We start from the raw sequence: 164,423 nt of genomic DNA on the forward strand, positions 1-164,423 counted from the left end.
AGATATCCGCGGCGCGGGCTGCCGCGAGGATCGACTCGTCCTCGTCGACCTCGATGGTTCGCGACTCGCCAGCGGCGTCCAGTTCGGAATCTGCGGGGATCCGCAGTTCGACGTCCCACGTCGTGGCGGCTGTCACGGATGTACGTACGGCTGATCGTGAAAAAGACCTGCGCCGGCCGACCGCAAGGGGACCGAACTGTGCTCGTACAGTAGCCTCTCGGACGGCGATTCGTTTTATAGTGCGTTCGGTCAGACGTAGATACCGTAACCGTGGTTGATGCAAATCCGGACGAACGAACGGCTACTCGCCGCGGGGTTCTCGCTGCGTGCGGCGTTTCCGTGACGGGGGTACTCGCCGGCTGTACGAACGAGGGCGCCGAGAACGAATCGAGCGACGAACACCACCACCACTATCATTCGGGCGAGAGCCGATTTACGGACGAAGAGCGAAGCCGAGCCCTCACGACCGGCAAGCGCCTGCGGGAGTCAGTCGCCGTTCTCAGCGGCCAACGCCGAGGCGGGAACGGGACCGCTGGCGGCACTGCCTGGCATATCGGCGACGGCTACTTCGTCACGAACGGCCACGTCGTCCGCCACCTTGACGGAATCGAACTCCACACGCTCGACGATCGGACCGTCGCCGCCGACGTCGTCGAGAGCGCCATGGACCCCGACGTCGCCGTTCTCGAGACCGACGCACCGTCCGTCCCGGCCGTCACGACCGGCGACGAATCGACCCTCGAGTCCGAGCAGCTAGTGCTCCACGTCGGCCACCCCAGCCTCGTCGGAGAGTGGGTGATCAGCATGGGACGGTTCGTCGAGAACAGCCCGTTCGGCGTCCTCACCGACGTTCCCTCGAAACGTGGGTACAGCGGCGCGCCGCTGGCCACGCTCGAGGGGGACGTTGTCGGTCTCACGACCGGTTCCATCCCCCGCGATCGGTCCGGCAGTCCATCCGACGACCCGGAACCGGACGGTGACACTGTTCACGAGAACCTCTCCGGCCACACCTACGCCCACCACGTCCCGATCTCGACCGTCGAATCCAGACTCGACGAGTGGACCCGGTGATGCGCCGCGGGCCACGCTCCGAACCGATCGCCGACGGGTTCCGCCTTCCCTAGGGTCATTGTCCTCGAGACCGACCCGAGAACCGATGCGAGCCGCAGCCTTCACCGACCTGATCGGTCCCGAGGGAGTGAGCGTGATCGAGCGAGACGAGCCCGAACCCGGCCCCGGCGAAGCGCTGGTCGACGTCGAGGCCTGCGCGATCAACCGCCACGACCTCTGGATCCTCGAGGGGGACTCGGCGATGGTCGACGCCGACGACCTGCCGTTCGTCACGGGACTGGACGTAGCAGGCGTCGTGAGCGCGGTCGGCGACGACGTGCGCGGTGTCGAGCCCGGTGAGAGGGTCGTCCTCTGTCCGAACCAGACCTGTGGCTCCTGTCGGTTCTGTCACGAGGGGCCGGAGAACATGTGCGAGCGGTTCTCGCTGTACCACGGCGGGCTCGCCGAGACGGCCCGCGTCGAGGCCGATCGGCTGGTTTCCCTCCCCGAAGGCGTGGACGCGACGACCGCCGCCGCGATCCCGACGGCGTACATGACCGCCTACCACATGCTCCGGCGGGCCGAGGTCGGCCCCGCCGATCTGGTCTTCGTCCCCGGCGCGACCGGCGGCGTCAGCGTCGCCGCGATCCAGCTCGCGGACGCGCTGGACGCCGAGACGATCGGCACCTCCTCGTCCGCGGCGAAACTCGAGCGCGTCCGCGAACTCGGGCTCGACCACGGGATCGAATCGACCGACATCGACGAGCTGCACGAGGCGGTCGCGGCGATCGGCGAACCGGACGCGGTGATCAACCACCTCGGCGGCGAGTTCACCGAACTCGGCCAGGCCGTCATGCGCCGCGGCGGTCGGATGGTCGTCTGCGGCCGCACCGCCGGCGGCGAGTCGACGATCCGCGTGGCGAACCTCTTCCTCGGCCACAAGCGCGTCATCGGCTCCACGATGGGCACCCAGGACGACCTCCGGCGGCTCGTCGACCTGACCGCCGACGGCGAACTCGCCCCCGAGATCGACGAAACGTACGCGCTCGAGGACACAGACGATGCCTTCGCGGCGATGCAGAACCGCGACAGCGTGGGCAAGATCGTCGTCGAGCCGTAACACAGCGGTTCCGACCCCCCAAACGCGTTTCTGCCGCCCGATCGATCCACCGATGAGTGGGAATGAAAGGGGCTCGCTCTGGCCGAACCCGGACGACGCAAGCACCGCAGGGAGTGAGCGAAGCGAACGACTGAGGCGCACAGCGAGTCCCGGGAGTCCAGAGCGCGAGGGGCTTTCGGGGTTGTAGCGTCGGTTTCACCTGCGTCCGTGTCCGACTGTCCTATCGCAACCGCGTACACGACTATCTCCTATCGTAACGGCGCACGCGACTGGGCAAGAAGACGCTGGCCCGACCTATTTCACCACGTTCGCTGTTCGTCCCGTATGACGAACATCGCCATCACCGGCGCGGCGGGAAACGTCGGCCGCGAGGCCATCGACGCCTTTCCGTCCGACGACCACGAGTTGACGCTCTTCTCTCACAGCGAGACCGAGGATCTGGACGCGACGCCGCTCGAGATCACCGACGCGTCGGCGTTTACCGACGCGCTCGAGGGACAGGACGTGCTGATCCACCTCGCGGCCAACGCCTCGCCGCGGGCGTCGTGGGACGAGGTTCGCGGGCCGAACGTCGACGGGCTCTACAACGCCTTCGAGGCCGCTGCGGAGAACGACCTCGAGCGGGTCGTCTTCGCGAGTTCGAACCACGCGGTCAACATGGGAAACACGGTTTCGGCGATCCGGCCGGAGTCGACGGTCGGGACCCCCGAGATCGTCCGGCCTGAGGATCCGACGGATCCCGACACCTACTACGGCGTCACGAAGGTCTTCGGTGAGGCGATGGGGTCGTACTACGCCAAGCGCCACGGCTTCGACGTGGTGAACCTGCGGATCGGCTGGCTGCTCACCCGCGACGAACTCCGCCAGGAGTGTCGGGATCGAGACGGGGCCGGCGAGCGATACGCCCGCGCGATGTGGCTCAGCCCCGACGACTGCCGACGGCTGCTCGACGCGGCCGCGACGGCGACGCTCGAGGGCACGCCGCTGATCGCCCACGGTATCTCCGACAATTCGGAGCGATTCCTCTCGCTGGCCGAGACCATGCAGGCGCTCGGCTACCGGCCGCGGGACGATTCCGAGGCGGTGCTGAGCGACGAATCGCAGGGACGCGACGGACTCGAGACGACATGAACGACGACCGACCTCCCGTCACCGCATGCACGGGACCGTTCGTTTCCGCGAACGACCCGCGGATTCGAAAGACGGAATAGCGGCACGTTCGTAGCGCCACACATGTCAGTCAAGGTGTCCGAGTCGACGGGCTACGGGCCGAACACGCAGATGTCCCTGTTCGGCTACGTGATGGCCGCGATCCTCGTCATCGTGTTGCTCCCGCTGATTCCGGTCCTCGTCCCCGCGTGGATCCTGTGGAAGGTATTCGTCTCGGACGAGGAGATCGAACACAGCTTCGAGAACTGGCGGCGCGAGTCCGGCCGGACCGGATCGGATCGGCTCGAGGACGACGAGGCCGAGGCGACCGACGCCGAATCCGCGGAGTCCGAGTCCGGCGATGCGGAGTCCGACCGGCCCGACGCCGAACAGACCGAAGCCGATCAGACGGCGGCGGAGTCGTAAAGCGGGAGTCTGCTCGTTCTCGTCTCTCTCGAGCGCGCTGCTTCTATAGTAACAACTGAAACGATTCACACACCGATCGCACAGCTGCGATCGGGTGTGCAGTGACCTTCAGTGGCTACTTTAGTCGTCCGCGCTCGCGGCGGCGACGAGGTCGGCCGGCGGCCCGCCCGGCAGTTCGTCGCGGTCGTGCGGTGCCTCGAAATCCAGATCGGGGCCGCGGGCGACGATTCGGTGAGGGTTCACGCCGGGGTGGGTCGTGTAGTAGTGTTCCGTGATGTGGTCCATGTTCACTGTCTCCGCCACGCCGGGGGTTTGATACAGATCGCGCAGGTGCGGCCAGAGGTTGTCGTACTCCCGGATGTACTGGACGTTACACATGAAGTGCGTGTGGTAAACCTTGTCGAACCGGACGAGCGTCGTGAACATCGCGATGTCGGCCTCGGTCAGGCGGTCGCCCGCGAGGTAGCGCTGGTCTGCCAGCACCTCGTCCCAGTGATCCAGCGCGGAAAAGAGGTCGTCGACCGCCTCGTCGTAGGGCTCCTGTTTCGTCGCGAAACCGGCGCGGTAGACGCCGTTGTTGATGGGTTCGTAGACTTCGTCGATGATCCGGTCGACCTCGTCCCGGTAGCCCTCCGGATAGAGGTCCACGTCCCGCGTCGCGTACTCGTCGAACTCGGTGTCGAGCATCCGCATGATCTCCTCGGACTCGTTGTTGACGATGGTGTCCTCCTCGGTGTCCCAGAGGACCGGCACCGTCACGCGACAGGTCGCGTCCGGGTCCGCTCTGACGTATAGCTCTCGGAGATAGTCCGCGCCGTGGACGTGATCGGGCGTACAGCCCTCCTTCTCGGGCGTGAACTGCCAGCCGTCGTCCTCGCGGTAGGGGTCGACGACCGAGACCGAGATCGCGTCCTCGAGGCCCTTCAGCGCCCGCGTCACGAGCGTCCGGTGGGCCCACGGGCAGGCAGAGGAGACGTAGAGGTGGTACCGACCCGATTCGGGCTGGAACCGCGCGTCGGGATCGTCGCGGATCTCGTCCCGGAACGTCGTTGACTGGCGTTCGAACGAGCCGTCGTCGTCGGTCGACTCGTACGCGTCGGTCCGCCACTCGCCGTCGACGAGCATGTTCATACCGTGACGTGGGGGAGCCGCGCATAAATGATCTCGCTAACACTCGCGTCACTGGCTCGCGTCGCCGTTACCGGCCGCGGACACCGCCGAATCAGCCCGCGACGCTGACGATCCAGTAGCTCGCGCCGATCACGAGAAGCGCGACGCCCTCGAGGCGAGTGAGCTGGCGTCCGGTCGCGAGGACGATCGTCGCGAGCGCAGTGACTATCCCGAGCCACGCGAGCCCGGCGAAGACGGCCGGATCGACGGCCAGCGGGCGGACGACTGCGGCCACCCCGAGCACGCCGAGCGCGTTGAACACGTTCGAGCCGATGACGTTGCCCGCCGCGATGCCCACGTCGTCCTCGCGGGCGGCCACGACCGAGGTCACGAGTTCCGGCAGCGAGGTCCCGGCCGCGACGATCGTCGCCCCGATGGCCCACTCCGAGATACCCGCAGTCAGAGCCAGCCCGACCGCGGCATCGATCAGGACGCGCCCGCCGGCGATCACGAGGGCGAGCCCGGCGAGGACCCGGCCGGTCTCGAGGACGGGGCGCAGTTCCCCGCGGTCGAGATCGGCGGGCTGTTCCGTACCGATCGGCGCGGGGACGGACGGTTCCGCTCCGATACTGTCGCCCGCGAACGACTGGGCGGGGTTAGCGTTTCGAATCGCGACCCCGAGCGCACCGAGATACCCGATCAGGAGTGCGATGAGGACCACCCCCTCGAACCGCGAGACGACGCCGTTCGCGAGGACGGCGATCGCGACGACCGTCGACGCCGCCATCGCGACCGCATCTCGGCGGACCAGCGTCTCGGAGACGCGAAACGGCGACAGGAGGGCGACGATCCCGAGCGTCACGGCGAGGTTGAACAGGTTCGAGCCGACGACGTTGCCGACCGCGATGTCGCCTCGTCCCCCGAACGCGGCCTCGGCCGAGACGGCGATCTCCGGCGCAGAGGTCCCGAACGCGACGACCGTGAGGCCGGCGACGAGGGCGGAGACGCCGGCCGCGCTCGCGAGTCTCGAGGCGCCGGTCACGAGCAGCCGCGCGCCGAGCCAGAGCGCGAGCACACCGACGACGAGCAACGCCACGTCTCCGAGCACCATCGATAACAGTCGTTTTCAGAGGGGAGGAGAAAAACGGCGGGGACACGAATCGGTCGGCCGGAGCCACAAGCGTTTAAGCGGTCCCGGTGAGCACTCGAGGTCATGGCAGACGACGGGGACCGGCACCGACAGAGCCGGCTGTTCACCGACGACGACGGCGGGTTCGACGCCGACCGCGCACGCGAAGAATCGCTACCCGTCGAAGACGGCGAGGTGATCGACACCGACGAACTGGCCGATCACCAGCGCTACGTCGAGGGGCGGGGGATCTACGACGAGCGCAACCGAGTGAACGACCTCACCGGCAAGGAGTGGAAGTACGCCACGAAGTCGGTGATCGCCGAGGGGTATCCCCCGGACGTGCAACACGACCTGCGCAGCGAACACGGCGGTCAGAAGCCGCCGCGCCTCTGTGCCGAGCTGATCGGCCGGTTCAGCAAGGCCGGCGACACCGTCCTCGATCCCTTCGCCGGGGTCGGCGGGACGCTACTCGGCGCGAGTTTCTGCGAACACGAGGGAACCGGCCGCCGCGAGGCCATCGGCTTCGAGCGCACCCAGCAGTGGGTCGACATCTATCACACCGTCCTCGAGCGGGAAAACGAAGAGCGCCGCGCCCGCGGCGACCCGCCGCTGGCCGAACAGGACATGCGCCACGGCGACTGCGCCGAGTTGATCGAGGCGGTGCCCGACGATTCGGTCGATCTCCTCCTGACCGACGTTCCCTACTGGCACATGGACGAACTCGAGCAGACGCGCAACGAGCGCCGAACGCGCGAGAGCAAGCTGGGATCGTTCGACGGGCAGACTGGCGACGAGGCGGCCGGTGAGGTCGATGCCGATGTGGAGCCGTCCGCGTCCGACGGCGAGTGGGAGACGAAAGCCGACTGGCTCGACGACATGGCCGCGAAGTTCGATCGCTTCGCCGACGCGGTCGCGCCGGACGGCCATCTCGTGGTCTTCATCGGCGATATGTACCGCGAGCAGTCCTACGAGTTCCTCTCGGCCGACCTCGCGCGCGCCATCGAGGAGACCGCACCCGTGACGCTCGCCGCCAATCTGATCTGGTACGATCCGTCGAAGGACCTCCACGTCTACGGCTACCCGTTCTCCTTCGTCCCCTCGATGGTCCACCAGAACGTTCTCGTCTTCCGCCTCGAGGACGGAACCGAAGCGGAAGCCTGATTTCGTCTGACCCCCGTCTGTCGGTCGTCTGACGCGGTTTTATTGGGCACCGTCGAGACGAAACGAACAGGCGCGCCGACGGCTTCCCCACCCCTCCCCATCCGTCCGCGCGCCTGCTCCCGTTCCTCTCCTTTCGACTCAGGCGTTCGCGGGCAGCAGCGCCGACCGGACCGCGTCCGCGCGATCGGTCTCGGTGATGATCGCGACCTCGTCGCCGACAGCGAGTTCGGTCCCCGGAAGCGGTATCGTCAACGGCTCGCGAGCGCGGCCGTGGGCGTAGATCCGCGCGGACTCGGGTAACTCGAGCTCGCTCATCCGCTTGCCGACAGCGGGCGAGCCGTCCCTGATCTCGAGGACCGTCAGCTGGAGGTTCGCCGCGAGATCGGCGACGACGTTGAAGTCGCCGCCGAGCAGGGCGGTCTTCGCGCCCGCAGCGCCGAGGCGCTCGGGATACACGATCTCGTCGACCTCCGCGGCGTACTTCTCGTAGATGTCCTCGCGGTAATCCTCGTCGATCCGCAGCACGGTCCGACAGCCGTGGTGGGTGCCGACCATGCAGGCCGCGAAGTTGACGTTGAGGTCCGGCGTGAACGCGCCGATCGCGTCGGCGGCCTCGATCCCCGCCTCGACGAGGACCTCCTCGTCGGCACCGTCGCCCTGCACCGTCTCGAAGCCGTCGCCAGTGGCGCGCTCGATCCGATCGATGTCGTCGTCGACGATGACGACGTCGTGGCCTTCCTCGACGAGGATCGTCGCCGTCCGCGAGCCGACGCGCCCGTATCCCACGATAACAAACCTCATAATACATCGATACGCGCTCGGGGGTCAAATACGTTGGTCCGCACGGAGGATCGTCAGCCGTTCGAACCGACACCGGCCTTCGAGCGACGACGCCAGCACGTCGCGGCGAGGGGGCGACCGGCATATTCACGAACGTGATGTGCGCCGCGATCGGCACGGACAAAAATCTTTAACTAAGCGGTATGGTTATGCTCGAGCGTCCAACATGGGGGCCATCGAGCAACTCGCGGCGTACTTCGATTTCGACGAACACGAAACGGACGTCACGACCGAACTGATCGCGGGGATCACGACGTTTCTGGCGATGTCGTACATCATCGTTGTCAATCCGACGGTCTTGCTGCCGGCGATCATGGGCTTCAACGCGGAGGGGGGGCTCAATCAGCAGACGACCATCGACGGCACCGTCTACAGTTCGACGGAGGTGTTCCAGATGCTCGCGATCGCGACGATCATCGCGTCGGTCGTCGCGGTCCTCGTCATGGCGCTGTACGCGAACCGGCCGTTCGGGCTCGCGCCCGGGATGGGGCTGAACGCCTTCTTCACGTTCACCGTCGTCATCGGGATGGGGATCCCGTGGCAGACGGCCCTCGCGGCGGTCTTCGTCGAGGGGATCATCTTCATCGCCATCACTGCCGTCGGAGCCAGAAAGTACGTCATCAACCTCTTCCCCGAACCGGTGAAGTTCTCCGTCGGTGCCGGTATCGGTGTCTTCCTGCTCTTCATCGGGCTCCAGGAGATGCAGATCGTCGCGGCCGACTCCGCGACGATGGTCACGCTCGGCGACATCGCACAGAATCCCGCAGCGATCCTCGGCCTGGCCGGTCTCTTCCTGACGTTCATCCTCTGGGCTCGTGGAATGAAAGGCGCGATCATCGTCGGCATCCTCGGCACGGCCGCCGCCGGCTGGGCACTCCTGCTCGCGGGCGTCGCGAGCGCGTCGGCGCTCGCACCCGAGACGCTACTCGACGGCGAGACCGGCGAGGTCACCTTCGAAGCGGTAACGTCGCCCCACTACGACATCACGCCGCTGGTCGGCGCGTTCGTCGAGGGGCTGCGCGACGTCGATCCGCTCACGTTCGCGCTCGTCGTGTTCACGTTCTTCTTCGTCGACTTCTTCGACACCGCCGGGACGCTCATCGGCGTCTCCCAGTTCGGCGGCTTCCTCGACGAGGACGGCGAACTGCCCGAGATGGAGAAGCCGCTGATGGCCGACGCGGTCGGCACTACCGTCGGCGCGATGATCGGCACTTCGACGGTGACGACCTACATCGAGTCCTCGACCGGCGTCGAGGAAGGCGGTCGAACCGGCTTTACCGCACTGGTGGTCGCGATCCTGTTCGCGCTGTCGCTGGTCGCGGTGCCGGTTATCGCCGCCATCCCCGCCTACGCCTCGTTCATCGCGCTCGTCGCCGTCGGCGTCATCATGCTCCAGGGCGTCCTCGACGTCGACTGGGAGGATCCGGCGTGGTCTGTCTCCGCCGGTCTGACCATCACCATCATGCCGCTGACCTACTCGATCGCGAACGGGCTCGCAGCCGGGATCATCGCCTACCCGCTCGTGAAAACGGCGATGGGCGAACGGAACGACGTGCGACTCGGACAGTGGGCGATCGCCGTCGCTCTGGTCGGCTACTTCTACGTCTACACCAGCGGCATGCTCGGCTAACGTCGGCATTGCCGCGCTGAATAGCTTCAGTGACCGCCGGAACCCGTGTGCTCTTAGGCCTCGAGGCCCCTACCATCCATCACAATGGCAGACATCACTATGTACGAGCTCCCCGGCTGTCCGTACTGTGCCAAGGTCCGCTCGAAACTGGACGAACTCGAACTCGACTACGACATCATCGAGGTTCCTCGCTCTCACGAGGACCGCACCGAAGTCGAGAAGGTCAGCGGCCAGACGGGCGTGCCGGTCATCGTCGACGAGGCCAACGGCGTCGACGGAATGAACGAGAGCGACGACATCGTTGCCTATCTCGAAAAGACCTACGGCGACGGCGCGGCGTAAGGCCGCCTCGGCAGACGACGGCCTCCGTTCCGAACGGGTTCGATAGCCGCTCCAGCGTTACGACGAACAGGCGGCGCTCGATCGACGTTTCTCGGCGAGAGCGACACGAAAAGTGGTATCGATCGATTCAGCGCTCGGCGGGTCGTCCGCCGATCAGACGGCTTCCTCGCGCTCGGAACGTTCCCGGATGACGTCTCTGAGTTCGTCGGCGTTGCGAAGTTCCGCGAGTTCGTCGCGTTCGACCAGCGCCGTACCGTCGACGGACTCCTGTTTCGCCCGGTCGACGACGTAGACCGAGCGCGTGCGGGTGACGTGGCCGATAGAACTCATGATCCGGGCGCGCTTCTCGGCCGCCTTGGTAAACTTAGAGTGACCGGTCAGGACGATGTCGCTGTCGTCTTCGTCCTCGCTGACCGCCGTAAACGGCGACCGGACCGTCGGGTGGACCTGATAGCCGGCTCGCGTGAGGACCGCGACCACCTGCTCGTCGTCCGGGTCCGCTTCCGGATCGTCCGGCGTCGCGTCGCTCTCGTGGACCTCGTCTGCCCCCTCGAGTACGTCGACCGGACTCGTGAGAGGCGCATCGAACATCTCCTCCAAGGCCATCGCGACCTCGACGGAGGCGTTCATCCCGTCTTCGTACTTCGAGACGGTCCGCCGGGAGACGCCGAGTTCGTTGGCCAGTTGGCCCAGGCTCCAGTCGCGGTCCTGACGCTCGTCGGCCAACAGGTCGCCGTCGATGTTGACGTAGAGGCCGCCGGGAGCGGCGTAGATCAGCGGCGGTACCTCCTCGATGAACAGATTGTACGCCGTATCGGGACTGAAGACGGGGACGCCGTGGCGGAAGTAGACGACGTCGGGTTTGAGGTCCTCGTCGCGACTACGCAGACCGATTACGAGCGGCGTCGCCTGGAGATAGGTGCCCAGACGGCGCATCTCGTGACCGGTTGCCTCGTTGAATGCGTCGATGTTCGCGAGGATTTTGACGAGGATCAGGTCGTCGCCGCGACGTGCAGCGATGTCGAAACTCTTCGGCCGGATCGCACACCGGTCGCTGACCACGAATCCCGCGTCCTCTAACATCGCGGTTACGTTGCCGACCAGTGCGGAGCGGGACATACGGGGACGTAAGCGATTCCTCCTATAAGACGTTTTCCCCGATATGTCCGTCTGCCGTGTCGCGATTCGGGGCCGTACTGGGAGAATACTTATATAGCCGCTTTCGCCGGCCACGAGAAGGCGGATCCCGAAAGGGGTTACTCGACCGGCCGACAAGCACCGCCGATGACCGTCGTCGGGATCGACGATACCGACTCGCGCGAGCGGGGAATGTGTACGACCTACGTCGCCGCGCAGATAGCCGAGCGACTGCGAACGGCCGAGTCCGCGACCGTCTCTCGCCTCCTGCTCGTCCGACTCAACCCCGCCGTCGAGTACAAGACGCGCGGGAACGCCGCGCTGGCGATCCACACCGACTGCGATCCGGAGCGCGCGTTCGCGCTCGCGCGCGACCGACTCGAGCTTTTGGCCGAGACCGACGACGAGCGGACGAATCCCGGACTGGTCGTGGCGGAGCATGATCCTGACACGGAGGTTCCGGACGGCGTGAGGCGATTCGCGCGCGCAGCGATCCGCGACCACCTCGAGATTGCCGATGCCGTGGCGCTCCTCGAGCGCCACGGCTACCGGTCGTGGCACACCGGTAACGGTCGCGGCCGGATCGGCGCGCTGGCGGCGATCGGAGCGCGGACGGCCCTCGAGGAGTGGACGTACGAGTTCATTTCCTACCGCGAGTCCGAGCGCTGGGGGACGCCACGCGAGGTCGATCGCGAGAGCGTCTTTGCGGCGGCCGACGATGGCTATCCGGCAGTGTGGGACACGGTCGACCGCGGCGAGGGCGAGACCGTCTGTGTCCCCCACACGCCGGGGCCGATCCTCCACGGGATCCGCGGCGACGACCCCGACACGGTTCGGACGGTCGCCGAGCGAATCGAGAGCGAACCCGTCGCCGACAGCCAGCTATTCGTCACCAATCAGGGGACGGATGTCCACCTCCGAGACGGCTCGCTCGGGACCGCCGAGGACGGCCGCGCCTACCGGCTCGAGGGACAGGTCGCGAGCGAGCCCGAAACCCGCCGGGGCGGGCACGTCTTCGTCGACCTCGGGCCGCCGGCCGACGCGCCAACGGCGGGCAGCGCGGACGGGGCCGAGCGGCTCGCGTGTACGGCCTTCGAACCGACGAAGCGCTTCCGCGACCGCGTGCGCGCACTCAGGATCGGCGACCGGATCACCGCCTGCGGCGAAGTGAGCCGCGGGACGCTGAAACTCGAGAAGTTCGCCGTCCGCGACCTCGTGCGGACCGAGCGGGTGACGCCGACCTGTCCCGACTGCGAGCGAACGATGGAAAGCGCCGGTCGCGATCAGGGCTACCGCTGTCGGGACTGCGGAACGCGGACGGCAGAGAAAGCGCGACGGCGACTCGAGCGCGACCTCGAACCGGGCTGGTACGAGGTCCCCCCGTGTGCGCGACGGCACGTCGCGAAGCCGCTCGTCCGCGGCGGGTTCGACGCGCCGACGCATCCGGAGCGGTAGTGTGCCGGGCGTTCGGAACGCGTTCCGGCTCAGCGAACGCTGATCCCATTGCGGGCGAGGAACTGACTCGCTTCTTTGATCTCGACGGGGCTGCCGATGATCCGGCAGCGGTCGTCCCCCTCCGAAACGATGGAAACGGTGAACTCGTCGTCGAGCCGCGGCTCCAGCCCCTCGAGAAGCTCCCGCGAGAGGACGATCTGGGTGCTGTCACGCAGCTGCGACGCGTCTGGCATGCGTAACCGATCCCTCGCCCGTCGTTTATGTGTGTCGAAGTCCAGTTGGTATTGGTAATAGGGCGATGGGACGACCGAAATCGCTCTCCGGATCGGAAAGCAGCGAGTCGCATCTCGGTCGACGAGGGCCGAACGTAGCTCGGTTACGGAGTAATCGAGGGAAATAACTCACACGGAGTCTACCGACGGCGGCAGCTCGACGGCGACGAGTTCGTGTCCCGTTTCCTGTCGATGGTCGGTACCGACTTCCGTCGCTTCGTCCCGCCCGTTAGCCGACTGTTCGAACGAACACCCGTCGCACTGCACGAGGAACCGCTTCGACTCCGTCCGCGTCGGCCCGGTATCGTTTGTCGCCATGTGACACGCTTCAGTAGCATCCCGCTTGAATTATCCTCCAAAGAAATTCGGGTCAGGCCGTATCCGGCCCGTATCACGTGTGACCGTCAGAGAACGTATCGATTTCGTAGGGATCTGCGTCGGGCCGTTCCAGACCGGCGATGTACAGACGAATTAACGAAATACGTCCGTCCCGCGACTCACGCCGTGCAATCGCTCGAGTCGGACCGTTCGACGCGCGCCGGACGGACGACGGGCTCGAGGAGGAGCAGAGCCACGGGCGGTAACGCGGTCCCGTTCACCGATTCGCGATCCGGGTTCAGCCCGTGCCGTGAACGGTCACCGTCCGCGTGTCGCTCGAATGAGGCGACCGCACCGTCACCGGGAACGTGTCGTCGTTTCGCACGGGATAGGTCTCGTAGCCCAGCGATATCGACGTGGACTCGCCCGGGCCGAGAGACACGGTCGTCGAATCGACTACCTCGGGCGTGCTGCCGACGACCAGTTCGATCCTGTGGGAACCCGCGGCGTCGCCCGCGTTCTCGACGACGGCGTTCGCGGTGAGCCGCTGCCCGCCGGTCACCGGCGCGTTCGTGCCGGTGATCGACACCGCGAACGAGGCCGTCCCGGTATCACCGTCGCCGCCGTCGCCGTCGCGCCCGTAGACGAGCACCGACCGCGAGGCGGAATCGTCGCCCGTCCGGACCCGGACCGGGAACTCGTCGTCGTTTCGCACGGGATAGGTCTCGTAGCCCAGCGTGATCCTCGTCGACTCGCCTGCGCCCACGGTCACCCGCCGCGTATCGACGGTCGTCGGATCGTGGCCGACCACGAGTTCGACCTCGCGGCTAGCCGGTCCCTCGCCCGTGTTCGAGAGCGTCGCGGTCACCGCGAGGCGCTGGCCGCCAGTCACGGGCGCGTTCGTCTCGAGGCCGGTCACCGCGAGGTTCCCGTGGGCGTCGGCGTCCTCGGTCCCGACGACGGTCACGTCGGTCTCCGAGGCGGCGTGTCGGGTCTCGACGCGGACGGGGAACGTCTGTGTGTTGCGGACCGTGGCCGTGGTGAACTCGAGTCGGACGGTCTCGGTCTGTCCCGCGAACACCTCGACCGTCTCGCTGTCGACCTGTGTCGGGTCGTGGCCGACGATGAGATCCGTTTCGACGTCGACCAACGCGTGGTAGGTGGAGCTCCCCTCGACGTCCATCTCGGCTTCGACGACGAGCGTCTCGCCTGCGCGGACCGGCGCGTTCGTGCCGATGATCCTGACGTTCTGGAACGCGTCGATCGACGGCCCGTCGGTGCGGGCGACGGAGACCCGCCCGTCGTTGCAGATCAGCCACGCCATCATCGGATAGCCGCCGATGAACCAGATCGCGTTCCCCGCGGACACCGTATACGTGACCGTCGCGTCCGACCCCGACATGTCGGTCGTGTCGACGTACGTCGCGTTGCGCCCTTCCTGCCAGACGATCCGCTCGAGAGCGCCGGCGTCGTCCCTGGCCGTCGCGGTCACCGTGATCTCCTCGCGAGTGGTGATTGTAGTACCCGGACCGGGATCGGGGGTTAGCGTCCCGCTCGGTGCCGCCGGTGCGTCCTCGGTGACCGCGACCCGCCAGGCGATGGACGTCCCACCGACGGTCGCGACGACCCGGTAGACGCCGGGGTCGTCGAACCTCGCGTACGCGGCCGGGTTTCCCGTCCGATGCGTGTAACTCCAGAAGGGAGCACCCCCCGCGATCTCAGCCGCGCCCGCGCCCTCGACTCGCCAGTCGGTCGTCGACGGGTCGACAGCCGACGACGCCGCCGCTTCGAACACTACCTCGTTCCCGGGCCGGACGGCCGTCGTACTGTCCGCCGGACAGACGCGATCCAACTGCTCCGACTGCGCCCGTCCGAGATCCACCGTCGCGAGCACCCCTACGCCGCTTCCCACCGTGGTAATGTAGTCCCGCCGTCGCATGCGATGTCATCCGGGATACAGAAGGGTATAGCTAACAGAACGTTTGCGATACGAACCGAACCGACGAAACGAGTGTCCGGTTCGATGGGATGACGGGACCGGGTGCGTACGCAGACCGCGACGCGCTCGAGTCTCGCCGAAGGCGGCGAGAGCCGAACGCACCGAGCCGCCGGTGGGTTCGATCCCCCACCGTGTATCTCGAAAGGGTTTTTCGGCGCGGCCGGTTGTGTACGGACAAATGGGGCTCGAGGACGAGATCGAGGAGATCGAAGAGGAAATCGCCAATACGCCCTACAACAAGTCCACGGAGGCCCATATCGGCCGGCTGAAATCGAAGCTCGCGGAGAAAAAGGAGAAACTGGAGAACCAGCAGTCCGGCTCGGGCGGCGGTGGCGGCTACTCCGTCGAGAAACACGGCGACGCGACCGTCGCGCTGGTCGGCTTCCCGAGCGTCGGCAAGTCGTCGCTGCTGAATTCGATGACCAACGCCGAGAGCGAGACCGGCTCCTACGAGTTCACGACGCTCGACGTCAACCCGGGGATGCTCCACCACCGCGGTGCGAACATCCAACTGCTCGACGTCCCTGGGCTGATCGAGGGCGCGGCGGCGGGCAAAGGCGGCGGTCAGCAGGTGCTGGCGGTCGTTCGCAACGCCGACCTCATCATCTTCATGCTCTCGGTGTTCGAGATCGAGCAGTACGATCGGCTCCAGGAGGAGCTGTACGACATCAACATCCGCGTCGATCAAGAGCCCCCGCAGGTCACGGTCCGCCCGAAGATCAAAGACGGCATCAAGATCACCTCGAGCACCGAGCAGGACCTAGACGAGGACACGATCAAGCAGGTCATCCGCGACCAGGGGTACGTCAACGCCGACGTCAACCTCCAGGAGAACGTCACCATCGACCGGCTGGTCGACGGGCTGATGGAGAACCGGGAGTACATCCCCTCGATCACCTGTGTCAACAAGGTCGACCTGATCGAGCCCGACTACAAGGAGACGGTCGACGAGCAGTTGCGCCAGCGCGATCTCGACCCCGAGGAGGTCACCTTCATCAGCGCCGAAGAGGAGAAGGGCCTCGACGTGCTCAAAGACCGCATCTGGGAGCGACTCGGTCTAATCCGGGTCTACATGGAGAAACCCGGCCGCGGCGTCGACTGGGAAGAGCCGCTCGTGATCGAGGAAGGTGCGACCGTCGGCGAAGCCATCGAGAAACTCGGCGGCGAGATGGAAGAGCGGTTCCGCTTCGCCCGCGTGACCGGCCCCAGCGCGACCCACGACCAGCAGCAGGTCGGAAAGGACCACGTCCTCGAGGACGAGGACGTGCTGAAACTGATTCTGCGGCGGTAGTCCATCGTCGCTCGAACCGGTCCGAGCGTCAGTCTCGAACGGGCGAATAGCTGTCAAATATTGTTACTATTATCCGACGATGCTGGAATCAATAGCGTTATCTAGCCCTCTAGCCACCGACCAAATATGTCTGAATTCGGGGTCCTTTCGCTCGTGCCGCCGGTGCTAGCGATCGTCCTCGCGATCGCGACCCGCCGGCCGATGCTCTCGCTGTTTCTGGGCATCTGGTCGGGCGCGGTCATCTACACCGAGAGCCTGGGCATCGCACAGACCTTCGACTGGATCGTGGGCGCGATCATCGTCGACGACGGCTTTCACGTTCAGATACTCGTTTTCACGCTCCTGCTGGGCTCCGGCGTCGCGCTCATCTGGCGGCTCGGCGGCGCGATCGCCGTCCGCCGGTGGGCGATGAACCGCCTCGAGAGCCAGCGGACCGTCGGCGTAACTACGTGGCTGCTGGGGATCGCGATGTTCTTCGACGACTACGCCAACACCGCGATCGTCGGCAGCACGATGCGGGAGATCTCCGACGAGCTGCGGGTCTCCCGCGAGAAGCTCGCGTACATCGTCGACTCGACGGCCGCGCCCGTCGCGACGCTGGGCATCTCGAGCTGGGTCGCGTTCCAGTTGTCGCTGATCAGTAGCGCCTACGAGAATATGGGCGTCGCGAGCGAGGCACCGACGGCGTTCGCGACGTTCTTCGGGTCGATTCCGTACAACACCTACGCTATCCTGGCGATCGTCATGGTCGGCATCGTGGTCTACACCGGACGGGATTACGGCGAGATGCTCGACGCCGAACACCGCGCGCGGACGACCGGGGCGGTCAACCGCGAGGACGCACAGCCGCTCCAGAAGGTCGAGGAGGATCTGGGCAAACCGATCGACGACCGGCCGATGCTCCGGACGTTCTTCGCGCCAGTCGGCGTCCTGATCGCGGTGACGCTCGGGAGCGCGTTCTGGACGGGCTACCAGTCGTGGCTCGAGACGCAGGCCGAAGCCGGCGCGCCGACGTCGCTGGGGGCCGCAGCGAACGATGTCGGGATCACGCAGGTGCTAATCGACATCGTCGGCGGGGGCGCCTTCGCGTCGGCGCTTACCTGGGGATCGTTCGCCATGGTGGTCTCGGCGATCGCGATCGGACTCGGCTACGGGCTCTTCGATATCGGCGACGGCGTCGATACCGTCATCGACGGCTTCGGTATCATGCTGACGGCGGTGACGATTCTCGTGCTCGCGTGGACGATAAGCAGCGTCGCCGAAACGCTCGGAACCGGCGGGTACGTGGCCAGCCTGGTAGAACCCTATCTCACGGCGGAGTTGCTCCCCGTTCTCATCCTGTTTACCGCCGCGTTCGTCGCGTTCACGATGGGGTCGTCGTGGGCGACGATGGGGCTCGTCACCCCCATCGCCATCCGGGTCGCCTACGAGTTCGGCGGCGGGTTCGACCTCGTCCCGGTCGCCGTCGGGGCCGTCTTCTCCGGTGCGATCTTCGGCGATCACGCCTCGCCGATCTCCGACACGACGGTCCTCTCCGCGACGTTCAGCGGTGCGGACCTGATCGACCACGTGCGCACCCAACTGCCTTACGCCCTGACCGTTTTTCTCGTCGTCGTGGTCTGTTACCTGCTCAACGGCTACCTCGGCGTCCCCCCGATCGTCTTCCTCCCGCTGGGCGTCGTCGCGCTCGTCGGCCTCGTCGTCGGCCTCTCGAGACTCGACGCCGATCGAAAGGGGCTCGAACCGGCCCCGACCGAGCCGACCGCCGACCTCGCGGATCGCGACGCCGATTCGCCCGAGGGAACCAGCTAGACCGCCGCCTTCGCCAATCTTTTGGAGCGCGCAGTCGATCCATCGCGTATGGACGGAACGCTCGACCACACGATGATCCGCGTCGCCGACCTCGAGGAATCACTCGACTGGTACGGGACCCACCTCGAGTACGAGGAGAAGGACCGCTACGAGGGCGACGGCTTCACCATCGTCTACCTCGGGCCCGAGGAGATGCACGAGGACGGTGCGATGCTCGAGATCACCCACAACGAGGGCGAGGAACCAGAGGTGGGCGATGCCTGGGGCCACATCGCCGTCCGCGTTCCCGAGGGCGAACTCGAGGACTACTACCAGCAACTGATGGACGAGGGTGTCGAAGACTATCGGGATCCAGAGTCCTGTGGCGGCCGCTACGCGTTCGTCAAGGACCCCGACGGCCACGAGATCGAGATCGTCCAGCGCGATCAGGGCGCGCTGTGGTCGCTCGATCACACCATGATCCGCGTCGAGGACGCCGACGAGGCGCTTGGCTTCTGGACTCGCAAGTTCGAGTACGACGAGGTCGGCCGCTGGGAGGCCGACACGTTCGCGAACTACTTCGTCGAACCCGAAGACGCCGCCCCCGAGGCCATGTCCGTCGAACTCACCTACAACTACGACGGCCGGAGCTACGACATGGGCGACGCCTGGGGCCACCTCTGCGTCCGCCTCGACGACCTCCACGACGACTGGGAGCAACTCCTGACTCGGGAGGCCGCCGACTACCGCGATCCCGAGAGCTGCGATGACATGTACGCCTTCACCAAAGACCAGGACGGCCACGAGATCGAACTCATCGAGCGGGACCTCGAGGCCGACTCGCTGTTCCCCTTCTGATCGCCCGCCGGTCTCCGTCGGTCCCGCCCCCTGTCCGCCGAGTGCGAGACGCCCCGTATTCTCGAGCCCTACAGTTCCGGAATCGGCACGACCACGACCGGGCGGGTCGCCGTCTCGAGGAGGGTCCGCGCGGTCGACCCGGGTTCGCGTGTCGCGTCGGGGTCGCCGCTGTGTGCTCCGATAACGATTTCGTCGCTATCGGCATCGGCCGCCGCCGTCCGGAGTTCGTCGGCCGGCGTTCCGTCTCGAACTTCGGTCTCGACGTTGCCGACGGTCGCGAGCCTGACGGGGGCGACGTTCAGCGCCTCCTCGCAGTCGCGTCGCGTCGTCGGGTCGTCGGACGGTGCGACCGCGACGACAGTGACGGTGTCGTCCCCGGTCGCCCGATCGTCGAGGTAGTCACAGATCGCCGCCGTCGTGTGAACGGAATCGGTCCCGGCGAGATAGTCCATGGCGGATCCAGGACGGGGGCCTCGAAGAAACCTGTGGACGCGGCCGACCGGGAGTCGACGGCGGTAGTCGAGTTTTCTGACTCAGAAAACACGCTACTGTAACTAATACAATCCTACCGGAATGAACGATCGGGGGACGAGAAAGGCCACTCCCCGCACGCCTTGGCGATCCCCCGTGCTTCCCGACAGCCGATCATCTCAGGGGTCGCGACATCTGCCCCGCTGCACGTCCCTGCACTCCCCCTCGACAGGGACGTGCCCCGTTCCGACCCCAGCTGCATCGGTATCCCACTCGTCCACGTCCCATCGCTTCGGCCCTCACGGTCGCGAGTCGACTTTCAATGCTGCCCGTACAGCGAATAGGTGATCGCGACCAGTCCGACCAGCCGACTCACGTTCTCGAGCAGTGCGATGACGATCCGCTCCGGACTGAGTAGCGTCGTGACGGCGACGTTGAGTACGAACGGACACAGCGTCAGCAAGAGGAGTCCGAGCGCGAGATAGAGCATCGACGGCGCGTCGTTGCGACGGTAGCCGCGATAGGCCTGATAGGCGATGATCGTCCCGAACAGCGCGACGAGAAAGAGACTCGCGACGGTCAGCAGTTCGAACAGCGTCGCCTGATCGAGGCGGACGACGTTCCGACTCATCGCATCCCCTCCCACATGCGAGTGAACTTGTCGGCGACGTCTTCCTCGCGATACGTCAAGTCGAGGGAAAACGAGCCGTCCTCGAGCGAGAGCTCGAGCCGATCGAGGTTCGCGCTGTAGACGCTGTAGTGATTGCCGTCCGGTGCAAGTTCCGTCTCTTCGGTGACGAGGTTACACTCCTCGAGACGGTCGAGCCGTCGGTAGATCGTCGGGAGAGAGGCATCACACCGTTCACTCAGGGTACTAGCAGACATGGGTTCGACGCTGGTATGTGTGAGGATATCTCGCGCGTACTCGTCGTCGAGAACTGCGAGTAGTGTCGACAGGTCGGATTCCTCACTCACTGGTATAGCTGTTCGTTCCGGTATTACTATGAAAAGCGGTCCGATTTTTCTGAGCGAGAAAATACGATGGTCGAAAGCTCGATTCGGCGGCGGACTGGTCGGTCCAGTTCAGCGCTCGAGTAGAATCAGTCCGCTGCGTGGGAATGGTCGCCGTGGCAGTTCCCCCTCGGATGGTCCGGAACCGTGGAGCCGGTAGAGGGCGACGAAGAAGCCGGTCGCCAGTATTTTGAGCACGTTCAATGGATTTGGGCTTCACATTTCGTCGCGACAACCGGTTGTGACGTTTCGGGAACGGATAGAAATATCCCGTGACTCCGGTTTTCAAATTCCTCCGCCGAATTGCATCGGACTCGATCGAGCCGACGACGATCAGGACACTGAAACCACACGGTTAAGGCCACTACGAGAGTAGTGTTTGGTATGGACTATACAATGAAAGAGTCCGTGGCCGGCAGCTTCGACGAAACTGTCGATACCACGATTGCGGCGCTTGAAAGCGAAGGGTTCGGCGTACTCTGTGACATCGACGTACAGGCGACGTTCGAGCGGAAACTCGACGAAGAGTTTCGACAGTACCGAATCCTCGGCGCCTGTAACCCAGGGTTGGCACACGACGGACTGTCGGAAGAAATCGAACTCGGGGCACTGCTGCCGTGCAACGTCGTCGTTTACGAGACAGACGACGGTACCGTCGTGGTAAGTGCGGTCGACCCCCAGCGATTGGTCGGCATGGCCGACAATGCCGCCCTCGAGTCCATCGCGGCCGAGGTCACCGACCGATTCGAGCGCGTTCTGGCGACCGTGACCGACGACCTCGGGGCCCCCTCGGCGGCGTGAGGTGCTCGCTCTTCGCACGAACTCGCTACGACGTACTGAGAGGGGGGATGGGCTCGCTCGGATACCGGATTTCTATATATCGAAATACAGTTTATCGTACTCCGAACGGGCGTTCCTACCGAACAGGCGACGACGTTGGCTCCGAGTAGCCGCTCTTACCCACGAGTCTCCGCCCACTCGAGCCACCCGAACAGCCGATCGAGCAGCCGTTCCTCACCGGCCCGCGAGAACCGGTGGCCTTCTCCCGCGAACCGCTCGACGAGAACGTCCGTCTCGAGTCGGCGAGCGGCCGCAAAGCTGTCCGTCGGATCTACGGATTCGTCGTCGCCGCCGTGGAAGATCGCGACCGGGACGGTCAGGTTCTCTACGACTTCGTCGAACGGATGCCGATCGAGCGCATCGAAGAATCGACCGTCGATCCGCTCACCGGTATCGAACGTCATCGCCCCGTCGCGGTCGATCACCGCTCGATACTCGTCGAACGCTTCGTTGATCGTCACGGGCGCACGCGTCGCGACCGCGCGAACCCGATCGTCCCTCGCGGCGGCGTGGAGCGCGACTTTCCCGCCGAAACTCGAGCCAAACAGGGTGTACGCACCTGGATCGAAGTGATCGACGACGCCGTGGAGGTCGGCGAGTCGCGCCTCGAGCGTCGAGTCGACGAACTCGCCGTCCGCGTCGCCACAGCCACGACTGTCGAACCGGACTGCGTTGTATCCCGCTTCGACCGCGCGCTGACAGCGGTGCTCGTAGCTACCGGATTTGTCGCTTCGCAGGCCGTGACAGAAGAACAGCCACCTGTCGGTGGCGGCTTCGTGGTGGACGGCGGCGACCTCCGGAGCCGACGCGGTTTCAGTCGCGTCCGTCTCGATCGGGACGCGGTGTCGTTCGGCCATAATCGACGGACGCGTTCGGTCGCCTTGATACCGGTGTTTGTCGGTTGGATCGTGCCCTTCGAGTCGATGTTCCGTCCGTGGTCCGACCTCCAGATCGGTTCCCCGTTCAGCCAGGGTATCGGTCGAAAACAGTGTGTATACGATCAGCTGGCTGAGAACGATGGCCCACGAACGCACAAACCCAGGGGTCGAGGGCCTTAGATCGGGCGTTTGGGAGGCAGGGAAGCTTCGCCGGGTCGCCGATGATCGGCTATCGATACTGTGGCCGGAGCAATCGCTCTCACTAACCGGCCCCGTGTACGCGAAAGCCGTCACCGCTCGAGCCAGTGCGTCCGAATCGGTCGACAGCGACAGCCGTCGGCGAACCGTTTATCTCTCACTGTCGGAGTAGTTCCTGTATGACCCGCACGACGTACCAGTGTCAGTGTGGCGCACGCCTCGAGTTCAAGCAGGATCTCGAGAAAGAGCCCGCAACGACGACGCCGAACTGGAAGTGCAAAGACTGCGGGACGCCGGTGCCGGGGATGACCGCCGAAAAGATCAGCCACCAGGATCCGTCCTGACCCTCGGTTTCAGTACGGTTCTTGCGGTGGCTACGATTCGACCGCCCGTTGACCGGCGACGGTCCTCCTGCCGCCGACCACGCTTCGAAATCGGGGCTGACACGCCGCTTCTCTCGTCGGCGGAGTGGCGTCTCAGAACGATCTATCCCTCCTCTGGCCAACAAATAAATCTCATAATGCTATACAAAATTCCCCTGCTGTAGTTGCGAATGCCGGGGTTTTGCTGAACGGGATTCCTCGGTCTTCGCGGAGATTGTCCCGGCTCACCGGATGATCAGTACTGAAAATCAGTCAGCAGCGTGAACAACCGGCGCTACCGCGGAATTCGTGGTGAAAATCAGGGCACAGGATACTGATAGCTCTCAGGAAAAACGTGTACCCGAAAGGGAATTGGCTATATTAGCCTCATCAACTGCCGCTGAACGTAGCTTATGAACCGTTGAGCAGTGGTTACCGGCTTCGGTCTGAACTCTCGATTGAGCCCAATCTGAACGAGGAAGTCCACTATCAACCTATAACAATACAGCGAAGCCAAAATGCCAGAGGCGAACCTCAAACGCCTACGACGTCGTCCCTGCAGCGAACTCCTTGATCTTCTTGTATTCCCCTGTCCGAGACCCATCGTCGTCGGACAGCGGCAGCCGATGCGCTCCTGCTAGATAGCTAGGTCCACTAGCGTACCCGCCGGTTGTACTATTGAGCGGGGGTCTCTTCGGAGGAAGCCGGCACGAGTCTACATGGAGTTGCGAGGAAACCTCGATGACCGAACACAACGCAACCGATGCGACCAGTGAATCGACTGCTAAGTCACCGAGTGACGATGACGTGCCGTCCTCGGCAGATGTTGTAGATGACATCACCCCCACGGCGACCTACCGATGCGGCGGGGAGTACCCTACGCTGCAGTGGTATCCTCTCACGGACGGTAGCCCGGATACCAGGTGATCATATGACAGACGACGCGACTCACTCGAACGAATCGACCAACGAAACTGACTCTAATGACAGTCACATGTCCGACTTGTCACATGGCGAGTCCGATCCGCCCGCAGCCACGGCCGACCAGCACCCTGCGGCCGCCGCCGCACTCGGGCGGCGGTCGCTGCTGAAGACGGTTGGAGCCGCGGTTGCCGGTGTCACCGGTATTAAGCTTGCGCCCGAAACGGCGACTGCCACCACTGAGGCCGACGGTCAGGCCTACTACGCGGGGATCTGGGAGAAACGCGACGGCCCGGCCTGGCGGGCCCACCACGGGTTGACGGCCTCGCAGTACCAGACGAAGTTCGACAAGTACGCCAACGACGGCTACCGGCTCACCGACGTCAGCCACTATGTGCGCGACGGCCCAGCGTCCGCAGCTCTGCCATCGATCACGGGTGAATTTGCGGGGGATAAAGCCGGTCTGTATTACATTCGGGAAGTTGATTCCCTTGTCGCCGGGGATCCACTCGTCCTCTGGTTTGGTGAAGCGGCTCAGCGGGAGGTGGACGGCATTGACTGTAAGGTGCCTCAGTTCGCCAATGTGTTCCGCGGCCGCAAGGAAGGATCCGAGATCAAAGGACGGTGGATCAACGTCCCCAAAGGGGTCAGCGCGAATCGTGCCGGGGAAACTAATACCTTCGAAATACGGCCGAGAGGACGTGAATCGATGAAACTGCAGCGAACCGCCGGCCCCGGACTCAACGATGTGCTCACGTCACTGCCGATAACCGAATGCGACGGAGATACCTGTGAGAAGGAGTTCGGCCTCCGAAATTCGAACGCCTACGGCGAAGAACTCGCTGCCTTCGAGGCGTGGCATTCCGGAGCGCGGCATGGCGTGACCGGGCTCTGGGAGTCCGACGATTCGGGAACGTATTACATCCGAGAACTTCCGCACGACGGTACCGTCGTGTGGTTCGGGGAGCGTACCAACAATCCGGAGCGCTTCTCGCACGTCTTTTGGGGGGAGCGAACCGGCAACACGATCGAAGGTGTGTGGGCAGACGTTCCGAAGGCGGACAGGGAACCTTCCAGTGCTGGTACCCTCACAGTGAAGATCGCCGATGGAAACCTTCGCCGTACGAATCAGTCCGGCGGGTTTCGTGGCCGTCGCTGGTGGCGTACTCAAAGGCTGAAGGGAGCTTGTGGGCCGTGGCGCTAGCCTAACGCCATACCCACAGACGACCGGCCGACGCGGCGGAGTGTAACGTGTCCTTCCGAAGGGATCGATTCTCCCCATTTATGTCAAGCAATTATATATAGTATTAGTTAATCCTACAGTGATAGATATACAGGTGTAGTGACCGAACCGCTTGGTTCAGTTTCAGGTTTAATTCTGGATAAAGAAACTGCGCTACTATCTACTGTTAAACCCTCACTCGCCTGTTCCCGGGCACTCCCATGAATTGACCCGGTTACAACGATATCTTCAAAATTGCCATAATACAGATATACTCACTGAACCCCAGTACCGAGCAAATCATGGAGATTGAATCCCATTCAGCAATCTTGGCATTCGCAACTACAGCCCCTGGGAGCTACGAGGACTTCCGTTTTCCCGCGTGAGGCGGAGACAGTCGATGAAGTAGTTCCGGCAGCGAACTCTGTTGACAGTCTGTCACATGGTGTCCGTTCCGGCGTAAGTCGCTGAGTCGCTATCTGACCGCCGATAGCGGGCCGTATACGACTGGCGTTTTTTCCGACCCCGTGACACCGAAACACGGATTTAGTTCCGTGAGACAGTATCGACCGAGCGATGAATCGTGGCGTCACCCTCTCGGTTCGTGCCGGCCGCGGTGGCCGTGGTGGCGGCTGCCGTGAGCGACCCGGCAACGAGTTGGACGGACCGCAGCGGCAGCGATTCGTCTCAGCTTCCGACACGGTTCTCGAAGGGGTGGTCCCACCGTGACAGACGTCGCGATCGTGGACGCCGTCGATGCCTACCTCCAGCGAAAGGCCGTCGGCGACCCCGACGGTTCGGGGGCGGGCACGTACGCCTCGAACGCCGAATCGATCCTCCGACGGTGGGCCGAGTGGCTCGAGCACGACCACGACCTCACGGCGATCGCCGCACTCGAGGTCGTCCACATGCGCGCCTACGCCGAGGAGCTCCGCCAGCGGACGGAGCGAGGGGAGTATACGGCCTCGACCGCTGGCACCTACTACGCGGTGGTCCGGGCGTTCCTCTCGTGGTGCGTCCACGGCGGGATTCTCGAGGCCAATCCCGCCGCGACCGACCGGGCCGAAACCGCGCTGCCGACGGCCGACGACCGCCCGGCGAACGACGCCTGGACGGCAACGCAGCGCCGCGAACTCGAGCGTCACGTCCGCGACCGGGCGCTCGAGGCTGGCACGCACACAGCACGCGAGCGACGGGCCCGACTCCGCGAGTACGCGATGGTCGCCGTCCTCGCCCACTCGACGGTTCGCGGAGCGGAACTGTTCCGTGTACCCGACGACGATCGGCGAACCGGCGCGACCTGGCAGGACGTCGATTTCTATACGGGAACGATTCGCGTCCTCGGAAAATCACAGCGTCTCGAGGACGTGCCGCTACCCGCTCGCGCACGGACCCCACTGCGCCGGTATCGGGTCGTCCTCGATCCACCGTCGAACGACTGGCCGCTGTTCCCGACCGGCCACGCGCCCTCGATCGCCGCACGAGTGCGGTCGGTCCTGCGCGAGCGAGGGTACGACGACGAGACGGTCGAGGCCATGCTCGCGGACGCGACGGCGATGGAACTCGCCCGCGAGCGGTCGATCGCGCCGCCGGCGATCACGACGGAGGGCGCACGGTCGGTGCTGCGCCGACTCTGTGACGCGGCCGGGATCGACGTCGACGGCGACTATCTGACCCCGCGTGGCGTCCGTCGACAGCAGTCCGACGAGCCGTACCGACAGGAGGCGACCACGTCGAAAGCGACGCTTCGAGCGTCAGTTCTCGAGCAGTCGATCGTCGTGCCCGCAGATCGGCCGCCGGTCGTCGATGTCGAGCCGAGCGAGGGGGACGACTCGTCGGACTCGGAGTAACGGGAGTCGATCCCGGGATTTCGGAACCGGTTCGATCGATCAGCCGCCGATCTCGTACCGAAGTTCGACGATCCCCGTTTCGTGCGTCGTGTTCTCGAGCAGTTCTAGCTCCCGTCTCTGATCGCTCTCACCGAAGAGCGAAATCCCACGTCCGAGGAGCACCGGAACGAGGCTCAACCGCAACTCGTCTACGTGACCTTCGCGCAAGAACCCGCGGACGACTTGCGCGCCACCGACCAGCCAGATCCGATCGTGTCGGCGTTCGAGTCTCGTGGCGAGACCGTCTATCTCGCCCTCGACGAACTCGACGGCGTCGGTGGCGCGGGGATAGTTACTGCGGGTGAGCACGTACGTCGGCCTGTCCTCGTACGGCCACTCACCGAAAGACCGGACCTGTTCGTACGTCGTCGCACCCATGACGAGCGCCTCGATGTCGGCGAAGAACGCCTCGTAGCTTCCCTCACCACCGTCGGCCTCGCCCGTCGATTGGAACTCCTCGAGCCACGCGACGCTGCCGTCTTCCGCGGCGATGAAGCCGTCGACGCTCGTCGCGATATAGAGCGTGATCTCGCCCGTCGTCATATCACAGGTTCGCGCCGAATCGAATTGTAACCGACGGGCTCACCGATCCGGACGACTCAGACCACGAGCAGCCACAGGATCACGGTCAGCACGACCGTCAACAGCAAGACGGTGGTGCCGATGCCCGCCCGGAGGTGGATCGTCGACGGACGGCCGCCGTCGGTCGGTCGGCGCTCGTCGACGTCGACCAGCGGGAGCCGTCGCGCGGCCGCGTCGGCCGCGAGAACGGGATTGTTCCCGATCCAGTAGCACCGTTTGACGGCTCCGACGACCGCGGCGTCGACGGTGGCGTAGGTCTCGGTGACCGCGAGCATCGACCACCGGCTGACGTAGTAGGTCGCCGGATAGACGACCATCGCGGGGTCGCCCAGGTCGAGTTTCGAGAGCGGTTTTCTGACGATCACGAACGCGACGGCCGCGACCCCCGTCAGGATTCCCGCCGTCTCGAGGTGGCCCAGGCTGTAGGGATGAAGCGTGCCCTCACCGCCGTAGTAGGAGAACGTGAAGTGGCCACCGTGGCCGTGCAGCGTCGGCGCGAGGTCGGCCAGCCCCTGCCACCAGACGCCGAAGAGGAGGCAGGCCCCGCCCAGCCCGAGCATCGCGACGGTCTGGCCGGGCCTGGCGTCGGCGACCTCGTAGTCGCTCTCGCCGTGGAAGAAGACGTAGTAGCCGAGCTTGATAAAGGAGAGGAGGGTGCCGATCGCACCGAGCCAGAGCAGCCAGTACAGCGCCTGATACTCGGGCTGGCCGTAGTAGCCCGGATCGGCCGCGTCGAAGAGCATCCCCTTGCTGACGTAGCCGTTGAATCCGGGGATCGCGGTGATCGAAAGCGCGCCCAGTCCGTACCCGATCGCGGTCAGGGGCATCTCGCGCCAGAGCCCGCCCAGCTCGTAGAGGTCCTCCTCGCCGGTGCGGTAGATGACGACGCCGACGGCCATGAACAGCAGACTCTTGAACAGGATGTTGTTGAACAGGTGGCTCAAGGCGCCGGCGGCGGCGAGTTCGGACCCCATCGCGGCGGCCATGCCGATCCCGGCGACGATGTACCCGAGCTGGGCCTGAATGTGATACGACAGCAGCGCCCGCATGTCGTGTTGCAGCAGGGCGAACGTCGCGCCGTAGACGGCCATCAGGCCACCCATGTAGGCGATATAGATGCCCAGATCGCTCCCGGCGTCGATGGGGAACGCCCGATAGAGGACGAACGCGCTCGTCTTCGTCGTGTACACCGAGAGGAACACCGACGCCGCGAAGTGCGGCCGCGGATAGGTGTCCGGCAGCCAGGTGTGGACGCCGATGAAGGCGACATTGACGCCCATGCCGAGCACCGCGAGCAGCGCCGGAATCCCGTCGGCGATGCCGGCCCCGGTGTAGACGAACGTCCCGGTCTGAACGTAGTGGGCGGCAATCGCCAGCATCACGAGCACGCCGCCGGTGCCGTGGAACAGCGCGTACCGGAAGCCGGCCCGGACCGCCTCGCCGCCGTACTGCCAGACCACCAGCGTGCTGGTCACGGCCATCAGCTCCCACATGAACAGGAGCACGAGCCAGTCCCCGGCGAAGGCCGCTCCGATCGACGACGAGACGTAGATCAGCGCGAGCGCGACTAGCGTATTACTCGCCTCGCTCGAGTAGGCGTAGATCACGCTACAGATCCCGAGGAAGCCGAGGCCGAGCCCGACCATCCGCGAGAACTCGTCGACGTAGTAGGGGACGACCTCGAATCCGAGGAAGGTGCCGGCCAGATGCTGGCCCTCGGGAGCGATCAGCGAAATGGCGAGGACGGCCGCCAGACTGAGCGCCCCGACGGTGAAGCCGGCGATCCGCGGCAGGACGAGCACGAGCAGCGCCGCTGCGAAGACAAGAAGCGGCGGGTAGGCCAGCGAGAGGACCTCGAGTTCCATCACGCGCTCACCTCCGTCACGAGCTCATCGAACGGGACAGTCCCCAGCTCCCCGAAGGGCGTCCCGAAGACGCCCTCGACGATCTCGGTCGCCAGCTCGAGGAAAACGGCGTAATCAGGGACGACGCCGAGGACGACCGCGCCGGTCGCGATGACGGCGATCGGAGCGAGCATCAGCCACGTGCTCTCGGTGAACGGCGAGCGCCGCTGCCAGCCGGCGACCGGCGGGCCGCCGGTGAGATGGTCGTCGTGGTCGCCGTGATGATCGACGGAGCTGACGTGGTCGTCCTGTGACTCGGAGTGGGCGTCGTCTGGTACCGTGTGATCGCTCGGGTACTTGTCGACGGCGTACTCGTAGTCGTCGTCTTCGGCCGCGGTATCGGCGGTGTCCGAATCGGCAGCGTCGGCCGCATCGGCCGCGTCGGAGCGGTCCGTCTCGCCGCCGTCAGTCGCGACGCCGTCGTCATCCGCGGTCGTCGCGTAGGATTCGAACAGGCCGCCGCTCGGGAACTCGAGCAGGGGTTTGGCGTCGTGGTAGTCTTCGCTCTCGAAGAACGCGGTGTAGACGATCGGCCAGAAGTAGGCGATGTTGAGGACGGCCGACAGCAGCAACGCCCCCGCGAACAGCCAGTACTCGCCGCCCATGGCGCCGGCCCCGATGAGCATGTAGAACTTGCTGACGAAGCCGGCGATCGGCGGGAGGCCGGCCATGCCGGCCGCGCCGACGGTGAACGCGGCCATCGTCAGCGGCATTCGCTTCCCGATGCCGGCCATTTCGCTGATGTAGTCGGTGTGGGTCTCGACGTGGATCGCGCCGGCACAGAAGAACAGCGTGAGCTTCGCGAACGCGTGCGCGGGAATATGGAACAGCGCCCCGACCATCGCGTAGGGATGCAGCATCGAGAGCCCGAGCACGATGTAGGAGAGCTGCGCCGTCGTCGAGTAGGCGAGCCGGCGCTTGAGGTGATCCTTCCGCATCGCGATGATGCTCGCCGCGGTCAGCGTGAACGCGGCGACGATCGCGACGGGAATGTTCAGCCCGACCTCGCCGATTCCCGGCACGTCGAGGGGCAGGTCGTGGATCAGGCCGGGACCGTAGACCTCGAGAATCACTCGTGCGACGCCGAACGCGCCGGACTTGACGACCGCCACGGCGTGGAGCAGCCCGGAGACGGGCGTGGGCGCGACCATCGCATCCGCGAGCCAGGAGTGCAGCGGCATGAGCGCGGCCTTGACGCCGAAGCCGGCGATGAGCAGGAAGAACGCGGTCTGCGCGTAGATCGGCTCGACCTGTGCGGCCGCGGCCAGCGCGTCCATGCCACCGGCTTCGAAGGCGAGCGTCGGCCCGCCGACGAGGCTCGTGAGCCAGTAGATCATGACGGTGCCGGCCAGCAGGAAGACCCCGCCGCCGAAGAACGTGTAGGTGAGGTACTTCCGGCCGGCGATGCGGGCCTCGCTGTCCTCGTTGTGGGCGACGAGCGGGTACGTGACCAGCGACAGTAGCTCGTAGAAGACGAAGATCGTCACGAGGTTCGCCGCGAAGGCGATCCCGACGGCGGCCGAGAGGCTGGCCGCGAACGACGCGAAGAAGCGCGTCTGCGCGTGCTCGTCGAGCCCGCGCATGTAGCCCGTCGCGTAAAAGGACGTGAAGATCCAGAGGAAGCTCGCGAGCAGGGCGAAGAAGATCCCCAGCGGATCGGCTCGCAGGGCGAAGTCGATCCCCGCGAGGAACTGGATCCCCGTCGATTCCGCGAGGCTCCATTTGAAGACGGTGCCGGACATGACCGCGGGGAGCATGCTGACGACGATCCCGAACTTCGCGAGGGCTGCCAGCACGGACCACCCCTCCCGCAGGTTCGGGCGGCGATGGGATGCGATGATCAGGACGATCGCGACCGCCGAGACGAGAACGGCGGCCAGCGGGCGAATATCTGCGACCATCAGTTGAACACCTCCGTGACGAACGGCTCGAGCAAGTCGGCGAACGTTCCACCCGCAAAGCCGAGGGCGACGGCGCCGACCGCAGCGATCACGACGATCGCGACCATGCCAACCGAGACGACATCAGCCGACCCCTCGCCGCGGATCGCGGCGGCGTCGGTCGTTCCACCGTCGGTCGCGGCGGCCCCCGGACGGGGCGTCTCGACCATCGGCGGCGTGAAGTACATCTTCTCGAGCAGGCGAGCGGCGTAGGCGAGGGTGAGCATAGTACTGAGGAAGATCACGGCGGCGACGGGCCACAGCTCCGACTGGACGGCACCCAGCGCGATGTACCACTTGCCGACGAAGCCGACGCCCGGCGGGACGCCGACCAGCGCCAGCAGGAGGACGGCCATCGAACCGGCGACGACCGGCCGCTCCGTCGCGAGGCCGGCGTACTCGTCGACGGTCCGCGCGTCGTAGCTGGTCGCGACGAGCGCGGCCGACAGGAAGAGGCCGGCTTTCAGCAGGCCGTGGCCGACGAGGTGGATCGCGGCGCCGACGAACGCCGTCTCGGAGCCACCGGCGATGACGACGCCGTAGGCGGCGATGACGAGGCCGAACTGCGAGACCGACGAGTAGGCGAGCATCCGTTTGACCCGGGTCTGGATCACGGCGAGGACGGTGCCCGCGAGGACGCTCACGCAGCCGACGACGAGGACGATCGCGGCGGCGTTCTGGGTCCCGGCCAGGTAGTCGACGCCGAAGACGGTCACGATCAGCCGGCCGAAGGCGTACGCGGAGGCCGTCGAGACGAGCGCGGCGATCAGCGGCGTCACGCCGTCGGGTGTCTGCTGATAGGCGCTGGGCTGCCAGGTATGCAGCGGCCACTGGGCGACCTTGACGGCGAAACCGACTACGATGAATCCGAACCCGGTTCGGATCAGCAGCGGCCGTTCCGCACCCGGGATCTGCGTCGCGAGCTCGAGCATGTTGAGCGTCCCCGTGGCCATGAGAAGGAAGGCCACGCCGATCAGGTACATCGAGGCGGCGACGGTCCCCAGGATCAGGTACTGCAGGGCGGCGACCGCCGATTCGGGGCCGTCGCCGCTGGCGACCAGCGCGTAGGTCGCGATGCTCGTGATCTCGAGGAAGACGAAGAGGTTGAACACGTCGCCGGTCATCGTGATCCCGAGCAATCCGCCGGTCAGCAGCAGGTAGGCGGTGTAGAACGTGTTCCCGCGCGGACCGCCGCGACGCGTGTAGGCGAGGACGCCGACGGCGACGGCCGTCACGAGCAGAGCGATCAGGGCCGAGAACTCGTCGGCGACGAGCTGGATGCCGTACCGTCGCGAGTAGCCGCCCAGTTTGTGGGTCACTTGCCCGTCGGTGTAGACGACGCTCGCGAGGGCGACCGCGGCCGCGAACAGTCCGGTCGTCGTGATCGCGGCGACTCCCCAGCCCGTCCGGTCGTAGCGCAGTCCCAGCGCGATCGGTAGCGTGGCCGCCAGCAGCGGGACGACGATCAGCAGCGGGGGGATCAGCTCGACGCTACTCATCGGCACGCACCTCCCGAAGCGTGTCCTCGCGGAGGGTACCGTACTCCGCGTAAATGCGAATGATCAGCGCCAGCCCGACCGCCGTCAGCGCGATGCCGACGACGATGGCGGTGAGGACGATGACGTGCGGCAGCGGGCTCGCGACGAGGAGTTCACCGGGGTTCTTCTCGGCGGGGACGACCGGTGCAGACGCGCCCTCGACGTCGATGTAGGCCATCGCGACGAACAACAGGAAGATGGCCGTCTGGAAGAGGTTGACGCCGATCAGCTTCTTCACGAGGTTCTCGCTGGCGATCACCATGTAGATCCCGATGCCAAGCACCGCGAACACCAGTGCGTAGAGGTAGTAGTTCGAGAGGAACTCAATCATCGTCGCTCACCTCCCGGTCGGCCGGCTCGCGGCCCTCGTTGGCCCGCCGCGTGCCCCCGGTCCCGCTGGGCCGGTCGGGGGTAAACCCGGCGGCCATCGCGAAGAAGAGAGTTATCATGGTCCCCGAGACGATCAGCGAGATGCCGAGGATCTCGATGGCCTCGAGTCCCCACTTCGGCTTGACGTGAAAGACATCTTTGAGCACGGTGAACTCGAGGAAGTTCCCGCCGAGTGCGATCATCGCGAGGCCGATCGCGCCGAAGGCGACGACGCCGCCGGTGACGAGGCCGACGAGCAGGGAGTTGCGCAGCCACTGACGGGTCGGCTCGATCCCGAAGGCGAAGGCGAGCATGAGGACCGTGACGCCGACGATGGTGCCGCCCTGGAACCCGCCGCCGGGCGCGTCACCGCCGTGGAAGGTCATGAACAGCCCGTACGTGAGCGTAAATGGTGCGATGATCTTCACGGCGGTCATGATCACCTGGCTCTCGGTGTAGGTATCGTCGTAGTGGTCTGGCATTCAGGCGAACACCTCGCGTTTCAGGACGAGCAGCGTCGAGACACCGGCGGCGAAGACGACGACCGCCTCGCCGAAGGTGTCGAAGCCACGATAGGCGGCCAACACGGCCGTCACGGCGTTCTGGACGCCGGTCTGTTTGTACGTCTTTTGGATGTAGTGCTGGGTCACGTCGGGGTCCGACCAGACCGGCGTGTCCGTGAGACCGACCGCGTACATCTCCGGCAAGACGACGGTACAGAGCAGGAGGACGAACGCGCCGACGGCGACGGCTCCCGGAACGTGGATCCGCTCTCTGATGTCGTCGGTCGAGGGCCGCGTCGTCCGTGCGATCGTCAGCAGCAACAGGAGCGTCGTGACGCCGGCCCCGATCGCCGCCTCAGTCATCGCCACGTCGGGTGCCAGCAGGAACGTGTAGAGGATCGCCATGCCGAGGCTGTAGGCCCCGAAGACGATGATCGCCGACAGCACGTCGCGGAACAGCGCGGTCGCGACCGCCGTCGCGATGACGAAAAACGCGAGCGCGTACGCGAAGGCGCTCACTGGGGCTCACCTCCCGCGTCGCGTTCCCGCGGCTCCGCGTCGGCGTCGACCGGTTCCGCGTCGCCAGTCGAGCCGCTTCCGTCGTCGGCGAGCAGCGGCTCGACGCCCGTTTCGGCCGCCGACCGTGCGATCGCGTGGGCGGCCGTCGGGTTCGTGACGAAGACGAAAAACAGCAGCAAGACGGTGTACGCCGTCGCGTGCTGCCACCCCAGCGCCAGCGCGACGCCGGCGAGGGTAAACCCGGCCCCGAGGGTGTCGGCCTGCGAGGCGGTGTGTGCACGTGCGTAGACGTCGGGGAGCCGGATGACGCCGACCGCCGCGATGAACGTGAAGAAGACGCCGAGCGCGACGAGGGCGACGGCCGACCAGACGCGAAGGGCTTCGATCACAGCACGCCACCTCGTTCGACCGTGAACTTCGAGATCGCGATCGACATCAGGAAGTTCAGGAGGGCGTAGATCAGGGCGATATCGAGGAACCACGGTTCGTCGAGCGCCACGGTCAGCAGCGCGAGGACGACGACGGTATTCGTCCCGAGGACGTTCACTGCCAGCAGCCGATCCTGGGTCGTCGGACCGACGACGGCACGATACAGCAGCACGATCGCAAGGACGACGAACGCCGCGGCCGCGGCGAGAAAGACGTCCTCGAGCGGCGGCGTCACAGCTCGTCACCCCCGACAACTTCGGCCTCGTCGCGCTCCTCGGGCGAGGGGATCGCCGCCGATTCCCGACCGTAGAAGACGAAGCGAATGCCCCGCTCCAGGCCGCCGTCGAACAGGTCTTCCTGCGCGGCCGGGATCAGCGTGTGGACCAGCAACTCCTGATTGGTGGCCCGGACCGTCAGCGTCCCCGGGGTGAGCGTGATGCTGTTCGCCAGTGCGGTCAGCGGCAGACCGCTGCGAACGCGAGCGTTGACCCGCGTCAGCGTCGGCTCGATCGGCATCGACGGCCGCAACACCGCGGCCGAGACCGCGATGTTGGCTTTGAGGATCTCCCAGAGCAGATACGGGATATAGAGAGCGAACCGCACGGTCCGGATCGGCGACTGGACTCGGTCCAGCGGGGCCGAGAACGTCACCTGCGCGAGCGAGACCGCGACGATGGCGGCGACCGCCGCGCCGGTGACGAGGTCGAACCAGTAGGTCGGATCACCCAGGACGAGATAGAACCCGTAGGAGATCCAGAACGTGGCGAACAACCGGTCGAAATCCTCGGTTCCGCCGACGATCCGGCCGCGTCGAGCCGATCGCTCGACCGGCGCTTCGTCGTAAGCCAGCCCGATGCGCTCGAGTTCGCGCTCGAGGGGCTGGAGCAGTTGAGGGGAGACGCCGGGCTGGTACTCGGGGTCGATGATCACGCGATCGATCCCGTGTTCGTCCGCGTAGGCGTCGAAGGTCTCGGCGTAGTCCCGCGGACCGAAGAGGTACTCGTCGGCCCCGATCGTCGCCGTCTCGATCGCCACGTCCGCGTCGCCGGCGTCTTCCTCGGCCCAGTTTCGCGCCCGCGAGAGCAACTCGGCTGCGTCCTCGCGGTAGCGCGCGCTCTCCGGGACGTCGGCGTCGTAGGGGAGCGCGACGACGAGATGGCACTCGAGGGAGTCGGCAGCCTCGAGGCCCGACCGGACGGCGTAGCCGACCGTCTGCCGAACGGTCACCGTGTCCGTCAGCGGGACGAGCAGGCGTTCAACCGCCACGGCGTCTCCCTCCGGGTGACCGTCGTTGGATATGCATGACTCCGTTGGTCGAGTCAAGCGTTAGCCGTAGGAAAACGATTTCGTTATCCGCCAGCAGTCGCCGGTTCCGACGTATTCGTCCGGGATATTCGTGACATTCCAGCCTCGTATCTCTCTCGCGGTCGACGCCAGTCGAGTTCGCCGCCGCTGCCGACCGATCGGTAGTTTTACAATCGGAGTTTCAGTAGAGAAAGCTGACTTGCATGACCACGACTGAGACCGTTCACGATCGAATCGGGACAGCGCGCGACGAACTCACGACCGGCCAACTGCTGGCCGTTTTCGCGTTCGCCGCGGCGCTGTCGTTCACGCTGTTGTTCCTGCAGGAACCGCTGGCCCACGACTCTATGCACAACTTCCGGCACGCGGCCGGCGTCATCTGTCACTGATGCTCGTCGACTACCTCGAGCGGGGCGTCCTCGCCGGCTCGGTCGCGGGGCTCGCCTACGGAGCCTACGTGGCCTTCGTCGCGAACCCGTTGATCGGTTACATGGAGGGCGTCGCCGAGAGCGACTCGGGAGGACACCACGCCGGCGAACACGCCCACGCCGCTGGCGGCCACGTCGTCAACGAGGCGACGACCGCCGCGGTCAGCGTCGGCGGCGGTGTGCTCTGGGGCATCCTGCTCGGCGGGATCTTCGCGCTGGCCTTCTACTTCCTCGAGCCGGCCCTGCCCGGCCGCGGGAACGCGAAGGCCTACGTACTGGCCGCCGCAGGCTTCTTCACCGTCTCGGTCGCCCCGTGGCTCGTCCTGCCACCGACGACGCCGGGGGCCGAACAGGCGTACACACCGACGCTCCGCATCGCGATCTACGTCGGGATGATGGCAGTCGGCGCGGTCGTCGCCGCGGCGTCGATCCGCGGATACGATCGCGTCGCGCCCCGGAGTCGCCCGCTCGGGGTGGTCACGGCCACGATCCCGATCGTCGCGCTCGCGGCCGTCGCCGCGCTCGCAGCGCCGACGATCGTTTCGGTCGGGGCGATGCCGGCCGAGCTCGCGGCCGCCTTCCGCGGGCTGACGGTACTGAGTCAGGCCGCCCTCTGGGCGCTCGTCGCCGGCTGTTTCGGCTGGCTACAGCGGCGAGTCGGCGTGCAGTCGACCGCCGAGCGGCACGACGAACTGCTGACCAGTCCATGAGAGAGCGGACAGAACAGCACCGTGAACGCCTCGCGGCCCACGTCTTCGTCTGCACGAACGACCGCGATTCCGAGCACGCGAGTTGCGGTGCGGCCGGTGCCGAGGAGACGGTCGCGGCGGTCAAAGACTGGCTGCGCGACCGGAACGCGTTCTGGACGGCGGTTTCCGTCAGCACGACCTCGTGTCTGGGGCTATGTAGCGAGGACGGCACCGCGATTACGATCCAGCCGCGGAACACCTGGTATTCGGACGTCACGCCGGCCGACGTTCCCGACCTCCTCGCCTCGGAGTTCGGCCCGGATGCAGCGCAGGTCCGCGACGGCGACTGAACCGGCCGGCGCACAACCGTTTTGACGCTGGTCTCCGATATCACGCGTAGTACCGATGCTCACGTGGCCAGACGAGACGATGTACGAGGGGATCGCGGCAGTCGCGGCGACCGACCCGGACCGGCGGGCCGTCGTCTTCGAGGGAACGACGTGGACCTACGACGAGCTTCTCGACGAAACGCGGACGCTCGCCCGCGGGCTCGCCGATCTCGGCGTCTCCGAGGGCGACGTCGTCGCGGTCTGGCTGGGCAACCGCCCCGAGTGGATCGTCTGCCAACTCGCCGCCTCCGCCCTCGGCGCGGCGATGGTCGCGGTCAACACCCGCTATCGGACCCACGAACTCGAGTACATGCTCGCGGACTCCGGCGCGAGCGTCCTCGTCACCGAGGACGAGTTGCTCGATCGGGACTACCACGAGATGCTCGCGACGGCGGTTCCCGAGGTCGCGGAGCAGTCGCCGGACGAGTTCGACCCCGACTCGGTTCCCTCGCTCGAGGCGGTCGTGAGCCTCGAACCGTCGGCCGAACTGCCGGCGCTGCGGGCCTACGACGACGTGTGCGAAGCGGGACGGGCGCGGGATCGGGACGAACTCGAGCCCGCGACAGACCCCGACTCCCCGGCGGCGATCTTCTACACTAGCGGCACGACGAGCGATCCGAAGGGCTGCCTGCAGTCGAGCCGGTCGCTGCTGAACCACTCGGCCCACGTCGCCGACCACCTCGGCGTGACCGACGAAGACGTCGCCGTCGCGACGCTCCCCTTCTGCGGTATCTGGGGCTACAACACCCTCTTCAGCGTCCTCGCGACCGGCGCGACGCTCGTGACGCAGACGCACTTCGACCCTGGAGAAACGATTCGACTGGTCGACGAACACGACGCGACGTACCTCACGGGACTGGGCGTCATGTTCGAGCGACTGCTCGAGCACGAGACCTTCGATCCGTCGCGCGTCGGAACGATCGACAAGGGAGTCGTCGGTTTCATCAGCAAAGGGTTCGACGAGGACCTGTTCGAGCGCATCGAGTCGACGGTCGGCTTTCCGGTGGTCCAGCCCTACGGGCTCTCGGAGGCCAACAGCCAGATATTCGTCGGCGATCCGACCGATCCGGCAGCGCGGCGCAAACGCGTCGGCGGGCCGCCGATCCACCCGGACATCGAGGCGAAGATCGTCGACCCCGAGAGCCGCGAGGAACTGCCGGCCGGCGAGGAGGGCGAACTCGCGATCCGAGGCTACCTGCTCGCCGACGGCTATCTCGGCAAACCCGATGCGACTGCGGCGGCCTTCGACGATTCGGGGTGGTTCTATACCGGCGATCTCGCCGAGATGGACGACGACGGCTACGTCTACTACCGCTCGCGGCTCGACGACGCGCTCCGGGTCCGGGGCTTCCTCGTCGCACCGCGGGAGATCCAGTCGGCGGTCGAAGACCACCCCGACGTGCGCTCGTGCGAGGTCGTCGGCGCGCCCCATCCGCGCCACGGCGAAGTAGCGGTCGCGTTCGTCGTCCCCGCGAGCGACGGGCTGACCGCGGGGGATCTCGAGGACGCCCTCGATTCTCGCGTGGCCGACTACAAAGTCCCCGAAGCGTTCGAGTTCGTCGACGAGTTCCCGACGACCGAGGGACCGAACGGCGAGAAGGTCCAGAAAACGGTGCTGCGCGAGCGGGTCGCGGACCGGTTCGACGCGTGAGGGCCGAGGAACGTCGGAAAGAAACGCTGCTGACCAGGACCGTTCGATGAGCGGACTCGCCCTGCGTCAGCCGTTCTGACCGCAGCTCGTCGGCACCGAGACCGATACGTCACTGCCCCACCATAATTATTTATTATATTATATGTTCGGAAGACAGTTCATGTATAAATGAATTTCGGAGGGCGTCCGTATCGATTTCGGCGAGTTCGCCGACTGTTCCCGGTGGTCCACGTCATGACATAACGCTTTTCCCTCGACCGGATAGAGGATCTGCTAATGCCCCGACTGCTAGGCGACGCGGTCGCGCTCACCGAGAGCCAACAGCTCGTTCGCTCGAGCATCCGCGACATCTGCTCTGACTTCGATCACGAGTACTGGCGTCGACGAGCCGACGACGGGGAGTACCCCCACGAGTTCGTCGATGCGTTGACCGACCACGGCTGGATGGGTATCCTGTTGCCCGAGGAGTACGGCGGTGCCGGAATGGGAACACAGGAGACCGTCGTCATGATGGAGGAGATCGCCGCCAACGGCGGCGGGTTCAGCGCCGCGCAGGCGGTCCACGGCGGCGTCTACAACTCCGTCCCCATCGTCGAGTACGCCAGCGAAGAGATCAAACGCGACCTGCTTCCGAAGGTCGCCGACGGCGAGGCCTCGATCCAGGCGTTCGGCCTGACCGAGCCCAACGCCGGCTCGAACTCACCGGCGATCGAGACGCGCGCGGAGCAAGACGGCGACGAGTACGTCGTTAACGGCCAGAAGATCTGGACCTCCCGCGTCGACGTCTCCGACTACATCGTCCTCGTCGCGCGCACGACGCCGCTCGAGGAGGTCGAGAAACGAACCCGCGGCATCTCGATGTTCCTCGTCGACTTGGAGGACGCGATGGATCAGGGCGCACTCGAGATGGAGGCGATTCCCAAATCCGCCAGCGACTTCGTCCACTCCTTCGAGCTCTGGTTCGACGACCTGCGCGTCCCCGAGGAGAACCTGATCGGCGTCGAGGGCAACGGCTTCTACCAGGTGCTCGACGGCCTCAACGAGGAGCGGCTCGTCATCGCCGCCGAGTGTATCGGCCTCGGCCGGCTGGCGCTCGAGCGCGCGGTCCAGTACGCCAACGATCGGGAGGTGTTCGATCGCCCGATCGGGAAAAATCAGGCGATACAGCACCCGCTGGCCGAGGCCTACGCGCGGCTGCAGGCGGCCAAACAGCTGACCTACAACGCGGCCGACCGAGCGGCCTCGGACGAAGACGTTGATCTGGGCGCGTACGCGAACGCAGCGAAGTTCCTCGCGGCCGACGCGGCCTACGAGGCGGCCGACGCGGCGGTCCAGACCCACGGCGGGTTCGGCATCGCCACGGAGTACGACGTCGAGCGCTACTTCCGCGAGGCTCGGCTGACCCGGCTAGTGCCGATCACCCAGCAACTCGCCCTGAACTATCTCGGCGAGAACGTGCTCGGCCTGCCGCGCTCGTACTGATCGACGAGTACCCACGACCCACCCGATCCACGACTCACACCAATGACGGACGATACTGACGACACCGAAGTAGAGGAAGCGACTGACAAGCGACTCGTCGAAGGATGGCACGGCCGCTACTACGAGGATTTCGAGGTCGGCGACGTTTACAAGCATCCCTTCGGCCGCACGGTCACTGAGACGGACAACGTCTGGATGACCAACGTGACGATGAACCTCAACCCGATGCACTTCAACGAGGCCTACGCCGAGGAGACCGAGTTCGGCGAGCGCCTCGTCGACGGTACCTTCGTCATCGCGCTGGCCGTCGGGATGAGCGTCATCGACGTGTCCGTCAACGCGACGGCGAACCTCGGTTACGACGCCATCCGCCACCACAATCCCGTCTTCCACGGCGACACGATCTTCGCCGAAAGCGAAGTCTTGAGCAAGCGGGAACTCGAGTCCCGCGACCACGTCGGTATCGTGGAGACGGAACTGCGAGCGTACAACCAGCACGACGACCTCGTGTTGAGCCTGGAGCGTACGCCCATGGTGTTGAAACGCGAGTACGCAGAGCCCTCCGCGGCGGAGCCCCCGGGCTGGCCCGAGGGAATCGGCACGCAGCCGGAGGAGCTGTAGATGTTCGCGCTCGACGACATCACGGTCGTGAGCCTCGAGAGCGGGGTCAGCGCCCCGCTGTGTACCCGGATGCTGGGCGACTTCGGCGCAGAAGTGATCAAGGTCGAGCGGCCGGACGTGGGCGACGTCAACCGCCACTGGGACTCGGTGGTGTACGGCGACTCGTCGGCCCACGCCTGGGTCGACCGGAACAAGCTGAGCGTCGAGCTGAACCTCAAAAGCGAGGACGGGACCGCGATCTTCCACGAACTCGCCGAGGAGGCCGACGTGATCGTCCAGAACTACTCCCCGGGCGTCGTCGAACGGCTCGGCGTAGGCTACGAGGACGTCGCCGAGATCAACGAAGACGTGATCTACCTGAACGTCTCGGGCTACGGCCGGGACGGCCCCTACAGCGACCGCAAGGCCTACGACATGGTCATGCAGGGCGAGACCGGACTCATTCTGATGAACGGCTCGCCGGACGCGCCCGCCAAGATCCCCCTGAGCGTCTGCGACATCAACGCCGCGACCTACGGGACGATCGCTACGCTGCTCGCGCTGTTCCACCGGGAGCGAACCGGCGAAGGGCAGGAACTGGACGTGACGATGTTCGGCGGCATGCTGTCGTGGCTCGGCTACTTCCCCCACAAGTACTGGCACAACGACGAACAGCCCGAACGCATCGGGATGCGCCACCACCTGCTGACCCCCTACGGCCCCCACGAGACGGCCGACGACCAGTACGTCAACTTCGCCATCCTGAGCGAGGCCCACTGGGAACTGCTCTGCGAGGCCGTCCTCGAGCGACCCGACCTGCTCGAGGACGAGCGGTTCGCGGACAACGAAAGCCGAGTCGCAAACCGCGACACCCTCGAGCCGCTGATCGAGGACCTCATCGCAGAACAGCCGCGGGACTACTGGGCCGAGCGGCTGGCCGAGGCGGGTATTCCGTGGGGCGACGTGAACCAGTTAGACGAGGTGCTCGACCACCCCCAGACCGAACATCTCGATCTCGTGAAGGAACTCGAGACCGAGGACGGCCCAGTGCCGTACGTCGACAACCCGATCGACACCGACGCGCTCGAGTTCGCGGCCGAACCGATGCCCGATCTGGGCGAACACACCGACGAAGTGCTCGACGCGCTCGGCTACTCGGACGACGAGATCGAAACCCTTCGGGCGAACGATGTGGTCTGAGCGTCCCCGGGCCGCTCGATCGGCCCGAACGGAGACGGAGCAGTTGCCCGCGAGACCCCCCTCGAGCACCGCGATCGGCGGGCACGATTGTGTGGATCGGTACCGGAGGGTCCCACGATGACCGAGACACCCTCGAGCGAAGTGACCGCGGACCTGGCCTCGTTCGTCGCCGCGCTCGGTCCCGAAGCCGTTCCCGACGAGGCACTCCGCACTGCCGAACGGGCGATCCTCGACACCGTCGGCGTGACGCTCGCCGGCGCTGACGCGGAGGCGGGCGCGATCGCTTCGGCCGCCGTGACCGCGGACGACGGCCCCGGCGAGACGACGGTTCTCGGGCGTGACGAGCGGCTACCGCTGTCCGACGCCGTCTTCGCGAACGCGACCGCCGGCCACGCCCTCGATTTCGACGACGTCGCGCTGGCGGCGATGGACGGCCACCCCAGCGTTCCGATGGTCGCCCCGCTGCTGGCCGTCGGCGAGCGCGAAGGGGCGTCCGGTCGAGACCTGCTGACGGCCTTCGTCGCCGGCTTCGAGACCCAGAACTACCTCTCGAGGCCGATCAGCCCGGGCCACTACGAGGGCGGCTGGCACGCCACGTCGACGATCGGCCTCTTCGGTGCCGCGGCGGCCGTTGCCAACCTGCTCGGCCTTTCGGCCGAACGCACAGCGAACGCCCTCTCGATCGCCGCCTCGATGCCCGCTGGCCTCAAGCGCAACTTCGGGACGACGACCAAGCCGATTCACGCGGGGCAAGCCGCCCGCTCGGGGACGACCGCGGCCCTGCTCGCCGCCGAGGGCGCGACGGCGGATTCGACGGCGATAGACGGTGAACGCGGCTTCTTCGACCTCTACCGGGGTGACGGCGAGCCCGACCTCGAGGCCCTGCCCGACCTCGGCGAGCGGTGGGCGATTCGCGAGGACGGCATCGACGTGAAGAAGTATCCCTGCTGTTACTACACCCACGCCGCCATCTACGCGGCGATCCGACTCGCGGAGGAGCACGACCTCGCGGCCGACGGGATCGACGCGGTGCGGGTAACGGCCTCACAGGGGGCGGCCGACGCGCTCGCCCACGACGACCCCGAGACGGGGCTCGAGGCGAAGTTCTCGATGCCGTACCTGATCGGGAGCGCGATCGCTCGCCGAACTGTCGGCCTGTCGGCGTTCGAGACGACGAACATCGACGAACCGGCGGTCCAGACCGTCCGCGAGCGCGTCTCGCTGTCCGTCGACGACGAGATGCCGTACGACTCGAACGCCGCGCGGGTCGCGGTGACGACCCGCGACGGTGAGACGTACGAGCGCACGCAGGAACGGCCGCCGGGAACGCACGACGATCCCCTCTCCGTCGAGGAACTGCACGAGAAGTTCCGGATGTGCGCCGACTTCGCACCTGGTTCGGTCGCGATCGACGACGCGCTCGCGGCGCTCGACAATCTGCGGTCCGTCGAGGACGTGGGGAGCCTCCTCGAGTCGCTCTGAAGCTAGCTTCCCGCCCGTCCGCCCTAGCGTCGTCGCTTCGAGACGTTTACTTATCGGCCGTTCGGAGTACCACCAAATGACGCTGTACTCGCGGGTCCGCCCCCTCGCGTTCAAACTGCCGGCCGAGACGGCCCACGACCTCGGCAAGCGGACGCTCCGGGCGGCCCAGTCGACGCGACCGACGCGAGCGGCGCTCTCCTACGCGTACCGGCACGACGATCCGGCGCTCGAGGTCGACCTGTTCGACACCACGTTTCCGAACCCGGTCGGCGTCGCCGCCGGCTTCGACAAGAACGCCGAAGTGACCCACGCGCTCGCGGCGCTCGGCTTCGGCTTCGTCGAGATCGGCACCGTGACGCCCTATCCGCAGGCAGGTAACGATCGACCCCGGCTCTTTCGTCTGCTCGAGGACGAGGCGATGATCAACCGGATGGGGTTCAACGGGCAGGGGATGGAGCGCGTGAAATCCCGACTCGAGGCCGACGGGGTGCCCGGAATTCCGCTCGGGGTGAACGTCGGCAAGATGAACTCCTCGAGCGAGCGCGAGGCGATCGAGGACTACCGACGCGTCTTCGACCGGCTCTCGCCGTTCGCCGACTACGTCGTCGTCAACGTCTCCTGTCCGAACACCCCCGACGAGTTCGACGAGGCCTCGCCCGACCACCTCCGGGCGATCTTCGAGACGCTCGAGGCGGAAAACGACCGGGACGTGCCGATCCTGGTGAAGATCGGCCCCGACGAGCCCGACGAGGCGATCTTCGACCTCGTCGACATCGTTCGGGAGTTCGACCTCGACGGCATCGTCGCGACGAACACCTCGACGAGCCGCGACGGACTCGACTCCTCGCGGCGTGAGGAGTGGGGCGGGCTCAGCGGGAAGCCCCTCGAGGATCGTTCGACCGCGGTCGTTCGCACGCTCGCGGAGTACACGGACGGCGAACTACCGATCGTCGGCGTCGGCGGCGTCGACTCCGCGGCGAGCGCCTACGAGAAGATCCGCGCCGGGGCCTCGCTCGTCCAGTTGTATACCGGCTTCGTCTACGAAGGGCCGTCGACGGCGAAGCAGATCAACCGGGGACTCTCGAGACTGCTCGAGCGCGACGGCTTCTCGTCGGTCGAGGACGCGGTCGGCGCGGACCTCGAGTGAGGAGGCTGGAACGGCAAATCCCGTTCTAGTCGGCCGGCACCGGGTCGTCGATCCCGTTGTCGAGTTCCCCCTGATCGCTGTCCGCCCGCTGTGACTCTACGACAGGGGCCGTACTTCGGCTCGTTACCGAGAGCGGAATCGAACGGAACTGTTCCGTTTTTGCTATCTCGTCCGGTTAGCCGCCCACATTTGTCACGGAGTCTGCATCGACCATAACGTGGTCCCTGCCGGTGTCGGAAGGACGGAGTGTGGATATAAATTGATCGCTACTTCACGGACTGGGAACAGTCACGGTGATTAGCTGGCCGGGAGTTGACGATCGACGACGGGCAACCGACTCCATCAACACGCCGTCTACGGTTGCCCAGCACTCGAGTCGAGCCGTACTCCTTTCGACCAGGGGTACCGACCGATTCCTCGACTGACACGTCGGTTGTCTTCCCTTTGGCCGACCCAGTCTAATTCGGATGTAATTCCCTGTTCGGTAGAAGAAGCAGTCAGTCACTCGTTAGAACGTTCTATTTCGATCATAACTATCCATATCTGACTATTTGGGGTGAAGCGATGGGGGACACGCCGAACGCAGACCCGACCGGTGGAACAGCTACGAGGAGTATCGCTCGATCCGAGGCGGAGAACGCAGAATTGGGAGACGACTCCGGCGGAGGGCGATGGCAGTAACTCAGCTCCGTCAGATGGTCGCACGACCGACGGATCGCTCGCCGGAACTCTCACAAGACGTCGCATTCGAGATGCTGAGCTGTCGACGGCGGCGGTACGTCATTCACTGTCTCAAACAACGTGGCGGGCCGCTCTCGTTGCGCGAGTTAGTCACACAGCTCGCCGCCTGGGAGAACGAGGTCCCAGTGACTGACGTCACTCGCGAACAGCGAATGCGGGTCTATACCGCGCTCCGGCAATCGCATCTACCGAAGCTAGACGACGGTAACATCGTCTCGTTCGACAGGGACCGCGGGACCGTCGAACTCACCGACGCCGGCTCACAGCTGGAGGTGTACCTCGACGTAGTCCCGCACAACGACATCCCCTGGAGCAAATACTACGCTGGGCTGAGCGTGCTCTGTACCGGCTTTCTCCTCGGGCTGGGTGCCGACATCGTTCCGTTCGGACGCATCGATCCGCTTCTCGGTGCCGGCCTCGTCACCGCGCTGTTCGCCGTCTCGTCGGCGGCACACGTCCGCTACGCCAATCGAATGCGCCTCGGAAGAGAGGGGCAACCACCGAAGTACAGGGGTGGTGACCGATGAACGGGAACGCGAGGTCGGTCGTCTACGGCGTTGGCGGCGTTCTCCTCCTTACGATGCTCGTTCTCGTCGCCGTTGTCACGTTCCCGGGCGTCGTCGGCGGCGACGACGCCTACATCGTCACCTCGGACAGCATGCAGCCGACGATCTCGTCGGGTGATGTCGTCGTCACAACGGAGGTTCCTGCCGACCAAATCGAAACTGGCGATGTCGTGACGTTCCACGCCGGTGACGACCCCGATCGGGGCTATATCACCCACCGCGTTATCGAGACCCGCGAGGAAAACGGCCAGCTTTATTTCAAAACGAAAGGTGATGCGAACGAAGATCCCGACCAAGGTTATGTTCCTGCGAGCGCTACAGCGGGCGTCCAGCACCTGCACATCCCATATCTCGGGTACTTGCTTCTGTTCGCCCGGTCGCCGCTCGGACTCGTCGCGCTCGTAGTCCTGCCGGGGGTCGTGTTGATCGCCTCGGGATGCAGGCAGTTACTGCGTGAGTTTGGGTACGCCTCGGTGACTGGCCGCGTGCTCGATGCCATACTGGGGTCGGAGGAGACAGCGACCGTGACCGACAACCCGGCCGGACCGACGGATTCCGGAGTCACCGAATCGGGTGACGACCGATGACCACCGAGACGGTCGCCCGCTTCGCGGTCGCGATGATCGCGCTTTGCGTGGTGGTCGCCGGCGGATGGCTCGGGCCGACGGCGGCGCTGTTCTCCGACGAAGCCGCATTTGAAGACAACGGGATCGGTGCCGCCGCCGACGAGGGGACGCTACACGTTTCAGTCGCTTCCTCCGAGAATGGGACCGTCGCTGCGCTCGGAAACGAGACTGGCGCCGGCGAGAGTACGCTCGAGGTGACCGTCGAGAACGTCGGGGAACGCCCCGCTGCGGCCACGTACGAGATCATCATCGACAACGAGACGGTCGACAACGGGACCGTCGAACTCGAGCCGAACGAAACGTGGTCCGAACGCTACGGAATCGCGGCGGAAAACACGAGCGGTGTCGAGTGGTCGGTCGTCGCCGACGGCGAGGTCCGCAATGGGACGCTGACCGTCAGTAGCGAGAACGCGTCAGCAGTGAACGGGACAGCGGATACTTCGACGGACCAAAACGCCACCAGCGCCGACAATTCGACGAGTGGGAACACGTCCGGGACTCCTCTAACCGGTTCCGACTCCGACGGCGGAAACAGTACCGGCGAGAACGAATCAACCGTGTCGACGGCTAGTGGAAATGAATCTACGTCGAGCGGCTCCTCGACCGGAGATACGGATACGACGACTACCGTCGATAGCACGGGCGAGACTCGAGCCGAGACGGACGACGCGAACGCCGGTAACGAGACGGCATCCGGCTGACGATCGGTGAACGACAGGCTGCCGGGACCGTCGAGTTGTTGCAAGCGCAGAGACCGATCGCTGATGCGTTTTCGGCGACGCGAGTACACCGACAGGTGAGTGCGTTCATTCTCCAGACGTGGTAGTCTCAGGAGTCGACGCGTGTGTCTACCGCCGTGACCGATGCACCCGACAGGTTTCCGGACGGCTCGATCGTTCGTGTCCTGAATACATGGCGACGGACTACTCGATGGCGGTACAGCTACCGCACACCTATAGTAAAATTTATCTGAATAGTGCTTTGAAAGTTACTCGAGTACCTACAGTGACTCCCGCGGACAATAGCGTCACAGGTTCCGTGTGAAAAAAGCATCTCACCGATCGTCTCGGTCGGTCCGATCGAAGAGAAACAGCATCGCAGGCCGCCCAGTACGAAGGAAGTGGGCAGCCGCAAGCCGAGTTACGAGTCGTCCGTTTCCGGTCGCATTCCGGAGCCGTCGTTGTGCCGGCACTGCTCGGTGTAGAAGCCGATGTCGAAGGACGCGGAATCGGTCTGGATCTCGTTGGCGTGATCAACCGGCAGCCACCACGAGAAGCCGACGTAGTAGGTCGTCGAATTCACGAAACACTCCCGCTCACCGTCGCCGTTGCCGCCGTCGGGTTCGAGGGAGACACAGAAACTCACGTGGCTGATATCTCCGAATTGGGTGGTCAGAGTAGTTTCGTCATCACCGCTACTGCCGATGTACGTCTCACCTCCGACATCCGTGGGGTCGTCGTAGTGATAGATATTGCCACCGCCTTCATTGGCTCTTCCCCCTTTGACGATAACTTTGTCTACACAGAATCCGTCTGCATTATCTGGATCGGTCTCCCAGCTCGAGATGTTCCCCTCCTGATTCACACACACCCTGATCTCGCCGTAGGGAGTCTCGTACGTCTCACATGCTCCCGAGTCAGGGAGGACTGGCTCGTCAGGCTCGTCGGACTCCGCCTCAACTTTAATCGCCTCAGTCAACCCGTAGTCTGTACAGAACGGATTACGGTAAGGTCGTGTGTCCTCCGCAAAATCATCCTGACTTGTGCTCGTACGGTCAACACCTGTTTGAGGACAGACTCCAGGGGAAAGACCAGAACTGTTGGTCCCGTTTTGACCGGTTTCAGGTTGGATTGGAATCCCCAGCCCATTGTCATTGTTCTCCAGAAGGGCGAGTGCTTCTCGCAGCGAGAGGGGCTCCTCGAAGAGTAACGTCTCGCCATTGTCAGGCTCGAAGACGTTGTCACCGTCGTCGATCCAGAACTGCGTCTGGATCTCGTCGAGGAGTTCGACGCGGTTTGGCTCTTCGTCGGGATCGGTCGCCTCGGGCTCGGTGTGCCCGTTCTCTGAAGTCCCCTCCTCGTGCAGCGCGCCGGTCAGCCAGACGTAGCCGGGATTATCACACAGGTGGAAGCTGAGCGTCAGCTCACCGAAGTCACCCGGTTTCACGTCGGTGATGTCGATCAACGGATCAGGAGTTTCAGGATTAGTCACCTGAGGGTTCGGATCCCAGCCGATTCCGTCGGGAGTGGAGTCAGTCCGCAATTCTGAACTGAGAACGTTCGGCGTGTCAGCTTGCTCTTTACAGATATCCCAGCCTTTCTCGTTGAAGGCGGCATAATCCTGAATCCCGTCGTTGTTCGTGTCCGGATAGGCCTCGATGGCCGTACTCCGAAGGAAGTCGTCGGCGTAGCCATTGGGCACCCAGATAAGGGGTACATCTGCCTGTGACGGGAAGCCGATGTAGTTCTCTGGATCGTAACCCTCCATGGTCGCTGGATCTTCCATCAACACCTCGAATCTACCGTCGGCATCCGTTGACCCAAACTCCCCAAACTGGTTTTCGTTGCTGTAGATCCCAGTGGGGTCATTGGCTAGACTTTCCTCGTCACTCCAGTCGCTGTAGTGCTCTTGCCAATCGACCTTGAGATCGAGTGCGCCAGTCACGAGCTTGTTCCCGTCGAACGTCTCCTTGTCGCTGAAGAACGCGCTCGTGCCGGCACCCGCGAGCGCGCCTCCGACGCCGATCGTGCCAAGTCCTGCCAATACGTTCCGTCTCGAGATCGAATTTCGTTCGTCAGTCATGGTTTTTGACCCCCAGTCCGCGGGAATCCCATCGGCGGCTCGAACCACCGTCTCCCCCAGCTGGGACAACACGAACATCCCGATCAACGGTGGTATATATACACAGGCAGGAAAGTCGCTAGAACGAACCTCAGTTCGAGAAGTAAGCGAATTATACAGATCAATTGCGGCGATCGAAAACGGCCGTTCGTCACCGCAGTCGGAGTAGTAACGGCGATTTCCATCGGTCAGCAGCTTCTCTCGACCGATTTGAACGGTCTCACGGGGAAACCGATAGCTGAAACGGCGATTCGAGGCGGTAGCTACTCGTTATCGACATCGACACGCGTTCCGTACCCCGACTCCCCGAGCACGTCACCGTCCCGAGCGACGACCTTCCCGCGGACGACCGTCGCGACCGCCTTCCCGCGGAAGGACTCGTCCTCGAACGGCGTCACGCAGTTCTTCGAGTGAAGGTCGGCGCTGTCTACCGTCCACTCGAGGTCGGGGTCGACGACCGTGAAGTCGGCGTCGGTGCCGACCTGTAGCGAGCCCTTCTGGGGATACATCCCCCAGACCCTGGCCGGATTCGTCGAGTGACGGCGGACCCACTCCTCCATCGTGAATCGGCCGCGATCGACGAACGTGAGCATGGCCGGCACCTCGGTCTCGAGGCCGACGAAGCCCGAGATCGCGTCCCAGGTGTTTCCGAAGGGATCGTCGACCTTCTTCTCCTCGGGCGTGTGGGGCGCGTGATCGGTGGCTATACAGTCGATCGCGCCGTCGTCGATGCCGACCCGCCAGAGCCGGTCCTGTTCTTCGGCGTCGCGAATCGGCGGCTGGACGCGTGCGACGTTGCCCTTCTCGCGCATGACCTCCTCGGTGAACCAGAGGTAGTGAGGGGTGGTTTCAGCGGTCACGTCGACGCCGCGGTCTTTGCCGCGGGCGACGGCCTCGGCCGCCGAACCCGAGGAAACGTGGAACATGTGGATCTTCGCACCGGTCTCCTCGGCGAAGGTGACCATCCGCTCGACGGCCTCCCGCTCGGCGACGACGGGCCGCGAGTGGGAGTGGTCGATCGGCTCGTTCTTTCCTTCACTCTGGAACTGCTCCGTGTAGTGGTCGATGATCTCCCCGTTCTCCTCGTGGAAGCCGAGCCGCTTGCCCGTCTCCCGAATTTTCTCCATCGCCTCGAGGATCTCCCCGTCGCTCGGCGGCGGCACGTCGCCGACGGTCGACCCGAGGAAGACCTTGTAGCCGAGCGCACCGGCCTCGTCGATCTCGGAAATGAGATCGAGGTTCTCGCTCGTGACGACGGCGTAGCTCTGGAAGTCGACGTGGGCCGACGCCTCGCCGCGCTCGAACTTCAGCTCGAGGTGCTCGGGCCGGTCGATGACCGGGTCCGTGTTCGGCATCCCGACGACGGTGGTCACCCCGCCGGCGGCGGCCGCCCGCGTCGCGGACTCCCAGTCTTCCTTGTACTCGAGGCCGGGCTCGCGGTTGTGGATGTGACAGTCGACGATACCCGGCACGAGGACGTTCCCCTCGCCGTCGAGGACGCGGTCGGCTTCGGGGAGCCGGTCGCTCCGACCGACAGCGACGATGGTCCCGTCCTCGACGGCGACGCCCGCGTCGGGGGTCCGCCCCGCGGGCGTGACGACAGTACAGTTGCGCACGACGAGATCGACGGTCATTGCCGTGGAGTTGCCGAGGGCCGCGCATATAGCTTCCCCAAACCGATCGGACGCTCGTCGGTCCAGCCGTCGCGCGGTGGCGCGCGCTGTCGGCCGGCCTCGACGAGTGGAACGGTGACCATCGGGAACCGTGAACCGAGCGAGGCCGGCCGACGGACTTGTCCGAGGGACGAGCGAACGGAGTGAGCGAATCGGCTGGGGAGGGGGTGGCGAATCCATGTTGCCACGGTAGCAGAACGCTTCCACCGCGTTCGCCACACGGGATACCAGTCAGAAAGACAGACTCCCCGCGTGAACGACCGAGTCGCGGTGGTGAGTCCGCCTTGGATAATGACTCGAGCCGCCGCTTTCGGGCCGACCGGCCGACGCGTGATGTCGACGGGTGGTGGTTTCGACGGCGTGGACGCTCACCGCGTCGACCGGCCGGCTGACCGCCGGGGCTCGAGCGCGAGCCCCGGACTACTGTCCGTGAACCTCCGGAAAGAGCGCCGGCGGCACGGAACAGCCACAGGGGCTGACCAGCCCTGCCTCGGGGCCGAACGCGACCGAAATCACCACCCGCTCGCCGCACCGGGGGCAGTCGGGGAGTACTGACTCGTCATCGTCTTCGGTCGCCTCGTCCGGACCGCTCATCTCCAGCACCCTCCGCGCTGGCTCGAGGCCGAATCCGGACTCGAGACTGTTCGTGTCGGGCGATTCCGCGATCGTGCGAGACGTTTATGTCCCGGTAGAATGTATGCAATCATGGCTTGCAAACCCTGGACGGGTTGGAAGCCAGTCTCGGGTGTCCTCAGCACCCGGGACGTTTGCGATACGTCCCTGTTCCGGAGACCGGCTTCCGTTCGGATAGTCAACCTATTGCGACTTATATCTATTGTAACATCGGACGAAATCAGGTCGTGGTCGAGCGACTCGAGACGATCACCGAGCGGCGCTCGGTGCGTTCCACCGCGGTCCGTCGGCGTCGGCAGAGCCCGATTGCGCCACGTCATGCCGGGACCTCGCTCGAGACCGTACAGATAAGGCTGTAAGCAGCGCCTTCCGCCGCCTCGAGCCTGAATACGCAGGGGTACGAATCGGATACTAAACAGCGAGGCGCTGGTAGCACCGAGCGATGGACACGCCAGCGATCCGCGATCAAGCGATACTCGTGACCGGCGGCGCGGGCTTCATCGGCAGCCACCTCGTCGACGCCCTGGCGCCGCAAAACGAGGTCCGAGTGCTCGATAACTTCTCGAGCGGCGACCGAACCCACCTCCCCGACGACGTGACGGTGATCGAGGGCGACGTTCGCGACCCGATCGCCCTCCAGCGGGCGGCCCGCGGCGTCGACCTCATCTTCCACCACGCCGCGCTCGTCAGCGTCGCCCAGAGCGTCGACGAACCGCGCCAGAGCAACCGGACGAACCTCGAGGCGAGCCTCCTGGTGTTGGAGCAGGCCCGCCAGGAAGACGCCCGGGTCGTCGTCGCCTCGAGCGCGGCGGTCTACGGTCACCCCGACGAGCTGCCAGTACCCGAGACGGCCGGGATCGACCCGACCTCGCCCTACGGCGTACAGAAGGCTGCACTCGACCGGTACACTCGGCTCTACGAGGAACTGTACGACCTGCCTACGGTCGCACTCCGGTACTTCAACGTCTACGGCCCGCGCCAGCAGGGACCCTACAGCGGCGTTATCTCGACGTTCGTCGAGCAGGCACGGGCCGACGAGCCGATCACGATCGAAGGCGACGGCCAGCAAAGCCGCGATTTCGTCCACGTCAGCGACGTCGTCCGGGCGAACCTGCGCGCGGCGACGACCGACGCCGTCGGCGAAGCGTACAACGTCGGAACGGGAACGCGGACGACGATCGAGGAACTCGCCGAGACGATCCGCGACGCGACCGGTTCGTCTTCCCCGATCGTCCACCGCGAACCCCGCGCCGGCGATATCAGACACAGCGGCGCCGACACCTCGAAAGCGAGCTACGAGCTCGGCTTCGATGCCCGCATCGGCCTCGAGTCTGGGATTCGAACGGTGGTCGGCTCGTCGGGGCCGTCCGGTCGGGACGCCGGTGCCACCCCGGACACCAACCGTGAAAGCGGATCATACAGCTAGCCGTCCGCCAGTCGGACCGGCCACCGAAACCGATCCGTACTGCCGTATAGCAACCGTTGTACCGCTCGAAAAGTGGACTGCTCGAAGCGCGTCACGACGATTTCGGGCGTTAGTGTTCGATTCGACGAGCGTCACTGAAGCGTTTACTTACTGACTGAACCCAGGGCGAATCCGCGCTAACCGTTACAAACGTACGGTTGCGTTTATTCGGTTTGTCGATCAAAGGCCATCCATACCATGAGTGAGACGTATCATACCGGTCAACCACGGGCCGCGTTGACGCGGTTCCGCCACCGGCGAGTCACCCGCGTACGATGGGCGATCGGCCAGCCATACGACGGGACACGTTCGGGAATTGGACGGTATGGATACGGCGAGAGACAGGCGAAATCATAACAGCAGATGGCCTATAAAAAACAATTTGTAGGGCGGTCACGACGGTACAGGACATGAATCATCGAGACACAGCCTCCAAACAGCCATGAGCATCCGACGACGAGTTTCCACGGCGACCGATACGTCCAGTCCGTCGATCAGCGGCGCGGCCGTCCCTCCGATCGTCGCGGGTCCCCGTCCGGAGCTCGTCTCGGAACTCGTCCACCCGCTCCAGTTGGACGGCGGAGCACATGTGGCGGCCCTCGCGGGAATCGTTGCGCTGGCGCTTCTCGGAGGGATACTCATCGCCCGTAACCGGTACGCGGACCCGCCGTCCCTGGCGAACGAGCCAGACTCGAGCCACGAAGAGTTCGTCACCGATCAGGAACGCGTCTGCCAACTACTCAGGGAAAACGGCGGCCGAATGAAACAATCGAGAATCGTCGACTCCGTCGACTGGTCGAAAGCGAAGGTCAGCCGGTTGCTCGCGGACCTCGAGGACGACGATCAGGTCACGAAACTCCGACTGGGACGGGAAAACCTGGTCTGTCTGCCGGGACACGAACCGACGGCATCGAAGTCGCCCGAACAGACGAACGACGATTAGCGCGGGACCGCTCTTATCAACAACCATTAGCGCGGGACCGTTCCTATCAACAACCGTTGTTTTCCGGGAACGAACGTCTCACTGAATACGCCGCCGCTGGGCCGTAGTATCCAATTTCTCAGCGTAATGGTTCCGCCGGTTTATCCGCGGAAACGACGACGAGACTGATGCCCTCAGGGCAACCATGAACGCACGCAAACAGGTACTCGTCTTGATCACAGCGCTGATGCTCGTGTGCTCGAGCGGGGCGATGGTCACCGCTGCGTCCGGCAGCGGGGCCGTCGACGAGAGCGCACAGGTCAGCGAAGACGAGTACGAACCGACAAACGAGACAGTAGAAGAGAACGCGACAGATAACGAGACCGTCACCGACGACGAGACGGCACTGGGGAACGAGACCACGGAGAACGTGACCCAGGCCGCGTACGTGACGTTCGACGATCAGACGACCGAGGGCGAGACGGTCGTCGTCGCGAACGCCACGCTCGCGAGTGGGGGCTTCGTGACGATCCACGATAGCAGCCTCCTCGTGGGTAACGTCATCGGCAGCGTCATCGGAACGTCCGAGTACCTCGAGGCGGGCACGCACGAGGACATCGAGATCACTCTCGACGAACCGCTCGAGGAGGACGAGACGCTGATCGCGATGCCGCACCGGGACACCAACCAGAACGAGACGTACGACTTCGTCGAGACGGAGGGCCAGGCTGACGGCCCCTACCTCACGTCCGACGGCGAGCCGGTGACCGACCAGGCCGTCGTCACGGTTGAGGATGCGGCCGCGGAGGAACCGGTCGACAACGTCACCGAGGAAGAACCGGTCGACAACGTCACCGAGGAAGAACCGGTCGACAACGTCACCGAGGAAGCACCGACTGACAACGTTACCGAAGAAGAGCCGGCCGAGGCCACCGTGACGTTCGACAACCAGACGACCGAGGGCGAGACGGTCGTCGTCGCGGAGACCACGCTGCCGAATCCCGGCTTCGTGACGATCCACGATAGCAGCCTCCTCGAGGGAGACGCCATCGGCAGCGTCATCGGCGTCTCTGACTCCCTCGAAGCGGGTACGCACGAGGACATCACGGTCACGCTCGACGAACCGCTCGAGGAAGACGAGACGCTGATCGCGATGCCGCATCAGGATACGAACGACAATCAGCAGTACGACTTCGTCGAGACCGAGGGTGAAGAAGACGGCCCGTTCCTCACCGCCGAGGGCGAGCCCGTGACCGACGATGCCCTCGTTACGGTTGAGGATGCGGCCGTGGACGAAGAACCGGTCGACAACGTCACCGAGGAAGAACCGGTTGACAACGTCACCGAGGAAGAGCCGTTCGAAGAAGAGCCGGGAGACAACGTGACGATCGACGAGCCGATGGACGAACTGCCGGTCGACGCTGGTGACCGGCCGATCTTCGTCACAATCGAGAACACGACCATCGAAAACCTGAACGTCGAGAACGCGAGCATCTACGTGCTCGTCGTCAGCCCGGATATCAGCGCTGACGAACTGCCGGATGAGATGGAGAACATCACCGACGAGATGCCGGCCGAAGATAACGTCACTGAGGACAACGTGACGGACGAAGAGCCGTTCGAAGAGAACGTCACCGAAGAGCCGCCGTCGATGGAGGAGAACATCACCGAAGAGAACCTCACGGAAGATAACGTGACCGAGGACAACGTCACCGAAGAAGAGCCGGTCGACAACGTCACGGAAGATAACGTGACCGAGGACAACGTCACCGAAGAAGAGCCGGCCGAGGCCACCGTGACGTTCGACAACCAGACGACCGACGGCGAGACGGTCGTCGTCGCGGAGACCACGCTGCCGAATCCCGGCTTCGTGACGATCCACGACAGCGGCCTCCTCGAGGGAGACGCCATCGGCAGCGTCATCGGAACGTCCGAGTACCTCGAGGCGGGAACGGAGGAGAACATCACGGTCACGCTCGACGAACCGCTCGAGGAAGACGAGACGCTGATCGCGATGCCGCACGAGGACACGAACGACAATCAGACGTACGACTTCGTCGAGACGGAGGGTGAGGAAGACGGTCCATTCCTCACCGCCGAGGGCGAGCCCGTGACCGATGAGGCCTTCGTCACCGTCGAGGAACCGGAAGACGACGTGACCGAGGACAACGTGACTGAGGACAACGTCACGGAAGATAACCTGACGGAAGACAACGTGACTGAGGACAACGTCACGGAGGAACCGCCGGCGATAGAGGAGAACGTCACTGAAGACAACGTCACCGAAGATAACGTGACCGAGGAGGAGCCGGTGGAAGCCGAAAGCTTCAACGTCACCAACCTCGAGGCACCCGACAGCGCCGAAATCGGTGAGAACATCACCGTGATGGCGACGGTCGAGAACCCGACGGACGAGGAGCGAACCGAGGCCGTCCAGTTCCGTCTCGAGGGTGACCTCATCGCAGCGCAGAACGTGACGCTCGAGGCTGGTGCCAGCGAAGACGTCGAGTTCGAGGTCGATACGACTGGCCTCCAGCCCGGCGAATACGTCCACATGGTGCTGACCGACGAGTCCGGCGAAGTCGCGATGATCGAGCTGACCGAGTCGACCGACACCGGCATCGATACCGACGAGACGAACGAAACCGAAACTGGTCTCAACGAGACCGACGGAGAGGCAGCCAACGAGACTCAGCCCGCGCTTGGGTCGCTGGCCTAAGCGAGGATCATCCTAACCGGACAGCGCGTCTTTTTCCGCCGCTGCGAGACGACGACCATCGCGATCACTCGAGCGAACAGTCACGACCGACAGCGGCGTCTCGGTGTCGTGCCGTCCGCAACGACCGCTAGCCGCCGGTCGACGACTGATCGCTGTCGCGACGAGGAGTCGGTCCGTTGGCTCGGGCGATCGACCGTCGCTATCCGAGGAGCTGATAGAGGCTGCTCGCGGCGACGGCGAGGAAGACGAGCACACTGGTAAGGACCGGATCGACGCTCGAGACGACTGGGAGGCCGAGCCCGGCCAGCCCGATGACCGCGAGCCCGACGAGACAGAGGCCGAGATGAAACTGCAGAATGCGCGAATGATCGTCGTTGTGGCCGTCGACGTACTGCAGGACCTCGTCGAAATGACGGCCCGGCTGGATCGTCTTCGCATCGGAGTCGTATTCGATGACGGCGTCTTCTTCCAGCTGAGGAAGGTGTGTCTGCTGGAGGGAGACGTAGACGCTCTTGTAGAGATTGTTCGGCACCGGTGACGTATCCGACTCCGCCGCGGCGATCTCGTTTGCGACGTCGGAGACATCGACCTGACCGCCTTCGTCCGCGAGCAACTGGACGATGGCCCGGCGTCTATCGTTACCGAGGATGTGAAACACCTCACTCTCTTCGAGCGGTTCAGTTCTGTTTGTTTGAACTGACATCGATCAGAGAGATAGGGCACCGGTTCTCGAGGGACAGTCCACCACCAACGACCATGTCGGCATACTTCTCCCACCACTAACTTTAACTTTTGCAGGTTACGTCGTCGTCCGTTTCGGCCGGCGAATATCGCGCGTCTGCGAACGACCGTAGGGGAGAAGTACAGCTGTGGCGTGGCTCCCCGTCGCTCGAGGGGAATCGATCGGGACGAGATAGCAGGAGCAGCGGTGGCCGTACGGCATGCTCATCGTCCCCGCTATCAGAGGAGGAACACTGGCGGCTCGCTGGACAGCCAGAGACGAGCGAAAACGATAGTCGACTGCCGAAGAAGGGGCATGCGGGCGAAGGGAAATCAGTCGCCGGGAAGGTGACCGCCGGACTGCATCTCTCGATAGGTCGTACAGGACGGGCACCCGTGGACGACATCGCCGTTGTCACCGAAGACGCGAGCGAACTGCTGCGTAACGTGGGTCCCGCAGTTTCGACACCGTGCGCCGGCTGTCGACGATTCCATGGGTTTCCAGTCGTGTTGTTGGGAGTTCATGGTTTGGGGGGTGTACTCGGCCGAGTTTCGTGCGCCGCCGACCGATAGCGGTTACCCGCTATCACGCGTCGGCGGAGCGCGATGGCATCGCGGCAAGGCACTCGACCGGGCATCATCGTATCGAGGGGAGCAAACGCGAATAAAGGACGCAGACCGTTCAGCCGGCGAGCGGGCCAGAGAACCGGGAAATAGCCGCTTTCCGGCAGATCTTCGCCGGAAGACGGCCTGCGTAGATGGGGTAGGGGAATCGGTTGGTAACGGCTGTCAAACCGAATTCAGTCGTGTTATGGCGTATTCAGCGTTCAAACACGGAATTGACGCCTGTCGCGTACCGCGGAAAGCTGTTATTTCTCGAGCGAAATACGATCTTACGACGTGGAACGGCGCGGAGAACGCGAATAAGGTACATCGTTATAAAATACCACTATCGCTTACCGATCGGTGTGCGCGAATGTACGGTGGAACCCGGAACGGTGGTGGCCCCACTACCGACTGTCTCGCATCGTCACCTCTCTCGGAGAGCGAACGGCACCTGCCCGTCACGAACGAGTGACTACGACCATGTCAACGCAAGCGAGTAACACGCGATCGGAATCGACTTCCAACTCCGCCGCCCAGCTCGATGTCCTCGGGGACGACTGCGCCCGGACGATCCTCATCGCCACGAGTGAGGGTCCGAAGACGGCGAAAGAACTCACGAGCCGAACTGATAGCTCCTCGGCGACGGTGTACCGACGGATCAACAATCTTCTCGAGAGCGATCTCCTGGCAGAGTGCGTCCGGTTCGACGACGACGGCTCGCATACGACTGCGTACGAAGCGACCGCCGACGTCCTCCGCGTTCGGATCGGCGCGGACGGGATCGAGGTCGTCGTGTCGGATACTGGAGAATAACCCGCGAGTCGTTTCAGGAAACGATCACCGAAACGGTCGAGCAAGTGGCGCCGATCGATATCGGTCGGAGAGAGGAAAGAGATGATCTGTACTACGATTCCCGGCGGCGAGTGACTATCCGGCGAACAGAGTGTTTCTCGCGAGTAATATCGTATCAACGATCGGGTTAGTTGCTGTATGATACGGATAACAAATATCCACTCAATGGAACGGTCAGTGTGATTGAGCAATGCACGATCTGACCGGCTTCCAGCGCGACCTGCTGTACGTGATCGCAGGCGCTGACCGACCGTCGGGGCAGACCGTCAAGGACGAGGTCGAAAAGTACTACAGCTCCGAGATCAATCACGGGCGGCTGTATCCGAATCTGGATACGCTCGTAAACAAAGAGCTGGTCGAGAAGGGGCAACTCGACAGGCGAACGAACTACTACGCGATCACCGACGCCGGGCGACAGCAGATCGAAGAACGGCGAGATTGGGAGGCCCAGTACGTCGACTTTTAACACCCGTCGGGATCCCGAGTCACGGGACCGGAACGAAGGTCGCCGCTTGTAGCGCCCCATCGTGGCCGCGGGTCGAGCGATCGCATCGCTCGTGTCGGTAACACGGCCATAACAAAGCACCGATGAGTGTACCGATCTAACGAGAATGGTATCCGTATTGTTCGCACGGAGACGGAGCGCTGCGCAGCGAACGCCGGTGGATCGTCGATGAGTCATCGAACGAGCACCCGGACCGGCGTCGGGATCGTCCGTCGGTATCCCTTCGACCTCGCGGCCGTCTCGTTCGGCGCACTGCTGGCGTACGCGATCGTGACGACGTTCGGTAGCGACAGTAGCCTGCGACTGTTCGTGACGTTTCCGCTCGCCCTGTTCCTCCCGGGATATGCGGTCGTTTCGGTCCTCTTTCCCGCCGACAAGCGAGCCACACAGCAATCGAGCCGGATCGCAACGGCCGTCACTAGCCGCCCCCGTGGAATCGATGCGGTCGAACGTACGGGGCTGGCGTTCGTCCTGTCGCTGGCGATCGTCCCGGTGATCGCCATCGCGTTATCGTTCACCGAGTGGGGGCTGACCACCGCGTCGATCGCGACCGCACTGACGCTGGTGACGGTCGTGACCGCACAGTTCGGCGCCGTCAGGCGACTTCGCGTTCCCGACGGAGAACGGTTTACCGTCTCGCTGACCGCAGGCCTAGAGCGACTCCGCAGCGACAATACCGGCGCTGCGACGGTTTCGTCGGTCGTGCTCGTCCTCGCGATCGGGATGGCGGTCAGTGCGCTGTTCGTCGGCTTTCTGATGCCCGCGCCGACGGGCGGCTTTACGGAACTCGCACTCTACAGCGAGGACGAGGACGGTGAAGTGGTCGCCGGCGAACTCCCCAGCGAAGTCGAGGCGGGCGACTCCGTTCCGTTCATCCTCTCGATCGAGAATCAGGAGGGCGAACAGCGAGAGTACACGGTCGTCGTGCAGCAACAGATCGTGTCGGAGGGCGAGGTCGTCGAACGGACGGAGCTACGGCGGATCGACGCGAGCGTCGACGACGGATCGACGGGAACCGGCGAGCGCTCGGTCACACCGACGGCCGGGTCCGGTGAGACCGTCCGAATCGCAGTCCTGCTCTACCACGGCGAGCCGCCGGCCGAGCCGACGGTCGACAACGCGGCCGAGGAGACCCACTTCTGGGTAACGGTGACGGGCGGGTAGCGAACCGTTCGATCGCGATCGGCGCTCGAGTCTCTTTTCTGCATACCCGATCGAACGACTGAAACGCCACTGCACACCCGATCGCACGACGGAAGCGCGGTTCGAGCGAACAGTAAGCGCGAGACCCGCAGACTGTGCGATCGGCGTGAAAATCGGTTCAGTTGCTCCGGTAGAACGCTCGGCTCCGCTCCCGTTCTATCGACAACAGCCGATCGTGGCTCCCCCGGATGCTGTGGAGCGGCGACCGGCTCGGACCAGGTGACGGGACGGACAGTGAGCTCGATGACGGCTATCGGCTCGCTGGGCCGAACGAAAGCGTCGTCCCGGGACGGCGTGAGAGATGCTGTGCGGCCGCGAGGGCGAGGACGAGAACGCAAAGTGCGGCGGCGACGACTGGCGCGAGGCCCGTCGAAAGTGGACCGACGGCCAGTGACGAGAGCGCAAAGGCGACGACGCCGACCGACGTCACGCCGGCATAGAGGCGGTGCCACGACCGTTCGCCGTCCAGACGTCGGTCGAGGTACGGCTCGAACTGGTCCTCGCTGGGGAGGAGTTCGATCTCGTGGCCGTCAGGATCCCAGTCGACGATACCGTGATCCTCGAGCATCGGGAGATGTGTCTGGTACAGTGAGATGTAGACCCGCCGGCGCTGGGTTCGAGTCACGTCGTCGGGATCGGCGTCGTTCTCCCAGGCGGCGACCTGCTCGACCAGCGGCGCGAGATCGCAACTGCCGCCCTGTCGTTTGAGGTACTGAACCGCGCGTCGTCTCCGTGCGTTGCTGAATACGTCGAATAGTTCTGCTTGAGTGAGTTCGCTGTCAGCCATGGCTGCCCTCGTCGTGTCGTATCTGGTCCCGGTCCCGTCTGCCGGGTGTGGTCGGATACCTCACAGAACCGTATGCCAGCCTGTGGCCCTTTACTATCGCACGGCTACCCGCACGAAAGGGCGTTATACCTGTTAGAAGCCATGATAGACGCCGAACTCGACGTTTCAGCGGACGTGAGGGATCGGCCGGTCGAATATACCCCTGAGGGTGCCGTTCGCGGCGGACAGAGCTGATCGGTCTCGGCTATTCTGTAGTTCGCGACTACGGATGCCTCAGGGCGGGGATAACAAAGCCTCGTTACCGGCTGTATCAGCACGATTGCCCACGCGGGTATCGATTCACTATGGAACGAATACGCGACCGGCTACGACATCGAGTAGCGGTTCAAACGCGAACTACGGCTCACCAGCGTCGCGTTCGCTCGAAGACGGACTCGAGCGGAAGCGGCGGAGGTGAACCACGATGAGCGAAGCGGTGCGGGAGGTCGTCCGGGGTGACGGCTGTACGATCGACGCCGACGCGACGGTCGGCTACGGCGAGTTCGACGAACCGACCAGAATCGGCGACGACGCGACGATCAGAGCCGGCTCGATCGTCTACGGCGACGTGACGATCGGTGACGGCTTCGCGACGGGCCACGACGTGCTCGTCCGCGAGGGGACCACGATTGGCGACGACGTCCTCGTCGGGACCAAGACGGTCATCGACGGCCAGACGTCGATCGGCTCCCACGTCAGTCTCCAGACGAACGTCTACGTTCCGACCCAGACGACGATCGGAAACAACGTCTTCGTCGGTCCCGGTGCCGTCCTGACCAACGACGAGTATCCGATCCGGACCGACGACGGACTCGAGGGGCCGACGATCGAGGACGGTGCGTCCGTCGGCGCGAACGCGACGCTGTTGCCGGGCGTGACGATCGGCGAGAACGCGTTCGTCGCGGCTGGTGCCGTCGTCACGGAGGACGTACCGGCGGACAGCCTCGCCGTCGGTACCCCGGCGACTGCCCAACCGCTTCCCGAGCCACTGGAGGGGGAGAACCAGCTCGCATGACGGACACCGAGCGAACCCCCGAAACCGACGGTGGAACGGAAGCGAGCACGGACGGCGGGACGGAGACCGAAGCTTCGGGCGCCGATCTGGCACCCGAAACCGACGCGACGACCCCGGTCCCGATCGCCGACCCCGAACTCAGCGCCGACGCCTTCGAGCGCGTCGAATCGCTCCTCGAAGAGGGGCGGCTCGCCGACGGCCCGGAAGTCAGAGCCTTCGAAGGCGAATTCGCGGCGTACTGCGGGACCGAAGGGGCGGTCGCGACGTCGAACGGGACGACCGCGCTCCACGCCGCGCTCGAGGCCGTCGGGCTCGAGGACGGCGATGCGGTGATCACCTCGCCGTTCTCCTTCGTCGCGAGTGCTAACGCGATTCGAGTGGCCGGCGGGAAACCCGTCTTCGCCGACATCGATCCCGAGACGTACACGCTCGACCCGACGGACGTGGAACGCGTCCTCGCGGAGCGCGACGACATCGCCGGCATCCTTCCGGTCCACCTCTACGGCCTGCCGGCAGCCATGCCGGCGCTGTGCGACCTCGCCGACGAGCACGACCTGTTCGTCGTCGAGGACGCCTGTCAGGCCCACGGTGCGAAGATCGACGGCCGGCGGGTCGGCGCGTTCGGCGACGCGGCCTGCTTCTCGTTCTACCCGACGAAGAACATGACAACCGGCGAGGGTGGCATCGTCGTCACCGATCGCGAGGACGTGGCCGAGCGCGCCGCGAGCTACGTCAACCACGGCCGCGACGCCAGCGGTACGGGCGGCTATGACCACGTCGACCTCGGACACAACTTCCGGATGACGAGCATCGAGGCGGCCATCGGCCGCGCGCAACTCGAGCGCCTGCCCGCGTTCAACCGCGCGCGCCGAGAGAACGCCCAGTTCTACGACGAGCGGCTCGCCGATCTCCCGCTCGAGACGCCGACGGAGCCGACCGGCTCGCGGCACGTCTACCACCAGTACACGGTTCGAACCGACGAGCGGGACGCTCTCGAGGCGAGCCTCGACGAGCGGGACATCGGGACCGGAATCTACTACGATACCCCGATCCACCGCCAGCCGGCCTACGAGACGGTCAGCACGGCCGCGGCGCGGCTCCCGCAGGCGGAGCGGGCGGCCGAGGAAGTCATCTCCCTGCCCGTCCATCCGGGCCTCTCCGAGCGCGACCGACGGACCGTCGTCCGAGCAGTGCGGGACCACTTCACCAGCCAATGAGTACGGACGAATCAGCGGACGAGACGACCGACGAACAGCTCCGAGCCGGCGTCATCGGCGTCGGCTCCATGGGCGAGAACCACGCACGAGTCTACGCCGAACTGCCGGGCGTCGACCTCGCCGGCGTCACCGACCACGACGATGACATCGCCCTGCGAGTCGCCGCCGAGTACGACACCGAACCGGTCGACAGAGAGACGCTTCTCGAGCGCTGCGACGCCGTAACGGTCGCCGTTCCGACCCACGCACACTACGAGACGGTGTCGGCCTGTCTCGAGGCGGGCGTTCATGTCCTGGTCGAGAAGCCGATCGCCGAGACGGTCGAACAGGGTGAACGATTGGCCGAGCGGGCCCGCGAGGAAGACCTCGTCCTGCAGGTCGGCCACATCGAGCGGTTCAACCCCGCGGTGCAGACCGTCGAAGAGGTGATCGAGGATCTGGACGTGATCGGCGTCGAGGCCGAGCGGCTCGGCCCGCCGATCGATCGGACGGCACCCGGCAACGTCGTCTTCGATCTGATGGTTCACGACGTCGACGTCGTCGGCTCGATTCTGGACGATCAGCCACACTCGATCGCCGCGACGGGAACCGAAAACGGCCAGTACGCCACCGCGACGATCGAATACGACGACGCCGTCGCGACCGTGACCGCGAGCCGCGTCACCCAGAAGAAGGTGCGGAAACTCACCGTCACGGCCCGCGAGTGCCTCGTCGAGGTCGACTACCTCGAGCAGTCGGTGCTGATCCACCGCGACTCCTACCCCGAGTATCTCACCGACGACGGTCAGTCGCGGTATCGTCACGAGAGCGTCGTCGAGCGCCCGCGCGTCGACACCGGCGAACCGCTGCGCAACGAACTCGAGTCGTTCGTCGAGGCCGTCCGAACCGGTTCGGAGCCGGAGGTCACCGCCGAGGACGGAATTCGGGCCCTCGAGACGGTGCAGCTGATCGACCGGCTCGCGTTCGGTCCGCCCGACCATCGCGACGACGAGGCCGACGCCGACGACGGATCCGCTGAACGGGAGGTGGAAGCCTGATGTCGGAAACCTCGAGCGAGGAACGCGAGCGCGACGACGACGGGCTCTACGGCTCGAGCCTCGCTCCTACCAGACAGCGCGAGCGCCTGACAGCGGGCGAGATTCCGGTCGCAGTCTACGGGCTCGGCAAGATGGGGCTCCCGCTCGCGGCGGTCTACGCCGAGACGACGGGGAACGTGACGGGCGTCGACGTCGACCCGACCGTCGCCGAGACGATCGCCGACGGCGAGAGCCACGTGGTCGGCGAGCCGGGCCTCGACGACCTCGTCGCCGAGCAGGTCGACGCCGGTCGACTCGCGGCGACGACCGACGGGCCGGCGGCTGCCGAGGCGGCGCGGATCCACGTGATCATCGTCCCGACGCTGCTGGACGACGAGAACGACCCCGATCTGACGACCGTCGAGTCGGTCGTCGACGATATCGCGGCCGGCCTCTCGCCCGGCGATCTGGTGATCGCAGAGTCGACGCTGCCGCCGAGGACCTGCCGAGACGTACTGCAACCGCATCTCGCGAGCGAAAGCGGTCTCGATCCCGACGAGTTCGGCCTCGCGTTCTGCCCGGAACGGACCTCGTCGGGCACTGCACTGCGGGACATCCGCGGCCAGTATCCGAAGGTCGTCGGCGGCGTCGACGACGAGAGCACGCGAGCCGCCGAGATCGTGTACGACGAGCTCTCGGACAACGAGGTCCATCCCGTCTCGGACGCGACGACCGCGGAGGCGGTCAAGGTGTTCGAAGGGATCTACCGCGACGTGAACATCGGGCTCGCGAACGAACTCGGCCGGCTCGCGGACGAACTCGGCATCTCCGTTCGCGAGGCGATCGACACGGCCAACGACCTGCCGATGTGCCAGCTCCACGAGCCGGGGCCCGGTGTCGGCGGCCACTGCATCCCCTATTACCCGCACTTCCTGCTCGGGCAGACCGACGAGCCGCTGGCCGTGACGGAGACGGCAAGACGAGTCAACGACGAGATGCCCGCGGTCGTCGTCGACCGCCTCGAGCGCGAACTCGAGCGAGACGGGACCGACCTCGCGGCGGCGTCGGTCGTCGTCCTCGGGATCACGTACCGACCCGGCGTCGAGGAAACCCGCGCCTCGCCCGCGCTGGGGGTCATCGACGAGCTACGCGAACGGGACGCGGCCGTCGCGGGCGTCGACCCGCTCGTCGACCCCGCAGCGTACGGGGCGCGACCCGTCGGGATCGACGACCTGTCCGACGAGGCCTTCGACGCGGCCGTGCTCGTCACGCCCCAGGAGGCGTTCGACTCGATCGAGTGGGCCGACCTCGAGCCGATGGTCGTCGTCGACGGCCGGGACGCGGTCGACTTGACGGGGACGCTCCATCGAGAGTACGACCTCGCGGGCTCGAGCGACGGGCGGCCGCCGCGGGGCGACCGCGACGGCGAGGCGAGCATCGACCGAGGTGACCCAGAGACGATGAACGCGACTACCGACGGAGGCACGGATGTATAAGAGCAAACGGATCGGCGTCGTCGTGACGGCCTACGACGAGGCGGCCTTCGTCGGCCGCGTCATCGAGACGGTGCCGGCGTTCGTCGACCGGATCTACGCCGTCGACGACGCGTCACCGGACGAGAGCTGGGACGTGATCCAGCGAGTCGCAGAGCGGGTCAACGCCGAGGCGGCGAGTGGCGGGAGCGAACCCGCGCTCGCGGTCGCCGACGGCGGCGACGACCGACGCGTCGTCCCCATCCGTCACGATGAGAACCGTGGGTACGGCGCAGCGGTCAAGACCGGCTACCGGCGCGCCGCCGAGGATGGAATGGACGTCGTCGCGGTGATGAACGGCGACGGCCAGATGGATCCCGAAATCCTCGATCGGATCGTCGACCCGGTCGTCGAGGGCGAGGCCGACTACGCCAAGGGCAACCGACTGCTCAGCCCCGACGACCGCGCGGAGATGTCGACGTTCCGGTTCGTCGGGAACGCCATGCTCACCGGGCTCTCGAAGTTCGCCTCGGGATACTGGTCGATCGGCGACCCGCAGAACGGCTACACCGCCATCTCGCGAGAGACGATCGAGCGACTCGATCTCGAGGCGATCACCGATCAGTACGGCTTCCTCAACCACCTCCTGACGCACCTCAACGTGGCGGGCTGTCGGGTGGCCGACGTGCCGATGACGGCCGTCTACGGCGACGAGGAGAGCAGCATCAAGTACGTACCGTTCGTCCGGTTCGTCTCCCTCCTCTTGCTCGAGAGCTTCTGCTGGCGGCTGAAGACGCGATATCTTGTCCGGTCGTTCAATCCGGCCGTCCTCTACTACGGAGTCGGGGCCGCCGGTCTGGCCGGCGGGCTATCGGGACTGGTCGGTGCAGCGGTCCGAGCGGCGCGGGGTAGAGAAGGCTTTACGAGCGGGGTCGCCTCGTTCGTCGCTGTGTTGCTGGGGCTGGTCTCGCTGGGCACCGCCATCCGACTCGATGCCGAGGCGAGCGAGGAACTCGAGCGTCCGTGCGACGAACACGAGACGGGAGAGCGCGGCCGCCGCGACGAGACGAGCGAGGGTCACGTTCCGTCTCAGTCGATCGAGTGAGTTACGATATCCTCGCTTTCGCAGGCCGGACACTGGGTGGTGTCGGCCGAGACGTTCGTCCCGCAGTCGCGACACTCGTGGACGACCGTGATCGACTGCGCGCTGTCGCCGCGTTCGGGCGCTGCTGTGGGGGATTCCGTCCCTGATTCGGACTCGGACCCGGTGAACAGTTCACTGAGCAGTGTGGAGAGACTCATAGAACGGGGGGTTGTCGGATCTTTTCCGGAGATGAGTATAAGGGTTTCGTGACCGAAGATACGACATTATTTTCGATGATAGTTTTGCCGTTCGCGCCAGCACGGCTCGATGCCGACGAGGGCTACGTCGATCGCGACCGCGGCTGGAGCACCCGTCTGGTCGACCGATCGAGTCGCTCGACCGTACCGCGGGACCGGGCGACGTCGACGAGCAGGTCGGTGAGATTCACGAGGTCACCGACGTACTCCCGCCGGCGGCGCTGCCACCGCTCGTCGGTCCCGTCGTCGGCGAGGATCTCGAGCGAGCGATCGCGGACCGCAGCGTAGGCGTCGAACTGCTCGGCGAGGCCGGCGCGCTCGAGTTCCCGGAACTCGCCGTACTCGTGGTCGTCGGTGCCGCGATAGCGGAAGGCGGGCGTCCCGAGCAGCGCGGCCTCGGTGGCCATCGTCCCGGTATCGGCGACCAGCAGCGAGGCCTCGGCCATCGCGTCGTGGATCAGCGCGGGGTGAAGATCGTAGGGCCGCGCGGGGAGCTCGCGGAGGTCCATCTCGCCACCTTCGTCGGAGACGAAGACGGTCGCCTCCTCGCTCAGGCGTTCGATCAGGTCGCGGCGCTGTTCGGGTCGGAACCCCTCGAGGTCGGCGTCGTGGAGGGCGTCGAGGGCGTTGAACCGGACGAGGACGTAGGGCTCGTCGGGATCGACGTCGAGGTACTCGCGGACGTCGCCGCTGGGCTCGAAGACCTCGGGATGGAGATAGGCACACTCCTTGAAGCCGTCGAAGGTGTAGTGGTCGTCGCCGAGGTCGCGGCGAGTCACCTCGGGCGAGATGATACAGTCGGCGAAGGGGCGGGAGACGGTGTGGTTGAAGTCGCCCGGTTCGTCGTCGAGGACGAGGACGACCGGCGTTCGCGTAAGCGTTCCGGCGTAGGCCGCGTAGGGGCCGCGACCGAAGACCACGTCTGGGTCGAACCGGACCGCCTGGGTCCCGATCGAGAGGAACTGGCCGCCCAGTTCGCGGGCGAACCGGAGCCTCGAGAACTGCTCCGTACCGTGATCGCCGTAGATCCGGTAGGGCATGTCGAAATAGTCGAGTAGGTCGGTCGTACAGGCGTACTCCCGAGTGAGGACGAGCACGTCGTGTCCCGCCGCCTCCAGGCGGTCGACGGCGTTTCGATACAGGTGGACGTGTGCGGGCGTGTTCGCCAAGACGAGGATCCGCATCGCTCTCGGCTACCCGCCGTCTGCCCTTTGTAATAGCATTGCTACGGGGGCAATCTGCCGAAAATGACGGGATTCCGCCCGCACGTATAGGTGTACGTGAAGAAAACTCGGCGAGATAGTGCGGATAACAAAACGTTCCGGAGCCGTGCATCTCCGTACTCGAGATGCACGTCCTAACAGTCACGACGTACGCCGACGCCCCGTTCATGACCCAGCAGCAGGCCGCGCTCGAGGAGCGAGGCGTCTCTTTTTCGACGGTGTCGGTGGCTGGCGAGGTCGACGCCGATACGTCTCGGGGACCGACGGACTACCTTCGGACGATCCCCGAGGTCGTCAGGGAGGCGGGGAACGGCTACGATCTGATCCACGCCCACTACGGCCTGACGGGGCCGATGGCACTCGCACAGGTCCGTAAACCGGTCGTTCTCTCGCTGTGGGGCTCCGACGTTCACGGTCCCGTCGCGCCCGTCAGCCGGGCGTCGGCACCGTTCTGCGACGAGGTCGTCGTCATGTCCGAGGAGATGCGCGACCTCCTCGGACGGGACTGTACGGTGATCCCGGACGGCGTCGATCTCGAGAAGTTCCGGCCGGAGCCCCAGGACCGCGCCAGAAAACGGATCGGCTGGGACGACAGCGACGGGTACGACGTGCTCTTTCCGTACTCGCCCGCCCGCGAAGTGAAGAACTACCCGCGAGCCGAGCGCGTCGCGACCGTCGTTGACAACCTCCTCGAGGGGCCCGTTCGACTGCGAACCGTCTCCGGCGTCGATCACGACGCCGTCTCGGATTACATGAACGCCGCCGACGCCATGCTGTTGACCTCTCACAGCGAGGGGTCGCCGAACTCGGTCAAGGAGGCGCTGGCCTGCAACCTCCCCGTCGTCGCCGTCGACGTCGGCGACGTTCGGGAGCGGCTGGCTGGCGTCGAGTCGTCACACGTCGCCGCGAACGACGAGGAACTCGTCCGCGGGCTGCTCGACGTTCTCGAGCGCGGCGAGCGATCGAACGGCCGCGAGGCCGCTCGCGAGGTGAGCATCAACCGGACGGCGGAACGGATGCTCGAGGTCTACGAGCGGGTGGCGGGGCAGGTGATCGAGACCGAAGACAGTCGGAAGAAACGGCGCGTACAGGAACCGTCACGGCTCGATTGACGATAGACAGCAGTACGGTTTCTTCACTCAGAACAAGTTCTGAAACAGCTAGCACATACGGGTGAAGTCGGCAACGGAGCGGTGACCGATGTGTCTGGGAAATTGCGGAGACCGGCCGAATGATACGAAGAATGCACCTGTTAAAGAAACCGTTTGTCGGCCTGCTTTGACCGAATTGTCGACTCCGATGCGTTGAGCCAACCTGTGTCTGCCTCGCTCGGAACGTCAAAGTCGGGAACGAACGGTTTGATATCCAGCAACGGCGTCTGATCAACTACGTCGATTCCCCTGACAGTCACTCGGTGATCAGTGACGGAATCGATTTCGACAACAGAGAGCCCGATCGGATTCGGCCGCTGCGGTGCCCGCGTGGCAAAGACCCCTCTTTTTTCGTCATCGAGAAATGGTTCAACCTGCAAGGAAAAATCGTCAGAAGACTCATGGAAGTGATACAGCAAGATACAGTGAGTAAACCCGTCCAGATCCGCCAGGCCGTCCGCGTACGATTCGTCAACCTCGACAGTCCCCACTGCGGCATCCGCTCCAGCCGGTTGGATCGGCATTCCGTCCGGCGATTCGAAAGGCGTACGGATCACTCCAATCGATTCGTACTCGAACTGATCTGCAGTCATGTCTATCGGTCGGTCTTCGAGTGAGAAATCAGTGTCGTGAACGTCGCACTCTCACTAATTCCGGTCCGAAATAGTGACCGAATTGGGAGGTCCTATTACCGCTGTTACGGATAGAAACGCCGGCGGTCGGCGACTACTGCACTTCTTCGCGATACCAGTCCATCGCCTCGGGCAGATGCGCCTCGAGCGGCCGGTACTCGTAGCCTAACTCCTCGTTGGCTTTTCGCGACGTGTAGAACAGCCGTTGAGTCGCGAGGTCGGCCATCTGTCGATCGAAGGGGAACATCCGTCGATCGGCGACGGCGTCGACGACCTCGGCGACCGGACCGGCGGCCCTGATGGCGGTCGCGGGAACGCGGATCCGCGCGGGCGAGCCGTCGACGGCGGTACTGATCCGCGAGACCGCGCAGTCGTAGGTGAGATTCTCGCCGCCGAGGATGTAGTGCTCGCCGCTGGTACCGCGCTCGTAGGCAGCCAGCAGGCCGTCGACCACGTCCGAGATTCCGACGATGCTCAGGCCGCCGGGGAGGTGGGCGGGCATCGTCGGTTCGACTCCCATCGCGAGCAGTTGTGCGGTGAACTCCTCGTCCCCGGGCCCGAAGATCGAGGTCGGGTGGACGGTGACGGCCTCGCCGTCCGTTTCGGCGTACCGGTCGACCAGGTCCTCGGCCTCGGCCTTCGAGGCCTGATAGGCCCCGATCGGTTCGACCACGTCCGTCTCGTCGGCGAAATCGTCGTCCTGTGGGCGGCGCGTCCCGGCCGTACTAGTGAAGACAACTCGGCCCGCGTCAGTGTCGCGGCAGGCCTCGAGCACGCGTTCGGTGCCGTCGCGGTTCACGTTCCAGACGGTCTCGGGACCGGCACTCCAGAGGCCGATCCCCGCGAGGTGGAAGACGGCGTCGGCCCCGTCGACGAGTTCGCGCAGCGTCTCATCGTCGAAGAGGTCGCCGACGTGCCAGTCGACGCCCTCGAGGTCGCCCCGGTCCGAGGTGGGCCGGCTGAGGCCCCGGACATCCCAGCCGTCTTCGAGCAGGTGGTCGCAGAGCCGACTCCCGAGGAAGCCGGTCGCGCCGGTGACCGCCGCGGTGCGCGTCTCGGTCATCGACTGCCCTCGAGCTGCGGCGGGACGGCGTCGCCGGCCACCGCGGCGTATAGTCGGTAGGCGGTCGACACGGCGGGATGAGCCTCGTCGGCCGGCGGCAGGTCGCCGTCTCCGATCCTCGCTCTGAGTCCATCGAAGTCGACGTTCCCCTCGACGGTGACCGGCGGGGCCTCGGGGCCTCGAGCCGTCTCGAGAGCCGCGTCGGCCTCGAGCGATCGGCCGAGCAGGGAGGTCGCGACGGCATCGACGGCGGGGGCCGCGCCGGCGAAGAGCGCGTCCGCCGCGACGGGGTCGCCGTCGTAGGCGGTGGTCGCGTCGAGGACGGCGAGTTCGGGATCGACGGCACGCATCGCCGCGACCGGCGTCCGCTCGGGATTGTCCTGCGTTATGAGTCCGGCGAGGGTCCGCATCGCGCCCGCGACCGGGCCGTCTTCGGTCGGTCGCAGCGACGGAACGACCACGACGGCGCTCTCGGCGAGGCGGTCGGGAATCGAGAGCGCGATCGGGCGGCCGTCGACCGTGCTCACGTCCTCGGTTCGGGGTTCGTCCGTCAGATCGACGAGTTCCGCGTCGAACCGCTCGAGCAGGCTCGCGTAGCCGAGGTACGCGGCCGTCCGGCCGAACGCGATCCGATCGTCGCTCGCGCCGGCGACGGCGACGTCGGCGTCGGTCTCTCGCTCGAGGTGCGAGACGAGCGACCCGATCACGGCCGGATCGGTTACCATCCCCGAGGAGGGATGGAACGGGTAATGGGCGTCGGGGACGAGCGTGATCCGGTCGACCGTCGCGAGGGACTCGAGAGCGGGCGCGAGAAGTTCGCGAACGGACGCCTCGAGCGCGGCCATGCGTGCGTCGATATCGGGTATCCAGCCGCCGCGGCGGTCGGTGGCGTCGATGCCGACCGCGCGGACTCGCGTCGCGCCGGCGGCGTCGTCCGTCGCGTTCGTCTCGTCCGTCGTGCTCATAGGGTCACCTCCGGGGCCTCGAGTGTGGTTTCGTCGTCCGCGGCGGCCAGTTCGTAGGCCGTCTCGGCGAGTGCGATGGTGCGCCGGCCGTCCGCGCCGTCGACTGGTGGCCGTTCGTCGGTGCGGATCGCGTCACAGAAGTCCGCCAGTGCGTCGTAGTGGGCCTGGAGGTAGAACGTCGGGCCGAAGACGTCCGGCTCGTCCCGGGTGAACCGGCTGGCGACGTTCGACAGGGCCGACTTCGCCGCGCCGGCGTAGAAGTTCTCCGGCATGTGGTCCTCGTTGCTGATCGTCCCCGTCACACCCTCGAGGCGCAGCCGAGTGTTGACCTCCGGCAGCTGTTCCCACTGATAGGAGCCGCAGTGGAGCGTGATCGTCGTCCCCGTCTCGGGCGCCTCCATCAGCACGGTGGCGGCGTCCTCGACGTCGATCTCGAGGCTCTTGCCCGTCGACGCGTCCCGGACCTCGAGGTCGCCGAACAGCCACTCGAGGACGTCGAAGCAGTGAACGCCGAGTTCGAACAGGGAGCCGCCGCCGGCCGCGTCGGGGTCGAGCGGCCACGACGGCGGCGCGTCCCGGGCCGGCGGTCGACCGAGCGGGCCGTCGTTGAGCCGGGTAATCGAGGCGTAAGGAACGTGGCCGACGACGCCTTCGTCGTAGGCCTCCTTGACGCCGACCACGTCCGGCTGGTAGCGCAACGTGTGATCGACACCGACGGCGATGCCGGCCTCGCGGGCGGTTTCGAGCATCGCGTCGGCCTCCTCGGTCGAGCGAGCGAGGGGTTTCTCGACGAAGACGTCGACGCCAGCCTCGGCAGCTCGCTCGACTGCTTCGGCGTGTAGAAAGGGAGGGAGGGCGACGACCGCCGCGTCGAGTTCCTCGGACGCGAGCAGCGCCGCGTAGTCGTCGTACGTCCGGGAGACGCCGGCGCGTTCGGCTCGGTCGCGGTTCTCGGGGACGGCGTCGGCGGCCGCGACGACCTCGACGTCCGGCATCGCGAGCGCCGACTTCAGGTGTACCATGCCGATGTTCCCGACGCCGAGGACGCCCAGCGAGAGCGCACTCGAGTCGGTCCATCGATTGAGAAGCGTCAGTGCCATCTGCCCGAAACGGTACCGGCTGCGGGCTTTGTTATCGTCGTCGTATCGATTCGCGGCGGTCGTGTAGTGTTCTCATTCAGTGAGTCGAGGTCGGGCGCAAGTCGGGCTCAGCCCCAACTCACTGTCGGTCGTTCACTGGGATCGGTCGAGAGTCCGGTGACACGACACGCGACGTCACGCATCGTCTCGACGGTGAGATCGGTCTCGGCGCGACGCCGATCGAGGTGCGAGAGTATCGCCCGCATGCGATGGTCGTCTCGCTCGTGTGTCAGGTTGTTCGGATGGAGCCACATGTGGAAAATTCCATCGTTTTTCACGGCCTCGTCGATGCCGTAGCGAGCCAGGGCGACCATCGGGTCCTCCCAGACCGATTCGGCGAACGTCCGCGCAGTCCCTTCGAATCCGAAAAGGAACAGCGATGCGGGAATGTCGACGAGACCGTGTTCGTCGAGAGTCGGCTCGACGAGCAACGACCGATTGAGGACCGTCAGATCGACCATACAGCGAACGCCGTATCGGGTCGGTGATCTGCTTCGGTACACTTTGATCCCCTGATTCGCCAGCACGTCGCGGTGGCCGATCTTGTTGCGCGGAAAGATGAACGAATCGACCGACTGGTTCCAGTCGTCAGCGATCTCGAGGCTGCGTTCGAGTTCGGCGATCGCGAGTTCGTGGTCCGTCTCGGGCTGACCGAAGAGGACATGGGAAAACGAGTGGCTGGCGAACTCGTGGTCGACATCGGACTCGAGGAGCTCTCTCACGAGATCGGGGGCGAAGCGTAACTCCTCGCGATCCCGCCAGTCGGTTCGTTCGCGTTCGAACCAGCCGTCTGGGGCCGGGTGATCGGCGTGTTTCCCGTCGCAATCGTCGAGCATCAGGTGGCCGACGACGGCCCACGTCGCCGGAATATCGTACTCCTCGAGCAAATCGAGCATGACTGACCACCCGCGGCGACCGGCCTCGACTCGTTCGGCCGGCGGGTTCGGGAGATCGTGGAACCCCCAGCCGAGTTCCGCATCGAGAGAGAGCACGACGCTACCCACAGCACCACCCTCTTTGGACCTGTTCCATACCCGGGTCCGTCTCTATCAGAGGTCTTTGTTATGGTTTTCTTGCCTCGAGTCGAACGACCGTATCGGATCGCTCGCGACCGATAGGCGCGAATTTCGAGCGAGCGATCCGTGAGATCTGGGTTAATACGACCGAACAGGGACACGTCAGTATGCCTGGATACTGAATCATCTCTATAACAAAGCAGATCTCGGTCAACCTACTGGGCAGCAGGCGTCTCAGACGCCTCAAAACATAATCATGAGCGGATCTACAACCCCCTCCGAGCGAGCGTTCGTGCTCGGACTCGACGGCGTGCCGTGGAGACTCATCGAGCAATGGAGCGACGAGGGTGAACTTCCGAACGTCGCCCGGCTGCGCGAGGAGGGCGCATCGGGACCACTCGACAGTACCCGCCCGCCGACGACGCCGCTTGCGTGGCCGTCGATCGCGACCGGCGTCTGGCCGGACAAACACGGCCTCTACGGCTTCCAGAATCTGTCGTCCGAGTACAGCCACGAGATGTATACGAGCCGGGATCTGGCACAGCCGGCCCTCTGGGACCAGCTCGGGCCGGCACACGTCGGGAACGTGCCGATGACGTACCCGGCCAGCGAGATCGACGGCACCATGGTGACGGGCATGATGACGCCCTCGACCGACCGACAGTTCACGCAGCCGCCGGATCTGCAAGACGAAATCGACTCTCGGATCCCCGACTACGAGATCAGTCTCGACTACCCCGAGTACGCCGATCGGCTCGACGACTTCCAGGTCGCCGTCGACGACATGCTCGCGAAGCGACGGGAACTGATGGAGCTCCAGATGGACCGCGCCGGCGACGACTGGCAGCTGTTCTTCTTTGTCTACACCGCGCCCGACCGGTTCCAGCACCTCGTCTGGGACATGGACAAGCTGCTGGCCCACTACAAGAAACTCGACGAGATCGTCGGCGAGGTCATCGACTACACTGACGAGCACGGGGCCGACCTCTACGTCGTCTCGGACCACGGTTTCGGACCGATCGAGGACCTCGTCTACGTCAACCGTATCCTCGAGAACGAGGGCTATCTGGTCCGGCGCGAGGACGAGGGCACTCGCGGGGCGCTCGCGAGTCTGGGTATCTCCAAGGACTCGATCACCGGCGCGCTCAGCCGAGTCGGGATCACCGAGGAGACGCTCATCCAGTCGCTCCCCCGGCGGCTGGTCGACTCCGTCGCAGAGCAGATTCCCGGCGATCACGCCCTCTACGACGTCGACTTCGACCGGACCGTCGCGTTCGTCCACGACACCGGCAACCTGTACATCAACGACACCGAGCGCTTCGACAGCGGCATCGTCTCGCCGAGCGAGGTGCCACAGGTGAAAGCCGACATCCAGGCCGCACTCGAGTCGGCGACCGACGCGGACGGCGATCCCTTGCTCGAGGTGTTCGACGGGGACGACCTCTTCCCGACGGACGACGAAGCTCCCGACCTCGTACTCAGTGGCCAGGGGACTTACGAATCGCGGAGCGCGGTATCGGACGAGATACTCGGCGATACCGGCACCTACGACGCGAGTCACCGTAGCGAGGGGATCGTCCTCTGTCGGGGCCCGTCGATCGCGGCCGACGCGACGTTGCGCGGCGCTCGAGTCGTCGACATCGCCCCGACGTTGTTACACGGGATCGGCAAGCCGGTGCCCGAGAACGCGGATGGCCGAGTGCTGTTCGACGCGTTCGACAAGGAGGCCCCGCCCGCGAAAACGAAAGTCGAGCGCTCGACGGTTGGCCGAGTCGACACTGGCGAGGAAGTCGACGAAAACTTCGACGATGTCGAAGATCGGCTGAAAGGACTCGGCTATATGGAATAAGGTCGACCGCAGTAGGCTGTCGTCGCAGTGACGGTTGGGCTGTTCTCTTGTTGACCGAGCGAAATCCGTCATCCGCCCGTCCTCACCGCTCACCGTTCGGTACTCGCGCCGTCACCCAGTCTGCGATCGCTCGAGATGTTCGCCGTAGACTGTTCCTGCTATCGGTAGCGCTCCGCTACGCGTCATTAGTGTCGGTGAAGTCATTATAACTACTCGTATAATTAAGGATATTCGTAAAGTGAGGACTTCGTATACGTGCTGAGACGCCAGACCAGGTCGAGAATGTCGGACGGAGGTGAACGACGGTGGGTGTGTTCACGCGCGTACGAACCAAGGTTGATGCCATGAAGCGACACAAGATCCTGCTCGGGATAGCAAGTGCAGCGTTCGGTGTGAGTACTCTCCTCCGATTCGGCATGTTCGCGTCGACGACGCGAGAACGGTCCGATCAGTCCGGGACTCCCGCGACCGTGCGGGCCGACCGGAGCGGCGGTTCGACCGGTGACCGAGGACAGCTGCTTCAGCTGTGGAGCCACTGCGATTCGGCAAAGCGCTACGTCGATCCGATCTTTCGGACGCCCTAGTTACCGTTTCCCGCTCGTTCGGTCTCGCCGCCAACTACCCTATCCCATTACGCCGGCCGAGTGCATCGCTGTCGTGGGAAGCGACCGTTCTGGTCGAACGGGGCCGTTCTTCACTCGTCGTCGCAGAGTCTCCGTTATGCGATTATTTACTAACCTCGTGTCCGTTCCACTATCGATACAGTTCAGACTCCCTATGAATAACGCACGGATACGTAGCGGCTCGGCCTCCGGTAACGGCCGGCCCGCGTTCGGACCTGACTCGCGTACAGTACCGAGGGTCGACGCCGACACGAGCCGACCGACCGAGGTGATCGTTCGATGAACGTCCTGTCGGTAGTCGGTGCGAGACCACAGTTCGTCAAGGCCGCTGCCGTGTCACAGCAACTCCGACGCGATCACGAGGAGTCGCTCGTCCACACGGGCCAACACTACGACCGCGAGCTTTCCGACGTGTTCTTCGAGGAACTCGCGCTCCCGGAGCCGGAATTCAATCTCGGCGTCGGCTCCGCGTCTCACGCCCAACAGACCGCCGAAATGATGACCGAGTTAGAACGGATCGTCGACGACGAATCTCCCGACGTCGTTCTCGTCTACGGCGATACCAACTCTACGCTCGCCGGCGCGCTCGTCGCAGCCAAATCGTCGGCGTCGCTCGCTCACGTCGAGGCCGGATTGCGGTCTCACGACTGGTCGATGCCCGAGGAGGTCAACCGACGGCTCACGGATCACAGTTCCGACCTCCTCTTCGCCCCGGGACCACACGCGAAGCAGACTCTCGAGCATGAGGGGATTACGGAGAACGTGTTCGTCTCCGGCGACGTGATGTACGATACGCTGCTCCAGATTCGCGATCGGATTCAGGAGCGCGAGTTCACCGAGTTGACGCCGCCCGACGAGTACGTCCTCGCGACCGTCCATCGCGCCAAGAACACGAACGATCGAGACCGACTCGCAGCGATCATTGACGCGTTCTCACAGTTACGCGTTCCCGTAATCTTCCCAGCACACCCGCGTACGGTTGCGGCGTTACAGGAGTACGGGCTCTGCGACCGAGCGACGGAAGCGGCCCACATCGTCGATCCGGTCAGCTACGGACAGTTCATCAAACTCGTCGAGGGGGCTCGCTGCGTCGCAACGGACTCCGGCGGCGTTCAGAAGGAGGCGTTCTATCTGGACACGCCGTGCGTGACGCTTCGCGAAACGACGGAGTGGATCGAAACGGTCGACGCCGGCTGGAACGCCCTCGTCGGGGCGAAGACGGCAGAAATCGTCGACGCCGTTCGCGATGCTGACGACTTGCCGGTCAAGCCGGATCTCTACGGCAGCGGGAACGCGGCGACGCGTATCGTCGATCGACTCGAGCAGAGCGTTCGCTGAGATGAGCGGCGATACCGACCGCCGAACCCGACCCCTCTCGACGGTCGTGACGGACGGCTCCGATCGATCCGCAGACCCGTCCCTGTCGGACTGGGACACCGCCGACGTACCGCGCGAGCAGTCTCCGCTCCCGGGGGACGCGGAGTTCGCCCTCTGCCTGACCCACGACGTCGATCGCCCGTACAAGGGGATTCGATCGCTCTACTACGCGGCTCGAGAGCGGCCAGGGTATCACCTGCGGACCGCCCTCTCGTCGACGAACCCGTACTGGCAGTTCGACGACATCATGGCCCTCGAGGACGAGCTAGACGTTCGCTCGGCGTTCTACTTCCTGAACGAACAGCACTTGCTGACCGACCGACCGATCGGCGAGTGGATCTCGCCGACGAACTGGGTCCAGCACCTGGGGCGGTACGACGTCACCGCCCCCGAAATCGTCGACGTCGTCCACAATCTCGACGACGGCGGCTGGGAGGTCGGCCTTCACGGGTCGTATCACACCGCCGACGATCGGGAGCGGTTGCGCGAAGAAAAGACGGTACTCGAGGACGTCCTCGGCAGCCCCGTTTCCGGCGGCCGACAACACTATCTGAATCTCACGGTCCCGGAGACGTGGCGCCACCACCGAGCGATCGGCCTCGAGTACGACGCGACGCTCGGCTCGAGCACGGAGTGCGGGTTCCACGCCGGATACCTGCCCATTCGACCCTTCGACGACGACTTTCTCGTCTTCCCGTTGACGGTCATGGAGCAGGCGCTCCCGGACCCGGGGACCGACTTCGAGGCCGCCCGCGAAACCTGCGAGCGGTTGTTGACGGAGGCGGCGGCGAACGACGCCGTCATGACGGCCCTCTGGCACCCCCGCTACTTCAACGAACGCGAGTTCCCCGGGCATCGGCGGCTGTATCGGTGGCTCGTCGAACGGGCGCGGGAGCTCGGCGCCTGGATCGGTTCGCCACGGGAACTCTGCGAGGCGTTCGACCGTGACTGTCACGGCCGCTCTCCCCGGTCGAAATCGAGCGTCTGAGGGTGCCGACTGGGAACGCTTTACCGGGCGAAAACGACGCTATCCGAAACTCGTTCTCGTCGGCCATCGACGCTAGCAAACTTCCTCCACCGCTTCTGTCTCAGCGACGGTCGCCAGCCTCCGTTCGAAATCACTGCCGAGAGAATGCCTTGTCTCTGACGGGCGTGTATCGGTCGAACAGGACCAGCAGCGAACTGAAGGCGTCGTTCCGACAACGACTCGAGAGGCTCGTTCGAGAGCGACGATCCGTCACCGACGGTCGAGTGCGCGATCTGTGGCGGCTCCCGTCAGTCAATCGCTGCCGATGCCGATCGGCGGTTTCGACTCCGACCGGGCCGGCAGATCGAACTGGCGGACCGAATCGAGCGTGTCGATATCTCCGCGAGCGATCGCCGTCTCGACGATCACGTCCGTGAGGTTTACTTTGTCCGAAAGGAACTCGTTTCGCCGACGCTGCCACGTTTCATCGATGTCATCGTCGCGGAGCAGGGTCGTCGATAGCTCGAGCACCTCGTCGAATCGAGAGACGTTGTGAATCAGTCCCTCTTTCTCGAGTTCGAGGAAGTTCCCCATGTCCGACTCGCCGACGAACGAGTTGGACCGAATCGCCGGCGTTCCGAGTAAGGCGGCCTCAGTGACCATCGTCTGGGTATCGGCGACCAGGAGCGTCGCCTCGGCAAGCGCGTCGTGTAGCAAAGCGGGATGGAGGTCAAACGGTCGCGCCGGGAGACCGTCGAGGTCCATACCGTTGCCCTCGTCGGAGACGAGGATCGTCGCATCGTCGCTGAGCCGATCGATGAGGCGGCGACACTGGTCGCTCGTGATCCCGTCCTTGCCGACGTCGTGTTGCGATCCGAACGCGTTGAGCCGAAGGATCACGTACGGCTCGTCGTCGTCGAGTCCGAGTCGGCCTCGAATCGACGAGTTCGGAGCGTAGATCTCCGGGTGGAGATACGCACACTCTTTGAACCCGGAGAACACGTGGTGATTCGCGCCGAGATCCTTCTGGAACGTGTCGGGCGTGAGGACGGCTCGAGCGAACGGCGTCGAGATGGCGTGGTCGAACGACGCCGGTTCGGAATCGATGAGCAGGACGGTCGGGGTTCGGGTCACTGCCCCGGTGTGTGCTGCGTATCCACCCATTCCGAAGATGAGGTCCGGATCGAACCGCCGGGCGTACCGGATGGCTCGGACGTAGTGGGCGGGCAAGCGACTCAGCAGCGATCCTTTCGACGTATCGCAGTAGCCGTAGACCTCGTACGGGAGGTCGTGCCACTCGAGCAAGTCGACCGTACAGGTGTAATCGCGTGCGAGGACGAGTACCTCATGTCCGCGGTCCCGCAGCGTCTGGGCGGCGTGTTTATACAGGTGCACGTGCGCCGGCGTGTTCGTGAAGAACAGGATCTTCACGTTGAAACCCACCTCATTCTGGCTTGTCGATAGACAGTTCTGCGTGTTTGTTATCTCGCTCGTACCGATATTTTCGGTATCGGATGACAGTAACGCTGCCTATCACGCGGCCGCTACCGGCTGGTAGCAGGTGTATACCCGGTTTCGGTCTCGAGACACGCGTCGACCGCTGGTCAGCGGGTTCGCTCTCCGATCAATCTTGATGACCCTCTCGGTACGATTACTGCGCGAATAACAAGGTCACTCGTAGGTATGTACTGCGAACAGTATGGAGGTCAAACGGATCGATCTCGAGGACTGGCGTGACGCGCTACCCGCATCCGGATACGAAGTATTTCACGAACCCGACGCGCTCTCCGTGCTCGAGGAGCACACAGACGCGGAGTTACGACTGTACGGCGCGTACAAGGGACAGCAAGCGGTCGGGTTGTTGCCGGTGTTCGTCACCGACCGACCGATCGGTCGAACGGTGTTCTCGCCCCCGGTTTCGCTCAGCGTCCCGCGACTCGGCCCGATCATCAACCCGAACAGCCCGAAGCGGCGGAAACGCGAGCGGATAAACAGCACGCTGATCGAGGCCGTCATCGGCGATCTCGAGATCGAGAAGCGCTCGACGCTCTTCCGGATGACCTGCCCGATCGACTACGCCGATCCGCGACCGTTCGACTGGAACGGTCTGTCGGTGGAACCGGAGTTCACGTACGTCGTCGATCTCGAGGACGCCGACGACCTCGAGGACGCCATGGTCGGATTCAGTAAGAGCCTCCGGAACGAGATGCGTCGGTACGACGAGGTGGATCTCTCGATCGAGACCGAGGGTATCGATACCGCCCTTCGGATCTACGACGACGTCGTCGACCGGTACGAAGAGTACGACGATTCCGCACCGATGTCGCGTCCGTTCCTCCGCGATCTCCTCTCGAGCCTGGACGACGATCGGTGGCGCGTGTACGCGGCTCGAACGCCCGACGGAACGTACAAAAGTGGCATCATCACGCTCTTCTCCGACGATCTGGCCTACTACTGGCACGGTGGCGTCACTGCCTCCTACGAACACGTGAGCGTCAACAACCTTCTCCACCGCGTCATCCTGGAGGATTTGGTCAGCGATCCCGAACTCGAGTCGGTGACGGGCTACGACCTCGTCGGTGCGAACACCGAGCGACTCTGTGAGTACAAAGGGAAGTTCAACGGCGAGCTCCGGCCGTATTACGTGGTCGAATCGTCGGGGCTCGAAATGCAGCTTGCGAAGTCGACGTACCAGCGGTTAGCTGGCTCCATCACCAAAGGGTAGGGCGTTTCGTCGCGACGGTACGGCTCAATACGATCTCGCGATCACGCCATTCGCGTCGTCATTTTTCGACTCGCAGTGCATTCGGCCCTCACGGAGGGAACGAACGACCACTGACTGACCGTGCACCGTTATCAGTTGTTATCGTCAGATCATCAGCGCTACGTTCGTCATGTCAATTCTGCGGTGGTCCAGTGGAACTACCGCTTCCGACCACTCATGTTAGCAGCGATAGCGTTTCCCGGGGATCGAAGAGGCCGCTAATCGTCGCCATGCTCGCCCAGATCGCGGCTCCAAGTACGATCACGCCGATCAGCGAAGCGATATTGGCGGTGTACGGCATCAGTACCATAACGCATAGGCCCATCACAGCGGAGATGACGGTCGTTCCGAGCGCGATTCGAAGGAGGCCGATCACGCGCAGGTCGAGCTCAGTGTGGATGATATAGAGATTGGCCAGCGAGTACGCGCTGTACGTCACGACTGTCGCCGCGGCCGCGCCGACGACACCGTACATCGGGATGAAAACGATATTCAACCCGAAGTTGGCGATCGAGCTCACTCCCTTCGCGATCGCCCGAACGCGAGCCCGACCGAGGAAATCGAGTACGTTGGTCGTGACGAGTGTGAACGATTGGACGAGGACGAATAAACTGAGTACCCGGACCACCGGAACTGCGCCGGCGTACTCGCGTCCGAACACCAGCAGTACTGCCGGTTCCGCGATCACCAGGATTCCGACCGTTGCTGGAACGTACAGTAGAAGCACGTACTTAACGGTCGATTCGTAGAGCCGTGCGGCGCGGTCCAATTCGTCGTTGGCTTTGTCTTCACCGAAAGTCGGGGAAACGGCGAATCCGATCGATCCCGCTGGCGCCAGAACGAACTCCGAAATCTGCTTGCCGAGCGTATAAAACCCCACTGCGACCGGGTTCATGAAGAATCCGATCAGGATGGTGTCGACGCGTGCAGCGATGACGCCCGCGCTCCGCGAGACCGTCAGCGGAACGCTGTACTCGAGGATGCGCCGTCGGAGCCCCGCCTCGGGCGCGTCGGTGGCATCGAACGTACGGTAGAACCGTGTGTAGAGGAGGCCGAGCCCGAGGACTGCGGCGACGGCCGCTCCCACTGCGTATCCGAGGAGCGCGCCGACGACGCCCCAGCCGAGCGTCACGAAGCCGACGACGAGCGTGATCCGACCGAGGTAGTTAACGACGTTCACGACCGCACTGAGCTCGACCGCGTTGAACCCCTGAAATGCGACGGTGTTGAACGTGTGTAGCGACCGAAACGCGAGAAGCCCCGTGCCGACGAGCAGCAACACGCCGAGGTCGGGTTCGCCGAGTGCGGTCGCGATCGCTTCGCGGACGAGAACGATCGTCAGGACGGTCCCGGTGACCAGCAGGACCCGGTATTTCAACGCGATCGACAGGACGTGAGGAACCTGACTCGAGTCCGATTCCTTAAATTCCGCGATGTACCGCGCCGCGGATCGTGCGATCCCGAGATCGCCGAACAGTTGGGCGACGCCGATAATCGAGATGACGAGAAAGAGGAGCCCGTACTCGCTCGGGCTCAACAGCACGCTCGAGAGGAGCACCATCAGGAGCCCGTTGACGCCGATGTTCACCGCGCGGGAGACGAACGTCGCCTTCACCCCGGCTGCGATTCGCTCAGCGACGGACATTAGACCTCGGAGTTCGGACGTCGGAGAGATTGCTTGTTCGACGGTCGTCGGCGAACGGAGATCGATTCGTCGAACATCGGCGTTGCAACTGTCTCATTGTTCCTGACGGTGATGACGATCACACTGACCCTTGTTATGAAGATTGTTCGATCGCGATACGTTCGGTATGGAACCGGTGTCCCGTCGTAATAGCATCCTACGATCGGCGGCAGTTCGAACGTGGCTGGAGACCGCTCGAAACGACGGCCTCGAGCGAGGCAGTCCACCGGCGTATCGTTACCGAACGGAGACGCTGGCGGGCCGTGACTCCCGCGACTGCCGAAGCGGATCGACGTGTTGCTGGAGCCACCGTTCGAGTCCGGTAATCGCTGCGAGCGGAATCAGGTTTGCAGACGCTCCAGAGCGCACTCGGTCGCGAAGCGTGTCGATTCCGTCCGCATCGAGGAAGGGACGACGACACGCGTCGTCGACGAGACCGTCGATGAACGACTGGACGCGTTCGTTCTCCCGGTAGCGGGTGATGTACGGTCCTGCGGAGTCGGTCGTGAGACGTCTCGCGAGCTGTTTGCCGATGAACGCAGCGGCGTGTATCCAGTACGATCGAGCGGGCGCGACACCGGTCCGCTGATACGAGATCTCGTCGAGACCCGCGTCAAGTTCCCTCGTCACCCGCAGTTTGATCGGAGGGGCGCCGAGCGGAATCTTCCCGTTCGTCCACGGGATCGTCTGCATCCGCTGTTCGGAAGGCATGTCGAGGACGTGGTTCAGCATCGCGCCGTCACTGACCGCTCGAGTCCCGACTTGACTCCGCTGGACCACGTTGCTCCGCATATGGAGATACGAGTACAGCCGGCGTACCGCGTCGCACGACTGACGCGCATTACCGCGGGCGTCGAGCTGTGTGACCTCTTCGCGGAAGGACTTGCGGGGGTCGTCGACCGACGGAACCAGCGAGTCGACCTCGTCAGCCGGAAGTTGCTTGCGTTTGTGATAGAGTAGCTCCGCCGGCGGCACGTCGTTCTCGAGGTAGTACGACCAGACGTCCTCGCCGAGAAACGTCCCGCCCTCCATGACGACGTCGACGGCGTCCGCGAGGTCGTGATACATGAATGATAGTGCTGGGACGTAGGCCCACGACTGCATCGCGTCGTTGCAGTCGATACATCGCTCGATACTCTCGATGAACTCGTCTGCCGACCCCGTCGCGCCCGTGATCTGCCGGTGCTTGGAGCCGAGATTGTCCGCGACTCGTGGAGCGACCTCGTTGTCTCCTGGAAGTCCGTTCTCGTAGGTGAGCGTCTCGAAGTCCGCACCGGACCGTCGGAGCATCGCGCCGGTAACACGGCTGTCGATTCCGCCAGACAACCAGAGACCGGTCCGGGTGTCGACGGTTCCGACCAAGTCGTCGATCGCGTTCTGGTAGCGACGTATCCAGCCATCGACATAGTCCTCGTGGGAGTTCTCCCCGAACGCCGGGGACCAGTAGCGCGTTGTTTCGACCTCCCCGCCGTCGTACGTGAGGAGCGTCGCTGGCGGGAGATTGCGGATTCCCTCGATGAGCGTTTTCTCGCCGAGGACCGATCCCACGAGCAGCAGATCGCTCACAGCCCGGCGGTCGACCGTCGGCGATGCGATGTGCTCGAGGAGTGGCGTGAGTTCGGATCCGAAGTAGAACCCCTTCTGTGAGACGTAGTAGCAGGGCCGACTGCCGGCCTTGTCGGTCGCAACTCGGATCGTCCCCGTCTCGCGGTCCATCACTGCGATCGCGAACGGTCCCTCGAGTTTCGGCAGGACATCGTCCGGCGCATCGGCGACCGCTCGAAACAGTTCTCCCGTCGTCAACTCCAAATCGTCGACGTTCGAGACGACGCCGTGGATCGCGCCGAGAACGCGGTCACCCCGCCAGATCACGTCGCTTTGCGGGTCCTTCTCACCGTGATGGGCGATACCGACGCCAACCCCCTCTATAGAGTACCGGTCGGTTTCGTACCACTCCTCCTGATACAGCGAGTCAAGCATCGCGTCGATCGTTGGCCTCGCGGCGGTTCCGCCAACAATACCGGTCATTGTCGAAGGTGGCACCGACCGTCGCTATTGTAATGTCACCGATTACGGACGGAATTCGTTCGGAATTCGGTGCATAACAGCTCGAGTAGGTACAAATCGGGAAGCAGAGACGAGCATCTCGGGAGTGACGAGTCGGCATCGGCCGTCAGAGACGAGGTGTAACTGCGACACCGGTTTCGTGACTGGCGGTCGAGAACATCCGACCGACGGGTCGAACGAATCTCAGTGCTGGGCGTTAGTTTTGAACGTTGTACTGGACGTCGACGCTCGCATCGCCGTTCAGGCGGAAGTCGGTGATGCTGCCGTCGAACCAGTAGGCGTCGAGTTCGTCGTCGACGCTGCCGCTGACGGCCGTGCCCTCGACGGCGTCGCCGGGGTCGACCGAGGCGTCCCGGTAGCTCGCGGTGACGACCTCGCCGTCGACGGCGAAGGAGTACGACGACTGGCCGTCGGTGCCGGAGCCGTCGATCACGATCGCGTGGGGCAGGCGCTCCTGCCCGTCGTAGTCGGCGGGATCGATCCGCTGGTCGTCGAGGTAGACGTGTGCCGAGCCGTCGTGGAACGTGACGTCGGTGAGCGCCCCGGAGAACCGGAACCGCTGGGCGTCGCGTTCGATCGAGCCCTCGACGGTAGTGTCAGAGAGCACCGTGGCGTGATCTTCGGCGGCGTCGCCGTCGACCGTCTCGATCGTGCCGTCGACCGTGATCTCGTAGCTGGCGCTCGAGCCGTTGCCGACCAGCGTCAGCACGTGGGGCTGTTCGTCGCCGTAGTCGGCGGGGTCGACCTGCTCGCCGTTGACGTAGACACGAGCGTCGCCGTCGAGCGTGAGGTCCGTCAGCTCGCCGCTGAAATTGAAGCCGTCGCGCCAGCCGGCGACCGAGCCGGTAATAGTCCCGCCGTCGACGGTGTCCTCGCTGTCGATCGTGGCTCCCTTGACGGTCGCCTTCTCGGCGGCCCCGGAGACCGCGAACTCGTAGCGCGTCCCGCCCGAAGTGCCGACGCCGTCGACCAGCAGCGTGTTCTCGAGGGTCGGCTGGTCGCCGTTGTACTGGTCGGGATCGATCGGCTCGCCGTTGACCTCGACGTGGGCCGAGCCCTGGCGGAACGCGACCTCGTGGAGGTCGCCGGCGAACCGATAGCCGTCGACGTGGGAGGTGTTCGTCACCCAGCCGGTCGCGCTCGTGGCGTCGATCGAATCGTGGCTCTCGAGCGAGCCGGCGTCGGGATCGGCGACGAGCTCGTCGGTCGTCTCGACGTAGTACTCCGTGGGTTCACCGGTGCCCGTCACCGTGAGGGTGTTTTCCGGGAGGTCCGTCCCGCCGTCGCTACTCGAGGAAGAGTCGGACGCAGCGGTGCCGCTAGCCGCTTCTACTGCGGTTTTCGGACACCCAACGGGGATTCGCTCCTGGGGCGTACCTGCAGAGTTCCCGGTCAGGGAACCGTTCGCCTCGTAGACTGTCCCGAAACATGTGGTTCCGTCGAGAGTGACCGTCGACGATCGACTGTATCCCGACTGGCCGACGACGATATCGGTACTGTTGTCGCCGAAATCACAGCCGCGAGCCTCGGTGTTCGCCCATCGCGACCAGAGTCCTCGGACGGTTCTGAATGACACGCAATTGTCGACATACGAGCCGTCTGTGCCGATCCGGAATCCGGAGTTCTCCAAGTCCGCAGCGTACGAGTCGTGGATGCGGACCGTCCCCCCGTTCCCATCGTTAGAACGGTTCCCGGGATCGCTCCCGTAGACCCCGTGCGAGGGCATGTTTTCGACGTAGAGGTTCTTGATTTCGAGGTCACCCGCGTGGTTGAAGTGTACGTATATCCCCGACGGGAACGGTGACGTGCTCCGCGCGTATGCCGTTCCCGGCAGATAGACGTTCTCGATGACCCCCGTCGCGCCGCTGCTGGCTACCTGGACAACGAAGTTCTGCGAGCCGGGCGTCGAGTCCAACTCGCCGCGAATGCCGACGTTGCGGATTGTCCAGTCGTCCGTCGTCGCCGTGATCCGGTAGCTGGCTCCTCGAGCCGTGATATCGATCAGGACGTTTTCCCACGTTTCGCCTCGAGAGAGCGTCTTCCGGAACGTGTCGCCCGCGTTCACTTCGATGACGTCGTAATCGGTCGCCGCTGTCGTCACACCGGCTGACGCGACTGCCGACGCGGCGGCCGCGCCAGTCAGCTTGAGATACGACCGCCGATCTAGTAACGACTGTCTACCATCGTCAGACCTGCCTGTATTTACCGAAATAGGGTTTTTCTTTGTTCCCTGATGTTCAGATTTCCGTGACATACACCCGTTACCGGGAATCTAACCGTTATAAGTTTTCTGTAGGAGTATGGTAGAAATATAAAATACTGTGAGTGTATATTCAGAAATTCAGGAGTATCACGACCGCATATGATAGAAAATGGCATTATAATTCTATGGTGGTATTTCATACATTACATAACTTCTCCGTCTTCTCTCTTTTTATGACAGTTCAGAAACTGACTACAGTTATGTGATCTGTCATGGGTCATGGGCGAAGTCCGATCGGCCCGTCGTTCGTCCGCGGGGAAGATTCGACAGCGCGTTCGACGCTCGACCACGGGGTGGTGCGGTGGGACGAGACTACAGGCGTCCGTTCGAATTCGACGGCGATCGACCGCACCTCCGGGAGCCGTCGCCGTCACCGTCAGCGTGTCCGCCTCCCCGCTCTCGCCGGACCGACGGATCTCGTCGGCTGGAAGGCTTGCTCGAGAACGAAGCGTCGAACGGTCCGTCTCGACTCTTACACGTCGACCACCGGGGCTCGAAGGTGCCTGTGGAACTGGAGGCGAAATTACCTTCCCCCGACAGTACTGGGGACAGACGCCAAAGCCACCGAGCGTCGACCGTCGAACGGCGACTCCGGACGCGGCACCGCCGCCGGTTCGATACCGACGAGACGGCACAGAGTCCGTTCGCTACGTCGTCAGGCAGTCGTCTCCTCACCGTCGGCCGCGCCGCGAACGTAGTACAGTGTGTACTCGCCGTTCGAGTGGACTCGACTAACGCCCGTCTGCGACGAGATAGAATCGAGTTGTGACCGCGAGTACCGCAGTTCCCGATACGCGACCACCTCTCGTTCTCGATCGGCACGCGTCATGACCAGGTATCTGTCTTCGGCGTATTGCTGGGGTATTCCGTCCGCGATCGCCTCGCCGTATATCGCGTCGTACTTTTGCGTCCGCTCGAGGTCACCGTATATTGCGTCCTCGTACCGGCTCGGGCCTCCGCGAATAGCGGTGAACGTAACGTTTTCGTCCTTGTTCTCGAACGTCGTTTGGTACCCCTCCATAGACATATCCGTAATATGTGGTGACGACTGGTAGACGTACGGCGACGGAAAGACGACGAGCAGTGAGAGCAGGAGAACGATGCCGAATCCGACGATAGAAACGCTGTAAACCGTAGTCGATCGGTAATTCCGTGAAAGAGCGGTCGTTCCGTGGGCGATAGCGACCGCCCCCATGATCGTCACTAGTACCATCATCAATCCGAAGACGCGGAAGTACATCGCCGAATACGACCCGAAGAAGTACACCGCGAACACGCCGGCCAGCGCGATCAGACTGACGACGAAATACGGAACTAGACCGCTGGTTCGAGCCGTGAGGTCGCGGTTCCGGACTGACCACAGGACGAGAACGCCAGCGAAAAACAGGAAGAGCAAGCTCGGGCCCAGTAGTTTCAAAACCAGTTCGAGAAGACTGACACCGATTTCACTGAGTGACGACCCCTGCGAGTTGACTGCCTCCGCTGCCGCTCCACCCCCGACGAAGTACGATGTCGCGCTCGAGAGCGCGTATCTGAACACGTCACTGAAGAAGCCATGTTTCGATATCCAAGCGAGAAATACGGCGGTCAACAGGACGGTCTGTCCGGCGATCGGTCGGTGAGTCGCGATCGGATGGTCGGCCCGGTAGCGCCGGTACAGGAACTGCAAAATCGTGATACCGAGAAACATCACTAGAACGTGCGCCGCAAGCTGGGGATGGTAGACGACAAGCGCAATCGATGTGAGCGCAAAGAGCATACCCATGCCGGACGGGGATCGCAGTGAGGCGGGACTGCGAAGGTATTTCAGCAGTAGAAATATCGAGACCGACGAGAAGAGGATCGCTTGCGACATGGCGTGAGGGACAATGAACGTGTGGATCGTCGTGATGGGAAGGAAAAGAAACGCGGAGAAGGCACCAACAACCGTACTGAACCGGCTTTGAAATATGAGCGATGTCGACAGTGCGACGAAGGCAAAGAACAGGCACGACAAGGCGATGATAACCAGCAACGCTGCCTGAGCAAGATCGATCCCGACCGTCACGGAGAGGAACGTCGTGACCAGATGCAACGCGGGATACCGCAGTTCGATCGGTGAGAACGCGCCCGACTGGATACTGCGCATCCACCCGAGATGCGTTAGTGCATCGCCGGCACCGTAAAATCGGTACCCTCGGACGACCGGGAGGCCGACGAACGTCGCCATCGAAACGCCGCCGAGGCCGAGCGCGAGCCAGCGGTACCAGTCGGTCGTTGCCCTGAGAGCACCGAGTAGGGAAACGAACAGCGCACACCCGAGCAGCGCCCAAAACGAGAGCGGCGTGCTCGAGTACAGAGACAGTTCGTACCCGGTTGCCGGCGCTGAGTGAGCCGCCAGCACAGCGCCGGTCAGCGCGAGAAACCCGAGCGCGAGGAGGGTGCTCTCTCCCAGCGTCGACCGCGAACGTGCGTGTGCCATTATCGGCTCGTCCGCGGGTCGATCCCTTGTTATGAAGCGTATGAATGACAGTAACTCCTATATATGCCGTCTCACAGATACGATCCGATACTCGAGGAGCGCCGGGTCACTCTCCGGTCGACCAGCAGTGACGGACACGTTCGAACGCCGGTCACAAACCCTCCATAACAAAACGTCCGACCCCTGAACGTCCGCGTAAAGACATCTATACGAAGATGAATGTCCTGAACCTCACGTCGAAGGCGAACTCGCCGCCGTTCGAACTCCAAGTACGGGCCCTCGAGGAGCGCGGTATCGATTGTACGACGATCTCGGTTCCGGGCACGGTGACGGCAGATTCGGGACGGTCCGTCTTCGATTACCTGCGGTTTCACCCGACGGTGCTGAAGGAGTCGTTCGGTTCGTACGACCTCGTTCACGCCAATTACGGGCTAACGGCACCGTTCGCGCTGGCGCAACCGCGACTGCCCGTCGTGCTATCGCTGTGGGGAACGGACCTCGACGGTGAACTCGGCTGGGTGAGCAAAACGTGTGCAAAACACTGCGAAGCAACGATCGTCATGTCAGAGCGGATGCAAGCCGAACTGGGTCGGGACTGTCACGTGATTCCCCACGGCGTCGACTTCGACCAGTTCGAGCCGATACCGCGATCGGACGCGATCGCTCGACTCGACTGGGATCCGGACGCGAAGCACGTGCTCTTTCCGTACAAAGCCGAGCGCGAAGTGAAGAACTACCCGCGGGCGAAGCGGATCGTCGAAGCGGTCCGCGACGACGTTTCGGAACCGGTCACCCTCCAGACGGCCCGCGAGGTCCCCCATCGGGAGATGCCGACGTACATGAACGCTGCCGACTGTTTGTTGCTGACCTCCGACCGGGAGGGGTCGCCGAACGTGGTGAAGGAGGCGATGGCGTGTAACCTCCCGGTCGTCGCCGTCGACGTCGGAGACGTTCGGGAGCGTCTCAACGGTGTCACGCCCTCCGAGGTCTGTCGGACCGATCGCGAACTCCGACGCGCACTCTCCTCGATTCTCGCTAGCGGGGAGCGCTCGAACGGACGCACACAGGCCGAGGAGATCAGCACGAAGTGGATGTCCGCACGGATCCACGACGTGTATCGTGACGTGATTGATCGAGGTGCGTAGAGACGGTGACCGAGGTCGACCGAACGGCCGGTCGGCGTGACACCGATAAAAGAAGTAGCGGCAGACAGTCGGCGCTTTCGGTGGACCGATTAGCTGCGACGACGTGCAAGCAGCGCCGCGAGTAGGGCCGTTCCTGCCACCGCGGGGATCCCGAAGCCGGGTACCTCATCGGTTTCGTTCCCGTCACCATTTCCGACGGTCACCTCGGTAGTGGTATTGGCTACCTCAACGAGGTGTGTCCCCGTCGTGTTGAAGGTCACGGTCGTCGAGAGCGTCGTCGTTTCGCCGGGCTCGAGACGCGCCGTCTGTTCGTCGACGGTCTCGCCGTCGACGGTAACTGGCACGGTGAAGTTTCCAGCGAGCGCGCCATCGTTTTCGACGGTCGCTCGAAGGGTCGTCGACTCGCCCGCCGCCACGGGTTCGGACACGCTTATGTTGGTGACCGCGTGCGAGGTACAGCTGCCGGACTGGATCGTCACCGGTTCGGACATGTCCAGCGACGTCCGCTCGTAGCCGCCGTCGGTCGCCGAGATCGTCTGCCAGTCGGTGACCCGGCCGTCGTACACGCTGAAGTCCGCCTGATCGTTGAATGCTGGCTCGACGGTGATCGAGAAATCGCCGTCCAGCCCGCCGTTGAACGCCGCGCCGTCGGTCCGGTTCTCGCCCCAACTCCACGTGATGCGACTCGAGGAGTCGCGGTGACTGAACTCGTCGTCGGCCCCGTCGTAGCTATCGTCCTCGACGACCCACTCACCGTCTTCGGGTAAGCCGTCGAACAGCATCGTCGCCGCACCGCCCGGCGAGTTCCCGTTATACTGCCCGTGGACTACTACGAGACTGAGACCGTCACTGCCCTCGTGCAAGAAGAGCGAGCTCGTGTCCTCCGCCTGGAGATGCGTCGTCCCGTGAGAGCTGTAGGAGTACGAACTCGGGCTGGTGTTCGGCGTTCGGTAGTCGTAGAACTCCGTGACTGTCTGGTAGCCGTCGCCGACGGGCGTGATGGTCCAACAGTCGCCACCTTGTGCCACAGCATATTCGTCCGGGTGGTTCGAGTCAGGTGGGGCAACTGCACTGGCCGCTGTAGCACCGACCGTCGCACTGACTATGAGCGCGACCACCGCTGCCACCGTCGCGAGAGCAGAGTACGTTCCGGGACTCGAGAGTTTCCTTTGTTGTGTCATTATTCGTCCCGGCTTCATCGATGGAGTTCGAACCAATTGTTATGTCATCGTTTCCGATACGGAGAAGCGAACGTCGGAAACTCGGTTAGAGAGGGTGTGAAAACGTCGGTCGAACGTTTTAATACGATATTTCTCCGTCCAGTCGCCGGTTCCACTGCTCGCGGCCGGAAGCGAGTCCATGGAACGACCGTCGTTTCCTCGAGCGAATGTTCGCTCCGTGAATACACACTGGATGACAGGCCCGACGGATCGTCCTGTTTGAGACATCGACCGAGACAAACGGTGACCTGATACTGGCGATCGAAGTCTGATCGGTCGGATACACTCGCTGAACGGCTATCGCCGATACCGAACGATCAGGACGCCGAGAAGCGCCATCAGCCCCACCGCCCCGACGCCGAAGCCGCGCATTCCGTCACTGTTCTCGGTAACGGTCACCTCCGTAGTTTGATTGCCCACCGCGATGGTGTACGTCCCCGCTTCGTCGACCGTCGTCGTCGTCGAGAGCGTCGTCGTTTCGCCGGGCCCGAGGCTCACCGCTTGCTCGTCGACGAGTTCGCCATCGACAGTGATCGGGATCTCCGTCGTCACCGTTCGGTCGCCCCGGTTCTCGACCGTCGCCGTGATGTCGACGGAGCCACCCGGCGCCACCGTCCCGGTCGTTTCCAGATCGGTGACCGCGTGCGAGGTGCAGCCGCCGGACTGGATCGTCACCGGTTCGGACATGTCCAGCGACGTCCGCTCGTAGCCGCCGTCGGTCGCCGAAATCGCTTCCCAGTCGGTGATCCGACCCTCGTACACGCGGAAGTCGGCCGCATCGTTGAACGCGGGTTCGATCGTAATCCCGAACTCGTCCTCGAGTCCACCGCGGAACGCGGCACCGTCGTTCCGACTGTCGGTGTACACCCACGTGATTCGGCTCGAGGACCCGCGGTGATCGAATTCGTCGTCGCGCCCGTCGTAGCTGTCGTCCTCGACGACCCACTCGCCGTTCTCGGGCAGTCCGTCGAACTGCATCGTCACTGCACCGCCGGACGAGTTCCCGCGGTGCTGGTCGTGAAGGAGGACGAGACTGACACCCTCGCTGCCCTCGTAGAGGAAGAGCCTGCTCGTGTCGTCTTTCTGCAGGTGTGTCGTCCCGAACGAGCTGTAGGTATGCGAACTCGGGCTGGTATACGGCGTTCGATAGTCGTAGAACGATTCGACGGATTGCGACCCGTTGCCGAGCGGTTCGACGGTGAAACACTCGTCATCCTGTACGACGGCGTACTCCTCGCTGGCCCCCGATTGAGCCGATTGTGCGGCGACGATCCCGACGCTGACCGACGTTCCGACGACGACTGCCACGACCGCCGAAATCGCGACCACGACCGCGTACGTCCCGACTGTGGAGCTGTTGTCACGTACTGTCATATATCCGTTTCATTACGAGCATTTGGAAGGTCTGCTATCCGAATCGGTCACGCAGCGGGCTATTGTTATGCGGCAACTGAACCGGCGAGCATCTGACGCCGTCGCGGCGGGCTCGAGAGTTGCCCGGAGACTCTCCGTCCGAAAGAGGTTATGACGGGAAGCGGCGGACCGGCTCCGTCCGCCGAGCGACCCGTTCAGCCCTCAGTTTCGTTTCCGCTTCCACCGCTGTCGCCGTCGACCGTTTCGGTATCACCATCGTCACCGCTATCGGTGCTGCTTTCGTCTCCGCCATCGGCCCCGCTCTCATCACTGCTATCGGTCCCGGCCTCGTCTCCGCCATCGTCAGTCCCGCCGTCCGTTCCACCGTCAGAGCTTTCATCGGACTCGTCGTCGAACAGGTCGTCAAACGGATCGTCGCCGGAATCGTCCTCGCCACCGGTGCCGTCCGCGCTGTCGCCGGTGTCGGTATCGTCCGGCTCGGTGACGTTCGTCCAGACGTGCGTATAGCGGTAGGCGTTCTCGTGGGTCGGCGTCTCCGGCACCCCGTCGGCATACAGCAACACCGAAATCCGAACGGGTCCCTCGTCCGCCGTCGGCGTGACGTTTCGCTCGGCGTACGCTGTCGAACCCACGGTGACTTCCCCCGAAAACCGTTGCAGTTCCGTTCGCTCGATCACCTCGCCGTCCTGAAGTCGCTGTTGCTGGACGACCACTGTGTAATTCCGGTCGGCCTCCTCACGGTTCTCGACGGCGACGACGAGCGGAACCGATTCGCCCGGCTCGATCTCCGAGGGGTAGCCCGACGCGACGAGCTCGCCCGAGTCGGTTTCGGTGAGCAGTCGAAGGCTGGTGTACTGCTCGTCGTCTTGCGGGGCGACGAACGCGTATCCGGCAGTCGTCAATGCGAGCACGACGGCGAGTACGAGGACGACGTTGGCGGCCACGTGAAGCGACGATTGAGCGCCGAATATCGCCGTCCGAACCGCCTCGAGTCGTCGATCGAAGTCGATCCTGTAGCGATCTGCCGGGGGAACCGACAGCCGTCGAACAGTAGCGAGTCCGGAACCGACGAGGCCGAAACCGGCCACAGTACTGACCACGACCGGTCCGGTGTACCCCCACGGCGTAGCGGCGATGACCAACGCGAGCAGGGGCAGGAGCGCGAAACTCAGGCCGAACGAGAGTGCGGCACGTTCGGTCGCCGTAATCCCCGTCGTTTGTCGTATCAACAACCGATCGTCGGTGGTGCCTCCCGCGGCAGTCGACGTTCGCGGAAAGAGCGTCGAGACGGTCACGTAGCCGGGCACGAAAAACAACAACGGGAACCCGACCGTAGCTCGCACTAACGGTGACGAAACGTCTGCGACTGCCAAGAGGCCGACGGCGATGACGGCGAATCCAGCTACGCCGACCAGGTCGATCGGAATCCCTGCGACGAGGCGCTTGCTTCGCCGCCGTACGGCTGCGAACGGCTGAACCGGGAGCCCTTTCATTGTACTTACCAGTTATCGGTTGCTCGATTCCGCTAGCCATTGTTACTTATCGTGTAACGAGAAGGCCGGTTCGGGTACCAGCTCCATTATTAACAGTGTACTCCGGATCCAGAGTCAGCCACGGTCGTTGGGAAGCGGCCCGGCATTCAGCACTGGCTCCCTCCGCCACTTCGTCGACGGCGTGACTCCGCAGTTCCGCTCGAGCGGTGACTGGTCGGTCCACCGCCGGATTCTCGAAGACTGGTCACGAGATCGTCGCGTCGGTCGCTGGAACCGGCGGCGGGACTCACATCATCGGAAGCGGGCTCGGTCCGAACTCGGTACATCGAACGTGACGATCACTCCAGCAACGAGTCTGGAACTCGAACTATCCGCCTACGATGACGGAAATAAGATGCTTACAAAGTAGCTATGAAGAGTGCCGTCTCGTATGGGACGCCGAACGACTATCGAACAGTGTCAGCAGCCCGGTCTCGAGGGATCGTACGCATGAGTATCGACGTCCGTATTGCGACTGAAGACGACCTCGAGCGGTGGAACGGGTACGTCGACCGGTCGCCGCAGGGAACGCTATGGCACGAGCTCGAGGCGCTCCGGGTACAGGCCGAGCACGCCGATGCGACGTTACATCCGCTGATCGGGTTCAAGGGTCAGGAACCGGTCGGGCTCTTTCCGGTCTTCGAGATCGAAAAGCAGTTCCTGACCACGGTGTTTTCGCCGCCGCCACACCTCCGGATCCCGTATCTCGGGCCGGCGTTCCTGAACATGGGGAAGCTGAAGCAGCGCAAGCGCGAGCGCCGACGACAGCGGTTCATGGACGGCTGTTTCGAGTGGATCGACGAGGAACTGAACCCGAAGTACGGTCACGTCCGTACGTCGACGGCGTTCGAGGACTCGCGCCCGTTCAAGTGGAACGCGTACGATGCGACGCCGGAGTATACCTACGCGGTCGATCTAACGCACCCCGAAGACGACCTCTTGATGACGTTCAGCAGCGACGCGCGGAGCAACATTCGAAACGCCGACGACGAGGCGTACGAAATCGAGGTCGGCGGCCCGGAGGAAATCCGCCTAATCCACGAGCAGGTCAGGAACCGGTACGAATCGCAGGACATCGGCTTTGGCGTTCCCGTCGACTTCGTCCTCGACCTCGCCGACGAGTCGCCGAACGGACACGTCCGTCCGTACACACTCTGCGTCGACGGTGAGTTCGTCGGAGGTATTCTGGCCCTCGAGTACGGCGATACGACCGGCCGCTGGATCGGCGGCGTCCGGACCGACGCCGACGTCGACATCCCGACGAACGACTTGCTCGACTGGGCGATCATGAGTGACGGACTCGAGCGGAGCCTCGAAACGTACGATCTCGTCGGCGCTGATACGCGCCGGATCAACCGATACAAGGCGAAGTTCAATCCCGAACTGCGCACCTACTACGGTCTCGAGTACGGGAGTTGGGGCATGCGTACCGTCGCCTCGCTGTACGACAGCGTGAAGTGACTCTCTAATTCTGATCGGCCACCGTTCTGCTCGGCGTTACGTTCGTTTTTTGGTGGGCGGGTCGACTGCAGACGGGCAACGGTCGCCGGCCGACTCGCATCACGGTCGACTGATATCGTGAATCCCGACGACGGTTCGAACGGGAGTAACGGTATGGAGTGGTTTCTCCGGTACGGGAGCCCATTATCACTGGTCGGTCGTGACCGTCCGATCCGATATGAACAATCAAGCGAGTTTTCTCACGAGTAATATGATCCATTACGAAGGGGTACCGAAGCGGAGGTGCCGACGATGGACGATGGACCCTCCCTCCGAACGCTACTCGTCGGCATCGACGCGGCCTGCGACCGGGTGCTCGCACCGCTGTTCGAGGATGATGAAGTGCCGACCCTCGAGTCGATATACAGTATCGGAACGAGCGGGCCGCTCGAATCGCAAATTCCGCCGTGGACCGCGAGCGCCTGGCCGTCGCTGTACACCGGGAAGAACCCGGGCAAACACGGCGTCTACGGGTTTCTCTCGTTCGACGGCTACGACTGGGACGTCGTCAACGCGACCGACGTTCGCGAGAAAACCCTCTGGGAACTGCTCGATAGCCACGGCGTGGCGAGCGTGGTCGTCAACGTCCCGGTCACCTATCCGCCGCGGGAGTTCGACGGGGCGCTGATCCCGGGCTACACCGCGCCGGAGGACCCCGACTGTCATCCCGCGGGGGTGCTCGAGGACGTACGGAACGCGATCGGGGAGTACCGCGTTTACCCGGACGAGGACGCAGCCGACCTCGGACGTGCGTACGGCGACTGCGTGCGGATGCGAGGGGAGGCCTTTCGCTACCTCGCGGACAGGTTCGATCCCGAGTTCGGGTTCGTCGAGTTTCAGGCGACGGATTCGATTTTCCACAAGCGGCCGGAGGACGACGAGGCGGTTCGAACGATCTACCGCGAGGTCGATCGACAGCTCCGCGAGATCCTCGAGGCCCACGAGCCGACGAACGTCATCGTCGCGAGCGATCACGGGATGGGGCCGTACAACGGCCACGAATTCCGGGTCAACGAGCGCCTCCGCGAGGAGGGTCTCGTCGAGACCGTGCGTGGCGGAGAGGGGATGCCGACGTGGGCGACTGTCCGCGACGGGAACCTCAAGGAAGGCGAGGACGCCGCGAGTTACGAGCCCGGCATCGCCGAGCGAGCGATGGCGACCGTTGCAGGGTTCGGGCTCACGAGCCAGCGGATCAACGCCGTCCTCGAGCGCCTCGGGATCGCCGATCTCGCCGCGGCCTACGTCCCCGCCGGCGTCGTCAATGCGGGGGCTGCACAGGTCGACTTCCCGGAATCGACCGCGTACGTCCGCTCGCGGATCGAACTCGGCGTCCGTATCAACCTCGAGGGACGCGACCCGAACGGCGTCGTTCCGCCGGAGGAATACGCGGCCGTCCGAACGAGGATCATCGACGCCTTGCGAGCGGTCACGACGCCCGACGGCGACCCCGTTTTCGAGGCCGTTGAGCCTCGAGAGGAGTTCTTCCACGGCCCCGAGAGCGAACACGCCGTCGACGTCGTGACCGTTCCGGCGGATTTCGATCACTTCCTCTCGGCGACGTTACGGGACGAGGAGTTCGGTCCGCCGAGCGAACCCTGGAATCACAAGCTCGAGGGGACGGTCGCGGCTCACGGTGCAGATATCGATCACGGTGCCGGTGTCGGCCATGCGCATCTCTTCGATATCGCTCCGACCGTTCTGTCGACGCTCGACGTGCCGGTCGACGAACGAATGGACGGCGATCCCCTTCCGTGCGTCGAACCGGCCGGAACCCGACGGTACCCGCGACTCGACGAAGGCCGATCGGTCGAAACGTCAGACGAGCACGTCGAGCAGCGACTTGCGGATCTCGGCTATATAGAGTAGCTCGTTTTCGCCCACGCCGAGGCCGACACTCGATGCCGTCCAGAACCGGTGGAAGGGACTCGATTATGTGGAGGAGCGGCGGCCGTTCGACCATCCTGACGACGCGGGTTCGCAGGTCGGTCCTCGACGCCGTTTCGTCGGTGTTCGTGGACACGTTTACTCCTCCTCCTTGGAACGACGACTTGACCCACGAGAGCGCACGGAGGCGGCTGCGGGAGATCCTGACTGCTCCCGTCGGACTGAGGCACGTGGGGACCGCAGAGAGCCGAGGCTCACGGGTTCGTTCTCGGCCGCCACGAGCAGTGGAATCCGAGAATATTCATCACTCACAGAAGATGTACGTAACTTCGAATCGGTAGCACCGAGGGGCGACACTACACTCGTCGACCCTCTGCAGCGCGACCTACAGGAGCGAGGCGTCGACCGCGCGTATCTATCGACCACGCGCGAGAGCCCCGCCGCCGTGTTTTACGAGCGACAGGGCTTCGACACCGACGCGCCGACGCAACTCCAGTATCTGCAGTACAATCGTCTCGGCGAGGGAGTTTCGCAGCGCTACAACGATTCACGCGGCAGCGAGACGGTGATCGCGTTGCCCGTCTCGGTGCGTTCGAACGCGATGTGTCCGTCCGAGAGATCGACGACCCAGTAAACCAGCCACAGCCCCAGGCCGGACGTGTGGTAGACGTCGTCCATCTTCCAGTCGCCGGTGAGCACGCGGAACTCGACCTCCGGAATCGGCGGACAGCTGTCTTCGATCGCGATCTCGACCCGGTCCTCGCGAGCGCAGACGGACACGGACAGCGCTGGCAACCCGTTCGGATCGTGCTGGATGGCGTTCTCGAGGAGTTCGACGACGGCCAGTTCCACCTCGTGGAGCGTCCGGGCAATCGCCGCGTCGGGGGCGGTTAGCTCGACCGTCACCGACGGATGCTGGTCGCGGATCGTCCCGATCGCGTCGGACGCGACCGGAACGAGGTCGATCGCTTCCGGCGTCGTCCGCTCCGTGAGGAGATCGATTATCTCGCGCTGTTTGGCGGTGCTCTCGAGCAGCTCACGGCCCTGTTGACGGATGATCTCGGCGCGCTCGCTCGCGGGCTCGTCGGTGTCTCGGGCGATACACTCCGCGTTTCCCATAATGACGGCCATGTCGTTTCGCAGGTTGTGTCGGAGGAGGTTGTCCATGACCGCGAGCTGGCGCTCCCGACGGCGGCGGTCGGTGACGTCCCGCGAGAAACCGACGATCTTGACGACCTCGCCGTCGTCGCGGATCGGGACCGCCCGCACCCAGACCCAGCGGCTGTAGTCCGTCTTCGGATTGACCCGATACTCGATGTCGACCGATTCCCCCGCCGAGGCGCGGGCCATCGCCTCCCGGACGCAGTCGACGTCGTCGGGGTGAACGACCTCGAGGAAGTTGTGCGGATCCGCCTCGAGCGCATCGACGGGCAGACCGAATACGTCCTCGTACGCCGGGTTGACGAACAGCAGTTCGGTCCAGTCGCCGTCGAACATCCACAGGACGTCACCAACCGTGCCGGCGATCGTCCGCAGTCGGCTCTCGGCGTCGCGGCGTTCCCGTTCCGCGGTGACCCGTTCGGTGATGTCTCGCGAACTGACGACGTAGCCGTCGAGAGCGTCGTCGGGCGGATCGGTAAACCGGCTCTCGAGCCACACCCAGCCGCCGCTCCCGGTGGCGTGTCGGTACTGGACCGTCGCCGAGGACTGGGTCGACGCGCTGACCTGATCGAACTGCTCCGTGACCGCTCGTCTGTCGTCCGGATGGATGAACTCCATCGCGCACTCGTCGACGAGGTGCTCCGGTTCGAACGAGAGAATAGACGCGCTCGCCTCGTTGACGTAGACGTAGGTACCCGCGTCGTCGACGACGGCGAGTTTGTCCTGAGCGTACTCGAGCAGGACCGAGGCCAGGTCGTCGATTTCGGGGTCCATTGGGTAAGACGCTAGTACTTCACGAGTAGTGACGAAAAGGGTGACGGCACGGCTCTCGGTCGGCCGCCGGCGACCGAATATGACTGCAATCGGCCCCAGAGCGACCGTTCGGAGACTTTTCGGCCCCGAGCGGGTCGTCGCGATCAGTCGGCCGAAAACAGGTCATCGAACAGCGCGACTACCCGGCGCTCGACCTCGTCCCGGATCTCGCGGACGCGCTCGGGGTCCGCGCCGTCCGGATCCGGAAGCGCCCAGTCCCGGACGTCCACGGCGGTCTCCGCGTCGCCGAGATCGAGGGTAGAACAGCCCATCGTCGCGACGGCGTCACAGCTTCGCAGGTCCGCGGACGAGATCTCGCGGGGTGTGCGCTCGGCGAGGTCGACCCCCGTCTCGCGCATCACGTCGATCACTTCGTCGTGGACCGCCGCGGCCGGGTTCGTGCCGCCGGTCAGAATCTCGACGCGGTCCTCGAGGCCCCGCCGGTCGCGCTCGCGCTCGGCGAACGCGGTCGCCATCTGCGATCGCCCGGCGTTCTGGACGCAGACGAAAGCGATTCGGACGCGACCGTCACTCTCTTCGCCCACGTCGCTCATGGGGACACCTCGCTCGGCGTTCGAGCACCGTCGGTATCAGCGGTCGTGCGTCCGCCAACGGTGGACGCGGTGTCGATTCGATCGGTCGTCGTCGGGGAGGTCGGTTTGGATTGCATGGGTGTTCGTTTCGTCAGTCGTCAGTCGTCTGTCGTCGGTTCGCCGGTCGCTCGCTCGAGGCCGCCGGTCACCCGCCCTCGCCAGTCGAACCGTCGCTGGAAGTATAACGCGACGTTGACGAGCGCGAGCAGAACGGGCACCTCGATGAGCGGGCCGACGACGGTCGCAAAGGCCACGCCGGAGCCGACGCCGAACACCGCTACGGCGACGGCGATGGCGAGTTCGAAGTTGTTCGAAGCTGCGGTGAAGCCGATGGCGGTGGTCGTCGAGTAGTCGGCACCGATCCCTCGGCCCATCCCGAAGCTGACGAAGAACATCACGACGAAGTAGATCGTCAGCGGGACGGCGATCAGGAGCACGTCGCCCGGCGCGGTGACGATGGTCTCGCCCTGCGTAGCGAACATCACGACGACCGTGAACAGCAGTGCCACGAGCGTCAACGGGTCGATCGTCGGGACAAACTCGTCGTCGTACCACTCCTCGCCCCTGGCCCGTGTGCCGACGAAGCGGGTGAGGACCCCGCCCGCGAAGGGGAGGCCGAGGAAGACCGCGATGGCGAAGAACACCTGTTCGGGCGAGATGTTGAACGTCGTAATCTCGGCGGCGAGGGCCTCCATCCCGAGCAGCGGTGGCAAGACGAGCGCGAAAAACCAGACGTACACCCCGTAGGTGAGGATCTGGAAGAGGCTGTTGAACGCGACGAGGCCGGTGACGTATTCGGTCGACCCCTCCGCGAGTTCGTTCCAGACCAGCACCATGGCGATACACCGGGCCATCCCGATGAAGATCAGCCCGAGGAAGTATTCGGGACGGGCCGGCAGGCCGGGGACGAGCCCGCTGAAGAAGACCACCGCGAGCCCGAACATCAGCGTCGGCCCGATGAGCCAGTTCTGGACGAGGCTCAGTCCCAGCACCCGCCAGTTGCGAAAGACCGTCGGGAGCCGTGAGTAGTCGGCCTTCGCCAGCGGAGGGTACATCATCGCCACGAGCCCGATCTCTACGAGGTGGAGGTCCCGGATCGGCCCGGTCACCGACGGCGCGACGTGACCGAGACCGACGCCGACGACCATCGCGGCGAAGATCCACACGGTGAGGTACTTGTCCAGGAGATCCATCGAGCGCGGATCGCCACAGCTCTCGCAGCCGCAGTCCGGGCCGTGCTCGTGTGCCCCGGCGCTAGACATCGGTCACGCTCCCCTCGAGGACGGTTACGAGCGCGACCGCGCGGTTGGTCGCCCGGTACTTCTTCCAGCGGCCGTCCTTCCGTCCCTCGGCGAGTCCCGCGTCGACCAGCGCCGAGAGAGCGTGGCTGAGGCCGCTCTCGCTCACGTCGACGACGGCGTGGAGTTCGCAGACGCAGAGTTCCTCCCCCGCCGCCACCAGAGCGCGGACGAGCGCGTACCGCGTCTCGTTGGCCAGCGCCGACAGCACCTCGAGTTCGGCGTCGATCCGCGCTCGCCCGACAGTCGCCTCGAGCGCGTTCAGTTCCTCGAGTCGCTGGTCGACGTCCTCGTCGCAACAGGCCTCGAGTTCGTCCTCGAGGTACCGGCGCAATCGATCTGTGGCTTGGGCCATCGCCAGCCACTTTCAATTCTATTCAAGTATAGCTATCGGTCCGTTTTCGAAACTATCCCATTTGCCAAAATATCGGGCTTAGAGCCCTGTATATGGTTCAGCAAAGATAGATAGTTGAATGAAATCTCAAATGGAATCGCAACCTCTCGAGAGAGCAACGGCTCCGCGAGTCGCTCGAGTGTGAAAATCGGTATCCCGAACGGACGCTACCGTTCGGATCTGACGAATCGCAGTCCCGCCTTCGCCGTCTTCCAGGCCGGATAGGCGGTGTTGTAGACGCTGGTCGGTGCGTTTCGCGCGCCGGCCCGGAGGAGCCGGTGGGAAAGCGGCGGACCGGACGTCGAGATCAGCTCGTCCAGATCGGCGTTCTCGAGCCACTCGAAGAACGCTTTCTCGGCCGGCGTCGCCGGCTCGATCTCGCGCGCTCGGTCACGAATATCCGCCCACATGTGGCGTTCGTCCTGGCCCAGCACCCAGTCGCCGCGCTCGAGAGAGCGCCGGAGATCGCGGTAGTCGGCGTCCGAGAACGGATAGCCGTGCTGGGCCGGCTCGAGGCCCGCCAACCGGAGGCCGACGGCGGTGCGGTAGCACTTCTCGCACTCGCCGCAGTTGCCGTCCATGCGGTCGTTACAGGTCTGCAGTTGCAGGTCGGGGTCCTCGCTGCGGACGTAGTCGGCGATGACGTCGAGTCGCTCCTGTCGAGTGAGGTCGTACGAGTCGTGGTGACACTGCGTCCCGGCCCACCGGACGCGATCGTCGATGTCCGGCCGAGAGCCCCACTCGAGGTCGATCCCGTCCCAGTGGGTCGCGGCGACGTAGAGGTCCTCCATCGCGCGCGCGTAGGCCATCGGGGCGCAGAGCCCGAGGAGGCCGAGTCCGTGGCCGACGGAGCTGTACCAGCCGCCGTCGACGTAGCGTTTGTAGTGGGCGAGCAGCATGGGATGATCGAGGAACGAGAGCATGTTCGACTCGACGAAGGCGGTCTCACAGCCGTGGTCGTCGGCGAAGTTCGAGACGCGCGTACGGAGTGCGTCCCACTTCCCGTCGTCGGCGGTGTCGGGCGTGATCGTCCACCCCCGAATGCTGATCAGCGTCGGCGACTCCTCGCGGTGGCGGACGTACGAAGACGTCGAGTCGACGCCGCCGGTAAACAGCAGCCCACTCTCGCCTCGCGGCTCGGGCTCGGGCTCGATCGTCCGGCGTGCGTAGAGGGTCCCACCCTCGAGGAAGTCGTGCATCTCGCAGAGGGACTCTTGGACGTCGTCGAGCGCCCGGGCGAACGTCGCGTCGACTTCGTCGACGTAGACGTCGGCCCCGTTGGCCCACGCGACCGGACAGACCTGCGCGAGGACGGGAATCGCGAGGACGCCGTCGGGGACGTCGTCGATCGGGACGTCGTACTCGGTTCGAAACTGTTCGTCGGTGAAGAACCGCTCGAGGTCGCTCGAGGCGCGTACCGAACACTCGAGGGTTCCGCCGTCGGTGGAGAGATGCTCGATGAGGATTGATGACATAGGTGAGTGGCGTGTCGGTGTATCGATCAGGTGGATCACGACCTGCTACAAAAACCACCAGAACCGTTGATCGATCGGGAATCGAGAAATCGATCGATAGCTGACTGTACGGATTGGTTAGGGACGGCATATATCCGATACGGACGAGCTAGGATCTGTTTTCGGGGGTAGGAGCTGTATAACAAACGGAGTCAGCGCCGACGAGTGGGTCAACACATGCATGTCGGGATCGACCCGGAGCAATCCGGTGAGCGGCCATGAAACGCTCGGCGTTGAACGCGACGGTCGCGGTCGGATTTGTCGCCGTCACGATCGCGATTCTCGTCGCGCGGGCGAATCCGGCGACGGCCTACGAGTCGTCCGTGTACGCGGGCACGCCGACGACTGCCTGGCTCGGGTTCGCGCTCGCGCTCGCGATCGCCGTCGGTACGTCTCTCACCTGCCGCGGCCGCGAACAGGGGCTCGGCATCGGTCTCGGCGGGTTCACCGTCACGGCCATCGCGAGCCTCCCCGCGATCCGGAACTACTACTTCGCCGGGATGGGCGATGCGCTCACCCATCTGGGCTGGACGCGAGACATCGTCGCCGGTAACACCGCGCCCCACGAACTGTTCTATCCGGGACTTCACTCGCTCGCCTCGACCCTGCACTACGTCGGCGGCGTCTCGATCGAGCGCGCCCTCGTCGTCGGGATGGTGGTCCTGTTCGTCCCGTTCGTGCTCTTCGTCCCGCTCGTCGTCCGCGGGATGGGCGGCAGCGGACTCGCGGTCGGCCTCGCTGCGATCGTCTCCTGGATGTTGCTTCCGATCAACAACATCGCGACCTTCATGGCGATCCACACGAACTCGAACGCCCTGTTCGTCGTTCCCGCGGTCGTCTTTGCGGTCGTCACCTACCTCCGGCGACGGTCGGAGATCGAACGACTCCCGTTCGGCGTCTCCCCGTTCAGCGCGCTCGTCTTTCTCACGGGGCTCGCGCTCCTGTTTATTCACCCCCAGCACATGCTCAACGTCGTCGTCTTCATCGGCGCGATCAGCGGCGTCCAGTTCCTCGCGCGCCGCCGCTTCGACGACCACCCGATGCTCGAGCATCCGACGACCTACGTCCACACGATCTCGCTGGGCGGACTGTTCGGCCTCTGGGCGCTCGGCAACGAGCGGTTCAGACGAGGCGTCGTCGGCCTCGTCACCGGCCTGCTCTCACAGGACATCGGCGGCAGCGCGCAGGTCGACCAGCAGGGATCGTCGCTGACCGAGATCGGCGGAAGCCTCAGCGAGATTTTCGTGAAGATGTTCCTCGACAAGGCGATCATCGCTCTCATCGTCGGCCTGTTCATACTGGCCGTCTGGCTCGGCCGCTCGAGCCTCGACGCCGAAACGAGGTCCTACGTGAACTACGTCTCGCTCTCGCTGTTCCCGCTGTCCGGTCTGTTCCTCGTCTACTTCGTCGGCACGCCGACGATGGCGTTCCGACAGATGGGCTTTATATACGTTTTACTGACTATCCTCGCGGGCATCGCCTTCGCACGGCTCGTCGGCGGGCTCTCGAAAACGATCACGTCACCGGGTGCGAACGCGGTGGCAGCACTCGTGCTGGGGGCCTGCCTCGTCTTGGGGCTGATTACGATGTTCGGGTCCCCGCTGATCTACAAATCGAGCCAGCACGTGACCGAGGACATGATGAGCGGCTACCAGGAGGGACTGAGCCACGGTGCCGAGGGCGTCCCCTACGCGGGCATGGGGTACGATCCCTACCGCTTCGATCACGGCATCAACGGCCTCGCCGGCAGCGACACCTTGAGCAGTGCGTCGGCAGCCACCGGTACGGTCAACGACACCGTCTTCTCTGACGGCAACTACACCGGGGCCTATCCCACCGACGAGTACTACTTCGTCGTCACGGAGTGGGACAGGACGCGGGAGATCCAGGTCTACAAGGAACTCGATTATAGCCGCGCCGCGGTCGAGGGACTCGAAAGCGAACCGAACGTGAACAAAGTGATCTCGAACGACGAGTTCACGATGTACGCGATCGACAGCGAGCCGTAACGGTCGCCGCCGGTGCCTCGTCTCTCTTTTCGCCCGGTCATCTGTAAGACGCTTAGTCACTGAGCGGGGGTCCGTGCCGATCCCGTTCGCTCGAGGGAGGTAACCAACCAACGCTCTCGGGCGAGAAAGTAGCCGATAATAGTCTATTACCGGCCGGAAACGTCGGCTGCGATCGGGTGAAACAGTAGGCAGTCGGCGCTGGGACGCCTAACGCACTGCCTTCGGAAAACACCGTCAATTCGATTTCTATCCGGCGATATGCTCGTATTTCCTTCGCAAATACGGGATTACAGCCGGAGACGTACGCGGTCACGATAGTCGTATATTCGATACTAAACACCGGTAGATTGTTCGCTCCTCAACAAAGTTAGAAACATAGTCTGTAAATTTAAGCCATATCGGCAAGAAAAAGTTTATGAGCGTAAGACGGAGTTACAGAGATGTATGGCGCAGAACCCCCGTACGTCCGAGACGGATTCAACTCCGACTACAGGCCGTAACTCCGGATTAACCCGCCGCAACTACGTTCGCTCGCTCGCCGCGGTGGCGACCGCGACGACCGCACTCGGCGGAGCCGGCGCAGTCTCGGCCCAGGGCGACTACGAGGTCATCAAAGCCCAGGGACAGACGATCACCATCGGCGCGGGTGAGACCTGGGAGAACAAGCTGATCGATATGACGACCGGCAAGGACATCGTCATCACCGCCCGCGATACCGACTGGACGATCCGCAACATCGGTTTCAAAGGCGAGAACACCTCTGCCACCGGCACCGCCACCTTCGGCGTCGCCGACGCGAGCGGTGGAACGAGCACCGTCGAAAACGTCTACCTCGGCGACGGCTCGAGCACGGGTAACTCCAACCCGAACGGCCACGGGCAGACCGCATTCTGGGTCGCCCCCGACCACTCCGGCCACATCGACTTCAAAAACGTCAACATCCAGAACTTCGCGGACAATGCGATCTACGGCTCCGCGCCCGGCAGCAAGGGCGGCGGCACGATCCACATCGACAGCAGCTACGCCGCGAACTGTTACGTCTCGCACTTCCGGCTGGCCACTGAAGGCAGCAAGGTCACAAACTCGAGCGTCTACGTCGACAGTAGCGAGGGCTACGTCGGCCGCGGTATCTGGGCGTGGGCCCCCGGAACGGTCGAAGTCTCGAACTGTCAGATCGCGATGAACGGGCAGAACAACGCCATCGTCGCCGGTGCGAACGGGAACCCGACGGAAGTCGTCGTCGAAGAGAGCGACTACGACGACAAAGCAGGCATCGCCGAACACGCCGGTTCGAACGTCAAGCTCGGCGAAAACGTCGGTACGGACCCAGAGCCGTTCATTCCGGACGGCGTTCCGACCTCGCCGGAAGAAGCCGCATCGGGCGGCTCGAACTGATCACCCCCGCTGACGCGTCCCGCGACACCGTCTTCCGTCCCCGCTGACGAATCCCCCTCCACCGAACCCCGCTGACACACCTCCGAGCTCTTCCCGCCGGCCCTCCACCGGTACTTCGTTCTCACGTTCGCTCGGCGATTTTCGTTTCCTCACCTCCCTCGGTGGTCGCTGTTCTCCTCTCCACTGAGTACCGACACCGTGCAGATGCTCGAGCGTGACAGATGACCGAACGAACACGACGGTTTCAGTTCGGGTAATAGCGTTTTACTCGAGACGCGGTTGGGGGAATACGAAGCCCTCGGGAGTTCTCTCTCGGTAATTCGATATTACCGACCGGATACGTCGGGGCCACAGCAACCGATCGAAATTGTATGCATGTCTTCTTCAGTCTCGAATTACCACTCAATATTATATAATTCGTGCCGATTATAGATACAGTCTGTAAATTTTAGGTGCAGAAATGCGGAAAGTTTATGCCGTTAGTATCTTATTACCCGATTGCATGGCACGCGACTCTTCGGTACTGGATGACGAGCCGACCGCCTCCGACGATGGGGAGACGGTCGATGACGGCGGTAATAACGACTTACTACACCGGCGATCGTACATGAAGCTGGCCGGTGCGACGACCGCGGCGGCGACGCTGACGGGAGCGGCGAGCGCTGCCGGCGAGGACTACGACGTGATCGAGGCCCGCGGGCAAACGGTTCGCGTCGGGCGCGGCGAAACGTTCGAGAACAAGCTCATCGACCTCACGACGGGCGAGAGTTTCCTGATCTACGTCGAGGGAGCGAACTCGACCATTCGAAATATCGGGTTCAAAGGTCTCTACCGAGGGGATTCCTTCATGATCTCGATCAACACCGGCAAGGGCGATATCCTCGTCGAGAACGTGTACCTCGGCGACGGCGCGACGAAGGAAGGCTCGAGCTTCGTCCACGGTCCCGGTGCCGTCTTCATGCACCGGGGTAGCGAGGCGGACATCACGTTCCGCAACTGCAACGTGCAGGGATACCCGAACAACGGCTTTTACTGTTCCAACACGCCCTACGGCGGCAGCGTCCGCTTCGAGAACTGTTTCGGCAAGAACAACGGCGTCACGACCTTCCGGTGTGGCAGTGCGGACGACGAAATCGTCAACTGCGTCGCCTACAACGACAACACCGACTACGGCCGCGGCTACGGTGGCTACGGCGAGACCAGCGGCCGGCCCGTCTGGGTCTGGAACGGTGGCACCGTAACGATCCGGGATTCGCACTTCGCGGACGGGCCGTACCCCTACGCGCTCGTGGCTGGCGCGAACGGATCGCCCGGCAGCGTCGACTTCCAGAGCGGCGGTTACCGCGGTCAGATCCACCGGGCCGCCGGCTCGACGGTAAGCGTCGGGAGCGACGTCTCGAGCAGTCCCGACCTCTCGATCCCCGACGGCGTTCCGACCTCGCCGGAAGCGGCCGCAGCGGGTAGCTCGAGCGGTTCCGGCACCGACCAATCGGTCGACGACGGAAGCAACCAGTTGCCCAACGTCCTCCTCGTCGACGGCAGTCCGGAGGACGCGACCCGGTACGAGTTCAGCGTGGACGGAGCAGTCGAGCACTCGAACTACGAGGGCGCGTCGGTCGACGACGAAGACGCGATCGACGGCTCCACGGTGCAGGGAAGCGTCGCCGACTGGAAGGATGCCTTCCGGTTCGATGGCGACCTGACGGACCTCACCGTCGACGGGCCGGGCTCGATTCTGGTCAACGGCGAGCAGGTCGACCCCGCCGACTACGGCCAACAGCTACCCCACGTGCTCGAGGTCACTGGCCGAGGGACGCCCACGAGCTACGAAATCACGGTCGACGGGACGATCGAACTGGTCTCCGACGACGAGCCGACGGCCGAGGCGACGACCATCTCGGGATCGACCGTCCAGAGTTCGCTCACCGACGGAAGCCAGACGTTCCGCTTCTCGGGGGCGGTCACCGACGTGACGTTCACCGATGGCGAGGCCGACGTCACCGTCGACGGCGAGCCGATCGATCCGAGCGAGTACGGCGACAACGAGATGCTGCCCCACGCGATCGTGGTCGACGGCGTCGAGGCCGACGGGCCCAGCGCGTACTCCTTCGAGGTCGACGGTACGGTCGTACAGTCGGACTACGAGGGTGCCTCGATCGACGCCGGCGACGTGATCGAGGGGACGGCCGTCCGCGGTGCGGTCGGTAACTGGCTCGACGCCTACTGGTTCGACGGCAGCATCGCCGACTTCCACCTGCGCGGTGACGCCACGATCGACGTCCAGTACAACGCGCGCGATCAGTAACGCGATACGGTTTTCCTGTTTCCTGCCGGACGGTGCAGCAGCAGCACTCCCACCGAGGAGATCCGGTACAGTTGCGAGCGTTCAAAGCGCGGTTTCAGACACCGAATACGACGATCCCGGGAGCGTACCATCGTTCGTTTGCGTGACCAATACTGCTGGGTGATTTGTGCGAATAGTTATCAGAATATAACAATGTAGGTGAAACGTGTTCGTCGGCGCATGCAATCGGCCTCTATCACGACGCGGCGGGTACTCGCCACGCCGGCGGCGTCGCCGTCTACACCCAGCGAATGGCGGCCGCCCTGACCGAGACGAACGACGTGACGCTGTACACCGGCGGCGGGAGATTGCGTCCGTACTGGCCGATTCTGCGGTTGACATCGTCGAAACACCTGCGTTCGACGACCATCCGACGAGACTGCTCGATCCGCTAAACCCGCTCGGCGCACAGAACCGCGAGAAGCTCCTGATGACGCTGTGGGGGCTTCGAAACGGCGTCGTCGATCACGTGAACGACAACCGCTCCTCTCGAATCTGGTGGACGTGCCGACCCTCTATACCTTTCACAAAGCCTCGAGCGTCGGGTTCGGGACTCGACTCCGCGATCGATTCTCGCAGACGGAGTTGCTCGTCGCGAACTCGGCCGACACTGCCCGTCAACTCGAGACGACCTTCAACTACGATTTCGAGGCGATCGTTGCGCCGGGCGTCGATGCCGACCGATTTCGACCGGACGTCGAGCCGGCCTTCGAGAGCGATCGGTCAGCTATTCTGTTCGTCGGTCGCCTCGTCGAGTCTAAGGGGATCGGTAACCTGCTCGAAGCGGTCGCGACCCTCGAGGGAGAGCAGGCGCTGCATCTCGTCGGAACCGGCCAGCGTGACTGGGTGCGCGATCTTGCAGCCGCGCTCGGACTCGAAGACGCCGTCGTCTGTCACGGCGAGATCCCCATCCCGAACTGCCGGCGTACTACGCCGCGGCCGACGTGTTCTGCCTGCCGAGCCACACGGAGAGCTTCGGGATGGCGAACGTCGAGGCGGTGGCCTGCGGCCTCCCGGTCGTCACCAGCAATCTCGAGGGGATCAGAAGTTACCTCGCGAACGGCGAAAACGGGTTGCTCGCCCAGGTCAGGGATCCGCAGGACCTCGCGGACAAACTCCAGATGGTCCTCGAGTCCCCGGCGCTCCGGTCGCGACTCGGCGAACGGGCCCGCGAGGACGTGCAGGATCTCACCTGGACGGCACAGGCCGAGCGGCTCGAACGAGTTTGTCGCGGGGCGCTCGAGTCGGTCGAAGAGTTCGATCGACCGTCTACGGAGTCGGTTTCGGCTGATACGGTCTGACCGCGAGCCGTCGCGGCCGAAACTGCAGTGAGAAACGGATCTCGGGCGGAAAAAGGCGCTCTAGACGTTGTACTGGACGTCGACGCTCGCGTCGCCGTTCAGGCGGAAGTCGGTGATGTCGCCGTCGAACCAGTAGGCGTCGAGTTCGTCGTCGACGCTGCCGCTGACGGCCGTGCCCTCGATCGCGTCGCCGGGGTCGACCGAGGCGTCCCGGTAGCTCGCGGTGACGACCTCGCCGTCGACGGCGAAGGAGTACGACGACTGGCCGTCGGTGCCGGAGCCGTCGATCACGATCGCGTGGGGCAGGCGCTCCTGCCCGTCGTAGTCGGCGGGATCGATCCGCTGGTCGTCGAGGTAGACGTGTGCCGAGCCGTCGTGGAACGTGACGTCGGTGAGCGCCCCGGAGAACCGGAACCGCTGAGCGTCGCGTTCGATCGAGCCCTCGACGGTAGTGTCAGAGAGCACCGTGGCGTGATCTTCGGCGGCGTCGCCCGCCACTGTATCGATCGTCCCGTCGACCGTGATCTCGTAGCTGGCGCTCGAGCCGTTGCCGACCAGCGTCAGCACGTGGGGCTGTTCGTCGCCGTAGTCGGCGGGGTCGACCTGCTCGCCGTTGACGTAGACACGAGCGTCGCCGTCGAGCGTGAGGTCCGTCAGCTCGCCGCTGAAATTGAAGCCGTCGCGCCAGCCGGCAACGCTGCCCGTAATGGTCCCGCCGTCGACGGTGTCCTCGCTGTCGATCGTGGCTCCCTTGACGGTCGCCTTCTCGGCGGCCCCGGAGACCGCGAACTCGTAGCGCGTCCCGCCCGAAGTGCCGACGCCGTCGACCAGCAGCGTGTTCTCGAGGGTCGGCTGGTCGCCGTTGTACTGGTCGGGATCGATCGGCTCGCCGTTGACCTCGACGTGGGCCGAGCCCTGGCGGAACGCGACCTCGTGGAGGTCGCCGGCGAACCGATAGCCGTCGACGTGGGAGGTGTTCGTCACCCAGCCGGTCGCGCTCGTGGCGTCGATCGAATCGTGGCTCTCGAGCGAGCCGACGTCGGGATCGGCGACGAGCTCGTCGGTCGTCTCGACGTAGTACTCCGTGGGCTCGCCGGTGCCCGTCACCGTGAGGGTGTTTTCCGGGAGGTCCGTCCCGCCGTCGCTACTTGAGGGCGAACCGGATGCCGTCCCACCGCTCGCGGCCGCTTCGGGCGAGGTCGGGACGCCGTCGGGGACGAAGTGTTCGGGACTGCCGTGGGTACCGGAGCCGTCGTCGGTGTAGACCTGATCCATCGAAACGGAGGGGCCGTTGTGCGTGACGACGCCGCCGCCGGTGCCGTTCGTGATGATCTGCGTGTTCTCGATCGTGGCACCGCCGCCGTAGTTGCCCGCCCACACCCAGATGCCGCGAGCCGCGGCCCGGGTCCCGCTCTTGTAGACGACCGAATTGGAGATCGTACAGCCGTTGTCGCCGATGCGAAATCCCGTGTGGTGGCTGTCGTACGTGTAACAGCGGTCGATGTGGATCGAGCCCCCGTTGCCGTTGTACGCGGGCGCGGAGCCGTAGATCCCGTTACAGCCGGCGTGACCGAAGTTCACGTTCCGGACGTCGAGACGGCCGCTGTGGTCGGGATCGACCCACATCAACAGCGGGCGCTCGTTCGACGGCCGGTCGGGGTTGCCGCGCCCCCAGTAGATGTTCTCGAGCGTGGAGGTGTTGCCCCCGGTGTCGGCGATGCCGAAGACGGTCCCGCTGTTCGGGGCCGTGCCGGTCGCGCCGAGGGTGCCGCGGAACCCGATGTTTCGGATGGTCCAGTTCGTCCCTGTGGCGACGATGGTGATCGTCCCGCCGTTGCCGAGATCTATCAGCTTGTTCTCCCAGGTCTGGCCGGAACTGACGCGGATCGTCTGCCCGCGGGCCTCGATCACGTCGTACTCCTCGCCGGCGGCGCTCGCCGCGCCAGCGCTGACGCCCGCAGCGAGTGCCGTCGCGCCGGCCAGTTTCAGATACGACCGTCGGTCGATCGTGCTACTCCAGTCTCGTTCGTCGTTGCTCGTCGTCGGTTCGGCGGGACGGTCACCGTCCCAGCCCGGATCGTCGCGTGCCATGCGACCTGAGAGAGAACACTACCGAACCATAAACTTTCCTTCCCAATTATCGATAAAATTCCGTTATAATCATTGTATCGTGGTAGAATATTCATTTTTTCATTGCGCATCTACCACGGTATCTAATATTGAAAACCGGCAGGCCGCAAGGAGAGACGCTATCCGTTCCGCTGAATCGATACTAATATGAAAACAGTTCCGATGTTTCTACTGTCAGAATCCGCTATTCAACCACTAGTATACGATTCGGGACGTGATCAGTTTCGTGGCTGACACCGAATCCGGATACTCAGACGCCAACGATAATTCGACTGGGACAGTCAGCCGAACACGGTATCCCGGCGTGACTCGAGGACGCTCTGCGAGGAGTGGACGTCGTCGATGAAGGAGGTGAGCGCGAAGAGCCGGTAGACCGACGTCCGGTCGTGGTCGGCACGGGCGTCGAGGAAGGCGTGGAGTTCGTCGGTCGAGAGCACGTCGTCGACGGCCTCGCATTGCTCGACCTGAGTGCGAATGCAGTCGACTGTATCCGGTCGAAGCTGCGAGTCCGTCTCGAGGCCGTTGATCGACTTGACGATCGGCTGGACCGCGTCGAAGACGCGCGGATACCGCGAGAGCAGGTCGTCGACGAACGCCGCGGCTTCGTGGCGGGTGGAAGCGACGGGGACGCCGTAGTCGGGGTGGGGCAGTTCCGCGGCCGCGGGCTCGAGTTCCGAGAGGAAGGAACGATAGAGGTTGTATCTGGCCTTCTGGTCGGGCGGGCAGTTCATCGCGTACCGGAAAAAGTCGCTCGAGTAGAACGGGGTCGTACTCCAGAAGAAGAACCGATTGCGGTCTTCGCCCTCGAACAGGAAGTTGACGCCTCGCTCGTAGACGAGGAAGTGGACGTACTTCGAGTCGGGGTCGGACTCGGGATACATGCAGAGGCGGTCGTGGACGCTACGCCGAATAGCCTCGGCCGACAGTCCGGTGATGCGTGCGACCTGCTCGAGCGAGAGGAAGCAGTTCTCCTCGACGATGTAGTCGACCAACTCCGACTCGTCGGCGAGCGGCCGCGCGGGGGTGAGGTCGGGGAGGACCTTGTCGCCGCCGTCGCCGGTGACGTAAGTGAGGCTGGCGTCGTACTCCGCGCGCAGTTGTCGGAAAAAGTCGAGGATGAACGAGGTCAGAAGTCCGATCTGGCCGTTCTTCGTCTTGATGATCCGATCGAGATCAGAGCCGTTCGGCGGGCCGACCTCGTAGCGCTGCCAGTCGACCTCGAGTTCGCCGGCCAACTCGCGAGCGATCTCGACGTCAGAAGGCGGGACGAACTCGTCGGAGGCCATCGTCGCTGCAGTCATCGGAATCCCTTCGGCGGAGTACCCGGCGAGCACCGAGCGGGAATCGAGGCCGCCGCTCAGCGAAATCACGTCGCGACTGCCCCGTCCCGAGCGCCTTCGGCAGGCCCGTTCGAACCGATCGACGAGTTCGCTCGCGTTTCGCGATCGGCTCCGGTCGGCGAAGGTCGGCTCCCCGAAGTCGAAGCGGTGAAGCGCCGTCTCGGTGATCGCGCCGCAGTCCGGGTCGACGGTGAGCTTCGTCCCCGGCCGAAGTCGGTTAGCTCCCTGTACGAGCGTCCGATCGCCCAACGAGTAGCCGAAGAGGAGACACTGAGCGACGCCCATTGGGTCGAACCCCTCGATCGGCGCTTCGTTGATCAGGTATCGCAGTTCCCGTGAGAACAGAAACGTCTCCCCGTCGTGGAAGTAGTACGTCGGCAGCCGGGCGAGCGGATCGTTGAGCAACCCGAGCCGGCCGCTGTCCTTATCGACAGCGACCAACAGAAACTCGCCGTCGGTCTCGAGCAGCCACTCCGTCAGAAACGCCTCGTCGCCGTCGGCTGCGAGGACGTCAGTCGCGACCTCGAGGAGTTCGCGCTCGAGCACGTCGTCGGGCCGATCGTAGATCCGGCCCTCGAGGCAGACCCAGCGGTCCTCGTCCTCGACGATGCGAACGGGATACTCCGGGTAGGCCGTCGTACCGACCGCACAGGACGACGACTCGTGGACGACCTCGCGCTCGTACCGATCCGTGTGAACGAGCGGCTCGAGCGACGCGGCGAACGACCGATCGTCGGAACTCGTTGTTCGGCCGGTGACACCAACCATGTCAGTACACGAGTGAGTACCCTGCATTGTAATGTCGGCGTTTACCGTTGCCAGCCGGCGGCTACTGAACGCGCAGCCGCGACGTTGTCCCTGATTGATTGGAAACGGTCGAGGAGCCGGAGACTAACGTTTGAGCTACCCACGGCTTCGGCCGTAGGTTTTCTCCTGCATCCCGGATAAGTAAGAGGCTCCCGCGCCTGGAACAGCTGCTGGCACGCGACTGTTCCGGTACTGGATGACGGTCGTCGGGAGCCATTCGACAGTACGAATTCAGGTAATAAAAACCCTTCTCAGCGGCCGGACGAGTGAGCGAACCGAGCAGCGGTCGTCCGTTCGGCGGTGCCGGTGCTGCGAAGATCGGTCGCGCCAGACTGGACAACAGTGGTGAGAACGGTCAGTGCAGGCGACGGTCAGTACCGCCGTGGACGGCTCACTCGATGCGAGAGAGTTTCCCGTCGACGTTGCGTTCGCGTCGGTGGTTCGTCACGACGTGGGCCGTAGAGAGGAGGAGAAACGCGACGATGACGGTCCCGGCGAGGGCGAGTATCGGAAGGGCCGAGAGGCCCGGCGCGCCGAGAAACGCCGCGCCGAGGAGGGCGGCACCGGCGACGCTGAGTCCGGCGTACCAGCGATCCCAGCGGTCCTGTCGATGGGTGTCCGTGTCGAGATACATCATCAGCAGGTCGGCGTTGTCCGCCAGGGAGATCAGGCCACGGTCCTGATCGTACTCGACGATACCGGCGTCGTCCATTTTCGGGAGGTGGGTCTGATAGAGGGCGACGTAGACGCGCTTGCGCTGGTCGGAGCTGAGCGCATTGACCTCGGTGTCGTTCTCCCAGGCGGCGATCTGTTCGGCGAGTTCACCGAGTGTAACCGTTTCGTCGGCTTCCAGCAAGTACGCGAGGACTTCTCGGCGGCGGCGATTCTTCAGGAGCTCGAAAATGACGTCCTTCGAGAGACGTTCGTCTTCGTCGGCATCGGCGACCGACGCGATTTCGTCCGGGAGGGACGTATCGATCGAGGACATTATTCTGAGCCTCCGGTCGTAGCGATGCCATTCGAGTTCGCCGATCCCTGATCCCTGGAGCCAGTATCACCGGAATCTCGGCACGACGGCGACCGCTGTACGTTCGAACGGCGAGTCGAAGTCACGATTGACACACCAGGTTGTACACCAACAGAGATACTCTTAAACACGACCACGTTTCGCACCGTCTGCAAAGGAGGTACGGAGCGACTTCCCAGCCGCACGACTGCGAGGGCGTTTCGCCGCCCGCTCGGTCGCTTCCCCCCGCACGAGCGGCTACGCGGTATCAACCGGTTGTGCGAACGTATCGATGGCGTACACCGGTTCGGCCCGCAGCGGACGGACGCCGTCGGGAGTCGATGGGCTGCGTGACAACACGGCACTGGTACCGACCGTTCGGCGCAGCCGATATAAAGTCGAACGACAGTTCACACGCGAAAGAGCGATTTACCCGATGAATGGACGATTTACGTCGTCGAGTCGCAACAACGATCGGTACCATTCATGTGACGTGTGGACATTGGTCATGCTGGGTCGAAGCGACCAGGCAACGGTTGCTTCACCCCGACGCGACCGATGGGACACGGTCTCGGCCCGGCCGTCGCGGGTGCTCGCTCGAGGCACGCGGCGGCCGCATCGTTCGATTTTCCTTTCTCTTTCCCTTCCACGCCGGGAACGCCACAGTAAGTCGGTGTTTCCCGCGAAACCATGTGAACCCCTTACAGTGCCGGCACGGTTTCGTCCGGTACTGATGACGCGGTCTATCACCGATCAACGTAGCAGCGAATCACAGTCAGAGACGGAGGAGACTGGTCTGTGTCCCGACTGCGAGACCGACACGATCGTCCACGATCCGGACCGCGGCGAGCAGGTCTGTGAGGACTGTGGCCTGGTCCTGAGCGAAGATCCCATCGATTACGGACCGGAATGGCGAGCGTTCAACGCTCAGGAGCACGACGAACTGTCGCGGGTCGGTGCGCCGCTGACCCAGTCGATGCACGACCGGGGATTAACGACAACCATCGACTGGCGGAACAAGGACGCGAACGGCCACTCGATGTCGGCCGACAAGCACGGCCAGCTCCATCGACTCCGGGTATGGCAGGAACGAATCCGAACGAAAAACGCGGGCGAACGAAACCTCAAGTACGCCCTCTCGGAGATCGACCGGATGGTCAGCGCGCTGGGCGTTCCCAAACCCGTCAAGGAAACGGCGAGCGTCATCTATCGGCAGGCACTCGAGCAGGACCTCATCCGCGGGCGCTCGATCGAAGGCGTCGCGACCAGCGCACTCTACACCGCGTGTCGTAAAGAGGACATACCACGGAGCCTCGAGGAGGTAACGTCTGTTTCCCGCGTCGAGCAACGCGAGATCGGTCGGACCTACCGGTACATCGCGGACGAACTCGACATCAACCTGGAGCCGACGAACCCTCGCCAGTTCGTCCCCCGATTCTGTTCGGAGTTGGACGTCGACAAGGACGTGGAAACGAAGGCCATCGAGATCATCGACCGGACGACAGAGCAGGGACTCCACTCGGGCAAGTCGCCGACCGGCTTCGCCGCCGCCGCGATCTACGCCGCCGGCCTGCTCTGTGACGAGACCATCCCGCAGCGCGCCGTCGCCGACACCGCCCAGACGACCGTCGTCACCGTCCGCAACCGGTATCGAGAGCAACTCGAGGCGATCGACCAGCAGCCCGCTACATGACCGAGCGGTCGTCCTCTTCGTAGACCTCCTCGTCGAGCAGCGCGTGTAAGTTGCTGTACGGAACGAACGCGAGGAAGTGGTCGTCCTCGTCGTACAACTCGAGGCCGTCGTCGGCGTGTTCGTAGCGCTCGCAGACGATCTGTCCCTCCGGGAGGATCGCGTGGAACATACGAAGCGGTACGCTTGCGGCCGACATATACCGTTGCCCGCGAACGGACGAATGCGCCCGGACTGAACGCGCCGTGGCGATCCGGACCGACGAGCGAAATCGGTTTACCCCCACCGCCGTTACGACCCGGCAGTGACCGACGAACGTTCTTCGCCGCCCTCCGACGAACAGCGAAGCGAGTCCCCCCATCTGACCGACGGGGAGACGGCCGGCGCCGGCGCGAGCGACACCGGTGCGAGTCCCGAGACGAACGGCGGTGACGAAAACGGCGACGAGGAATTCACCATCGCCGACTTCCACGACGCCAGCCAGCGGGAGGGCCGGCCCGTCCTGACGGCCGCAGCCGTCTCCCGCGCCCTCGAGGTCCCCCACGAAGAAACGAGCGACCGGCTCGAGGCTCTCGCCGAGCGTGGGGAACTCGAGCGCCTCTCGGTGTCGACCGATCCCGTCGTCTGGTACCCCAGCGAACTCGAGGATCTCACCGACAGGGAGCGCGTGGTCGTCTTCCCGAAACGTCGGGAGATCGTCGTCGACCGGCCCGATCAGTTCACGCGCGCGCAACTCTCGCAGTTCGCCCATCTGGCCGACGCCAACGGCGAACAGGGATATCGGTACGTCGTCCGCCCGGAGGACGTCTGGGGGACGCCCCACGACACGTTCGACGAACTGGCCCGGACGATGCGGCAGGCGCTCGGCCAGCGGTCGGAGCAACTCGAGGAGTGGGTCCACAGCCAGTGGGACCGCGCCCACCAGTTCCGGCTCGTGACTCACGAGGAGGGCTACACCGTGCTCGAGGCCCAGAGCCCCGAAGTCATGGGCAACGTCGCCCGCCAGAAGTTAGACGAAGAGCACGTCCACGCGCCGATTTCGGACACCGAGGACTGGGTCCGCGAGGGCTCGGAGGCCGCAATCAAGCGGATTCTCTACGAGGCGGGCTACCCGGTACAGGACCAGCGGGAACTCGCGTCCGGCGAGGAGCTACCGATCGACCTCGGGGTTCGACTCCGGGACTACCAGCAGACGTGGGTCGACCGCTTCGCCGAGGCCGGCGAAGGGGTCTTCGTCGGCCCGCCGGGTAGCGGGAAGACGGTCGCCGCGATGGGCGCGATGTCCCACGTCGAGGGCGAGACCCTCGTCCTGGTACCGAGCCGCGACCTCGCACAGCAGTGGGCCGACGCGATCCTCGAGTACACCTCGCTCGAGGCCGATCAGGTCGGACAGTACCACGGCGGACGCAAGGAGGTGCGGCCGGTGACGATCGCCACCTACCAGATCGCGGGGATGGATCGCCACCGCTCGCTGTTCGACGACCGCGAGTGGGGGCTGGTGATCTTCGACGAGTGCCAGCACGTCCCCTCGGACGTCTACCGGCGGAGCACGCACTTACAGTCCAAACACCGCCTCGGCCTCTCCGCGAGCCCGATCCGGGAGGACGACCGCCAGACCGAGATCTTCACCCTCGTCGGCCCGCCGATCGGCACCGACTGGGAGGCGCTGTTCGAGGCCGGCTTCGTCGCCGAACCCGAACTCGAGATCCGGTACGTGCCGTGGGGCGACGACGAGCAGGCCAACGCCTACGGCTCGGCCGACGGCCGCGAGAAGTACCGCGTCGCCGCGAAGAACCGGGGGAAGGTCGACGAGGTCCGCTACCTGCTGTCGGCCCACCCCGACTCGAAGGCGCTGGTCTTCGTCGACTATCTCGAGCAGGGCCGGGACCTCTCCGCGGCGCTCGAGGTCCCCTTCCTCAGCGGAGAGACACCACACCACGAGCGTCGGCGATTGCTCGAGGAGTTCCGCCGGGACGAGCGCGACCTGCTGATCGTCTCTCGAGTCGGCGACGAGGGGATCGACCTGCCGACGGCCGATCTGGCGATCATCGCCTCCGGGCTCGGCGGGAGCCGCCGGCAGGGGACACAACGAGCGGGCCGGACGATGCGTCCCGCCGGCGGCGCGCTGGTCTACGTACTGGCGACGCGGGGGACTCGAGAGGAGGACTTCGCGCGGAAACAGCTCCAACATCTCGGTCGCAAGGGGATGACGGTCCGCGAGCAGACGGTCGAACGAGACGAGCGCTGATCGATTCCGAGGTGCCGGACGACTCCGGAACCGAATCGAGGCCAATATTCAAGGTTACGTGTTCGAACTGTACTGATAGTATGAACGAGTCGCGCGTACTCGAGGTGGTGCGACGGTGAGCGACGAACCGACGCAGCGCCAGATCCTCGTCGGCGAGACGGCCGACGGCGCGAACCTGAAGCTGCCGGTGGTCGAACTGCTCACCGGCCGCGGGTTCGTCACCGGCAAGTCAGGGTCGGGGAAGTCCAACACCGCGTCGGTCATCGCCGAGGAGTTGCTCGAGGCCGGCTACCCCCTTCTCATCGTCGACACGGACGGGGAGTACTACGGGCTGAAAGAGGAGTACGAGATGCTTCACGCCGGGGCCGACGAGGAGTGTGACATCCAGATCGGGCCGGAACACGCCGAGCAGATGGCGACGATCGCGCTCGAGGAGAACGTCCCCGTCATCCTCGACGTGTCCGGGTACCTCGACGAAGACGTGGCCGACGAACTGCTCCGGGAAGTGGCCCGCCAGTTGTTCGTCAAGGAGAAGAAGCTCAAGAAGCCGTTCCTGCTGGTCGTCGAGGAGGTTCACGAGTACATCCCGGAGGGCGGCGGCGTCGGCGAGACGGGGAATCTCCTGATCAAGATAAGCAAACGCGGGCGGAAACACGGGCTCGGAATCCTCGGGATCAGCCAGCGTCCGGCCGACGTGAAGAAGGACTTCATCACGCAGGCCAACTGGCTGGTCTGGCACCGGCTGACCTGGGACAACGACACCAAGGTCGTCGGTCGGATCATCGACACCGAGTACTCCGAACTCGTCGCCGACCTCGACGACGGACAGGCGTTCGTCCAGACCGACTGGACCGAGGTCGACGTCCGGAAGATCCAGTTCCGCCGCAAGCGGACCTTCGACGCCGGGGCGACGCCCGGGCTCGACGACTTCGAGCGGCCCGAGCTCAAATCGGTCTCGGACGCGCTGGTCGGCGACCTCCAGGAAATCTCCGAGCGCAAGGACCGCGAACAGGACCGGATCAACGAACTCGAGAACGAACTCGAGAAGAAAGAGAAACGGATCGAGACGCTAGAGGACGAACTGTCCTCCGCCCGAGACGTCTCGAGCGCGGCCAGGCAGATGGCCGACGCCCTGCAGAACACGGAGACGGTCCAGTCGCAGCTACCCGGCGGCAGCGGCGAGGACCTGCGCCGACTCCACGAGGAGATCGCCGAACTCGAGGCCGAACGCGACGACCTCCGGGAGACGCTCGAGGGACGCGACGAGCTGATCGAGGACCTTCAGGAGGAGCTCGACGCGCGAGCCGAGAAGCTACGACAGCTCAAACGGGAGAACAAGCAACTTCGCGGAATCGTGCGCGATCTCGAGCGCGAGCGGCCGTATCTGGACTCCGGCGAGGACGAGGAGAACGGCGGAGCCGAGGCCGGCGGTGCGGACGGCGGATCCGACGACTCGGGAATCGTTCAGGCCGGCGGCGAGGCCCACGAGTACGGCTACACCCCGGTCGACGACGAGGGCGAGTCCGATGCGTCTGACGGCGACGGAGAGACGGGCCCGACCGACGAGCCGAGATTCGTCGTCGCAGACGAGGAGCGCGACCTCGCCGACCTCCTCGAGGTTCCGTGGCTCGACGAGCGAGTCCAGCGCGCGTGCGAAGGGTCGCGGTGTTCGACCGAGACGGCCGGCGAGATCCTCGCCGTCTTCGCTCGTGAGGGGCCACTCGAGACGGAACCAGTCGCCACGCAGGTCGATCGATCGCCGGTCGCGGTCCAGAGCCTGCTGTCGGAGCTCCGGACGGAAGGCGTTCTCGAGCGGACGGCCGACCGGACGTACGGCCTGAGCGACGACGTGCTCGCGGAGCTGACCGAAGCCGCGACGGCCGAGTAACGGTAGCAGAAGCGCGATTCCCGCGGTTCGAATCGTTCTCAGTGTTCGAGGCGGTCGCCGACGGCCTCGATCGCCGACGGCTCGATCCCCTGGTGGACGGGCAGGGTGACGACTTCTTCCGAAAGCCGGTTCGCCGTCTCGTAGGCCTCGTTCCCGTGAACGGACTCGCGGAGGATCGGCCAGGAGTGGGCACCGACGACGCCACAGTCCGCGAGTTCCGACTGGAACCCGGCTGGCTCATCCGCGCGGACGGGGAACTCGTAGGGACTGATCCCGTCGGGAAGTCGATCGTAGAGTGGTGTCACGTCGTCGCGGTCGTCCAGCACCCGCCGCCAGGTCCGGAAGTTCTCGCGCCGGGCCGCCCGGATCGCATCCGGCTCCGCTGCGTCGGCGACGGCCTTCGAGAGCCTCGACATCGGGGCCTTTCCCGCCTCGAACCGCGCTTCTGGGTCGACGCTCGAGGGATCGTCCGCGCCGTCCGCGAGGAACGCCTCGACCGAGCGATGGAGCGACGGGCTCGCCCCGAGGACGGTTTCGGCGACCGAGGACGCGACGTACCGGCAGTCGGCGGCCCCGACCCGGTCCGCCGGTCCGGCGAGCGGCGAGGGGTCGAACGCCTCGCGGACCTCGTCGTCGGCACAGTAGAGGACGGCCCCGTCGGGCACCGGAAGCAGTTTCCGCAGCGTCGTGATTCCGAGGTCGCCGACGGTCCCGAGCAGCGTCCCCTCGTCGACGCTGAGCGGCGCGTGCGCGTTGTCGTCGACGTGGTAACAGTCGTGCTCGTCGGCCAGGGACGCGATCCGCTCGAGTCCGGGCTGGGGGAAGCCGAAGTAGTTGACGGACACGATGGCGACGGTGTCGTCGTCGAGTCGCTGCTCCAGGTCGTCGAAGTCGGGTGCGAGCGTGCTCTCGATCGCATAGAAACGCGACTCGAGGCCGAGTTCGTGAAACGGTTCGACCACGGCAGGCGAGAGATAGGCGGGAACGAGGACGTTTTCGCCGGGCTCGACGAGGCCGGCGAGGCCGTCTCGGAGGGCGACTTTGCCGGCACCGTAGTACGTGTACGCGACGTCGGGAGCGTGCCGATCGACGAACGAGTCGATGCCCGAGTCTCCCGACCGCGAGAGCGACGCGTCGAACACGGAAGGGGTGACATCGATCATAGCTCCGATCGAGGGGCGAAGCCGGTAGCAGAAGCGATCATCACCGTAGTATCCATACGACCGAGGTCTTAGTGATAGGGTCTGTACTGATCGCGCTGGCCCGGCAATCGGCACTTACCGCCGCGGGTGTTCCGGCCTCCCGGGCCACTATTCGACACTTAGCGCCCACAGCACGAGCATACAGCCGGCCAGCAGTCGCATAACAAAGCACGGGCGAACGGACAACGCGCCCATGGCAGGTTCGACCGACGGTGAAGATCTTCGTCTGCTCGTCGTGGGGCTCGACGCCGGCTGTCGGCCGATACTCGAGCCGTTGTTCGAGTCGGGCGACCTTCCTACCCTCGAGCGGCTGTTCGAAACGGGGACGGCGGGACCGCTCGAGTCGCAGATTCCGCCGTGGACCGCGAGCGCCTGGCCGTCGCTGTACACCGGGAAGAACCCGGGCAAACACGGCGTCTACGATTTCCTCTCGTTCGACGGCTACGACTGGGACGTCGTCAACGCGTCTCACGTACGAGCGCGACCGATCTGGGAGCTGTTAGACGAATACGGATTCTCGAGCGTCGTCGTCAACGTTCCCGTCACTCACCCGGCGCGGGCGTTCGACGGTGCGCTGATCCCGGGGCTGACGGCCCCGGAGGACCCCGACTGTCATCCTGAAGGGATCTTAGAGGACGTGAAGATGGCCTGTGGCGGCGACTACTGGCTCTACCCCCAGCGCAGCCCGGAGCCGGACCGGTCGATCGAGGGGTACGAACGGACCGTCGAGCTCCGGGGGAAGGCGTTCCGATATCTCTCCCGCCGCTTCGATCCCGATTTCGGCTTTCTGCAGTTCCAACAGACCGACTCGGTGTTCCACGAGCGACCCGGCGACAAGCGAGCCATCGAAGCGGTCTACCGTGAGGTCGACCGACAGGTCCGCGAGACGATCGAGCGGACCGACCCCGAGAACGTCCTCGTCGTCAGCGACCACGGCATGGGTAAGGTGACCGGCACCGAGTTCCGGGTCAACGAATTCCTCCGGGACGAGGGCTACGTCAGTGCCCAAAGCGGCGGCGAAGGGATGCCCACCTGGTCGAAAGCCTGGGAGAACGATTTGCTCGAGGGGGACGAGGCCGGCGAGCGCGAGCCGAGCGCGCTGGAGCGCACGATGAACCTCGCGGCGAACGTCGGGATCACGACCCAACGCGTCGCGAACGCACTCGATCGCGTCGGACTCAAAGAGCCGATCGGGCGGCGAGTTCCGAACGACATGATCCGGGCCGCGAGCGAACAGGTCGACTTCCCGGAGTCACGGGCGTACGTTCGCTCGAAGAGCGAACTCGGCGTCCGTATCAACCTCGAGGGGCGCGAGCCCAGCGGACGAGTTCCAGAATCGGCGTACGAGACCGTCCGCGACGAACTCGTCGAGACGCTGTCGGGCGTTCGGACGCCCGACGGCGAGCCGATGTTCGACGCCGTCGAGCCGCGGGAGACGTACTTCGAGGGGCCACATATCGATCTGGCGCCCGACGTGGTGACGGTTCCCGCGGGGTTCGATAACGCGATCTCCGCCGATCTCGGGATGGGGCGGTTCGGCGAGCCGATGGAGCCGTGGAATCACAAGCGGACCGGCGTCGTCGCGGCCGCCGGCGCTGCGTTCGACGAGTCCGCTCCGCTCGATGGCGCGACGATCTTCGACATCGCGCCGACGATCTGCTCGCTGTTCGACGTGCCGATCGACGCCGCGATGGATGGCGACCCGCTCCCGGTAGTCGACGGGGGCGCGGAAGAAACGTATCCGGCCTACGAGCCGGCCCCGATCACGGCGACCGACGACAGCGCCGTCGAAGATCGGCTCTCGGACCTCGGCTACCTATGAGCATCGAAATACGCACCCTCGATCCGCGAACGGACGCCGACGAGTGGAACCGCTACGTCGAACGATCGGACGGCTCGAACCCGTTCTTCCGGGCCGAAGCGCTCCGATTACAGGCCGAGGACACGGACACGACGCCACACCTGCTCGCCGGGTTCAAAGGACAGGAACCCGTCGGCATCTTCCCCGTCTTCAGGTACGCGAAGGGTCCCATCACCGGCGCGTTCTCCCCGGCCCCCTACTCGTGGGCGAGTTACCTCGGCCCGTCGCTACTGAACATCGACAAGCTCAAACAGCGCAAAGCCGACCGCCGGATCAAGCGATTTCTCGAGGGATCTCTCGAGTGGATCGACGAGGAGATCTCACCGCTGTACAGCAAGTTCGTCACGGCGGAGTTCGACGACGTTCGTCCGTTCGTCTGGAACGGGTACGACGTCAAACCGGGCCATACCTACGTCGTCGACCTCGACGGTACCGAGGAGGAGCTGTTGAAGCGGTTCAGCAGCGACGCGCGAAGCAACGTCCGCAACGCCGACGAGGACAGTTACGTCATCGAGGAGGGGACGAACGACGACGTCGAGCGCATCGTCGAGCAGGTCCGCCAGCGGTACGAAAATCAGGGGCAGTCGTTCCAGCTGAACTCCGATTTCGCCCGATCGCTACACGAAGAGCTTCCCGACGGCGCACTTCGACCCTACGTCTGTCGCGTCGACGGTGACTTCCTCGGCGGCATTCTGGTCATCGAATCCGACCGAACGCGGTACCGGTGGCAGGGCGGCGTCAAACCCGACGCGGACGTCGACATCGCGATCAACGATCTGCTCGACTGGCACGTCATGCGCGACGGCCTCCGCGACGGGATCGAAGAGTACGACCTCGTCGGGGCCGGCGTCCCGAGCATCAACCGGTACAAGGCGAAGTTCAATCCGCGCCTCGAGACCCACTACGAGATCACGTCGGGCGCGTTCGGAATCGACCTGCTGGTCGACCAGTACCAGAAACACCGCTAACGCGTCTCCGCGGCGTTCTGCGAGAAGGGAGTCCCTATTCTGCGAGCCGATACTTCGACTGCCGGGCGTCCTCGAGGCAGGCGCGACTGGTAACCAGGCCGGCGTCCTCGAGTTTGCCCAGCGCGTAGCGGGCGGTCCGCGGACAGAGCCGCGACTCGGCGACGACGGTCTCCTGGGTCAGCGGCTGCTCGTACTCGAGGACCTTGTAGACGAGCTTCGCGCTCGGCGGGAGGTCGGCGAGGGCGGTTTCGGTGGATCCGCTGTCCTCGTCGGCCCTGGCGTCAGTGTCGGCGTTGCCGTCGACCTCGGGATCCGTCTCGGTCGCACTCATAGCTCTCGACCTCGCGTGGCTGCCGGCGACTGCGATCGGAACGCGAACGGTGCGGACATCATTCTCGCTCGAGCCTACCGCGGTGACGCACATATACGGCACCGACAGTTCAGAAATGCAGGCGGAAACTAACGACGACGGTGTCGCGACCGAGCCAGTGAGAGCAGAGACGGCGGGCGACCGCCGACCGGCGCTCGAGGGAGTCGCGCTGGACGTACCGCCGGAACCGGGAGGCGGTCGGCTCGCGCGGCCAGTAACCCGTGCATAGTAAGGCGATCGCCCGCCTCATCCCACACTATGTTCGGAACCAGCGGTATTCGCGGACGGGTCGGACGCGACGTGACGGCCCAGCTGGCGCTGTCCGTCGGCCGCGCGGTCGCCTCGGAGGGGTACGATCGCGTCGTCGTCGGCCGCGACGTTCGAGAGAGCGGCTCGATGCTCGTCGACGCGGTCGTCGCGGGACTGTGCGAGTGTGGCGCAGACGCGCTCACCGTCGGCGTCGAGGCGACGCCCACGATCGCCCGGGCGATCGAGCACCTCGAGGCCGACGCGGGAATCGTGGTGACGGCCTCGCACAACCCCGCGGAGGACAACGGGATCAAACTCTGGAACCCGTCGGGCAAGGCGTTCGGCCCCGACCAGCGGGACGCGATCGAGCGTCGGCTCCGCGGAGGCGAGTACGATCTGGCCGACTGGGACGGTGTCGGCGACCGCCGCCACCGCGAGGGGGTCCGGGACCACCACGCCGAGATGCTTCGGGCAGCGGTCGATCTCGAGCGAGAACTGAGCGTCGTCGTGGATATCGGCAACGGAGCCGGCGGCGTGACGGCGTCGGTCCTCGACGACCTCGGCTGTCGGGTCCGCACGCTCAACGGGCAGGAAGACGGCGCGTTCCCCGGGCGGCCGAGCGAGCCGACCGCGGAAACGCTCGAGACCCTGTCGACGCTCGTCGCGTCGACGGACGCCGACCTAGGGATCGCTCACGACGGCGACGCCGACCGCATGCTGGCGGTCGACGAGACGGGAACCTTCGTGCCGAAGGATGCGCTGCTCGCGCTGTTCGCCCGAGAGGCGGCAGGAGAGGGCGAACGAGTCGCCGCGCCGGTCGATACCAGCCTCGCCGTCGACGACGCGCTGGCGGGCGTCGGCGCGTCGCTGACCCGCACGCAGGTCGGGGACGTCTACGTCGCGGAGCGAACGACGGACGACGACGTGGTCTTCGGCGGCGAACCCAGCGGGGCCTGGATCTGGCCCGAAGAGACGCGCTGCCCGGACGGCCCGCTCGCGGCGTGCAAACTGACCGAACTGGTCGCCGAACGGGGATCGCTCTCGGCGCTCGTCGACGAGATCGAGGGGTATCCGATCCGGCGCACGTCGCTCGAGGTCGAGGAAAAGACGGCGGTGATGGCCGAAGCGAGTGATCGGGTGGCGGACCGTTACGACGAGATCGACACGCTCGACGGTGTGCGAGTCGAAACCGAAGATGGCTGGTTTCTGCTCCGGGCGAGCGGTACACAGTCGTTAATTCGGGTGACGGCAGAGGCGCGATCGGCGACGGACGCCGACGCGCTGTTCGAGGAGGCACAGGCCGTGATCACGGAAATCTCCACCCCGAACGCCTGAACGGTTCGGGGGCGGGTGCAGGGACGAGCCAGTTCGTGAGAACGGCAGTGTGAGCGGATCGCGAGATCGACGGTGAATCGGCGTCGCTATCGTTCTTCTTTAGGGATGAAATCGGAGGTCTTCATCTCGCGGTACGTGGCGCAGTCGGGACAGGCGTGAACGACGTCGCGATTGTCACCGAAAACGCGGGCGAACTGGCGGGTCACTTGGTTGCCACAGTTGACACATCGGGGGGCACTCGTCTGTTGGCGGGACGACATTGGCGTCCACTTCGCGGATGGGTCCGTCGACATCAACAGCCCGTAACCACAGAAGGGTATTTACTATAGACCGCATAATCGCCACCGCGAGCGGTAGTCGCGAGTTTCGACGGCGAATATCACTGGCAGATGACAATCCCCATATCGAGAGTTTCAACGCCTCGTTCGTGAGAAATACGATATTTAGGCCGGGTAATATGGTATTTCGGGGCAGGATTATGGAGTGAATAGTCGCGCTCGTAACAGGACGGCGAGCGGCCCCTCGAACGGGTCGGTCCTCGTCGATCGTGTCGAAAGTCGTGCGTGATCGTCGCCGACTGACGGAGCAGCAGGCTACGGCCGGCGATGCTCGAGACGGTCGCCGCGAGTCAGAGCGACGTAACAGCTGTATAATTATCCGCCTGATCGAGGTACGTGGCGGTGATGAAAGCGATCGTTCTCACGGCAGGCGAGGGCACGCGGATCAGACCGCTCTCCGCGGCCCGCCCGAAACCGATGCTTCCCGTCGCCGACCGGCCGCTCGCGGCCCACACGGTCGACGCGGCCGTCGACGCCGGAGCCGACGAAATCGTCCTCGTCGTCGGGTACGAGGCCGAAACCGTCGAGGAGTACTTCGACGACGAGTATCGCGGCGTGCCCGTTTCCTACGCTATCCAGACCGAACAGGCCGGGACGGCCGACGCCGTCAACGCTGCCCGCGATCATATCGACGGTCCCTTCGCCGTCCTGAACGGCGACAACCTCTACGATCCCGCCGCGATCGACCGCCTGTTCACCGAGTGCCCGGCGGTCTGTGCCGTCGAGGTCGCCGATCCGAGGAACTACGGCGTCCTGAGTACGACCGACGGAACCGTGACCGATATCGTCGAGAAGCCCGCCGACCCGCCGACGAACCTCGCCAACGCCGGCGCGTACGCCTTCCCCGAAGACGCCCGCAAGTGGCTCGAGGTGCCAGCGAGCGAACGGGGCGAACACGAGATAACGGACGTTCTCGCGCGCGTTATCGACCAGTACGCGGTGACGCCGGTGACCCTCGAGCGGTGGCTGGACGTGGGCCGGCCCTGGGAGCTGCTCGAGGCCAACGAGTGGAAACTCGCCGACCTCGAGCGCCGGATCGATGGCGAGGTCAGCGATGCGGCCCACCTCGAGGGCGACGTGGTCGTCGAGGACGGTGCGACGGTGGAGCCGGGCGTCGTGATCGAGGGGCCGACCCTGATTCGTGAGGGGGCCGAAGTCGGGCCGAACGCCTACGTGCGCGGCGCGACGCTGATCGGCCCGGACGCCGAAGTCGGGCATTCGGTCGAGATCAAAAACAGCGTTCTCTCGCGGAGCGCCTCGTTGAGCCACCTCTCGTACGTCGGCGACAGCGTGCTCGGGCGAAACGTCAATTTCGGTGCGGGGACGAACGTCGCGAATCTACGTCACGACGACGCCGACATCCGGTTTACGGTCAAGGGCGAGCGCGTCTCGACGGGTCGGCGGAAGTTCGGCGTCGTCGCCGGAGATCGGGTCAAGACCGGGATCAACTCGAGTCTGAGCCCCGGCCTGAAACTCGGTCCCGGCGCGACGACGAAGCCGGGCGAAACGGTCGAGCGAGATCGGTAAGTTCCCGGCTCCTCTCCGGTAATCGAGCCGGTCGATCGCACCGCCCGTAGCTATCAGGTGTGGCTTTTATACTACGACGAACCCCTAGTCGAACTGGAGGGTATCGGTCGATACCCACGAGTCCGGTCGCGTCGACACCGGGAGCTCGATCGCCACAGTAACCCTCCGCGTTCGATTCCGACATCGTTCGAGTACGGGTCGTTCTCTAAGGACGCCGTGCGGACCTGAGACTACGGGGGTGGTCTCGCGTCCTGCGGCCTCGAGACCCCTACTCGAGTCCGATCGGTATCTGACGCTGCACTCGTCGAGAGAGATTTCTCATCGGGAACGGAAACAGACGAAACCGAGACGACCCGGTCTACTCGACCGTGACGCTCTTCGCGAGGTTCCGCGGTTTGTCGATGGGGCGACCGAGGAGGTCAGCGGCGTAATACGACACCAGCTGGAGCTGGACGTTCGCGAGCAGCCCCGCGAGATCGGGGTCGGTCTCGGGGATCTCGAGGTGTTCGTCGGCGGCTTCGACGGCCGGATGGCCGTCGGGACAGACCGCGATGACCGGCGCGCCGCGGGTCTGGGCCTCCTCGGCGTTCTTGAGCGTCTTTTCGTCTTCGTCGCCGGTGAAGACCGCGAACACCGGCGTATCCGGCGTGACGAGCGCCAGGGGCCCGTGTTTGAGTTCGCCGGAGGCGAAGCCCTCGGCGTGTTCGTAGGTGATCTCCTTGAACTTCAGCGCGCCCTCGAGGGCCACGGGGAAGCCGAGTCCGCGGCCGATGAAGAAGTACGATCGACTGTCCTCGTAGCGCTCGGCGATCGCCTCCGCGTCGGACTCGGCGAGCAGGTCCTCGATCGCATCGGGCATCGACGCGAGTTCGGGGAGCAGCGAGTCGAGATCGGCCGGCGGTTCGCCCTGCTGGTCGGCGGCGATACGCTGGCCGAGCAGCGTGAGCATGACGACCTGCGAGGAGAACGTCTTCGTCGCGGCGACGCCGATCTCCGGGCCGGCCCGGATGAAGAGGGCGTCGTCGGCCTCGCGGGCGGCGGTCGAGCCGACGACGTTGGTCACCGTCAGCGTCCGGGCGCCGGCGGCGGTAGCCTGCCGGAGGGCACTCAGGGTATCCGCGGTCTCGCCGCTCTGCGTGACCGCGATCACCAGGGTGTCGTCGTCGATCGGCGGGGCCGAGACGCTGTACTCGTTGGCCAGCAACGCGGTCGACTGGATGCCGGCCTGATTGAGCGTCAGCGAGCCGTACAGCGCGGCGTGGTAGGAGGTCCCGCAAGCGACGAACTGGACCGACTCGATCCCCTCGAACGTTCCCGGCTCGAAGTCGGAGAGGGCGATCCGGCCGTTCGTCGGATCGATCCGGCCCTCGATCGCCTGGGCCAGCGACGTCGGCTGCTCGTTGATCTCCTTGAGCATGAAGTGGTCGTACTCGCCCTTGCCGGCCTGTTCGGGGTCCCAATCGACCGTCTCGGGCGTGCGGGTGACCGGATTCCCGTCGAGATCGGTGAACTCGACGCCGTCCTCGTCGACGACGACGACGTCGCCGTCCTCGAGGTAGACCACGCTATCGGTGTACTCGAGGAACGCCGGCACGTCGCTGGCGAGGAAGTACTCGCCGTCTTCCATGCCGACGACGAGCGGCGAGCCCTGGCGGGCCGCGTAGAGGACGTGTTCGCCCGACACCATGGCGGTGACGGCGTAGCTGCCCTCGAGTTCGTCGATCGCCTGGCGGAACGCCGTCTCGCTGTCGTAGCCGGCGTCGAGGTAGTACTGCACGAGGTGGGGGATGACCTCGGTGTCGGTGTCGCTCGTGAACTCGTAGCCGCTCGCCGCAAGACGCTCCCTGAGCGCGGTGTAGTTTTCGATGATCCCGTTGTGGACGACTGCGACGTCTTCGCTCTCGTCCGTATGCGGGTGGGCGTTCGCGTCGGTCGGCGGTCCGTGCGTGCTCCAGCGAGTGTGCCCGATACCGACTTCGCCCGTGAGCGGTTCGCCGATCGATTCCTTCAGCTCCTCGACTTTCCCGGAGCGCTTCTGGACGTCGATGCCGGAGCCGTTCTGGACGGCGACGCCGGCCGAATCGTAGCCGCGGTACTCGAGGTTCTCGAGCCCGGTCAGCAACGGCTCGAGAGCGTTCCCGTCACCCACGCGGCCAATGATGCCACACATCGAAGAATCACCGCCCGAGGGGACGCTCGGGATGTTCGTCTCGGCCCTCCGCGGCGTCCGGTCCCGCAGCGACCGTAGCGTCGACTCGACTCTGTCCCAGAAGCGATGAGAGTACTGGCGTGATGGACTGGTGGTTCGTGGCGATTGTTCGAGACGGCAGACGGTACGCAACCATGAGGGAAATTCAAACCTCCCGAACCCATTACTATAGACGGACTACTGAGCACTGTAGCCACCGTGTACCCGGGTGCCGGCCGGCGGCTATCGCGAACACCGGTTCCCAGAACGGACGGATCGAACGATTGTCACCGAAACACGAACAGTCGATTGTCCCCGCGCTCGAGGCCCCTTCGTGGGAACTATCGTATCCATAGCAAAAGTACGCCGAACGAACAGAAACTCCGCGCTCGCGTACGGACCGACGAACGTTCGGTAGCAACGGCCCAATCGACGGTAAGCAGCGGAAACAGCAGCGTGACGTACAGGGTGTCTGACTCGTCCGGCAATTACCGTTCGACCCCCAGTCGGACTCGCCGATAGGTATCCCGGCCCGGATGCGAAGGCGAGAGATCGCTCCCGACGAACCGAATCGTCACACCTTTTGCGGTGGGTACGGACGCAAGCGTATGGGTTTTGGTAGCTACGACGAGTCCGAACAACAAGAGCAGACCACCGACGACGAGGACGTAGAGGCCGTCAACGTCCACGAGCACGAGCACCACGGCGAGATGTCGTTCGAGTCCGACGTTTCGACGGACGAGCTGGTCTCCCAGCTCGGCTCGATGAAAGACGAACCCGACGAGTCCGACGAATAACCCGTCCGACGGGTGTCGACGCGAGTCCGCTCCACTCGGTCGACGCCGCGCTGACCGACCGCGACTGGGTCGGGCGGTCGCCAACGCTGCTCTGATTTTCAAACGCCGCACTACGCACGCGAGCAGAACCATCGACTCGAGCGAGGGAGACCACCCGTTCGAACGGCGATCAGGAGAGCGTCGATCCGCAGAGTTCGCCGATCGCCCGCCGCAGGCGCTGGGAGACGGCCGATTTCGAGACGTCGAGTCGGTCCGCGAGTTCGTCCTGTGAGATGCCACGCGGCACGTCGAAGTATCCCTCTTCGTGGGCGACGGTGAGGAGTTCCTGCTGTTTCTCGGTGAGGGCGACGACGCCGTCGTCCTCGTCGTCGGAGACGCGGAGGTGGTCGACCGTCACCGAGATGTCTCGGTTGCGGCAGTAGTCGTTGAACGCGACGAGGCGGTCGCGGTCGGGGAACCGAAGCTGGATCAGCCAGCCGTCACGGGAACTCGAGAGTTCGAGGAGTCGGCCGCCGACGTCGGCGGTCGCGGCGGTGAACGTGACCGTGCGGTCGGCGAGCGCGACGCGATAGACACGCCGATCGGGATAGCGGTCGACGAGGACCGGATCGGTAACGGTCGGGTCCGTCCCGAGGGCGGTCTCGAACTCGTCGAACGAGGTTCCGTAGACGGTGAGGAACACGAGCGTCCGATCGGCGTCGACGGCGGTCCAATAGTCGGGTTCGACGGTCACGTCGGCGGTGCGCTTGAGGGTCGGGCGCAAGAACAGATCCGGGTGATCGAGACGGAGCTGGGCGACGATTCCGCCATCGGCCACCGACCGGATCCCCGCACGGTCACCGTCTGTGTCGGTGACGGCATCGGGCATCTCCTCGGCGTCGGCGATGTCGATGCTCATCGGACCACCTGCGATCCGGTCGATCGACCGCTGTAATATCCAATTACCTCGGACGCACTCATTGAATGACTCATTAGGAGCCGAGGATATGACCGTGCACGCTAGATACGGAACGTGAGTCGGTGCTGACACCAATATGTATTCATCTATCCGGTTTCCGGTCAGTACGGGGCGCTCGGAAACAGTCACTTACCGCCGACGAAATACGCTCGTAACCGTGTAATTACCGAGTAAAAGTGTACTACCGGCAGAGAACGTCTCCTCCCATACGCGCAGACTCACTCGTCTACAGCGTCCTCGAATAGCAGCGCGAACAGTTTGCGCTGGGCCAGCCGGAGGTGACGGCTGAACGTCGGCTGTGAAACCCCGAGCGATTCGGCGACCTCCTCGCCGGTGTGCTCGCGGGGCCACTCGAAGAACCCGCCGTAGTAGGCCGCCTCGAGCGTCCGCCGCTGACGCTCCGAAAGGTGTTCGCCGAGTCGGTCGAACGGGCGGGTCGCACTCGGCGATCGGTCCCGCTCCCGACGCGCGAGCAGTTCGGCTCCCGCGTATGTCCGCTCGAGCGCCCGGACGAACGGCCGAACGGCGATCGGCTCTCCGAGCTCGATCGTGAGACGGGTCCGATCGTCGACCGGCCGAATCGATCGGAGGACGCCGCCGCGGTTGGCGATCACCTGGGCGACGGTCGGCTCGGTAAGCGCGATCTCGAGGACGGTGTCGTCGGCTGCGCCGTCGACGATCGAAACCGATTCGACCGCCGACAGCGACGCGACCGTCTCGCGGGTCGCGTCCGGATCGGCCGCCGAAACGGCGCAGAACACCGTCGAACCGCCGGCCGACCGCGGAATCGCGGCTTGCACGTCGATCCGTCGGTCGAGTCGGCGGGCGATCGCCGACAGCGGCTCCGCGTCGTCCCGAAGCACGACCTCGAGTTCGGTGATCCGGTCGGCGAGCAGCGCCCGGGACGTCTCGACCGCGGCGATCGCCTCGCCGGCGATTCCCGCGAGGTGAGCGCAGGCTCGTCGCGTGCGGTCGTCGAACGCCGACGGTCGATCGGCGTACACGGTGAGCGTTCCGTACCGGACCGCCCCAGCAGCGATCGGAACGCTCAGCGCGGACCGGAAGCCGCGCTCGAGGAGGGGATGTCGCCACGGCTCCCCGCCCGCGTCGGTCGACTGGGTGGGTGCGTCGGGCTGGCGGGTGGTGTCTGTCGCGAGGTCGTCGAGTACCGACGGCGTCTGGGTCGTTGCCGCAATCGCCGTCGGGTCGCCGCGGTCCTGACCCAACGGAACCGACGTCGAATCGAGGAAATCACCGTCCCGACCGGCCCAGGTCGCCGGGACGACCGTTTCGCGACCGTCGTTCGTGCGGCCGACCCAGGCGAGTTCGATCTCGGCGGCCGATTCGAGCGGCGCCAGCGAGAGGACCACCTCACAGAGCAGTCGTTCGATTTCCTCGCGCGTCTCGGCATCCAGCATCGATCGTTCGGCGTCCCACAGCCGCTCGGTCCGGGCCGCGACGGTCTCGAGCCGGGACCGATCGCGCCGACACGTTCGCAGGTCAGCGGCTGACTCGAGCCCAGCGAGCGCGACGGCCGCGGTGTCCGCGAGGATCTCGAGCGGGCCGAAATCGAGCCCGTCGAACGCCAGCGGCTCCGTGCTGGTCGCGAGGACGAGGCTGTCCGACGCGATCGGAACGGCCAGAAATCGCTCGGCGCGGAGGCCGTCCTGGCCGAACAATCCCCGGAGCGAACCCCGGTCGTAGGCCGTCGCGTCCCCGTCCTCGAGCGCGCCGGCCAGCGGCGTTCCGTCGGGATCGATCGGCGGCAGATCGATCGACCCGCCGGTACCGCCGGAGACGCGCTCGGCCGCAGCGACCGACGCCGATCGAAAGCCGGTGTCGTCGGCGAGGTACCAGGCGGCGACGTCGGCGTCCGCGTACTCCCGAACGGCGTCGACGACTGCCGACCGGACGGTCGACGGCGCCTCGGCCTCGCGGAGGGTAGCGGCGGTTCGGTACACCGTCTCGAGCGCGGCGGCCGCGGAGCCGCGCCGATCGCGGACCACACAGAGCGTTCGGTCGGGATCGGACAGCGGCGCTACGAACACGTCGACCGGGGGGGACGCGTCGGTCGCGAGGCCGCCCGTGACGGGGTCCATCCACCTGACGACCGGCGAGCGCGCCCGTTCTCGGATCGCCGCCGCGAGATCGGCGTCGAACAGCGCCGCGAGGTCGCGGCCGACGAGGTCGTCCGTTCCGGCAAGCTCCCGCAGGGCCGGGTTGACCAGCTGCACCGTCGATCCGTCGAGGACGGCGACGCCGTCGTCCAGCGCGTCGACGACTGACTCGAGGAGGGCGAGCCGATCCCGGTCGGTCGTGGCTTCGGCGTCCGGCGATCGATCGCTGGCGTGGATCGAGACGCCGTCGTCACCGGGATAGACGGCGACGGTGAGGTGGTGCTCGAACGAGGGCGGGGTCGTGTCGAACGTAACGACCGAGTCCGTCGCCCGGGCCTCGCGAACCCGATCGGCGAGCGTGCCGGCGAAGTCGTCGGGCAGCAGCTCCCAGACGACCGTTCCCGTCGGGATTTCGCGGTCCGGCCCGCGGTCGGTACGGTCGTCTGCACTCCGGCCGGCGGGCGCGAACAACTGCATCGCTGCCCCGTTCGCGTACTGCAGTTCGTCCCGGGGACCCATCGCGAAGAAGGCATCCTCGAGCCGGTCGATGGCCGCCCATTCGTCACCGCGGCTCGATTCGGCTGCGGGCGTCCCCGCGTACGTGACGACGATTCCCTCGACGGCCGGATCCGCGAGCCGGTTCGTACAGGTCAACGCCGCGACCTGCCACGTTCCGTCGGCGTGACCGAGCCGGCAGGTAACGCGCTCGGTCGTCCCGACGGGGGCCGCCGAGACGGACGCGAGCGTCTCGCCCACCGCCTCCCAGTCGTCCGAACGAACGATTCTGGCGAGCGACGCCCGCTCGAGTTCGGCCGGCGTGTACCCCAACCGCTGCTCGACCGCGGGCGTCGCGTATTCGACCTCACCGTCGAGGTCGACGACCCAGACGACGGCGTCGGCGTGCTCGAGGATCGATCGGGGGCGTCGATCCGCGCCCGCCGATGCGAGGCGATACCGCTCGCGCTCGGCGGCGGTTTTGATACGTGCGGCGAACACCGTTTCGGACGCGTCGGAATCGACGACGTCGCTCGCGCCGGCCTCGAGCGCCCGGTCTGCGTCGTCCTCGTCGGCGACGGCGACGATCGGTCGCTCGTCGGTTCGCTCGGCGAGGCGCTCGAGGATCGATTCCGACCCCGACGAACCGTCCGCGGTCCCATACGGACAGACGAGACAGTGGACCTCGCGGTCGGCGAGCCGCTCGCTGGCGTCCGCGACGGTCCGCGCTCTGAGCAGTGAACCGCCGTCGAGCCCCGCCTCGAGGGCGGTCATCGCGTCGTCGGCCGATTCCGAGTCGCCGACGACCAGAACGCACGGCGCATCGCCGACGACCGTCGTCGCGCCGTCGCTCATCTGACGGGTACTACCGGCTGGAGAGTCCCAGCCGGCAGCGTACACAGTCCTACCGAGCGGCGCTGCTCGCTCGATGCTCCCCCCTGTCGGTCCGGTAGATCGAGCGCCCAGCGGGTCGGAGCGCGAGCGAGGAAGCCAGTCACGATAGCGGCCGACTCGCAGTCCCTCGGCATAAGTATCGATTCCGTATCAGCGTCTAGTACGGTATTACGTGTGGACGGGCCGGCTGGAGGCTGGTTACGATTGCTCCCGAACGGTGACGACCGGCACCGGGGCGTTCCGGACGATTTCCTCGGCGACACTGCCCGAAATGAGGTGATCGAGTCCCGACCGGCCGGCCGTCCCGACGACGATCATGTCGACCGCGTTCGTCTCGGCGAAGTCCACGATCTGCTCCTGTGGAACTCCGTGACGGATATCCGTCGTAACCGCGACACCGTCGCGGCCCGCCGCGTCCGCGGCCTCCTCGGCGGCTCTCGCGGCCTCGTCTTCCGGATCGTTGCGCAGTTGATCTTGTTGCCGTTCGGCCTGTGGCCCGTCTTCGGATACTGACAACACGTGCAACGTCGCGTCGAGCTGTGACGCCAGTTCGACCGCGTGGTCGGTCGCTCGGCGTGCAGCGTCGCTGCCGTCAGTCGCGAGCAGGAGATCCTGATACATCGTTCCTGTCGTTCGACCGGCAGTCGCATACATCTCGGACCTGCCCTTGCCTGCCGGCCATCGACTCCCGTCTACTCGATTCGCTCAAAAGACGACCGTCCACGTATGACCGCACTGTCGACACTCGAACTGCCGTTCCAATCCGGCGTCGATCAGCGATCGAACGACCTCTTCACCCGCCTTCTCGAGACAGTTCGGACAGCGGTGTCGGCTCACGAGTCGCACTCGTGCCCGATCGGCGATAAATGTCCGCCTTCGATAATTTGGATTAAATGTAAGTTGCCAGCGATTATGGAAGCTGGATAACCTCGAGCACGACGATCGCGAGGTACAGCTGTCCGACACCGGCGACGATCATGACTGCGCCGGCGATCCGCTTGAGGGTCCCGGAGTACGCCGCTAGCCGCCCCGCACCGGCCACGAGGCCCATCCCCGTTGCGACGGTCAGCGAGATCATGAGGACGACGAGACTGCCGACGTACGTTGCGAGAAGGACGCTCGCCGACGTCGCCGGCAGCGACAGTGCGCGGGTGACCACGCTCAGGAACACCGGCGCGACACAGCCAGCCGCCGCCAGCGCGTAGCCGACCCCGAAGATGGCGAACCCGAGCACGCTCGAGCGCCGCTTCGGAAGCGGGACTGTCAGCGAGGGCGCGCGGTCGGTGACGACCAGGAGGCCGAACACGAGGAGAACGACGCCGGCGACCACCTCGAACAGCGTGACGGACGAGAGCGCGGAGTAGCCGACCCAGAACGCCGCCCCGAGCAGCGCGGTGAAGGTCAGGAGGACGCCGAGACCGGCGATCAGCCCCCGGCTCAACGCGCCGGCGAGCGACGCCCGTTCGCCGTCGGTCTGGCTCACGTAGAAGCCGACGTACCCCGGCAGGAGCGGAAACGCACACGGCGAAAAGAAGGTCCCGATTCCGGTCGTCAGGCCGAAGACCGCAGAGCCGACGAGCGCCGCGTCGACCATCCTACTCGCCTCCGGCCGCGACGGCCTGCTCGATGCCGGCGACGAGTTCGTCCGCTGTCTTGATACCCCGCTCGCGCCACCGGAGGGTCCCCGAGGCGTCGATCGCTACGGCGACTGGATACTGGCTCCCCCAGTATCGGGACGTGAGTTTCGCGTTCGGATCGAGACCGATCGTCCAGTTGCCGCCGTGGTCGCGCCACCACGTAGCGAGTTCCGACATCTCGATCGAGCGGCCGAACGGTTCGCTGGTCACCGACAGGAAGACGACGTCGTCCGAGACCCGGGTGTGCGCTTCTGCGAGTGCGTCCATCTGCTTCTTGCAGGGCGCACACCACGTCGCGAAGAAGTCGACGAACGTGGGCTGGCCCGGCGTCGGCACCTGGACAGTGCCGGCCTCGCTACCGCGTGCGTCGGCCGTCTCGATCTCGAGCGGCTCGAACTGCTCGCCGACGAGCCCGGACGAGCCGTCGGAGTCGGATCCGTCGCCGGAGCCCCCGGTACTGAGACTCCCGCCGGTGGCCGCGAGCGCACCGGCACCGGCGACGATGCCGGCACCGCCGAGTCCGGCGAGGATCTCGCGTCGGCGCATCGTTAGCTATCGACCCCCGCGACCGTTCTCGTATCCTCGACCATCACCTGCGTGTTGACCTGGTCGGTCTGGGTGGCCGCCCTCGGATACGCTCGCTCGACGATCCCGCGATCGTTGACGAGGGAGACCTGCGAGAAGTGCGTGAACATGTACTCGCCGTGATCGTGGGTCATCGACTCGTTGTCCGACGACGAGTTAGTGGTCGACGAGTTCGCGTTCGGCATCTCCTCGCGCCGTTGGAGGGGGAGGCCGAACGTGTCGGTCATGATCGATTTGGCTTCCTCGTTGTTCTCGGGCCGGAGGAAGTGCCAGGTCTCCGCCTCGTAGTCGATCCCGATCTGCGTGGCGAACGATCGGAGGGCGTCGGCCGTGTCCCGATTCGGGTCGAACGTCATCGCGACCAGCCCCACATCGTCCTTGTAGCCCTTTTCAGCGGCGTCTTTCTGGATCCGGTTCAGGTGCTGGAGCAACGCGGGACACGCACCGTCCGGACAGGTGGTGTAGATGTGCGTCATCACGAACGGCCGCTCGTCGACGAAGTGCTCGAGCGTGATGGTCTCGTCTTTGAGCGGATCGTGAATCGAAAACGAGGGGAACTCCTCGCCGTAGGCCGGATACGAGGGATCGCCCTGCTCGTACTCCGGCGGGCCGAGAACGGTGTCCGGAGCGGCCGCGCTGTCACCCCCGCCGAGCGCGTCGCCGAGACAGCCGGCCGCACTTGAGAGCCCCGCGACGCCGAGCGAGCCGAGGTATGTCCGCCGATCCATGTATGATCCGAGGGAGCCCCCGATCAAATGCTCGTTGGTTCGATTCACGAAGCGGGCTCGCCGGCCCGAGCTGCGAACCGCCTCCGGAACCGACGGACCTGCGGCGTTCGACCCCCGAACCAACAGGCGTTTTGTCCCCCGATTCCAACCTCCCACGATGAACCGCCGGTGTTTCCTCCGTGGTACCGCCGCCGTCGGCGCCGTCGGCACCGCCGGCCTCGCCGGCTGTCTCGAGCGGCTCGGCTTCGAAGAACAGTCCGCCTGGGCGAACCCGCCGCTCGTCGAGGACCGGCCCGACGCCGTCTACCTCCCGGCTTCCCGCGAGGAGATGGGTATGTACGGGATGGCGACCGACGGTGACTACGCCGCCATGCTCACCTATACCTTCCCACACCGCTTCTGGATCGTCAGCGGCGGGAAAGAGCTGGTCGAAGTCGATGCCGACGACAGTCTCCACCTCATGTTCTCGCTCTGGGACCGCGAGACCGGCACCGTCCTGCCGGTGAACACGCGCCTCGAGATCCTCCAGGACGGCTCCCCGGTCGACATCGGCGTCTCCTCGCTGTGGCCGATGCTCTCCCAGCGGATGGGGTTTCACTACGGCGACAACGTCCGGCTACCGGACGAAGGGGAGTACACGGCCCGGATTCAGGCCGGCCCCGTCGCCCTCGAGCGAACCGGCGCGTTCGACGGGCGACTGGGGTCGCGGGCGACGCTCGAGATCGACTTCGAGTACGCGCGGTCGGACATCAACGGGCTGTCCTTCGAAACGATCGACGAGAGCAAGCGGGGCAGCCGCGACGCGCTGCCGCTGATGGACCACGGCGGGGGTGGCTCGGGGAACAGTAGCTCCGGCGGACGCCCGATGGGAACGGGGACCCCGGTGGACGATCTCCCCGGCGAACTGCTCGGGACGAAACGCAGCGGCGATGCGGTGCTTGCCACGCTCACGTCCGACGCCGCCCGATTTACCGACGGCGGCACGTATCTAGCGGTCTGTCCCCGAACGCCGTACAACGATCTCATCGTCCCGTTCACCACGCTGTCCGCGACCGTCGAACGCGACGGCTCGGTCGTCGCCGAGGGAGCGCTCGTGGAGACGATCGACGGCGAGTACGGCCACCACTACGGGCTCGCAGTGGACGAACTCGCCGCCGGCGACCGCGTGACGATCAGCGTCGACACCCCGCCGCAGGTGGCCCGCCACGACGGCTACGAGACGGCGTTTTTCGAGTTCGAGCCGGTGACCTACACGGTCTAACCCCGGAACGAATCGAGGGAGGTACACCGAGTTCCGGGCGGAAAGCGCGGCTTGGAACCGATCTTCGAGACCCCTCGAGAGCGAAGCGAGCGGTGAGCGTATCGCCGCCCGTTCGACCGCGTAAACCTGCCCGTACCGATATCGAACGGTCGGAAACAGGACCTAGCGACGCCGTACGGTTCCGATAACTAACGGGGACCGTCGACTACGTTCAGGGCATGTCCAGCACAGGTCAGTCGGATATGCGAATCGGTTGCCCGGAGTGCGAGGCGACGATCGCCGCGTCCGTCCCCCCCGGACCCGGCATCCACGCGGAGCGCGACTCGAACCCCCTCCTCGGAACGGAAACCCAGTGTCGGAACTGCGGTCACGAACTCGAGCTCTATTACTACTGAGACCGCCCCTGGAGGGGCGGCGGCCGGTTCCCGAACCGCGTTCGGTCGTCGCCCGAGCAGTGATGAACACACGCCTCGACGGAATCTCGAGTCTCGCGCTCGAGCGCGTCAGCGAGCGCCCGGCCGGCGGACGGTCCGGCGAGGCGACCGCCCTGCTGAGCGGGGACGTTCGTTCCCTCGGTCGCGGAACGGTTCGACTGACGGGGTCCCGGCGGTGGGGTCGCCCGCTCGAGGTTACCGGCCGGTCTCCCAGCCCCGCGGCGTCTCGTTCAGCCGCTCGGCCCCGTTTTCGGTCACTGCGACGAGATCCTCGATCCGGACGCCGAACTCGCCCTCGAGGTAGATCCCCGGTTCGACGCTGAAGACCATCCCGGGCTCGAGTTCGCGGTCGTTCCCGTCGACGATGTAGGGCGGCTCGTGGACCTCGAGGCCGACGCCGTGGCCGGTCCGGTGGACGAACGCGTCGCCGTAGCCGGCGCCCTCGATGACCGATCTGGCGGCACGATCGATCTCGCCGGCCGTGGCGCCTGGCTCGACGGCGTCGATCGCCGCCCGCTGTGCCTCCCTGACGGTCTCGTGGACGCGCTCGTACTCGGCGGACGGCTCGCCGACGACGATCGTCCGGGTCTGGTCGCCCGGATACCGCGCCGTTCCGGCCTCGAGGTCGGCCGCGACGAACGCGCCGAAATCGAGGACGATCGGGTCGCCGGCTTCGATCTCGCGCGAACCGGGGTGGTGGTGCGGCCGGGCTCCGTTCGGGCCGGCGGCGACGATCGTCTCGAAGGCGGGCTCTCGCCCGCCTTCCGCGGCGAGCAATCGATCGATCTCGCTCGCCAGTTCGGCCTCGGTCGTCCCCACGAGGTCCTCCCCGCGCCCGCGGATCTCGAGCGCGACGCGATCCGCGACGTCGCCGGCCCGGCGGAGGGACGCGAGTTCGACGTCGTCCTTCCGAACGCGTAGCGGCTCGAGGACGGCGCTCGCGAGCCCGAACTCGGCCCCGGGCAGCAGCGCCCGTAGATCCTGGGTGAACGTGGCCCACATCCGATCGTCGACGAGAACGGTCGGCGTTGCCGGCCCGTCGTCGGCCAGCGAATAGCCCTCGAGTACGTCTTCGACGATCTCGAGCGGGTCGTCCGCGTCGGCCCAGAGACGGCGCGTGAGAGCCGTGATCGGAAGTTCGGACAGTTGGTCGTCGTACATCGATGGCGCGACGAGCGTCGGATCGCCGCGCCGTGGGACGAACAACAACAGGTGGCGCTCGGATGGCGATTCCGCGAACCCGGTCAGATACGTCAGGTTCGGGCTCGGAAAGCAGACGGCCAGGTCGGCTTCCGCATCCGCGAGCCGACGCTGACAGGCCGCGATTCGGCGCTCGAACGGGGCGTCCATGGATGGGGTTTCGCTCGAGCGGGAAATCAACGTTTGGTCGCGGCTGCGGCCGGGACGCGTCGCCGTGACCGGATTCCGTCCGGGTGGCTAGGGTCGGATTTACGGCCTCGCGGCTCGAGTAGCGCCCGACTGACCGTCCGTCGCACCGAACGGTTCGGATTTCGCGGCGGTCAGCGGGAGCATATTAGATCCCCGGCGGTTGCAGGCCGCGAAGCAACCAGTGGGGAGGCTGTCTTGTCTCAGCGAATGCGAGATACTGAGCGGTTGTCGACGGCTGCGCACAACCGACAACGGCGGGGCGACGGTCGCGGCCGGACCGACGATGCCGCGAGCGAAGACCCCGGCTGCCCCGGATCGCTGATCGTGGTCTCGAACCGAGAACCCTACCGTCACGAGTACGAGGACGAGTCCACGGACGACGATGGCTCCGACGCTACCGGTGACGGGGGACTGCCGACGGGGACCGACGGCGGTGCTCGGTCGCCCGCTGCGACGCGGTCGATCACCGTCGACGAACCGACCGGTGGCCTGACCGCCGGGCTCGATCCGGTGGTTCGGGAGACGGACGGGACCTGGATCGCCTGGGGCGACGGCGACGCGGATTTCGACGTGACGGACGAGCGGAACTGCGTGGCCGTCCCGCCAGAGGAGGAGGACTACACCCTCCGTCGGCTCGATCTCTCCGAGGAAGCGGTCGACGCCTACTACTACGGCTTCAGCAATCGCGTGCTCTGGCCGCTCTGTCACGGCTTCCCCGGCCTGGTCGAGGACCGGCCGACGGACTTCGAGTGGTACCGGCGGGTCAACGAGCGGTTCGCCGATGCGGTCGGCGATCACGCCGACGACGACTCGGTGATCTGGCTTCAGGACTACCACCTCGCGCTCGCGCCGCGGCTGATCCGGGAGTCGGTCCCCGAGGGCGCGACCGTCGCCCACTTCTGGCACATCCCGTGGCCGACGCCGACGACGTACCAGCACTGCCCGGCCGGCGGCCGGATCCTCGAAGGGCTGCTCGGAAACGATCTGCTTGGCTTCCACGTCGACGGGTACGCCGATCGGTTCCTCGACTGCGTCGAGCGGTTCCTCCCGAGCGCGACCGTCGACCGTGCCGATCGGACGGTGCAGTACGACGGACGGACGACCCGCGTCGTCGCGACGCCGATGGGCGTCGACGCGGAGTCGTACGACCGGGACGCCCGGTCGACCGAGAGGGACCGGCTCTCGTCGCTGTTCGAGGAGTACGGCATCCCGCAGGGGACGGCGCTCGGCCTGGGCCTCGATCGGCTGGACTACAGCAAAGGGATCCCAGAGCGGTTAGCGGCGATCGAGCGGTTCTTCGAGCGGAACCCGAACTGGCGCGGCGAGTTCACCTTCCTCCAGAAGGCGACCCCCTCGCGGACGGAGATCGAGACCTACGAGGACTACGGCGAACACGTCCGGAGCGAGGTCGACCGGATCAACCGCCGCTTCGGAACCACCGAGTGGCGACCGATCGTCTACACCGAGGACGTCCTGCCCCGCGAGGACATCTGTGCGCTCTACCGCCACGCCGACGTGATGGTCGTCAGCCCGCTGATCGACGGGATGAACCTGGTCGCCCAGGAGTACGTCGCCGCGAGCGTCGAGGGCGACGGGACGCTGGTGCTGAGCGACCGGACCGGCGCACACGAGCGCCTGGGCTCGCACGCGGTGACGATCGACCCGACCGACACCGACGGATTCGCCGCCCAGCTCGAGCACGCGCTGACGATGCCCTCGTACGAACGCCGGCGACGGATGAACACGCTGCGCCAGCGCGTTTTCGCCGACGATATCGAGGCGTGGATGGACACGCAGTTCGACTGGATCCGCCGCGTTCACGGTGATCCCGAGGAGAGCGAAACGAGCACCGGCTCCGATTCCGGTTCGGACTCCACGGAGCCGACACCGCCAGTGTGATCGATGCCAGGCACCGAATCGCCTCCGGAACCGCTCGAGGAGCGGCTGCCGGCCGTTCGAGCGACGCTCGAATCGGCCGCGGGTCTGCTCGTCTGTCTGGACTTCGACGGCACGCTCGCACCGATCGTCGAAGAGCCGGACGCCGCAGCACCGACCGACCGAAACCGAGAGGCCGTGGCCGCCCTGACGCGAACCCCTGGGGTGACGACGGCGGTGGTCAGCGGCCGCGCCCTGACCGATGTCCGCGAGCGGATCGACGGGCCGACCATCTACGCCGGGAATCACGGGCTCGAGCTCGCCCGGAACGGTGCGATCGCCGTCCACCCGGTGGCGCGCAAGCGCGCCGTTCGAGTCGAGCGGCTCTGCTCGATCCTCGAGACGGCGCTCGCGAGCGTGCCGAACGCCCGCGTCGAGAACAAGCGGCTGACCGGGACCGTCCACTTCCGGGCCGTGCCGCCGGCCGCCGAACCCATCGTCCGTCGGATCACGCGAACCGTCGTCGACCGGTTCGGCGGCGACGGGCTCGAGCTCTCCACGGGCAAACGGATCCTCGAGTTCGGGCCGGACTTCCCCTGGGGAAAGGGCAACGCGGTCGAACTGATCGCCGCCGACGAGCCGTCGGAGACGGCCGTCGTCTATATCGGGGACGACGTCACCGACGAGTCGGCGTTTCGGGCCGTCGAACCCGACGGTATCGGGATCCGAGTCGGAAGCGACGATCCCTCGGCGGCCTCCTATCGGGTCGACTCCCCCGCCGACGTCGCGTCGTTTCTCTCGTGGCTCGAAACGACTGGCGCCGAACTGATCGATCGGTCTGATCGGCAGGCTGTGACGCTCGAGGACGCCTGATATCGATTCCCCCTTCCCCACTACCCGGTCCTTGGTTTCGGAAATAGCCAAAACTAATAAACTGCTTCGAGCCGAAAGTATTAGTTACCACTGGAAATATAGTCCGGTACGAGAGTGAACGAGAGTGAAACTCAGACAACCAACTGATTTCCTGATCCTCGAAGCGCTCGAGGACAAGGGACGAAACGTCGCGACCAATCTGGCAGCACACACGGGGAAAAGCCGAAAGAACATCAACACCAGACTGCCGGTGCTCGAGGACTACGGCCTCGTAAACAAGATCGGGCCCGCCGAGCGGTCCGGGCTGTACGAGATCACCTCGATGGGGAAGGCAGCACTGGTGTACCGCGATCAGTACGACGAGGCCGACGACTTCGAGTCGCTCATCGAAGGGCCGACCGCCAGCGCCGAACAGGATGGGGAAGCGCAGGCGAGTTTCGCCCGCGGTGAGGACGACACCGAAGACACGGAATAACGGCATCGAATCCGGAAACGATACGGTCCGCCCGCGTACAGCTCGCATGGCTTCGGTTGCCCTCCCGACGGAGCGTCCGACAGTGCTGGCTCTCGACACACTCGTCTCGTTCAGTGACACGGCCGGTTTCACGGATCACGGAGAGAGACTTCCGTCGTAGGCCGCGAGTTCACGGCGAGCGCACGAGGAAAAGGCGAGGCTGAGCTTCCGCTTTCGATCGCCCGCCGGCGGAATCGCCGTTCCGCAGTGCAGGCGATCGTCGTCGTAGTCCGGGTCCCACGCGTACGCGCTGAGCATCGGTGTCGCGACGACGGCACCGTCGTACAGAAAGGCGACGCCGTGGCGGTGTTCCAGACCGAGCGCGTGTCCGATTTCGTGAGCGAGCACCTGAATCGTCCGTGCAGGCGTCGTGTTCGGAACGAGCGAGCGATCGCGGTCGATAAGCAGGTCGTCGAACGGCTCGAGGTCGGCGATGTGTCGTGCCCCGCCGACCGACGCGATGTGGGGGAGTCCGTACCCCGTCGGCGCGCGCTCCATGCTACCGTCGGTCACTAGCAGGTTGACGTCGGGAACGGGTTCGACGTCGCGGCGGCCGATCGCGCCCGATGCCACGGCCATCGGCCACTCGCCACGGCGGGTGACGCGTGCGGCATCCTCGGTCGAGACCGACACCGTGCCGCCGACCGACGCGTCGAGCGACCAGTGCTCGAGCGAGAGCATCGCCTCGAGGTACTCGAGGATGCGGTCGCCGACGCCGTCGTAGGATGCCGCGCCGTCCGAGAGCCAAACCCGAACCGCGAGTGTGTCGGCGTGGCGACGGGAAGCGTACGCCAGCGTCCCGATCGAGGCCGCCGATCCGAGCGTCCCGAGAAAGACGCGACGCTTCATACGTGGGGCGTCTCAGGGCCACGACCAGTTCCTGCGGGTGAACATGGCCACGCGTTAAATCGGTGCCCGCCACTCGCCGGTGCGGTCGCTGACTGCGGTCGGCAGGCCCGTGCGACCCCCGTACCCGATCGCAGCTACTCCGAGACCCGGCGGCGAGTATCGACGACGCGCGCACAGCCGTCGGCCACGCGAATCTCGACGCCGGCGGGCAGTGCGTCGGCGTCAGTCGGCGTGAGCAGCAACAACGCACCGTCCCCGGTCTCGACCAGTCGCCGGTCCGGCGTTCGCTGCCGAATGCAAAGCCGCCACTCGCCCGTGCGATGGCGCTCCCGAACCTGCCAGTCGGTGTAATAGCGGCCGTTCGATCCCTCGAAGAGGCCCTCGAACGGGCGGGCTACCATGTACGGCCCGGGTTCGGCACCCGATCGGGGCGTGGCGTCGTCCGAACGCTCCTCGTCATCTCCGTTGGGAGAGGCCGCGACACCGCCATCGCCGCTCGGGTTCATATAGGTGAATTTTAAGAAATCGTGACCGTCAGTCGGTAGTGAATACTCTATCGGTGCACGATTGACGACCGCCACGGATCGATACCGAATCGAGCGACGTCCGTCCCGATGTCAGTACTCGTCACCCTCGAAGAACTCCCCGAGAACCGCTTTGAGCCCCTTTCGAAGGTGCTGGTGCATCGTCGGCGGCGAGATGTCCATCGCCTCGGCGATCTCCTCGCCGGTGCTCTCCCGCGGCCAGTCGAAGAAGCCGCCGTAGTAGGCGAGTCGCAGCGTCGTAAGCTGGCGATCGGTGAGATGATCGAGGATCCGGTTTCGGCGCTCGGCGGCCGTTCGAACCGGTCGATCGACTTCCCGACGCGCGATCAGTCGCGTGTTCTCGTAGATGAGCGTCAACGCCTCGGCGATCTCTCGCACGTCGGCGTCCTGTGACACCTCGACCAGACAGTTCCCGACGCCGTCTTCGACCGTCACGTCGCGGATCGTCGCGCCGTGGTTGGCGAGCGTCCGCACGCCCGACTCCGAGAGCCGCATCTCGATCGTACAGCCCTCGTCCCCGTCGTGGATGAGTCGACACTCTTCGACGGAGTCGTGGGCCATCGCCTCATCGAGGACCGTCTCACCGTCGAGCCCCTCGATCGTCACGTACTGAAAGGTGCGGCCGTCCGCCGTGGTTCCGGCCCACTCGAGCGCGCAGGTACAGCCGTATTCCGCCGAGAGATCGAACGAGAACGTGTCGCCGCCATCGATCTGGAACTCGAGTTCGGCGACGGTGTCGGCAAAGAGCAGTTGTCGGTTCTTTACGGCCATGATCGTGAAGCCGATCGTCTCGCCGAGCAGGCGAAATCCGGCTCGCTCGCGCTCGCTGAAGGCGTCGTCCCGGCTCGCGAGGACGGTGAGAACGCCGTAGGTCGCGTCTTCGTGCGTGATCGGCACGGCGATTGCGGATCGCACGTCGTCCTCGCGGGCCGCCTCCCGGACCGGGTCGGGAATGAGCCCGTCCTCGAGGATACGGTTTGCCGTCCGGAGCTCGCCAGTTCGTGCCGCTTCCGTGGCCGGGCACTCGCAACCGATAGTGAGATCGCGCACGAGGTCCAGCGAGGCAGTTGCCTCGCCCGCACCGGTGCGGAAGGAAAGTCGGCCGTCGCCCGTCTGCTCGGCGATCCACGAGCCACAGTACAGCTCGGAGTCGACGAGCTGTTCGCAAACCTCGCGTTCGACGGCGTCCCGCGCCGGTGCCTCGACCAGCGTTTCGATCACCTGTCGGACGACCGCGTTGATCCGATTGAGCGTCTCGAGTTGATCCTGCCGCGATCGGAGCTTGCGTTCTCGCTGGACGCGCTCGGTGATATCGCGGGCGAGCCAGACGACCGCGCGTCGGCCGCCGATCAACTGTTCGATCGGGACGACGCGACCCTCGAACTGCCGTCGGCCGTCGGCCGTTTCCACTTCGTATTCGACGGACTGCACGTCGTCGGTCCGGATCGCGCGATCGATACAGTCCTGTAGCTTCGCGGCCACCTGATCCGGAAACGCGTCCGTCAGCGTGTTCCCGGTCAGTTCGTCGGCGGAAATGGAGGAGAGGTCCGCCGAATCGGGCCGCACCTTCGCCTCGAGATAGGTACCATCCTCGCCGATCACGAAGGCCTCGTCCGGCAGCTCGTTCGCGAGAATCCGATGGTATCGACCGCCATCGCCGCCCGACACAGGTTGCGATTGAAGCGTCGAGACGACGCGATCGATCGGATCTTCGTCGCGTTCCGTCGAGACGTATTCGGTCGCATCGGCCCGAAGCGCAACGGTTGCGAGCTGTTCGTTTCCCTCCCGCGGCGCGACGATCGTCGGTACCGTCGGAAAACGTGCGTGAACGCGCTGCAGGATCGTCTGGATCTCGCCGGGACACTCGAGTTCGACGATGACCGCACCCGGCTCGGCGGCCGATTCGGCGTCGGTTGCTGACGCTGGGACGTCGGTCGGGGAACGGTCGTCCGCCTCGGTCGACCCCGAGCCGTCGGTCTCCCAGTGAGGGGTAGCCCCGTCCGCCGCCGTCTCGAGACGGTCGCCCGGCGATCCGACGATGGTCTCGAGCGCGTCGGTCGCTGGCGTCGTCCGGACGTCGCGATCGGTCGCTTTCTCGAGTCGCGCCCGGAGATGGCTCTCCTGGGTCGTGGCGTCGGTCACGATGATTATCGGTTTCGCTCGGTGTGGTGTGGTCATTCGTTTTCGTTCCCCATCTGCCCGATTCCATCGACCCCGTCCGCAGCCGCTCTTTTGTATCGTGACACCGGCGTAGAATAAAAGCCTGCTGGTCGTGGGCTGACACGTTGGTGTGCGGCCGGTCACGAGCGCGACGTTCTGAAGCCGGCCAGTCGTCCGGTTACAGCGCGGTTTCCCGTCGGTCGTTACCGGCTCGAGGACCGTCCGGGCAGCGTCGAGTCGTCCGAGGCGTCGCCGACTCTCGTTGTACTTCCAGCGACCGACAACTCACAGTTCCCCGCGTTCTCGCAGTTCCTCGAGCAGGTCGTCGACGAGGGGCTCGACGCCGTCGTAAGGGAAATCGCCGCCGGAGGTCTTGGCGTTCAGCTCCATCGCCGTCATCGAGAACTCGCCGGACTCGAACGTCGTGCTCGGACCGTCGGGAAGTGCCGGAACGAGTTCCATCGGCCCGGAAACCGGATAGTCGGCGTCTTCGAACGCGTCGATCAGCTGCTCGCGGAGTTCGGCTTCGTCGACCATACCAGTCACCGGTTCGACAGCGGAAATAATAAATCCGAAGGTAGTTGGTAGTTCGCGATGGTCGGATCGCCAGTCGAGGTCGGTGTGCGGTCGTCCGGCGGGACTTCCCTACAGGCGACGCATAAACTCGGGCAGGATACCCCGCTCGCTCGAGTCACTGGCCGCGGTCGGCTCGGCACCCGGTGGGTCGATCTCGGCGTCGTTGCGCCCATCGAGAGAGTCGGCGGTCGCCCCGCCGGCGCTCGCGGCGGTCCCAGCCGCGGTCGATCCGTCGGTCGCCTGCGCCGCATCGCTACTCGAGTTCGAACCGTCCCCGGATTCCGAACCGACCGTCGCTTCGAACGCCGCCTCGGATTCGGGGCCGAAGTAGTAGGGGTCGTTCGGCGCGAGGTACTCGCGAAGTTGCACGTTCGCGTACCCGGCCAGCGCGAGCGCCGGGACGAACAGCGGCTCGATACCGAACAGCGTCGGGCCGGCCGTCAGGATCACGAGAAAGGCCGCCAGCGGCGAATAGACGAAAAACGCGACGAGCCGGAAGGCGGCACCGACGTAGCCGTCGACGACGTAGGCGTAGAGCCCGTACGCGCCAACTACCAGTCCGATGTCGGCGTAGAGGCCGACCAACAGGCCGACGTCGCCGGCGACTAGCCCGTGGACGTGCACCGCGATCGCACCGGTAAACACCGTCGTCCGATTGACGTACGTCTCGTCGAGCGCCATCCCGGCGACGAGGATCGCGAGCTGGACCAGCGGCGCTGCGATCCACCACGGGAGGGAGCTGAGGACGACACCCGGATACACGTCGATCACACCTACTCGTGTGGGTGAACCCGGGCCGGTCCCTTTAACGTTCGTTCCGTTTCGAGATTCGATACGGACTCGAGGCCCGTGGAAAGCGCGCCCCGCGGGACCGCCGCCGAAATCGTGTCGATTCCGACAGGTCTCCGTAACAGTAATTAGCGAGCAGCGAAAAGTACGCCGACATGGCGAAGGATACCGTCAGGTACCCCGACGACGTGGTCGAGAAGATCGACCAGCTCGTCGAAGACGGTATGTTCGAGAGCAAATCCGAGTTCTATCGGTTCTCCGCGGAGTACGTCCTCACCCTGCTCGATTCGGACCACGAGGTCAAGACCTTCAACTTCGACGAGATCAAGGCCGAACTCGACATCAACGAGCGCGACCACGCCGAAGCGCTCGGGGCCGACGGTGGCACCCTCTTCCTCGACGCGGTGATCAACGTCCGCAAATACGGCCTGCGCGGCAACTACGAGGCCGCCGAACGGTTCATCGACACCCACTACGACGAGACCGATCAGGAGTGTATCATCCTCGAGGAACTACTCGGCACCTACCGCGACGGGCCGGCGTAGCGCCGCTACCTCGTTGCTACTCCTCGAGTCGCCCGAACGGCTCGCCGAGCGCCGCTAGATCGACGTTATCGCGAACCAGCCGCGCCGCCCGGTCGGACGCCGTCGCGCCGGTTCCGTCCGCCGCAGTCGCCGCTGAGCGATCGACTTCGCCGGCCGTCGGTCTGTCGACCCCCGCACTCGCCGAGACGGCGTCGAGGAAGGCCGTCCGCACCGACTCGTTGTCGAACAGGCCGTGGAGGTAGGTCCCGAGTACCCGGTCGCGTGCAGCGCTCGAGTCGCCGAGCGGTCGCGTCACCTCGTCGAGCGCCCGCGTTCGGCCAGCGTGGATCTCGTAGCCCGACGCGGTCCCGTCCGCCCCAGTCAGGAGCGGCGAGGTCGAGCCGTCGACCGGAACCGTCGTCTGCTCGAGGCGTTTGTCCCCCTCGAATCGGGTCTCGACCGGCAGCAGACCGAGTCCCTCGACGACGTCGTCGTCGCCGGTCCCCTCGAGCGCGGCGTTGGTGATCCGCTCGCCGAGCAGCTGATAGCCGCCGCAGACGCCGACGATCGGCCCGTCGAAGGCAGCGAGCGCGTCGGCGAAGCCGGCGTCGTGTAACGCCAGCAGGTCGTCGACCGTGTTCTTCGTTCCCGGGAGGACGACCGCGTCGGCGTCGACGCCCTCGAGCGGGTCGGTCGTACTACTGCCGTCGACCGGCACGTAGACCACCGAGACGCCGGGTTCGGCCGCGAGCGCCTCGAGATCGGTCGCGTTCGAGATCCGGGGGAGCCGGGGTACGGCGATCCGAATCCGCCGGTCCGCGGGAACGCCGTCGTCGTCGCCGACGACGCCGCGCTCCTCGCTGCCGGGGAGCCCGACGCTGTCCTCCTCCGGGAGGCCGGGATCGTCGTAGGGGAGGACGCCGAGGATCGGCACGCCCGTTCGGGACTCGATCTCCTCGATGCCGGGCTCGAGCAGCGACGGATCGCCCCGGAACTTCGTGATGAGCGCGCCGACGATCCGCTCGCGAAGCGCGTCGGGGACGAGTTCGATGGTGCCGTAGAGGCTCGCGAAGGCCCCGCCGCGCTCGATGTCGACCAGCAGGAGGATATCCGCATCGGCGAATTCGGCGGTCTCGACGTTCGCGAGGTCGCGGTCGTGCAGGTTGATCTCGCCGATGCTGCCCGCGCCCTCGGCGACGATCACGTCGTTGTCGGCCGCCAGCCTGCGGTAGGATTCCGCGGCCGCCTCGCGCGCTCGCTCCCAGTACTCCTCGTAGTAGGTCCCGGCGGGCACGTGGTCGTGCGCCTCACCCTGTAACACCAACTGACTCTCGCCGTCGCCGCGGGGCTTGAGGAGAACGGGGTTGCAGTCCGTGGTCGGCGTGGTGCGAGCCGCTCGAGCCTGGACGAACTGAGAGACGCCGATCTCGCCCCACTGGTTGCTGTTGCTGTCGTCCGATTCGACGCTCCGCTGGCCGGCCGCATCCGACCGTACGACGACGCGGGCGTTGTTGCTCATGTTCTGGCCCTTGAACGGGGCGACGTCGATCCCGCGATCGGCGAGCAGGCGGCAGAGGCCGGCCGCGACCGTCGACTTGCCGACGTGGCTCGCGGTTCCGGCGACGAGAAGCGTTCTGGTCATCCGCGTTGGGGAGTGTTCTCGCGGCCGGCGGTATCGTCCTGTCGGTTCATTCTGAGTGATTTCCGTCCGCTGTATCGCTGTGAGGAGTTTCCAAGACATTGAACAGTATCTTAGAGTATTCTAACTCTGTTTGAAGTTAGTTTAGATGTTGTATCTAATAGGGCCACGCGCAGTCTAAGTACGTAGTATAATAAAATATCTAATGATAGAAATAGAATTTTTATATTAGTTAGTTATGATATCAAATGATGTAATCTGGTGACGGCATCACGTTTGGTAAAGACGTTAACCGTCGAGAAGTCCTGCGAGGAATGTCGATCGGTGGTGCTACTCTGATCGGTGCCGCCGGCACTGCCTCGGCAGACCTAGATTCAAGAGCGCCTGCAGACACTGATCAGTAGTTCGTTAACACCCGCTTTAAGACACGCCCTGCCGCTATGGACGATTTCTTCGTGTTGAAGAACTCTGACGCTCTCCGCGATCTCCGTCAAGAGGTGAGCGAGAGTACAGGGCGGACGGTAAGTGACGTGCTGCCATTGCCGCTCGAGTTTACAACTAGTGACGAAGAACTCAACGCACTCAACCCCTCGCTCGCCGTTTCCCTCCTGAAAGATCCAACTATTACATGGCAAAACACCGCCCCTCAAGATCTCGGTGTAGCAGTCGCGGGGGTTATCGACGAACCAGAGTCAGGAGTCAACTCAGGTGTTTCGGTCGAGACCAGTGATGGAACAAGTAGGATCCCCATCTCCGCCGGAGCAGTCACACTTCACGATCAATATTCTAGTGCATCCAGACGGGATCGATTCAAACATAGGAAACGTGGGTCTGTCGAATCCGATGACAACGTACAGTATCGGCTCTTCAGCTACGGTGAAAGTAACGAAGTCGTCCAGAGTCAACTGAATGATAAAATTCCCGATACTTCAGAACAAGCTTCTACGATAAGTATTCAGAGTTCCAAGTCGCCAGTTGCTGTCGCGCCTGAAGTTGTTGAGAGCTATCAATCATATCACACTAGTAGTGATGTTAATATACAGAGCATCCACGGTGAAATAGGCTGTACTACCTGTCAAGCAGTCATCCCTGCAATATGTGCGGGTGTGTCACAACTGGGGTTCTATGGTTGTGCAAGCCGGTGTGTCCCATACGCCACAACTTATCCGGTGCTTACAGGTGGGTGTGCAGTCTTCTGTAGATACGTAACTACTGTTGAGGGAGCAATGCTATGTGCAGCGTCGCCCGCAATTATTTGTGGTGCTGCATTCGGCTGCTAGCTTGGCACCGCAGTAGCTAACGGTTATGTCCCTCTATAATGTAAATTCATTAATAAAAATATCAATTATATAAATATAAATATTTCTGAAATATTAAGAACCTGTATCGATTCACTTCAATTATGGGAGGACCTGTAGGTAGAAGAGTGGCTGAACGGATACGGATTCAAGAGGTACTTATATTTCCGGTTATTGTGCTCGTCCTTTACGTGACTACGGGTGACCTTTACATGTCTGTGATCAGTCCAGCCGTCGTCGCATTCGTATTCCTTTCATTCGTCATATTTGATGTTACTAATCGTGATGTCCGTTGCGTGAAGTTGGGCGTGTTCGTCTCCGGAATTGCAGGAGGTGCTCTCATGTTCCTTAGCACAGACATTCCCTCCTGGTTCGGTCTCGTGGTCGCTTTCGTTTCCCTGTTGTTGACTGCGGATACCTTGGTAGATCTCTCCAACGTACCCGGGTAGAAGAACGTATTCGCGACATCTCAGCGTCTCCAAGGACAGACTCACACCCTACGTTAGAGCGGTTCAGCTTCGGCAGCGCGTCAGCCTAAAACCCGGCAACAAAGCGCTCAAAACCATTCTCAAACCTGTGCTATGGCTACGTTCGATCTACGAGCGGTCGAGAAGACCGACGAGGTCGAGCGGTACGAGACTGCACCGCGACCCGACCGACAGGTTCCAACTGGATTCAGTGTTCCCGGAGAGGCTACTCTGTTCTGTACCGCTCGTCCCAGCGCGGTCCGGCGCGACTCGAGAGGACGGCCCCAACGACCCCCATGACGATCCCGCCGAGTCCGAGCGCGGCGGCGAGTTCCGGTGACGGCGGGACGACGACGAAGCCGGCGACCAGCGTCGGCACGAGCGCGACGGCGACACCGACGGTAAAGGTCGCGAAGCGGACCGCGTCGAAGAGGAACTCGTTGGGATCGAAGCCGGCGATGTAGACGGTCAGCCCGTAGTAGTACAGCGCGTAGCCGGCGAGCAGAATCGCGCCGACCACCGCGTCGAGGAGCGTCGCGTCGAACCAGACGACGGCCGCGAGGTACGGCACGGCGACCGCCGGCGCGCCGACGAGGACGAACGCGATCCGTTTCGCCCGGAAGACGTCCGCGATCGAGACGGGGTAGGTGAGGTAGGCCTCGAGCGAGTCGAACTGGGTGAGCCAGTTGTACGTCGTAAACGCCGAGAGGCCGAGGACGCCGCCGAAGAAGATCCCCGGCGCGGGCGCGATGCCGGTGATCGAGTCGACGACGCCGACGAGCGCGGCCACCAGCGCGAGCAGGATGGTCGCCGAGACGAACGGTTTCCAGACGCCGCCCGAGGAGCGCGCCAGGTCGAGCAGCGTCTTCGTGACGAGGGGGGCGTCCTCGAGCGGGAGCGTCCCGCTGAGCCGGGCGAATCGATCCGTCGCGGTTCGCGAGGGCCGGCCGTACGTCGGATCGTAGGCGGCGAGCGCCGCCGTCGCGACGGCGACGGTGCCGAGGGCCAGTCCGACGGCAGCCATCGCGGGGCCCTCGATCGGGACGAAGACGGCCTGCGCGAGACCTAGATTCCCGGTCGCCCAACCGCCGACGACGGCGAGCCCGATCGCAAGCCCGATGGCCCACGGCGGGACACCCTGGGTCCGAACGGCGATCAGCGCGACGGTGACCGCCATCCCGGCCGCGAAGACGAGACAGAGCGACAGCCAGAACAGCGCGACCGACAGCGGCGTCGACGCGGAGAGGCCCTCGAGGGCCGCGCTCGACAGGGCCATCGGCAAGACGAAGGCGACGCCGTAGAACAGGGCGTCTTTCAGGAGGAAGACGCCCAGCAAGCGCCGCCGCGAGAGCGGCAGCGTCGTCGACGACGAGAGCAGCAAAGAGAGCTTTCCGAACACGTTCTCGAGCATGTCCGACCCGGCGAAGCCGGCGGTGCCGCTGTAGAGACCGAAGCCGAGCGCGAGCGCGTGGAGGCCGCCGACGATCGTCTCCGGCGCGGTGCCGGTCTCGACGAGCGCGACGGTGGCGCTCACGGCGAGACCGACGATGACGAGCGGAAAGACCGCGAATCGCCAGCCGCCGAACAGTTCGGTGTGCATTCGCCACTCCTCGCGAAAGAGGATCGCGAGCAACCGCGGCGTCGAGAGCCCGGCTCCCGATCCGGAACGGGTTGCGTCAGCCGGCCCCGCCGAATCCGACGTACCGGTCCCGGTCATCCGTTCGCCCCGTCGGTCGCCTCGAGCGTCGGCATGTCTCGCGCAGCCTCGCCCTCGACGCGCTCGAGGAAGAGCTCGAGCAGGGATTCATCGTCGTCCCGGCCGCCGTCCAGCGACCGCTCGGTGACGAGCTGGCCGTCGGCGACGATTCCCACGCGGGTACAGATCTCCTCGGCGACGTCGATGTTGTGCGTCGAGACGAAGACGGCGTTGTCGCCGGTCGCGTAGGAGACGAGGAACCGCTTGACCTGCTCCTGGACGAGTGGGTCGAGGTTCGCCAGCGGTTCGTCGATGAAGACCACGTCCGGCTCGTGGAGGAACGCCTGCGTGATCATCACCTTCTGTTGCTGGCCGCGGGAGAGGTCGGTGTGTAAGGTGTCGAGCTTGCTCTCGAAGCCGAGTCGCTGCGCCCAGTCGGCGGTTCGGTCGGCGACGCGCTCGGCAGGAAGATCCCGCACCTCGCCGACGAACTCGAAGTACTCCCGCGGCGTGAGGAAACTCGGCGGCGACCCCTGTTCCGGCAGAATCCCGACTCGCCGGCGCGTCTCGATCGGTTCCGCGACCGGATCGGTCCCGAGGACGCGTACCTCGCCCGCGTCCGGCTGGATCTGGCCGGTCAGCGTCCGAATCGTCGTGGTCTTTCCGGCCCCGTTCGGCCCGAGAAACCCGTACAGCTCCCCGCGCTCGACGGTGAAGTCCATCCCGGCGACCGCCTCGACGGCTCCGTAGGACTTGCGCAGTCCGTTGACCCGAATTGCACCCATTGAACGTCGAACCGTTCTCAGGAACTGATAATAACTGTGTTGGTAGGATGGTAGTGACAGCGCGACGTTGCGTCTCGAGTCGGGTATCCAGCGACCACGACGGCCGCGCTGATCAGAACTCGGTTCCGCGTCGTGCCCGCTGCCCGTCGTCGATCGGATGTTTCACCTTCCGGACGTTTGTAATCAGGTCGGCGCGGTCCGCGAGGTAGTCGGGTTCGGCGTGGCTCCCGGAGAGAATCAACTCGAGGTCGTCGGGTTTCGCGTCGACGAGATCGAGAACGTCGCCCTCCGAGAGCAGGCCGCGATCCGCGGCGTAGAGAATTTCGTCCAGGATCAGCATGTGGACGCCTGCGTCCGGTTCCGCGTCGAGATCGATCGGCTGGCCGAGGTCGGCCTCGTCGGCCGCCTCGAGCAGTTCCCGTGCGCGCTCGAGGCCGGCCTGGGCCTGGGCCTCGTGGTCGGCCTCGTCGCTGCCGTCGGCCATCCCGTGCCAGCCGTAGTGGCCGAGGTTCTCGTAGCTGATCCCCGGCAGGGCGGCGATCGCGTTGTACTCGCCGCGAACGGCGTCGACGCTCGAGGCCCCGCCTTTCATGAACTGGAGCATGTGAACGCGGTAGCCGTGGCCGGCAGCGCGCATTCCCATGCCGAGCGTGGCCGTCGTCTTTCCCTTGCCGTCGCCCCACCAGACCTGAACGAGGCCGAACTCCTCCGGCGCGGCCGGTTCGATCCGCTCCGCTTCGGGCGTCCGCCCCTGGCCGGGCGTGTTCTCGATCGTCGACTCGGATTGTCGGTCGTCGCTCATACGCGGTCGGTCGGCCCGGTCGCTCATGTAGTTGCCCCAATCGATCAGTAGCGCGCGCAATCGAACCCGATCGCTCGGTGCCGTTCCAGTGACACTTGTAACCAAACGTGTCTTTAGGCTTCGCTCCTAACGTCGCTGCACCCAATGTCACTCGAGTTCTCCTCGTCCGACGATGCTCCCGACCTCGAGTGTGTCATCGCCGCGCTCGACGACGGTGACTGCCGGGAGATCATCACGGTGCTCGAGGAGCCGATGACGGTCCACGAGGTCGCCGAAGCGACGGACCGGCCGCTCTCGACGACCTACCGCAAACTCGACGCGCTATCCGATGCTGGGCTGGTCGAGGAGGCCGGCGGCATCCGCCGCGGTCGCCATCAGAAGGCCCGGTACGTCGCCAACCTCGAGCGGATCTCGATCGGGTTCGACGACGCCAACGAGTTGCGCGTCGAGATCGACCGTTCGTCGAACCTGGGCCTCTGGTCGGAGATCACACAGGAGTTCTGATCGTCTACCGCGACGACACCGTCTCGCTCGTTTTCGAACCCCGACGGTCCAGCAGTCCCGGTCGGGTTCCGGCGCGCTACCGGCCGACGATATCGGCGTCCGTCGGTCCCTGGCCGTCGAACTCGTGGACGTATTCGTCGAGTCGCGCCGGTTCCGACGCGCCCGGGAGCCGGCGGTCCGCGGTGACGCAGTCGGAATCGACGCCGAGTCGATCGCAAACGAGGTTCGCCGTCGACTCGGCCATCGTCCGATAGGTCGTCAGCTTTCCACCGACGACGCTACAGCAGTTCGCGAGGCCCTCGGCATCGTGGTCGAGCAGATGAAAGCCCCGCGAGATGCCGCGCCCGCCGCGGGCGGCCTCGTCGGGTTCGTACAGCGGGCGGACCCCCCACCACGTCCGCACGTGGTCGGCGTCGGCGACCGGCGGCAGCATCGCGGCACACTCCTCGACGGTCCGCTCGACTTCCCAGTCGGCCCGCTCGTAGTCGTCGGGATCGTCGACCGCCACGCTGGTCGTCCCGAGGACGACCTCGCCGTCGTGGGGGACGACGATGTCCCCGTCGTCGGGTTCCCGACAGCGGTTGAGCACCGGCTCGAGGCCGTCGTACGCGACCGAGACCATGACGCCGCGCGTGGGTCGCATCTCGACGGTGACGCCGGCCATGTCGGCGATCCGGCCGGCGTGCGGACCGGTCGCGTTGACCACGTACCGCGGGCGAATCGTCTCGTTGGCGTCGCCGCCGAGCGTCACGCTCTCGATCCGGCCGTCCGCGCGGGTCATCGACTCGACCGGCGCGTGAGGCAGGATCCGTGCGCCGTGCGCTCTCGCATCCGCCGCGTTGGCCGCGACCAGCCGTGACGGGTAGACCACGCCGTCGGGAACCCACATCGCCCGCTCGGCGTCGGCGGCGAGGTCTGGAACCTCCGTTCGAGCCACGTCGCCGTCGACGACTTCGATCGGAATCCCGGCGTCGTCGCAGGCGTCGCGCTTCGCCTCGAAGTACGCCGGATCGTCGCCGGCCAACTGGACGAAGAGCCCGCGCGTCTCTCGAACGCACGCGCCCGCGATCCGTCGCAAGATGCGGTTCTCTTCGAGGCACTCTCTGGCCTCCGGGCCGTCGGCCTCGGCGTACCGCGCCCCGCTGTGGAGCAGGCCGTGGGAGCGGCCCGACGTCCCCGCCGAAAGTCCGTCCCGGTCGACGAGCATCGTGTCTACTCCCCTGAGCGCGAGGTCTCTGGCGATTCCCGCACCGGTCGCACCGCCGCCGATTACGAGCACGTCCGGTCGACTGTCCATACCGATCGTTGGTGGCCTGGATTGTTATAGTAACAGCCGAAGCGATGTACACCCGACCGCACGACGGAAGCGCGGGTCGGAGCGAGCAGCGAGAGCGAGAACCGCGGACTGTGCGATCGGGTGTGCAGTGGCTGTCAGTAGCTACTATAGTTCCGATGGGACGAAACCGTCGCCGTCGAATCCGGGTCCGCGCCGGTACCGAAGCTTCCGGTCGACGGCCGATCGCTCGCGCTCTCGCATGCCGAAAGTCGACACGGCCTTTGATGATTGCGTCCGGTGTCGACGGGGTATGAGCACCGCCACCGATGCGCCCCCTCGTTCCGGTCCCGACGACGGGAGGGCGATTCGATTTCCGGCGTACGGCCCCATCGATGCGGTCCTCGGCTACGGTCTGTTTTACGTCGTCGTGGACAGCGCGACGCCGGCGATCGTCGACGTCCTCACCGAGGCGCTGCCGGAAGCGTCGCCGTCGCTCGTCGGACTGGGGCTGGCGATCACGCTCTGGGGAGTTCTGGCCGTGACCGTCCTCGAGCACCTCCGGCGTCAGCTCGCCGCACTCGGCGTCCTCACCCACGCCGCCGTCCGTCCACGGCGGCCGGCCCGCTTGCATACGTCCCTGATACGGCTGGTCGGACATCTGATTGCGGCGGTCGTCGCCGGCTTCGTCGCGGCGTGGACGTTCGATACCGCTCTGGAAACGATCGTCTCCTCGATTCCCGTCGTCGCGGCGCTCGAGGTCGAGGCGCTCGTGCCCGTCGAAATCGCCGTTCTGATCGTCTTTTTCGTCTCCTTCGGGATCGCAGCCCGGTCCGTCGACAGGCTGATAATCGGCAGCGTCAGGGCGGTACTGGGACTGGTCGCCTGAGTCGGTCGAGCGCCGTCTCGACGGATCGTCCCGCGACTCTGGCGACCCGTTGCGGAAAACGTGGTCGCCGACGGATCGCCGATCGCTCAAATCGGACGTGGACCGATGCAAACCTTCACAGTACGAACGGCTATAACTGGATATTCGTAAGATCCTAATACCGTGGTCGATATATAGTACATAATGACCTACGAAAACTTGGACGAAGATCTCGTGAACGAACTGATCGACAACGGTCGAACGAGCCTTCGCAGCCTCGCCGAAGAGCTCGACGTCTCCGTTACCACCGTCTCCAACCACCTGTCGGATCTCGAGGATTCGGGCGTTATCAACGGCTATACGCCGAAGGTCGACTACGATGCAGTCGGTTACGACGTTACTGCGGTCATGCAACTCAAAGCCGAGGGGAGCGCACTGCCCGAGATCACCGAGACGCTGAAAGACCACAACCAGATGATCTCGGTCTACGAGGTGACCGGTGACTACGACGTGATCGCTATCGGTAAGTTCACCGATACGGACGACATGAACGACCAGATCAAGAGCCTGATCACCGACCCGGACATTAACCAGTCGAACACGAGTATCGTTCTCAATACAGTCACCGAAAACAATCAGTTCGAACTCGGGACGGAATCCGACGAGTAACGGGCCAAGACCGGAGTGGTACTTGGTATTACTTCTCGCGGACTGCCGTGCTATCGTCTCGGAGCGTGATCCGGCGCGCTACGATTAACGGCCTAAACGCGGTTTTCGCCTTCGGGAAATGTTGACACGAGAGGGCGCAACTGGCGTCGGCTACGGCGGCCGGCGCTATTGATTCGATCATCGATACGACCGGTATCGTCGAGGCGGATTTACGGCGTCCGATCAGTTGTGATTACTATCGTTTGCGAACGTGGATAGTTTCACAATCCAGACTATATACGTTCAGTGACCGCAACAGACCGCCAACTGCCTGTCTGCAACTGTCACTCGCCTCAGTTATTATTTCCTTCGCCTCACGACTCAATTCGATGCTTCTATCGTCGAACTGAATTGACTGGCCCTCCGGTATTACTAGCCCGGTATCATAGCAGTGCAAATGGCACCGTCTAGTTAGCGCGGTTTGAGAAGCGAGCAGGTCGTAGAGCTAGTTTGGCTATGATGCTCGCAGACCTGCTCAGCGAGTGCTACGCGGCGGAATTGGATGAAGCTTGGGAGCGTGAGCGGA

Annotated in this window: 143 protein-coding genes and 3 pseudogenes (1 of these 146 running past the window's edge); 72 read left to right on the plus strand and 74 right to left on the minus strand. The window is 64.8% G+C overall.

Annotation, left to right across the window (positions count from 1 at the left end; genetic code table 11):
* On the minus strand, window positions 1-136 hold the beginning of the coding sequence (locus NDO75_RS08610) for a 2Fe-2S iron-sulfur cluster-binding protein (RefSeq protein WP_310905738.1). It extends 239 nt beyond the left edge of the window; the window shows 136 of its 375 coding nt (coding positions 1-136); it begins with the start codon at window positions 134-136; the stop codon falls past the left edge of the window.
* A 203-nt stretch (window positions 137-339) separates the two neighbouring features.
* Between NDO75_RS08610 and NDO75_RS08615 the strand changes: the two genes are divergently transcribed.
* The 4 genes from NDO75_RS08615 to NDO75_RS08630 all read left to right on the plus strand — a co-directional run bounded on the left by NDO75_RS08615 (window position 340) and on the right by NDO75_RS08630 (window position 3,745).
* On the plus strand, window positions 340-1,071 hold the full coding sequence (locus NDO75_RS08615; protein ID WP_310905739.1) for a trypsin-like peptidase domain-containing protein: 732 nt from the start codon (window positions 340-342) through the stop codon (window positions 1,069-1,071).
* A gap of 85 nt (window positions 1,072-1,156) precedes the next feature.
* Window positions 1,157-2,170: a zinc-binding dehydrogenase gene (locus tag NDO75_RS08620; protein ID WP_310905740.1), complete on the plus strand. Its 1,014-nt coding sequence runs from the start codon at window positions 1,157-1,159 to the stop codon at window positions 2,168-2,170.
* Window positions 2,171-2,494: 324 nt separating this feature from the next.
* On the plus strand, window positions 2,495-3,301 hold the full coding sequence (locus NDO75_RS08625) for an NAD(P)-dependent oxidoreductase (RefSeq protein ID WP_310905741.1): 807 nt from the start codon (window positions 2,495-2,497) through the stop codon (window positions 3,299-3,301).
* Between the two features lie 102 nt (window positions 3,302-3,403).
* The gene (locus NDO75_RS08630; RefSeq protein WP_310905742.1) at window positions 3,404-3,745 is read left to right on the plus strand and encodes a hypothetical protein; all 342 of its coding nucleotides are present in this window, start codon (window positions 3,404-3,406) and stop codon (window positions 3,743-3,745) included.
* A gap of 120 nt (window positions 3,746-3,865) precedes the next feature.
* Here NDO75_RS08630 and NDO75_RS08635 read toward each other — a convergent pair whose 3' ends face one another.
* Complete coding sequence (locus NDO75_RS08635) at window positions 3,866-4,876, minus strand: glutathione S-transferase family protein (protein WP_310905743.1); 1,011 nt, start codon at window positions 4,874-4,876, stop codon at window positions 3,866-3,868.
* 91 nt (window positions 4,877-4,967) lie between these two features.
* Window positions 4,968-5,966: a calcium/sodium antiporter gene (locus NDO75_RS08640; RefSeq protein WP_310905744.1), complete on the minus strand. Its 999-nt coding sequence runs from the start codon at window positions 5,964-5,966 to the stop codon at window positions 4,968-4,970.
* 102 nt (window positions 5,967-6,068) lie between these two features.
* Here NDO75_RS08640 and NDO75_RS08645 point away from each other — a divergent pair, with 102 nt between their 5' ends.
* Window positions 6,069-7,148 (plus strand): DNA methyltransferase, encoded by a 1,080-nt coding sequence (locus NDO75_RS08645; RefSeq protein WP_310905745.1) that lies wholly within the window; start codon window positions 6,069-6,071, stop codon window positions 7,146-7,148.
* Between the two features lie 138 nt (window positions 7,149-7,286).
* On the opposite strand, the gene NDO75_RS08650 is transcribed toward NDO75_RS08645, so the two are convergent.
* Entirely contained in the window at window positions 7,287-7,949 is a 663-nt protein-coding gene (locus NDO75_RS08650; RefSeq protein WP_310905746.1) for a TrkA family potassium uptake protein, read from the minus strand.
* 205 nt (window positions 7,950-8,154) lie between these two features.
* Between NDO75_RS08650 and NDO75_RS08655 the strand changes: the two genes are divergently transcribed.
* The gene (locus tag NDO75_RS08655) at window positions 8,155-9,618 is read left to right on the plus strand and encodes an NCS2 family permease (RefSeq protein ID WP_310905747.1); all 1,464 of its coding nucleotides are present in this window, start codon (window positions 8,155-8,157) and stop codon (window positions 9,616-9,618) included.
* Between the two features lie 84 nt (window positions 9,619-9,702).
* Window positions 9,703-9,960, plus strand: coding sequence for a glutathione S-transferase N-terminal domain-containing protein (locus NDO75_RS08660; RefSeq protein WP_310905748.1), 258 nt, complete (start codon window positions 9,703-9,705; stop codon window positions 9,958-9,960).
* 153 nt (window positions 9,961-10,113) lie between these two features.
* Here the strand turns inward: NDO75_RS08660 and NDO75_RS08665 are convergent, their stop codons facing one another.
* Window positions 10,114-11,079, minus strand: coding sequence for a transcriptional regulator (locus tag NDO75_RS08665; protein WP_310905749.1), 966 nt, complete (start codon window positions 11,077-11,079; stop codon window positions 10,114-10,116).
* A gap of 165 nt (window positions 11,080-11,244) precedes the next feature.
* On the opposite strand from NDO75_RS08665, the gene NDO75_RS08670 reads away from it, so the two are divergent.
* Complete coding sequence (locus NDO75_RS08670; RefSeq protein WP_310905750.1) at window positions 11,245-12,552, plus strand: tRNA(Ile)(2)-agmatinylcytidine synthase; 1,308 nt, start codon at window positions 11,245-11,247, stop codon at window positions 12,550-12,552.
* A 29-nt stretch (window positions 12,553-12,581) separates the two neighbouring features.
* Here NDO75_RS08670 and NDO75_RS08675 read toward each other — a convergent pair whose 3' ends face one another.
* The 3 genes from NDO75_RS08675 to NDO75_RS08685 form a co-directional block, all read right to left on the minus strand.
* Window positions 12,582-12,785 carry a hypothetical protein gene (locus tag NDO75_RS08675; RefSeq protein WP_310905751.1) on the minus strand — a complete coding sequence of 68 codons (204 nt, stop codon included), beginning with the start codon at window positions 12,783-12,785 and terminating at the stop codon, window positions 12,582-12,584.
* Window positions 12,786-12,953: 168 nt separating this feature from the next.
* Entirely contained in the window at window positions 12,954-13,142 is a 189-nt protein-coding gene (locus tag NDO75_RS08680) for a hypothetical protein (protein ID WP_310905752.1), read from the minus strand.
* A gap of 298 nt (window positions 13,143-13,440) precedes the next feature.
* The gene (locus NDO75_RS08685; protein ID WP_310905753.1) at window positions 13,441-15,081 is read right to left on the minus strand and encodes a hypothetical protein; all 1,641 of its coding nucleotides are present in this window, start codon (window positions 15,079-15,081) and stop codon (window positions 13,441-13,443) included.
* A 238-nt stretch (window positions 15,082-15,319) separates the two neighbouring features.
* Between NDO75_RS08685 and NDO75_RS08690 the strand changes: the two genes are divergently transcribed.
* The 3 genes from NDO75_RS08690 (at window position 15,320) to NDO75_RS08700 (ending at window position 19,081) form a co-directional block, all read left to right on the plus strand.
* On the plus strand, window positions 15,320-16,432 hold the full coding sequence (locus NDO75_RS08690; RefSeq protein WP_310905754.1) for a GTPase: 1,113 nt from the start codon (window positions 15,320-15,322) through the stop codon (window positions 16,430-16,432).
* 126 nt (window positions 16,433-16,558) lie between these two features.
* Entirely contained in the window at window positions 16,559-18,244 is a 1,686-nt protein-coding gene (locus NDO75_RS08695; RefSeq protein WP_310905755.1) for a Na+/H+ antiporter NhaC family protein, read from the plus strand.
* 48 nt (window positions 18,245-18,292) lie between these two features.
* Window positions 18,293-19,081, plus strand: coding sequence for a VOC family protein (locus NDO75_RS08700; protein ID WP_310905756.1), 789 nt, complete (start codon window positions 18,293-18,295; stop codon window positions 19,079-19,081).
* Between the two features lie 68 nt (window positions 19,082-19,149).
* On the opposite strand, the gene NDO75_RS08705 is transcribed toward NDO75_RS08700, so the two are convergent.
* The 3 genes from NDO75_RS08705 to NDO75_RS08715 all read right to left on the minus strand — a co-directional run bounded on the left by NDO75_RS08705 (window position 19,150) and on the right by NDO75_RS08715 (window position 20,527).
* The gene (locus tag NDO75_RS08705; RefSeq protein ID WP_310905757.1) at window positions 19,150-19,533 is read right to left on the minus strand and encodes a universal stress protein; all 384 of its coding nucleotides are present in this window, start codon (window positions 19,531-19,533) and stop codon (window positions 19,150-19,152) included.
* 338 nt (window positions 19,534-19,871) lie between these two features.
* Entirely contained in the window at window positions 19,872-20,183 is a 312-nt protein-coding gene (locus tag NDO75_RS08710) for a hypothetical protein (RefSeq protein WP_310905758.1), read from the minus strand.
* Complete coding sequence (locus NDO75_RS08715; RefSeq protein ID WP_310905759.1) at window positions 20,180-20,527, minus strand: winged helix-turn-helix domain-containing protein; 348 nt, start codon at window positions 20,525-20,527, stop codon at window positions 20,180-20,182. The genes NDO75_RS08710 and NDO75_RS08715 overlap by 4 nt, the downstream gene beginning before the upstream one ends.
* Window positions 20,528-20,947: 420 nt before the next feature.
* On the opposite strand from NDO75_RS08715, the gene NDO75_RS08720 reads away from it, so the two are divergent.
* Window positions 20,948-21,364: a DUF302 domain-containing protein gene (locus NDO75_RS08720; RefSeq protein WP_310905760.1), complete on the plus strand. Its 417-nt coding sequence runs from the start codon at window positions 20,948-20,950 to the stop codon at window positions 21,362-21,364.
* 155 nt (window positions 21,365-21,519) lie between these two features.
* Here NDO75_RS08720 and NDO75_RS08725 read toward each other — a convergent pair whose 3' ends face one another.
* The gene (locus NDO75_RS08725; RefSeq protein WP_310905761.1) at window positions 21,520-22,260 is read right to left on the minus strand and encodes an alpha/beta fold hydrolase; all 741 of its coding nucleotides are present in this window, start codon (window positions 22,258-22,260) and stop codon (window positions 21,520-21,522) included.
* 398 nt (window positions 22,261-22,658) lie between these two features.
* Between NDO75_RS08725 and NDO75_RS08730 the strand changes: the two genes are divergently transcribed.
* The 3 genes from NDO75_RS08730 (at window position 22,659) to NDO75_RS08740 (ending at window position 26,834) form a co-directional block, all read left to right on the plus strand.
* Complete coding sequence (locus NDO75_RS08730; RefSeq protein WP_310905762.1) at window positions 22,659-22,823, plus strand: hypothetical protein; 165 nt, start codon at window positions 22,659-22,661, stop codon at window positions 22,821-22,823.
* Between the two features lie 949 nt (window positions 22,824-23,772).
* Window positions 23,773-24,966, plus strand: coding sequence for a hypothetical protein (locus NDO75_RS08735; protein WP_310905763.1), 1,194 nt, complete (start codon window positions 23,773-23,775; stop codon window positions 24,964-24,966).
* A gap of 743 nt (window positions 24,967-25,709) precedes the next feature.
* Window positions 25,710-26,834 (plus strand): recombinase XerD, encoded by a 1,125-nt coding sequence (locus NDO75_RS08740; RefSeq protein WP_310905764.1) that lies wholly within the window; start codon window positions 25,710-25,712, stop codon window positions 26,832-26,834.
* A 39-nt stretch (window positions 26,835-26,873) separates the two neighbouring features.
* Here the strand turns inward: NDO75_RS08740 and NDO75_RS08745 are convergent, their stop codons facing one another.
* The 10 genes from NDO75_RS08745 to NDO75_RS08790 are packed head-to-tail and all read right to left on the minus strand — an operon-like array spanning window position 26,874 to window position 35,923.
* Window positions 26,874-27,416 (minus strand): dihydrofolate reductase family protein, encoded by a 543-nt coding sequence (locus tag NDO75_RS08745; RefSeq protein ID WP_310905765.1) that lies wholly within the window; start codon window positions 27,414-27,416, stop codon window positions 26,874-26,876.
* Window positions 27,417-27,472: 56 nt separating this feature from the next.
* Entirely contained in the window at window positions 27,473-29,320 is a 1,848-nt protein-coding gene (locus NDO75_RS08750; RefSeq protein WP_310905766.1) for a Na(+)/H(+) antiporter subunit D, read from the minus strand.
* Window positions 29,320-31,260: a proton-conducting transporter membrane subunit gene (locus NDO75_RS08755; RefSeq protein ID WP_310905767.1), complete on the minus strand. Its 1,941-nt coding sequence runs from the start codon at window positions 31,258-31,260 to the stop codon at window positions 29,320-29,322. Before NDO75_RS08755 ends, NDO75_RS08750 begins: the two co-directional genes overlap by 1 nt.
* Window positions 31,260-32,798, minus strand: coding sequence for a proton-conducting transporter membrane subunit (locus NDO75_RS08760; RefSeq protein ID WP_310905768.1), 1,539 nt, complete (start codon window positions 32,796-32,798; stop codon window positions 31,260-31,262). Before NDO75_RS08760 ends, NDO75_RS08755 begins: the two co-directional genes overlap by 1 nt.
* A complete protein-coding gene (locus NDO75_RS08765) occupies window positions 32,791-33,168 on the minus strand; it encodes a cation:proton antiporter subunit C (protein ID WP_310905769.1) in 378 nt (125 codons plus the stop codon). The genes NDO75_RS08760 and NDO75_RS08765 overlap by 8 nt, the downstream gene beginning before the upstream one ends.
* The gene (locus NDO75_RS08770) at window positions 33,161-33,688 is read right to left on the minus strand and encodes an MnhB domain-containing protein (RefSeq protein WP_310905770.1); all 528 of its coding nucleotides are present in this window, start codon (window positions 33,686-33,688) and stop codon (window positions 33,161-33,163) included. The genes NDO75_RS08765 and NDO75_RS08770 overlap by 8 nt, the downstream gene beginning before the upstream one ends.
* Entirely contained in the window at window positions 33,689-34,228 is a 540-nt protein-coding gene (locus tag NDO75_RS08775; RefSeq protein WP_310905771.1) for a DUF4040 domain-containing protein, read from the minus strand.
* Window positions 34,225-34,617, minus strand: a complete 393-nt coding sequence (gene mnhG, locus NDO75_RS08780) for a monovalent cation/H(+) antiporter subunit G (protein ID WP_310905772.1) — start codon at window positions 34,615-34,617, stop codon at window positions 34,225-34,227. Before mnhG ends, NDO75_RS08775 begins: the two co-directional genes overlap by 4 nt.
* Window positions 34,614-34,892 carry a cation:proton antiporter gene (locus NDO75_RS08785; RefSeq protein WP_310905773.1) on the minus strand — a complete coding sequence of 93 codons (279 nt, stop codon included), beginning with the start codon at window positions 34,890-34,892 and terminating at the stop codon, window positions 34,614-34,616. The genes mnhG and NDO75_RS08785 overlap by 4 nt, the downstream gene beginning before the upstream one ends.
* Window positions 34,889-35,923, minus strand: coding sequence for a monovalent cation/H+ antiporter subunit E (locus NDO75_RS08790; RefSeq protein WP_310905774.1), 1,035 nt, complete (start codon window positions 35,921-35,923; stop codon window positions 34,889-34,891). Before NDO75_RS08790 ends, NDO75_RS08785 begins: the two co-directional genes overlap by 4 nt.
* 242 nt (window positions 35,924-36,165) lie before the next feature.
* Here NDO75_RS08790 and NDO75_RS08795 point away from each other — a divergent pair, with 242 nt between their 5' ends.
* The 12 genes from NDO75_RS08795 to NDO75_RS08850 all read left to right on the plus strand — a co-directional run bounded on the left by NDO75_RS08795 (window position 36,166) and on the right by NDO75_RS08850 (window position 47,664).
* Window positions 36,166-36,351, plus strand: a complete 186-nt coding sequence (locus NDO75_RS08795; RefSeq protein ID WP_310905775.1) for a CbtB domain-containing protein — start codon at window positions 36,166-36,168, stop codon at window positions 36,349-36,351.
* Window positions 36,351-37,100, plus strand: coding sequence for a CbtA family protein (locus NDO75_RS08800; RefSeq protein WP_310905776.1), 750 nt, complete (start codon window positions 36,351-36,353; stop codon window positions 37,098-37,100). The genes NDO75_RS08795 and NDO75_RS08800 overlap by 1 nt, the downstream gene beginning before the upstream one ends.
* Window positions 37,097-37,429 (plus strand): (2Fe-2S) ferredoxin domain-containing protein, encoded by a 333-nt coding sequence (locus tag NDO75_RS08805; RefSeq protein WP_310905777.1) that lies wholly within the window; start codon window positions 37,097-37,099, stop codon window positions 37,427-37,429. Before NDO75_RS08800 ends, NDO75_RS08805 begins: the two co-directional genes overlap by 4 nt.
* A 55-nt stretch (window positions 37,430-37,484) precedes the next feature.
* On the plus strand, window positions 37,485-39,119 hold the full coding sequence (locus NDO75_RS08810; protein WP_310905778.1) for a class I adenylate-forming enzyme family protein: 1,635 nt from the start codon (window positions 37,485-37,487) through the stop codon (window positions 39,117-39,119).
* Window positions 39,120-39,395: 276 nt separating this feature from the next.
* On the plus strand, window positions 39,396-40,601 hold the full coding sequence (locus tag NDO75_RS08815; RefSeq protein WP_310905779.1) for an acyl-CoA dehydrogenase family protein: 1,206 nt from the start codon (window positions 39,396-39,398) through the stop codon (window positions 40,599-40,601).
* 42 nt (window positions 40,602-40,643) lie between these two features.
* The gene (locus NDO75_RS08820; RefSeq protein WP_310905780.1) at window positions 40,644-41,222 is read left to right on the plus strand and encodes a MaoC family dehydratase; all 579 of its coding nucleotides are present in this window, start codon (window positions 40,644-40,646) and stop codon (window positions 41,220-41,222) included.
* Window positions 41,223-42,401 carry a CaiB/BaiF CoA-transferase family protein gene (locus tag NDO75_RS08825; RefSeq protein ID WP_310905781.1) on the plus strand — a complete coding sequence of 393 codons (1,179 nt, stop codon included), beginning with the start codon at window positions 41,223-41,225 and terminating at the stop codon, window positions 42,399-42,401. It begins immediately after the preceding gene.
* Window positions 42,402-42,518: 117 nt separating this feature from the next.
* Window positions 42,519-43,883, plus strand: coding sequence for an MmgE/PrpD family protein (locus NDO75_RS08830; RefSeq protein ID WP_310905782.1), 1,365 nt, complete (start codon window positions 42,519-42,521; stop codon window positions 43,881-43,883).
* Window positions 43,884-43,959: 76 nt separating this feature from the next.
* Entirely contained in the window at window positions 43,960-45,030 is a 1,071-nt protein-coding gene (locus NDO75_RS08835; RefSeq protein WP_310905783.1) for a quinone-dependent dihydroorotate dehydrogenase, read from the plus strand.
* A 671-nt stretch (window positions 45,031-45,701) separates the two neighbouring features.
* The gene (locus tag NDO75_RS08840; protein WP_310905784.1) at window positions 45,702-46,298 is read left to right on the plus strand and encodes a hypothetical protein; all 597 of its coding nucleotides are present in this window, start codon (window positions 45,702-45,704) and stop codon (window positions 46,296-46,298) included.
* Window positions 46,295-46,924 (plus strand): signal peptidase I, encoded by a 630-nt coding sequence (locus tag NDO75_RS08845; RefSeq protein ID WP_310905785.1) that lies wholly within the window; start codon window positions 46,295-46,297, stop codon window positions 46,922-46,924. The genes NDO75_RS08840 and NDO75_RS08845 overlap by 4 nt, the downstream gene beginning before the upstream one ends.
* Window positions 46,921-47,664, plus strand: a complete 744-nt coding sequence (locus NDO75_RS08850; RefSeq protein ID WP_310905786.1) for a hypothetical protein — start codon at window positions 46,921-46,923, stop codon at window positions 47,662-47,664. Before NDO75_RS08845 ends, NDO75_RS08850 begins: the two co-directional genes overlap by 4 nt.
* A gap of 439 nt (window positions 47,665-48,103) precedes the next feature.
* On the opposite strand, the gene NDO75_RS08855 is transcribed toward NDO75_RS08850, so the two are convergent.
* From NDO75_RS08855 to NDO75_RS08865, 3 genes are all read right to left on the minus strand, one after another.
* Window positions 48,104-49,765 carry a SipW-dependent-type signal peptide-containing protein gene (locus tag NDO75_RS08855; protein ID WP_310905787.1) on the minus strand — a complete coding sequence of 554 codons (1,662 nt, stop codon included), beginning with the start codon at window positions 49,763-49,765 and terminating at the stop codon, window positions 48,104-48,106.
* A 302-nt stretch (window positions 49,766-50,067) separates the two neighbouring features.
* Complete coding sequence (gene allB, locus NDO75_RS08860) at window positions 50,068-51,438, minus strand: allantoinase AllB (RefSeq protein ID WP_310905788.1); 1,371 nt, start codon at window positions 51,436-51,438, stop codon at window positions 50,068-50,070.
* A gap of 459 nt (window positions 51,439-51,897) precedes the next feature.
* Window positions 51,898-52,071, minus strand: coding sequence for a hypothetical protein (locus tag NDO75_RS08865; protein ID WP_310905789.1), 174 nt, complete (start codon window positions 52,069-52,071; stop codon window positions 51,898-51,900).
* 481 nt (window positions 52,072-52,552) lie between these two features.
* On the opposite strand from NDO75_RS08865, the gene NDO75_RS08870 reads away from it, so the two are divergent.
* The 3 genes from NDO75_RS08870 (at window position 52,553) to NDO75_RS08880 (ending at window position 57,216) form a co-directional block, all read left to right on the plus strand.
* Window positions 52,553-53,536, plus strand: coding sequence for an NAD-dependent epimerase/dehydratase family protein (locus NDO75_RS08870; protein WP_310905790.1), 984 nt, complete (start codon window positions 52,553-52,555; stop codon window positions 53,534-53,536).
* Between the two features lie 481 nt (window positions 53,537-54,017).
* A complete protein-coding gene (locus tag NDO75_RS08875) occupies window positions 54,018-54,518 on the plus strand; it encodes a hypothetical protein (protein ID WP_310905791.1) in 501 nt (166 codons plus the stop codon).
* Between the two features lie 184 nt (window positions 54,519-54,702).
* Window positions 54,703-57,216: a hypothetical protein gene (locus tag NDO75_RS08880; RefSeq protein WP_310905792.1), complete on the plus strand. Its 2,514-nt coding sequence runs from the start codon at window positions 54,703-54,705 to the stop codon at window positions 57,214-57,216.
* 199 nt (window positions 57,217-57,415) lie between these two features.
* Here the strand turns inward: NDO75_RS08880 and NDO75_RS08885 are convergent, their stop codons facing one another.
* Together NDO75_RS08885 and NDO75_RS08890 are read right to left on the minus strand one after the other, a co-directional pair.
* The gene (locus NDO75_RS08885; RefSeq protein WP_310905793.1) at window positions 57,416-57,919 is read right to left on the minus strand and encodes an ArsR family transcriptional regulator; all 504 of its coding nucleotides are present in this window, start codon (window positions 57,917-57,919) and stop codon (window positions 57,416-57,418) included.
* Between the two features lie 350 nt (window positions 57,920-58,269).
* Window positions 58,270-58,431, minus strand: coding sequence for a hypothetical protein (locus NDO75_RS08890; protein ID WP_162834899.1), 162 nt, complete (start codon window positions 58,429-58,431; stop codon window positions 58,270-58,272).
* A 591-nt stretch (window positions 58,432-59,022) separates the two neighbouring features.
* Between NDO75_RS08890 and NDO75_RS08895 the strand changes: the two genes are divergently transcribed.
* From NDO75_RS08895 to NDO75_RS08905, 3 genes are all read left to right on the plus strand, one after another.
* On the plus strand, window positions 59,023-59,355 hold the full coding sequence (locus NDO75_RS08895) for a helix-turn-helix domain-containing protein (protein ID WP_310905794.1): 333 nt from the start codon (window positions 59,023-59,025) through the stop codon (window positions 59,353-59,355).
* 229 nt (window positions 59,356-59,584) lie between these two features.
* On the plus strand, window positions 59,585-59,860 hold the full coding sequence (locus NDO75_RS08900) for a PadR family transcriptional regulator (RefSeq protein ID WP_310905795.1): 276 nt from the start codon (window positions 59,585-59,587) through the stop codon (window positions 59,858-59,860).
* Window positions 59,861-60,067: 207 nt separating this feature from the next.
* Window positions 60,068-61,063: a DUF1616 domain-containing protein gene (locus NDO75_RS08905; protein WP_310905796.1), complete on the plus strand. Its 996-nt coding sequence runs from the start codon at window positions 60,068-60,070 to the stop codon at window positions 61,061-61,063.
* A 289-nt stretch (window positions 61,064-61,352) separates the two neighbouring features.
* Here the strand turns inward: NDO75_RS08905 and NDO75_RS08910 are convergent, their stop codons facing one another.
* Complete coding sequence (locus NDO75_RS08910) at window positions 61,353-61,889, minus strand: hypothetical protein (RefSeq protein ID WP_310905797.1); 537 nt, start codon at window positions 61,887-61,889, stop codon at window positions 61,353-61,355.
* A 463-nt stretch (window positions 61,890-62,352) separates the two neighbouring features.
* Here NDO75_RS08910 and NDO75_RS08915 point away from each other — a divergent pair, with 463 nt between their 5' ends.
* The 5 genes from NDO75_RS08915 to NDO75_RS08935 are packed head-to-tail and all read left to right on the plus strand — an operon-like array spanning window position 62,353 to window position 67,753.
* Complete coding sequence (locus NDO75_RS08915; protein ID WP_310905798.1) at window positions 62,353-62,943, plus strand: DapH/DapD/GlmU-related protein; 591 nt, start codon at window positions 62,353-62,355, stop codon at window positions 62,941-62,943.
* Window positions 62,940-64,160, plus strand: coding sequence for a DegT/DnrJ/EryC1/StrS family aminotransferase (locus tag NDO75_RS08920; protein WP_310905799.1), 1,221 nt, complete (start codon window positions 62,940-62,942; stop codon window positions 64,158-64,160). Before NDO75_RS08915 ends, NDO75_RS08920 begins: the two co-directional genes overlap by 4 nt.
* On the plus strand, window positions 64,157-65,197 hold the full coding sequence (locus NDO75_RS08925) for a Gfo/Idh/MocA family oxidoreductase (protein WP_310905800.1): 1,041 nt from the start codon (window positions 64,157-64,159) through the stop codon (window positions 65,195-65,197). The genes NDO75_RS08920 and NDO75_RS08925 overlap by 4 nt, the downstream gene beginning before the upstream one ends.
* Window positions 65,197-66,672, plus strand: a complete 1,476-nt coding sequence (locus NDO75_RS08930) for a nucleotide sugar dehydrogenase (RefSeq protein WP_310905801.1) — start codon at window positions 65,197-65,199, stop codon at window positions 66,670-66,672. Before NDO75_RS08925 ends, NDO75_RS08930 begins: the two co-directional genes overlap by 1 nt.
* Complete coding sequence (locus NDO75_RS08935) at window positions 66,665-67,753, plus strand: glycosyltransferase family 2 protein (RefSeq protein ID WP_310905802.1); 1,089 nt, start codon at window positions 66,665-66,667, stop codon at window positions 67,751-67,753. Before NDO75_RS08930 ends, NDO75_RS08935 begins: the two co-directional genes overlap by 8 nt.
* Here NDO75_RS08935 and NDO75_RS08940 read toward each other — a convergent pair.
* A complete protein-coding gene (locus tag NDO75_RS08940) occupies window positions 67,738-67,950 on the minus strand; it encodes a hypothetical protein (protein WP_310905803.1) in 213 nt (70 codons plus the stop codon). The two genes, NDO75_RS08935 and NDO75_RS08940, sit on opposite strands and share 16 nt — an antisense overlap.
* Window positions 67,951-68,072: 122 nt before the next feature.
* Window positions 68,073-69,173 carry a DUF354 domain-containing protein gene (locus tag NDO75_RS08945; protein WP_310905804.1) on the minus strand — a complete coding sequence of 367 codons (1,101 nt, stop codon included), beginning with the start codon at window positions 69,171-69,173 and terminating at the stop codon, window positions 68,073-68,075.
* Between the two features lie 164 nt (window positions 69,174-69,337).
* Here NDO75_RS08945 and NDO75_RS08950 point away from each other — a divergent pair, with 164 nt between their 5' ends.
* Window positions 69,338-70,324, plus strand: coding sequence for a glycosyltransferase (locus NDO75_RS08950; protein ID WP_310905805.1), 987 nt, complete (start codon window positions 69,338-69,340; stop codon window positions 70,322-70,324).
* A 140-nt stretch (window positions 70,325-70,464) separates the two neighbouring features.
* Here NDO75_RS08950 and tsaA read toward each other — a convergent pair whose 3' ends face one another.
* The 5 genes from tsaA to NDO75_RS08975 form a co-directional block, all read right to left on the minus strand.
* Window positions 70,465-70,956, minus strand: coding sequence for a tRNA (N6-threonylcarbamoyladenosine(37)-N6)-methyltransferase TrmO (gene tsaA, locus NDO75_RS08955; protein WP_310905806.1), 492 nt, complete (start codon window positions 70,954-70,956; stop codon window positions 70,465-70,467).
* A 133-nt stretch (window positions 70,957-71,089) separates the two neighbouring features.
* Window positions 71,090-72,058 carry an NAD-dependent epimerase/dehydratase family protein gene (locus NDO75_RS08960; RefSeq protein WP_310905807.1) on the minus strand — a complete coding sequence of 323 codons (969 nt, stop codon included), beginning with the start codon at window positions 72,056-72,058 and terminating at the stop codon, window positions 71,090-71,092.
* Window positions 72,055-73,023, minus strand: coding sequence for a DUF362 domain-containing protein (locus NDO75_RS08965; RefSeq protein ID WP_310905808.1), 969 nt, complete (start codon window positions 73,021-73,023; stop codon window positions 72,055-72,057). Before NDO75_RS08965 ends, NDO75_RS08960 begins: the two co-directional genes overlap by 4 nt.
* Entirely contained in the window at window positions 73,020-74,123 is a 1,104-nt protein-coding gene (locus tag NDO75_RS08970; RefSeq protein WP_310905809.1) for a Gfo/Idh/MocA family oxidoreductase, read from the minus strand. Before NDO75_RS08970 ends, NDO75_RS08965 begins: the two co-directional genes overlap by 4 nt.
* A 107-nt stretch (window positions 74,124-74,230) precedes the next feature.
* A complete protein-coding gene (locus tag NDO75_RS08975; protein WP_310905810.1) occupies window positions 74,231-75,166 on the minus strand; it encodes a polysaccharide deacetylase family protein in 936 nt (311 codons plus the stop codon).
* A 268-nt stretch (window positions 75,167-75,434) separates the two neighbouring features.
* On the opposite strand from NDO75_RS08975, the gene NDO75_RS08980 reads away from it, so the two are divergent.
* The 4 genes from NDO75_RS08980 (at window position 75,435) to NDO75_RS08995 (ending at window position 80,015) form a co-directional block, all read left to right on the plus strand.
* Window positions 75,435-77,027 (plus strand): alkaline phosphatase family protein, encoded by a 1,593-nt coding sequence (locus NDO75_RS08980; protein WP_310905811.1) that lies wholly within the window; start codon window positions 75,435-75,437, stop codon window positions 77,025-77,027.
* 344 nt (window positions 77,028-77,371) lie between these two features.
* Entirely contained in the window at window positions 77,372-77,611 is a 240-nt protein-coding gene (locus NDO75_RS08985; RefSeq protein ID WP_310905812.1) for a hypothetical protein, read from the plus strand.
* Between the two features lie 318 nt (window positions 77,612-77,929).
* Complete coding sequence (gene wecB, locus NDO75_RS08990; RefSeq protein ID WP_310905813.1) at window positions 77,930-78,988, plus strand: UDP-N-acetylglucosamine 2-epimerase (non-hydrolyzing); 1,059 nt, start codon at window positions 77,930-77,932, stop codon at window positions 78,986-78,988.
* 1 nt (window position 78,989) lies between these two features.
* A complete protein-coding gene (locus NDO75_RS08995) occupies window positions 78,990-80,015 on the plus strand; it encodes a polysaccharide deacetylase family protein (protein ID WP_310905814.1) in 1,026 nt (341 codons plus the stop codon).
* A 291-nt stretch (window positions 80,016-80,306) separates the two neighbouring features.
* Here NDO75_RS08995 and NDO75_RS09000 read toward each other — a convergent pair whose 3' ends face one another.
* Window positions 80,307-81,425 (minus strand): DUF354 domain-containing protein, encoded by a 1,119-nt coding sequence (locus tag NDO75_RS09000; RefSeq protein WP_310905892.1) that lies wholly within the window; start codon window positions 81,423-81,425, stop codon window positions 80,307-80,309.
* A 268-nt stretch (window positions 81,426-81,693) separates the two neighbouring features.
* Here NDO75_RS09000 and NDO75_RS09005 point away from each other — a divergent pair, with 268 nt between their 5' ends.
* Window positions 81,694-82,719 carry a GNAT family N-acetyltransferase gene (locus NDO75_RS09005; protein ID WP_310905815.1) on the plus strand — a complete coding sequence of 342 codons (1,026 nt, stop codon included), beginning with the start codon at window positions 81,694-81,696 and terminating at the stop codon, window positions 82,717-82,719.
* Between the two features lie 214 nt (window positions 82,720-82,933).
* Here the strand turns inward: NDO75_RS09005 and NDO75_RS09010 are convergent, their stop codons facing one another.
* From NDO75_RS09010 to NDO75_RS09025, 4 genes are all read right to left on the minus strand, one after another.
* Window positions 82,934-84,403: an oligosaccharide flippase family protein gene (locus tag NDO75_RS09010; protein WP_310905816.1), complete on the minus strand. Its 1,470-nt coding sequence runs from the start codon at window positions 84,401-84,403 to the stop codon at window positions 82,934-82,936.
* Between the two features lie 276 nt (window positions 84,404-84,679).
* Window positions 84,680-86,470, minus strand: coding sequence for an asparagine synthase-related protein (locus NDO75_RS09015; RefSeq protein ID WP_310905817.1), 1,791 nt, complete (start codon window positions 86,468-86,470; stop codon window positions 84,680-84,682).
* 235 nt (window positions 86,471-86,705) lie between these two features.
* On the minus strand, window positions 86,706-88,610 hold the full coding sequence (locus NDO75_RS09020) for a hypothetical protein (protein WP_310905818.1): 1,905 nt from the start codon (window positions 88,608-88,610) through the stop codon (window positions 86,706-86,708).
* Between the two features lie 817 nt (window positions 88,611-89,427).
* Window positions 89,428-91,233 (minus strand): hypothetical protein, encoded by a 1,806-nt coding sequence (locus NDO75_RS09025; protein WP_310905819.1) that lies wholly within the window; start codon window positions 91,231-91,233, stop codon window positions 89,428-89,430.
* Window positions 91,234-91,448: 215 nt separating this feature from the next.
* Between NDO75_RS09025 and NDO75_RS09030 the strand changes: the two genes are divergently transcribed.
* Complete coding sequence (locus NDO75_RS09030; protein WP_310905820.1) at window positions 91,449-92,378, plus strand: glycosyltransferase; 930 nt, start codon at window positions 91,449-91,451, stop codon at window positions 92,376-92,378.
* 89 nt (window positions 92,379-92,467) lie between these two features.
* Here the strand turns inward: NDO75_RS09030 and NDO75_RS09035 are convergent, their stop codons facing one another.
* The 3 genes from NDO75_RS09035 to NDO75_RS09045 all read right to left on the minus strand — a co-directional run bounded on the left by NDO75_RS09035 (window position 92,468) and on the right by NDO75_RS09045 (window position 96,465).
* Entirely contained in the window at window positions 92,468-93,559 is a 1,092-nt protein-coding gene (locus NDO75_RS09035) for a CARDB domain-containing protein (protein WP_310905821.1), read from the minus strand.
* Window positions 93,560-93,895: 336 nt separating this feature from the next.
* Window positions 93,896-94,972 carry a CARDB domain-containing protein gene (locus tag NDO75_RS09040; protein ID WP_310905822.1) on the minus strand — a complete coding sequence of 359 codons (1,077 nt, stop codon included), beginning with the start codon at window positions 94,970-94,972 and terminating at the stop codon, window positions 93,896-93,898.
* A gap of 194 nt (window positions 94,973-95,166) precedes the next feature.
* Window positions 95,167-96,465 (minus strand): DUF1616 domain-containing protein, encoded by a 1,299-nt coding sequence (locus NDO75_RS09045; protein ID WP_310905823.1) that lies wholly within the window; start codon window positions 96,463-96,465, stop codon window positions 95,167-95,169.
* Between the two features lie 489 nt (window positions 96,466-96,954).
* Between NDO75_RS09045 and NDO75_RS09050 the strand changes: the two genes are divergently transcribed.
* Together NDO75_RS09050 and NDO75_RS09055 are read left to right on the plus strand one after the other, a co-directional pair.
* Window positions 96,955-97,965, plus strand: coding sequence for a GNAT family N-acetyltransferase (locus NDO75_RS09050; protein ID WP_310905824.1), 1,011 nt, complete (start codon window positions 96,955-96,957; stop codon window positions 97,963-97,965).
* A 291-nt stretch (window positions 97,966-98,256) separates the two neighbouring features.
* Window positions 98,257-99,870: an alkaline phosphatase family protein gene (locus tag NDO75_RS09055; protein WP_310905825.1), complete on the plus strand. Its 1,614-nt coding sequence runs from the start codon at window positions 98,257-98,259 to the stop codon at window positions 99,868-99,870.
* Between the two features lie 555 nt (window positions 99,871-100,425).
* On the opposite strand, the gene NDO75_RS09060 is transcribed toward NDO75_RS09055, so the two are convergent.
* The 5 genes from NDO75_RS09060 to NDO75_RS09080 all read right to left on the minus strand — a co-directional run bounded on the left by NDO75_RS09060 (window position 100,426) and on the right by NDO75_RS09080 (window position 105,622).
* Entirely contained in the window at window positions 100,426-101,823 is a 1,398-nt protein-coding gene (locus NDO75_RS09060) for a PAS domain-containing sensor histidine kinase (RefSeq protein ID WP_310905826.1), read from the minus strand.
* A gap of 143 nt (window positions 101,824-101,966) precedes the next feature.
* The gene (locus tag NDO75_RS09065) at window positions 101,967-102,416 is read right to left on the minus strand and encodes a low molecular weight phosphatase family protein (RefSeq protein ID WP_310905827.1); all 450 of its coding nucleotides are present in this window, start codon (window positions 102,414-102,416) and stop codon (window positions 101,967-101,969) included.
* Window positions 102,417-102,553: 137 nt separating this feature from the next.
* Complete coding sequence (gene arsB, locus NDO75_RS09070; RefSeq protein ID WP_310905828.1) at window positions 102,554-103,717, minus strand: ACR3 family arsenite efflux transporter; 1,164 nt, start codon at window positions 103,715-103,717, stop codon at window positions 102,554-102,556.
* Complete coding sequence (locus tag NDO75_RS09075) at window positions 103,710-104,108, minus strand: metalloregulator ArsR/SmtB family transcription factor (protein ID WP_310905829.1); 399 nt, start codon at window positions 104,106-104,108, stop codon at window positions 103,710-103,712. Before NDO75_RS09075 ends, arsB begins: the two co-directional genes overlap by 8 nt.
* Before the next feature lie 206 nt (window positions 104,109-104,314).
* Complete coding sequence (locus tag NDO75_RS09080; RefSeq protein WP_310905830.1) at window positions 104,315-105,622, minus strand: hypothetical protein; 1,308 nt, start codon at window positions 105,620-105,622, stop codon at window positions 104,315-104,317.
* A 257-nt stretch (window positions 105,623-105,879) separates the two neighbouring features.
* Here NDO75_RS09080 and NDO75_RS09085 point away from each other — a divergent pair, with 257 nt between their 5' ends.
* The 4 genes and pseudogenes from NDO75_RS09085 to NDO75_RS09100 all read left to right on the plus strand — a co-directional run bounded on the left by NDO75_RS09085 (window position 105,880) and on the right by NDO75_RS09100 (window position 112,710).
* Window positions 105,880-107,670 carry a hypothetical protein gene (locus NDO75_RS09085; RefSeq protein WP_310905831.1) on the plus strand — a complete coding sequence of 597 codons (1,791 nt, stop codon included), beginning with the start codon at window positions 105,880-105,882 and terminating at the stop codon, window positions 107,668-107,670.
* Window positions 107,671-108,114: 444 nt separating this feature from the next.
* On the plus strand, window positions 108,115-109,065 hold the full coding sequence (locus tag NDO75_RS09090; RefSeq protein WP_310905832.1) for a hypothetical protein: 951 nt from the start codon (window positions 108,115-108,117) through the stop codon (window positions 109,063-109,065).
* Window positions 109,066-109,567: 502 nt separating this feature from the next.
* The gene (locus tag NDO75_RS09095; protein ID WP_310905833.1) at window positions 109,568-111,370 is read left to right on the plus strand and encodes a hypothetical protein; all 1,803 of its coding nucleotides are present in this window, start codon (window positions 109,568-109,570) and stop codon (window positions 111,368-111,370) included.
* A 543-nt stretch (window positions 111,371-111,913) separates the two neighbouring features.
* A pseudogene (locus NDO75_RS09100) lies at window positions 111,914-112,710 on the plus strand (glycosyltransferase family 4 protein).
* A gap of 60 nt (window positions 112,711-112,770) precedes the next feature.
* Here the strand turns inward: NDO75_RS09100 and NDO75_RS09105 are convergent.
* From NDO75_RS09105 to NDO75_RS09115, 3 genes are all read right to left on the minus strand, one after another.
* Entirely contained in the window at window positions 112,771-114,801 is a 2,031-nt protein-coding gene (locus tag NDO75_RS09105) for a right-handed parallel beta-helix repeat-containing protein (RefSeq protein ID WP_310905834.1), read from the minus strand.
* 320 nt (window positions 114,802-115,121) lie between these two features.
* On the minus strand, window positions 115,122-116,948 hold the full coding sequence (locus NDO75_RS09110; RefSeq protein WP_310905835.1) for an asparagine synthase-related protein: 1,827 nt from the start codon (window positions 116,946-116,948) through the stop codon (window positions 115,122-115,124).
* A gap of 430 nt (window positions 116,949-117,378) precedes the next feature.
* A complete protein-coding gene (locus tag NDO75_RS09115) occupies window positions 117,379-117,975 on the minus strand; it encodes an ArsR family transcriptional regulator (protein WP_310905836.1) in 597 nt (198 codons plus the stop codon).
* A 751-nt stretch (window positions 117,976-118,726) separates the two neighbouring features.
* On the opposite strand from NDO75_RS09115, the gene NDO75_RS09120 reads away from it, so the two are divergent.
* The gene (locus NDO75_RS09120) at window positions 118,727-119,686 is read left to right on the plus strand and encodes a transcription initiation factor IIB (protein ID WP_310905837.1); all 960 of its coding nucleotides are present in this window, start codon (window positions 118,727-118,729) and stop codon (window positions 119,684-119,686) included.
* Here NDO75_RS09120 and NDO75_RS09125 read toward each other — a convergent pair.
* Complete coding sequence (locus NDO75_RS09125) at window positions 119,679-119,855, minus strand: hypothetical protein (RefSeq protein ID WP_310905838.1); 177 nt, start codon at window positions 119,853-119,855, stop codon at window positions 119,679-119,681. The two genes, NDO75_RS09120 and NDO75_RS09125, sit on opposite strands and share 8 nt — an antisense overlap.
* Before the next feature lie 132 nt (window positions 119,856-119,987).
* On the opposite strand from NDO75_RS09125, the gene NDO75_RS09130 reads away from it, so the two are divergent.
* Together NDO75_RS09130 and NDO75_RS09135 are read left to right on the plus strand one after the other, a co-directional pair.
* The gene (locus NDO75_RS09130) at window positions 119,988-121,931 is read left to right on the plus strand and encodes a DEAD/DEAH box helicase (protein ID WP_310905839.1); all 1,944 of its coding nucleotides are present in this window, start codon (window positions 119,988-119,990) and stop codon (window positions 121,929-121,931) included.
* A 115-nt stretch (window positions 121,932-122,046) separates the two neighbouring features.
* A complete protein-coding gene (locus NDO75_RS09135) occupies window positions 122,047-123,819 on the plus strand; it encodes a DUF87 domain-containing protein (RefSeq protein WP_310905840.1) in 1,773 nt (590 codons plus the stop codon).
* Between the two features lie 38 nt (window positions 123,820-123,857).
* Here NDO75_RS09135 and NDO75_RS09140 read toward each other — a convergent pair whose 3' ends face one another.
* Window positions 123,858-124,982 (minus strand): DegT/DnrJ/EryC1/StrS family aminotransferase, encoded by a 1,125-nt coding sequence (locus tag NDO75_RS09140; protein ID WP_310905841.1) that lies wholly within the window; start codon window positions 124,980-124,982, stop codon window positions 123,858-123,860.
* Between the two features lie 232 nt (window positions 124,983-125,214).
* On the opposite strand from NDO75_RS09140, the gene NDO75_RS09145 reads away from it, so the two are divergent.
* Together NDO75_RS09145 and NDO75_RS09150 are read left to right on the plus strand one after the other, a co-directional pair.
* Entirely contained in the window at window positions 125,215-126,843 is a 1,629-nt protein-coding gene (locus tag NDO75_RS09145) for an alkaline phosphatase family protein (RefSeq protein WP_310905842.1), read from the plus strand.
* Complete coding sequence (locus tag NDO75_RS09150; RefSeq protein ID WP_310905843.1) at window positions 126,840-127,850, plus strand: GNAT family N-acetyltransferase; 1,011 nt, start codon at window positions 126,840-126,842, stop codon at window positions 127,848-127,850. The genes NDO75_RS09145 and NDO75_RS09150 overlap by 4 nt, the downstream gene beginning before the upstream one ends.
* 34 nt (window positions 127,851-127,884) lie before the next feature.
* Here the strand turns inward: NDO75_RS09150 and NDO75_RS09155 are convergent, their stop codons facing one another.
* The gene (locus NDO75_RS09155; RefSeq protein WP_310905844.1) at window positions 127,885-128,181 is read right to left on the minus strand and encodes a helix-turn-helix domain-containing protein; all 297 of its coding nucleotides are present in this window, start codon (window positions 128,179-128,181) and stop codon (window positions 127,885-127,887) included.
* A gap of 297 nt (window positions 128,182-128,478) precedes the next feature.
* Between NDO75_RS09155 and glmM the strand changes: the two genes are divergently transcribed.
* Entirely contained in the window at window positions 128,479-129,804 is a 1,326-nt protein-coding gene (gene glmM / locus NDO75_RS09160) for a phosphoglucosamine mutase (protein ID WP_310905845.1), read from the plus strand.
* Window positions 129,805-129,890: 86 nt separating this feature from the next.
* Here the strand turns inward: glmM and NDO75_RS09165 are convergent, their stop codons facing one another.
* Complete coding sequence (locus NDO75_RS09165) at window positions 129,891-130,097, minus strand: hypothetical protein (RefSeq protein ID WP_310905846.1); 207 nt, start codon at window positions 130,095-130,097, stop codon at window positions 129,891-129,893.
* 390 nt (window positions 130,098-130,487) lie between these two features.
* Here NDO75_RS09165 and glmU point away from each other — a divergent pair, with 390 nt between their 5' ends.
* Window positions 130,488-131,669 carry a bifunctional sugar-1-phosphate nucleotidylyltransferase/acetyltransferase gene (gene glmU, locus NDO75_RS09170; RefSeq protein WP_310905847.1) on the plus strand — a complete coding sequence of 394 codons (1,182 nt, stop codon included), beginning with the start codon at window positions 130,488-130,490 and terminating at the stop codon, window positions 131,667-131,669.
* Window positions 131,670-132,027: 358 nt separating this feature from the next.
* Here glmU and glmS read toward each other — a convergent pair whose 3' ends face one another.
* Window positions 132,028-133,839, minus strand: coding sequence for a glutamine--fructose-6-phosphate transaminase (isomerizing) (glmS, locus tag NDO75_RS09175; RefSeq protein ID WP_310905848.1), 1,812 nt, complete (start codon window positions 133,837-133,839; stop codon window positions 132,028-132,030).
* A 626-nt stretch (window positions 133,840-134,465) separates the two neighbouring features.
* Between glmS and NDO75_RS09180 the strand changes: the two genes are divergently transcribed.
* Entirely contained in the window at window positions 134,466-134,654 is a 189-nt protein-coding gene (locus NDO75_RS09180) for a DUF5786 family protein (protein WP_310905849.1), read from the plus strand.
* Between the two features lie 169 nt (window positions 134,655-134,823).
* On the opposite strand, the gene NDO75_RS09185 is transcribed toward NDO75_RS09180, so the two are convergent.
* The 7 genes from NDO75_RS09185 to NDO75_RS09215 form a co-directional block, all read right to left on the minus strand.
* The gene (locus tag NDO75_RS09185; RefSeq protein WP_310905850.1) at window positions 134,824-135,552 is read right to left on the minus strand and encodes a helix-turn-helix domain-containing protein; all 729 of its coding nucleotides are present in this window, start codon (window positions 135,550-135,552) and stop codon (window positions 134,824-134,826) included.
* Window positions 135,553-135,830: 278 nt separating this feature from the next.
* The gene (locus NDO75_RS09190; RefSeq protein ID WP_310905851.1) at window positions 135,831-139,079 is read right to left on the minus strand and encodes a bacterio-opsin activator domain-containing protein; all 3,249 of its coding nucleotides are present in this window, start codon (window positions 139,077-139,079) and stop codon (window positions 135,831-135,833) included.
* 237 nt (window positions 139,080-139,316) lie between these two features.
* Window positions 139,317-139,739, minus strand: a complete 423-nt coding sequence (locus tag NDO75_RS09195) for a universal stress protein (protein WP_310905852.1) — start codon at window positions 139,737-139,739, stop codon at window positions 139,317-139,319.
* Window positions 139,740-139,823: 84 nt separating this feature from the next.
* Window positions 139,824-139,955: a hypothetical protein gene (locus NDO75_RS09200; RefSeq protein ID WP_310905853.1), complete on the minus strand. Its 132-nt coding sequence runs from the start codon at window positions 139,953-139,955 to the stop codon at window positions 139,824-139,826.
* A gap of 73 nt (window positions 139,956-140,028) precedes the next feature.
* A complete protein-coding gene (locus tag NDO75_RS09205) occupies window positions 140,029-140,712 on the minus strand; it encodes a cytochrome c biogenesis protein CcdA (protein ID WP_310905854.1) in 684 nt (227 codons plus the stop codon).
* A 1-nt stretch (window position 140,713) separates the two neighbouring features.
* Window positions 140,714-141,301, minus strand: a complete 588-nt coding sequence (locus NDO75_RS09210) for a TlpA disulfide reductase family protein (RefSeq protein ID WP_310905855.1) — start codon at window positions 141,299-141,301, stop codon at window positions 140,714-140,716.
* Window positions 141,302-141,303: 2 nt separating this feature from the next.
* Window positions 141,304-142,068, minus strand: coding sequence for an SCO family protein (locus NDO75_RS09215; protein WP_310905856.1), 765 nt, complete (start codon window positions 142,066-142,068; stop codon window positions 141,304-141,306).
* Between the two features lie 157 nt (window positions 142,069-142,225).
* Here NDO75_RS09215 and NDO75_RS09220 point away from each other — a divergent pair, with 157 nt between their 5' ends.
* Complete coding sequence (locus NDO75_RS09220) at window positions 142,226-143,329, plus strand: hypothetical protein (protein WP_310905857.1); 1,104 nt, start codon at window positions 142,226-142,228, stop codon at window positions 143,327-143,329.
* A gap of 242 nt (window positions 143,330-143,571) precedes the next feature.
* Window positions 143,572-143,724 carry a hypothetical protein gene (locus tag NDO75_RS09225; protein ID WP_310905858.1) on the plus strand — a complete coding sequence of 51 codons (153 nt, stop codon included), beginning with the start codon at window positions 143,572-143,574 and terminating at the stop codon, window positions 143,722-143,724.
* A gap of 234 nt (window positions 143,725-143,958) precedes the next feature.
* Here NDO75_RS09225 and NDO75_RS09230 read toward each other — a convergent pair whose 3' ends face one another.
* Entirely contained in the window at window positions 143,959-145,113 is a 1,155-nt protein-coding gene (locus NDO75_RS09230) for a Xaa-Pro peptidase family protein (protein ID WP_310905859.1), read from the minus strand.
* A 246-nt stretch (window positions 145,114-145,359) separates the two neighbouring features.
* Here NDO75_RS09230 and NDO75_RS09235 point away from each other — a divergent pair, with 246 nt between their 5' ends.
* The 3 genes from NDO75_RS09235 (at window position 145,360) to NDO75_RS09245 (ending at window position 148,375) form a co-directional block, all read left to right on the plus strand.
* Window positions 145,360-147,051: a trehalose-6-phosphate synthase gene (locus NDO75_RS09235; protein WP_310905860.1), complete on the plus strand. Its 1,692-nt coding sequence runs from the start codon at window positions 145,360-145,362 to the stop codon at window positions 147,049-147,051.
* A 3-nt stretch (window positions 147,052-147,054) separates the two neighbouring features.
* On the plus strand, window positions 147,055-147,900 hold the full coding sequence (otsB, locus tag NDO75_RS09240) for a trehalose-phosphatase (RefSeq protein WP_310905861.1): 846 nt from the start codon (window positions 147,055-147,057) through the stop codon (window positions 147,898-147,900).
* Between the two features lie 124 nt (window positions 147,901-148,024).
* Window positions 148,025-148,375 (plus strand): winged helix-turn-helix domain-containing protein, encoded by a 351-nt coding sequence (locus NDO75_RS09245; protein WP_310905862.1) that lies wholly within the window; start codon window positions 148,025-148,027, stop codon window positions 148,373-148,375.
* 135 nt (window positions 148,376-148,510) lie between these two features.
* Here NDO75_RS09245 and NDO75_RS09250 read toward each other — a convergent pair whose 3' ends face one another.
* The 5 genes from NDO75_RS09250 to NDO75_RS09270 form a co-directional block, all read right to left on the minus strand.
* On the minus strand, window positions 148,511-149,263 hold the full coding sequence (locus tag NDO75_RS09250; RefSeq protein ID WP_310905863.1) for a peptidase M10A and M12B matrixin and adamalysin: 753 nt from the start codon (window positions 149,261-149,263) through the stop codon (window positions 148,511-148,513).
* 134 nt (window positions 149,264-149,397) lie between these two features.
* Window positions 149,398-149,769 carry a hypothetical protein gene (locus tag NDO75_RS09255; RefSeq protein ID WP_310905864.1) on the minus strand — a complete coding sequence of 124 codons (372 nt, stop codon included), beginning with the start codon at window positions 149,767-149,769 and terminating at the stop codon, window positions 149,398-149,400.
* 111 nt (window positions 149,770-149,880) lie between these two features.
* Window positions 149,881-151,986 (minus strand): bacterio-opsin activator domain-containing protein, encoded by a 2,106-nt coding sequence (locus NDO75_RS09260; RefSeq protein ID WP_310905865.1) that lies wholly within the window; start codon window positions 151,984-151,986, stop codon window positions 149,881-149,883.
* A gap of 267 nt (window positions 151,987-152,253) precedes the next feature.
* On the minus strand, window positions 152,254-152,505 hold the full coding sequence (locus tag NDO75_RS09265; RefSeq protein ID WP_310905866.1) for an MTH865 family protein: 252 nt from the start codon (window positions 152,503-152,505) through the stop codon (window positions 152,254-152,256).
* Window positions 152,506-152,613: 108 nt separating this feature from the next.
* The gene (locus NDO75_RS09270) at window positions 152,614-153,315 is read right to left on the minus strand and encodes a hypothetical protein (protein ID WP_310905867.1); all 702 of its coding nucleotides are present in this window, start codon (window positions 153,313-153,315) and stop codon (window positions 152,614-152,616) included.
* Between the two features lie 173 nt (window positions 153,316-153,488).
* Between NDO75_RS09270 and NDO75_RS09275 the strand changes: the two genes are divergently transcribed.
* Window positions 153,489-153,878: a CopG family transcriptional regulator gene (locus NDO75_RS09275; protein ID WP_310905868.1), complete on the plus strand. Its 390-nt coding sequence runs from the start codon at window positions 153,489-153,491 to the stop codon at window positions 153,876-153,878.
* 16 nt (window positions 153,879-153,894) lie between these two features.
* Here NDO75_RS09275 and NDO75_RS09280 read toward each other — a convergent pair whose 3' ends face one another.
* Window positions 153,895-155,499 carry a cobyric acid synthase gene (locus NDO75_RS09280; protein WP_310905869.1) on the minus strand — a complete coding sequence of 535 codons (1,605 nt, stop codon included), beginning with the start codon at window positions 155,497-155,499 and terminating at the stop codon, window positions 153,895-153,897.
* A 437-nt stretch (window positions 155,500-155,936) separates the two neighbouring features.
* Between NDO75_RS09280 and NDO75_RS09285 the strand changes: the two genes are divergently transcribed.
* From NDO75_RS09285 to NDO75_RS09295, 3 genes and pseudogenes are all read left to right on the plus strand, one after another.
* Window positions 155,937-156,776 carry a hypothetical protein gene (locus NDO75_RS09285; RefSeq protein ID WP_310905870.1) on the plus strand — a complete coding sequence of 280 codons (840 nt, stop codon included), beginning with the start codon at window positions 155,937-155,939 and terminating at the stop codon, window positions 156,774-156,776.
* 122 nt (window positions 156,777-156,898) lie between these two features.
* Entirely contained in the window at window positions 156,899-157,243 is a 345-nt protein-coding gene (locus NDO75_RS09290) for a hypothetical protein (protein ID WP_310905871.1), read from the plus strand.
* Between the two features lie 25 nt (window positions 157,244-157,268).
* A pseudogene (locus tag NDO75_RS09295) lies at window positions 157,269-157,376 on the plus strand (IS1595 family transposase); the annotation flags it as partial.
* Window positions 157,377-157,487: 111 nt separating this feature from the next.
* Here the strand turns inward: NDO75_RS09295 and NDO75_RS09300 are convergent.
* The 3 genes from NDO75_RS09300 to NDO75_RS09310 form a co-directional block, all read right to left on the minus strand.
* The gene (locus NDO75_RS09300; RefSeq protein WP_310905872.1) at window positions 157,488-158,978 is read right to left on the minus strand and encodes a hypothetical protein; all 1,491 of its coding nucleotides are present in this window, start codon (window positions 158,976-158,978) and stop codon (window positions 157,488-157,490) included.
* Window positions 158,975-159,742 (minus strand): ABC transporter ATP-binding protein, encoded by a 768-nt coding sequence (locus tag NDO75_RS09305; protein ID WP_310905873.1) that lies wholly within the window; start codon window positions 159,740-159,742, stop codon window positions 158,975-158,977. The genes NDO75_RS09300 and NDO75_RS09305 overlap by 4 nt, the downstream gene beginning before the upstream one ends.
* A 112-nt stretch (window positions 159,743-159,854) precedes the next feature.
* Window positions 159,855-160,544, minus strand: coding sequence for a cob(I)yrinic acid a,c-diamide adenosyltransferase (locus tag NDO75_RS09310; RefSeq protein ID WP_310905874.1), 690 nt, complete (start codon window positions 160,542-160,544; stop codon window positions 159,855-159,857).
* 144 nt (window positions 160,545-160,688) lie between these two features.
* On the opposite strand from NDO75_RS09310, the gene NDO75_RS09315 reads away from it, so the two are divergent.
* On the plus strand, window positions 160,689-161,048 hold the full coding sequence (locus tag NDO75_RS09315) for a helix-turn-helix domain-containing protein (protein WP_310905875.1): 360 nt from the start codon (window positions 160,689-160,691) through the stop codon (window positions 161,046-161,048).
* A 76-nt stretch (window positions 161,049-161,124) separates the two neighbouring features.
* Here NDO75_RS09315 and NDO75_RS09320 read toward each other — a convergent pair whose 3' ends face one another.
* Window positions 161,125-162,345, minus strand: coding sequence for an FAD-dependent oxidoreductase (locus tag NDO75_RS09320; RefSeq protein WP_310905876.1), 1,221 nt, complete (start codon window positions 162,343-162,345; stop codon window positions 161,125-161,127).
* Window positions 162,346-162,634: 289 nt separating this feature from the next.
* Here NDO75_RS09320 and NDO75_RS09325 point away from each other — a divergent pair, with 289 nt between their 5' ends.
* From NDO75_RS09325 to NDO75_RS09335, 3 genes and pseudogenes are all read left to right on the plus strand, one after another.
* A complete protein-coding gene (locus NDO75_RS09325; RefSeq protein WP_310905877.1) occupies window positions 162,635-163,210 on the plus strand; it encodes a hypothetical protein in 576 nt (191 codons plus the stop codon).
* A gap of 183 nt (window positions 163,211-163,393) precedes the next feature.
* Window positions 163,394-163,858 (plus strand): HTH-type transcriptional regulator Lrp, encoded by a 465-nt coding sequence (gene lrp / locus NDO75_RS09330; RefSeq protein ID WP_310905878.1) that lies wholly within the window; start codon window positions 163,394-163,396, stop codon window positions 163,856-163,858.
* 495 nt (window positions 163,859-164,353) lie between these two features.
* Window positions 164,354-164,423, plus strand: a pseudogene (locus NDO75_RS09335) (IS6 family transposase); the annotation flags it as partial.

It is taken from the genome of Natrinema sp. 1APR25-10V2 (genome assembly GCF_031626495.1).
Classification (GTDB): Archaea; Halobacteriota; Halobacteria; order Halobacteriales; family Natrialbaceae; genus Natrinema.

Coding starts and splice junctions, on each gene's coding strand:
- NDO75_RS08620 (WP_310905740.1), top strand. CDS start 1,157: ATGCGAGCCGCAGCCTTCACCGACCTGATCGGTCCCGAGGGAGTGAGC.
- NDO75_RS08625 (WP_310905741.1), top strand. CDS start 2,495: ATGACGAACATCGCCATCACCGGCGCGGCGGGAAACGTCGGCCGCGAG.
- NDO75_RS08630 (WP_310905742.1), top strand. CDS start 3,404: ATGTCAGTCAAGGTGTCCGAGTCGACGGGCTACGGGCCGAACACGCAG.
- NDO75_RS08635 (WP_310905743.1), bottom strand. CDS start 4,876: ATGAACATGCTCGTCGACGGCGAGTGGCGGACCGACGCGTACGAGTCG.
- NDO75_RS08640 (WP_310905744.1), bottom strand. CDS start 5,966: ATGGTGCTCGGAGACGTGGCGTTGCTCGTCGTCGGTGTGCTCGCGCTC.
- NDO75_RS08645 (WP_310905745.1), top strand. CDS start 6,069: ATGGCAGACGACGGGGACCGGCACCGACAGAGCCGGCTGTTCACCGAC.
- NDO75_RS08650 (WP_310905746.1), bottom strand. CDS start 7,949: ATGAGGTTTGTTATCGTGGGATACGGGCGCGTCGGCTCGCGGACGGCG.
- NDO75_RS08655 (WP_310905747.1), top strand. CDS start 8,155: ATGGGGGCCATCGAGCAACTCGCGGCGTACTTCGATTTCGACGAACAC.
- NDO75_RS08660 (WP_310905748.1), top strand. CDS start 9,703: ATGGCAGACATCACTATGTACGAGCTCCCCGGCTGTCCGTACTGTGCC.
- NDO75_RS08665 (WP_310905749.1), bottom strand. CDS start 11,079: ATGTCCCGCTCCGCACTGGTCGGCAACGTAACCGCGATGTTAGAGGAC.
- NDO75_RS08670 (WP_310905750.1), top strand. CDS start 11,245: ATGACCGTCGTCGGGATCGACGATACCGACTCGCGCGAGCGGGGAATG.
- NDO75_RS08675 (WP_310905751.1), bottom strand. CDS start 12,785: ATGCCAGACGCGTCGCAGCTGCGTGACAGCACCCAGATCGTCCTCTCG.
- NDO75_RS08680 (WP_310905752.1), bottom strand. CDS start 13,142: ATGGCGACAAACGATACCGGGCCGACGCGGACGGAGTCGAAGCGGTTC.
- NDO75_RS08685 (WP_310905753.1), bottom strand. CDS start 15,081: ATGCGACGGCGGGACTACATTACCACGGTGGGAAGCGGCGTAGGGGTG.
- NDO75_RS08690 (WP_310905754.1), top strand. CDS start 15,320: ATGGGGCTCGAGGACGAGATCGAGGAGATCGAAGAGGAAATCGCCAAT.
- NDO75_RS08695 (WP_310905755.1), top strand. CDS start 16,559: ATGTCTGAATTCGGGGTCCTTTCGCTCGTGCCGCCGGTGCTAGCGATC.
- NDO75_RS08700 (WP_310905756.1), top strand. CDS start 18,293: ATGGACGGAACGCTCGACCACACGATGATCCGCGTCGCCGACCTCGAG.
- NDO75_RS08705 (WP_310905757.1), bottom strand. CDS start 19,533: ATGGACTATCTCGCCGGGACCGATTCCGTTCACACGACGGCGGCGATC.
- NDO75_RS08710 (WP_310905758.1), bottom strand. CDS start 20,183: ATGAGTCGGAACGTCGTCCGCCTCGATCAGGCGACGCTGTTCGAACTG.
- NDO75_RS08720 (WP_310905760.1), top strand. CDS start 20,948: ATGGACTATACAATGAAAGAGTCCGTGGCCGGCAGCTTCGACGAAACT.
- NDO75_RS08725 (WP_310905761.1), bottom strand. CDS start 22,260: ATGGCCGAACGACACCGCGTCCCGATCGAGACGGACGCGACTGAAACC.
- NDO75_RS08730 (WP_310905762.1), top strand. CDS start 22,659: ATGACCCGCACGACGTACCAGTGTCAGTGTGGCGCACGCCTCGAGTTC.
- NDO75_RS08735 (WP_310905763.1), top strand. CDS start 23,773: ATGACAGACGACGCGACTCACTCGAACGAATCGACCAACGAAACTGAC.
- NDO75_RS08745 (WP_310905765.1), bottom strand. CDS start 27,416: ATGACGACGGGCGAGATCACGCTCTATATCGCGACGAGCGTCGACGGC.
- NDO75_RS08750 (WP_310905766.1), bottom strand. CDS start 29,320: ATGGAACTCGAGGTCCTCTCGCTGGCCTACCCGCCGCTTCTTGTCTTC.
- NDO75_RS08755 (WP_310905767.1), bottom strand. CDS start 31,260: ATGGTCGCAGATATTCGCCCGCTGGCCGCCGTTCTCGTCTCGGCGGTC.
- NDO75_RS08760 (WP_310905768.1), bottom strand. CDS start 32,798: ATGAGTAGCGTCGAGCTGATCCCCCCGCTGCTGATCGTCGTCCCGCTG.
- NDO75_RS08765 (WP_310905769.1), bottom strand. CDS start 33,168: ATGATTGAGTTCCTCTCGAACTACTACCTCTACGCACTGGTGTTCGCG.
- NDO75_RS08770 (WP_310905770.1), bottom strand. CDS start 33,688: ATGCCAGACCACTACGACGATACCTACACCGAGAGCCAGGTGATCATG.
- NDO75_RS08795 (WP_310905775.1), top strand. CDS start 36,166: ATGACCACGACTGAGACCGTTCACGATCGAATCGGGACAGCGCGCGAC.
- NDO75_RS08800 (WP_310905776.1), top strand. CDS start 36,351: ATGCTCGTCGACTACCTCGAGCGGGGCGTCCTCGCCGGCTCGGTCGCG.
- NDO75_RS08805 (WP_310905777.1), top strand. CDS start 37,097: ATGAGAGAGCGGACAGAACAGCACCGTGAACGCCTCGCGGCCCACGTC.
- NDO75_RS08810 (WP_310905778.1), top strand. CDS start 37,485: ATGCTCACGTGGCCAGACGAGACGATGTACGAGGGGATCGCGGCAGTC.
- NDO75_RS08815 (WP_310905779.1), top strand. CDS start 39,396: ATGCCCCGACTGCTAGGCGACGCGGTCGCGCTCACCGAGAGCCAACAG.
- NDO75_RS08820 (WP_310905780.1), top strand. CDS start 40,644: ATGACGGACGATACTGACGACACCGAAGTAGAGGAAGCGACTGACAAG.
- NDO75_RS08825 (WP_310905781.1), top strand. CDS start 41,223: ATGTTCGCGCTCGACGACATCACGGTCGTGAGCCTCGAGAGCGGGGTC.
- NDO75_RS08830 (WP_310905782.1), top strand. CDS start 42,519: ATGACCGAGACACCCTCGAGCGAAGTGACCGCGGACCTGGCCTCGTTC.
- NDO75_RS08835 (WP_310905783.1), top strand. CDS start 43,960: ATGACGCTGTACTCGCGGGTCCGCCCCCTCGCGTTCAAACTGCCGGCC.
- NDO75_RS08840 (WP_310905784.1), top strand. CDS start 45,702: ATGGCAGTAACTCAGCTCCGTCAGATGGTCGCACGACCGACGGATCGC.
- NDO75_RS08845 (WP_310905785.1), top strand. CDS start 46,295: ATGAACGGGAACGCGAGGTCGGTCGTCTACGGCGTTGGCGGCGTTCTC.
- NDO75_RS08850 (WP_310905786.1), top strand. CDS start 46,921: ATGACCACCGAGACGGTCGCCCGCTTCGCGGTCGCGATGATCGCGCTT.
- NDO75_RS08855 (WP_310905787.1), bottom strand. CDS start 49,765: ATGACTGACGAACGAAATTCGATCTCGAGACGGAACGTATTGGCAGGA.
- allB (WP_310905788.1), bottom strand. CDS start 51,438: ATGACCGTCGATCTCGTCGTGCGCAACTGTACTGTCGTCACGCCCGCG.
- NDO75_RS08865 (WP_310905789.1), bottom strand. CDS start 52,071: ATGAGCGGTCCGGACGAGGCGACCGAAGACGATGACGAGTCAGTACTC.
- NDO75_RS08870 (WP_310905790.1), top strand. CDS start 52,553: ATGGACACGCCAGCGATCCGCGATCAAGCGATACTCGTGACCGGCGGC.
- NDO75_RS08875 (WP_310905791.1), top strand. CDS start 54,018: ATGAGCATCCGACGACGAGTTTCCACGGCGACCGATACGTCCAGTCCG.
- NDO75_RS08880 (WP_310905792.1), top strand. CDS start 54,703: ATGAACGCACGCAAACAGGTACTCGTCTTGATCACAGCGCTGATGCTC.
- NDO75_RS08885 (WP_310905793.1), bottom strand. CDS start 57,919: ATGTCAGTTCAAACAAACAGAACTGAACCGCTCGAAGAGAGTGAGGTG.
- NDO75_RS08890 (WP_162834899.1), bottom strand. CDS start 58,431: ATGGAATCGTCGACAGCCGGCGCACGGTGTCGAAACTGCGGGACCCAC.
- NDO75_RS08895 (WP_310905794.1), top strand. CDS start 59,023: ATGTCAACGCAAGCGAGTAACACGCGATCGGAATCGACTTCCAACTCC.
- NDO75_RS08900 (WP_310905795.1), top strand. CDS start 59,585: ATGCACGATCTGACCGGCTTCCAGCGCGACCTGCTGTACGTGATCGCA.
- NDO75_RS08905 (WP_310905796.1), top strand. CDS start 60,068: ATGAGTCATCGAACGAGCACCCGGACCGGCGTCGGGATCGTCCGTCGG.
- NDO75_RS08910 (WP_310905797.1), bottom strand. CDS start 61,889: ATGGCTGACAGCGAACTCACTCAAGCAGAACTATTCGACGTATTCAGC.
- NDO75_RS08915 (WP_310905798.1), top strand. CDS start 62,353: ATGAGCGAAGCGGTGCGGGAGGTCGTCCGGGGTGACGGCTGTACGATC.
- NDO75_RS08920 (WP_310905799.1), top strand. CDS start 62,940: ATGACGGACACCGAGCGAACCCCCGAAACCGACGGTGGAACGGAAGCG.
- NDO75_RS08925 (WP_310905800.1), top strand. CDS start 64,157: ATGAGTACGGACGAATCAGCGGACGAGACGACCGACGAACAGCTCCGA.
- NDO75_RS08930 (WP_310905801.1), top strand. CDS start 65,197: ATGTCGGAAACCTCGAGCGAGGAACGCGAGCGCGACGACGACGGGCTC.
- NDO75_RS08935 (WP_310905802.1), top strand. CDS start 66,665: ATGTATAAGAGCAAACGGATCGGCGTCGTCGTGACGGCCTACGACGAG.
- NDO75_RS08940 (WP_310905803.1), bottom strand. CDS start 67,950: ATGAGTCTCTCCACACTGCTCAGTGAACTGTTCACCGGGTCCGAGTCC.
- NDO75_RS08945 (WP_310905804.1), bottom strand. CDS start 69,173: ATGCGGATCCTCGTCTTGGCGAACACGCCCGCACACGTCCACCTGTAT.
- NDO75_RS08950 (WP_310905805.1), top strand. CDS start 69,338: ATGCACGTCCTAACAGTCACGACGTACGCCGACGCCCCGTTCATGACC.
- tsaA (WP_310905806.1), bottom strand. CDS start 70,956: ATGACTGCAGATCAGTTCGAGTACGAATCGATTGGAGTGATCCGTACG.
- NDO75_RS08960 (WP_310905807.1), bottom strand. CDS start 72,058: ATGACCGAGACGCGCACCGCGGCGGTCACCGGCGCGACCGGCTTCCTC.
- NDO75_RS08965 (WP_310905808.1), bottom strand. CDS start 73,023: ATGAGCACGACGGACGAGACGAACGCGACGGACGACGCCGCCGGCGCG.
- NDO75_RS08970 (WP_310905809.1), bottom strand. CDS start 74,123: ATGGCACTGACGCTTCTCAATCGATGGACCGACTCGAGTGCGCTCTCG.
- NDO75_RS08980 (WP_310905811.1), top strand. CDS start 75,435: ATGAGCGGATCTACAACCCCCTCCGAGCGAGCGTTCGTGCTCGGACTC.
- NDO75_RS08985 (WP_310905812.1), top strand. CDS start 77,372: ATGAAGCGACACAAGATCCTGCTCGGGATAGCAAGTGCAGCGTTCGGT.
- wecB (WP_310905813.1), top strand. CDS start 77,930: ATGAACGTCCTGTCGGTAGTCGGTGCGAGACCACAGTTCGTCAAGGCC.
- NDO75_RS08995 (WP_310905814.1), top strand. CDS start 78,990: ATGAGCGGCGATACCGACCGCCGAACCCGACCCCTCTCGACGGTCGTG.
- NDO75_RS09005 (WP_310905815.1), top strand. CDS start 81,694: ATGGAGGTCAAACGGATCGATCTCGAGGACTGGCGTGACGCGCTACCC.
- NDO75_RS09010 (WP_310905816.1), bottom strand. CDS start 84,403: ATGTCCGTCGCTGAGCGAATCGCAGCCGGGGTGAAGGCGACGTTCGTC.
- NDO75_RS09015 (WP_310905817.1), bottom strand. CDS start 86,470: ATGACCGGTATTGTTGGCGGAACCGCCGCGAGGCCAACGATCGACGCG.
- NDO75_RS09025 (WP_310905819.1), bottom strand. CDS start 91,233: ATGGCACACGCACGTTCGCGGTCGACGCTGGGAGAGAGCACCCTCCTC.
- NDO75_RS09030 (WP_310905820.1), top strand. CDS start 91,449: ATGAATGTCCTGAACCTCACGTCGAAGGCGAACTCGCCGCCGTTCGAA.
- NDO75_RS09035 (WP_310905821.1), bottom strand. CDS start 93,559: ATGACACAACAAAGGAAACTCTCGAGTCCCGGAACGTACTCTGCTCTC.
- NDO75_RS09040 (WP_310905822.1), bottom strand. CDS start 94,972: ATGACAGTACGTGACAACAGCTCCACAGTCGGGACGTACGCGGTCGTG.
- NDO75_RS09045 (WP_310905823.1), bottom strand. CDS start 96,465: ATGAAAGGGCTCCCGGTTCAGCCGTTCGCAGCCGTACGGCGGCGAAGC.
- NDO75_RS09050 (WP_310905824.1), top strand. CDS start 96,955: ATGAGTATCGACGTCCGTATTGCGACTGAAGACGACCTCGAGCGGTGG.
- NDO75_RS09055 (WP_310905825.1), top strand. CDS start 98,257: ATGGACGATGGACCCTCCCTCCGAACGCTACTCGTCGGCATCGACGCG.
- NDO75_RS09060 (WP_310905826.1), bottom strand. CDS start 101,823: ATGGACCCCGAAATCGACGACCTGGCCTCGGTCCTGCTCGAGTACGCT.
- NDO75_RS09065 (WP_310905827.1), bottom strand. CDS start 102,416: ATGAGCGACGTGGGCGAAGAGAGTGACGGTCGCGTCCGAATCGCTTTC.
- arsB (WP_310905828.1), bottom strand. CDS start 103,717: ATGTCTAGCGCCGGGGCACACGAGCACGGCCCGGACTGCGGCTGCGAG.
- NDO75_RS09075 (WP_310905829.1), bottom strand. CDS start 104,108: ATGGCCCAAGCCACAGATCGATTGCGCCGGTACCTCGAGGACGAACTC.
- NDO75_RS09080 (WP_310905830.1), bottom strand. CDS start 105,622: ATGTCATCAATCCTCATCGAGCATCTCTCCACCGACGGCGGAACCCTC.
- NDO75_RS09085 (WP_310905831.1), top strand. CDS start 105,880: ATGAAACGCTCGGCGTTGAACGCGACGGTCGCGGTCGGATTTGTCGCC.
- NDO75_RS09090 (WP_310905832.1), top strand. CDS start 108,115: ATGGCGCAGAACCCCCGTACGTCCGAGACGGATTCAACTCCGACTACA.
- NDO75_RS09095 (WP_310905833.1), top strand. CDS start 109,568: ATGGCACGCGACTCTTCGGTACTGGATGACGAGCCGACCGCCTCCGAC.
- NDO75_RS09105 (WP_310905834.1), bottom strand. CDS start 114,801: ATGGCACGCGACGATCCGGGCTGGGACGGTGACCGTCCCGCCGAACCG.
- NDO75_RS09110 (WP_310905835.1), bottom strand. CDS start 116,948: ATGGTTGGTGTCACCGGCCGAACAACGAGTTCCGACGATCGGTCGTTC.
- NDO75_RS09115 (WP_310905836.1), bottom strand. CDS start 117,975: ATGTCCTCGATCGATACGTCCCTCCCGGACGAAATCGCGTCGGTCGCC.
- NDO75_RS09120 (WP_310905837.1), top strand. CDS start 118,727: ATGACGCGGTCTATCACCGATCAACGTAGCAGCGAATCACAGTCAGAG.
- NDO75_RS09125 (WP_310905838.1), bottom strand. CDS start 119,855: ATGTTCCACGCGATCCTCCCGGAGGGACAGATCGTCTGCGAGCGCTAC.
- NDO75_RS09140 (WP_310905841.1), bottom strand. CDS start 124,982: ATGATCGATGTCACCCCTTCCGTGTTCGACGCGTCGCTCTCGCGGTCG.
- NDO75_RS09145 (WP_310905842.1), top strand. CDS start 125,215: ATGGCAGGTTCGACCGACGGTGAAGATCTTCGTCTGCTCGTCGTGGGG.
- NDO75_RS09150 (WP_310905843.1), top strand. CDS start 126,840: ATGAGCATCGAAATACGCACCCTCGATCCGCGAACGGACGCCGACGAG.
- NDO75_RS09155 (WP_310905844.1), bottom strand. CDS start 128,181: ATGAGTGCGACCGAGACGGATCCCGAGGTCGACGGCAACGCCGACACT.
- glmM (WP_310905845.1), top strand. CDS start 128,479: ATGTTCGGAACCAGCGGTATTCGCGGACGGGTCGGACGCGACGTGACG.
- NDO75_RS09165 (WP_310905846.1), bottom strand. CDS start 130,097: ATGTCGACGGACCCATCCGCGAAGTGGACGCCAATGTCGTCCCGCCAA.
- glmU (WP_310905847.1), top strand. CDS start 130,488: ATGAAAGCGATCGTTCTCACGGCAGGCGAGGGCACGCGGATCAGACCG.
- glmS (WP_310905848.1), bottom strand. CDS start 133,839: ATGTGTGGCATCATTGGCCGCGTGGGTGACGGGAACGCTCTCGAGCCG.
- NDO75_RS09180 (WP_310905849.1), top strand. CDS start 134,466: ATGGGTTTTGGTAGCTACGACGAGTCCGAACAACAAGAGCAGACCACC.
- NDO75_RS09185 (WP_310905850.1), bottom strand. CDS start 135,552: ATGAGCATCGACATCGCCGACGCCGAGGAGATGCCCGATGCCGTCACC.
- NDO75_RS09190 (WP_310905851.1), bottom strand. CDS start 139,079: ATGAGCGACGGCGCGACGACGGTCGTCGGCGATGCGCCGTGCGTTCTG.
- NDO75_RS09195 (WP_310905852.1), bottom strand. CDS start 139,739: ATGTATCAGGATCTCCTGCTCGCGACTGACGGCAGCGACGCTGCACGC.
- NDO75_RS09205 (WP_310905854.1), bottom strand. CDS start 140,712: ATGGTCGACGCGGCGCTCGTCGGCTCTGCGGTCTTCGGCCTGACGACC.
- NDO75_RS09210 (WP_310905855.1), bottom strand. CDS start 141,301: ATGCGCCGACGCGAGATCCTCGCCGGACTCGGCGGTGCCGGCATCGTC.
- NDO75_RS09215 (WP_310905856.1), bottom strand. CDS start 142,068: ATGGATCGGCGGACATACCTCGGCTCGCTCGGCGTCGCGGGGCTCTCA.
- NDO75_RS09220 (WP_310905857.1), top strand. CDS start 142,226: ATGAACCGCCGGTGTTTCCTCCGTGGTACCGCCGCCGTCGGCGCCGTC.
- NDO75_RS09225 (WP_310905858.1), top strand. CDS start 143,572: ATGCGAATCGGTTGCCCGGAGTGCGAGGCGACGATCGCCGCGTCCGTC.
- NDO75_RS09230 (WP_310905859.1), bottom strand. CDS start 145,113: ATGGACGCCCCGTTCGAGCGCCGAATCGCGGCCTGTCAGCGTCGGCTC.
- NDO75_RS09235 (WP_310905860.1), top strand. CDS start 145,360: ATGCGAGATACTGAGCGGTTGTCGACGGCTGCGCACAACCGACAACGG.
- otsB (WP_310905861.1), top strand. CDS start 147,055: ATGCCAGGCACCGAATCGCCTCCGGAACCGCTCGAGGAGCGGCTGCCG.
- NDO75_RS09250 (WP_310905863.1), bottom strand. CDS start 149,263: ATGAAGCGTCGCGTCTTTCTCGGGACGCTCGGATCGGCGGCCTCGATC.
- NDO75_RS09255 (WP_310905864.1), bottom strand. CDS start 149,769: ATGAACCCGAGCGGCGATGGCGGTGTCGCGGCCTCTCCCAACGGAGAT.
- NDO75_RS09260 (WP_310905865.1), bottom strand. CDS start 151,986: ATGACCACACCACACCGAGCGAAACCGATAATCATCGTGACCGACGCC.
- NDO75_RS09265 (WP_310905866.1), bottom strand. CDS start 152,505: ATGGTCGACGAAGCCGAACTCCGCGAGCAGCTGATCGACGCGTTCGAA.
- NDO75_RS09275 (WP_310905868.1), top strand. CDS start 153,489: ATGGCGAAGGATACCGTCAGGTACCCCGACGACGTGGTCGAGAAGATC.
- NDO75_RS09280 (WP_310905869.1), bottom strand. CDS start 155,499: ATGACCAGAACGCTTCTCGTCGCCGGAACCGCGAGCCACGTCGGCAAG.
- NDO75_RS09285 (WP_310905870.1), top strand. CDS start 155,937: ATGGACGATTTCTTCGTGTTGAAGAACTCTGACGCTCTCCGCGATCTC.
- NDO75_RS09290 (WP_310905871.1), top strand. CDS start 156,899: ATGGGAGGACCTGTAGGTAGAAGAGTGGCTGAACGGATACGGATTCAA.
- NDO75_RS09300 (WP_310905872.1), bottom strand. CDS start 158,978: ATGACCGGGACCGGTACGTCGGATTCGGCGGGGCCGGCTGACGCAACC.
- NDO75_RS09305 (WP_310905873.1), bottom strand. CDS start 159,742: ATGGGTGCAATTCGGGTCAACGGACTGCGCAAGTCCTACGGAGCCGTC.
- NDO75_RS09310 (WP_310905874.1), bottom strand. CDS start 160,544: ATGAGCGACGACCGACAATCCGAGTCGACGATCGAGAACACGCCCGGC.
- NDO75_RS09315 (WP_310905875.1), top strand. CDS start 160,689: ATGTCACTCGAGTTCTCCTCGTCCGACGATGCTCCCGACCTCGAGTGT.
- NDO75_RS09320 (WP_310905876.1), bottom strand. CDS start 162,345: ATGGACAGTCGACCGGACGTGCTCGTAATCGGCGGCGGTGCGACCGGT.
- NDO75_RS09325 (WP_310905877.1), top strand. CDS start 162,635: ATGAGCACCGCCACCGATGCGCCCCCTCGTTCCGGTCCCGACGACGGG.
- lrp (WP_310905878.1), top strand. CDS start 163,394: ATGACCTACGAAAACTTGGACGAAGATCTCGTGAACGAACTGATCGAC.